Source organism: Phycisphaeraceae bacterium (genome assembly GCA_015709595.1).
GTDB lineage: Bacteria > Planctomycetota > Phycisphaerae > Phycisphaerales > SM1A02 > CAADGA01.
Window position 1 is genome coordinate 2,187,347 of the sequence record CP054178.1, and the last position, 230,686, is coordinate 2,418,032.

Below are 230,686 nucleotides of genomic sequence, written 5' to 3' on the forward strand. Positions count from 1 at the left end.
GGCCCAGCCGGGCAGTGACAGGTCCATCCCGTAGCCCAGGGATCGCAGCAGTTCGGTGCGCTCGGGAGTGAGCAGGTGCGGGTATGTCACGATCACCCAGTCGGGCGAAGTGCTTCGCAGCATGATGTTGAAGTCGTCGCGGCCGTGCGTCGTGACCTGCGTCGGCGCATCTCTGGGCAGGTTGAGCAGGTAGACGCGGATCGGCTCGTGGAAGAGATCAAGCGCCAGCACGCGGTCGCCGGGCCGATGCCGCGCCGCGACATGGTTCACCGCCTCGCGCATCGGCTGTTTCGGCGGGCGCGTGGCAAGGTCGGCGATCGAGACGCCGAGCACGATGACGACGCCCAGCCCGAGCGCCGAGGCGCGGCGTCGAGCCAGAAAGTCCAGCCCCAGCGCGATCAGCACCATCGCCGACGGCATCGCGAAGAGCATGAACCGGGCGTAGACCCACGACCCGCCGACCAGCACGACAAGAATCATGAGCGGCAGCCCCAGCCCTGCCGAGGCGGCGAGTGATCGCGCGGATCGGTCCCCCGCCGCCGCGATCATGCCCAGCCCGAGCAGGACCAGTCCCGGCAGCGCCGCCCACCACGCCCACGCGCCACCCAGCTGCAGGAGTGCGTGCAGTCCTTCCGGTCCGAACAGGGACGGCTGATCCTCGGTGGAGCGGGCGAATGCGGACTGATCGGTCATCAGGCGCAGGAAATCCGGCAGGAGCGGCGCATGAAGGGTGATCGCCCACAGTCCCGCGAGCGCGATCGCCGCGCCGCCCTGGAGCGTCACGCACCAGGACGAGCCGCCAAGTCGGCGCATGACCAGCCACGCCGCGTGCCCGAGCGGGACGAACGCCGTCACCACGTGCGACCACACGCCCATCGCGGCGAGGAGCGCGTAGAACAGCCACCATCCGGAGACGCCCACGCGCGCGGCTCGGAGCAGCGCCCACGTTGAAGCCGCGCTGAAGAAGATCATCATGCCGTATCCGCGGGCTTCGACGCCTTCGAGCACGATGACCGGCAGCACCGCCGCCAGCCCCGCGGCGAGCATCGCGGCACGGGGGCGCGCGATTTCACGGACCAGCGCCCACATCGCGGGGATGGTCGCCAGCGAAAAGAGCAAGGCGGGGAGACGGAACGCCCATTCCAGCGGCAGCGAGTCGCCGAACACCGCCAGCGACGCCCAGAGCAGCACCCCGTACGCGACATGGTTGGAGGGATCGAAGTAGTTGCCCACCACGACGCCCGGGCCGTGCTGTACATACGTGCCCCACATGGCGACTTCGTCATACCACAGGCCTTCGCCGAGCCGCGCGGCCCGCAGCACGAACCCCAGGGCGATCAGACCAGGGAGCACCCATCGTTCGCGGCGCACGGGGGGTCGCGATTCCACGGCGGGCACGCACGATCGGCTTCCTGACATGCGGCGCAGCGCGAGGAGCACGATCGGCGTCATCACCGCCGACGCGATGAGCATCACGCGCCAGAGGTTCGCGCCCTGTCGGGTCACGTCCGGAACCGGCGTTCTCGACGGATGTGCGAAGAACTCGACCCACGAGGAGCCGGGAATCAGGGCCAGTCCGAGCAGGCCGAAGGATGTCGCGCCCACCAGCGCGGCGCTGATCCAGCGGCTCGTTGCGGCGTTGTCCGGCTGCATGAGCGACAGTGTCGCGTCGTCTCGCCTCGCCGACAAGGGCGGGAACGACGACAACGCTGATTCCGTTCATCGGCGCGAGCCGGGAGCGTCACGCCGTCATCCTTCCACGCGCTTCCGCAGCGAGGTCCAGCCATCCCGGATGGTCTTCTCGGCGGCGGCCTGGATGAGCGATGAGGGCACGGCGCTCATCAGGCCCTTGCGCTCCAGCACCGCCGCCTCCCACAGGAGGCGCGACGCCCTGCCGCCCTCGTGCGGTTCAATGGTCATCTTCGCCTCGATCTCCATTCCGACGCCGATCCCGCTGGCGCTGGTGCGCATCACCGCTCGTCGGGGCGCTTCGGAGTCGGTGAGCGTGACGGTGACCTTCATGGTCCCGCGCAGGAAGGAGAAACCGGGGCGCACCACGGCGCGCACGGTGCGGTCGTCCACGACTTCCGACGACTGCACGTCGGGCATCGAGCCAGCCAGGGCCTTCAGGTCCGTGAGCGTGGTGAAGAGTTTCTCGGGCGTCGCGGCGAAGGTCTCCTCGCCGGAGAAGCGGTCGGTGGGTGGCATGGCGGGACTCGGGAGAACAGAAGTCAGGGGACGGGAGACAGAGGACGGGGATGAATCATTCGCCATCAGCCAGCGAGCCGACAGCGCTCTCATCCCAGTTCCAGCGTGTAGAACAGCATGGTGAAGATGAGGTCGGCGATAATGACCCAGACGACGGTCTGGACGACGGTGTCGGTGGTGGCGCGTCCCACGCCCGCCGCCCCGCCGGTCACTTTCAGCCCGTTGTGGCAGGCGATGCATCCCAGCAGCGTGCCGAATACGCCGGCCTTGGCCAGTCCGGTGACGAAGTCGGTGGAGGTGATGGCGTTGAGCGTATTGGTCTTGTACAGCTCGTAGGGCACGTCGAGAAACCCCACCGCCATCACCCCGCCGGCGAACACCGCCGTCACGTCGCCGAGCACGGTGAGCAGGATGAGCGAGACGGTGGTGGCGATGACGCGCGGCACGACCAGGAATCGCACCGGGTTGAGGGCGTGGGCTTCGAGCGCCTCGATCTCCTCGCCGACGACCATGGTTCCGATTTCCGCGGCGATGGACGCCCCGGCGAAGCCCGTCAGCACGATGGCCGCGATCAGCGGGCCCAGTTCACGAAACACCGCCACGCCCACGATGTTGGCGATCTTGTCGGTCTGGCCGAAGTCCGCCAGGGGCGGCTCCATCTGCAGGGCCAGGATGAAGCCGATGCAGGCGCTGACCAGCAGCACGATGCCGATCGAACGCCAGCCGACGCGCACCATCTGGGTGATGATGGCGGTGCGTCCCAACCGGATGCGCCGGCGCACCGCCGCCCGCCAGATCCACACGCTCACGTCCCACGCCAGCCACGAGACGCCGCCCACCAGCGAGAAGACCGCCAGCCACATCTCTCCCCAGCGCGCCACGATGCGGCTGGGGATCGAGAATCGCACGGGCTGGGCGTTGTTGGAAGGCATGGGGAACAGGACCAGAGGGCGGCAACCGAATCAACCGAAACCGACGACCGACAACCGAGAATCCACCACCAAACCGATCTCTCCTCTCACGCCGTCAGCGCCGCCTCGGTCGAATCCACGATCGTGAACACCATGTCCAGGCGGGCGATTTCGAAGATGGCCCGCACCTTGGGCTGGATGGCGCAGAGCACCAGTCGGCAGCCGCGCTTGCGCGCGATCTGCATGGCCTCGAGCAGGGTGGCGACGCCGGAGGAGTCCATGTACGTGACGCCGCTCAGGTCGATCACCAGCCGGCGCGGGGTGCGTCGCTGCAGTTCGGCGATCTCCGTGCGCAGGACGGGCGATGACGCCAGGTCCACGTCGCCGGTCGGCGTCAGGATGTACCCATCCGCGATCGGCTTGACTTCCACGCTCAGCCCGTCGTTGTCGCGCATCGTGCTTCCTGCCTTCCCGGTGGATCAGCGCCCGCCCCCGGCCGCGGATCGGCCCTCGATGTACTTGGTCAGCGTCAGTCGCATCCCGCCTTCCGTCCGTCGTTCGTAGACCACCGAATCCATGACCTCCCGGATGATGTGGACGCCCAGCCCACCCGGCCTGATTTCGTCGAGATCGCGCGGGCGGATGTCGGCGGGGTCCACCTGCCTCGCCACATCCTCGATCACCACGCGGATGCCCGGCGGGTGCTCCACCGGCCAGACGCTCACCCAGATGCGGCCGTCCTCACGCTTCTCGTAGCCGTGATTGATGACGTTGCAGAGCGCCTCGTCCACCGCCAGCGAGATCTGGTTGCAGTCCGACTCGCTGAATCCGAACCGCTGCGCGACGTTCTGCACCATGGCGCGAACCGCGCTGAGATAGCGCGGCTGGCTGAGCATCTCGAATCGCAGCGGGGGAGATTCGTCGGACTCACCCATTGGAGACATTCCGACCCGGGGGTGTGGAGGACTCGACCGTGCCGAAGGCGGACTCGTGCCAACGGACCCACCGAAGGACCGCCTCGCGGCGGATCGAAGGCGGATCATCGTAGCGGTACCCCAGCGTCTGACCCGTGCGGGACTCCAGGATGGACGCCGCCCGCCAGCGAACGGCGGGATCGTCGTGATCCAGTTGTTCAATGAGCCGTCGCGCAGACTGCCGCAGGCCTGGCTCCACCGCCAGCCCGGACATTGCTCCGTGACGCGCCGCTGGAAGCGGCGAGTCGGGGTCGCCCGTCACGGTCGGCGCCGTGCAGCCCTGCATCCCGGCAATGAACAGCGCGGCTCCCAAGGCGGCCAGACGTGTCCCTGCGGTCCGTGACATGCGTCGCACCCCCATCATGATCACCCGGCGCCGAACACCGGCGATACGCCCAGCCAATGCAGCCCGCGCTCCAGCACGAAGACCAGCCCCGCGTTGACGGCGATCACCAGCAGCGTCACCGGCACGGCCCGCAGCTCCCAGTCAGGCAGGCCGCGGCGCCATACTTCCATCGCGCTGAAGAAATACGCATTGAGGATTCCGCCCAGGAAGCCGACCCAGGAAAGAAACTTCCACTCCCAGCCGAACAGCACCAGAAACGGCAGCACGATCAGCGCCGGGCTGAAGGCCCAGAGCCATCGCTTCCAGCCCACGGGAGGCGGGAACAACGGTCTCGCCTGTGCCGCGTCCGGCGTGGGCTGGGTGGGGTGGGTCATGGTCACAGTCTACACGCGATGAACGTGGGTCGGGGGTCACGCCCGGTTGCGTCACCCCGCCCGACGCGCAAACGTGCTGCGCCCGATCATCACGTCCAGCGTCTGGCAGACCAGATCGACCTCACGCTCGCGCAGCGCGCTGTAGAACGGCAGCGCGATGGTGCGCGTGCTGGCGCTGACGGCGCAGGGAAAGTCCTCCGGCGAGAAGTCGAACATGCGACGATAAAACGGCAGCATGGGGATCGGCGGGAAGTAGTTGCTGGCTCCGACATCATGGCGCCGCAGGCCGGCGATGATCTCATTGCGATCGAGTTCGGTGAACTCGGTGGACAGGCGCACCACGTAGACGAACCAGTTCATCACCGTGCTTGGCTCGATGGTGGGCAGAATCAGGTCGCGGTGACCGGCCAGCCGGCGGGTGTAGGCGGCGGCGACGCGGCTGCGCTTCTCCATGATCTCGTCGAAACGCTCCATCTGGGCCACGCCCAGGGCCGCGTGAAGCTCCGACAGCCGGTAGTTGTACCCCACCCGCTCATGCACGAGCCACGAGCCCAGCCCCGGCACGGCTTCGGGATTGTCAGGCCGCCCCTGGTTGCGCAGCGAGCGGCACAGGGACGCGAGGTTGTCGTCGTCGGTCACGATGACCCCCGCCTCGCCCGCCGTCACCTGCTTGTTGGGGTAGAAACTGAACACGCCCACGCGCCCGAAGGAGCCGACGGGGCGTCCGTCGATGCGGCAGCCGAGCCCCTCGCAGCAGTCCTCCACGAGCGGAATCTCGTGACGGTTGGCCAGCGCCTCGATCTCGGGCATGTGAGCGGGGTTCCCGAACACCTCGACCGCGATGATGGCCTTGGTGCGCTCGGTGATGCGGCGTTCGATGTCCTCGGGCTTGACGTTGAGCGTGCCGGGATCGCAGTCCACGAACACCGGCGTGGCCCCGACGTGCATGATGCAGTTGGCCGAGGCCACGAAACTGAAGGCCGGCGTGATGACCTCGTCGCCCGGCCCCACGCCCAGCGCCATGAGCGCCAGTTGCAGGCCCGACGTGCCGGAGTTGACCGCCACGGCGTGGGCGCGATGGGCGCGCGAAGCGATGTGGTACTCGAACTCCGGAACGCGCGGGCCCAGACTCAGCCGTCCCGATCGAAGCGTGGCGGCGACGGCGTCGATCTCGTGGTCGGTGATGTCCGGGCGACTGAGCGGGATCGATTCCGACACGATGGGCTCCGGGGTTGAAGTGCGTGGTGGCGCGGTGTGAGAGTTCAGCGCGAAGCGCCGCCCGTCCTGGCGTCGCCCGCGCCGCCGGAGGACCGGAACAACTCCGCCATCGCGTGTTCGATGCGCTTCGCGTGCCTCAGGTAGAGCCACGCCGCCTGAACCTTGTGCGAGGGGGAGACCCGGCCCTGTCCGGAGGCGATGGCGCCCAGGTCGCGCAGTTCAGACGCGGTGAGCGATTCGCTGTGCCGGGCGATGAGAATCAGCGCCAGCGAATCCGCGCGGCCCAGGCCGATGCGCCGCAGCTTCCTGGCTCCTTCCAGGGCCTCGGGACGGTTGGAGGCGAGCAGGCCCATCAGCAGGGCCTCCTGCTGGCGGCTGTCATCCTCCGCCTCGGCCAGCAGAGCCAGCGCCCGCGGAGCATCGAGCTCGACGAGCATGGCGATGGCGCGGATGGCGATGGCCTCGCGCTCCTCGCGGCGGTGATCGCTGCGGAACATGCGCCGAACCGCGTGCTCCAGCACGCCCAGCCGCTCGGCGACCGGCAGGCGCTCGACGGCGATCATCACGATTTCGCTGCTGCGCCAGTGGTCCAGATCGATCACCTCGCGCAGCGCGGCGGCGGCCTTCTCCGGCGTGGCCAGCGCCGCCCCGGCCGCGGCGACCCGGTCGTTGAGGATCTCGCCGTCGCGGAGCAGCGCGAAGGGGTCCGCCGGAATATCCATCTCGGCGGCGGCGGCGAAAAGCAGCAGCCCGAGTCGAGACCGCTCCGTCCCGGTGCGGGCGGCGGCCAGCCGCTTCCGCCAGGCCGATACGCCGCGCTCCGCGTCGGTGCGCAGCGAACTGGCGATGGCGACCTGCTCCAGGGCGGGGTCGAGCGCCGGGCGGGCGAGGATCGCGTCCAGCCACCACTGCATCCGATCAAGCCGGTAGCGTCCGATGTCGCTCACCAGCCAGAGTTCGTCCTTCAGCCGGGCCTTGTCGTCCAGCGTCTCCAGCCGCGACAGGAAGGGCTGAATCCATTCGCGCGAATCCGTCAGTTGCACCATGAGGCACGCGGCCACGGTCTTGACGGCCTCCGTGGTCGAGGCGAGCAGGGGGCGCACCTCATCCGGGCTGACCTGCTCACGCCGGCGCACCAGGTCAGCCAGGATGGCCAGCCGGGGCGTCTCCTGCAGGTCGTTCCAGCCGAGCATCAGTCGCAGGTCGGCGGGGGTGACCAGGTTCAACCCGATGGCGAGGTTGACGGCGTAGAGACGATTGGCCTCGGAGTCGAGCTTGCTGATGAGCCACGGGTCGATGCGTCTCGCCTCGCTGAGTTCCGCCAGCCCGAGGATGCCATTGATGCGGATCACCGCGTCGTCATGCGAGGTGAGACGACTGAACAGCGGGGTGAGCGACGGGTCGCGCAAGGCGCGCAAGGCGCGGAGCAGATCGTGATGCGCCCCGCTGCGCTGCACGGTGACGGCGGAGCGAAGCTCCGAGATGGCGGATGCGGACGCGTCGGTCGCCTGCGCCCGGGCCGATGACGCCACGGCGCCGAGGATCAGCGCGATGCACGGAAGCAGAAAGATGCCCTGGGCGCCCCGAGCCATTCGCGTGGAGTGTACGCCGACTTTCACGATGCGGCGCGGCGGGGCGCGCGCCACCCTGCGCGCGCCCCGCCCGGAGAGGAAGAAGCGGGTGAGTCCTCACTCCCGCGGAAGCCGCCGGATGTCATGACGCAGCCGGTCGGCCAGCTCCCGGAGCGGCACCGGTTCGCCTCCGTCCTCCAGGTCGATGCGCTCGTTGCGCTCGATCTGGTCGCCCACGCGGCGTCCGGCGGTGAGCACGGTGGAATGATTCCGCCGTCCCAGGGCCCGTCCGATCTCGGGGAAGCTGAGCGTGGTCAGTTCGCGGGCGAGGTAGGAGATCAGCCCCCGGGCGATGACCACGCGATGGTGGCGCGTCTTGCCCAGCAGGTCGCCCCGCTCGACGCAGAGCCGGGCGCAGACCGCGTCGATGATGGTGTTGACCCGCAGGGGCCTGCCTCCGGGTGCGTCGGCCTTGAAGAGCCGCTCGATCATCACGCAGCCGACCTCGCCCTGACCCTCGCCTTCGAGCCGGCAGAGCGCGTCCAGTTTCGAGAGCACGCCCTCCATCTCGCGCACCGAGCCGACGCAGTGAGCCGCCACCTGCTCCGCGGCGGCGTCGTTGAGGCGCAGCCCGCGACGTTCCGCCAGCCGCCTGACGAGGGCCAGTCGCGTGCCGCGGTCGGGGGGCTCGATCTGGCACACCATGCCTGCGAGGAAGCGGCTGATCAGCGCCCGGCTGACGGCCTTGAGATGGCGTGGATGCTCATCCGACGCCATCGCCAGGCGGGCTCCCGAGAGGTCGATGGCGTCAAGCGTGTGCAGAAACTCGTTCTGCGTCGCGGTCTTGTTGGACAGGAAGTGAACGTCATCCACGGCCAGCAGGTCGAGCCCGCGCACCTTGCGGCGGAACTGCTCCACCGAGTTGTTCTTCACCGCCACGATGTACTCATTGGTGAACTGCTCGCAGGTGGTGTAGCGCACGGTGGCGCCGGGGAAGCGGTCGAGGTGACGCCGACACACCGCCTGCAGCAGGTGCGTCTTGCCCACGCCGCACTCCCCGTGGATGAACAGCGCGCCCAAGGTCCGCGGATCGGGCGCCTCGGCGAGTCGGGTGGCTGCGGTGAAGGCGAGTTCGTTGGTCGCGCCGACCACGAAGTCCTCGAAGCGGTGACGCAGCGGCAGGGAGAGATCGGGCCGTCGGGCGCCGGCCAAGTCGTTGCGGCGCGCCGGGCCGGGCGAGGGAACGGCGCTGGGCGCGGCCTGCCTGGCGGGCGTGTGCAGGCCGTTGCTCATGGCGTCGGGGGCTTCGTCCACGCGCACGTCCACCACGGCCTGCGCGCCCAGGGTCATTTCAGCGGCCTGCCGCAGATCCTCGGCGAAGTTGGCGCCGATCCAGTCCGCCACCCGCTGATTCTTCGCCGTCACCTCCAGCTTCTTGCCGTCGATCCGGAACCGGGTGGCGGGTCCGAACCACAGGTCATACTTTCGTTCACCAAGTCGTTTGGCCAGGTATTCCGACACCTGTTTCGCCGCCGCACTCACAGGCAACTCCTTTGCTCGTGGTTGAGGTCTGGTTCGCGTGGTCATGCGTTCTCTCGTGGCCCGCGGGCGCGGGGCAACAGTGCCCGCCCGAAGGCAGTTCGCCGGACCGTTGGGTTGGTGAGTTCGGAATCCGTCCGAGACGCCCGCCCGCGCCCCACGCGCGGTGCTCCGCGCGCCATCCGTCAGCCGACGTGTCGGGCGGGTATCGTCCACAGGACGCATGCCCCGCCCATCGGCCCGTCGAGTCGAGCGCCCGTGCGTGATGCGCGGCGACGACCGTGGATGGTCACGTCAGGTTCGGTCGGGATCGCTCATCCCTGAGCGACGAGGCAGAGAATAGTCGTCGGATCGTTTCGGACAAGGGGTGGCGGCGATGCTGGCGATCACCAACCGCGTTCAAGGCGACGGAAACCCCGCAGCCACGCGGGTTCGGATCGCGCACAGATTTTCTTGCGCCACGTTATGCACAGCGCGCGCGTTCGATGTGGACAACATCTGAGAAGCGGCGCCGGCCCCGTGCGACTTGACACGCGATCAAGAGGTCTCCATCGCGCGGATCAGCGCCTGACGACGCAGCACGCACGTGAAACCATGGCGCGCGTACAGCCGACGCGCCGGCTCGTTTCGCTCGTCCACCGCCAGCGACAGCGTGCGCTCCGATCGCGACGCGGTCTGACGCAGTCCGTGCCGCAGCAGCGCCGAACCAAGTCCGCGTCCTCGCGCCCACGGCGCCAGTCCAAGGTAGACCAGTTCGATCGATCCCTGGCGCGGCGTGGGGTTGAGCAGCAGCACGCCGGACGGTCGCCCGTCAACGCGCAGCAGCGTCCACAGCGATGGCTCGAAGCATCCCGTGGCCTGGTGCCCGGTCAGCACGTCGGAAGGATCGCGCAGTCCGCTCAGGCCCGGGCAGTCGAGCGTGCCTTCATACGACGCACCCAGCGCCTCCACGAAGTCCATCCGCGCGGCGCGTGAGAAGGGCTCCAGTGAGATCGATCCGCCGAGCGCCGGCTCGGGGTGCGACTTCGCGTCATGGCGCTCGTGGCGCCGCTCCATGTACGAGAGCATGGCGAGTGTTGAGAAACCCGCCTGCTCCAGAACGCGCCTTTCGGCCCGCTCGCGGGGCTCGATGAGCGCCTGCGCCAGTCGCGCGCCGGCTTCGCAGGCGTCCTGACAGGCGCGGTCCACGGCGCGCACCGTCGCCTCGGCCCGACCGTCCCGAACGCCCCGGCTGGCGAAGACCATCGCCGTGCGCCCGGGATTAGGTACGGCGATGGCGCATCCGAGAATCTCCCCCCGCCGGTCGGTCACCATCCACCAGTGATCGAGCGTGATGCGGTTGTCCGACGCATAGGCCAGGAACCGTTCGCCCGCCACAGGATCGGGCCGCTCTCCCGCGGAGACCAGACGGGCGGCGGCCTCAGGACGCCACGACGGGGTCACCCGGACTGGGAACCCGGCTTCCGCTGTCGCCAGCCCCGCAATGGATGGGTGGAGAGTGGTCATCGATGGAGCGGCGGGTCGGAGGCGACGGATCGCGGGGAATGCCCGCGCCCGTCGGGCCGGGTGGGTGGGAAGCCGGGACGGCGGGTTTCCTGCCCTTTCCCGTTGCCGGGGGGTTGGCGTTCCGCCTGACTTCCATTAGAATACCCCGCTTGCCCCCCTTTCGGCGGGCGGTCTGCTCCATTGTCTGTCCGAGGATTCTTCCGATGGCACGACTGACGTCCGTTTCCCTTCGTCGATCCGCCACTCTCGTCGCCGCGATGGCGGTGCTGGCGCTCACCGCGGGCGCGCTGGCCTATCCCAAGCCGGCCCGTGTGCCGATCCGCTGGGAACTGACCTTCCAGCCGGGGCCGCTCCGGCTGTACGTCGACCGCGCCGGGGGCGGGCAGGCCTACTGGTACTTCACCTACAAGGTCACCAACCTCACGGGGCAGGATCGGTTCTGGGCGCCGCGCGTGACGCTCTTCGCCGACACCGGCGAGATCACGGACGGCGGCGAGGGCGTGCCGCCCTCCGTCGAGATGTCACTCATCGAACTGCTGGGCAACCCCTTCCTGCAGCGTCAGAACCAGGTGATCGGCAAGATCTTCGTCGGGCACGACAACGCCATCGAGGGGTTGGTGGTCTGGCCAGCCCACAATCTCCAGGCCACGGAGTTGTCGGTCTTCGTCTCCGGCATCAGCGGTGAAACGGCGGAGGTCAACAATCCGGTCACGGGTCAGCGCATCGTCCTGCAGAAGACCCTGCAGCGCAACTACGTGGTGCCCGGCGACCCCCTTTCACGCCGCAGCACCCCGGTGGAACTGGCCAGCGAGGACTGGGTGATGCGTTGAGCGATTCGCCGCAGTCGCCCGCTCGGGGTTGAATCCGCGGCGATCCCCGCCTAGTGTTCGTGCTCGCACCGGCGATTGTGCCGGTTCGCGTTCGGCTTGAGACGATCCCGGCGTCGTCGGGCGTCGGAAACTGATGGGAGCGTGTCGTCGTGGCACACAAAAAGGGACAGGGCTCGGTCAAGAACGGTCGCGACTCCAACCCGCAGTACCGCGGACTGAAGCTGTTCGGCGGGGAGCGGGCGCAGCCGGGCGCGATTATCGTGCGTCAGTGCGGAACGCGCTTCAAGCCGGGATACCTGGTCAAGATGGGCAGCGACAACACCCTCTACGCGACCGCGCCGGGCATTGTCCGCTTCCGCAGCCGCTTCGTGGACATCATCCCCGAGGATTCTTCGGTACCGGCGTACAAGGCCGCAGGCAGCGTGGCAGGCGGCTGAAGGCGTCGGCTGTGCCTGATTCGATTGTCCCCGGGGCGCCGCGCGGCGCCCCGTTGTTATTGAAGGAGATGGTGGGACGGACGTCCCCGCCTGCCGCAAGGAAGGAAGCAGTGGAGCAGAGGCCTGCCTGCTTTCCACGGACCAGTGGAGCAGGCGTCCCGCCGGCCTTTCATCACCCGCCACGAGCAGCACCGTCAGGAATCACTCCATCCCCACCAGCGGCCTGCCTGACCAACGATTGAACCATGTCAGCCCTTGTCGATGAAGCCATCCTGTTCGTGCGTGCCGGCGATGGCGGGCACGGCTGCGTCTCATTCCGGCGCGAGAAGTACATCCCCAAGGGCGGACCGGACGGCGGCAACGGCGGCGATGGCGGCGACGTCGTCCTCGTCGGCGACTCCCACCTCGACACCCTCGTCGCCTTCACCCAGAAGCCGCACCATCGCGCCAAGAGCGGTCTGCCAGGACAGGGGCGTCAGATGACCGGGGCCGACGGTGCGGACTGCGAGATTCGCGTCCCACTGGGAACCGTCATCTACGATCACCACACAGGCGAGTTTCTGGGGGATGTCACCACCCACGGGCAGCGGCTCATCGTCGCCCGCGGCGGCGAAGGCGGCCTGGGCAACGAACACTTCAAGAGCCCCACCAACCAGACGCCGCGAGAGTCCACACCCGGCGCCGTGGGCGAGGAGCGGGTGCTTCGGCTGGAACTGAAGCTCATCGCGGATGTGGGATTGATCGGGCTTCCCAACGCGGGCAAGTCCACGCTGCTGCGGGCGGTGAGCCGGGCCACGCCCAAGGTGGCGGATTACCCCTTCACCACGCTGCAGCCGCACCTGGGTATCGCGGAACTGACGGACGAGCGACGCCTGGTCGTCGCCGACATCCCCGGCCTGGTCGAGGGCGCGGCTCAGGGCGCGGGCCTGGGGCACGACTTCCTGCGCCACATTGAGCGCACCGCGGTGCTGGTGCATCTGATCGACATTGCCCCGCTGGACGGCTCGGACCCCATCCGCAACTACGAGACGATCCGCAAGGAACTCTTCGACTACTCCGCCCCGCTGGCCGAGAAGCCGGAGATCGTGGTCTTCAACAAGGTGGATCTGATCGACGACGAGGCGAAGGTGAACGAGATCGTGCGGCGTTTCAGCAACCGGCTGGGGCTGGTGAAGGAGGAAGACCGTCCGCTGCTGATCTCCGCCGCATCAAAGGAAGGCACGCGCGAGCTGCTGGAGCGCTGCTGGACGCTGCTGGGCAAGGGTGTTGAAGCGGGGTGGCGGGGGAGTGTTGTCGAATAGAGGAGGGTTCGGGGGGTTCGACCGGTTCGCAGCGTGTGCCACGGCTGTCTCAGCCGTGCGAGCGGGCAGTGACGTTCGATCGCGCCGATGCTTCGGTTCGAGCGTCCCCATCGCGACTCGATCACTCTGCCGGCCGCACGGCTCCCGCACGAACGCACGGCCGACACGGCCGTGGCACCCCTTCAGGGACGTAGAGACAAAGGGTGGGATGGCGCTTTGGGAATCCCACCGATACTCCGAGCCGTGGCGGGCACCGGTGGGGTTCGAGGACGTACCCCACCCTGCTCGCTGAACGAACAGGAGCGTGCGTTTCCCCCTATCCCGTGTACCATCCCGGCATGTCTTCCGCCCCGCTCTCCCCGCCGCCTTCCCCCCTGCAGCGGCATCTGCCCAATGCGCTCACGGTCGCCCGGCTTGTGCTGGCGGGGGCCTTCTTCGCCTCGCTCAACGTCTGGCGCTATGACCACGCCAATCCGCTGCCCTTCTGGGGCAACGTGGGGCTGACGCTGTTCATCCTGGCCGCAGTGACCGATGCGCTGGACGGCTACCTGGCGCGGCGCTGGCAGGTGGTGTCGGTGTTCGGGCGCATCATGGACCCGGTGTGCGACAAGGTGCTGGTGCTGGGGGCGTTCGTGTACCTGGCCGGGCCTCGCTTTGTCATGCCCGAGAAGGTGGTGGGCGGCGAGCTCTTCGCCATGTCCAGCGGCGTCTACCCGTGGATGGCCGTGGTCGTCATCTTCCGCGAGCTGCTGGTCACGGGCGTGCGCAGCGTGGCCGAGGCGATGGGCGTGGACTTCTCCTCCAACTGGTGGGGCAAGGCCAAGATGATCCTGCAGACCATCGCCATTCCGGTGGCGATCTGCGTGGCGGTGAACTTCGACCCGGCGCTCAAGCAGAACACGTGGGCGGTGTGGCTGCGCGACATCCTGGTGTGGGGCACGGTGTTCGTGACCATCGGCTCGGGCGTGCCCTACGTGCTGGACTTCTGGAGAGTGATGAAGTCGCGCGGGCGGGGCGCGGGCAAATCGGGAGCGGGGGGTTGAACGGGCCGCGACTGGTGCTGACGATGGGCGGGCTGGGGTTGCTGCGCCCCGCGCCCGGAACGTGGGGCTCGCTGCCCCCCGTGGTGCTCGCGCTGGCGCTGACGCTGGTCGTCGATCCATCGCAGCGCTGGACGGTGGATGTCTGCATCGCGATGATGGGGCTGACGGGCGCGATCGGCTGCATCCGCTTCGGCGCGCTGGGCGAGGAACTGTTCGGCCGCAAGGATCCGCCCCAGGTGGTGGCGGATGAGACGGCGGGGCAGGCGATTCCGCTGCTGCTGCTGCCGTGGGGGTTGGGCGATGGCTCGCTGGGCTGGAACGCCATGCTGGCGGGGATCGCGTTCGCATCGTTCCGCGTGTTCGACATCCTCAAGCCGCCGCCCGCAGGGGGGATTCAGCGGCTGCGGAGCGGCTGGGGCATCCTCGCGGATGACCTGATCGCGGGGGTGTACGCGATGGTGGTCACGCAGGCGGTGGTGCGGCTGGTGCTGTAGGGAAAGCAGGAGCAGTCGGGTACCAAGAACATTGGTGATGACCGGGCATGAGCACCAATCCGCGTCGGTTTCGCCCGTCGGGTCGCCCATGGCGGCGTTCGCCCACGGCTTCTCGCTGCCCATGCGGGCGGTGAACCTGCTGCTGACCACGCGCGGGCTGAAGCGATTCGCGGCGCTGCCGCTGGTTTTCAACGTGCTGCTGTACGTGCTGTTCCTGGCGGGCGCGGTGTGGCTGATCGGGCTGATCGACGTGCAGGTGGGGCCGTGGGAGTTCTGGTGGGGCTTCGGCGGGTGGCTCTCCACGGCGATCAACTGGTCGCTTGGACCGCTCAAGTGGCTGGTGGCGGTGCCGGTGCTGCTGCTGTTGTGCTACTACACCTTCACGATGGTGGGGTTGATCGTGGCCGCGCCCTTCAACGACATGCTCTCGGAGCGCGTGGAGCGGGCCATCTGCGAGCCGAAGGAGAAGCAGTCGCTGCCCCTGCGCGTGACGACGGCGCTGATGGTCCAGAGCATGCTCGATGCGATCGGCATTCTCGGGCGTCAGATTCTGTGGACGCTGCTGGTGCTGCCGCTCATTTTCGTGCCGCTGGTGGGCTTTCTGCCGCTCTTTCTGGTGGGCGCGCACTTCGCGGGGCTGGGGTATTTCGACACGTCGATGGCCCGCAACAACCTGCGCAACCGCCACAAAGCCCCGGTGCTGCGCGTGCATCGCTGGGAGCTGCTCGGTTTCGGCGTGGCGATGCAGCTGCTCTTCCTGATACCCTTCGTGGGGCTGCTCATGCTGCCCGTGGGCGTGACGGCGGGGACGATCCTCTACACCCGCATCGACTGGGAACGCGCCCTGCGCGAGGCCGGGCTGGAGCGGCCGACGGGCTTCATCCCACCGAGGCCGCGGTTCAACACAGAGTGACACGAGAGAAACACAGAGGGGAGAATCGTCCACAGATGAACATGGATGGGCACGGATGCAGGAGGGGAGGAGATCGAGTTCGTTCACTTCACGGTCGGTCACACCAGACCGAAACACGGGCTCTCGTTGGATTCTTGCAGAACAGGGCCGATTGCCTGAACGATCCCGAGCCGATCGAACGGAAGGTTCTCTCGCTTCAACCATCCATTTCATCCGTGTCCATCTGTGGACAGTCTTCTTCTCTGTGTCCCTCGCGTGTTTCTCGGTGTTGATCTACAAAACCCACCGATCGTCCCACAGCATGCCGGTCGGCGGGGCGGCGTCGGTGCTCGTCTCCACCATGTTCGCCACGGGGTAGGCGCAGTAGTCCACGCTGAAGGCGCCCGCCGGGCGGTGGTTGCCGCTGCGGCCGAGACCGCCGAAGGGCAGTTTGCTGGAGGCCCCGGCCGTGCCGGTGTTGCGGTTGATGCACCCGGCGCGGGCGGCGTGGAAGAACCGCTCGTACTCGCCATCGTCGGCGGTGAAGATCGACGCCGCCAGGCCATAGCGCGAGGCGTTGGTCTGCCCGATGGCCTCATCGAGGTCGTTCACCACGGCGATCTGCACCAGCGGACCGAAGACCTCCTGGTCGTGATCGAGCGTGAAACGCTCGACGCGCACCACGCCGGGCGTGACGAACCAGCCGGGCCGACTCATGCGCGTGGATTCGACGAGCACCTGTCCGCCGCGCCGGGCCAGATCATGCTGGAACTGAAGCACGGCCATCGCCGCCTGCTCGCTCACAACCGGGCCCATGAAGACCGGCTCAGTCGCGCGCCCCGGGCCGACGAGAATCGTGCTGGCCGCCTTGCAGAATGCGGCGATGAAGCGATCGGCGACAGTGCGGTGCAGGATGATCCGGCGCGTACAGGTGCAGCGCTGGCCGCTGGTGGCGAAGCCGGCTCGCAGACACTCCAGCACCGCCTGCCGCAGGTTGGCGGATGGCATCACCACCGCCGCGTTGTTGCCGCCCATCTCCAGTGCGATGATGCGCCCGGGTCGGTCAAGGTTGGCCTCGAGAATCCGGCGACCCACGGGCCACGAGCCGGTGAAGAGGATGCCGTCGATATCGTCGTGCATGACGAGCGACGAGGCGATATTCGCGCCGCCCTGCACCACGTTGAACACGCCGGGCGGCAGGCCCGCCTCGTGCATCAGTTCAGCCATCAACTGGCCCGTTGCCGGGGTCTTGTCGGAGGGCTTGCAGACGATGGTGTTTCCCATCAGCAGCGCGGGCACGAAGTGGCCGTTGGGCAGGTGGGCCGGGAAGTTGAACGGGCCGATCACCGTCATCACGCCGTGCGGCTTGAAGCGGCAGAGGCCCAGCCGCGAGGGGGCGGCCTGCACCTGGTACTGGCGCACGCGCGAAATGCTCGGCTCCGAAAGCGTGATATCCACCTTGTCCGCCAGCGCCCTGGCCTCGAAGCGCGACTCGGAGAGGATCTTCCCCATCTCGTCGGTGATGAGTCCGGCCAGGCGTTCGGCATGTTTCGTGACCGCCTGCTGCCAGCAACGCAAGTGCTCGATGCGCTGATCCATCGGCAGCGCGGACCACGCGGGGAGGGCCGCGCGGGCGGCTTCGACGGCCTGATTCACGTGCTCCAGTCGCGGCGAGCCCGACCACACGACGGAGTCCGGCGCCGCGGGATTGCGCGACTGCACCGAGTCGCCGGGGATGCCGATGAAGCGGCCTCCCACGTAGTCCGACGGCCGCTGGGTCAGCGCTTCAGTCATCACGCGACCGCCTTTGCTTCACTGGGGTTTCCCGTGGCGGCGGGACGATCGGACTTCTCCGGCACGGGCGTGACGCCCACCTCGCCTCCGGCGACCGCGCCGATGGCTTCGGCGTTCTCGCGGGGAATGCTGATGGCGTCGCCCTCGATGGTGCAGGGGCAGCGCATGGCGCGGAAGCCCGTTTCGCCCGTGGCGCTCACGATGGCGCGGCCCGCGTATGCCGATCGTGGCGGAGCGAGCTTCATCGCCCGCGTCGACTGCACCACGGGAATGTCCGCCACCATGGTCTCGAGGTACGGCCCGCCGTCGAAGGGATCGACATGGCCCAGATACTTGAAGCCGAGGTTCTCCAGCATCTTCTTGGCCGGCTCCGTCTCCTTGCCCACCTTGCCGATCAGGTTGCGGGCCTCGGGCGGCAGCAGCGACACGTAAATCTCGCTGTGCGGCAGCAGCGAGATCATGAACTCCTTGGAATGCTGGCAGAACAGGTCCGCCTCGGCGTAACTCAGGTTGATGAAGCGGCGGCCGAGGTACTCCCACAGCGTGTTGCGGCTGTCGGGCGTGAGCGGGGCCATCATCTCCGCGATGACGCGCGGCGCGAACCAGCCGCGGTTGAGCGCGATGAAGTGAAACCGCACCAGCGACAGAAGCGAGCCGAGTTTCTCCTTGTGCCCGCGATAGGCGGGGGAGAGAATCAGCCCGCCGATCTCGGAGGGGCCGGTTTCGTCCGTGCCCAGCTGAAGCGTCATGTGAACCGCGCCGGTCTGCAGATCCCGGCTCCAGTGCTCGCGGCGGCGCACCTGAAAATACACGTGCGGCTTGCCCGGCCACGAGTTGGCGGCGATGACTGATGATGTGCCGACGATGTTGCCTGTCTCGGTGTCCTCCACCACGAACATGAACTCGCGCTCACGCTCGCTGTGGGCCTTGCCCGCGAAACTGCGCCGTGAGCGCTGAATCTTGGCGTTGATGATGTCCGGATCGGCCGGCAGGTTGATGAAGTGGACCATCTTGGCCAGCTTCAGCAGCGTGGCGGAATCATCGAGATTGGCTTGGCGGATGACGAACATGAGAGAGGGCTTTCGGCTGTCGGCGCGTGGCGATCCGACGAGTGGTGGACGACCGGCGGATCGAGCAACATCTCGAATGAAACCTGCTGGTGATGCTGAAGCCATCAGATCCACCGCAGAGGCGCAGAGATCGCAGAGTTGATGCCGATCGGGCGTTTCTCTCTGCGTCCTCTGCGCCTCAGCGGTGAATCATTGCTCTCGACTTCGCATTTCGCAACCTGCATGTCGTAGGTCACGCCACCACCCGCGCCATCGCGCGCTCCACGATCGGGAACACCTCATCGAAGTGCCCCGGCTCCATGACGCCGATGGGCGGCAGGAAGCGCACGTGGTAGGGCTCGTGGCCGCAGTAGAAGGCGATCACGCCCTCCTCGAACAGCCGGTGGCAGAGGTCGATGACCTTCTTCTTGTCGCCGCCGAACGGCGTGAAGCGCATCATGCCGCCCGCGCCGTCGTACAGGTTGGTCGTGGCGCGGGGCGCGGGGCCTCGCAGCGGCGCGGGGGGGAACCACTCGGGATGCTTCGAGATCAGCGCCTTCATGTGCGTGCGGAACGCCCCCTGCAGCCGCGCGTTGCGCCCGGTGGGTCCGTAGTAGCCGCCGTCCCGCAGTCGGGTCAGAATCGCCCTGCCCACCTGCAGTGAGATGGTCGAGCCGAGGAACGTGGCGCTGAGCAGCCCCGGCTGGGGGTTCATGTCCGCCGTGAACATGCAGGCGCACACCTGGCTCATCTTGCCCAGCGTCAGCACATCTACGTATTCGCCCAGCCCCAGGGCATCGTACGCGAACATCTCGGTGGTGCGTCCGAAGGTCTGAATTTCGTCGAACCACACCGGCACGCCGTGCCTGCGGCAGAGCTCCACCAGGGGCACGAAGAACTCGCGCGGCGCGGTGTTGAAGCCGCCTTCGCCCTGCACCAGCTCGAACACGCACGCCGCGTGCTGGCCGGGGTAGCGGGCCAGGTACTGCTCCAGTTGCCACCTCGCCCGTGCGATGGATGCTTCGCCATCATCCGGGTCGTAGAAGGGCAGGTAATCGACCAGCGTGTTCAGCGTCACGCCCACGCGGTAGGCGGGCCCGTCGCCGATCTGCGTCATGGTGGTGCTGCGGCCCATGAAGCAGTCGTTGAAGGCCAGAATCCGCGGCGCCTTGCCCTCGCGCTTCTGCATGCACACCTTCAGGGCCGACTCATTGGCCATCGCTCCGCCGTTGATGAGGAAGGCGTGGCGCAGTTTCGAGCCCTTGGATGCCTCCTTGACGAGGAACTCGCCGAACTCGATGGCGTCGGCGTTGAACTGCAGGTTGCCCTGCATGATGGTGTCGCCCAGCGAAGCCCGCAGGGCCGTGGCCACCAGGTCCGGGTCGCTGTGGCCGAACATGTGAACGCCGATGCCGTTGATGAGGTCCCACTTCACCGAGCCGTCGAGCAGTTCCACCAGCGGGCCGCGTCCGATGCCCGAGCCGACGTAGGGGTAGAAGATCGGCCGACCCTTGATGGCGTTCTGCCGCGCGATCCACTGGGCGTACGTCTCCTTGAGTTCGCCGATCGGCCCGCGGGCGCGGGTGATGGACTGCTGATGCTCGCGCAGCTCGCGCACGATGGTCTCGATGGCGTCCTGCACGGCGGGGTTGGCGGCGAACTCCGCGGCGACGGTGCGCTGAGCGGTGTGGACGGGCATGGGGGGCTCCGGGGACGATGGGCGATGTCGGCCTCTGGTGAAGGAATGCCGTGCTGGTCCGATGATCCTATTCAGGCCGGCCGAGTTGTTCGAAGGCGATGAACTCGCGCCGAAGTGGTTGCGGCCAGGTCCTGTACTCCCGCCGGGTCGAACGGTCGCCAGGGAGACAGAGGGGGTGGAATGAGGGTGACCTGAAGACCCCTCTCGTTCGTAGAGAGGGGCAGGTGTGAGGGATTCTGCGTGACTCCGCCGACTCCCAACCACTCACTTCCAGCTTGACACCACCTCCGCCCCGGATGACAATGCTCCAAGCCGGGGCCTTGGCGGCAAGTTCCGAGATCGGGAGTCCGCAATGACACGCTCTCTCTCTCTCTCTCTCTCTCTGCGCAACGGTCTTCATGACCACCTCCGCCGTTGCGCCTGAGCCGATGCTGCTGGTCAGCGGGAAACTGTGCCTTGTCCAGTTCGCCTCCCATGACGTCTACCGCGACACTGCCTCGCAGACCAGATACAATCACGACTGGCTCGACGACAACGCCGATGGTGACCTCTTGGACGAAGGCGATGTACGCGCGCCGGTATGCTGCACGTGCGACGAAGATGTCGAAGTCACCGTCGTATCGATCATCTACCCGAGCCAGATTTCTCTCACGAATGCGGTAATCAGAGGCCGCGTCAATGGGGAGGTCGTGTACACAGGCACGAACCTGACGCAGGATCAGACATTTGATGGCAAGTTTGACGTGCGGTCGACCACGTTCACGGGGATGATGAATGCGCCTTCAACCATTGAAGTGTGGAACGACCTGTCGATTTCGTGGGCGGTTGAATACACCACGATGCTCAACACACACCCCGGCGGAACCAGTACGAATGACTTCTTCTTCGTGCTTCGCGATCCGCCCGCGGGTTGGAAACTGCTCCACACGGTACTCACTCTCGCCTGCTTCGGCGGCGAAGGCCTTGACCTCTCACAACCGGAGCTTGTCGCGGAGGGCATTTTCGACCTTTTCACGAAATTGAACGTGAAGAGAGCCGAGGATCAGGAGGAACTCGCGTACTACGGCTCCTGGATGACGCCGTGGAGCGATTATCTCGAACTGGTCAAGGAGCGCGATGCCAACTGTTTCGCTTGGGCTGACCTCTACGTGAAGTGCTTGCTCGCCGCAGGCCTTGGCGATCCGAATACGGATGGTGCGATCTATAAAGTTCAGTTCAAATACAACAGAGTCGGGCTCGGCGGACCGAGTGCATGGATGTTCGTGAAAGATTGGACGCCCGCGCAATCCCGAACTCCGGACCAGTACGACAACGACTTTCCGGATCAAGGCGATGCATTCCCGCACCTGAACATCCCTGTACAGACGTACCCGACGGCCTTTTACACGAACGACCAGTACAACTGGCATGCCAACTTCGCGGACTTCACCGACCAGGCGGGCGATGCGGGGCAGAACGAGCCGGATCCGGCATCCCTCTTCACAGACCATGTCGTGGTTCGGTATGGCGATGTCCTCTTCGACCCGTCCTACGGGAAGAGGTATAATGTTCCACAGGGCGCCACCGGCAACGACATTCTGGCGCCCATAGACGCGGTGATGGATGGGTATGGGCTTGGGTATCTCAACAGTCCATTGCTTTGGCTCAACGAAGCTGATCTGAATGTTGATCTCGGTCCACCGGCCGGTATCCAGGACATGTACGTGCAAACGAAGTGCTTCATCATCATGGAAAACCCGGCGGGGAACCAACTCGCCGTGCATTCGACAACGCCCCAGTCCCGATGAAGGAGTGAACCATCATGATGCTTGAGATTCTTCTCGCCGCGTGCCTGATCGACGCCGGTTTCGCCGCCACCGAGGCGGTGGCGACGCCGGATCGCGTGCTCCTGTGTCCGGCCGATCCGTTGGATCCATTCGTGTCAGACAAGATGCTGATGCTCGATTTTAGTGCATCCGAGTTCCAATTCGAGCAGAGCAAGATGGGGCCGTGTCGCAGCCGATACGGCCCGATGAGTTGGGGAGTGACCGGAAACGCGCTGTACCTCGTCGGCACCATCGAAGCTCCTGGCGCATGGCTGGGATGTGGAATCCAACCGCTTTCGGAGCTCATTCCACTTCTACGTCAGAATCGCGAGACAGGTCGTGTGGACTTTGATGCGGATCGCCGCATTCGCGCCTACAGCGCCGAACACGGGCGGCAGATGGACGCGATCGGGCGGTTCGTTGACAGTCAACAAAGCATTCACAACATCCAGCACGACGCCTGGGACTTGTACATCGACCTCGCCTACACCGCCCCCAACCACGTCACCGTGATCGTGGTCCGCGAGGGCCAGCTCCGCTGGTGGACGTGGAACAAGCCGGAGGAGACCGACTGGGTGGATCGGGGGACGATGGAGACGCGCCTCGAAGGCGCGTTCCGCATCGTGCAGGCGGGCGATGACCTGTACCTGGTGGACCGCCGGGGGTGGGTGTTCAGTTCACCCGACCAAGGCGCGCGGCTGCTGGGCACGATCGCGGGCTGGGGCCAGCCGCGCGAGGGCGAGACGCTGTTCCTGCTGGAGGAGCAGAAGCATGGCAAGATCGCCGTGGTGAAGGTGGCCGAAGGGAAGACGACCGTGCTTGAAGCGCTGGTGGAAGCCGAGGCCCGCGAGGACTTCATGACGACGATCGACGATGAAGACCTGGACCGGGCCATCATCCGCATGGCGGCGGCGCTGCGCGAGGAGGAGCGGGGCGGGAAGTAGGTGGGGGTTTCTGCCAGAGCCGCAAGGACTTGACACTGGCGGACTGGAGCGGCAGCGTGCTTTCACTCAGTGGGAGGACTATGTGATGCGCATGTCGATTCTCAGGGCTGCCGCGCTCGTTTCGGTGATTGCTGGTGCCTCGCAACGGGGGGGCATCGCCCCGGCGAACGAGATGGCTTCCGCAGTCGTGATGGCCGCGCCGATGCTGGCCGTAGTTGAGCCATTCGTAACAAGTGCCCCTTCCGTGACCAGCGCCATGAACGAAGGGACGATGACGGCGAAGGTGTGGGCTGTACAGTTCGGGGGCTGGCCAGAGTTTGTGTACAAGGATCGTGTCGCGGAAGATTGGTACCGCAACCGATGGATCGATGCGAATCTCGATGGGGATGCGCGTGATTTCCCGAACGATCACCGAGACCCAATCTGTTACACCGTCGAAGCGCTGATCGCAATCCAGGGCGTGGGGATCGCCGTGACGCCGGAGAACGCTTTCGACCCCGCTGATGCGAGAATCGTCGGTCGGGTTCAGGGGCAGGATCGATTCACGGTGAATACGGTTCAAGCGAGTTCAATTCCCGGCGTTGGTTGGGTCGTTTCGGGCAGTCCCGTCATCGGCACAATAGCACCGCCACCGACCATCGCACTTTGGGAGAACTGGACGATCGATTGGCGCGATGATCAAGCCGAATCCACCGGGAAACCAGCTGAAATTGTCCGGCGGTTCGACGACGCCGATGTTTCGCTGATCCGATTCTTGAAAGGAGTGAACCGATGGTGTCATCGCTCATCGTCACCCTGTGGCTTTTCGGGTGTGGGAGTGAGTACCCTGCCGCTAAGGCGATCATGACGCAGGATCGGCAGATTGTGTTCCTCGCTGGCGAGACGGATCCAGCCATCCAGCCGGTCATCAACGTGCTTCAGGTGGATGAATCGAGGTTGCCGGCAAGGGAGCGATTCGAGGTGGCCTCGCGCGGCCAGACGCGCCGTTCCGGCCCCATGTCGTGGGGTGTGAGGGGCGACTGCTATCACTACGTCGTCCACAGCGAGATGGGAGGACGGTGGATCGCTGCCATCAATCATCCGTTCGAGTCTCGTCGGGTGATCGACCGCGAGTTGCGCGAGAACCGTCCCCCGTTCGCGGAGCAGCGCCAGATGGACCTGCATAGTGGCGCATACGGTCGCCGGATCTGGGTGCTGGAGAACTTTATTGACGATTTGGGCGGGCGTGGAGTATCGTATGCTCGCAGCAACCTCTTCTTCGACCTCGCCTACACCGCCCCGAACCACGTCACGCTGATCGTGGTCCGCAACGGCCAACTCCGCTGGTGGACGTGGAACAAGCCGGAGGAGACCGACTGGGTGGACCGGGGCACGATCGAGACGCGGGTCGAAGGCGTCTTCCGCATCGTCCAGGCGGGCGCAGATATGTACCTCGTGGACGGCCGTGGGTGGGTGTTCAGTTCGCCCGACCAAGGCGCGCGGCTTCTCGGCACAATCGCCGGGTGGGGCCAGCCGCGCGATGGCGAGACGCTGTTCCTGCTGGAGGAGCAGAAGCATGGCAAGATCGCCGTGGTGAAGGTGGCCGAAGGGAAGACGACCGTGCTTGAAGCGCTGGTGGAAGCCGAGGCCCGCGAGGACTTCATGACGACGATCGACGATGAAGACCTGGACCGGGCCATCATCCGCATGGCGGCGGCGCTGCGCGAGGAGGAACAGGGCGGGAAGTAGCAACCCTTCCCGGACTCCGGTCTGTCACCCGCCTGCTCATGCGCGCGGCTCGCTTGGAGTGCGTCTGGTGTCGTGCGTTCGTCTCACGCCGCCTCGCTCAGGCCGCGGCGGAACTCGTCCTCATCGTGACCCGGCTTTCGGAACACACCCGCCGGGGCGTCGGCCCGCTCCGTCCAGTCCGGCGCCCGATTGCCCAGGTTCAGCTCCGACGGCTGCGTCTTGCGGTAGCCCAGTTTGCGGATGATCTCCAGCACGTCCGTCCATGACGGGAAGGTCTTGCCATTCACGCGCTTGAAGGTGTCGATGGCCATGACGAACATGAACTGTTCGTCGGTCATCTCGCCCTCTTCGGCGGCGCGCAGGTAGTCGGTGCGTCGGCGGCCCGGGCCGCGGCGTCTTTCAAGGTTCGTCCCCGACGGCCCGCCTCCGTCCTCGCCGCCCAGGCGTCGGTCGTTCTGCATGGCGCGTCGATCCAGGCCGCTTCGTCGATCGACGACCTCGTCCTGATCCCACCGGGGTTGTTCCGCCTCGTGCTGTTCGTTCATCGGGCGCATGCTCCGTTTGGCCGATACACTCCCACGACGCGACGCCACGGGACTGCATCGTTGACCGACCCATCACCCCCGCCACAACCTTCGGGCACGCTCCGCAGCGCGACCGATCCGCCTTCGTCGCCCTCGTCGTCGCCCCAGGGCGGGGCGGGTCGTTTCGACCCGTTCTGCCTCGTCCTCGGCTGGATTCTGCCGGGGCTTGGGCATCTGCGGCTGGGGCAGCCCCGTCGCGGGTGGGCGATCATGGCGGGCGTGCTCGGACTCTTCTTCATCGGCCTGCTGGTGGGCGGGGTTCACGTGGTGGACCGCCGAGATCAGTGGTTGTGGTTCCTGCCCCAGTCGCTGATGGGCCCGCTGGCGCTGGCGGCGGATTCCCTGAACGCGACATTCGTCAAGACCGGCAGAATCGGCACGTCTTCGCTGGGCCGCGTCAACGAACTGGGCACGCTCTTCGTCGCCCTCGCCGGGCTGCTGAACCTGGCCGCCATGATCGACGCCGCCACCCGCCAGCCGGGCACGGATATGCGCCCGGGACGCCCGGCTGCCGACAGACGACGCCGGCGGTCCGATGACGCCCCCCGCGCCGGCTCGCCCTCCGAGTCGCCGACTGATTCGTCGTCCGACGCGCCTGCGGCGCGGCATGATCCCCGCGTTTCGATCCAGATGGATCGAGCGGGGCGCGAAGGGGGCGTGCCGTGATCATCGCCTGGGCTTCCATGTTCGCCGCCCCTTCGTGGGTGCCGTTCTTCAGCCCGATCAACCTGTTCTTTGAATGGTGGTTCCTGCTGGCGATTCCCATGGCGTTCCTGATCGCCATGACGTACAAGGCCATGCGCGTCCGGGCGGCGGGGCAGTACTGGCGTCAGGTGCTGGTGATGACCCTGCAGATCCTGCTGGGGATGGTCGCCCTGCACCTGGGGATTCTGGTGCTCATGGACGTGGCGCTGCCGCTGCTGGCGGGTGAGTGAGTGCGACGACAAACCACCACGCCGGCCGCAGGTCGAAGCGACCCGCGGATCAAGCGGTACCATTGATTCGATGACGCCATGTCAATCGGAGGCCCTCCCATGTCACTCAATGTCGCGCTTGTCCTTGGGCTCTGTGCGGGTTCGTTCTCATTCGTCGGGTTGTCCGCGGGCGACACGCCCCTCCGCGCCGAGAACCTCTACAACGGCGTCAACCGCTCGGCGCCGATCGTCATCGAGCCGCCGGGCGGTTCCGCGGCCGGCGCGCCTGAGTCGGGCGTGCTGCAACTGGCTCTGATGAACGCCCGGGGCGAACTGCTGCTCGACGGCGTCGCCGTGACTCCCGGCACGATCGATCTGGCCGAGTTGATGCCCGACATCTGGCGCATCCGCAAGACGTGCTACCTGCAACTGGTGAAGGATGGGGAGCCGGTGGGCTCGGCGCTGGTGCTGCAGCCGATGCTCAATCGCCCGCCGATCTGGACGGAGCGGGCGACACGTCCGGACGGGCGGACGCGGTACACGCGGATCGTGGGCTGGGGGAATGAGCCGCCTGCGGGGTGGAAGTCTGCGGCTCCCCCCGCGACTCCGCCCGGTTCACCGGGCTCGCCGACGGGTGCGACGCCTCCTCCTCCGGCGGGTGGCGGCGGTGGTGGGGCATCGGGGCAGGAACCGCCCGCGGGTTCGCAGCCGCCCGCGCGACCCGAGGATGCGCCCGAGGAGGAGGAAGAGGCCTTCACCGGACTTCGCATCTATCCCGAACGGGACGTGGTCATCGAAACCAGCAAGGGCGATATCGTGGTCGCGCTCGTGCCGTCCGAAGCCCCGAACACCGCGTGGAACTTCCGTCACCTGGCGGAGAACGGCTTCTACACCGAGGTCATCTTTCACCGCATCGTACCGTTCGATCGCAACGGGTTTCCGTTCGTGATCCAGGGCGGCGACCCGAGCGGCACGGGAAGCGGCGGGCCGGGCTACTGGCTGCCGATCGAGCCGTCTCAACTGCCGCACGACTTCGGCGTGATCTCGATGGCGCGGTCGGATGACCCGGACTCGGCGGGCAGCCAGTTCTTCTTCGGCCTGTCGCGCGAGGGGACCGCCCGCCTGGATGGCCAGTATTGCGCGTTCGGCTACGCGGTGAAGGGAGCGGGCGTGATCCGCGCCATCGCCGATGAAAAACTGGCGGACGTGGCGGCAGGACGCCCGGAGAACCCCCCGGTGATCTACCGGATGCGTCTGATTCCCTCCCCGCCGCGCACGCCCGGACTGGGGCGGCTGGACCGCAAGGTCAGTCCAACAGACGACCTCTCGCCCACGCACCCCAACCGTGTGCCTCGGTAGGAAGGCAGAGCGGCTCCCTGTTCGAGTCAGGCGGGCGGTGCGAGCGACTTCTTCACCGCCTCGATGCGCCGGCCGGAGAGCACGCCGTACACGTGCATGATGGGCCAGAGCAGGGCGTACGCCCAGCCGGGCAGTATGAACCGCGTGACGGGCGTGAGCAGAGCCAGCAGCACGGAGAGCATGCCCACTGCGGCGAGGATCAGCCATGCGCCGACTTCCGAGCGGGTGCTGATTCGCTCCACCGGATCGAGCCGCAGCCGGTCGCCAAGGCGCAGGGCGTGCAGGTTGAGCGCCGCGAGAACGAGGCAGAGCATCACGAACCCCGCGCCGTAGATGGCGAAGATGGCGTGCAGCTCGCCCGGCGACTGCAGCGTCGCGCTGCCGGAGATGCGCCCGCCCGAGATCCAGTGCATGAACAGCGAGGAGAGAAATTTGAGCGGATAGACGTAGCACAGGATGAGGAACACGAGCAGCAGGGAGAGCAGCACGCTGGGCCAGTCCTCCAGCCCGAAGCGGCGGCTCCACTTCCAGTGCCCCGCCCAGAAGTTCAGCAGCAGCGCGAAACTGAAGGCGAAGGCCGGGATGCCCTTGATGGCGTTGAGCAGTTCATCGAAGTTGGTCGGAATCGCGTCGATGGAGACGACCAGCAGCGTGACCGCGAAGGCGAAGGCCGCGTCGGTGAACGTCTCCGTGCGGGTCATCTCCAGCCCGCGGAGGCGGTAGCCGCCCTTGACGGGCAGCCCGGCGAGATGCTCATCGGTGTACAGGGGTTTGATGGGCGCTGGCACGCCGGAGATTGTAACGATGAACGCGCGTGGCCGCCGCAAGGCGCGAGGAGCGGTCGCGTGAGAACGGGCCCGCTACCCGGGGCGGCGACGAATCTGCTCGAACTGCCGACGCACGTCCGGCGGCATGTCCTCCACGCGGTCGTAGGTGCGCGTCACGCCGTCGGGGCCGGTGACCGAGAAGCGTTCGACCGTCTGTTGATGCTCGATGATTCGAGAGCCGCTCACACGCCCCAACCCGAGGTCTACGCGCATCTCGCGCAGCACGTCGCGGAGCGATGGCGGCAGGTCATCGACGGACTGGACGGTGCGGCGTGCGCCCGTGCCGCGATCCGTGACGACCAGTTGATCGGGCCCCTGGATGTCGAGATCGCCGATCATGGCGTGAGCCGGTCCCTGCGCCAGAATCCTGCGCTTGACGTGCTCGGGCACCGCGTCCCACGAGGTCCATTCGCCCCGCTCGCCGGTGGTCTCGTCCTCGAAGCGGATGGTTGCTGACCTGTGAACGCTGACTTCGGCGCCGAGGGCCTTGACCGCGGCGCGGATGGCGTCCAGCGGGGTCGGCTTGGCGCGAGGCGGCGCCGGGTCCGTCCGGCGATCTGGCGCGGAGCGGGCTTCGTACCGGACCGTGGTCCGGGTGTCCTCCAGACCGTCGTGGTGACGGAGACTTCGGTCCATGCCGAAGAGCGAACGAAGCATCCCTCCCAGCCAAGCCAGCACGCCGCGGCGGCGGGGCGCGCCGCACTTGAGGCAGACGAGGCGGCCTTCCTCCAGCAGGGCATGGCATCGGTGGCAGAAGTTCATGATGTCAAGTGAGCGGGGAGCTCTGATCGACCGGATGATCCTACGGCGCATCACCCCGTGTGAGTCGCGTCGTTGTCGGTTCCGACCCTCTGTGCCGTCTGTCCCACAGACCGATGGGGTGTTTGTCGTCAGGGATTCACGCGCAGCCGCCGGCTTGGTTCGAACACGCGCCGGTCGATGACCTGCTCGTTCTTCCACACGATTGTCGAATCCCGCGTGTAGAAGGTGATGAGCCGAAGCCGTGACCAGCCGGCGTCGCCGTTGGCGTGAAAGATCGTGATGAAGCGCCCCGGCTGGTCGGGGTGGGGCATGGTGTGCAGCACGGCGTGCTCGGGATCGGCGAAGACAGCATCGCCCAGCGTGAATGAGCCGTCCCGCACGGCGATGGCGTTGGCGGCGCGCTCGATCAATGCCCGGTGCGCGGCGATCGCCTTGGCGCCGATGAGCAGCAGGTTCTCGCCCTTCTCATCGTGGTTCACACGGGGCAGGAAGGCGTCGAACTCCGGTCTTTCCGCGTCGCCCGCCACGCGCATGCCGCCGGGGCCGAGCGTGCCCGCCAGCGTGGGGATGACCTGCTCGGGCGGAAGCAGCCGGTAGACGAGGAAGCCGGGGTCGATCTCGCGCCAGGCGCCCTGCTCGTCGCGGCCGAAGCCGACATCCAGCAGTTCATCGCCGCTGAAGAAGTCGCGGCGGAACGTGCCCATCGCCGCGCTGGACCAGGCGGCGGGCGTCCTGGGGACATTGTGCGAATCGATCCAGCGGGCGAAGAAGTCCGCGCGCGATTCGCTCCACTCGGCTTCGATGGTGCGGCGAAGGTCATTCCACGTGGCCCGCCGGCCCATGAACTCGGCGGCGAATCGCTTGAGCGCGGCGAACATCGCGGTGCGGTCGGTCTGCTCGGGCGGAATGCCGGGGCCGTGCTCCAGCATCATGAAAACGAATGATCCCTTGTCATAGCCAACGAATCGATCAATGGCCGCGTCGACGCCGAAGCGGCCCACCGGCCCGTTGTCAAGCGAGGGATCGGCGGAGGCGCGCATGATGATGCCGCGCCGGTACTCGCGCCCGGCGGGCTCGCCCCCTTCATGCACGCGGCGGAAGTAGTTGGCGCAGTAGCTCGTCAGGGCCTCGCACCAGTTGCCCGAGCGCGGATCGACGTACACGCCGTTGCCCCACCAGTTGTGGACCAGTTCGTGGTCGAGGTAACCCGGGGCCGGCGAGCGTTCGCCCATCGCCACCACCTGCGGGCCGAGCAGCGTGAAGCCGGGGTAGGCGAAGCCGGACGAGAAGAAGTTCTCCACGATCGAGAATCGCTGGTACGGGAACGGCCCCAGCAGGGGGACGTAGAGGTCGAGATACGACGCCGCCGCGTCGAGGTAGAGGTCGCTCTGTGGCGCGTTCCGGTCGGAGAAATGCGTGACGATTTCGACGGGGCCGTGAATGGTGTCGTGGGTGATTCCCTTGAGCACATGGCGATTGCCGACGACCGCGACGCCGTCCACGCCGCGGGGGGTTTCCCATGTCCAGATGGGTCGGGCCAGATCATCCGGCGCCGGGCGCGGCATGGGCGCCCGTTCGGGCGATCTGGTCTGGCCGGTGGCCTCCGTTGCGGGGCGCTCGTTGGAGCGCGGCCGCGCCGCCTCCCCGGCGGGATCGCCCGAGCAGACGAAGGCCCAGCCATCGAGCGGCGTGATCTCGATGAGCGCCGGCAGCAGGTGGGGCACACCTCCCTCGTCGATCCACTGCGGGTGCCACGCGCTGCCGTCGGAGAGAAAAACCCCCTCCGGCCCGATGTGTGCGTTGACCGAGTGGTTGTGGATGACGCCCGCCCGCTCGCCCCGCGACACATCCTGGCGCAGCACGGCTTCGCACAGGAAATCAAGGCGGCTTTCGTCGCCGGTCAGGTTGACGGTGATGCGGTCGTGGCGCGACCCGTCGTCGGCGGGCTCGCGCGTGATCAGCACTTCCTCGCGATCCGCCAGGACCGCCTTCACCTGCACGTCGGGGTGAAGACGGAAGATCAGCGACCCGACGCCGTCAACCACCGCCCGGTACGTGAACAGAACGTGGTTCCGCTCCGGCGCGAACTGAACCGTGATGATCTGGCGCGAAATGGACGCGTCCTGGGCGGGGCCGAGCAACGCGGCGGCGAGACACGTGAGGATCATGTCTGCTCCCTTCATGACTGACGGATGATCACCAATCGGACCGTTGTCCGTTTTCCGCCGCAACCCCGGGCCGAACCCGTGGCCAACGACTGTCCAATGCCTGATGCCCAGCGCCCAACGCCTTCGCCTACAACTCCACCATCACCATGTCCGGCTCCACCGGGGCTTCGGGCGACGGCACATGCAGATCGGCGGTGAACTCGGTCAGCCCCAGCGCGTCGGCCATGGTGCGGCGCACGGCGGGGGCGTCGTACGCAGCGCCTGGTTCGCCGGCGCGCAAGGCCATCATGTCGAGGGCGATCTGGGCTTCGCTCTTGCAGAAGTCGATCGGCTCGATGGCCCGCTCGAAGGCCTGCAGGCGACCCTTCACGTTCTCGAACGTACCCGACTTCTCCATCCACGTCGCCCCGGGCAGAACAACGTCCGCGATGTTGACCAGCGCGGTCTCCAGCGTGTCGAGCAGAATGATGGTCTTTCCCTTCAGCGCATCAATGAGCGCGGGCGTGACCCAGTCGCTTGGGTAGTTGCCGGTGAGAATCACCGCCCCGCTCGACCCGATGGCCTTGAGGAATCCTTCATATTCATGGGCCGTGTCCGTGAGCTGGCTCAGCACTCGGCGCACGCCGCGGGCGTTGGGGGCCTTCTCGGCGTACATGGTGAAGCCGCCGGGGAACGTCCTGTCCTCGCCCATCACCGGCACCGGGCCCACGCCCATCACCGCGTCTGGGTCGATCGAGAGCGTCAGTGACCCGAGCAGGTAGGCCTCCTCGCAGGAAAGCATGGGGCTGACCATGAGGGCGACGCCCTTGCCCTGACTGCGCACGCTGTCGAGCCGCGCCTTCATCGCGCCATAGCCGGCCATCCACGCCTCGCGGGCGGCGGACTCCTCGAAGGGCGCTCGTCCCTTCACGCGAGGCAGCGTGAGCCGCCGGGGGCCGTGTACGAACTTCCACCCGTAGCGCACCTCGTCGGTGATCCACCACTTGTTCACGTCCAGGTTGGTGCGCGGCTTGACGCGGTAGACCTTGCCTTCGTGATGCTCCACCCACAGGTTGTCGCCCGACGCGGTGAGCCCGTCAATGGATGCGGCGCGCTTGAGGAACCAGACGCGCTGGGTGAAGAGGAAGTCCTTGTCCAGCAGCGCCCCGACCGGGCAGATGTCCACCACGTTGCCGGAAAGTTCGTTGTCCAGCGCGCGGCCGGGGAAGACGTCGATCTGCGCCGTCGAGCCGCGCCCTTCCACGATGAGTTCGCCCGTGCCGGTGACCTCGCGCGTGAAACGCACGCAGCGCGTACACATGATGCAGCGGTCGGAGTACAGCAGCACGTGCGGACCAACGTCCTTCTTGGGCTGCTTGTTCTTGGCCTCCTGGAAGCGCGACGCCGAGCGGCCGTACTGGTAGGAGTAGTCCTGCAGGTAGCACTCGCCCGCCTGGTCGCACACCGGGCAATCCACGGGGTGATTGATGAGCAGGAATTCCATGACCGCCTTCTGATTGGCGACGGCCTTGGGCGACTGAGTCGAGACCACCTGCCCATCACCCGCCGCGGTCTGGCACGTGGGCATGAGCTTGGGGATGGGCTCGAGGGCGTTGTTGTTGCGCGGGTTGGGCGCCCAGATTTCCGCCAGGCAGATTCGGCAGTTGGCGGGAATGCTCAGACCCGGGTGATAGCAGTAGTGGGGGATCTCGATGTCGTGATCCAGCGCCACCTGCAGAATGGTCTGACCCGGGGTGAAATCGAGCTTGCGGCCGTTGATCGTGATCTGGGGCATGGGAGCGGTAGTGTATGGCGCGGTGCGGCTCGTTGTCGTCGTGGCGACGGGTCGGTCGGCTTGTCGCATGCGTCGATTCCCCGCCCGGTCCTCCCCGGGCGTCAGCGACTCCGGAGAACCATCGCCCCAGGAGAAACGCGGGCCATCCACCCCGTCGCGTCGGCGGTCCCAACGACCCCGGCCAGGTGAATCCTCCTATGCTTTGGCGCGCCTTCGGCGGTGAATCCCTCGTCTACGGGAGCCAGTTCATGAGCGGCAGTTCCAACGTCGGCATGCACATTGACCACTGCATCGAGGAAGACCCGGTCCTCCTGGCCGCGTTCGAGGCCAAGATGGCCGCGGGCGAGATGATCGAAGCGGATGACTGGATGCCGCAGGCGTATCGCACGGGCATGCTGAAGATGGCCGAGCATCACGCCAACTCGGAGATCGTCGGGGCGCTGCCCGAAGGGGAGTGGATCACGCGCGCCCCGTCGCTGAAGCGAAAGCTCGCGCTGACGGCCAAGGTGCAGGACGAGGTGGGCCACGGGCAGATGCTCTACCGCGTGTCGCAGGACCTGGGCAAGAGCCGCGATGACATGCTGCGCGACCTGATCACGGGCAAGACGAAGTATCACAACTGCTTCAACTACCCCGCGCCCACGTGGGCCGACATCGCCATGATCCAGTGGCTGATCGACGGGGCGGCGATCATGAACCAGAAGACGCTGGCCGACGGCGCGTATGGCCCGTACGTGCGGACGATGCGCCGCATCAACATGGAGGAGGCGTTTCACTTCAAGAGCGGCGAGGACATGGTGCTGACCTTGATGAGCGGCACGAAGCGTCAGAAGCAGATGACGCAGGAGGCGTTCGACCGCTGGTGGGGCCCGGCGATCATGTTCTTCGGCCCGCCCGACAAGCCCAACGCCCGCGAACTGCCGCCCATGCGCTGGCGCATGAAGACGGTGACCAACGATGAACTGCGTCAGCGGTTCGTGGACCGCTTCGCGCCCGCGGCGATCGCGCTGGGGCTGACGATCAACATCGTGGAGAAGGATGAGCAGGGGATGGTGGTGCCGGGGTCCGTGCGCCCGGATGAGCGGGTGGTGCTGGATGAGAAGACGGGTCACTGGGGCTTCACGCCGCCGGACTGGGACGAGTTCTTCCGCGTGATCCGCGGCGGCGGGCCGTGCAACGCCAAGCGGCTGGCGCTGCGGCGGTTCTCGTACGAGCAGGGCCAGTGGGTGCGGCGTGCGGTGCTGGGTGGGAAGGTGAACCTGCCGCCGGCGGCGTAGCGGGTCATCGCTGTCGGCTGCGCCACTGCTCTTCCAACAAACCCCTCACAGCACAAACCGGCTCAGATCCTCATCCTTCAGGATCGGCCTCACCCGCTCGCGCACGAAGTCGGCGGTGATGATGACTTTGCTCGTCTTCTTCCTGGCCGCCAGTTCCGGGGCGTCGAAGGAGATCTGCTCGAAGACGCGTTCGAGGATGGTCATCAGCCGCCGCGCTCCGATGTTTTCCAACCGGCTGTTGGCCTCGGCGGCGAGTTCGGCCATGGCGTCGATGGCGGCCGGTTCGTAGGTGATCGTCAGCCCCTCCGATTCCAGCAGGGCCTTCTGCTGCGCAGTGAGCGCGTTGCGCGGCTCGGTGAGGATGCGCTGAAAGTCCTGCCTGGTGAGCGGGCTGAGTTCCACGCGGATGGGGAACCGCCCCTGCAGCTCGGGCATCAGGTCGCTCACGCTGGCCGAGTGGAACGCCCCGGCGGCGATGAACAGGATGCCGTCCGTATGCACCACGCCGTGGCGGGTGTTGACGGCCGAGCCCTCCACGATGGGCAGCAGGTCGCGCTGTACGCCCTGGCGGCTGACATCCGGACCGCCGTGCTTGCCGTCGCCGGGCGAGGCGATCTTGTCGATCTCATCGAGGAAGATGATGCCCGACTCCTGCGTGCGCTCGATGGCGGTCTCGACGAGTTTCTCGTTGTCGATGAGTTTGGCCGTCTCCTGCTCCATCAGGATCGCGCGGGCCCGCGCCACAGTGACGCGGCGGCGGCGCGACTTCTCTGGCATCAGGTTTTCGAGAAACGAGGTCATGCCCGGGTCCATCTGCTCCGGGCCCATCATGCCGATGATGGGCATGGTGGGTTTCTCGCTGACGGAGATTTCGATCTCGCGCTGATCGAAGACGCCCTCGCGCAGTTTCTGACGCATCTTCTCGCGCACGCGGGCGGCGGTGTCGATGGTGGCGGCGGTCGTGGGCGGCGGCGCGGTCGTCACGCGCGGACCGTTCGAGGACGAGTCGCCTTCAAGGCCCCCATCGCTGTCACCCCCGGGTGTCTCGACCGTCTCGGATTCCTCTTCATCATCGCGCTCCTCGTCACCCGAGCGGCCCATGAGGATCGAGACGAGCCGATCCTCCACGGCCTTGGCCGCCTGTTCGCGGACCTTCTCCGCCTGCTCGGCCCGGACCATGTTGATGGCGACTTCCAGCAGGTCGCGGATCATGGACTCGACATCGCGCCCGTGGTAGCCGACCTCGGTGTACTTGCTGGCCTCGACCTTGATGAAGGGCGCACCGGTGAGATTGGCCAGGCGGCGGGCGATCTCGGTCTTGCCGACGCCCGTAGGGCCGACCATGATGATGTTCTTGGGGTTGACCTCGCGGGCGACCTCGGCGGGCAGTTGCCGCCGCCGCCAGCGGTTGCGCACGGCCACGGCGACGGCCCGCTTGGCGTCATCCTGGCCGATGATGTACTTATCCAGTTCCGCGACGATGGCGCGGGGGGTGAGGTTGAGCATGGGGGATGGTAGTGCGCGCTTTGCGGCGAGCCCGGATGCTGGACGGCCACTGATTGGGGCGGTGGTTGCACGACGCCTACGCCGTTCCCGCGTCGCACTATGATGCGTGCGATGCCCACCCTCACCCTCCAAACCGCCGGCGAATCGCACGGGCCGGCCCTCACCTGCCTGATCCGCGGTCTGCCCGCCGGGCTGGATGTCGATGGGCCCTTCATCAATGCGGAACTGGCCCGGCGTCAGGGCGGATACGGGCGTGGCGGGCGGCAGCGGATCGAATCGGATGCGGCGACGTTCCTCGCAGGCGTGCGGAACGGGCTTACCACCGGCGGGCCGATCGTCATCCAGATTCCCAACCGCGATTCGCGGCTGGATGACCCTGCGAAGACGCCGCCCGTGACGCGGCCGCGCCCAGGTCATGCCGACCTGTCGGGGTCGATCAAGTGGCTGACGACCGACGCCCGCAACGCGCTGGAGCGTGCCAGCGCCCGCGAGACAGCGGCGCGCGTGGCGGGCGGCGCGCTGTGCCGCGTCTTCCTGCGGGCGATGGGCATCGAGTGCTTCGGCTTCGTGCGCGGCATGTTGGATGTCGTCGCCGCTGCGCAGGTGACCGAGTCGAACTGGCGCGACCTGCGCGCGAAGCGCGATGACAGCGAGGTCTACTGTCCGGATGAAGCCGCCTCGGCCCGCATCATCGAGCACATTCACCGGGCCAAGACCGAGAAGGACACCGTGGGAGGGGTGTGTGAAGTGCACATCTTCGGCTGCCCGCCGGGGCTTGGCTCGTGTGCGCAGTGGGATGAGAAGCTCGACGGGCGGCTGGCTCAGGCGGTGATGAGCATCCAGGCGTTCAAGGCGGTGGAGATCGGGCTGGGAACGGAGTGCGCCCGGCGAATGGGCTCGCAAGTACACGACCCGATTCACTTTGACGTGGCGCGCCTCGGCACGTCCTCGCTGGGCTACACGCGCCCCACCAACAACGCGGGCGGACTCGAAGGCGGCATGACCAACGGCATGCCCATCGTCATCCGCGGCGCCATGAAGCCGATCTCCACGCTCCTGCGCGGCCTGCCCAGCGTGGACATGTCCACGCGCCGGCCCGAGCACAGCGCCTACGAACGCAGCGACGTGTGCGCCCTGCCCGCGGCGAGCGTGGTCATGGAGAACGTGGTGGCGTTTGAGATCGCCCGGGCCGCGCTGGAGAAGTTCGGCGGCGACTCAATGACCGAGACGTTGGCGAACCACCGCGCGTTTCTCGATGCGGCGCGGCGGCTGGGTGGCGGCGGGGGAACGCCGACATCCGGCGCGGCGGACGACACCGAGGCGTGAGCGGGCGGCGCGGCCGTTCGGAGTGCGCCGGTCGATGACGGTGGGATCGCATCGCAGGCGGGACGCCCGCGCCACTGGGTTGGCCCCAGGCCCGATGCCCGCGCCACGTGTTCGGGCATCTCTCCGCGCCGCGGCACTATGATGGTGCGGCATGCGCATCGACGTGCGACAACCCGATCGGAAGCGGATTGGTCGCGTCACGATTGATCCGGCGCTGCGCCCGACCCGCGCCCGGATCGAAGATGGTGAGGTCGACCGCGAGGTGTTTCTTGAGTGGGAGGCCGCCACGGATGACGCGGGACGGTTGCGGCGATGCGTGGTGTGCGGCTGCCGCGATCTCTACGCCGTGCGGACTTTTCCACAGTTGACGGGTTTCGTCGTGGTGCTGGCCTTCGCGGGCGCGGTGATCGGTCTGCTGGGCTACACGACGAACCCGATCGTGCTGGCGGCGCTCATCGTGGTGCTGCTGCTGGACATCGGGTCGCTCGTCTTTTCAAGGCACCGATTGGTGTGCTACCAGTGCCGTTCGACCTATTCCGACGTGGAGATCGCCCGCCATCACAGGCCGTGGGATCGAACGGTGGGTCAGAAGTATCCCCCGCCCGCCGCCACTCTGGTGGATGATGCGGCGATGGCCCCCGAGGCGGAGCCGTCATCGAGGGTGGCTCGTCCCGCGCCGGTGGCGCGGGAGGCGGGAGCCCATGTCCTCTAGCCCCGCGATGGTCATCCTGGGCGGCGGGGGGCATGCGGCGGTGGTTGTCGAGGCCGCTCGACTGGCGGGGTTTGAGCTCATCGGGTTCCTCGATGATGACTCGTCGGCGCGTCTCTTCGATCTGCCGCACCTCGGACCGATCGCGCCGTGGAGTCCGCCGGTCGAGCGACGGGGGACGCTCGTCATCCATGCGGCGGTGGGAGATGGCGCGAAGCGGGAGGCATGGATCGATCTCGCTCATCACACGTGGGGGCTTGCGGCAGCTCCGGTGATTCATCCTTCGGCCGTCATCTCGTCCACCGCGGCGGTGCTGGAGGGGGCTTTCATCGGTCCGCGGGCGGTCATCAACGCACGGGCCACGGTGGGCCGGGGCGTCATCATCAATACCGGTGCGATCATCGAGCACGATGTCGCCGTTGGCGATTTCGCGCACGTCGCGCCCGGCGCGGTGCTGGGCGGCGCGGCGGCGGCTGGTCGTCGGTGCCTCATTGGCCTCAACGCCGCAGTCCTGCCGGGCGTGCGGGTTGGCGATGAGGCCACGCTCGGCGCCGGCGCGGTGGCGACGCGCGACGTACCGAATAGAACTACGTACGCGGGCGTGCCGGCTCGTGTGGTCGCTTGATCCCGCGATCCGCCCGGTGACGCGGGAGTTCGAGCCATCACGGAACGACCCAGGCCAGCATCTTGGCCAGTCCGATGAGCGTCAGGAAGAGTCCCAAGGCGATGCCGCCCAGCACGCCGGCTTCACGGAAGGAGAGCGCGAAGAGCCCCCGAGCGCCCACCATGAAGATGCCGCCCATGAGGATCAACTGCAGGAGCGTCTCCGCGAAGCCCCAGCCCTCGCCGAGGTTGATGAGCAGCGCGATGCCGCACAGGGACACCACGGCGAGCGATCGGACGAGAGCCAGATTCACGTCTCCCAGCGGGCGTTTGTCGAGTCGGGCGATGACCGTCACGCCCGCCAGCGTGCTGCCGCCGACGATGAGCGTGAACAGGTAGTAGCGCATCATTTTGCCCACGCGGTGCGTCATCAGCGGCGCGGGTTCGGTGAAACGGTCCTTGTCGCGCGTGTACTGGGCGTGATTGGCGTTGAGGTAGTATCCCTCGCTGCTCTCGAAGAGCCCCTTGCTTCCCATCAGAAACGCGATGGTCATGATGAGGACGCAGCACCCGGCGACCACCGCCGGGAGCGGCATGCCGCCTCGCCCCGGCGGCGAGATCGGCTTGGGCGGGGGCGGCGGCTCTTCGTCCTTGGACCCCACCGGGCGTCCCGTTTCGTCCACCACCACCTCGCCGGTGCGGGTTGTGACGCGCCGATTGTTGGCCAGGTCGAAACCGCAGCGAAGGCAGAGAATCTCGTTCTCACCCGGGAGGGGGGCGCCGCAGTCGGGACACACCATCTGCCCCGACTCGTCGAGCACCGGCTTCCAGTCCTCCGGGGCCAGCGGCACGCCCGTTCGATCTCCGCTGGGCGCGCGGCCCCCCGGCGAAGGCGGCTCCCTGTGTTCACGCCCGGCGCCATCTTCGTCCGCCAGCCCGTAGATTTCCTTCCGGGGCCTGGCTTTGCTGATGTCCTGCGACTCGTCCATGCGGTTCGCTCCGGAAGGAGGATATCGCACAGTTGCCGCCCGGTCAGCGTCGCGATTGGTACCCAAACGAAAACGCCCGCATCGGCACGGAGGCCGATGCGGACGCGCAGAGTGGGGTCGAATCAAACTCGACGAAACCGTGGACTCGGTGGAATCCAACGGCGTTGTTCGGGTCTACTGTATTGCGTGCAGAAAGCGATTTGGTTCCACATTCCCGCTGAATCTGCCTCAGATTCTTTGGAACTTTTTCGGTTCGGCGCTCGTCTGGAAGGGAAAGCGAACCTCAACCCGAATAGACCACAACGACGGCGAGGCGCCACCGGTGATCGCAGCACTCATTCTCTCACTTTGTACGCTCACGGCGGAAAAGGTATCCCCGGATCGCCTTCACTTGGTCAATGGAGATGTCCTCCACGTCCAGGTCATTGAAGAGGCCGACGACCATGTGGTGGTCGATCATCCGGTCCTGGGTCGCCTGACCATCCCCCGCGCCAGCATCGCGCAGATCGTGCGCCAGGAAGAAGGTTCTCCAGATTCACCGGGTGACGGCAAACACCCCGATGAAGTCACGCGTGACCCAGCGCCCCCTGGGGTGGAGGCGCCGACGGAACCGGAGAATCAGGCGGCCCCGGCGCTCCCACCCCCCCCGACGCCTGTGCCGTGGAAGGTTTCCCTTGAACTGGGTTTTACCGGCACGCAGGGCAACACGGAAACCACGGACATCCGGCTGGCCTTGCTGGCCGGGCGGGAGACGACGGAAGCCCGAATCGCGCTGGACACCTCGTACCTGTACGGTGAAACAAGCGGTGACCGACGTCTCAACCGCTTCACCGCGGGCGGGAGGCATGACTGGCTGTTTCCAGAAAGCCGGTGGTTCATCTTCGCCCAGGCGCGGTATGACTATGACGAGTTTCAGTCCTGGGAGCAGCGGGTCACCGGCGGCGCGGGCGTGGGCTACGAGTTCATCAAGAACGATACGGTTCGGTTGATGGGCCGGGCCGGTCTGGGCGCAGTGTGGGAGATCGGTTCCGAGGATGACGGCATCGAGCCGGAGGCGATTCTCGGACTGGACTTCGGCTGGCAGATCACGTCCAGACAGCGACTTGGCGCGACCACGACCTTTTACCCCAATCTGGGCGATCTGGGGGAGTTTCGCATCGTCAGCAGCGCGGACTGGACCATTCAGCTCGATCAGGCCAGCGGCATCGATCTCAAACTCGGCGTCGCGCACGAACACCAGTCACGCGTGGACCCGGGTCGTGAGAGGGATGACATCAAGGTGTTCGGTTCGATCGTGATCCGTTTCTGAGCGTGACCGTTCCGACCGTGACGTTGGCGCAGGTCGGATCATCGCGTCGAGAATCGGTGCTCCATCACGTGCCGGTATGTCTGACCGGGGCGCAGGATGACGGAAGGCCAGCCGGGGCGGCCTTCCTTGTTGATCGAGTCGGGAAACTTCTGTGTCTCCAGGCAGAATCCGCCGTGCCTGGGGTAGATCGCGCCGTCCTTGCCCGGCACATCGCTGAGAAAGTTGCCGGTGTAGAACTGGATGCCGGGCTGGTCGGCGTGAATGGTCATCACGCGCCCGCTGCCCGGCTCATGCACGATGGCGGCCAGGCGCATGGCGCCGGGGTCGCCATCCACCACGTAGTTGAGGTCGTAGCCGCCGGGGTCGTCGCCGGAAGCGGGCAGCTGCCCGATGTCCTCGCCCATCGCCTTGGGCATCGTGAAGTCAAAGGGCGTGCCCGTCACGGGCGCGATGACCCCGGTGGGAATCAGCGTGGCGTCGGCCGGCGTGTAGCTCGAGGCGGGCAACTGCATCTGGTGGGCGAGAATCGTGCCCGAGTTGTGGCCGGCGAGGTTCCAGTACGAGTGATGCACGATGTTGACGATCGTGGGGGCGTCGGTGGTGGCGGTCGTCTCCACGCGCAGCGCGTTGTCGTGCGTGAGCGTGTAGGTCACCGTCACCAGCAGGTTGCCGGGGTAGTGCTCCTCGCCGTCGGGCGAGAGGTAGGTGAGCCGAAGCGACGGGCCTTCGGCCGTTGTCCGGGGCGTCGCGTCCCAGACCACCTTGTCGAAGCCCTTGACGCCGCCGTGCAGGTGATGCGGGCCGTTGTTGGTGTTGAGCTGATGGGTCACCCCGTCGAGCGTGAAACGCCCGTTGGCGATGCGGTTGGCGCAGCGGCCGGCCATGCAGCCGAAGTAGGGATTGTGATCGACGTACTCGGCGAGGGTGTCGAAGCCGAGCACCACGTCATCCAGTCGACCGTTGCGGTCGGGCACGTGCAGCTCGGTCACAATGGCGCCGTAGTTGGTGATCCTGGCCACCAGCCCATGCCGGTTGGTGAGCGTGTAGAGCGAGACGGGCTGGCCGTCCGCAACGCCGAAGTCGGCCCGTTCGATGGTCATGGACTGGGTGCCTCCGCAGCCGGTGAGAAAGCCGGCGGACGCGATGAACGAAGTGGCCAGAATACGTGCGAGTCGACGCATGAGCGCCTCCTGTGCTGCCCCGGCGGGTGAGCGGGCACAATACCGCAGGGTCACGCGGATCACAAGGCAGTGCGTTGAGGGACGGAATGCTCCATGCCGGCACCGAGGACCGAGGGTGTCAGGATTCCCAGTAGCGAGTTCTGATCCAGCCGACCGCCGCCCCCTTTTCCAGACCGACTCGATGCCTCGATCCCCTCCTGCCTCTCTACAATCGCCGACCCATGCGGTTGGCTCTGGCGCAGATCAACCCGACCGTCGGCGATGTCGAGGGCAACGCCCGGCTGGTGCGCGAGGCGGCCGAGCGGGCTGCCGCGGCGGGGGCGGATGCGGTCCTCTGCCCGGAAATGGTGCTGCTGGGCTACCCGCCCCGCGACCTGCTGTGGCGCGACGGTGCGGTGGAGGCGTGTGAGCGGGCGGTGCGCGACCTGGCCGCCGCCTCGATCGAGACCGCCATCATCGTGGGCCACCCGCGGCGGGTCAGCGGCGCCCGACGGGACGCCGCCAACAGCGCCAGCGTGCTGCGCGGCGGGCGGGTCGTCGCCACCTACGACAAGCAAATGCTGCCCGGCTACGACGTGTTCGACGAGGATCGCTACTTCGAGCCGGGTCGAACTCCCCGCGTGGTGGACATCGCCGGCACGCGCGCTGGCATTCTCATCTGCGAGGACATCTGGCAGGCCCGCGACGTGGAGGGAGGCCAGCACCTGGTTCCAGCCGCGCTGCATGATCCGGTCAGGGAGGCCGTGGAAGCCGGAGCGCAACTGCTGCTGATCCTCAGCGCCAGCCCGTTCGTTGCGGGCAAGGGGAAGCGACACGTCAGCCACCTGCGGAACATCGCCCGCACCTTCCGAGTGCCCATTGCCATGGTCAACCAGGTGGGGGCGAACGACGACCTGATCTTCGACGGCCGCTCGATTGTGGTCGGCGCGGATGGCGAGGTGCAGGCGGCAGCCCGCGCGTTCGAGAGCGATTTCGTGGTGCTTGAAGTGGGCGGGGGAGCGGGGGGAAGGCAGCCATCAGCGGTCAGCCGGCAGCCGTCAGGAGGCGACGCGAGGCATGAGACATCAGGCGCCGGGAACCCGGAACCCGGAACCCGGAACTCTCATGCCCTTCATTCCTCAGATCCCAGTTCTCAGTCCTGCCACGCGGCACGCATCACCCAACCCCCGGTATTCGCTCCGCCCATATCCACCGAGCACGAACTCTTTGCCGCCCTCGTCCTGGGCATTCGCGACTACTTCCGCAAGACCGGGGCGACGACGGCGCTCATCGGGCTCTCCGGCGGGATCGATTCGGCCCTGACCGCCGTGCTCGCCTCCGCCGCGCTGGGGCCGGGGAATGTCCGCGGCGTGATGATGCCCTCGCGGTACTCCTCGCCCGGCTCGATCGAGGATTCCGTGGACCTGGCGAAGCGGCTGCGTCTCGGACGACTGGTGGAAATCCCCATCGAATCCGCTCACGCGGCGTTGGAGGTCATGCTGGAAGGCGGGGAACCATCAGCCGTCAGCCGTCAGCGATCAGGGGAACGCATCGGGCATCAGGCATCAGGCACTGGGACCACGGAATACGTCAGTCCCCAGTCCTCAGTCCTCGCACCTCGATCCTTGATTCCCGGCATCGTGGGCGAGAACATCCAGGCCCGTGTGCGCGGCGTGATCCTCATGGCCCTCTCCAACGCCATGCCGGGCGTCATGGTGCTGGCCACGGGCAACAAGAGCGAACTGGCCACCGGGTACTGCACGCTTTATGGCGACATGTGCGGCGCGCTCGCCGTGCTGGGTGACGTATACAAGACGCAGGTGTGGGCCTTGTCGCGGTGGATCAACGCCAATCACGCGGCGTGCGGTTTCGATTCGCCGCCCATTCCGCAGTCGTCGATCGACAAGCCGCCCAGCGCGGAACTGAAGCCGGATCAGACCGATCAGGACACGTTGCCGCCTTACCCGGTGCTGGACGAGATCATCCGCCGCTGGGTGGATCACGAGGAGGATGAGGAGGCGATCATCGCCGCCACGGGCTTCCCCCCGGACCTGGTGCGCCGCTGGACGGGCGTGATCGATCGCAACGAGTACAAACGCCGCCAGGCGGCCATCGTGCTCAAGGTAAGCCCGCGCACGTTCGGCCCCGGTCGGCCCATGCCGGTGGCGATGCGGTGGCGCCTGCCGGGATGAAACGATGGGCGCGTGGCTTCCCGCGGGTGCTCGCGGGGTGCTCGCGGCTTCGAAGATCACCGCAGTCGATAGAGCCGCACGGCCCCGCGCTCGAACGTGCTCACCAGGTCGGCGTGCTCCTCGGCGGCCTCGACGAGCGCGTCGGGGTCGAGCATCGGGTCGCCCCAGCCGGACTTGCGCCAGCGGTCGAGCATGCCCGCGTTGATGAGCACGTGCGTGAAGCCCTGTCGGCGCAGCGAAGCGAAGGCGATCGCCCATCCGGCGGGGTCGCGCGCCGCGCTGGACATTGGTCCGCGGTCCCATGTGGTGGCGTAGGCGACGTTCGCGTTGTAATAGAACGGAGCCGACTCACCCACCAGGAGCGTGCGCGATCCGCCCGGCAACAGATGATTCACCACGATGGCGGGCAACTGGTCCGCCAGGGCGCGACGTTCGGCGTCGGTGAAGGCGTCGCCGGTGTAGAGCCGGGCCGCACCGAGGAACGCGCTGGGCGCGCCTTCCTTCTCCGACGCGAAGATGAACACCGGCCCGACGCACCAGACCAGTGCCAGCAGGCCGCACGCGACCGTGACGAATGGCCGCGGCGCCCGCTGCGGCCGCGTTCCATCGTCATGCGCGAGCGAGGCGTTCCGTGTCAACCAGCGACCCCGCAGCACGCTGGCGACTCCCAGCGCCGCCAGCACCGAACCCGGCGCGACGACCGGCAGCAGGAAGCGCGACTTGAGATGCGTGAACAGCAGCCAGAAGCCGATCTGCACGAGGATCATTGCGCCCAGTGAACCGGCGGCGCGGCGAGCATCCGCGCGCCACAGGCACACCGCGAACCCGCCGACCAGCAGCAGGGGGAAGAATGACCACTGCGGCTTCCACGGATCGGCGGAGCCGGCGGGCGGATCGCCGAAGCCGAATCCCGGAAACTGGTCCCACAGGGCGGCGATGCGTCCGCTGAGTCCCACGTCGGAGAAATGTCCTCGCCGCCACGCCTCCGCCTGTTCCGCCGTCCAATGCGCCGAGCCGAACACACTGGTCAGAAACGGAAACACCGGGTTGCCTGCATGCAGGGCGTTGCGGATCAGGTAGGGAGCGAGGGCGATCAAGCCGCCCGCCGCCGCCAGCAGTGCGAAGGCGAGCCAGCGCCGCCTGGGAAGGTGGAAGAGCACGAACGCGGCCATCGGCGCCACGGCCAGCCCGGCGGCGGTGAGTTTGGCCCCGCACGCCGCGCCCAGGGCCAGTCCGACCGCCAGTCCGTGCCGGCGCGAGCACAGGTCGTGCCGAAGCGTGACGCTCATCGCCCCGGCCAGAAGCAGCACCACGAACATCTCGTTGTACGCCAGCGAGCCGACGACCACGACCCAGGGAACGCCGAGCAGGATGGCGGAGGCGAGGGGGAAGCACCGGGGGCCGAGGTTTGAAGGGTGAGGACTGGGCGGGTTCCCGGCTCCGGGTTCCGAGTCCCGAGTTGATGGGTTGGTCGATGCTTCGTGGTCCGCCGGACTGTTCAGCAACTGCCGCGTGACGCCGACGACCAGCAGCCCAGCCCCGATGGCGACCAGGGCGTGCAGCATCTGACAGGCGTACGCCGCGTCGAATGGGTCGCCGGTGAGGACCATCAGGTGCAGATACGCGCCCTCGACGTACGAAGGGAGGAACGAATAGACGTTGTGCTCAAGCGGCTGGATGCGGCCCAGCGCCAGCCATTCCTTGGGCAGCTGCAGGTGGTAGCTCAGGGCGTCGTACCCGCCGAACTCGGTGGCCCACAGCCAGCCGGGGGCGGAACAGGCGGCCACCAGGAGTACGGCGACGGCGGGTACCAGGGGCAGGAGCCACCAGGACGACAAGGTCGATTGTGACGTGCGAAGCGTGGCGGCGCCGGGAGGCGCGGCTCCGGTCGCCGCGCCGCCCGCCAGGGGTTTCCTGTTCTTCGAGAGGGGTTTCCGAGTCAGGCCGACCAGCGCCATCGCCCCGCCCACGATCACGAGCGCCCATGCGGGCGCGCCGCCCAGCGCCGTGAGCCAGCCGAGCGAACCCAGGATCATGTTCAGCCACAGCAGCGTGGCGACGCCCAGCGTCAGTTGCATTCCCGCCTCGCTGCGAGCGCAACCATCCGGCGCCAGCCAGCGGCGCAGGGGCGTCCCCCAGCCCCACGCCGCCCCCAGCCACAGCCCCGCGAGCAGGGACGCCGGAATGCATGTCACCACCAGCGGCAGGATGGCCGCGTCGCCTCGTGTCCACGTCGAGAGAATCGCCATGCCGACAAGCAGCGCCGCCGCGCACGCCAGTGGAGCGGCCGGAATGTTCACGCGGCGAGAGCCGGACACGCGGCGATTGTACGGGAGGGGAAGGGACAAAGGGTCAAGGCATCGAGGGATCGAGCCGCCAGCCGGCTCCACGCCCCGGCGGCTGGCGATTCGCTCCGCATCCCTCCCCGGCACGCCCGGCACGCCATTCGCTTCATTCCTTCCGTCCGACCCCGCGTGGACATGGAGGTCCGCATGAAGGCCGCAAAAACCTTGATGAAGATGCTGGTTGTGCCGGCGATGCTTGCGCTGGGCGCAACACCTGCGCGAGCGACGGACGTGCAGGATCTGGCTCGCATCAAGGGACATGAGAAGAACATTCTGACCGGGCTGGGCATTGTCATCGGGCTCAACGGCACGGGCGACAAGAGCAAGGACGCCCTCGCCGCGGCCCGACCCATGGCGCGGCTGCTCTCCAACCTTGGCGCGGGCGTGGGGGGGCTGGAGGAGCTCGCCTCCGCCAACGCCTTCGCCATCGTGCAGGTGACGATGCACGTGCCCGCCGCGGGCGCGCGGCTGGGCGATGAGATCGACGTCTCCGTGGACGCCCTCTTCAACGCCAAGTCACTGGCGGGCGGACGGCTCGTGCCGTCAATGCTGCGTCTCCCGCTGCCCGACGCCGCCGACCTGCAGCCGCTGGCGATCGCCGAGGGCGCGATCATCATCGAGGGCGACAACCCACGCTCCGGCGTGGTGCGCAAGGGCGGCATGGTGCTGGACGACCGGGCCTTCCGCGCCAACGTGGTCTCCAGCGGCGGGGCAATGACGCTCGTCCTGCACGATCAGTACGCCTCGCACGCCGTGGCGTCGCTCATCGCCAACACCATCAACGACGAGTTCGTGCCCGTCGGGCAGCCCGGCATCGCCCAGGTGCAGGACGCCCGCAACATCCGCATCCTGCTGCCGGAGGCGGAGCGGGCCAACCCCGCCAGTTTCATCGCGGCGGTGATGACCCTGCGCATCGACCCCACGCTCATCCAGACCCCCGCGCGCGTGGTGGTGAATGAGCGCGTGGGTTCGATTGTCATCACCGGCAACGTGCAGATCAGCCCGGTGGCCATCTCGGTGGATGGGCTGTCAATCACCACGATCACGCCGCCGCCCCAGCCGACCCCGCAGGATCCGCAGGTGATGACCTCCACCTGGGCGCGGATGGACACCACCCAGGGGACGGCCCGCGACAGCGCGCGGCTGGAAGACCTGATCCGCGCCCTGGAGCAGCTCAACATTCCCGCCCGCAGCCGCATCGCCGTGCTGTTTCAGTTGCGCGACGCCGGGGCGCTTCACGCGGAGATCATCCGGCAATGACGACGATCGGGACCATGCCGCTTGCAGCCGTCAGCCGCCAGCCGTTGGGGGAAGGCGCGGGGCATCAGGCGCCAGGCGCTGGGCGACAGGTGGTCGGCGGTCGGCCGTCGGAGCAACTCTCACTCGGAACTCGGAACTCGGAACTCGGAACGCACGCAGCACCCGGCACTCAGCACTTCTCCGTCGCACTTGCGGCCGCGAGAGCCGGGAAGTCGCAGGCCGCACGGGCCGAGGAAGCCGCGGCGTCATTCGTGGCGGTGGCCTTCATCGAGCCGGTGCTGGCGTCGATGTCGAAGTCCACCTTCGCCGAAGCCCCCTTCGCGCCGGGAGACGCCGAGCGACGCTTTCAGCCCATGCTGCATTCGCTGCTGGCCGACCGCATCGCGCACGCGGCCCGTTTCCCGCTGACGGACGCGGTGGCGGAGCGGCTGATGGGGCGTGGAAGCCATCTGCCGTCAGCCATCGGCCGTCAGCATGACGTGATGGACCTGTCGAACCGGTACGAACCCACCCCTGGCCTGATCGGGGAGGTCATCCATGCATGACGATGCGTCGAAATCTCAGCACGCCAGCGAGTGGTCCATGACGTTGGATCGGCTGGAGCGGCTCCTTGTCGAGCAGGTGGCGACGCAGCGGCGACTGCTGGAAGCGCTCGACCGCAAGCGAGAGGCCATCGCGCGGGCGGATGCCGCCGCGCTGGAGCGACTGTCCCGTGAGGAGCAGCAGTTGCTCGCCAGGCACGGTGCGCTGGACCAGGAGCGTGAGGCGCTGGTGGCGACGCTGGGGGGAGCGTATGGGAACGAGCCGTCAGCAGGGGGCGGAGCGCACAACCGCGGATCGCCAGTCGTGCTTCGGTCGATCCACCCAACTCAGCACTCAGCACTCAGCACCGGGAACTTCAATCCTCTCTCCCTCACCGACATCGCCCATCGCGAAGGCGGCGCGAGGGGTGAGCGTCTCATCGCCCTCCGCGACCAGGCGCGGGCCAATGTGGCCGAACTCAAACGGCGCAGCGGCATCCTCGCGCAGGCGGCGGCGGCTCTCAGTGCACACCTGACAGGCATCATGCAGGCCGTCGGGGCGGCGGCGATGGGCGGAATCAACGCCGGGACGTACGGGCGTCAGGGGCGGCTCGCCGGGATCGGTTCCGGCGCGGGCGTCGTGTCGCTTTCCGCGGTGGACCTGACCACATGACCACGACGACTCTTCCATCTCGTCCTCACTTCGTGTGTTGCGACCGACAAGGAGCGATCGGCGCAATGTCTGCGAGCCGCGACCGTCAGGGAGCGGTCGGAACGTCTCTTCCCAACCGAACCGGACCGCTCCCTCACGGTCGCGGCTCTCTTGCACTTCTTCCGAGCCAATCACCATGAGTCTCAACGGCGCGCTCCAGATCGGTCGGTCGGCCATCGTCACCAGCCAGGCGGGCCTGCAGGTGGCGGGCAACAACATGGCCAACGCCGCCACGCCGGGATACTCCCGGCAGGTGATGCGGCTGGCGCCGCTGCATGGCGACCCCATCGGCCGCAACCAGTTCATCGGGCGAGGGGTGGACCTGGTGCAGATCACGCGACAGGTCGATACCGCCCTGCAGGGCCGCTACCGCGACGCCCTCTCGGGCGAGAACGCCGCGCTCATCAACCAGCGCTTCCTGGGGGCGCTGGAGTCAATCCGCAACGAACTGACGGACAACGACGTCTCCACGCTTCTTTCGGAGTTCTTCAACTCCTTCTCCGAGGCGGCCAACAACCCGCAGGATCACGCGGTGCGCTCGCTGGTCATCCAGCGCGGCGCCACCCTCGCCGAGCGGCTGGTGCAGGTGCGCACCGACACCGCGCGGCTGCGCGACGAGATCGACCGCGACCTGAATGTCTCCGTCACGCAGATCAACGGCATCCTCGACCGCCTGGAGCAGGTCAACGCCCAGATCGTCACCGCGGAAGGGGGCGGCGGCGGGCAGGCCAACGCCCTGCGCGACCAGCGCGACATGCTCGTCGATGAACTGGCGCAGTACCTCGACGTCACCGCCATTGAGCAGCCCAACGGCATGGTGGATGTGCTCGTCGGCTCGACGCCCATCATGCTGGCGGGGCGCAGCCGGGGCGTCTCGCTGCGGCTCGAAGCCGTCAACGGCGATCTGAAGGCGTCGCTGCGCGTCAGTGCGGACCAGAGCCCGCTGACCGTGACTGGCGGGCGTGTGGGCGGGCTGCTCACGCAGCGGACCGGGCACATCGAACCCGCCCTCGCCGCCCTCGACGACTTCGCCGGTCAGTTGATCGAGCAGGTCAACCGGCTGCACTCGCAGGGACAGGGCAAGCAGCCCTTCGCCTCGCTGACAGGCACGACGCGGGTTCCGGACGCCACGGTCAACCTGAACCACGCCACCGTCCAGTTGCCATTCCGCATCGAGAACGGCAGTTTCCTCATTCACGTCACGCACGCGCAGACCGGCGCGCGAACCACGCACCGAATCGACGTGAACGGCGACGCCATGACGCTCAACGATCTGATGGCGGCGATCAACACGACCGTGCCCAACGTCACCGCGGGACTGAACGCCGAGCGGCGCATGACGCTCGACGCGGCGACCGGCTACCGCATCTCGTTCTCGGACGATTCATCGGGAGCGCTGGCGTCGCTGGGCATCAACACGTTCTTCTCCGGGCGTGACGCGACGGACATCGCCGTCAACGCCGCGCTCGAGAATGACCCCGGCCTGCTGGCGCTGGGCAGCGGCCACGAGGATGGCTCCAACGGCGCCGCCCTGGCCATCGCCGGGCTGCAGGACGCGAAGGTGAGTCAGCTCGGCGGGCGCACACTGCGCGAGTTCTGGCAGCAGACGCTCAGCGCCGAGGCCGTGAAGACCGCCGCCGCGGAATCCAAGGTGGAATCGACGCGCCTGGTGCGTCAGAGCATCGAGGCCCAGATGCAGGCGGTCTCGGGCGTGTCGCTCGATGAGGAAGCGATCAACCTGATGGCCTTTCAGCGACAGTTTCAGGCGGCGGCCCGTTTCATCTCCGTGATCGACGAGAGCATTCAGACGCTGCTGGCGATGGTGTGAGGGGAGAGCAGGCACGAGATATCAGACACTGGGCAGTAGGCGATCGGAACCCGGAACTCGGAACGTCCTCAATCCTCAATCCTCAGCACTCCACTTCCCATGACCTCCATCCCCTCCTCACTCGCGCGTGTGCCGAACCTGATGAGCAGCCAGGTGATGCTGGGCAATCTCACGCGCACCAGCAACCAGTTGCTGCGCACGCAGATCGAGCTGGCCACGGGGCGGACGATCAACAAGCCGTCCGACAACGCCGTGGGCGCCGGGCTGGTCGGCGTGCTGGATGACATCATCGAGCGACGGGATCAGCGGCTGCGCAATCTCTCCCACGCCGAGGCGGTGCTGGGCACGGTCGATCAGGCGCTGGCCGACGCCACCACCCTGATGCAGGAGGCGCGCGAGGTGGGGTTGAGCCAGATCGGCGTCGGCTCCGATGCGACGACCCGCGCCAATCAGGCCCGCGTCATCGACGCCATGCTGAATGAGATGATCAGCATCGCCAACCGCACCTTCCAGGATGTTCACCTGTTCGGCGGCTCGCGGACCGCCACGGCGCCGTTCGAGCGGCTGCTCACCGGGCTGGCCTACCGGGGCAGCGGGTCAGGCATGGTCACCGACCTGGGCAACCCCACGCCGTTCGGCATCACGCTTTCCGGGGGCGAGGCGTTCGGATCGCTCTCCAGCCGCGTGGAAGGGGCCCGCGACCTCGATCCCCGCATGGATGACTCGACGCGCCTGGTCCACCTGCAGGGCGCTCGCGGGTTGGGTGTCTCGCCGGGGACGATCCGACTGGATGTCAACGGCAACGACTACGAACTCGACCTGACCGGCGCCGAAACGATCGGCGATGTGGCCCGGCTGATCGAGGATTTCCTCAACGCCAATGAGCCGGGCGCGCTGGACGCAGGGGGCGTCACCATCGATTCCGCCACGGGCAATCGGCTCAACATCGACCTGAATGCTGGCTTCACGCTCACGTTTGGCGACGCGGGCGCCGGCACGATGGCGCAGGATCTCGGTCTGACCAGCGCCGCCTTCGAGGACGGCGTCAACGAAACGGGCGACGACCTCAACCCCGTGCTGACCGACCTGACGCCCCTCTCGCTGCTCACCGGCGTCACCGTACCGCTGGGGACAATCCGGCTCACGAACATGGGGCAGTCGCGCGACCTGGACCTCTCCGGGGCGCAGACGATCCAGGACATCCGCAACGCGGTGGCGGCGCTGAACATCGGCATCCGTGTTGAGATCGCGCCGTCCGGCGATCGGCTCAACTTCATCAACGAGCTTTCCGGCGGATTGATGAGCATCGCCGAGGTGGGCGGCGGGACCACCGCCACCGAGCTGGGCGCACGCTCGCTGGACTCCGGCACCCGCCTGTCGGACTTCAACCAGGGGCGCGGCGTGCAGATTCGCTCCGGCAGCGTGGACCCGGTGACGGGTCTACCCGATCCGCAGAGGGATCTGGACTTCCGCGTGACGCTGAAGGATGGCCGCACGTTTGACGTGGACCTGGCGGGGTCGCAGACGGTGCAGGACGTACTGGACGCGATCAACGCGGCGGCGGCGAACGCCGGCATCGTCGTGCCCGGCGAGTTCGAGGCCGGGTTGGTCGGCGATGGGAACGGGTTGGCCCTGACGGACAACACGGTGGGGGCGGGCGCAACCTCGGTGACGGCGCTCAACGGCTCCTTCGCGGCTCACGATCTGGGGATTCTCGGTTCAACGACCGGCGCAGTTCTTGCCGGTTCGGATCGCGCAACAGTGGCCGTGGAGAGCGTCTTCGCCCACCTGATCGCCCTTCGGGACGCCCTGGATGCGAATGACGAGCGTGGCATCGAGTTTGCAACCGGGAAACTGTCCGGGGACATCGACCGCCTCGCCCGCACCCGTGCGGACGTGGGGGTTCGAGCCCAGCGGGTGGTGCGCATGAGCGAACGCGAGCAGGACATGAAGATTCAGGACGCGGCGTTGAAGAGTTCGGTGCAGGACACGGATTTCGCGGAGGCCGCGAGTCGTTTCGCCAACCTTCAGACGCAGCTTCAGGCGGGATTGACAGGCACGAGTCGGGCGCTGTCGATCTCGCTGCTGGACTTTCTGAGGTAGGGAGAAGAGGCACGAGGCAGTTGGCAGCAGGCACTGGGCACGAGGCGCTCGAAGGCGGGCGATGGGGAGTCAGATCCCACTCGGAACCCGAAACTGGAAACTCACTCAGCACTCACATGACGCACACAACGCGGAAGCACGACACGACGGACACCCGACCGGCCAGGACGCCGGCGGAGGCGTGGCGCGCGGTCCGCGAAGACGGTGATGGAGCGCAGGCCCCCGGCCGGGCCTTGGCTCCGGACAGGGAGGTCCCGCGCCATCATTGGTGATGGCGTAGATGACCCAGGACAGGGTCGGCCGGCTTTCAGGAGCGTTCCGATGAACGTGCAGACGACTCGATTCGGCGTGGTGGAAGTGGACGATGCGAGGATCATCACCTTCCCGGCGGGGTTGCTGGGGTTCGCGTCGTACACGCGCTTCGTCCTGCTGCAGCCGGACGACGACGCGGTGTTCTTCTGGCTGCAGTCGCTTGACGCGCCGGAACTGGCGTTCGTCGTGACCGACCCCGGCGCGTGGGTGGAGCAGTACCAGGTGCCCATCCGGCGCGACCAGATGGGCGAACTGGGGCTGGATCGCCTGGAGGACGCCCAGGTGCTGGTGATCGTGAACAAGCGCGATCACGTCCTCACGGCCAACCTGCAGGGTCCGCTCGTCATCAATCTCAGGACCATGACCGGCCAGCAGCTGGTGCTGGCGGAGAAGCGCTGGACCACGAGGCATGCCATCCTCGAACTGAGGCAGCCCGTTCACGCGGCGATCGCCTGACCGACCGTGCGCCCCGCCCGGAACGGGTCGGGGTGCGACACAGACGTCATGCCGCGGCAAGGACGCCGCGGCGGCCCGTCGGAGCAGCCGCCCGCGCCCCCGCATCCCGCGCGGGCGGGCCGGAGTCCGACCGGGCGCCAGGGAAGGAGCCGATCCATGCTGGTTCTTTCGCGACAGCGCGATGAGACGATCATGATCGGGGATGACATCGAACTGACGATCGTCGACATCCGAGGCGACAAGGTGCGCATCGGAATCAAGGCGCCGTCGGACGTCCCCGTTCACCGCAAGGAAGTGTACGACGCCATCCGGAGGGAGAATGAGCAGGCGGCCCAGCTGGGGCGGACAGACGTGCCCTCGCTGGCCGACCGGGCGCGGACGCGCCCGCGACTGGCCGGGGCGGGACCGAACCCGTCCGCCTCGCCCGCCGTCACTCGACTCAATGGAAACGCCGCGGGCAAGACCCCGCGACTGTCCCGCCCCGCCGATCGGGAGATCGCCTGAACGAACGCACCCGACCGACTGGCCGGCGGGCCTGACGGTCACTCGGACATTCCGGCGCCACTCGCGAAGGAGCGCCACCGCCGGATGACCAGAAGACATCCAGCCCTCAGTCAAGGAGGATTGTCATGGCTCGGATCAACACGAACGTTTCCTCGATGATCGCGCAGAGCAACCTGGCGCGATCGAACCAGGATCTCACCGTCCGCCTCCAGCGACTGTCCACGGGGCTGCGCATCAACCGCGGCGCGGACGATCCCGCCGGCCTGATCGCCTCCGAGCGTCTGCGGGCCGAGGCCCGCGGCATCGGGCAGGCGATCCGCAACTCCGAACGCGCCAGCTCGGTCATCGCCACGACGGAAGGCGCGCTGGCCGAGGTCGCCGATCTGCTCAACTCGATCAAGGGATTGATCGTCGAGGCGTCGAACTCAGGCGGGCTGAGCCGCGAGGAGATCGAGGCCAACCAGCTTCAGATCGACAGCGCCATCGAGTCCATCACCCGCATCTCCAACACGGCGTCATTCGCCGGGCTGCAGCTGCTCAACGGGTCGCTCGGATACCAGACATCGGTGCTGCCCGCCACGGAGATCGCCGGAGCCAGGATCCATTCCGCCGCCTTCAACGGCAACCCCACGGTGCCGGTGAGCGTGGAGGTCATCAGCTCCGCCCAGACGGCGCAGCTGTTCCTGTCAGGCAACACGGCGGGCGCGCCCGGGGCGCTGCTCAGTTCCGTGACGATCGAGATCGCCGGCAACCTCGGCGTCACCTCGCTCTCCTTCGTGTCGGGCACGGCGCTGAGCGCGGTGGTGGCGGCGGTCAACGCCGTCAAGTCCGCCACCGGTGTGAGCGCGACGCTCGTGGATCCCGCCGATCAGACCAGCGGCCTGGTGTTCAACTCCACCAACTACGGGTCGGATCAGTTCGTCTCCGTGCGCAAGCTCGGGTCGGGAGGCGAGTTCTTCGCCGTCGCCGACGCGCCGGGGGGCAACATCGTCAACCGCGATGCCGGGCGCGACGTGGCCGCCATCGTCAACGGCTCGCTGGCGCGGGGCAAGGGGCTGACGGTCTCCACCAATACCCCCACGCTGGCGGTGGAACTGGTCCTGACGCGGACCTTCGCCCAGACGCTCAACACGCCCGCGTCATTCGACATCACGGGGGGCGGAGCCACGTTCCAGATCGGACAGGCCGTCACGCCCACGCAGCAGGTCCACCTTGGCATCGCCTCCATCGCGGCCAGCCAGCTGGGCGGCACCATGATCGGCGACGTGCGTCACTTCCTCGATTCGCTCAAGACCGGCGGGGTCAACTCGCTCGTGGCGGGCTCCTTCGAGAACGCCTCGAAGATTCTCGACAGCGCCATCAGCGAAGTCGCGGTGACGCGGGGACGCCTGGGGGCCATCGAGCGAAACACCATCGACACCACCATCCGCTCCCTGCAGGTGGGACTGGAGAACATCACCTCCAGCGAGTCAAAGATCCGCGACGCGGACTTCGCGGCGGAGACGGCCAACCTGACGCGATCCCAGATTCTGGTGCAGGCGGGTACGTCGATCCTGGCGACCGCCAACACGACCAGCCAGAACGTGCTGGCGCTGCTGCAGTAATCCACTCTGGAAGATTATAGGACCGGCTTCTCCCATTCATCACGCTTCAACCTTCCGCAAAGGCCCGCAAACCTCGGTTGCGGGCCTTTCTTCGCGCGTCTGGTCTTATAACTTGTGAGGTTCCTTCGGGCTTCATTGGCGCTCCGATAAGCGGCGTCCCGACGTTGTTCGCGCGGCCTGGAGAACTTCGCTGAAGTGGGCAACCGAGGCGACCGATGAACGATGGCTGTCGGAACGTCCGCATCCGGTTGCTCGCCACTGTCGGCGAGCGGGGCGCGGGACCGAGGCGTCAGAAAGGCACGAATCGGGTCGCGTCGAAAACCACGATACCAGCCACGTCGGCGGAGCCGCTGGAACGGGTCGGATGATCACGCGAGTCAAATCTCACAGGGAGCCCAGGGATCGGGATCGCCGACCGGGGCCAGTTCACGGAGGACACCATGTCGCAGATCAACACGAACGTTTCATCGCTCCTGGCCCAGCGGATTCTGGGCGGGAACAACAACACGCTCAAGAAATCACTTGAGCGGTTGAGCACCGGCCTCGCGCTGAACCGCGGCGCCGACAACCCCGCCGGCCTGATCGCCAGCGAGAACCTGCGGGCCGAGAAGGCCGCCATCGCCAGCGCGGTCAAGAACGCGCAGCGGGCCGAGCAGGTCATCAACGTCGCCGAGGGCGGTCTGCAGGAAATCAACAACCTGCTGGTTGAGCTCCAGGGCCTGGTGGGCGAGACGGCCAACGAGGCCGGCCTCTCCGCCGAGGAACGCGAGGCGAATCAGCTCCAGATCGACTCGATTCTCCAGACCATCGACCGCATCGCCAACTCCACGTCGTTCCAGGGCACGAAGCTGCTGAACGGCAACTTCGACTACACCACCACGGGCGTGGCCTCGTCGCTTACCGATGTGACGATCAACTCGGCCCGCCTCAGCGACGCCGCGGGCGCCACGCTCAGCGTGACCGTTGACGTCGTCACCTCCGCCCAGACCGCCGAGGTGTATCTCTCCACGGGCGCGACGCTGGAGAACGGAGGCGGCGGCTCGATCACCATCGAGATCACCGGCAACAAGGGCATTCAGCAGTTCACCTTCGCCTCCGGCACCAGCCAGGCGGACATCATCAGCGCCATCAACAACTTCAAGGACGCCCTGGGCGTGTCGGCGGCCCAGAGCGGCGATGACGCCGCCCGCGTCGAGATCCGCTCCACCGGCTTCGGCGCCACGCAGTTCGTGCGGGCCCGCGAGATTGAGGGCGCCTCGTCCGGAGCCGGCGAGATCATCTTCGATACCGCGGCCAGCAACTCCGCTACGGGCGACTACAAGGACACCGGGCGCGACGCCACGCTGCTCATCAACGGCATCCAGGCCACTACGAACGGCCTGAAGGCCCGGGTCGCCACCGATGGGTTTGACGTGAGCGTCACGGTGGACGGCACCTCGGCCCTCAACGTGGACGGCGCCTCGACCTCCTTCACCATCACCGGCGGCGGCGCCAACTTCAACCTCTCCCCGCGCGTCTCGCTGGCGGGCAAGGTGTCACTGGGCATCAAGACCGTCACCACCGGCAACCTGGGCACGGGTGAGAACGGCTTCCTCGCCGAACTCAAGTCGGGCGGCTCGGGCAACGTGGTCAACGGCGACCTGTCCAAGGCGCAGCTGATTGTTGAGGACGCCATCAAGCAGGTGTCGCAGCTCCGCGGTCGTCTGGGCTCGTTCCAGAAGAACACCGTCGGTTCGACGATCAACTCGCTGGGCGTGGCCTTCGAGAACACGTCGGCCGCCGAGTCCGCCATCCGCGACACCGACTTCGCCGCCGAGACCGCGAACCTCACCCGTTCGCAGATCCTGGTGCAGGCCGCGACGCAGGTGCTCGCCATTGCGAACTCTTCGCCCCAGTCGGTGCTGGCGCTGCTCGGCTAAGTCCAGCCGCCGGAACCTCGCCAATCCCACCCGCGTCCGGTTCGCCGGACGCGGTTTTTCTTTTGCCCGGGCTGCCCGTGCTCCACCGCGCCGATGTGCCGTTCATTCCGGCGACGCTGACCCTGTTCCCCTCATCTCACTCAGTGGCCGCATGGACCGTGGGGATTGCCGCAGGCGCACCCGCCTCCCCCGGTGGGGAGCGAAACCGTTCGCCCCGACTCCGTCACGGCGAAGGTGCTGTGTCGCCTGATGAACCGGCGACCTTTTCCGGTCGGGTCCGGCACGGGAGCGTCCGCCTCACGCATGGGGCGAAGCAGGGTGATGACCTCGCCGTCCTCCTCGCAGATGTACTCGTACTGGGGCATGTCGCAAGGGCTCCGGGACGAATCAGATGATGATACGGGGATCCCGCTGCACGATTCAAGGACGCAGGGCGCCCTCCCGAAGCAGGATGACGCAGGCAAGACGCCTGTGCCGCCGTGAAGGTCGAGCAGGGTGCGATCGCGGCCGGAGCAGCGCGTCACATCCGCCACGTCGTCGGCTTGAGCGCCTGCTCCACCTTCGTTCGCCACTCGTCGTAGCCCGCCCGGCCCATCAATCCGAACGTCGCCACCTTGCCGGTCTCGACGGCCGGCTGGTCGTAGGCGTCGATATTCAGCATCAACCCCGCATACGCCGTGGCGACCTCCCACATCTGGATGAACTGGCCCACCGCGTGGGCGGTGATGGCGGGAAAGCGGATCGTGAAGTTGGGCCGCCTGCTCTCGACGAGCGCGTACTCCGTCGCCCGCTTTTCGGCGTTGAGCAGACCGCCCAGCGAGGCCCCGTGGAGGTATCGCAGGTTTTCGACGGGCAGGTCGCCCGGAATCGTCACGTCGTGGTCGAACCGTTCCACTTCCACCAGACAGAACACCTTGTCGTTCGGCCCCTCGCGGTAGAGTTGCACCTGGCTGTGCTGGTCGGTCGTGCCGAGGGCCTTGATGGGCGTGGCGCCGGCGAACACTTCACGTCCGTGGCGATCGACTCGCTTGCCCAGCGACTCGGCCCACAACTGGCGATACCAGTCGGCCAGCAGGTACAGGGCGTTCGAGTAGGGCATCATCACGTGATTGCGCTTGCCTCGCGCCGTGAACTCCATCAGCAGGAAGGCGATCATGGCCGCGGGGTTGCGCGTCAGGTCGGGGTCGCTGCACCGTTTGTCCATGTCCGCCGCCCCGTCGAGCAGACCGTCGATGTCGATGCCGCACATGGCGGCGCTGAACAGACCCACCGGCGAAAGCACGCTGAATCGCCCGCCCACGCCTTCGGGCACCGGCAGGGTGGCGTAGCCCTCCGCGTCGCAGATTGAGCGCATCGTACCCCTGGCCGGGTCGGTGACCGCCACGATATGCTCGGCGTAGCCCGTGCCGAGCGCCTGGCGGAGCATCGACCGCGCGATCATGAACTGCGCCGCCGTTTCCGCCGTCTCGCCCGACTTGGAGATGACGTTGATGACGGTGCGCTCAAAGCGGGGGTCGCTGCGCCGCACTTCCTCCAGCGTCTGACCGACGAAATGCGGATCCACGTTGTCCAGCACGAAGAGTCGCGGGCCGCCGCGCTGCTCGCGGGGCATCAGGTTGTACGTAACGGGGTTGAGCGCCGCCTGCAGGGCGATGTTGCCCAGCGCGCTGCCCCCAATGCCCAGCACCACGAGGTTGTCCGTGCGAGGCCGCAGCCGATCGGCGAGGGCGCGCACCGCTTGCAGATGCTCCGAGCGCATGGGGTCGAACGGCAGTTGGCGCCATCGCTCCCACCCCGTGCCGCGCGTGCGCGAAAGTGACGTCGTCAACTCAGCCGCACGGGGCCTGGTGCGGTCCAGCAACGCCGGTTCGAGTCCATGCTCGCCCACGCGGAGTGAAAGACAGTTGGCGTAGTCGAGGGAAAGGTTGCTCATGCGGTGAGGATACCGCGTCGATGGTCGAGCGGGGGTGGAGACGACAGCGCGACCGAACAAGCCGGTCGCGCCGTCTCTCCTCAGCCGCCTCGGGGCGATCAGCCGCCCCGGTATTGTTCAAGCACGTACTCCCACAGCCGCTTCTGCTGCTCGGGCGTGAGCACAGCCCGCACCTCGAGGAACACCCTGGTGCGCTCCAGGGCGGTGGCCTTGCCCTGGAACTCCTTGATCGCCACCTCCTGCACGATGGCGCGAATCTTCGAGTCCTGCTCCGGGGTCAGCGAAAGCCGCGCGAGGAGCTGTTCGAACGCCTCGGCCCGCAGCCCCACCTGCCGCTCGATCGACTGACGGATCATCTGCCCGAACGACTCCAGCCGCCAGCGCGTGAGCAACTGGGCGCGGGGCGCGTCGGGGTTCATGAGTTCACGGCGCATGTCAGCGAGCTTGGCCTCGGCGTACTCGACGACCAGCCGCTCCACCTCGGCCCGCTGTTCGGAAGTGAGCAGGTCGCGCATCTCATCCAGCATGGTGCCGCGGTCGATGAACGGTTTGAAGGCCTGCGTCACCTTGCCCAGCAGCGTCACACGCTCGGCGACCGGCTTCTGTTCGATGCCGGTGAGCTCGACGATCAGCCCGTAGTGCTTCCGCAGCGCCTGGTCGAACGTGAGAAGCCGCTCGTTGAGCGCCTTCTCCAGGGCGTCCTTCTGATCGTCCGTCAGGTCCAGCAGTCGGATGGCGGCCAGATGGGCCTCTTCCTCCAACTCGATCAGGTCGCCGTCGAACGTGTGCTTCACCAGGGTGGCCCTGGCGGCCTTCGCCTCCACCTCGGGTCCGCCGAGAAGTTCCTTCTTCGGCGGCTCGGCAGCGGGACAGCCGACCAGGGTGACGGAAACCAATGCGGCGACGAACAGCATGGAATCGACTCCCGTGGGAATGACTCAACGAGCGGAACTTTCCGGTATTGCGGCATCCGGGGACTCGGTTGAGGCGTTTCGAGGGTGGGGGCGCATCCCATTACACCTTCGCCAGCGCCTGCTCCAGATCGTGGATCAGGTCGTCCGCGTCTTCGATACCCGCCGAGATGCGCACCAGCGTATCGCTGATGCCCAGTTCCGCCCGCTTGTCGGGCGGCACGCTGGCGTGGGTCATGATGGCGGGGTGTTCGATGAGCGACTCCACGCCGCCCAGCGATTCGGCCAGAGCGAAGATGCGCACGTTTTCCAGGAACCGCCGCGACTCCGGGAGCCCGCCCTTCAGGAAGATGGTGATCATCCCCCCGCCCGCGGGTCGGCCGTCCAGCCGCATCTGCCTCTGGGCCAGCGCGTGCTGCGGATGCGATGGAAGCCCGGGGTACACCACGCGTTCGACCTTGGGATGCTTCTCCAGCCACGCGGCCAGCCGATGCGCGTTGGCGCAGTGCTGGCGCATGCGCACCGCGAGCGTCTTGGCGCCGCGCAGGGCCAGGTACGAATCGAGCGGCGCATGCACCGACCCGATGGCGTTCTGCAGGAAGCGCAATCGCTCCGCCAGGTCGGCGCGGCCTGTCACCAGCACGCCGCCCAGCACGTCGCTGTGACCGCCGAGGTACTTGGTGGCTGAATGGTGCACGATGTCGAACCCCATCGCGAGCGGTCGCTGGAGCATGGGCGTGGCGAAGGTGTTGTCGCATACGGTGATAAGCCGGTGCTTGCGCCCGATGGCCGCCACCGCCTCCAGGTCAACCAGTTTCAGCGTTGGATTCGTCGGCGTTTCCACCCAGATCATGCGGGTGCGCGGCGTGATGGCGCGCTCGATGCGCGAGGCGTCCGTCATGTCCACGTACGTCACCTTCAGTCCCATTGATCGTTCGCGCACGCGCGTCATCAGTCGGTACGACCCGCCGTACAGGTCATCCATGGCGATCACATGGTCGCCCGAGTCAAGGAGCTCCAGTGCGGTGGCCATGGCGGCCAGCCCTGACGAAAACGCGAACCCGCCGCACGTGCGATCCTGCTGTTCGGTGAGTATGGACCCTTCCAGCGAGGCGATCAGCCGCTCCCACGCGAATCGCGTGGGGTTGTGGCTGCGCGTGTACTCGAACCCGAGGTGCTCTCCAGGCGAGGACTGCGCGTAGGTGCTCGACAGCGAGATGGGCGGCATGACCGCGCCGGTGGCCGGGTCGGGCCGCTGGCCGCCGTGGATGCAGAGGGAGGAAAGTGCAAGTGTATTGGAGTGGGTCATGTGGAATGTGTTGTGAAGGTGTGAAGCACGGTGATCGCGCTCCTTCGCGTCCTCCGCGTTTCATCATTTCAAGGCAACTGCTTCCGCAGGTAGTTGATCAGGTCCACCTTGGTGATGATGCCGTGAAAACCGGATTCATCCGCCACGATCGCCACGCGGTCGGCGCGGAAAATGGGGATCAGGTCGTTGACGCTGGCCGTGGGGCGGATCGTCTCCAGTCGTCGCGTCATGAAGTCGCTGACGGGTCGCCTGAAGCTGGCCATGTCGTGGGTGACGGCGAGCAGCACGTCGCTCTCATCGATGATGCCGACCACCGCGTCGTGCTCGTCGAGCACCACCATCTGGCTGATGTCGTACAGGCGCATCTGCTTGAAGGCCTGTCCGACCGGGGTGGCGGGTTTGAGCGTGTAGTCCTGCCGCTCGGTGTGGCGACGGGCGATCAGGTCGCGCAGGTCGCCGTACGTTCGTCGTTCGATGAAGCCCTGGTCCATCATCCAGAAGTCGTTGAACATCTTGGACAGGTACTTCGAGCCGTTGTCGCAGACGAAGGTGACGACGCGCCTGGGCTGCCGCTGTTCGCGGCAGTATCGCAAGGCCGCGCCGACCAGTGTGCCGGTGGATGACCCGGCCAGCACCCCCTCCTTGCGCAGAAGTTCGCGAGCCACCAGAAACGCCTCGCGGTCGGGGATGGTGTACGCCTTGTTGACCAGCTGCAGGTCGAGGATATCGGGTACGAAGTCCTCGCCGATGCCTTCCACCAGCCACGACCCGGCCTCGACGGCGCGGCCTTCGTTGACCAGCGGCGCCAGCACCGAGCCCTCCGGGTCGGCGAGAACGATGTCGATGGCGGGGTGACGCTCCCGCAGGAATCGTCCGCAGCCGCTCACGGTGCCGCCGCTGCCCACGCCGGCCACGAAGGCGTCGATCCGGCCCTCCATCTGCTCCCAGATTTCCGGCCCGGTCGTGGTGTAGTGCGCCCTCGGGTTGGCGGCGTTGCCGAACTGGTTGACGTAGAACGCGCCGGTTTCCCTGGCGATTCGCTGGGCGATGTCCTGGTAGTACTCCGGGTGCCCCTTGTTCACGTCCGACCGCGTCAGCACCACCTTGGCGCCCATGGCCCGCAGGTGAGAGATCTTCTCGTCGCTCATCTTGTCGGGCATCACCACCGTGACCTGGTACCCCTTCTGTGAAGCGACCAGCGCCAGGGCGATTCCGGTGTTGCCCGCCGTGGCCTCGACGAGGTGGCCACCCGGCTTGAGCAGGCCGTCCTGCTCCGCCTGCGCGATCATGGACACGGCGATTCGATCCTTGATCGAGTTGCCGGGGTTCAGCGATTCCAGTTTCAGGAACAGCGTGCAGGGACCGGTGTCGATGTGGCGCACCTGCACCATGGGGGTGCGGCCGATCATGTCCAGCACGCCCGCGTAAACGGCATTGGGGGGCGGAAAGGTCGGAGCAGCGGGGGGCGTCACGGAAGTCGCGGGCATGGTGAGGCGTTCCTCTCGTCAGGGTGAAGCATGGTACGGCGAAACAGCGCTTCGGCGCGGCACAAGGCCCGCGAAACCGTCGCGGGCCTTGGCCAAGGAGCAAGTGTCTCGGGATAGCGCCGGGGTGCGTCACCCGCTGCCGATGGTGTCGCGGCCCTTGATGCCGTCGCGCGTGAACACGTGGTACGAGTTGATCTCGCCGCGACCGTTGGCGCCTGAGTAGCCGTACGACTGGAAGTAGCCGCCCGAGCCGAAGCACGCCGGGTCGTTGGCGTCGAGTTTGTCGCCCCCCTGGGCCACCACGCGGCGGCTGGAGGCCACCGCCTCGCGCACGCTCATCATGCGCACGTGGCCGTCGAAGAAGAGCGTGGCAGGCGTGGAATCAGGCCCCATGTTGAAGAACCACGGCACGCCCGCGGTGCCGGGGATCGATTCCGAGGGGTTATTCTGGAGCCAGTAGTGCTCCAGCATGTGGGTCTTCAGGTCGGGGAAGGTGGCGCTGGACAGGTTGGGAGACCGGAAGCCCGCCGGCAGCGCATCGGGCCGCTGGGAGAACCCCTGCGTCGCGCCGCGGTACACGTCGGGACTCACCTGGGCGGCGATCGAGGTGCAGTAGGTGGACTTGTAGAAGTAGGGGTTGACGCTCGGCCACTCGCCCGGATCTTCCATGAACTGGAAGATGCGGTCCTGGATCGTGTAGTCCTTCGGCGCCCAGAAGATCGGGTCGTAGATCTTCTTGTTCACGTACTGGTTGAACGGCTTGGTGTGGAAGGCGCGGAATGACCCCAGAGAACAGTTGCCCGGCCACCACATGGGCGTGATGAACTGACCGTCGGTGGACTGGTGATGCACGCCGAACTTGTCGTACCCGAAGGGCACGGGCGGCACGCGCGTTCCGGCGTAGTCGCTGCGGATCACGGGCGCCGGCACCATCACCGTCAGGTCATCGGGGCAGACTGTCCACTGCCGCCCGTTCCACTCCGAGGCGTAGGTGGCGTGGGCTGCTCCGAAGTTGCGCAGGTTGCTCATCGAGATCGCCACCTTGGCCGAGTCGCGCGACTTGCCGATGGCCGGCAGCAGCAGCCCCATCAGCAGGGCCACGATCGAAATGACCACCAGCAGCTCGATGAGCGTGAAGCCACGATTCCTTCCACGTTGCATGGGTCGTCCCCTTTCTGCGTTGAAACCCCGGAGAGAGAGAAGCGGGTCGGGATTCACGAAAGGTTCCGAGCGCCCATGTTGTAACGCGCCCGGGGCGGCCGTGGAAGGCCGAACGCCGGAGTTTCCCGCGGTTTTCTTGGCAATGACAAGGCCCGTGGGCAAGCCCACGGGCCTTGGGTGATCGCGTGGCGATCAGGCGTTGGATGATCGCGGGATCAGCCGCTGCCGATGGTGTCGCGGCCCTTGATGCCGTCGCGCGTGAACACGTGGTACGAGTTGATCTCGCCACGGGTGTTGGCGCCGGCGTAGCCGAACGACTGGAAGTAGCCGCCCGCGCCGAAGCAGCCGGGATCCTGAGCATCCAGGCGCTCGCCGCCCTGAGCGATGACGCGGTTGCTGGAGGCGACCGCCTCACGCACGCTCATCATGCGGGTGTGCCCGTCGAAGAAGAGCGTGGCGGGAGTCGAGTCCGGGCCGAGGTTGAAGAACCACGCCACACCGCCCGTGCCGGGGATCGACTCCGAGGGGTTGTTCTGGAGCCAGTAGTGCTCCAGCATGTGGGTCTTCAGGTCCGGGTAGGTCGCGCTGGACAGGTTGGGCGACCGGTGACCGGCGGGAAGGATGTCCGCCCGCTGGGCGCCGCCCTGGTTCACGCCGCGGTACACGTCGGGGCTGACCTGGGCCGCCACCGAGGTGCAGTACGTGGAGAAGAAGAACGAAGCGCCGTTGACCCACTCGCCCGGATCATCCTGCCACTGGTAGATCAGGTCGTTGGTGGTGTAATCCTTCGGCGCCCAGAAGATCGGGTCGTAGACCTTCTTGTTGATGTACTGGTTGAAGGGCTTGGTGTGGAAGGCGCGGAACGAGCCCAGCGAGCAGTTGCCCGGCCACCACATGGGGATGATCGCCCAGCCGCTGGTGGTCTGGAAGTGCAGACCGTTCTTGTCGAACCCCAGCGGAACCGGGGGCACCGGGGTGCCGGCGTAGGAAGACTTCCACACGGGCGCCGTCACCATGACGGTGAGGTCATCCGGGCAGGTGGTCCACTGACGCCCGTTCCACTCCGAGGCGTAGGTGGCGTGAGCGGCTCCGAAGTTGCGGAGGTTGCTCAGGGAGATGGTGACCTTGGCCGAGTCACGCGCCTTGCCGATGGCGGGCAGCAGAAGCCCGATCAGCAGGGCGATGATCGAGATCACCACCAGCAGTTCGATGAGGGTGAAGCCACGATTCCTTGTCATGCGATTCCTTTCCGAGCGATGTGGACAAAGAGATGACGTGGGCCGCACGCGCGGCCGATGCCACGGGACATGACGCGATCGCTTCATGCTCGCCGTCTGCGGCGGGAGCGCGATCAACCGCTCTGATCCACTCTGACGAGCGCGGCGGACGGTTCACACCCCGGAGAACCCGCCCGATTCCGGCCGGTCGCCTTCCGCGAGACATGAGCGCGAAAGAACTTCGGCGTCGTCATGTTCATATACGCCTTGCCGTGGCGACGGTTGCACAACCCCGCACTTTTTTCGGACGAGCGCCAGTTCGTCGGCGATGTGCGACAAAAAAGACAAGGCCCGTGGGCAAGCCCACGGGCCTTGGGTGATCGCGTGGCGATCAGGCGTTGGATGATCGCGGGATCAGCCGCTGCCGATGGTGTCGCGGCCCTTGATGCCGTCGCGGGTGAACACGTGGTACGAGTTGATCTCGCCACGGGTGTTGGCGCCGGCGTAGCCGTACGACTGGAAGTAGCCGCCCGAGCCGAAGCAGCCGGGATCGGACGCGTCGAGACGCGCACCGCCCTGGGAGACGACGCGGCGGCTGGAGGCGACCGCCTCACGCACGCTCATCATGCGGGTGTGCCCGTCGAAGAAGAGCGTGGCGGGGGTGGAGTCCGGTCCCATGTTGAAGAACCACGGCACGCCCGCGGTGCCGGGGATCGACTCCGAGGGGTTGTTCTGGAGCCAGTAGTGCTCCAGCATGTGGGTCTTCAGGTCCGGGTAGGTCGCGCTGGACAGGTTGGGCGACCGGTGACCGGCGGGCAGCTGATCGGCTCGCTGCGAGCCCTGGGCGTCGCTGCGGTACACGTCGGGGCTGACCTGGGCCGCCACCGAGGTGCAGTACGACGAGAAGTAGAACGAAGCGCCGTTGACCCACTCGCCCGGATCATCCTGCCACTGGTAGATCTTGTCGTTGATCGTGTAGTCCTTCGGGCACCAGAAGATCGGGTCGTAGACCTTCTTGTTGATGTACTGGTTGAAGGGCTTGGTGTGGAAGGCGCGGAACGAGCCCAGCGAGCAGTTGCCCGGCCACCACATGGGGATGATCGCCCAGCCGCTGGTGGTCTGGAAGTGCAGACCGTTCTTGTCGAACCCCAGCGGAACCGGAGGCACCGGCTGGCCGTAGGCGGATGCCCAGACCGGGGAGTGGATGACCGTCAGGTCGTCGGGGCAGGTGGTCCACTGACGCCCGTTCCACTCCGAGGCGTAGGTGGCGTGAGCGGCTCCGAAGTTGCGGAGGTTGCTCAGGGAGATGGTGACCTTGGCCGAGTCACGCGCCTTGCCGATGGCGGGCAGCAGAAGCCCGATCAGCAGGGCGATGATCGAGATCACCACCAGCAGTTCGATGAGGGTGAAGCCACGCTTGCGTTGCATTTTCGATCCTTTCCTGCACAGAGGACATCACAGCCGGCCGGCCGGAACGCCCGGGGCAAGGTTCGACGCGACCACCGCGCTCCCTGCGAGGAGCCACGACGGTCATCCACGATCCCACTCTGCACAGGAACCCGGAAGACCCGAAAGTTTCCCCCCGGAAACCCCATTGGGTGACCCCAAGCCACCCATCATGCCCGCCAAAGACGTGAGCGGGCAGTCGAACCCCGGCTGCCGTGAGACATGCCAAGGAACTCGATCAACGTACCACGAACCAATCTGCTGTCCAGACATTCTCGGACAAGTTGCACGATTTTTTTGCGTTTTTTGGGGAACCCGGTTTTTGCTGGTCCCAGGGCCGCCCCGTCGTGACTCCGGGCGACCTCCATGAACGGATTCCCGGCGTGGACATGACGCAACGTATTCATGTGCAATCACTTAGGGCCGGCATCCCCGTTTCCGGGAGGGACCGTTTCGGGTGCTGACGTGAGCAGTTCGATCGCCACACGCTTCACATGCGTGCGACTGGCCGACAGCACCTTGAAGCGGACCTGCGGGGTTTCGATCACTTCCCCCGTCTCCGGAACGCGCCCCGCCTGGGCCAGCAGAAACCCGGCCAGGGTGTCGAAGTCGTCATCCTCGGGGAGAGTCAGTCCCAAACGTTCGTTGAGATCGTAAATGTAGAAGCGCCCGTCGGCTTCGGCATGCCGCTCATCCAAGACGGTGAGCGTGGGCAGTTGATCGCTCTCCGGCTCGTGCTCGTCGTGAATCTCGCCCACGATTTCCTCCAGCACGTCTTCAATGGTCACCAGCCCGGACGTGCCGCCGTACTCGTCGATCACGATCGCCAGGTGCACCTCGCTGCGCTGGAAGTCGGAGAGCAGCTCCGCCACGGGTTTCGTTTCGGGAACGATGATCGGCTTCCGCAGCAGGGGAGTGAGTGAAAAGTTCTCGGGCTCCTCGCCAAGGTATCGCACCAGGTCCTTCACATAGAGAATGCCGACGATGTGGTCGAGCGATCCCTGGTAGACGGGAATTCTCGAGTGCCCCGCCTTGCGGATGAAGGCGCGGATGGTGACGAGGTCATCGGTCATTTCGATCCCCTCGATGTCGGTGCGAGGGGTCATGATCTCCGAGACTTCCGTGGAGCGGAACTCCACCACGTTCTCAAGCATGGCGGCGGCCTGGGGTTCGAGCGCGCCTTCCAGGTGGGTGTCCTCGATGGAGCGCAGCAGCTCCGCCTCGGCCTCGTCGGGTCGCGGCGTGGCGCCGCTGAGCCGGCGCACCGCCTCATCAACGAATGAGAGAATCCGCGAGGCGGGACGGCCGACCCACGCCGCTAGCCGCAGCATCGGCAGGGCGCCGATGATCATCCCCACTCCCGCGTGCTCGGCCAGGGCGAGCGCCAGCACCGTGGTGAAGAGCCAGATGCACACCACCGAGACGGCGCCGGCGATGAGCAGTCCTCTCACCTCCAGCACGGCGCCCTCACCGACGCCCACCACGTCCACCAGCACCAGGGCGAAGAAGCCGACGCGACAGCATGCCCGCAGGAACGACAGCGTCATCAGCATCGATCCCCGCTGTCGGATCACCCACTCCGCCCGTTCCGGCGTGCCGCGGGCTTCAAGCCGCTCCGCCAGCGCGGCGCGGCGCTTGGTCTGCAGCGCCAGCACCAGGGCGGCCAGATAGGTGCCCAACGCGAGCGTCAGGATGGTCGCAAACATGAGCATGAACGGTCACTTCCGAGCGCCGCGCCCCCGGCGACGCGAACCGTCCGCCGGGCCATCGGCCCCCTCCGGGCGGTAAATCGCGCCCACGCCGATGGCCCGCAGCACGCGGTCCTCCTCTTCGTGCATGGCGGCGGCTCCGGACTCGGTGCGGTCATCAAAATCCCCGCAGTGGAGCAGCCCATGCACCGCGTAGAGAAGCAGCTCCCGGTTCAGGTCATGCCCGATTTCGGCAGAGCGACGGGCGGCCTCGTCCGCACAGACGACGATCTCCACCTCAATGGCGATATCCTCGGCGGGTGTGCCGGACGACCGCTCCGTCAGGTCGAACGTCAGGACATCCGTGGTGGTAGGGTCGTTCAGATGCGCCTGATGCAGATCGCGCATCAACTCGTCGCCGATGATGAACACGTGAACCGACCCGAATCGCTCCGGCCGCGTCATCACCGCCGCCTTCAGGCGATCGCCAAGCCAAGCCGCGTTGACCGCATGAGCCAGCCCAGGCGCCACGGTGATCTGCACGATGTCCGACTCCCTTTCGACGGAACTCGAAGGGTCGGGATCCGCGGCGTCGGATGAGCCATCCAGCCCCGTCGAGGACAGGGATGCGGCGGACTGGATCGAGGATGGCGAGGTTCCTTCAGGCATGGTCAAGCTGCGCTGCGGCGAATCCGCCGCCGGTCAGCGCACCATGATACAGGAGGTGTCAGACCCGGTAAACAACGGGTGACGATCCCTTCCCTTCACGTGGGAGCGTTACCACCCCAGCGCCCCCAGCACGTTGCTGTAATCGTCGGTCCAGACTCGTCCCGGCTCGGATCGAGGCGTGCTCCAGGCCCAGCCGAATCGCCTCGATCGCAGGAATGACAGGTCGTCCGGCTCGGCGGCGAGCGCCATCCAGGTCGATGACAGGCGCGCCGGCTGCTGAGGGCCTTTCAGTTGATCGACCAGGTCCTCACGCGTCAGGCACGCCAGCCCCAGCGACCGGGCGGCCCGCTCCACGACCGGTTCGAGATCGAAGTGGCGGCTGGAGATGTGCAGCAGCAGCACGCCGTCGGGCTTGAGGCGGGACCGGTAGAGCTCGATCGCCTCGCGCGTGATGAGATGGATGGGAATGGAATCGCTGCTGAAGGCGTCGATCACCAGCAGGTCGAAGTGCGCCTCGGGCGAACGTGCGAGCGTCCGACGTGCGTCGCCCATGACGATCTCGATGGCGGCGCCGCGATTCCGGGCCTCGCGCAGGTAGGTGAAATACCGCGTGTTCTCCGCCAGCCGCTTCACGGCAGGGTCGATCTCGAAGAAGGTGATGTGCTGACCGGATTCGGCGTGGGCGGCCAGGCCGCCGGTTCCCAGTCCCACGATGCCGATGCGCGCCTCGGGCTTCAACTCCGCCATGGCGCGGAAGACCTGTCCCGCTGGTCCCGCCACCGAGTAGTAGGATCGCGGGCGGCGCGGTGAAACCGGCTCGTTCGTATCCGGATCGATCTCCTGCCGTCCGTGCAGCGTGGTGCCGTGGTACAGCTCGTTGAAGGGTCTCAGCCCGCCCCCCTCGTCCTCGTCGATTTCCAGTATGGTGCGGTGAATGGTGTGAACGCCGAAGAAACTGCGTTCATACTCCACGGCCTTGCCGTGGCTCGCCACGTCGAAGGTAGTGACGGCCATGACCGCGCCAAGCGCCAGTCCGAAGCGCAGCGGACGGTTGGCGAACAGGTAGCAGGCCATGATGGGCAGCCCGACGATGACCCAGGATCGCGCCGGGCCCCGCGGAAGCTGGACCGCGTCGGCGACCACGATAAGCCCCCAGACCGCGACGGCCACCGCCAGACCCGTGAGCACGTCGCGCCCCGCGGACATCCACGCGGACCGGGCCAGCACCCGGGCCGGCGGCGGCAGCACCGGACCTACGGCCGCCACGCCCAGCACCACGATGATGGGATACTCATACAGACCGGCGAACAGGAGCGGGGCGATCAGGGCGTTGAACACGCCTCCCAGCGCACCGCCGACGCTCATCATCAGGTAGAACAGCGTCAGCTGACCCGCCGGCGGGCGCGTGGCGACCAGTTCGCCGTGGCACGCCATGCAGGCGATGAAGAACGCCAACAGGTGCATGGACACGACCACGATCACCGGCTGGGCCGATTCCGTCGCCAGGAGCAGCACCAGCAGCAGCGCCGAAGGGGGGAAAATCCGCTTCATCCATCGATGGGGCAGCCAGGGACGCCGCGCGAACACCAGAATGAACGACAGCAGGTACAGCGCCAGGGGAATCACCCAGAACAGCGGAACCGACGCGAGGTCGGCCGTGATGTAGGTAGTGACCGCCAGCATCCACGCGGACGGGATGAAGGCCAGAAGCACCCACCGCAGGGCCTGTCGTCCGGACGTTCCGGCGAAGGTCGCGCCGTCAGCGGCGGGGCGCGCGTCCGCCTCTCTGGCGGGTTCGTCGGGTCGGCTTCGTCGTCTCGTCGCGATGGCGCAGCCGACGGTGAGCGCCGTCAGCCCGACGTAGCCCGCGCTCCAGCCGACGGACTGCTGAGCCAGCGTGAACAGGGGCTCCACGACGACGGGGTAGGCGAAGAGCGCCAACATGCTCCCCGCGTTGCTGGCGACATACAGAAAATAGGGATCCTTCGCACGCGGATGATCGGTCGCGCTGAACCATCGCTGGAGCAGGGGCGCGCCCGCGGAGAGGGCGAAGAACGGTCCGCCGATCATCACCGTCAGCGCCCCGAGCAGCCACCAGATGGGGGTGCCCTCGACGGGCGGATTCCACGCCGCATCCACCGCCGGGGGCAGGAGCAGCAGGGGAGCGCCCAGAACGGCCAGATGCACCAGTGGCTGGCGTCGGACGCCCAGGCGGCGGGTGCTCTCGTGGGCGTAGAGGTATCCGCCCAGCAGGGCCGCCTGGAAGAACATCATGCAGGTGATCCAGACCGCCGGCGTGCCGCCCAGCACCGGCAGCAGTTGCCGCGCGATGAGCGGCTGCACCAGGAAGAGCAGGAACGAGCCGAGGAACACCGTCACCGTGAACAGCGCGAGCACGAATCCTCCGAACCTCCTACGGGGGCAGACCCCGGCGAAACACACGAAAGCCGGGCGAGAGGATATGCGAGGCAACGCTCCTGTCCTGAGAATCCCGACATGAGGGGGATGGGCTCTGGGGCTTCAGAAACGGGCCCCGTAGACGTGGAGGGTGGTTATTGGACTCAGAAAGCGCCTGGATTCTGATAGGTCCAGATCACTCCAGTGGAACCTCGCCAGATTTCAGTCGGACCTCGGTTGAAAATCTGGTAGGAACGGGTATAGTCCTGTACGGAGATCCCTGACTGCGTGTGCTTGTCGCCATGCGGAGGGGGAGAGAGGCGACTCAGTCAGGGAGAAAGATCACCATGGCTTCTGTTCGGGGATGGATGTCGGCAGCGGCGGTTGCGGCCGTCACCACGGTGTCGATGCCGTCGGTTGCCGGCACCGTGTCGTTCACATCGGCGGCCAACACGTTCGATGGTCAGCTGCGTCACGCCAACGCGGTGTTCAATCACAGCGGGACGTCGCTGAAAGTGACGCTCTCGAACATCGGCGGCGACGTCACCAAGCCGGTCGGCATTCTGACCGCGCTGTTCTTCGACTACACCGGTCCTGGCTCGATCACCAAGGTGACCAACGGCGCGACCGTGGCGCCGGGCTCGAGCGTCGTCCACTTCACGTCGAATCCGAGCAACGTGTCGGGCGAGTGGGCGTTTCGCAGTGACCTGGCTCCCTCGACCGATCGACCCCAGTTCGGCATCAGCTCCGCGGGGTTCGGTCTGTTCGGCCCCGGCGATCGGTTCGGCACGACGAACCTGCAAGGGCCCGCTTCTCCCAACGGCCTTCAGTTCGGCATCACCTCGATCAACGACAACATCAACACAGGCAATACGCCCGTGACCGGCGCGAATGCGCTGATCAAGCACGCCGTGGTCTTTGAGTTCACGGTGTCCACGCTCTTTGACCTGACGAAGATTCTGAACGTCGGGTTCCAGTACGGCACCGCGCTGAACGAGGGATACAACCCGGGCGAGCCGGACAATCCACCTCCGCCTCCGGTGGTTCCCGTTCCGCCGGCCTTCGGGCTCGGCGTGCTGGGTCTGCTGGGCGTCGGTCTGGCTCGTCGGCGGCTGTCAAAGCGCTGATCGGGCTGTTGATCGGCCTTCATTTCGTCACCATTCCGGCGTGTCGGCACGGGCGATCCGTGTGACGGGCTGCGCCTTGGGTGATGGTCGTCGGTCTGTGCGACGGGCCGCCTGCGGGGTCGGCCATCATCTCGACGTTTCCTGTATACTCGCCCTGCCGGTAGCCCGTCGGGACGGGGTCCGGCCACGGAGGGGCCGACTGCTCCTGAGGGTTGTTGTTCGCGCATGGAAGTGGTCAAGGGCATTCCGGTCTCGCCCGGCGTGGTCATCGGCAAGGCGTTCATCCTCGACTACGCGGATGAACGGGTGCCCTATCGCACGGTACCGGCCGGCGACGTCCCCCGCGAGCTGAATCGACTGGCCAAAGCCCTCCGAGACGCCGCGGACGAGTTGACCGTGCTCCGCGATCGAACCGCCGCGGAACTGGGCAAGGAGCCGGCCCGCATCTTCGAGTTCCATCTCGGCCTGCTCAACGATGTCTCCCTCATCGGTCCCATCCGCGACCGGATCGAGAAGGAGCGGGTGACGGCGGAGTTCGCGGTGGCCGACGCCTTCCGACGACTGGCCGAGCAGTTCCGCGGCATGGGCAGTGAGGTGTTTCGCCAGAAGGCGAATGACGTGCTTGACCTGGATCGCCGGGTGCTGGGCAAGCTGCTGGGGCAGTCGGAGAGCCGGGTGCAGCACCTGTCCGAGCCGGTGGTGATCGTCGCGCACGAACTCACACCCTCGCAGGCGGCTTCGCTGGAGCGTTCAAAGATACTGGCGTTCGCGACCGATGCCGGCGGACGCACCAGCCACACATCCATCGTGGCCAAGGCGATGGAGATTCCCGCGGTGGTGGGCTGCCAGAACGTGTCGCTCAACGTCAACGAGGGCGATTCCATCATCGTGGACGGCGATCGCGGGCTGGTCATTCTGCGTCCGGACCCTGAGACGCTGGTTCAGTACGAGGCGTTCCAGCGGCAGATGGCGGATTTTCGGGTGGGAATGCGCGAGTTCGCCGCGCTCGAACCGACCACGCGGGACGGAACGCGCATCTCGCTCATGGGCAACATCGAGTTCCCCGAGGAAGTGGAGGCCCTGGTGCGCAACGGCGCGGACGGGGTCGGGCTGTACCGCACCGAGTTCCTGTACCTGACCGCCCACGAGGATCCCACCGAGGACACGCAGTACAGGGCCTATCGCCAGTGCGTGGATCTGCTCAAGGGCCGACCGCTGACGATCCGCACCCTCGATCTGGGAGCGGACAAGTACACGCAGGAGCAGCAGGTGGAGCCGGAGCGGAATCCCGCCTTGGGCTGCCGGGGGGTGCGCTACTGCCTGCGTCACCTGGGCGTCTTCAAGCGTCAGTTGCGGGCCATCCTGCGAGCCAGCGCGTTCGGCCCGATCAAGGTGATGTTCCCCCTGGTCACGAACGTGCTGGAGCTGCGTCACGCTCGCATGGTGGTGAACGACGTGATGGAGGAACTGTCGGAGGAGGGCGTACCCTACGACAAGGATCTGAAACTGGGCATCATGATCGAGGTGCCCAGCGCCGCGCTCATGGCCAAGACGCTGGCGCGGGAGGTATCGTTCATGTCCATCGGGACAAACGACCTCATTCAGTACACCCTGGCGGTGGACCGGGGCAACGAGCGCGTGGCCAACCTGTACTCGGCGGCCAATCCGGCGGTGCTGCAGCTGGTCAAGCAGACGGTGCGGGCAGGCAAGCACTACGGCATCGAAACGAGCATCTGCGGCGAGATCGCGGGTGAGGTCACCTACACCATGTTGCTGATCGGGTTCGGCCTGCGTACACTATCGCTTGTGCCGTCCCAGATTCCGCAGGTCAAGCGATTGATCCGTTCGGTCGATATAGGTACCTGTGAGCGCCTCGCCCGCAAGGTCGGGTCGTTCGAGTCTGAGCGGCAGATCGTGAACTTTCTGCGTGAGCAGACACGGAAGGTCTTTCCCGAGGCGTTCGGCGGTTGGTCCGCCGAGTGACTCGGTGTTCGTGCGGCCTCGCGGCGCCGCCTCTGGGCGGGCGCGACGGCCCGCGGCGCCGATGACGACCTCGGAACAAACGAACAGGCCGCCGCGCCGTCGTCGGGACGGTTGCCCGGATGAGCCCCCGCCTCGCGGGAGAGCCCCGGGTGGACCGAAACGCGGGCCGGCGTGCGGCATCCGCGAAGCATCGCCCTCGTGAGGAATCTCAGAACCCCGACACCCCGTCGGCAGACCAGCAGCCAGCCCCCGCCCCGCGCCACGTCGCGGTCGGCGGGCGCGGTCGGCTTGTCCACTCACAGCGGTCGATCTCGCGGCGCACTCATGGAGTACGCATCGCGTGGTCAGCAAGAACACCCCCACGACGAACCGGATCATGGTCGTCAACGACGTGCCCGGCGAGGAATGCCGGATCGCCATTCTTGACAACGGGCGCCTCGACGAGCTCTACGCCGAACGAACCGCCACGGCGACCAACGTCGGCAACATCTACAAGGGACGCGTCATCAACGTCGAGCCCGCCATCCAGGCGGCGTTTATCGACTTCGGCGAGGGTCAGAACGGCTTCCTGCACATCTCCGACCTGCACCCGCGATACTTTCCCGGCGAGGAGAAGACCGAGAGCGTGGGCAAGAAGATCCCGCGCCGTGACCGCCCCATGATGCAGGAGGCCCTCAAGCGCGGCGACTCCGTGCTCGTGCAGGTCATCAAGGAAGGCATCGGCACCAAGGGTCCGACGCTCACCAGCTACATTTCCATCCCCGGGCGGCTGATGGTGATGATGCCCGACATGGACCGCGTGGGCGTGTCGCGCAAGATCGAGGACGAGGACAAACGCCGCGAGATGCGCGAGATTCTCGACACCCTCGACCTGCCCGAGGGGCTGGGCTTCATCCTGCGCACCGCAGGGTTCGGACGATCCAAGACCGAACTGAAGCGCGACCTGGCGTACCTCACCCGCCTGTGGAAGCAGATGGAGAAGCGCATCCAGTCGGTGCAGGCGCCCTGCCCGCTGTACGTCGAGTCCGATCTGCTGATCCGCACCATCCGCGACATCCTGGCGCCGGACATCTCCGCGATCATCGTGGACAGCGAGTCCGGCTTCGAGCGCGCCACGGACTTCCTGCGCGTGATCGCGCCGCGCTCCGCGCCGCGCGTGCTGCGGTACCGCAGGCCCGTGCCGATCTTCCACGCCTTCGACATCGAGAAGCAGATCGCCATGATCCACGAGCGCGAGGTGCCGCTGCCCTCGGGTGGAGCGATCGTCATCGACCAGACCGAGGCGCTGGTGGCCATCGACGTGAACTCCGGCAAGAGCCGCAGCGCCCGCGACAGCGAGACCAACGCCTATCGCACCAACTGCGAGGCCGTGGATGAGATCTGCCGCCAGCTTCGGCTTCGCGACCTGGGCGGACTGGTCATCAACGATCTGATCGACATGGTGCGCGTCGATCACCGCCGCGCCATCGAAAAGCGCTTCAAGGACAATCTGGCCCGCGACCGCGCCAAGACCACCATCACCCGCATCAGCGAGTTCGGCATCCTGGAGATGACCCGGCAGCGCATGCGCCCCAGCATGCGCAAGACGCACTACCACACCTGCGCGGTGTGCAGCGGGCGGGGCGAGGTCCGCACGCCCGAGTCGCTCGCCGCCGACGCCGTGCGCAGCATCGCCTACCTGCTGCAGTTCGAGCGCGTGCAGACAGTGGAGATCGTGGTCTCGCCGCGGCTGGCCTCGGCGTTCCTCTCCTCGCGCCGCCGCGACCTGGTGGACCTGGAGGACGAGTTCGGCAAGACCGTGAAGGTGCGGGTCAGCGACGCCATCCCCACCGATCGCATCGACTACTACGCCTACGACGACCGCAGCGCGGACATCGACATCACCCGCCTGCCGGCGCCCAAGGCGCCGGACCTGTCCGAGCTGGAGGCCGCCGACCTGCCGCTGCCTGAACCGGCGCCGGAGGAGGACGCCGCGGCGACCCAGCCGGAGGCCGGCGCCGCAGGTCGCAAGCGTCGTCGTCGTCGGGGCAAGCCGGTGGCGGGCATCGAGACGGGCGCGCTCAAGAATCTGGCCGCCGAACTCGACCGCATGGAGCAGGAGATCGACGAGCAACTGGCCGAGGCGGACTCGGAACGTGAAACACCTGCCGAACCCCCGTCCGCGCCCGGGTCGGATGATGGCGGCGTGACCGCCGGGCACGGTTCTCCCGCATCGGGCAAGAAGAAACGCCGCCGTCGTCGCCGTCGTGGTCGCGGTGGGGCCGCTGGGGAGAACTCGGCGCCGCCGGGGCAGCCCGGGCAACCCGTCGATGGGGAAGCGGCCGTGGACGGCGAGGATTCGGCGCAGGCCGTCGCCCCGCCTGCGGAGGAGGCGAACGTCGCCGCGGAATCCGTGGATGGTCCAGGTCTGGCGCCGGTCAGCGTGAATGGTCAGGCGACCGGGGATGCGGCCGCTGGTGGAAAGCGCCGTCGTCGCCGTCGTCGTCGAAGGCGGGGGAGTGGTGCTGGCGACGCCGCGCCGGCCTTGGCGCGGTCCGAGGGTCCGGTCGGCCGCTCGCCCGCAACGTCCGAGGATGAGGCGTCCTTCGAGGACTCCAACGCACCGCCCCAGGCCCGCGGATCGGAGCAGTCCGATGCGGACGAGTCGGCGGAGTCGGCGGCCTCCGCGTCGTCCCCCGCGGCGGACGAGTCATCCCTCGAATCCGGGGGTCGTCGGCGTCGTCGTCGCCGTCGCGGGCGGGGCGGCAAGAACGCGGGCGCCGAGATGCGCCCATCTGGCGACGGGGTCGCCTCGACTCCCGCGACGCCTTCAATGAGGGGACCGGCGGGAGAAACCCTCGCGGCGTCGACGCCCGCACAGCCGGCGATGTCGGTATCGGCGCCTGCGGCATCGGCGTCCGCGGCTCGCCCGCGCCGCACGCTCTACCGCTTCCGCAAGAAGGCCGCCCCAGGCGTGGGGCGCGGAGGCGAGGAAGACGGCGGCTCGGACGAGTGATTCGCCGCGAAACACCCAGGCGGCGGGGGAACCGGTCACGAGCGGTGGAGTCCCGGCGATTGGTCGATTACGATGGACCGGCTGGGCCGGCGGTAGCCGGGTTCACCCCCGATTCGTGGCCGTGTCCAGCCGGAGCACTCAATGACCATTCGCGAAGAAGACATCGTCCCCATCCACTCGCCGAAACTCTCGCGCGGCGACACCCTGTTCCTGCCCGCCATCTTTCGCGGGTTGGGGACGACCATGCGCCACTGCTTCGAAAACGTGGGCCGCAACGGCAGCGTCAAGAAGAACGTGTGGGTGGTGCAGTACCCCGAGCAGCGCCGCGAGCAGCGGGACGTGCTCGACGGCGGCAGCGAGCCGAAGACCTTCCGCGGCGTCCACCGCCTCAACCGCGATGAGGACGGCCGCGTCCGCTGCGTGGCCTGCATGATGTGCTCCACCGCCTGCCCGGCCAACTGCATCCACATCGTGGCCGAGGAATCCCCCTGGCCCGACCGCGAGAAGTATCCCAAGCAGTTCGACATCGATGAACTGCGCTGCATCTTCTGCGGCATGTGCGAGGAGGCCTGCCCCTGCGACGCCATCGAACTCACCCCCGAGTACGACGTGGTGGGTCTGTCGCGGCAGGAAATGATCTTCGACAAGCAGAAACTGCTGTCGGTGTACGACGAGACGATCGGCGTGAAGCCGATGTGAGCATGGCGGGCGTTTCGTTGTTCCGATCAGGAACGTCGCGCGGCAGCATGCGGGAACAAGAACAAGGGCCGGGCGATCTCGCCCGGCCCCTGTCGCGTGTCGATGCAAGGCGTGAAGTCAGCCGATCACGCCCGGCGACGCCGCCGCCCGCCCATCACCAGGCCCGCGCCCAGCAGCGCCAGGGCGCCCGGAGCGGGGACTTCGTTGGCCGTAAGGCGGGTCACGAAGAAGTTGCCCGCGCCGCCCGTGGTGCCGTTGTAGGTGCCGGTCCACAGGGCGCTGAAGCGGGTGCCGTAGCCCGACGTGGTGGTGCTCAGCGCGTTGAAGCTGGTCGTCGTCGTGTTGCCGGTCATGCCGGAGTGACGAATCTCGATGGTCAGGTGGCCGCCCGTGTACAGGTACTCGTTGAAGGTGATTTCAACACCCCAGGGGGCCGGTGAGCCGGCGCCTTGGAACGAGCCGGCCGCGAAGGTGAGCGGGCCGGAACGAACCTGCGTCGGTGCGCTCGTGAAATTGTTGGCGAACGTGGTGCTGCGAGCCGCGGGATCGACGCCCGGGCCGATGTAGATGTCGAAATTGGCGAAATCCGCGTTGACGGACGGCGGCCAGTTCGCCGCGTTGGCGTTCAGACGCCACGTCAGTCCCGTCAGGTTCTTGCCCACGAACTGCGTCAGTTCGCTGGCGTTGATCTGCATCTGGTAGGTGCGGCCCGTCGTCACCATGTACAGGAAACTGGATGTCCCGTTGGTGTTGGCGTACTCAGCCGGCACCACGCCGTATTCCTGCGCCCACGCCCCCCCCCCCCCAAGCACCGCGGCGGCGGCGCACACGCTCATCACTCTCCTCATGACTTGCTCCTCCGGTTTGAATCCAGTCGAATCGCATGAACCCGAACATCGGGTTCGCGTACCCACATGCCTCTGGTCCCCGGAAGTACATCACCGTTGTACCAGAGCCAGACAGGAATGCCAAGCGGTTTTTTGATGTTCGTCGCGAGACCCATCGGCGTGACAGCACGGATGTCAAATTGGGAAGTCCTGGTAAAAATGAGAACGGGTGCGCGAAAGAACAGGGTGAATCCTTGGTTTTTGGCTCGTCCAGCAGTGGTCGGTTTGATATGGTGGCGTCTTTCCGGGCGTCGAGGCCTGCGGCGCCGGGACGCAGAGGTCTGGCAGGCCGTCTTTGTCGGGAGAGATGAACCATGATTCGATCCACCATTCTGGCGGCTGCGGTCGCCGCGGGTCTGGCGGCTTCGTCGTCCAGCGCCCAGTACGTGATGATGCCGGACTCGACCAACAACCGCCTGGTCCTGTTCGACCCGCAGACCGGCGCGCTGGTGAACAGCAACTACTTCGCCCTGCAGTCCGGCGTCACGCCCATCCATGCCATGCAGGTGGGGCAGGAAATCTGGATCTCCGAGCAGGTCGGCGACAAGCTGGCCCGTTTCGACCTGGTCGGCAACTCACTGGGCGCGGTGACCGGCGGCATGGACAACATCCGCGGCATGGGCCTGGTGAACGGACGGGTCTACGTGACCAACGCCGGCACCGCCAATGGCGCGCCGGGCGCGGCGGTCATCATGTTCGATACCGCGGGCAACAACCTGGGCTTCTTCGCCACGCCCAATGCGCCCAGCCCCTTCGGCATCCTCAATCACCAGGGCGGCATCCTGGTCTCGTCCAGCAGCGCCAACGACGACATCCACCGCTACAGCATCTCCGGCGTGTCCCAGGGCACGTTCCACAACTCCACCTCGCTCAACTTCGCCGAGCAGATGGATCACGATCACAGCGGCAACGTGCTGGTGGCTGGGTTCTCCTCGCCCGCCGGCATCTACACGCTCGACGCCAACACCGGCGCCATTCTCAGCTCCTTCACCGCGTCGGGAGCGCGCGGCGTGTTCCAACTGGGCAACGGCAACATCCTCTGGAGCAACAGCGCCGGCGCCCACGTCTACGACGTGAACACCCAGATCAGCACCCAGGTCTACGCCGGCGGCGGGCGCTACTTTGACCTGCTCGTCATCCCCGCGCCCGGTGCGGCGGCCCTGCTCGGCCTGGGCGCCCTGGTCGGCGGTCGGCGACGAAGACGCTGAATCACGCGACGCCAACAAGAACCCCTGTGCCCCGACCTTGCGTCGGGGCTTTTCTTTGAATGGAGTCGGATCACCGATCCGGGCAAGAAGCGAGCGAGGACGACACGTCCGCGCCCAAGGTTCATCATCGCTCGCGTTTCACTTCGACGCCCTGCACGCCGTCCAGCGCGTGGAGTGAGGCGAGCAGCGCTCCCGCCGCGGCTTCATCCGGCAGACGGACCACCCACGTGGTTTCCACCGACGCGCCCTGACGGGTGGTGCCGATCGACTCCATGCGGAGGGCCTCATCGTGTCGGGAGATCACTTGGCGCAGCACGGCGTCGGTCACCAGTCCGGCGCCGGTGCGCACCGTGACGCGGAAGGGGATTCCCATGCCGTTCGGGCCGGGTCGGCGGGCCTCGCGATCCGCTTCGCGCGGGCGGAAGAGGTACGCCGCCGCGCCAGCCACGGGAATCGCCATGAGCGGAATCATCAGGAACCCCGCCCCCAGCGCCATGCCCACCGCGACGGCGAAGATGACGAAGGCCACGTCGCGCGTGTCCTCCACCACGGTGCGGAAGCGCACGATCGCCAGCGCGCCCACCAGCGAGAACGCCCGCGCCACGTTGTTGCCGATCACCAGCGTCATCATGGCGATCAGCACCGTCAGCAGCACCAGCGTGGCCATCATCTGGCGCGACTGCTCATCGGGCCTGCCGTGCGTGAAGCGGAATACGCCCGCCACGACCATGCCCAGCACCAGCGCGCAGCCCAGACGCACCGCCACGACATGGACGGTCAGATCGGGGTCGCCCTGAAACGGGGAGTGCAGCCACTCAGGCACGGACCACCTCGGACGCGGAGGTCGCCGCGCCCCAGGCATCGCGGCACAACCGGTACTTCGATACGGGGGTCGGACTCAGCCGAAACCTCGTGAGCGCTTCGCGGAACAGGTGAGGAACCGCGTCAAGGAACTTCATCTCCACGATGACCCGACCCTGCAACAGCGGACGAACGACGACGGTGCCGTCAGTGCCTCCGGCGGCGCAGGCGTCCGCGCCGGCCCTCACCATCGACGGGACTGGCGTCTGCCCCGCCTGATCGCTCAGCAACCATCCGCTCGCCGGCGTTCCTCGCATGTCCCGATCAAACGTGAGCCGCACCGGTGCCTCGTTCACCGAGGCGAAGAAGGCCGTTCGCTCATAGGCGATGCCGCACGCGGGCAGCAGCCCCCGGGTCGCGGTCTGTCGCCGGAACCACTCGCCCGCCCACTCGGCCGCGGCGTGACCATTGGAAGCCGCTCCGTTCAACTGGGCGGCCGGGTCAAGTCGGTTGATCAGCGTCGGCTGCGCCAGGCGGGCCAGTTCCTCAAGCGGCACGCTCGTGCGTCGTTTCGACACGCGGTCGCCGCGCCGCGACTTGCGCTCGAGAAACACCCAGGGCAACGCGCCGTAGCGGCGGACTCGGTACTTTCGCCTGGTGTATCCCGGCGTGCGGCGATACACGTCCATCGCGGGCGTATCGAGGTAGAGCGACGCGATGTGGTACGCGCCGTCGAGCGCCGCGTCGCCGTGCGGGTCGAGCGTCAGACGTTCGCGCGCCCACATCCGCAGCTCGGCGGCGCGCGTCTCGTCCAGCAGGAACTTCATCTCGAAGGCCTGGCGGGCGGGATCGCGCCGCGCAATGAGGGATGGTGAATCGCTGGCCGATGGCTGGCCGCTCAAGCCGGGTGTCGTCACCTCATTGCTCCTGGGCCGGTGCGATGGGGTCGGTCGCGGGCTGGTTCAGCGCGGGATGATTGAGCAGGAAGCGCCGGCGCTGCTCGAAGAACAGCCGCAGCGTCATCCCGCCGCCCGGCGCTGCACCGGGGCCGGCGGGCGGCGCGTCGGCCTCGCCCGCGCCTCCGCCTGGCTGGGGCATGGGCGGCAGTTGATCCGACGTGACGCGTCGGAACTGCTCGAGCGAGGAGAGTTTCTTCGTGTCCTCCGCGATGGCCTGCTCGATGAGCGTCCGCTGCCGCGCGATGAACGGGCCGATGACGCTCCAATCCAGCGACTTCTCCGCCAGCGTGCGCACGTTGTCGAGGTATTTCGCCCGCAGCGACGGTACGGCGAGCAGGCGGCTGCGCAGGGGTTTGCGGAGATCATCCATGCCGATCAACGGGTCGAGGTTGACACCCCCGCCTCGCTGCCCGCGCTGAACGCCCCCCGGATTCCCCGGCCCGCCCGGCGCCGCGCCGCCGGGCGGGAGTTGCCCTCCGGGAGGCGCGCCGGTCCCGCCAGGAGGCGGTTGCGGTGGACGATCCTGACCCTGTCCACCGATGCCCGCGCCTCCGGGTCCGATGGGTACGGGTCCGCCGCCGCCCGCGCCGGGGGGGGCGCCTGGTCCGCCTCGTCCACCGCCACCGGGGGGAGCGCCGCCCGGGAATCCGCCGCCGCCCAGTGCGAACGACTCGTTCATGTCATGCGGGATGAGGTGGAACATGCCCTTCTCATCCTTGTAGAGGTTGTAATCACTGGCCCGCACCCAGTAGCCGTCGCTGTTCACCAGCACGTTGTCCAGCGCCAGGAACCAGAGAGCGCCGTCGATGTCGAGGATCGGCCTGAGCGCTTCTTCCAGATGCTCCGTCGGCGTGGTGCTCAGGACGCGGCAGAGGTTGACCAGATCACGCCAGTCCTTCTCGTCATCCTTGGACTTGATCTGGTAGCGGCGGCGGTACTCGGCCAGATCATCGCCCACGTAATCCAGACCCGACTGGCCGTTGGGGCTGCCGCTCACCTTCCACCGCGCCCCCTTGCCCCCGTCGAAGTGTTCGGCGACGAAGTCCCGGTTGAACTGCTCCACGCTCACGTACACGCCCCACGACTCGCCGTTGACCACCACGCGCACCAGGTTGGCGCGCGGCGCGGCGATGTGCTCCCGCGCCATGTTGGAATACAGAATCGTGCTGAGGAACGACGGATCGCCGTTGGAGTTGAGCAGGTTCAGCGTCTTGTGCCCGTACAAGCGCTGCTGGGGATTCACAAGGTCAAGCGACACGTTGAACGATCGCTTGTGCCCGGCGGGAATCATGAAGTACGACGATGCGCCGCGAAAGCTCACGCCGACCTGCGGATAGGTTTCGCCGTCCACGGTCAGCGTGGCGGGCACTTCGACGTCGGTGTTGTAGAAGTCGGCCAGCTCGGCTTCCCACTCCGCGCTCTCGAAGTCGATGAAGATGGTCCGCAGAATGGTCTGGTCGTAGAGCGGGGCATCGGGATGGTTGGTCACGTCGGCGGGCGTCACGCGCGGGCCCGGCGCGGCCGGCTCGCGCTGCGGCCTGGCCCGCCCCCCCGGACCTGCCCCCGGACCACCCCCCGGACCTGCCCCCGGACCTCGCTGATTGCCGGGATTCTGCCTGAGGAACTCCCGCGCGGCGGCTCGTTCTTCGGCATTGAGCCAGCCATCGCCGCTCACATCGAACTGCTTGACGAGTTGGCGTTCCACGCCCCCCGGACCACCCGGCCCCCCCGGCATGCCCATGCCTCCCGGCCCTCCGGGTCCGCTGGGGGGTCGCAGCACGTCCTGCCCGCCTCCAGGCCGCCCCCCCGCGCCTCCGGGTGGGGGCGGGGGCTCCTGAGCGGCCAAGGCCGGAATCGTCAGTCCAGCCGCGAGGGGAAAGCAGACCAGGGGATGAGACAGGCGACGCCAACCGAACGAGCGAAGGGGCATGGGGAATCCTTCACGGGTCGTGAATCGATCCTGAACAGCCGCACAACAACGGATAGGTACGGGACCGTATTGCCCCGCGCCCCCGGAGATGACAGCGGCTGCGGTTGGTGGACAGGCCGGTTCTGCATCGGTTGGTGGCTCTTGGCTCGTGGCTGATAGCCGAGAGCCAACAGCCGATCGCCGATCGCCATCGGCCCCTTCCTACCCCTTCCTCAGCCGCTGCGGCTTCGACCCCTCGATCCGCGCGATCTCGCCCTTCGCCTCCAGGTCCAGTTTCACCGTCGTCACGTACCACGACACCGAGCCGGACCAGTCCCGCGGCAGGTGGGGCTTGACGGCCCGCACCAGGTCGCGGAAGGCGATGCCCTCCTTTGAGCGCGGCATGGCCTTGAGAATGGCGGTGCGCATCGCCTCGTACTTGCGGTCATTGATGCGCGTGCCGCCCTGGCCCTTGGGGTAGTTGATGTTTTCGGTGAGGATGGTGGTGGAGGCGGGACGACGTGAACGCGCCTTCTTCTTCGCCATGACGCCGCGTGCCTCGAAAGAGGGAATGGTGCTCGTTGCCCGGATTCGGGCCACTTCTATCATCACGACCCTTGCGAGATTCCGCAATGCCCCGCCGCGCCCGATGGCGTCCGGGGCATCCCTGAAAGGACGATGAGGACATGCGACGAGCGAAGATTTCGGTCATTGGCGCGGGCGGCAACGTCGGAGCGACCGTGGCTCTCTGGTGCGCCATCAAGGAACTGGGCGACATCGTCGCCATCGACATCCGCCTTCCCAAGGCAGGCGGGAAAGAAGGTGAAACCTTCCTCCCCGTCGAAGGCCGCATGCTCGACCTGGCCCAGTGCGGCCCGCTGGAGCGTTTCGACTCATCCATCACCGCCACCGATGACTACGCCGCCATCACCGGCAGCGACGTGGTGGTGGTCACCGCAGGTCTGCCGCGCAAGCCGGGTATGAGCCGCGACGACCTGATTCAGACCAACGTCAAGATCGTCAAGCAGGTGGCGGAGAACGTGGCGAAGAACGCGCCCGAGGCGGTGATGATCATCGTCTCCAACCCGCTGGACGCCATGGTCTACACCGCGTGGAAGGCGAGCAGGTTCCCCACGCATCGCATCCTCGGCCAGGCAGGCGCGCTGGATGTGGCCCGCTTCAAGACGTTCATCGCCATGGAGACCGGCTTCAGCGTCGAGGACATCAACGCCCTGCTGCTGGGCGGGCACGGCGACGACATGGTCCCGCTGCCCCGCTACACCAACATCGCGGGCATCCCCGTCACGCAGTTCATCAGCGAAGCGCGGCTGGCGGAACTGGTGCAGCGGGCCAAGGTGGGCGGCGGCGAGATCGTCAACAAGATGGGCACCAGCGCCTACTACGCCCCGGCCCTGGGCACCACCGACATGGTGGAGGCCATCATCAAGGACAAGAAGCGCATCATCCCCTGCGCCGCCTACTGCGAGAACGAGTATGGCGTCGCGCCCGGCCAGAAGGGCCAGGGCTACTTCGTCGGCGTGCCGGTGGTGCTGGGAACGCGCGGCGTGGAGAAGGTCATCGAGATTCCGCTCGACGGCGCCGAGCGGAAACTGATGGATGAGTCCATCAGCCACGTGAAGGATCTGGTGAAGGTGGTGCGCGGGCTGTTCCCCGAGCTGGGGTGACTCGGCTGACAGGACAAGCGTGGTGGGGCGGGCGTCCCCGCCTGCCTTTCCTGCGACTTCGTTCGTGAAAGAACGAACGATCTATTTTCGCGCGATTGTTGAACACAGCCGCCCCGTAGTCGTTATGCTCGATATGGAGAGCGCGTCGGCGCCGCGCACGCGCCGTGCGATCGTGGGCGGGTGAAGGGAGCGGTCGGGTGAACGCCTGATCGCGGCGCTGCGGCGGGGCGAGAGTATTCCGGGGTTCCGAGCTTCCGGGGCGGATGTCCGACAACGTCTGACCATCCGGCATGGCTTGCCGACCGATCGAGGTCACCTCTCGAAGGAGCACATCATGGGATTCCCCGCTCAACTGGACGAGAACGATCCGGCGTTCCCCCACGATGACACCGTGAGCCACTTCGCGGCGAAGGAGCTGCTCATCCTGCTGCGCATCAGCGTGGCCCTTGGTATTGCAGCGACCGCGGTGACCATGGCCACCTTCTGGTTCTGGGCGTGGGTGCCGGCGGTGATTCTGCTGGTGTGCTTCGGCGCGCTGCTGCTGTGCCACAACGTGGAGCAGCGTACGCGCCGCGAGAAGTTCGAGCAGGAGCTGGCCGTGTGGCGCGAGCGCGAGGCGGAGTTGCGCATGACGCAACTCGCCGACCCCGCCGCGCCGCCCGAGGCCGGTCACTCGCCCGATGAAGCGGCGCCGACCTCCGAACTCGACATCGTGCCCATGCCAGTCCTCAAGCGCGAGATGTGGATGGGCGTGGAGATCGTCGTGGGCCTCGGTCTGGCGGCGGTGGGGGTGGTCATCGCCGGACTGGTCACGGGCCATCTGGAGCGCGATCTGGTGCTGCTGGCCACGGGCCTGTTCGTGGTCTACGGCGCGTTCGTGATGGGTCCGGTCTGGCTGGGATGGTTCGGCGACGTGGACGAGGCCGAGCGCCGCAAGGAGCAGCCGGAGCGAACGCCCGTGGCGCGGGCGCAGTTCAGGTGAGGCGTCAGGCATCGAGCGCCGGGACTCGGTTGTCGGGAGTCGGGTTCCACCCGGGCCTCGGAACTCACGCGGCGCAGCCGCCCCGCGCGCCAATGGCTCGTGCCTCAGCCCACCATCTGTCGCCTAGTTCCTCTCATCCCCCTCCTCCCCCTCGAACTCCTCATCCGCAACATCGGCGGGCGAGAGAGGCGAGACGCACTTGGCCGCGTGGGCCACGGCCTGGTCGGGGTCGCCGCCGCACGGCAGCCCCGGGCCGCGCCAGCGATCACCGTCGTAGGGGAAGGCGACGTAGCCGAGCCCCTGCCGGTCGGTGTGGTTGTCGAGAATGATCACCGGCACGAAGCCCAGCGTGATGCTGTTGACCTCGGTGGTGAAGCACGCCCGGTCAGAACGGTCGAAGCGGATCGAGTAGCGGTACCTCATGTCGCGCAGGTGCATCGACGTGCCGCGGATCAGCTCGTTGCGACGCTGCTCGGGCAGCCGCTCGATGCGGTCGGGCTCGCGGCCGGTCGCGTCCGGCTCCGGATCGTCGTCAACCGCACCATGGTCGCGTGACTGCACCAGCAGGGCGATCATCTGCGCCGCGCCGAGAACGATGAGCGTGATTCCCGTCGCGCGGGCGGAATACGCCACCCAGACCCAGACGCCGGCGGCCATGCAGATGAGGCAGGCCGCGAACGAGATGAACCGCCATGCGCTGGAAGGCAGCATGCCCAAGTGTACCGCTGCCGACGCCCACGACGGCGCGGTTCACCGATCCACTACCATGATCTGATCCAGTCGCTTGCGGCGGATGTCCGGCGCCACGCAGTCCGCCGCGTGACGACGTGAACCGGGGGAGCCGCTGTGATGCGGGTGAACGTGCGGAAGGGTGCGAGCGGTCATTCGAGCCATCGTTCGAATCACTCGGCACTGGGTATCACGGCGCACCGAAGGGTGTCCGCTCGCACACGGCGTGGCCCTGCACCCGATCCATCCGCGCCTGGCGGGTTGGCATGGTTGTTGTGGCACGTCCAGAGCCGGGCCTGTCCGCAAAGAAGGAGTGTGGCCATGTGCGTGCGACTCGTTCAAACCAATGACGTTTCTTTCCTGCTCGCGGGTGTGATCGGCCTCGTCCTCTCCGGCGGCGCGGCAGCGCTGCCCGGCGGCGACTTCAACGGCGACGGGTTTGACGACCTGGCGATTGGCGTGCCTGACGAAGATGTGGGACTGAGGGTGGATGCGGGGGCCGTGCATGTTCTGTACGGTTCGGTTGGCGGACTGCGCGCCACGATCGCGTCGGGCGCGCCCATCGATGCGCGGCTGTTCACCGAGTCCGCCACGTGGTGGGCCGGGGTGTCGCCGCAGGCGGGTTCGAGGTTCGGCGAGGCGCTCGCCATCGGCGACTTCAACGATGACGGATTCGATGACCTGGCGATCAGCGCGCCGGGGCGCGACATCGTCGCCGTCGCGGACGCCGGTCGGGTGTACGTTGTCTACGGCGGGCACGCGGGTCTGGGGTCGGGTGGATCGTGGATCATCAGCGAGGCAAGCTACGCCCGTGCGGTCGGCGCCGGCGACCGATTCGGGCTCTCTCTTGCCAGCGGTGATTTCGATGGCGATGGCGCCGACGACCTGGTGATCGGCGCGCCGCTGGACGACCTTGATGCGGCGGATGCCGGCGTGGCGTGGCTGGCGTATGGAGCACCGGGCGGGCTCATGCTCATCCCGCGCCGCGCGCCGCTTCATCTGGTCCACTGGGGGATGACGCCGGGGCCGGGTGACATGTTCGGCTGGTCGCTGGCGGTGGGGAACTTCGACAGCGACGGGTACGACGACCTGATCGTCGGTGCGCCCGGCTTCGATCGCCTCGGCGTGGTCAATTGCGGTCAGGCCTTCGCCTTTCACGGCGGGCCGCGCGGCACGGAGTTCGGCGGCATCGTGCTCCTCACGCAGTCCATCTTTCCGGGCGGCGACGTGGAGGAGGTCGGCGATCAACTGGGTTGGTCCGTGGCCGCGGGCGATTTCGACGGCAACTGGGCCGACGACGTGGCCATCGGCGCACCCCTTGAGGATCTCGGCGGAATCATGAACGCGGGGTCAGTGTTCGTGACCGGCGGAATACCGGGTGCGGGATTGACCTTCGGCTGGCACCCGGATCAGAGCTTCGAGCAGGATCGCTTCGGGCTGGATGGAAATGAGCCCGATGACCAGTACGGCGTGGCGGTGATCACGGGCGACTGGAACGGCGACGGCTGTGATGACCTGGTCATCGGCATGCCCGAGCAGTCAATCGGCGCCGCGGTCTCCGCGGGCGTGATCCACGTGCTGCCCGGCGATCTTGGCTTCGGGCCGGGCTTGGGCGCGTTCCCCGCGTTCCGGTGGCATCAGAACACCACGGGAGTGCTGGATGTTGCGGAGTCGGATGACCGGTTCGGCGCCGCACTGGGCAAGGGGGACTACAACGGCGACGGGTTCGACGACCTGGTGGTGGGCGTCCCGGGCGAGGATGTGGGAGGCGTGGCCGATTGCGGCTGCGTGCAGGTGTTCTATGGGTCCGCGGCGGGCCTGAGCGCTGCGGCCGATCAGGTCTGGCATCAGGGCAGCAGGGGCGTGCGAGACGCCAACGAAGCGGGCGACGCCTTCGGATCGGTCATCGGTTTCAAGCGCTGGTAAGAAATCGCTGGCGTCACTGAATGCCCGCGCGGAAGGCGTTGTTCATCCGCACCAGCACTTCACCGGTGATATCGCGTTTCCCGCTGGCGAACAGCATGCGACGGGTGAACATCTGCGGAATCACCTCGTCGGGCGTGCCCGGCTGAATGCGGATGTCGGTGTCATCCAGCAGCACGTACTCATACCCCTGGGCTTCGGCCAGCTCCTTCACCGCCTTGAGCACCTTGTCGTACATGCGCATGTACTCGATGGATTCCTCGAGATTGCGCAGGTTCGACTTCACTTCCATCCATGACTTGAAGTCCGCCGCCTTGATGAGCAGCTGCTCCTGCAGCCCCCGGGTGCGATCCGAGCCCGCCGGCAGCGCGTCGAGTTCGTCGCGCATCTGCTGAATCTCCGACTGGCGGCTCTCCTGCTCCTTGCGCATGTCGGCGGCCAGGGTGTTGAGCCGCGTGCGGATGGCGGCCGTCTCCTCCAGGTCGTTGAGCAGCCGCGTCAGGTTGACGGAGACGATCCTCTGATCAGTCGCCTGCGACTGCGGCGCGGCGGGGCTGGTCAGGGCGCCGGTCACCATTGTTCCGGCGGCGAGGGAAAGGGCGGCGATGACGACCGCGGATGAATGGCGAAGGGACATGAGCCGCTCCTGGCTGGGGATCGGTGGGATCGAAGCACGAGACAGGAATGATACCGATCCGCTTCAGACAGGCCGCGAGTCAGCGCACGTCGGGCGGGCGGGCGAACATCGCCTCGGGCACGATGTTGACCTCGTAGCCGGCATACCGCAGCGCCGCCTGTCCGCCTTCGTGTCGCGGCAGATCGAGCGTGGCGGCGACGGGCCACGTGAACTCGCCCCGGGTGAGCCATTCGTCCAGGCGCAGGGTGCGACCGGCGCCGTCGATGATGCCGCTGAATCGCCCGCTCCTGGCGTCGATCAGCAGCGTACAGGTGAAATCGCCCGATTCGGCGCGAATCCGCCTCACGGCGTCGTCACCAGGCGTCTCAATGAAGGTGTAGGTCGGCTTGAGGGCGCGCACCGTCAGCAGATAGGCGGCGGGCGAAAGGGCGGGCTCGAAGTCAAGGAAGAGGTCCGGCGGATTGCGTCGCCACCCGCCCCGGCCTTCCCAGCGCATCCACGCGATCTCGCCGTCGTAGACCTGCGTGATCGAGCCGAGTCGGGCGTCGTTGGTCGCGCAGAGCAGACGGTGCGGCGGGCGGGCGGCGACGTTCACCCGCTCCGTCAGGCGTGTGCGGGCGGCGAACCAGGCCGGCGGCATGAACTGATGCGACAGCGTGCTCACCGCGTCGAGCGACGCGGCGGAACCCATCAGCCCGAACGCCCCATCAACCAGGGCGGCCGGTCCGTTCGCCGCCGAAGTGGTGGTCGTGGACGCTCGGCTCGGCCCTGAGCCCCCCGGGGGTGACTTCGATGCTTCCGGAGCGCCGAATGTGACCTGTTTGTACACGACGTTCATCTCTTCATCCGACCACTGATCTCCCCAGACGGCCTTGCTGATCACGCGGACGCCGTCCTGCTCGCGCCACTCCGTCACGTCCAGATAGAAGAACTCGGTCTCGATGCCGATGAGTTCGCCGTCGGGCTTTATCCCCAGCGCAACTTCGAGGTCGTCTTCGGGATGCTCCAGCCAGAGGACGACGATCGGTTCCTCGCCTTGCTTTTCGTCCAGTTCGACGTCGGCGACGACCCATTCCTGCAGCGTCCGCAGAAACTCCATGGGGTTGAGCCCGAGACAAACCTCACGGTCCGCGGCGATCTGCTCGGGCTTGACGCCCAGCACCTGCATCCAGTCTTCCGGCAGCGTGGCGGTCGTGGTGACAGGCCCGGCCTGCGCCAGCCGCCCCAGCCGGCCCTGAATCGTGCGGATGGCGGCGCGTCCCTGCCAGCGGCGTGGATCGAGCGTGTGATCCTGCATCCACATTGCATGCACCGCGTCTGGCATGACGCGGATCGACTCGGGCACGACGTTGGGGGTGTAGTCCGCGTACGTCGTCTCCAGACGCACGCCGTCGCCCGACACCGAGGCGCGCGTGGGGACGCGAACTCCCTGGACGGTCTCCCATGCTTCGATGACGACGGGCAGAGTCGTATCGATCCGGCGCAGCACAAACGCGTCGGCGTCGATCAGCAGCGCGAACCTGGCGACGTCCCTGTCCAGGTGGGGACGCTCGATCAGGATGCGGTGGCAATCGCGCTCCCCGACCTTCTCACGTCCGCCATCGCTGATGAGTGACGGCGTGGCGTGAAGATCCAGAAGGACGGACATGGGTGAGAACCAGCGGAGCGCGTTGATGTAGTCCGATTTCTTCTCGATGACCCATGTCTTTCCGCCATCCTCCGTGCTCCAGCCCAATCCCTCCCAGTACGTTCCCCACATGGCGTCGCGTTTCTCGCCGGTGCCGCGCAGCTCGATGGCGTCGGCACGCAGCCAGGAGAGCTGGAGAAGCCGCGGCATGCTGGTCGCATCCGCCAGTTCCTGCGGGATCGCGGTGGTGTGCCGCAGCGACTGGATGGAGGACAGGTCGCCCAAGCGCCTGAGCATCTCCTGGACGATGGCGCGGGCGTCCGGCTTGTCCTGAATGGGTGGCTCGCCCGGCGCCTTGGGCGCCGGCGCCTGGCCGCTGGGAGGCGGGAGACCGGGATCCTGCCCCGACACCCGTCCACCAGGCATGGCGCCCAGAATCACGACGCCTGCCATGATCCAGCTCGTTCGGACACGGCGTGACCAGCGCACGTTTCGATATGACATGGACTTGTCTCTCCCTGAGGTTGCCGACGTGCATTGTCGCCGCGTCGTTTCCCGGACACAAGGAGGACCAGCCATCCCCGCGAAGTGTTCCATTCTCAGGGAGGTTGTGCGATGGATGTGGTGGAGAAGCGAAGCGGTTCGATCCGCCGTGGTCAGGCGATCTTGCGCTGCTTCTGGCGGCCGCCTTCATGCACGCGGACGCTGTTGCGTCCACCTTGCTTGGCGTCATACAGGGCCTCGTCGGCGGCCTGGACCAGCGAAGCCGGGGTGGCGGGATGCATCGACCGCAGGTCGGCTACGCCGAAGGAGGCCGTCACGACCACTTCGCGGTGCAGGGGCCAGCGGCGATTCTCGATGGCCTGACGGCAGCGCTCCGCCACGATGGCGGCGCCCGAGGCGCTCTCGCGGGGCAGGATCAGCGCGAACTCCTCGCCTCCGTAGCGGCACACGATGTCGGTGACGCGGTTCTCCGACAGCGCTCTCCCCACGTCCTCCAGGATGGTGTCGCCGAACGGGTGCCCGAAGCGATCGTTGATCGACTTGAAGTGGTCAATGTCCGCCAGGATCAGGGACAGGTCGGTGCGGTGCCGGACGGCCTCGGCGAACTCCTGATGCAGGCGCTCGTCGAAGTAGGCCCGGTTCCACAGCCCGGTCATGCCGTCCAGGTGGGCGCGGGCGGCCAACATGCGGATCAGGCGGGTCATGCGCACGGCGGAGCGCACGCGGGCCTTCAGTTCGGCGATCTCGAAGGGCTTGAGAATAAAGTCCACGGCGCCCAGATCCAGCCCGCGCACCCGGTCGTTGGTGTCGCAGCTGCCCGAGACGAACAGCACCGGCGTCTGATGCGTGATCGGGTCGGCCTTCAGCGCCGACAGCACCTCGAATCCGGTCATGTCGCCGATGTCCACGTCCAGCAGGATGGCGTCGGGGTTCAGCGCGCGGGCCATCTGCAGCCCGTCGGCGCCCGAGGTGGCGGAGTGCAGCTCCACGGCCTCGTCGCGCAGATGGGCCTTGAGCAGCCGATGGATCAGCACCGAATCATCGATGGCCAGCAGCCGCGCGGGATGGTGTCCGGTTGTCGTCATGCCCGCTGAGCACTCCCGATCCTCCGACCTTCCCCCGGACGCTCGCCGACCCGTCAGGCCGGCTCGGCCGTCACGCGACGACACAGGTCGATGAGATCCTCCGTCAATTCCCTGACCGCGCTGAGATCGGCCTCGTCGGCGAGGGTGGCGTCTTCAAGACGCGAGGCGGCGTGTCCGATCACGTCAAAGCCGTATCCTCCGGCCGCCCCCTTGAGCTGGTGAGCGATCCGCCGAAGGGTGGTCCGGTCCTCCATCTCGAGCGCCTTCGAGATGGCGTCCACCCGTTCACCCAGTTCGGAAACGAAGTACTCGACCAGGTCGGCCATGTCCGGGGTTCCAGCCAGACGGCTGTGAACCAGCCCGTCTGGACGGTTGGATGAACTGCCTCGATGAGCCATACCGGTCATATCGACGCGTCCGGCGCGCGACTGTGGTCGCTTCGACAGCAGAGGGCTGAGGAACCTGCGGCGACGAACGTCCAATCCAACGGGGCAGGTCGGTGGAGGGGGGCGGTTCAGGTCGGTGGAGGGGTCCAGGCAGGAGGCGCGAACCGTACGACGGCGACGATAACACCCAGCCGGATGGAACCATGATCGCGAATCCACAAGGCATCCACACCCGATGCACACGCCTGTCCCATCCCGATCGGCAGGGTTATTCGCCAACCTTCCTCGATCGCGACTGGGGGTGGGGGATCAGCAGGAATCACGGACCAGGACTGTGCTGGACCGCGTTGCCCGGCTTGCCATGCAGCGATGAGACGCGGGATTGCATCCCCGCTGTACCCGCTCAAAGCCCGGTTGAGTATCCCCGAAGCGTGTTCTCGGACGTTGGGTTCCGACATGAACGGAATGTGGGAAAGGAGATTCCCAACCCGTCGAGCGTAGGGGCGTGTCGTTTGGCGACAATGCGGGTATCATCACGGGCCGCGCGCCCGCACAGCGCGACACGGGGGATGGGCCGGCAAGGCGCTGTCCCGAATGAGGAACCGGTGGTGGATGGACCTGCAAACCGCTGAGGAATCGCTATCCTGATGCCCCACGGGACGTGCTACGCGGATGGTGCGGTCATCCATCGGCGTAGGCCAAGCCCGTTGCCGTTCCGCGTCAGGGTCGGCTTGGGGCGAGGGGGTCGGACTGAATGCCCCGCTCGCCTCGCAGGCGGCGATCGTCAGCACGTGAGATAAACCAACGATGATTTCGTCGAACGGAATCAACGGCGCAGCCGGAATCGAGATGGCGGAAGGGCTGGACGAGGAAGTCGTTCACCTGGTCGGCGTTCTGGACCGCGATCAGCGCGGCCTTCGAGTGGACCTGGGCCCTTACACCTTCAAGACCGCTGAAACGCCCGATGAACTGGACCAGGTTCACGAACTGAACCATCGCACCTTCGTCCGCGAGATCGGCCAATACGCCGACAACGGGCTGGGGCGCCTGGTGGACAAGTTCCACGACAAGAATCGCTATTTCATCGCCCTGCAGGATGGGCGGGTGATCGGCATGATCGCCTCCCACGACCAGCCGCCCTTCTCCGTGGCCGACCGGCTGGCTGACCCCTCCATTCTGGACCACCTGCCCCGCATCATGGAGGTCCGGCTGTTCGCAGTGGAGCAGGAAAAGCGCTTCGGTCCGGTGGCCCGCGGACTCCTCTGGCTGCTGTTCGAGTACTGCCAGGCGCACGGCTATTCGCACATGGTGATCTCGGGCATCGACTCCAAGCGCGACATGTACGAGCGCATGGGGTTCCGTCCGCTGGGGCCGGCGGTGGGACAGGGCGAGGCGCGGTTCATTCCGATGGCCCTCTCGCTGGCCAACCTGCCCGAGAACATCCGTCGGGACGCGCGACGCTGCCGCAACCGGGTGATCGAGGAGGTGGCGGAAGGGCCCATCCGCACGGTTTCGCTGCTGCCCGGGCCGGTGCAGCTGTCCGATGAGATCCGCCGCGTTCTCTCGGAGCGTCCCGTGTCGCATCGCGGACCGGGCTTCATTGAGCGATACGAGCGCATCCGCGGCATCCTCAGCGACATGACGGGCGGGCTGAAGTGCGCCATCATGGTGGGCAGCGGCACGCTCGCCAACGAAGTGGTGGGCGCGACCATCGCCGCCGACCGATCCCTCAAACGCGGTCTGGTGCTGGTCAACGGCGAGTTCGGGCGTCGGCTTTCGGCCCAGGCGAAGCGCTACGACATGGATTACCAGATCGTGGAATGGCCCTGGGGCACCCCGTGGGATCTGGACCGGGTGCGGGCCGCCCTCGACGCCGACCCCGACATCAACTGGGTCTGGGCCGCCCACCTCGAAACCTCCACCGGCATGGTCAACAAGGTGGACCAGCTGCTCGATATGGCCGAAGCCCGCGGCGTCAAGGTGTGCCTTGACTGCGTCAGCAGTCTGGGCGGATTCGAGATGGACATCTCCCGTGCTCATCTGGCCTCGGGGGTGAGCGGCAAGTCCATCGGCGCCATCGCTGGGCTGGCGTTCGTCTTCGCCCGCGAGGGCGCCCTGGACCACGTCGACGCCTCCCGCGTGCCCACCTACCTCGACCTGCGCGAAACAATGGCGACCATCGGGCCGCGCTTCACCGTGTCATCCCCCGTGCTGCTGGCGCTGGACTCCGCCTTGTCCCGCTTTGACACGGTCGAGAAGCGCCGGGCCCGGTTCGAGGCCCATGCCGCCATGGGCGACTACGTGCGGCGTCGCCTGAAGTCGCTGGGCTTCCGCATCATGGTGGATGGTCCGGACGCGGCGCCGGTCATCACGTCGTTCACACCGCCTCCCGGGCTGTCATCCAAGGAGTTCTGCGAACTCTGCCTCGGCTGGGGCTTTGAGCTGTCTGGATTGAGCGGCTACCTGCTCGACCGGGGCATCGTGCAGATCGCCACCATGGGCGCGGTGACCCAGCGGGATTGCGCTCTGCTCTTCGCGCGGATGCGGGCGTTTCTGAACGACCGCGTGCCGCTCAACGGTTCGCGCTCGAAGTCGGTCGCGGCTTCGAGCAACGGACGGCACTGACACCAGTCAGGACTGGCGGTTCGATTCAAGGCGTCTCGTGTCCGCCGATTCACCCGCCGATGTAGCGGTCAAAGACCGCCCGCGCCTGCGCCGGATGCTCGACGCCCGCCACCAGCGTCCGCCCGTCGGCGAACACGGTCAGTTCGATCGGCGCGCCGTTGTCGCCCGCTTCGGTTCGCAGGCGGCCGCGCAGCAGGTGGTCATTGACGCGGAACTCGCCGTGGGGCGCGAGACGCGCCGCCAGGACGCGCAGATCGATGGAGGCGTCGCCCTCGCGCCGCCCCGCGCCGTCCAGTCGCGGGTTGATCTGCACCGCCCCGCGGCCGCACAGGGTGGTGACGCTCGACCCAGCCGCGCCGTGCAGGTACTCGAAGCGCCGCTGCCCGCAGCAGGGGCATGCGCCGTCCCGCCTGGCGCCGGCAATGTCCAGCCGACGGAACTCGTTGCGCCACGCATCGAAGGTGATGAGCGATCGGTCCACCGCCTCGGCGTTCCCGGTGAGAAATTTGATCGCCTGAATCGCCTGATGGTGCGCCACCCACGCCACCGCGCCGGCCAGCACGCCCGCGGTATCGCACGTGGGCGTCGATCCGGGCGGGGGCGGCTCGGGGAAGACGCATCGCAGGCAGGGCGTCGGGACCGTGGGCAGGAACGCGCAGGCCATGCCCGTCACCCCCACCGCGCCGCCGTAGAAATAGGGGATGCCGCGGCTGACGGACAGGTCGTTGAGCAGGTAGCGCGTCTGGAAGTTGTCCAGACCGTCGAGCAGCGCGTCCGCGCCCTCCGCCAGCCGCTCGGCGTTGGTGTGATTGAAATCCTCGACCACCGCGTGAACCCGTGCCTGCGAGTTGACGCGGGCGAGCCGGTCACGCGCCGCGATGGCCTTGGGTCGGCCTTCGCGCACGTCATCCTCGTCGAACAGCACCTGGCGCTGGAGATTGGTGAGTTCAACTACGTCCCGATCAACCAGGGTGAGGGCGCCGACGCCGGCGCGGGCCAGTGCGTCAGCGATGACGGTGCCCAGCGCGCCGCACCCCACGATCAGCACGCGCGAGTCCAGCAGCCGCCTCTGCCCGTCGGGGCCGATGCCGGGCAGGAGCATCTGTCGGTGATAGCGGGCCAGGTCGTTCATGGTGTCGCCGGCGCGGCGGTTGGCGTCATCGAATGAGACACGATTCGGCACGACCCCCGCCGGGCGGCGGCTGCTGGTCGGTCGAATGGGTAATCACCCGCCCAGCCGCGCCTTCATTTTCTCGTAGACCGACATCGACACCGCCTCGTCGCCGAAGGTGCCCACGCGGATGCTCGACTTGCTGGAGTTCTCCCCCAGCGCCTTGATCTTGATGGTGATCTTCTTGTCCTGAGCGGTGCGGCCGACCACCTCGCCGTCCACGGATGTGGACGCGGACGAGATGACGGTGACGCCCAGTTCTTCCAGCGCGCCCTTGCCCGCCTCCGCCACCGCGGGCGGCGCGGCATCGAACGTCACTTCCAGATCACCCATGACGTAGGCCACACCCACGCCGGTTCCAGCCGCTGCGGCCACGGCCAGACAGCCCCCCAGCGTCGTAACGGACGCCCCCAGCAGAGCGCACAGGCCGAGGAATCGAGTCGTGCTGTTCATCATGAGACTCCTGGAAGGCAGGATGCGGCGGACGGGGACGGACCCCGACCGGTCATTTCCCATGCCCCGCGACACCCTCCATTCTACGACGCGCCGAGCCCGGTTGTGCGGATCACGGGCACAGCTGCCGGCCGCCAGTCGGGGCATCCGACAGGTGTTCGCATGCGAGCGCCGGAGAGGATCGCGCTGCGGATGGCGACGTCCGTCAGCGCGTCCATCGCAGCGGGTCGAGACGCAACGACCACGGCTGATCGGGGTTTCTTCGTTCCACGAACGCCCGCTGTCCGACGACTCGGCCATCCGGGGACGTGACCACCAGTTCCGCGGCGACTTCCGTCCACCGGGCGTCCAGCCGTCGATAGGAAAGGATGTCCACGCGGATGGTCGTGGCCGGCTCGCGCGTGCCCGGCAGCGACGCGGGGTCGGAGGCGTCGCGATCCACCCAAGCCAGTTCGCCCGGCTCGCCGACGAGTGAGGCCAGCACGCGGAGGTAGTATTCCCGCGGCGAAACCCCGCCCGAGACCAGCAGTGGAGGCCGCAGCGCGAACCGGCGGGCGTCGAACCCGCTCCGGCGCGACAAGTCCATCGCCGCGGCGAGCAGCGCCTGGTGGGCCGCCAGTTCATCGGACGCGGGTGGGGGAGGTGCGTTGGCCATCAGGGCCACGGCCTGGGCCGCGGCGCGGGGAGAGTTCTGGTCGGGCGGAATGGCGCGACTCGGCGGCGAGCCGATCAGCACGTCGCTGGTGAAACCGGCCAGCGACGTCACCTCTCCCGGTGGTGATGATGGCGAATCGAGATCCTCCGGCGTCGCCTTGATCGCTGGGTCATCTCCGGGGTCCACGTCCTCGCCGCCGTTGCGGCATCCCGTCAGGATCACCGCGCCGACCATTCCGAGCACCAGAAGGCGCGGCACGGCGCCGGATCGATTGACGCACCGGGCCAGGCGAGCGCGACGCGGGCATTCCTTGGTCTGATGAGTGATCTGGGGGGGCATCGATCCGTCTTCCTGACACGTGGGACGGTTCGGATGCGGCGGTCCGTCACGAAACCACGGATGGCCCGCATCAACCGACGCCGCGTGTCATGGAGAGCATAGGGAATCCCGCCCGATCGGTCGCATGCATTGGCGGAAGCATCGCCGCCCCCGGAGGCGGGGGCGGCGATGGGCAAACAGCGGATGCCTGATCCAGGTGATGAGGGTCAGCCGGAAGAGCTCAGTCGAAGACCGGCGACATGGTGGCGGGAGGCGTCGGGGGGGCCTGCAGCCGCAGGTTGGTCACCACGCGGAAGTTGGACTGGGTGCGGTGACGCTCGGCGAAGAAGAAGTCGAGGTTGTAGGTCTGGCCGTCCACCAGCCCCAGCCGGTTGAGGTCCACGTACTGCGAGGTGGCGCCGTGAACGCCGCCGAGGTCGATGACGAGACGACCGTCGATGAATACCCACACGTCGTCGTCGCCGATGAACTGGAACACCTGGGCCCCGTCGGCCTTGTAGGTGAACTGGGTGTGGAGTTCAAAGGTGAAGTGGAAGTTGCGGTTGGGTGAGCCGCCGGGGTTGCCGAACAGCTGATGTTCGATGGGGAAGAAGCCGCCCAGCGACTGATAGGTCGCATCTTCCTTGTCGTCGAAGACGTAGGAACCGTCCTGCTGGCGGACGAATCGCAGCGTGACGGTCTTGGAGATGGACAGATTGGTGCCAAGTTCGTCACGGAACCACGACCGGAACGAATCCGCGGAGGTGATGCCGCCCTTGTCCGCGACGCCCCAGGCGCCGGCCACGTCGCCCAGAGCCGGGTTGTACAGCGTGTAGCAAATGGGTCGGCCGGCTGAGTCCTTCCACTGCGAAGTCACCTTCTTGCCGGTCCCGGTGAAGACCGGCTTGCCGTCCTCGCCCAGGTAGGGCGAGACGTTGCCGCAGTAGAGTCCAAAGCCATTGGCCGGCTTGCGCTCGAAGTCCGGATGCCCGCCCGCCACGGTGCGCTCCTTGAAGTCGCGCACCAGGCCCGTGAGTTCAATGTAGGGCGGGGGATCTTCCTCGAGGGTCGCAAGGGGCTCGATCGGCTCCGCGGCGGTCATGGCGAGAAGACCGGCGCTTCCGATGGTCAGCCCGAGGGCAAGAGTGGATCGACGCTTCATGGTGTTTCTCCTTCCCATCCCGTTCCGGGATGTCCCCTGGGTCCACGCTCAACCGTACGATTCCACTGAATCATTGCATGCGGAACGACTGCCCAAGTTCCGCCAAAGGTCCGTTTGTCACGACTGGGAAACGGCACATGTCGCGTCTGGAGATGCCCGATCGGACCAGGGGAGAAATGTTCCGGCGGCATGGGTGATGTCAAAGCACGAACGCCGCCCGGAGTGGGCGGCGTTCGCAGGGTTTCATGCGCCATCACTGGAGCGTGATGCGTGTTCACTCAGTCAGACACCGGGCTGACGTTGATCTGGGCCTGACCCGTCACGGGTCGGAAGGGCACGTTGGTCCACAAGTGGAACTGCGACTGGGGCTGCTTGCGGTCGGCGTGGAAGAACCGCATGTCATACGTCTGTCCGTGGGTCAGCCCGAGCCGGTCGAACTTGACGAAATATTCGCGCGAGCCGGCGATGCCGCCGTGGTCCATGACCAGCTTGCCGTCGATGAAGATCCAGGTGTCATCATCGCCCTTGAAGCGGATGAACTGCCCGGCGTCCTGCTGGTAGGTGAACTCGGCCACCAGCTCATAGGTGAAGAACCAGTTGTGCTGATCATTGCCGTTGCCATGAAGCTTGTGTTCGATGGGCAGGAACGGATGGAAGTCGTTGGTCTCGAACGACCAGCACCCGGCGTACGGCCCGTTGGGGATCTTGGTCAGCACCAGGTCGTACCAGGTGGCGAGGTTCACGTCCTTCACGTCGCGGAACCACTGAGCGAACGTCTCAGCGGATGTGACGGCGCCGTTGCTGGCGGCTCCCCATGTCCCCGCACTGTCGCCCTTGGTGGGGTCGTAGAGGCACCAGGCGATCTTGTTGTTGTCGCTGTCGCGCCATTCCTTGCTGACGCGATATCCGGTGCCGGGTGAGTATTCCGGCTTGCCGTCCGCGTCGAGGGTCAGCTTCACATAGCGGCAGTAGGGGCCGTTGAGGGCCGGATTGTTGAAGTCCGGATGGGGCACGCCGGACGAGATGGGACGGAAGTCACGCACCTTGCCCGGAAGAACGATCGTGTCGGGCGAGAAGTCGCTCTCCAGGACCGCGCTGGTCATCGGTGCGGGCAAGGCCGGTGAGTACAGCCCGAGCGCGCCCGTGGCGAGCAGCAGTCCGGCGCAACCTGCGGTCATGGCAATGTGCATCGTGACGATCCTCCTCCCGCCGGCGCGGCGGGCTCATGGTCGAACGTACGATTCAGGTCCACCCGGCCAACCGGATCGGTCGCCAATCGCGCCGAAGGGGGCCACCTGCGACGATCCGGGCGACTCTGCGGCCTGTGCGGTCCATTCCTGCGGGTGGAAGCCGCTTCCTGCCGATCCATTACCTCGGCGGACAAACTGTCATCTACCCCAGATCCCGCCCGGCATCGGTTCTCCTGTCAGGCGGCGACTGCCGCTCCCTCGACCGACCCGGGGCGGCAGTCGTCGCGCGGTCTTTCACGGAAGATTCACGAGACACCCACTCATGGACGCATTTCGGATTCAGGGAGGAACCCGGCTCGCGGGCCGGATCGCGGTGGACGGCTCCAAGAACGCGGCGCTGCCCCTGATGGCGGCCGCTCTGCTCACGGATGAGCCGATCACCCTGCGCCGCGTACCCGACCTGTCGGACATCGCCAACATGTCCCGCCTGCTCGACGAGCTGGGCTGCGCCGCATCCGGGACGCACGGCACCATCACGCTGCGAACGCAGGACACCAGCGCCACCCGCGCCCGGTACGACATCGTGAAGACCATGCGGGCCAGCATCTGCGTCCTCGGGCCACTGCTGGCCCGGCGCGGAAGGGCGGAGATCTCCATGCCCGGCGGCTGCGTGTTCGGCGACCGACCCGTGGACCTGCATCTGCGCGGGCTGGAGGCCCTTGGCGCCAAGGTCGAACTGCAGAGCGGCTACATCATCGCCACCGCCGACCGCCTGCGGGGCAACACCATCTTCCTGGGCGGACCGATGGGTCCCACGGTGCTGGGCACCGCCAACGTGATGAGCGCGGCCGCCCTGGCCGAGGGAACCACCATCATCGAGTCCGCCGCCTGCGAGCCGGAGATCGTGTGCCTCGCGGAACTTCTCAACGCCATGGGCGCGAGGATTCGGGGCGCGGGCTCGCCGCGCATCATCATCGAGGGGGTGGAGCAGCTGGGAGGGGCTGATCACGTCGTCATTCCCGACCGCATCGTGGCGGGCACCTACGCCATCGCCGCCGCCATCACCAACGGCGACGTCACCATCGACGACTACCCGCTGGACAGCATGATCGCCTTCCTCGACCGAATGAACGAGATCGGGGTGAACTTCGAGCGCGTGAACCTGGACGAAGACCCGCGCTGCTGCACCGTGCGCGTGACCAGTCAGCGCGTGCTGCGGCCCGTCACCATCACCACGCAGCCGCACCCCGGCTTCCCCACCGATCTGCAGGCCCAGATGATGGCCCTGCTCTGCCTGGCCAGCGGCAACAGCATCATCACCGAGAAGATCTACACCGAGCGATTCATGCACGTGGCCGAGCTGGGCCGCATGGGCGCCCGGCTCTATCGCCAGGGTCCGACGGTCATCGTGCAGGGAGTGCCGCACCTGGTGGGCGCGCCGGTGATGGCCAGCGACCTGAGGGGGAGCGCGTGCCTCGTTCTCGCCGGACTGGCCGCCCAGGGGGAGACGGTCGTCAGCCGCGTCTACCACCTCGACCGGGGCTACTCGCGCATGGATGAGACGCTGGCCCTGCTGGGCGCGAGGATCGAGCGTTTCAACCCCGACCGCCGGGAGGACGGCGTGGGAGCGGGGGTCGCCCACGAGGTCGCCGCGGGCGTGTGACCGGTCACTCAGTCGGCGGAGCGGACGAGGGGCCCAGAACATCCATAGTTCCCAGGCGGGTCGTGGCGCCAACCCGCGATTTTCCCATTGACAGCGATCCGGCGCGTGGTAGGGTACCGCTATACCGGATATGTCGATCCAAATATACGGTGTCTGCCATTCGCGCCGGAGCACGCCATGTCCGCCCACTCTCCACGACGATCCAGCCGCCTTCCCATCCGCCTCGCCGCCGCTGGGCTGGTGCTGAGCTTCGCCGCCGCCGCCGTCGCGGCGATCTTCAACATGACGCTCGAGGACTTCCACCTCTCCGGCACCCAGATCGGCGATGTCTCCGCCGAGTCGATCTGGACCAGCCACAGCTGCATGTACTGCCACGGGCCGTACTACGAGTATCGTCCCGAGCCGACCGAGCCCTACTCCGCCTGGAAGAGCAGTCTCATGGGCAACGCGGGGCGCGACCCGCTCTTCTACGCGCAGCTCGCCACCGCCAACCAGGACGTGGCCAACGCCGGTTACTTCTGCCTGCGCTGCCATGTCCCGCTGTCGATGGTCTCGGGTCATGCGTACGACGCCAGCGGCCAGTCGCTGACCGACTACGACCGTGACGGCGTCTCCTGCCACTTCTGCCATTCGATGGTGGACCCGATCTACAAGAAGGGCGTCAGCCCGCCGGAGGACGTGCCCATCCTGCAGGGTCTGGAGCACGTTCCCCAGTTCTACGCCAACGCCATGTTCGTGCTCGACCCCTCGGGCGCTCGGCGCGGGCCGCGCTCCGACGCCGAGCCCATGCACGAGTTCATCCAGTCCGCCTTTCACCGCACGGGCGAGTTCTGCGGCACCTGTCACGACGTGGGGAACGTGGCCGTGACGCGGCAGTCCGACGGCACCTACCGCTACAACGCCATTGACAAGCGCACGCCCGACGAGAACCCGTGGATGCAGTTCCCGCTTGAGCGCACCTATACCGAATGGAAGCTCAGCGCCTTCGCCAACGGCGGGGTGGACATGGGAGGCCGCTTCGGCGGACAGGGCGTGACGGTGGTCTCCACCTGCCAGGACTGCCACATGCCGCGCACCTCGGACAGGGCCTGCTACTTCGGCCCCAACCGCGAGGACATGGCGACGCACGACTTCGCCGGCTCGGCGGCATGGGTGCTGGAGATCATCGGGCTGCACTATGAACACGACCCCGAGGTGGACCAGGAGGCGCTCAAGTGGGGCCGCGTCAAGGCGATCGAGATGCTCCGACGCGCCGCCTCGCTCGAGCTCGAACAGCGGGGGAGCGACCTGGGCGTGCGCGTCATCAACGAAACCGGCCACAAGCTGCCCACCGGGCATATCGAGGGGCGGCGCGTCTTCCTCAACGTGCGCTTCTTCGACGCCCAGGGCAACCTGGTCCACGAGCACGGGCGCTACAACCGGCGTCAGGCGCGGCTGGATGAACGCTCCACGCGCCTCTACGAGATGAAGGTGGGGCTGAGCGCCCGCGCCGCGCGGGCCACGGGGCTGCCGCGGGGCGTCACCACGCACATGGCCCTGGCCGACACGATCATGAAGGACACGCGCATCCCGCCGCGCGGCTTCAGCAACGCCGCCTTCGAGCAGGGGGGCGCGCCCGTCGTCGGGACCGCCTACGCCGACGGTCAGCACTGGGACGACGCGGCCTTCCCCATTCCCGTCGGCGCCGTCTCCGCCACCGTCACGCTCTACTACCAGGTCGTCACCCGTCACTACATCGAAGCCCTGCGCGACGGCAATCACACCGACGACTGGGGCGAGATTCTCCACGACCTGTGGCTGCGCACCGACAAGGCCCCGCCCATCGAGATGGTCAGCGCCACGATTTCCTTCGGCGCGCCGCAGTAGCGAGTCATGCGTGCGACGCCGATACTCCCTGCCCCCGCGCCCGCCGACCGACCGCGATCGTTTGGTCGGCGGCGCGCGGGGTGTCTGATCGCGGTTCACCTGCTCATCGCGGCTCACATCGTCCACTGGCGTCTGGCCGGGCGCACCCTGGCCCCGCTGGAACTGAACGAGGTCGTGTACACGCTGGAGCTCGGCATCCTCACCGCCGGGTTCGTGTTCATGGTGCTCATCACGCTGTCCGTGCTGCTGTTCGGACGGTTCTTCTGCTCGTGGGGCTGCCACATTCTGGCCCTTCAGGACCTGTGCGCCTGGCTGCTGGAGAAGGTCCACATCCGCCCCAAGCCGGTGCGCTCCCGCGCCATGCTGCTCACACCGCTGGGGGTGATGGGGCTGATGTTCCTCTGGCCGACGGCGCAGCGTCTGCTCGCCGGTGAGCCCCTGCCCACCTGGCGCGTGATGCGGCCTGAAGACCCGTGGGGCTCGTTCGTCACCGACGACTTCTGGCGCAACCTGCCCGGACCGTGGATCGCGGGGCTGACGTTCCTCATCTGCGGCTTCGTGATCGTGTACGCGCTGGGGTCGCGCTCGTTCTGCCGCTACGGCTGCCCGTACGGCGCGGTCTTCGGGCTGATGGACCGCCTGGCCCCGGGGCGCATCGTGGCGCGGGGCGACTGCTCCCAGTGCGGCGCCTGCACCGCCGCGTGCCAGTCGCACATCCGGGTGCATTCGGAGTTGACGGTTTTCGGCCGCGTGGTGGACCCGCAGTGTCTGAAGGACCTGGACTGCGTCGCCGCCTGTCCGGAGGGGGCGATCGGCTACGGTATCGCTGCGCCGGCGCTCTTCGCCTCGTGGAAGCGCGGCGCCGTGCGCCGCCCGCGCGCGGATTATTCCTGGGGCGAGGAACTGGCCATCGCCGCGATCATCGTGCTCGGCGTGCTGATCTTCCGCGGGCTGTACGACGCCCTGCCGCTGCTGCTTTCGGTGGCGCTGGCCACGCTGCTGGCGTGGATCGCCCTCACCACCTGGCGCGTGATCGGCGGCGTGCCGGTGCGCGCCGTCCGGCTGACGCTGGCGCGACAGGGCGCGGTCACGCTGGCCGGCTGGGGCTGGCTGACCGGGGCTTTCATGGTGCTGCTGCTCACGCTGCACAGCGCCTCGATGCGGCTGCACGAGGTCGCCCTGAACCGCGCCTACGACGCCACTGAGCAGGCCCTGGCGCGGGGGGATGAACCGGCGGCGGAGCGCCACGCCGCCACGGGTGTCGGCCACGCCCTGGCGCTCCACCGCTGGGGGCTGATCCGCCCGGACGGGCTGCTGCTGCGGACGGCATCGCTGCTGGAGTGGACGCCGCATCCCCGCCTCGCCGAGCCGTTCCTGCGTGAACTCATCGATCGGGGCGCCCACGAGCCCGAGGCCCGCCTGCGGCTTGCGGCGCTGCTGGCGCGGGATCGCCGCTCCGCTCAGGCCATCGAGCAGCTGGAGTTGGCGAGGCGATTGATCCCGGCGATGCCGCGGGAAACCGGCGAGCGATACCAGCAGCGACTCGACCAGGTGGCTGCGATGATCGCCGACACGCCGGAATACTCGCCCGGCGGAGGCGCTGGGTGAGTGCGACCGCTTGCTACAGAACGCCGTTGCTATCCCCGAACGACGGCGTGTCCAGCCCCATCCGCCGCAGCATCCCCAGGTGCAGGTTGCACATGGGCGTCTCGTGTTTGAGCACGCGGTGCTCGCCCAGTTCCACACCGCACCGGCGGCCTCCGGCCACGATGACGGGGAGCTGGTCGTGGTTGTGGCGGTTGCCGTCGCTGATGGCCCCGCCCCAGACGATCATGGTCGAGTCGAGCAGCGAGGCGCCTTCCGGGTCGGTCTCATCCTTCACCTGCTTGAACTTGTCGAGCACGCGGGCGAAGGCCTCGCTCTGGAAGCGGTTGATCTGGCGGATCTTCTCGACCATGCCGCCGTCCCCGCCGTGGTGCGAGAGGTGATGGTGCCCGTCGGCGATGTTGAGGAAGGGGAAGGGCCGGTTGGAGCCCTCGTTGGCGATCATGAAGGTGCAGACCCGCGTCAGGTCCAGCCGCAGAGCGAGCACCATCAGGTCGGCCATCAGGTCCAGGTGTTCGCGGTAGTCGCGCGGCGTGCCGGTGGGGCGCGGGAAGCCGGCGATGGCGTCCGGGTCGTCGCGGAGCCGCTCCGCCTGCTCCACGCGGGTTTCGATGGCGCGCACGCTGTCGAAGTATTCCTCGAGTTTGCGGCGGTCGCGGTCGCCCAGTTTGCGCTCCAGTTTGCGGGCGTCGTCGCGCACGTAGTCGAGAATGCTCCTGCGGCGGGCGATGCGCTCGGTGCGGTGCTGGGGCGATTCATTCTCATCGCCCAGCATGAAGAGCCGCTCGAAGACCAGGCGCGGGTTGATCTCCTTGAGGTTGGGCGTATTGGGCGTGCGCCAGGAGATGTTGGAGGAGTAGGCGCAGGAATAGCCCGAGTCGCAGTTGCCCGATTGCATGGCCGGCTCGCAGCCCAGCTCGAGCGAGGCGAAGCGGGTGCGCCCTTCGAGCGCCCTGGCGGCGACCTGATCGACGCTGACACCGGCTTCGATATCCGCCCCAGCGGTCTTGACGGGGTGCGCCCCGGTCAGGAAGCACGCCGCCGAGCGGGCATGATCGCCCGGTCCGTCGCCCAGCGCCTTGGCGTTGTGGTGCGCCAGCCCGGAGATGATGAGCATGTCATCCCTGTGGCGGGCCAGCGGCTCAAGCAGCGGGGAGAGGGTGTAGTCGCGGCCTGAGCCAATGGGTTTCCAGTCCTCGTAATGCACGCCGTTGGGGAAGAAGATGTAGCAGAGACGCGGGACTGCTTGCGACCCGCCCGCGACCCCGGACGCGCCAAGCGGATCCGCGGCGGCCTGGGCCAGGCGTGCCAGCGGCGTCATCGCTTCCAGCAGGGGCAGGGCCATGGCCGCCCCCACGCCGCGCAGCACGGTGCGGCGGTTGATCTGGACGCGGCCGTCACGATGGATGGGGCGATGGGTCATGGGGTCACCTTCAAGAATGTCGATGCGTGCTGGGATGGTCACAGGCGGGGACGCCTGTGCCACTGATGCGTGCGCCACAGATGCCTGTGCCACTGTTGAAGTTCATCATCCGCCGCTCCTCTCCCCGCCGCCTCGGCGGAAGGCATCGGACCGCACGATCGCGCGCACGAGCGAGGCGACCGTCGGCTCCTGCTCCAGCGCTTCGACCAGGCGCGCGACGAGCGGCTCATCCGCATCCATCACGCCGCGCCCCAGCGCGTAGGTAAGCAGGTGTCTGGCCAGCGAACGAAGATAGGCCTGATCGGTGAGCAGGAGTTTCTGCAGGTCATCCATGCCGCGCAGGGTCCGCCCGTCGGGCAGTTCGCCCAGCGAATCGACGGGAAGTCCGCTGTCGGTGGCGCGGTAGCGTCCCACGGGGTCGAAGTGCTCCAGCGCGAAGCCCAGGGCGTCCATGCGTCGGTGGCAGACGGAGCAGTTGGGGTCGGCGCGGTGCTGGGCCAGCACCTCGCGCACGGTGCGGGCCCGGGTCTTGTCCCTGGCCGCCTCGAAACTGTCGGCGCCGGGGGGCGGGGGCGGTGGGGCGTCATCCAGCAGGGCTTCCAGCACCCACTTGCCGCGCTTCACCGGGCTCGTGCGCGTGGGGTTGCTGGTGGCGGTGAGCACGCCCGCGTGGGCGATGACGCCGCCCGTCATGCCGCGCGGCAGCCGCACGCGGCGCATGTGCTCGCCGCGCACGCCGGGGATGCCGTAGTGCCTGGCCAGCCGCTCGTTGAGGAAGGTGAAGTCGCAGGCGAGCAGGTCGCGCACGCTGCGGTTCTCGCGCAGCACGGCGTCGAAGAGCAGGATCGTCTCCGCCTGCATGGCGCTCAGCAGCGACGCATCCACACCCGGAAAACGCGCCGGGTCGGGCGAGCGCTGCGGCAGGTCGCGGATCTGCAGCCACTGAGTGGCGAAGTTCTCCGCCAGGGCGATCGAGCGCGGGTCCGCCAGCAGGCGCGTCGCGTGCTGCTCCAGCCCCTGCGGCGAGTTCAGTTCCCCCGAGCCGGCGGCCTTGAGCAGTTCCTCATCCGGTCCGCTGCTCCACAGGAAGTACGAGAGCCGCGTCGCCAGTTCGTAGCCGTCCAGATCGCGCGGCCGCCCGCTGCTGGGCTCCGGGCGATAGAGGAATCGCGGCGAGACGAGCATCGCCGTCACCGCGGTGCGCACGCGCGACTCGGGCGTGCCCTCGGTTCCGGCCACGTCGAGCAGATCCTTCACGTCGGCCTGCGAGACCGGGCGGCGGAAGGCGCTGGTCGCCAGCCGGGCGACGGTGTCGCGCACCCATCGTTCCGGGTCGCGCTGGCGCAGTGCGTCGCGGTTGGCGGCGGCGCGCTGGGCGGCCCCGCCCACGCCGGCGTCGAGCGGACCCTCGATGCTGATGGCGATGATCGCCGCGTTGCGGTCGCGGTTGCGCGGATCGGGGTCATCCGCCTTGTAGTAGTCATTGGTGAATGCCGCCCCGAGGCGGCGAGCGCCCGCGTTGACCACCACCTCGGCGGTGAACGCGCCAGGCGCATCGAGCGGGTTGGGCACGTCGAACGTCCTGACGGCGCGGCCGTCCACCTGCAGGGCGATCTTGACCGGTTCGGGACCGGCCTGCTGACCTGCGGCCTCGATGGTGATGCGATACAGCCCGTTCATCGGAAAGTCATGCCGCGCGATCACCGTGGCGTTGGTGGACAGGTGCTGCACGCCGCCGCGCAGCGACGCCCCGCGCCCATCGACGCGCAACTCGCCGGCGGGCACGCGGCGGACCTGAGGCGTCTCGGGCAGCGGATCGGGAAACGCCTCGGAGGCGATGCGCTCCGCCGCGTCGAAGTACTTTTCCAGCAGCAGGGGCGGCATGGTGAGCACATCGCCGATCACGTCGAAGCCGTGGCCGACTTCGTCCGCCGGCAGGAACCGCGCCGCGTCGAAGTCCACGCCCAGCAGGTCGCGGATGGTGTTGGCGTACTCCACGCGGTTGAGCCGCCGCATCACCACGCGGCCCGGGTCGACGGGTCCATCGACGGGGGCGGCCGCGCGGGCGCGGATCAGGTCATCCAGCATGATGACCGCCGCGGCCAGGTGCGCCGGGTCGGGGCGCGGCTCACCCTCTGGCGGCATGTCGCCATGCACCAGAACATTCCGCAGTGAACGAAGCGTCCTGAGGTCGATCGAGTCGGGTTCAACCGACAGCAGGGCCTTGAGATCAACTCGGCCCTTCGGGCGTGGCGGCTGATGACACGAGAGGCAGCTCGCTTCGAGAAGCGTCGCCAGTGCGTCGTTCGTCGCCGCGCCCGCGCCTTGCGCGAACGAAGTCCCGCCGGTCAGCATCGCCAGCGTGAAGGTCGTGGCCAACGGAATCTTCCGTGATTTCTTCATGCGACCTCGTTGTGGACCTGAGGCGCGCCCAAGGCCCGTCCATCCCTTTATATCGGAAGGATGCCCGAAGCGCAACGGGGAATCCGGAGCATTGCGGGAACCTTGTGAAGCACCCTCGCCTTCAGCACCCGGCGCTCGGCACATGCTCGGCCGCCTCTTCCACCAGTCGATCGACGTGTCGTCGCGCCAGATCGTCCGCCCGCATCACATCGTTCAGCGAGCACACGGGCGCCGCGGGCAGGGCTTGGAGCGTCATCGCCACCAGTTCGAAGATGCGTCCGAACGGGATGCGACGATCGAGAAACGCGCCGACCGCCGCTTCGTTGGCGGCGTTGAAGACCGCCCCGGCGGCGCCTCCCCGGCGGATCACCTCCCAGGCCATGCGAATGGCGGGGAAGCGATCGTGATCCACCGGCTCGAAGGCCAATGATCGGAACGCGCCCCAGTCGAGCCGGCGCGAGCATCCCTCGGCGCGATGGGGCCACGTGAGCGCGTACTGGATCGGCGATTTCATGTCGGGCGGGCTGAGCTGCGCGAAGACCGAACCATCGCGGAACTCGACGAATGAATGCACGATGGATTGCGGGTGAACGATCGCCTCGATGCGCCCGGGCTCAAGCCCGAAGAGGTGATGCGCTTCGATGACTTCCAGGGCCTTGTTCATCAGCGTGGCCGAGTCGATCGTCACCTTGGCGCCCATGTTCCACGTAGGGTGCCGCAGCGCCTCTTCCACCGTGGCGCGGTACGTTTCCTCCGCCCCGCGCGTGCGGAATGGTCCGCCCGAGGCGGTGAGCACCACGCGGGCGACCTCGTCGGTGCTTCGCCCCGCCTGCAGGCACTGGAAGATGGCGCTGTGCTCCGAATCGACGGGCAGCAGGTTGATTCCCTTGGCGCGGACCAGGGGCATGACGATCTCGCCCGCGGCGACCAGCGTCTCCTTGTTGGCCAGCGCGATGTCGCAGCCGCGCTCGATGGCGGCGAGAATCGCCGGCAACCCCGCGCTGCCCACCATGGCGCCGACGACGAGGTCGCCTGGACGGGCGGTCGACTCGATCAGATCCCGCGCCGCGTCCGGACCGGCGAACATGGTCCGCCCGTGGTAACTGCCTCGACCCGCGCTTCCGTCGCCATCGGCGATCGCCACCGCGCCCACGTTGAACCGCGACGCCTGCTCCAGCGCCAGCGACTCGTTCCGCCCCGCAGCCAGCCCGACCACCTCGAAGCGATGCGGCGTGCGGGCGTGCAGATGCTCCACCGCCGCCAGCGTATTGACGCCGATCGATCCCGTGGAGCCGAGAACGATGAGACGACGGGGGGATGTGGAACCGTGGTGTGGCATGATCTGGGTCGGACGCGGCGGAGAATGAGTCACCCGCGAGGAACAGCGACTCCCATCAGGGTATCGAACAAGCCGGCGCCGGGTCGTCCTTGCCGACGCGCTTCATCGCATCTCCGCCTCCTGCTCGTCGATCGCCTCCACCAGCCGCTTCGGCGCGGCGGCGCGCCAGGCGGTCTGAAGAAGCCCGCGGACAAGCCCTTGCCGGGCTTTCGACAGCGTAATGATCGTGCATCCCTGACGTCCCCACGCGCCGCTGGCGGGAGCGAGCGCCTCCGGGTGACTGGCGATGGCGGCGGCCTGTTGCGCGGGGCCGAGTTTCACCATCGCCCAGGTGGTGCGCCCCCGGGGTCCATCGGGCGGACCCAGTGAGGCGAAGATCCGACCCTTGGACGCCGGGACGCGAAAATCCGGGTGACCCATGTGGGCGGATTCGATCGTGTCTGGAAGGGCGAGAGCCAGGCGTCGAAAGGCATCGGCGGTCATGCCTGACGGTAGGCGGATGTCCGGTGCTTCGTCTCGAATCCGCGAGGCGATCGTCCATTGATCCACGGCTCCGGGCGCTTACGATTGAACTTCCCCGAAACCGCCGCGACAGTGCTCAAAAACCGCGGTGAACCCCCAAGGACAACCCTGATGCCCGCCGGAACGATTGACCGCCCCCGCTCCCGCAAATCGAACGTTTCGTCCGCCTCCGGCGCCCTCGCCGCTCCCGCCAAGATGTGCTACTCCTTCGGGCGGCTGAAGACCGAGGGCAAGGGCGATCAGAAGAAACTGCTGGGCGGCAAGGGGGCCAACCTGGCGGAGATGTCGTCGATCGGGCTGCCCGTTCCCCCCGGCTTCACCATCACCACCGACGTGTGCGCCGCGTATTACGCCAATGGCGAGCGGCTCCCCGCCGGGCTGATGGACGAGGTGCGATCGTGCATCGCCCTGCTGGAGAAGGAAACCGGCAAGACCTTCGGGTCGAACGAGAACCCGCTGCTGGTCTCCGTGCGGTCGGGCGCGGCGGTTTCCATGCCGGGCATGATGGACACGGTGCTCAACCTCGGACTGACGGATGATGCGCTGGCCGGGCTGATTCACGCCACCGGCAACGTGCGCTTCGCGTACGACGCCTACCGCCGCCTCATCAACATGTTCGGCGACGTGGTCATGGGCGTGCATCACGATCACTTCGAGGAGGCGTTCGACAGGGTCAAGCGGAAGTACGGCGCCAAGGAAGACACCGACGTGCCCATCGAGGGCATGCAGCAACTGTGCGAGGCGTACAAGAAGGTCTACCGCGACCACGTGGGCGAGCCGTTCCCGCAGGACCCGTATCGCCAGCTGGAGCTGTCCATCGAGGCGGTGTTCAAGTCGTGGAACGCCCCGCGCGCCATCGCCTATCGGCGCATCAACGAGATTTCCGGCCTCAACGGCACCGCCGTCAACGTGCAGACGATGGTGTTCGGCAACATGGGGCAGGACTCGGGCACCGGCGTGGCCTTCACGCGCAATCCGTCCACGGGCGACAACACCTTCTACGGCGAGTTCCTCATCAACGCGCAGGGTGAGGACGTGGTCGCCGGCATCCGCACGCCCCAGCCGGTGGCGGAGATGCCCCGGTGGAACAAGCAGGTCCACAAGCAACTTCTCGAAATCAAGGACATCCTCGAGAAGCACTACCGCGAGATGCAGGACATCGAGTTCACCATCGAGCGCGGCACGCTCTACATGCTGCAGACGCGCACCGGCAAGCGAACCGGCGCGGCGGCGGTCAAGATCGCCGTGGACATGGTGAAGGAAGGGTTGATCGATGAGAAACTGGCCCTCAAGCGCATTCCCGCCAACGACCTGACGCAACTGCTGCTGCCCAGCTTCTCCGAGTCGGACAAGAAGGGCGCCACCGTGCTGGCCAAGGGTCTGCCCGCCTCGCCCGGCGCGGCCACGGGCAAACTGGCGTTCACCGCCGATGAGGCCGTCCACCGCGCCAAGGCGGGCGAGAAGGTCATTCTCATCCGCAAGGAAACCAGCCCCGAGGACGTGGACGGCATGCACCACGCCGCCGGCATTCTCACCTCCACCGGCGGCATGACCAGCCACGCGGCGGTGGTGGCGCGCGGCTGGGGCAAGTGCTGCGTGGTGGGCGCCGGCGCCCTGTCCATCGACGCCAAGGCCCGCAAGGTGACCATCGGCAAGAAGACCTACGGGCCGAAGGATGTCATCTCCATCGACGGCTCGACCGGCGAGATCATGCTGGGCGAGGTGAAGCGATCGACGCCGAAACTCTCCGGCGACTTCGCCACCGTGATGACCTGGTCGGACCAGTACGCCCGTCTCGGCGTGCGCACCAACGCCGACACGCCCGCCGACGCCAGGCGCGCCCGCGAGTTCGGCGCCAAGGGCATCGGGCTGACGCGCACCGAGCACATGTTCTTCGAGGGCGACCGCATCAAGGCGATGCGCGAGATGATCATCGCCGAGTCCAGGCCTGCGCGCGAGAAGGCGCTCAGGAAGCTCCTGCCTTACCAGCGCAAGGACTTTATCGGCATCTTCACCGCCATGAACGGGCTGCCCGTGACGGTGCGGCTGCTCGATCCGCCGCTCCATGAGTTCCTGCCGCACGAGGTCAAGCAGCAGCGGGCCATCGCCCGCGAACTGGGCGTGCCGCTCAAGCGTGTGCAGCAGCGCATCAGCGCCCTGCACGAGATGAACCCCATGCTGGGCCATCGCGGCTGCCGCCTGACGGTGACCTATCCCGAGATCCTCGTGATGCAGGTCACCGCCATCGTCGAGGCCGCCATCGCCTGCAAGGGCAAGAAGATCGACGCGAAGCCGGAGATCATGATCCCCCTCGTCGGCACGCGCCAGGAACTGGCCATGCTGCGCGACCTGACCCTCAGGACCATCGACGAGGTGAAGGCCAACAAGAAGTTCACCGGCGATCTGCCGATCCCCGTGGGCACGATGATCGAAGTGCCTCGCGCCGCGCTCGTCGCCGATCAGATTGCCGAGGTGGCCGACTTCTTCTCCTTCGGCACCAACGACCTGACGCAGATGACCTTCGGCTTCAGCCGCGATGACATCAACTCGTTCCTGCCCGACTACCTGCAGCACGGGCTGCTGGAGAAGGATCCCTTCCAGTCACTCGACCAGACGGGCGTCGGGCAACTCGTCGAAGTGGCCTGCGCCCGCGGACGGAACACCAAGCCCACGCTGAAACTGGGCATCTGCGGCGAGCACGGCGGCGACCCGGCCTCGATCGTCTTCTTCCACAAGGCCGGGCTGGACTACGTCTCCTGCTCACCCTTCCGCGTGCCCATCGCGCGGCTGGTGGCGGCGCAGGCGGCGATCGGGTGAAACCTCGCACGCTGGATCGCTGTGTTGGCCTTGCGAGCCGCCAAACGTTCGGGCGAGTTCAGTAGTCGGTGCCCTTCACGCCATTCCTGGTTCCCATGATGGGCCATGGCGGTGTTCACTTCAAGTGGTGGGGGTGTGCGTGAACTGAAGGAACGCACGACGCGGGTCCGCGACAACTCGCGGGGCATCCGGGATGACTGGATCACTCGTCGAGGGGCAGGTCGTTCGGTGCGATCCCGGCGGCGCGTCGCCATTGCCTGAGCTGGCCCAAGTGATGCGGCGGATGCGCCACGAGCAGCGTGATGGCGATGTGCCCGATGGTCGGCGAGTAGGGGTGGAACTTCTCCGGCGAGCGCCGCGGGAAGTAGTCCCGGTGCTTCCCGGCGACGACCGCGGCAAGGCGCGCGTTCCGGTCCCTGAACCGGTCAAGCAGTTCACGCTTCGTCGCATAGGCAGCGCGGTCGGGCACGGGCGTCGTGCCATATCCGAACCGCTCCATCTCGGCGTCGGCCGTCGGCACGCTTGGGTCGTCGAGCATCGACAGCAGTACGCCCGCGTATGCGTTGAGATGCGACAGCGTCCACGCCGGGTGGTTGACGATGGCGCCCGGCTGCTCGGTCATGCGTGATTCCGGAACGTCCTCGACGGTCTCGATGAGAAATCCGCTGACCATCGCGTGGATGTCCAGGATGGCGCGGATCGTGTCGGAGGTGTCGTGGGGGTTCATGCGGTGAATGCTACTCTACGCAGACAGCGCCCTTCATCGCGGAACGCGATCGCCAAAGCGACAACGCCCGCAAGTGATGGACTCGCGGACGCCTTCAATCGTCAATCGAGGTGAGGGGACACGGTTCGTCCTCGGTGCTGAAGGCGCGATCGCTTTCTGTCCCTGCCGGCGGCTCACCTTGCCGATCCGTCCGGACTGGCCAGCACGACCGTGTATCCCTCGGGATCGCGCAGCCAGATCTCCCAGTGATTCGGTCCACCGTCGCCGGTCGGAGGATTGCGGTGCCTCGGCCTGACGATCTCGGCCTGCAACACAGCCGCGCGAGCGACAGCCGCGTCGAAGTCGTCGATCTCGAACCAGAGCAGTACCCCGTTGCCGTAGGGCCTTGCGGCGCGGTCGCCGATGAGACCGTGATGGTGTTCGACATCCCACTGGTAGAGCTGCAACACCAACCGCCCATTGCGGATCAGGCGCTCGTAGTGCGGCCCGCCGTGGGCGCTTCGCACGTTGAGGAGCTCCTGGTACCAGCGACTGACGGACTCGACGTCGCTTACGCAGATGAGCGGCTGGGGAGACGGATGAACGGAGTGACGCGAGGCCCCGGAGTCGGTGTGGCATGCTGATCTCGAACGCATGATCTCTCCCGGCTTCAGTGCCGAACCTGCTGGGCCAGAATCGCGTCGAGCTGCTGGTACCCGGCCTCCATGCCCTGATCCATTCCGGAGGCCAGCATGGCGTCGCGGACTTCCTTGGTCGGGCAGGCGATCGTCATCTTCATGTGGGTCTGGCCACCCTGTTCATCGAGCTCGAGCGTCACCAGCACGGTGCTCGGCTCGGCGTCCTCGCACGGCGAGCCGCAACCCGCCGCGCCGGGGCCCATCTCCATCATCTCCGTGTGAACGATCCGCTCGGGGGAAACGACTTCGTGGTATGTTCCGTGGATCATCAGGGCCGCCTTCCCATCCGGCCCGGCCCACTGCCAGCGGAATGTCCCGCCCGGTCGCACATCGCCCTTGCAGACCGTCATCTTCCAGTCCGGCGGCGCGAACAGCCACTTCCGCACCAGCCCGGGCTTCGTCATCGCGTCCCACACCAGGCGGCGGGGGGCATCGAAGACCCGCGTCATCACGATGTGCAGGTCGTTGGGCGTCGTCACGGTCAGCTTCATCGAAGTCTGCGTCACGTGCCACCTCCCATCGACGCCAGCAGCTTCTCCAGCCGCTGATAGCCGACTTCCATCCCCTCCTGCATGCCGGTCTTCAGCGCGCCGTCGCGCGCCTCGCGCGACGAGTACAGCACTGTCATCGCCACCGTCGTCTGGCCGGCGCGTTCGGTGAGCACGAGCGTGACCAGCGTCTCGCCCCCCGTCCAGTCCTCATCGAAGATCTCGGTGTGGACGAGCCGCTCCGGCGGAACGATCTCGCGGTACACGCCGCGGAGCCCCATTTCCGTCCCGTCGGGTCCGCGCCAGACCCAGCGGAATGCCCCGCCAGGCCGCAGGTCCATTTCGCATACCGCCAGCGTCCAGTCGTCCCACCCGTGCAGCCACTTCTTGAGCAACTCGGGCCTTGTCCACGCCTCCCACACCAGGCGCCGGGGCGCATCGAACGTCCGCGTCATCAAGACCTCACGGTCGCTCGGTGTCGTGACCTCCAGCTTGCAGCTTGTCGTCTTCATCGGGGGTTCCCTTTCTCGTTGCGGCCACCGGCGTCTTCCTCCGCGGCCTTCATTTGGTCCAGCAGCGCATCCAGTCGCAGGAAGTTCCGCTCCCAGCTTCGGCGGAACGCTTCCAGCCATCGCTCGGTCTCTTCCAGTGGCTTGCCTACGAGCCGGCAGATGTGCGTGCGCCCGACGACGCGTCGTCGCACGAGCCCGGCCCGTTCCAGCACTCGGACGTGCTTGGACGCCGCGGGAAACGACATGCTCAGCGGGGCGGCCAGCTCGCTGAGGTTCCGCTCCTGATGGGCCAGGGAGCGCAGGATGGCCCGGCGGGCGGGATGCGCCAGAGCGTGAAAGGCGCGGTCCAGGATTGGGGAAAAATCCGAAACCATGTGGTTTAGTTTATCCGCGGGCAGGCATTTGTCAACCATTTGGTTTAATGTTTTTTGACCGCTGCGTCCCGGCGGTCTGTTTGAACTACCGTCTGGACGGCGCAACTCTCGTGTTGGCAACGAAAAAGCCCTGCGACGAGCTCGTCGAAGGGCTTGATCTCTCGAACAATCGGGGTGACAGTACGCCAATAGAACTTTTTGTGCAGGGAATCCGCTCCTGGGGGCCAGAAACGCGGGTTCTGCTGGCCGTGAAACCGTGAAACGCGCCTGGCCAGGGGGGCAAGGGCCGACAGGGCACGGTTGAGGGGCATCTCACCCGGAGCTTCGCATCTGAGGCTTGGTCGTGGAAGTGTGTGCCGCGATGATCCGCCACTCGCCGTTGTCGCGTTGAGCAAGGATCAGAACGACCCCGGTGAACTCCGACACTGCTCGCTCACCTTGCCGGATTACAGTCGTGGTGCCAAGCTGCGCCCAGGCGGCGGAGTCCGACATCGGAACGATGCGAACCGAGGTGAGTTCATGGGAGTGTTGTAGGCCGGGCGGAAAGCTCGCCAGGGCGGCAACGACATCATCGGCGCTTTGATAGCGGGCCTCACCGTCTTCAAGCCAGACGAAACGCTCGTCATCCGCCAGCACCGATCGGACGGCGGCCTCGTCGCGTGATTCAAACGATTGAATCCAGCGGTCGAGCAGGGCGCGAACATCCTCGTCGACCTGCGCGGTAGTTGCAACCGACTGCCGCAACGGGCAACTCTCGCACCCGGAGCCGATAGTGGCGAGCGCGGCGCAGACGATCAGTGCTACACGTGCCAGAGGCGATGTCGGCGTATTCACCGGCTTGCTCCCATCGATTCAAAGACACCCGGCAGGTATTGGATGGCGCTGGCGATGTTCCCCTCCGTGTCCTGGAACTTCATCACGGTCCCCACGCCCTGGATCAGGAATGCCGGCATCACGACGTGGCCGCCGTGCTTGACGATCAGTTCCGCCATCGACTTGACATCACGCACGCTGATCGAGCACTCGAACCCGCGCATGCCGGTTCCGGTAAGCGGCTCCTGCCTCTTCTGAAGCGCCCCTTCGACGCCGGACTGTCCGGTGTGAATCCGCCAGAAGTCCGGCGGTCCCCACGGCTCGAAGCGCCAGCCAAAGACCGCTTGGTAGAACGCCATGGCGCGAGCGCAGTCATCGGCATGGATTGCAAAGTGGCAGAGTGGGTTCGACATCGAGCGGCTCCTTTGGACGATTGACACCGTGGAATCTACGGCGTGGATCGCGTGTCGTCGAGCCGATATACTGCCGATTGATGTCGAGAAAACGACACGAGCCTTGTGTCCGCTGCCTCGGACTCACCCTCCCACCGGGCCACCGCATCGAGTTCCATGCCCACGATTGGCCGCAGCTCATCTACGCGGTTCGCGGCGTCATCTCGGTGACGACGAGCGCCGGGGCGTGGGTTGTGCCGCCCATGCGTGCCCTTTGGGTGGCAGGGGGAGTTGAGCACGCACTCCACATGCAGGGGCGCGTCGAGATGCAGACGCTCTACTTTCGACCCGATTTCGCACCAGTGATGGAGTCGGAGTGCTGCGTGATCAACATCTGGCCGCTCCTGCGTGAACTGATCGTTTCGATCGTTGCGGCGGGCGCCTTGAGCGATACAACGCCGAGCGATCGTGCGCGCTTGCGACTCCTGCTCGATCTGCTCGTCGTCGTCCCGAAACGCCCGCTCGCCCTGCCGATGCCAATGGACCCCCGCGCCCGGAGGGTCGCCGAAAGGGTGCTCGATCGCGTCGGCGCCCCGGGTTCATTGGCCGATCTGGCACGGACGAGCGGCGCAAGCGCCCGTACCATCGAGCGGGCCTTTCTTGACCAGACCGGCATGACCTTCGGACGCTGGCGCCAGCGGGCACGCCTTCTGGAGGCGATCAGGCTGCTCGGTGAGGGAACGCAGGTGACGGCTGTGGCCATGAGCGTTGGCTACCGGAGCCCGAGCGCCTTCGTGGCGGCGTTCAAGAAATGCCTTGGGAGAACTCCAGCGCAGTATTTCCGCCTCGAGGAAGCATCGCCTGTCGAATCAGTAAGGGAACCGGCAGAAACTGCGGGCGCTCTGTCCGCGCCACGGCGGGGCCGTCGATCGACCTTGCCGGGATCCGTGAACCGTCTCGTGGGGGATAGAGGGTGAGGCTTGGAGCGGGAGAAGGGCCGCGTCTCCCGTTCCATCAGCGTGGTCGGTCTGTGAAGTTCAGTGACAGGAAACTGGACGCGCGGGCGATTCTGCCCGGTGTCCATCCATCAGGGCCGCGTCGGCCTCCGCGGCAAGCCCGATCTTCACCGTGACTTGCGGCGCGTTATTGGTGTCCATCCATCAGGGCCGCGTCGGCCTCCGCGGCGGCCAGCGTGCCGGGCGTGGCCTCGATCGAGGCCGCGAGTGTCCATCCATCAGGGCCGCGTCGGCCTCCGCGGCCCGCCGACGCATACGAGCGCGTGTGCGCCGCTCTCGAGTGTCCATCCATCAGGGCCGCGTCGGCCTCCGCGGCTCGTGCAGGAATCCTCGCGGATCTCCCTGAAGGAGTTGTGTCCATCCATCAGGGCCGCGTCGGCCTCCGCGGCCCGGTTTTCACACCCCGCGGGCCAGCAGATGCCAAGTGTCCATCCATCAGGGCCGCGTCGGTCGGCCTCCGCGGCGGCGAGATCAGCGCAGCTCGATGCGCTGATGGTGTGTCCATCCATCAGGGCCGCGTCGGCCTCTCTGGCGGCCATGCCGCGCACGACGAAACCTCGGCGTCAGCAGCTGTGTCCATCCATCAGGGCCGCGTCGGCCTCCGCGGCCCGGATCGGAGCGAGCCCGCCTGCACCCACCTCGTGTCCATCCATCAGGGCCGCGTCGGCCTCCGCGGCCTGTCAAGCATGTGTCGCATTTCAATCCATCTCCTGTGTCCATCCATCAGGGCCGCGTCGGCCTCCGCGGCGTTGGAGTACCGCTGCCATCAGGGCGTGAAGGCGCGGTGTCCATCCATCAGGGCCGCGTCGGCCTCCGCGGCCGCGACCATCGCGCGATGCCAACGTCGATCGAGGTGTCCATCCATCAGGGCCGCGTCGGCCTCCGCGGCGAGTGCGGCCCGTGTGGTGGCCAGCTACAACCGGATGCGGTGTCCATCCATCAGGGCCGCGTCGGCCTCCGCGGCGGTGTTGGTGTCGTAGGTCTTGGTCCCGACGACGATGTGTCCATCCATCAGGGCCGCGTCGGCCTCCGCGGCCTCACTCACGGGGCCGCGTGCGTTCGATCAGGAGTGCATCGGTGTCCATCCATCAGGGCCGCGTCGGCCTCCGCGGCGGGTCGATTACACAGAGGAGCATCAGCCGATTGTCCGGGTGTCCATCCATCAGGGCCGCGTCGGCCTCCGCGGCCGTAACGCAACTCGCGTTACTTCATTCAGGAGAAAGTGTCCATCCATCAGGGCCGCGTCGGCCTCCGCGGCCGCGCCCCAGATCTTGAACAGCCCGCCGCCCTGTCGTGTCCATCCATCAGGGCCGCGTCGGCCTCCGCGGCCGCCCGACCACGCTGGCGGATGTCGGGCCAGCCGTGTCCATCCATCAGGGCCGCGTCGGCCTCTCCGCGGCGGGTCCGAAGTTTCACGCGGTCGAAGATCATCGACATCGTGTCCATCCATCAGGGCCGCGTCGGCCTCCGCGGCGCTCTGCACCGCGGCCAATCATCCCACGATGGAGGTGTGTCCATCCATCAGGGCCGCGTCGGCCTCCGCGGCTGGCAGCGACCGGGAAGGAACAGGACATGGACTTCGAGTGTCCATCCATCAGGGCCGCGTCGGCCTCCGCGGCCAGCCGCGACCAGTTCAAGCCGCTCGAGGAGGCCCGGTGTCCATCCATCAGGGCCGCGTCGGCCTCCGCGGCGATCCGCGGGAGGCCGGCTCCAAGGAGACGGGCCTGTGTCCATCCATCAGGGCCGCGTCGGCCTCCGCGGCGGGCACGTACTACGAGCAGCTGACGGAGCGCGAGCAGGTGTCCATCCATCAGGGCCGCGTCGGCCTCCGCGCGCATCCCGCGCGGCTCAAGAACGCGACCGCCGCAGTGTCCATCCATCAGGGCCGCGTCGGCCTCCGCGGCAAGGCATCGAGCCCCGACACCGCGGGAGGCGGAGGTGTCCATCCATCAGGGCCGCGTCGGCCTCCGCGGCACTCGCCGAGACGCGCCGCCAACTCACCGACACGATGTGTCCATCCATCAGGGCCGCGTCGGCCTCCGCGGCTTGAAGTCGAAGTCTTGCTCACCAGCTCCCTCAAAGTGTCCATCCATCAGGGCCGCGTCGGCCTCCGCGGCCCCGATGTCGATCGCGGTGGCGCCCAGGTTGTGGTGTCCATCCATCAGGGCCGCGTCGGCCTCCGCGGCCCGTCGCCATCGGACAGCATCACGCACGCCAGACAGTGTCCATCCATCAGGGCCGCGTCGGCCTCCGCGGCCAACGCGCGAAGGCGAATCGATCATCCACGCCGCGTGTCCATCCATCAGGGCCGCGTCGGCCTCCGCGGCCTGACGGCCGGGCATAGGAGTCGCCCAGGTTCACGTGTCCATCCATCAGGGCCGCGTCGGCCTCCGCGGCCGGACTTGCCGCGGCCGCGGGCCACGCCGCGGATGTGTCCATCCATCAGGGCCGCGTCGGCCTCCGCGGCTCTCGATGGTCATGTCGCATTGCTCCTAGACTCGAGTGTCCATCCATCAGGGCCGCGTCGGCCTCCGCGGCGGTCACCCTTCTTGCACCAGCAGCGCAAGTGAGCCATGTGTCCATCCATCAGGGCCGCGTCGGCCTCCGCGGCAATGCCGGCGGGGCACATCATCTACGTCGGCGTCAAGTGTCCATCCATCAGGGCCGCGTCGGCCTCCGCGGCATCGATCCCACCCATATTGTCTACGTCATGGTCAAGTGTCCATCCATCAGGGCCGCGTCGGCCTCCGCGGCCACGGAGACCCATGATGATCGTGCCGCGCCGCTCGGAGCCATCCATCAGGGCCGCGTCGGCGCTCCGCGGCCTGCTCGCAATGCGACCCGCTGGCGGCGCGCGACGGCGTGTCCATCCATCAGGGCCGCGTCGGCCTCCGCGGCCCCATGGGCTGCACGGCCATCAACCTGACTGTCCATCCGCCATCAGGGCGTCCATCCATCGCAGGGCGGCGGGCCTGGCGGGCATCATCGGTCGGCCGTCCGCATCGTCGCGCTGCCATCGTCAGGGCCATCCATCGGGCGCGCGTCGGCCTGCGCGGCCCAGGGCCCGAAGAGGTCACCACGCCTGACGGCCATACGCCGGCATCATCCATCCATCAGGCGCGTCGGCCTCCGCGGCCTGCTGTGGATCACCCGTGTGAGCGTCCTCAAGCGTGTCCATCCATCAGGGCCGCGTCGGCCTCCGCGGCGAAGAGGAGATCGACCTCGCCCCCGTCGGCCTGTGTCCATCCATCAGGGCCGCGTCGGCCTCCGCGGCCGGAAATGTCACCCCGGCCATGACGGCGATCTGCGGTGTCCATCCATCAGGGCCGCGTCGGCCTCCGCGGCGCCGGTCGCGTCCTCGACCGTGGGGGTGGTGGTCCCGTGTCCATCCATCAGGGCCGCGTCGTTGGCGGGCTGGATCCAACCGCTACACGGTGACGGGCACACGCAGGTCCATCCATCAGGTGGCGCGTCGGCGGCGCGGCCCCTCACGGTGCGCCGCAACCAGCACCACTTCCACGGTGTCCATCCATCAGGGCCGCGTCGGCCTCCGCGGCACACTTGAGCAGGCCGTCGCCCTGTGGCGGGAAAGGTGTCCATCCATCAGGGCCGCGTCGGCCTCCGCGGCCACTGAGGGCCGGTCAAAGGCCCCATCCACCAGGTTGTGTCCATCCATCAGGGCCGCGTCGGCCTCCGCGGCGACCACGACGTATGGCATGTTCAAGGCGGAGATCATGTGTCCATCCATCAGGGCCGCGTCGGCCTCCGCGGCGCGCGGAGCGGAGAGTCACCCACGCCGAGCGTTCTTGTGTCCATCCATCAGGGCCGCGTCGGCCTCCGCGGCGTCGCACAATCACCGCGCGCGTCGATCCCTCCCACGGGTGTCCATCCATCAGGGCCGCGTCGGCCTCCGCAGCGGCGGCAGTTCCAGCAGGGGCCGTTCAAGTGCATCGAGTGTCCATCCATCAGGGCCGCGTCGGCCTCCGCGGCAGGCCGCCACGTCAGTGCCCAGGGCCGCACTGGCCCCGTGTCCATCCATCAGGGCCGCGTCGGCCTCCGCGGCTACGTTGTCCTGCGGCGACGAATCAACTGCTCAAGTGTCCATCCATCAGGGCCGCGTCGGCCTCCGCTGCGCGCATCGGGAGAGAGTCGATCACGTCGATCGGCTCAAGTGTCCATCCATCAGGGCCGCGTCGGCCTCCGCGGCGGCGACGATGAACTCGTGATCTCGATCGATTGATCCATGTGTCCATCCATCAGGGCCGCGTCGGCCTCCGCGGCGTCACGCCCGCCGCGTTGGCCGCCTCGAGGTTGGCCGAGTGTCCATCCATCAGGGCCGCGTCGGCCTCCGCGGCCGATCGAGGTCCTCGCGCTTCGACGAGTCACCACAGTGTCCATCCATCAGGGCCGCGTCGGCCTCCGCGGCGCTGGATGAATCTGGACTTCCTTTACAGATCCTGTGTCCATCCATCAGGGCCGCGTCGGCCTCCGCGGCATCATGTCTTCCGCCCGGACCGGAACCGACTTCGGGTGTCCATCCATCAGGGCAGCGTCGGCCAGCCATCGGCGAGGGTGATGGCAGTCGGGCGTGCGGCGACATCGCAGGAGGTGTCCATCCATCAGGGCCGCGTCGGCCTCCGCGGCCTGTGCGACACCGGGACGGGCCGTGGCGGGCCGATGTGTCCATCCATCAGGGCCGCGTCGGCCTCCGCGGCCGGATCGAAGCCGCGGCCCGCGAAGAGGAACGGCTCGTGTCCATCCATCAGGGCCGCGTCGGCCTCCGCGGCAAGTCCTCGCCGCCCACCCACGCGCCCCACTGCTTGTGTCCATCCATCAGGGCCGCGTCGGCCTCCGCGGCGATCACAGTCAACACCACGCATCAGTTGCGAGAAGGGTGTCCATCCATCAGGGCCGCGTCGGCCTCCGCGGCTTCTTCGGTCCGGCCTCTACGGACGAGTCGATCTTGTGTCCATCCATCAGGGCCGCGTCGGCCTCCGCGGCGGCCGATGCGCTGGCGGGCCGGGCCGACCTGGACTAGTGTCCATCCATCAGGGCCGCGTCGGCCTCCGCGGCCCGTAATCTCTCGCATCGACGACCATCCGTCACCGGGTGTCCATCCATCAGGGCCGCGTCGGCCTCCGCGGCATCGGGCTGGTCGGGGTCGACGTCGTCTCTCATGAGACGTGTCCATCCATCAGGGCCGCGTCGGCCTCCGCGGCAACGTTCCGTCCGCCGCTGCCGCCCGTCAGATCTGGTGTCCATCCATCAGGGCCGCGTCGGCCTCCGCGGCGGAACGCAACACCGAGGCGCTTCACGAGCAAGCGGAGTGTCCATCCATCAGGGCCGCGTCGGCCTCCGCGGCAAGGCCGAGCGTGCGATGAACCGTCTGATCCAGCGGTGTCCATCCATCAGGGCCGCGTCGGCCTCCGCGGCCCGCGCCGACAGCGAACAGGAGGATCGCCGGGTAGTGTCCATCCATCAGGGCCGCGTCGGCCTCCGCGGCGGTCCAGCGGATCGGTGCCGGGAGGCGTCTACGGAGTGTCCATCCATCAGGGCCGCGTCGGCCTCCGCGGCCAGTTCACAACGGGAGTACGCACATGAGTCGCAAGTGTCCATCCATCAGGGCCGCGTCGGCCTCCGCGGCGTAGATGGTGCCGCAGTCCAGAGCACCGTCGCTTCGGTGTCCATCCATCAGGTGCGCGTCGGCCTCCGCGGCGATACCTGACGCGCGACGGGGTCGCGACCATTGTGTCCATCCATCAGGGCCGCGTCGGCCTCCGCGGCACGCAGCGAACCGTCTCCGGGTTCGCCAGCTTGCTGCACGCTCGTCATCCATCCATCAGGGGGCGTCGGCCCGCGGCCGAGGGAGTCGTGGCGTACTACAAGACGCCACCCGAGTGTCCATCCATCAGGGCCGCGTCGGCCTCCGCGGCCAACGCCCGCCTGGTGATCCCCGAGCAGCTGCTCGCGTGTCCATCCATCAGGGCCGCGTCGGCCTCCGCGGCGGCCTGAGACTCCGATGATCGCCATCCCAGTTCATCCGTGTCCATCCATCAGGGCCGCGTCGGCCTCCGCGGCCGTGCCGCTTGCCGATGGCGACCTGTGCGTACTCCCACTGTGTCCATCCATCAGGGCCGCGTCGGCCTCCGCGGCGGCGACCGCTTGGGGCTGTGCGAGTCCCGCGTGTCGGTGTCCATCCATCAGGGCCGCGTCGGCCTCCGCGGCAAGCGACGGTGGACGCCGCGCTCGCCAGTGCCGCGTGTCCATCCATCAGGGCCGCGTCGGCCTCCGCGGCAACACGACAGGAGCAGAACATGATTCCCGATGTGTACGTGTCCATCCATCAGGGCCGCGTCGGCCTCCGCGGCTCGCCGCCGAACTGCTCGCCGTGCGGGACACGCTGCCGTGTCCATCCATCAGGGCCGCGTCGGCCTCCGCGGCTGCTGAACGCACCGATACCGCGCGTGGCAGTCGAGTGTCCATCCATCAGGGCCGCGTCGGCCTCCGCGGCCGTCATTCCCGGTCAAGGACTGACTCGGCATCAGTGTCCATCCATCAGGGCCGCGTCGGCCTCCGCGGCCAGCGCCGTCTCCGGTTCGCCAGCAGCCCGCGGTGTCCATCCATCAGGGCCGCGTCGGCCTCCGCGGCACCGGCACACGATGCAGTTCTACGCCCCGGCCTGGTGTCCATCCATCAGGGCCGCGTCGGCCTCCGCGGCCATCTGCGTTTGGGGTTGTCCCGGTCGGTCTTCGGGTCCATCATCCATCAGGGGCCGCGTCGGCCTCCGCGGCCGCCGACATCCTGCAGATATGCCGGCATCTCGTCGTCCATCCATCAGGGCCGCGTCGGCCTCCGCGGCGCGACGCTCGATCCGACGGCCGGGCTCGCGGGAATGTGTCCATCCATCAGGGCCGCGTCGGCCTCCGCGGCGGTCGCCCGCCTCGTCCGCGCGGCGGCGGCACAACGGTGTCCATCCATCAGGGCCGCGGCGGCCTCCGCGGCGCGCGCGTTTCGCGCTTCACACACAACTCACGGGTGTCCATCCATCAGGGCCGCGTCGGCCTCCGCGGCCTGACATGCGGGCGATTGGCGGGGTCGGACTGCAGGTGTCCATCCATCAGGGCCGCGTCGGCCTCCGCGGCAAGTTGGGGGGTGACGGTGGATCGACCACTAGATGTTGTGTCCATCCATCAGGGCCGCGTCGGCCTCCGCGGCTCGATCGGCTGGATCGAGTTGAAGCAGGTGGAGGAGTGTCCATCCATCAGGCCAGTCGGCCTCCGCGGCGCGGACGGCCTGAGACGGATCGCCATCCCAGTTCATCCGTGTCCATCCATCAGGGCCGCGTCGGCCTCGCGGCTCGCGTGCTGAAGGAAGACGTGCTGGACCTGCCGCCCAGTGTCCATCCATCAGGGCCGCGTCGGCCTCCGCGGCTGGCCGTGGTCTGGTTCGCGGCAGTTGCGGCCCCGGTCGGTGTCCATCCATCAGGGCCGCGTCGGCCTCCGCGGCAGACGGGCCGCCACATTCTTCGCACGACTGAAGTCGTGTCCATCCATCAGGGCCGCGTCGGCCTCCGCGGCCAGCGTCGCGTGCATCCTCGCGAGCGAGGGCGACGCGTGTCCATCCATCAGGGCCGCGTCGGCCTCCGCGGCCCCCAGCGCGGGCGAGGAGTTGCAGGGCAAGACCCGTGTCCATCCATCAGGGCCGCGTCGGCCTCCGCGGCGACAGGTGAAACACCCCGGAAACACCGAACGGCCCGTGTCCATCCATCAGGGCCGCGTCGGCCTCCGCGGCGGAGCCGTCAGCCATCAGCTGTCAGCTCTCAGCACGAGTGTCCATCCATCAGGGCCGCGTCGGCCTCCGCGGCGGCGAACTCGTGGTGATGGAGCACCGAATGGCGTCTTCGTGTCCATCCATCAGGGCCGCGTCGGCCTCCGCGGCACTTACTTACTCAGGAAATGGGGTGAAGTGTGTGTGGTGTCCATCCATCAGGGCCGCGTCGGCCTCCGCGGCAGCGGTGGCAGCGCATCGTGATCAAGGGTCCGTGTGTCCATCCATCAGGGCCGCGCCTCGCGGCGCAGGCGGTCCGTCCATCAGGCGCCGGAACGCGCCATGTCGGCGGTGTCCATCCATCAGGAACGCGTCGGCGCTCCGCGGCGGATCCATCAGGCCGCGATGCGACGTTCTCGGCGTGTCCATCCATCAGGGCCGCGTCGGCCTCCGCGCGCGAACGCCACGCGACTCGTGGTGATGGAGCACCGAATGGCGTCTTCGTGTCCATCCATCAGGGCCGCGTCGGCCTCCGCGGCTGCCGCACTCGCAAACCCTTGAAAACAGGCCACTTGCGCGGCCTCTGGCGAGCATGAGCGATTTCGGAGCAGTCGAACGGTCATTTCTGGCACTCCGGACGCGGAAGAAACCGCGAGAATCAGCCAAAAACCCGCGAGTGCGAGCGTGCCCGGCACCCCCCTTCACCACCGTCGCACTCGCGGCGAGGGGCCGCAGGAAGCCGACTTGTCAAAGAACACCGGCCCGCCCTGCATCGGGCGGCGGCAACGCGGTCCTGATTGATGCGCTCGGGACAAGCGGTTGCCCGCCTTCATCACTGAACACCCGGCGAGTTCCCCTCGGGCTGGGCCACAGGGGGCACGGGCTGAAGACACGTTCCCGAGACAAGCGCAGTATATCGGCCCGGGGACGCCCGCTCAATCGTCGTCGTCGGACCCGAACCGCGAGGCGTTCGTGGCGTTGATCCCGGCCGCGCAGGCCCGGGCGACCGCGCCCCAGAAGACCTTGCCCTCGAACCAGCGGTCATTGGAGCGGAAGCCCCCGCTCGGGTCGCGGAACAGAATGCGCACGCCGCCGGACTCGTCATCATCTTCAATGTCGTCCGCCGGGGCAGGCGAGCCTGCAACCCCCTTGCGTCCTGCGGCAGTGCGTGTTCGTGAGCGGCCGCCGTCCCCATTGCCCCAATACGGCTCACGCTCCGACGCCTCCCCATCGCCAACCTGCACCAACACCGTACCGGGGTCCACGTATCCAATACTCCTGGTGACCATGCCGTTCCCGCTGATCGTTGCGCGAATCCCGTCGATGCCGCGAAGGAACCGCAGGCCGACATTCCCCGCTGCATTCTCATCCGCGTCAATGGGCGTGGAGTGAACGGGACACTTGGTGTTTGCGCAAACGAAGTGTGAGCCGCCATCACGAAGCACCCAAGGGCGGTCCTCTTCACGGTCGAAAGCGTGCGGATTCTTGTCGATCCCGGAACGTACCCTGTCAGCCACGCTCCGCATTGCCGCGTCACGGATGTCGTTGGATTGGAGAACCCGTTGCATCCAAGTCTGGTTCAGCCACGCGGGATCGAATCGAACCGCGCGACAGCCCGGCGCGCCGCAGTGCGAGCAGTACCGTGACGAGAAGCGGGCATCCACGGTGGCGACCGGCACGCCGAACAGCCCGCCGATGTGCTGGGCAAACGCGAGAATCTGCCGGTGCGACCAACGGGCCAATCCGGCGTTCTCGTTCTTCGGACGGTCCGAACTCATCCTGTATCGGGTCAGGTCTTCGTAGACGAGAACATGTGCCGGGTCGTAGGCGGGGTGTGGATGCCGCGAGTCCTTGTCACCAAGACCGGCTGGCGCCGGGCATTGCACGCGAGCGTAGCCGTCTTCTCTGTAGAAGTGGCCTCGTTCTGGCCGGTGCCACAGAAGTTGGTCGGACCTGTCGGAGTATCGCCAGAGCCCGCGGCGAAGATCCTGCTCGAATCCGAGCGTCTGGGCCACGTCGGCATGTGCGATCAGCTTGGCGCGGTGTTCGCGGAGGTTGTCGAGGTGCTCGGTATCACCACGGTTGACTTTGGCGTCGCGTGGTACGCGGCGCACATCACCGGGCCAGCGCGGCCGGCAGGACCAGCGACGGACGAAGTTCTTCACGTCGTCGAGGAAGTTCAGGCGGTTCATCGACACGCCGCCGCGATGCGTGCGGCCGTGCGGCAGGTTGTTGGTGTCATCCTTGCGGTCGCCGTGCTTCGTGACAGGCGGCCGGCGCAGCAGGCGGAACAACCCGTTCTCGAACAGGTCGCGTTTGCCGCCATTGTCGCCGCGGTCGCCGTAGCTCACCTCGCGCATCAGCGCGGCGTCGAACTCGTTCCAGAGGCCGGAAGTTGCCCGGCGGCACTTCTCGGCGTCGTACCCGTCGCACAGGGACTTGGCCAGCGGCATGCGGAGCTGGTGAACCCGCCCCGCGAACTCATCATCCTCTGCCTGGCGCTTCGTCTTGGCGGCATCGCGGTCGATGCCCTGTTTCTTGGCTTGCTTCTCGGTCGGCACCTCCGTCGTCGGCACCTTCTCAGCGAGCGCCTTGAGCGACGCATTGCGGTTGCCAAGCCAGTCCCATATCGAGCCCGTATGGCCGATCGCCTTCAGGGATTCGGTCATGGCGTCGGTGGATGCCCATCGCACCAGTTGCTCTGCCACCTTGCGGCAGTTCTCCTTGATCTCCGGCTCGTCGAGACTCCGTGTCTCCGTCTTCCACTTCGTCCCAATGCGTTTGGTGATGCCGTCGGCTCGCTTGCGAACCTTGGCGCCGTCGGGCTTCCGCTGGGTGATGGCCTCGAGCGCCAGAAGCCGGGTGATACGCAGGAGCGAGTTGTTCAGATTGAGACGGGTGCGGAGAGAATACAGCCGCTCACGCAGCGCCTGTTCTTCCGTGGGCAGCGCCTCGCCGTCGCCGGGGAGGGAGACCGCTGAGGTACGCTCAAGGACTGCGTAGACGGGTTTCCCCTCGCACTTGCCGACCTGCCACGCCGTTTTACCGTCGGGCTTGGTGAATGACAGCCGCCACAATGCGCCGGCTGACGATGTGCGATAGCCGAGGTCGGTTCCGCGAACAGTGAAGCCGTGATCGATGGCCTCCTTCGGCCACTGCCGTTGTCCTGGCGGTAGCCGTGTCCCTCCGTCCTCAGTGGCGCCGTCCTTGCTGATCGCCTTCTTCAGGAAGAATGCCCGTGTCATGCCGTCACGGGGCTTCTTGAGTTTCACGTCGGAACCCACGTGCTTCGTCAGCCAGTCGGGCAGTGCCGCCTCGCCGGCATCGCAACTGAAGTTTGCGTAAATGCGGGGCGACTTCTTCGTCGGCTGGCGCTTCTGATGGGATGCCTCAAGTTCATCGCGTTCCCAAGTCAGTTTCATGCCGCTGAGCGTCCCTTGGCGGGTCTGTCCGCCCAGGAGATCATCGCGGAACACGAGGGTCTGCTTGGCGGAAACGTCTCCCGCGTTATCCGGGAGAGCGAAGCTTCTCTCAAAGTCGTCGTAGCCGCGAAGTGCGATCTTCACGCGATCAACGGCCGAGTACGAACCGTCTGCCTGGCGTGCGAGCAGTTGCTTGAGAACCAGCACCAGGCGTGCGTCTCCGCTGGACGTTTCTTCCCGCGTCAGCCAGTATTCAACGGCCGAGTTCTCGCCGAAAAAGGGCCAGACTGGATGCTTGACAGGATCAACCTGCGTCCAGGTGATTGACTTCGGTTGGTCCGCAAGATGTTCGTTCTGGGCGATGAATGCCGTGAGGCAGTCGCGGTCCTCGCGGCCGCAGTCGTTGTCCTCGCCCTTATCCGCGCCATCCCAGAGCCAGCGGCGTTCGGGAGACGCCAGCCACTCAAAGAGGCGTCGATCACCGAAGTCCCGTGTTTTCCGTGTCCGCATCTGGTCGAACGCTTCGAGCAGGTCGTCGGCCGATGGAGCTGGCTTGTCGGCCTTGCTCGCCTTGGCGATGAGATCATTCCACTTGTCACGAACCTTCGCCCACCCCTTGGCCGTTCGCCTCCGAATGCGGGGCTGCTCGGCGGCTCCGAACGCGACGGCTTCGAGATGCTTGGGCATCTCGTCAGTCTCGTACATGCGCAGGGCTTCGACCCATTTCCTGTTGGCATAGGCGTGCCGCTGATCGAAGTCGCCAGCCGCGCCGTCCGGCGGGGTATCGAACTGGATGTCGTCCGGCGTGAGGCCGTCCTTCCGGATGGACTTGCCATCGCGCCTCGTGCGAATCCAGCCGCCACGCTCAAACAGCGTCGTTCGCAACTCCCACAGCATCCGCTCCGTCGCTCGACGGCGGACCCAACCCAGGTGGCTGCGTACCCGCTGACCGGCCATGTTCCACATGGCGTAGTTCCACTCCGCCGATCCATTGTCGATGTGGAGATATGCGCTCGGGCGCTGAAGGCCGGGAAGTGGGAGACAATCCATCTCCAAGAGTCGGCGATAGGCGGCGATGCTCCCACTCACGGCCGAATCTTCGACACGCTTTTCCGCCTTCGCCTTGTCAGCCTCCCAAGTGCTTGCATACTCACACAACTGTGCCTGAACGTCGTGCCACGCCCCTGTATATTTCTGCTTCAGTTGCCTGAGCAGGGATTTGCCGTCGTTTGCCGCGCTCTGAAACTCCTGAGTGGCAGTGATTCGAGTTTCAAAGTCGCTCCAGCTTGATGCGGAAGGTGCTGTGGCCGCGATCGCCTGCTTCAGCATCCATCGCGGCCGGCGACCGCTCTTCTGCTTCGGCTTGCCTGTCTTGTCCACCCCGCGATCCCTGACTCCCTTCGCGGTTGACGTTTCGAGTGTCAACAGGTCCAAGTCGTCTCTCGGCATCTGGGCGCCGGAGGTGTCCTCGCTGGGTGGGCACAACTCCTTGGCGATGCGACGACAGCATTCGGCCAACTCGACGGCCTCGGCTTCAGACTTGCCCTTGCTCTTGAAAGCATCGAGAAGGTCGCGGTTCTCCAACAGCGCAAAGGAACTCGGATCGGCTGCGCGGCGTGACCTGGCCTTCTTGAGTTCGTCACAAGTCGTGATCTCCTGCCACTCGCGCCAGATGCCGTCCCGCTTCTCGCGCCAAACGCCGGTGCCGCGGTGCATCCGGAGCAGCCAGCCGGTGAGGTAATCGACGCCGGTGTTGAACGCTTCCCGCGTGTCATCAAGCCAGTGCTGGACCTGATTCGTTTCCTTTGTGCGATCGCTCTCGAAGCGCTGGCGATCAACCACGGGCTGCCCAGCCCGCAGTTCAAGCCGCAGTTTGTAGCTCTTCGTCGCCACGATCTCCTCAGCGTCCTTCCGTCAGCGAGCGTCCGTTCATCCGAGCAACGGGTGCAGCGCGACCATGCCGGAAAGGATACCCGCATCGGGGTCAGATCACCACCATTCCGCTCTCCTGATCCGGCAAACTCTGCCCCAGGACGGTCGCCGACTCGCGGGCGGCGTCCTCGTTGCTGCCCAGGTCCACGATGAGGAGCTGGTCCTCTTTCAGGTTGAGGATCTCGCGGGCGGCGTTCTCCAGGCGGACGCGGTCGATGGCCTTGAGCGTGCAATAGAAGACGGAGTACTGCCACGGCTCGCCATACGCCTTCATCAGCTTGTGGATGCGGCGGAGGCGTTTGTCGTGCCGCACGTCGTAGCAGACGAGGTAGCAGCGGCGCATGGCGTTACCTCGTGGTAAGGAAGGCGAGCGTCGGCACCTCGCCCAGGAGCCAGGCGGCGACGAGCCGGGCGTGCAGCATGAGCATCCGCCGATAGGACAGGCGGTACTCGAAGACGGGATGCCGGACCTCGGTGTCCATGCGGCGGCCATAGGCGGAGAAGAATCCCTTGCGGCCGGCGTCGGTCAGGGCGCAGCCGGCGGCGGTGTCGAGGAAATGGCCCTCGGTCAGTTCGCCACGGTTGAACGCCGAGACGGCGATCGAGTCAGCGATCAGCGGCCGGAACGGCTCCATCAGGTCCAGCGCCAGCGCCGGGCGTCCGGGGCGCGTGGCGTGAAGCGCCCCGAGCGTCGGTTCCAGACTGGCGAGTCGCGCAGCGGCGGTACATTCGTGCGTCAGCATCGAATAGGCGAATGACAGCACGGCGTTGACGGGATCGGGCGGCGGGCGGCGTTTGCGGCCGTTGCTGTCGAAACGCGCGGCGATCTCCTTGACACCCTCCTTGAACATACCCGCGAAGTGGCGGAAGTAGATGGCGGCGGCGTTGCCTTCGTGGCCGCGGAGTTCGTCCAACGTAGTCGCGTGCTCGGCGGCGTTCACACTGTCCTGGAGGTCCGCCGCCACGCGCGACGGGAGCGCGGCGTGATTGCGCATAAGCAGCGTGCGCTGGTTGGCGATTTTGGCGACCGTGACGGCTCTGGCGAGTTCGAGGGCCTTGTCGGGCCGGTCGAGCGTCCTGATCTGCGCGGCGCGCACGGCGGCGCTCGTCGGTCCCATCGGGTCCATCATGGCAACCAGCCGCCCGGCGGCGGTGAGGAACCCGACGGGAACCTCGTGGTCGGCGAAGACGGCGAGTGCCTGCGTCGAGACCTGCACGCCGCCGAGCACGGTGAGCGATTCGACGTTTGCCAGCGGCAGGTCGCGGACGACGCCGCCATCCTTGTCCGTGATTCGGACGGACTGGCCGCGCACGCCGACGCGGACACCCTCCTTCTGGAGGACGACGTGGATGCCGTCGTCGCGCGGCGGCCAGAGTTTCCGCGGCGTGAGCTGCTCGTCGGCTGTCTCGCCGTTGATTGTGAGCGTCGTCAGACGCTGGTGATTGATCTCGTCAGGCAGGCAGATCGGCTGGAGCGAGCAGCGCGGGCACTTCGGATCGTTCACCAGCGGCGGCGGGCGCTCTCCTGCCGCAGCGCGTTTCGCGGCCTCCAGTTCCGCGAGCGCCTCGCGTTTCAGTGCATCGTCAACCGGTATTCGGAGCTTCAACCGCTCGGCTGCGTAATAGAAGTACGCTTCGGGGACGGTGTACCCGGCTTCTTCCAGCAGGATTGCCTGGAGCCCGATCTGTACGCGGTCGGTGGGCCACGGCTCCGGACCGGGGAGCAGTCGCCCCTGCTCCATCATTTCATCCACGGGTTCGGCGACCTCGCCACAACGCTTCGGTCTGCCTTTGCGGTACTCGACGGGGATGGCGGTCGTGCCGTTGATCTCGGCCAAGTCGAGCTTGGCGGTCAGGCCCAGCCGGTCGCTGGTAAGCGCGAGGCTGCGGACGGAACGCGGGCGATCCGGGTCGGTGTCAGATTGTTCCAGTTTCTCGGTCTTCTTCCTGCCGCGCCCGCTCTTCCCGTTGCCTTCTGGTGTTGGCGGGGCCTCGCTTGGCCGATCTACCCGGGTATGAACGCCGGCGCCCTGCTCGGTGTCGGCGCTGGGCAGAAAGACCCCCTCTACCGTCATGTAGTAGAACAGGCGCGGGCAATAAGCATGCTCCGCCACGCCGCGACATGGCCAATGGGAGCCGTCCATATCGGAATCATCGGTTCCGTAGAGGACGCTCTTTTCGGTGTCTGCGGATGCGCGGGATAGAAAATACAGAAATCCGCCCGCATCGGTGCGGTTCTCGGACGCCGCGCCGCGGCGCTACCGTCCTGAGTCCCAGAACATCGAACTGCCCAACCCGTTATCTGCCAAGGACTTCAAGCCACGAACCGCTTGCGAGAAACTCGAAGTCAGGACACTACTTCTCGTAGGGTCCAAGAAACCGCTCGCCGTTGAAGTGGATCAGGTGGGTTGGCGCATCGGCGACCCAGACTTCCGTTTCCCATGCGATGTCAGGCAGGTACTCGCGCATCGCCTGACGGTCCAGGAAGGCGGTGACGAACACGAGTCCGGCCTTGGAGCCGGCGAACAAATCCTTGAGTTGCGTGTGCCGGAGCATGTTCACCGGGCCGTGTGATGTGACGGCCTCGACGAGCACAAGCCAGTTGCGGTCCTTGTAGTGGATCACCACGTCGGGCATCTTGCCGTGTCGGTCGATGACGACGCCGAGCTTCTTGAGGTACGCCTCGTCATAGACCAGATGCTTGTCACCGGCGTCGCCGACGTACACCAGGTGGCCGCCCGGCGTGAAGCGCGGCGCGAACTGCTCGATGATTTCCTTGATGAGGACGTTCTGTCCGCCGGCCGACAAGTGGAGCGTCTGGCCCGTCGGCAGCGTGACCGGAATCTGCGACATCTGACGGGCTGCCTCGCGCAGCCGGTTCTTCCCCTCCATCGAATCCAGATACTCGGAGAGGTTCTTGTGCCAGTCGTCGGTGCCGAAGGTGCGCAGGAGTTCCAGCGCCGACGGTTCGACCTGGTAAACGTTCTTCGGGCTGTTGGTGGGGCGCTGCGGATCATCCGGATTGAGCAGCACAAACCCCATCTCCACGAACTGGTGGAGCGTGAAGCGGCGAATCGTCTCGCGGGTGTTGGGCGCGTACTTCTTGCCGTACTTGGCGGCCATCCAGTCCATCAGTTCCGTGACGCCGCGAAGCGGGTTGCCGGCCTTCGACCAAGGAGCGGTGGGTTCGAGATCGACCAAGGCAAGCAGCGTCAGCGCCGAGCGCTCGTTGACCTGCCCCTTGGGCGCTTTGAGGGCTTTCAGCACGTCGAGGGCGGACTCGACCTTGGTCTTGTTCGCAATGGGGTCGTCGCCTTCGCTCATGCTCGGAATCTCCTCTCGTATCAATCGGTTGATCTCGTCGGTGGACGGCATCCGGCCGTTCACGTGACGGCCCAAGCGCTCCAGCGTCTCCCGGTCTGGGAAACGCAGCGAGCGGAGGTCGCGCGCGTTGACCTGCGTGTGGCCGCTGAACTGCCGGAAGTAGGCGTCCACCGCCGTTCCGTTGAGGAACAGCGCCAGGCCCTTGGCCAATGCCGGCGGCAAGCCGTGGTGGTCTTGATGGATGACGTTGAGTTTATTGTCGAAGGCGACAGGACTGCGCGGCAGTCGGTTCGGATCGCACAGCGCGGCTACGACACGGCGCTTCTCCTCCTTGGCGCTGAACCGCTTGACCAGCACGTACCAGCCGCGCGGCAGCAAGTCGGGATCTTCGTCGCCACGAACGTGAATCGCGTTGGGCTTGTCGCGAAGGTCGCGCGGCCACTCGACGAAGCCCTCCGGTGACAGGTGCCTGGGGAAGATGAGCGGCGCGTCTCCGTTGCTTGCTTTGGCGCGCAACCGATCCCGCGCGCGGAAGTCCACGACGCGACCGGTGGAGACGGCAATCTCCAACTCGGCAAGTGTGTATGGCAGCCGCCGCATTGCGTCGCCGATTTGAGCATCCGTCTCGTCGGGCACGACGTGCATGACCATGTCAGAGTCGGTCGGCGACACGAACTGTTCGGGCGTCAGCGTCTGCGATGCCATGCCGTCGTCGCCAGGGCCGTGCGACGTGGTGACGAGAATCGGCGTCGGCTCACCGCCGCGCACGGCATGAATGATTGCGTTCTCCTGGAGCACGTCGTCCTGGTTGAACGCCGCCTGGCGTGAGTCGTAAACATGCACGCGGTGGAATGCCATGCGATTGACGAGTGCCCGGCGGAACGGTCGGAAGTACGAGCCGTTCATGTAGCTGCGCGGCGTGATGGCGACGAGCTCGCCTTGGTCGGCCAGCAATTCAACCGTCAGCCATACGAACGCCGCATAGAGATTACTCGTCTCGATGCCGGCGGCGCGCAGCCGCAATCGCTCCTCGCTGTCGCTGCGGAGCTTGCGGTACGGCGGATTGAGAATCGCCGCGTCGAATTGCGGTGCGTCGCCGGCGAACAAGCGGTTGGCGCCGACCATGTCGGCAGCTTCCAGGATAAAGTCGCCGTGGCGAAGGTCGGCGGTGAACGCGACTCCTTCTCTGCGGCACGCTGCCTCGCACAGCCGAAGTGTGCCCTCCAAGGACGGGATGAGCGCGTCGTCCAGTTCCCATACCGTGGCGCTGATGCGTTCCGGGCGCGCCGCTCGTCGTGAGCACAACTCGGCGACCGCCGCCGCCGTGAGCATTCCGTTGCCGCCGCCGGCGTCGAGCAGGCGCAGTGTCTTGGGCATCCGGGGAAACGCGAACAGCGACGCCATGAATCTGGCAACCGACTCCGGTGTAAAGAACTGCCCGAGTTTGGCTCGTCTCGCTTGGTCGTCGGCGAGTCTGGCTGACACGTCAAGGCGCAGCAGGTCGATGCGATCGAGCAGCGCGGCCGCGGTTACGGCGTGTTCCACGGTCGGCGTGTAAATCTGCGTCGATGCGGTCCGAGCCACTGACGACCTCCTGTCGCTACCTGACTTGCCGTAGCACGGGTGCCTGGCTGCGTCAAGCCTCCTGCCCGCCGGCGCGAGGGCGGGACAGCGTTTGGACGGATTATTGCAGACGCGGCGCTCGCTGTCGCCCGATGTGTGTGAGATCGTCCGGTGCCAACCGCCGGGATCAGGCTGCCTCGGCCGACTCGGCGGCGGCGGCGTGGACGGCCGCGATGATCTCGGCAGCGGTCTTCTGGATGCGGTCGAGGGAGGCGGCCAGCGTCTCGGCCTTGCCGTCGAAGAGTTGGATGTAATCGCTGGCGGCGGTGCCGGTCTCCAGGCCGATCGCCTGACAGACGACGAAGGCGACCGCTTCGGCCTCGGTCTCGCGGACGGTCTTGCTGGTCGGGCGGTCCTCGCCGCGGTGGAGCAGCTCGTGGGCCAACTCGTGCGCGAGGACGGAGAACTCGATGGCCGGCTCCAGGTCAGGGCGGATGCTGATGCGGCCACCGCGGGAGACGCCCAGAGCGTCGTGCGGCACGTCAATGTGGTCGAGCGTGATGCCGCGTTCGGTGACAAGTGCCTTGAGGCGGTCGGTGTGGTGGCGCGGGTCGCCGTTGACGCGCGCCGGCTCGGGCAACGACTCGCCATCCGTCTGCGACACGTCGAAGACGTAGACGCCGCGGAACCGCAGCACCGGCTTGGATTCTCCGTCGCCGTCGCTGTCCTGCTCGTCGCGCTTGCGGATGAGCATGGGGGCGATGATGACGATGCCCTTCTCGCCCTTGCGGACGAAGCGACCCATCTGCCGCCAGGTGTGGAAGCCGGCGACGTGCGTGGCGTCGGGCTTCTGCGAGAGGATCATCAGCACGTTCCCGAAGCTGTACTTGTGGAACTTCGCCAGCATGGCAAGGTAGCGGGTGAGCGCTTCGCTCTTGCCGTGCGCGAGCGCGTCGGCGAGTTGTTCGAGGGCCTGGTCGGCGATCTTCCTGGCTTGTTCGGCTTTCATGGTTCTGCTCCTTGTCGGGCCCCGCGACGTGCGGTCCCTTCGCCAGGCACGAGGGACCACGTCGGGGGTGACAAGGAGCGAGCGGCGCGACGGCCGGCGGCCCGCCGGAGAGTCCCACGTCAGCGGAGCAGGCCGAATGACGGAGCGCACCCGCAGGGCGCGCAGCGGCGACGGCGTGAGGCGTGCATGACTCGGAGGCGGGCAGCGAAGCGGCGACGGCCGGGAGCGCCGCGGCAGAAAGCCGGAACGGGCGAAATCGCCGACAATCAGGGCCGTGCAAAGAGGCGGATGCTTCGCCACCCCCGCGTTGCGCTGACCTGTGTCGCTAGAATTGCGCGAGTCATCGGGAGAGTGCGAATGGACGATCCTCAGTGCGACCGCTGCGCGTCCCGGCCCGTGATGCGGCCGGCTTCGACGGAGAAGCTCATCGACTTCGGCGTGTCAACGCGCGGCGTGCCGCATGTGCAACGGCGGATGGGCCATCCCGCGCAGGCAATGGCGTGGACGCTCACGAACATGGCGTCGTCCGTCGGCAACTACTTCTTCGAGACGGTCGTTTACAAGTGCGACGAATGCGGCCACATGGTCAAGAAGACGTGCCGACGTTGATGGGAGTCGGGTGGCGGAATCAGCGCTCGCGATCGGGAGCAGTCGTCGATGGTTGGCGTACCTTGCCAGACCATGACGCGGTGCGGCGGTGCCGGACGATGTCGTAGATCAGCGCGCCCAGGGCGGCGACTCCGACTACGATGGCGAGCTTCCGGCTCCCCCTTTCCGGCAGGATTGTGTTGTGCCCGGCAGCGCCGGCAACGCCGGCGGCGACCAGCCCGACAGCACTCGCAGCGAGGCCGTCGCTCTTCGCACTGCGCTCGTTATCGTCGCCGAATGGGGGGTCGCTACGACCCGGTTCCGTTTCCGTCATGATGCACGCCCTCAACCTTCATTCTGCCACAGGTGCATCGGGACGTGTATGAAGGTTTTGTGACAGAAACTTCGGCCGTGGAGACAAGGGCTTGACGGTTGTCGGCTCGCGTCAATGCCAGTGCGCCGTGTCGAAGTGGCGGCGAGCGGCTCTGCCCCGGACCGGGTACGGATAGGCCCGAGCTATCGGCGGGTCTCGTCCTCGACGCGGGCGATCAGCGCCGACGGCCGGACCTTGAGTACCTTACAGATCTTGAACAGCATCTGGACGGTCGGCGACTTCTGGTTCAGCTCCAAAAGGCTCACGTAGTTGCGCGAGACGCCGGCCCTGGCCGCAAGGGTTTCCTGCGTCAGCTTCGCCTTGAGCCGTTCTTCGCGGAGTTCATCGCCAAGCACCAAATGAAGGCTAAAGGCTGGATTTCGGCGAGTCTGCCAACTATAGTTGGAATGCGGCACGGTCGGGCCGGGCCGCGAGGCTCGCCTTCTTCGGAGGATCGGTCATGCGTTGTTTGTCCGTTCTCGTCGGTCTCACCGTCACGCTCCTGTCTGCCCTGCCCGCCTCCGCCGACATCATCGAGGTCGGAGGGGCGGCGGTCCTCGCCGAGCCCCCCTCCTCCATCCTGCTCAACCAGTGGGAGAGCGACACCGAGATCCGCGGGTTCTTCGAGCGGCAGGTCGTCCTGTCCTCGGACGTGTCACTCGACCACGTCAACATCGGCCTCGTCGATCACGAGTCGCTGCTCGTGCCGGGATTCGTGTCCGCAGGCACGGCGGTCCAGAGCTACCTGTTCCACGCCGACTCGGTGAACGGTTTCGACGCGCTGCTCTCCGGCTACGTCGTGTTCGACGCGCCCATCCTCGGCGTGCTCATCCACAGTTCGTCGATGAACGGGACCGACGGCTTTCTTGGCCGGCCGGGGATCACCTACGGCCAGCATCCTGGCCGCCGTCTTGAACTCCCGCCCGGCTCGCTCGACACGTTCGAGATTTCCGGGGACCGCATGCGGCTGGACTTCACGCTGAAGTTCGCCGCCGCGAACGACAACATCCGCATCATCACGGCCATCCCTGAACCCGGCTCGCTCGCCCTGCTCTCCCTGGTCGGGCTCGCCGGCCTGCGGCGACGGAGGGAGGCGCAACGGTGAGCGCGAACCCGTCAAGCACAACTTCCCTGCCGGCTCGGCTGTTCCGGGGTGCCGGCCTCGCCATCGCGTTCATTGCGCTGTTCGTGATTGGCCTTATGCTGCTGACCTCGGGCGTCGATCGCGAGTCACCTCTCCTGATCGCCGCCGGCGCGCTCTGCTCGCTCGGGGCGCTGATCCAGGGGATTCGGATGGCCGCCCGGAGCGAGCGGCACCGTGTTGCCGAATGGGCGGACCCTGCGTTTGCCGGTCAACTCGTGTGCGAACGATGCGGTGTGTTTCCCCACGAGAACGGCATCGCCCGTCCGCAATCGCGGGCACGGGCAGCGGTTCACTTCGTCTTCGGTATCGCGGTCTTACTGGTCATCGCGAATGCACTGCTGTCCGGGCTGGACAGGCAATCGCTTCTCGGGGCGGTCGGGGTCGTTCTCCTGGGTGCCTATGCCAGTCGGTGGGCATCGACGCCGCGATTCGGCTGCCCGACTTGCATGGGCGATTCCGTCGTCTCCCGCCAGAGCGCCAAGGGTGCTCGTTGGGCTGCAAGGTTTGAGCAACGCAGCGCCGTCGAGTAACCGCCTGCATCGATCTCAGTCCGCGAGAAATCGTCACTGAGGGGTCAGAGGATTCCTTCGGGCGGCTGACTGGCCTCGGAGTCGATTCCTCGCTTCTACGGGCCTCTATTGGGGCCGGAAACGATGCCATAGGCTTGAACCCTTCCCTGAGTGCCATCCAGGCCTCTCCTCGATGTGAAGGCGTCGCGGTCTGCTCAGTCGGGGCAACTCTCCGGCCTGTCGGCGGTGCTTTCTGGCTGCGGCTGCTGAGGTTTTCGTGGCGCTATCCACAGCCGGCGCCGTTCTTTCGATGAGGCGTGCGAGCCGCCGCCTCGGCCAGCGCTGTCGGGGCGCGCTCGGCGGCGGTCGCGGCGCTTTGTATTGGAGTATAAGAAAGACCACGGGCGCAACCCGTTGATTCTGCTCGATCCGAACCGTCACGATCTGTCGGGCGACCGTCACGACCAGTCGGTGAACCGTCAAAAGGCGCTTGCGCTTCTGTCGGACATCTGCCAGTGTGTTGTCTGACTACTGACAAAATCGGAGGGCGAAAATGACGGATGATCGACAGAACGCGGCAGTGGCCCTTGGAGGCGCGGAAACCGCGCGCAGCACGAACCAGATCAGCACGAAGCGCGGCTTCCCGGTCTACCGCACCAACCCGAGCGTGCCGACCTCGAACGGGATCACCACGCGGACCAAGCGTTTTCACGTGCCGGGCGGGAAGGGCTCGGTAATCGTGGACCACAGCAGCGGCGAGATCAAGGGCATCGGCGGCATGGGCTTCTGGTGGGAGGAGGAAGTCGATTCCAGCCGCTTCGTCAAGCTCTTCCTCGATGGGATCAAGCAGGCGGCGGGCCTGTCCAAAACCGGCATGCAGGTCTTCGAGCTCGTGTACCACGAGATGCGCGCCAACCCCGGCTCCGACGAGATCAAGCTCAACCAGTACCTCGCCAAGGACCACGGCATCAGCGACCGCACCTACCAGCGCGGCGTCCGCGAGCTCCTCGAAAAGGAATTCCTCTACCGCAGCCCGAGCGATGGCGTGTTCTTCGTCAACATCCGCTTCATGTTCAACGGGGACCGGCTGGCCTTCGTGCGATCGTACCACCTCAAAGGGTCGAGCCGGCAGCAGGAACTGCAACTGGATGCGGCCCCTTCCCTTCCCTCGCCGCCGGCGCAACTCGAAGCACCCGCCTCGCCCGATACACTCGAACCGGCCGGCGCTGACGGTGCCGGCAACACTGACGGCGGCGATGCGGGCGGAAGCAATCAGGGGATGTAGCCGTTCGAGCGCAGCCACGGTTCGATGGCCTGCTCCAGGATGTCCTGCAAGGTATTCGGCTCGACGCCCTTCAACTGGCGTTCGAGCGAGGCGCGCTTGAGCGCCTTGGCGTAGTCGTCGCGGATGCGTGTGCTGAGTGATACGCGGTTGATGACCGGCACTGGTGGCGTGGTGGTCTCCGGCTTCACAACGGCCGGCGTCGTACCTCCGGCCTTGCCTTCGTGGATGAACTCGCGGGCGACCACGGTATCCACCTTCGGCGTGGCCTTGAGTCCTTCGGCGAGTGAGCGGCGTTCGGCCATGCGTCCCTCCCCTATGTCGCCGCGGCCTGGCGTTTCCGCGCGGCCGGGCGCGACGATGCAGTCGCGTCGGGGAACAGTTCACGGAACAGCCGTTCCACCTCGACGGCGGCTTCCCTGGCGCGGGAGCCCATGTGCCACACCACGGCCGCCTGGCCGGGTGCGTCGGCGTAAATCTGGCGCAGCGTCATGAAGGTCGGCGTGATCGGCAGCTTGAGCAGCGCCGCGGCTTCCCGCATGTCCTGTGTCAGCCGGTAGTTCTTCCCCACCATGCTGAGCACGATTGTCGCCTTCGGCGGGCCGACGCGAATCTTCTGCGCCTGGCGGAGCACCTTGGTCGCGGCGTCCAGCGCGCGAATCTCCAGCATCGACGCCTTGCAGGGCACGATGGCCTGGTCTGCCACTAGCAGCAGCGCCCGGCTTGTCTCGGCGAGGCTTCCCGGCCCGTCGGCGACGACGTAGTCGGTGTCCTGGGCGAGCATCGGCAGCTCGTTGATGATGGTGTCCGGGTCGCGCATGCACAGCGCTTTGACCTGCGGCGCCGCCTCGCGAATCCACTGCGACGACGACTGCTGCGTGTCGCAGTCGGCCAGCGTCACCCGGTGGCCCTGCTTGTCGAGCCACGCGGCCAGGTGAACGGCGAGCGTCGATTTCCCGACCCCGCCTTTGGAGTTCGCCACGGCGATAATCATGCCTGATGGCTAGCACGATTGCATGCCCGATGGCAAGCATTATTTGCAGCCTTCAGTCTGGCATGCCTTCACGCACGCATGCCGGACGGCAGGAGCGCCTGCATTCATGCTTTCATGATTGTCATCCGTCAAGCCGTCACGTCACCAAGCCTTCATGCCTGCAAGCCTGCCGACAGGATGGAACGCTTTCCTTCATGCCGTCGCGCCTGCATGCACGCCGTCAGGACGGTAAGCCAGCCTGCAAGCATGACAGCTTGCCAGCCAGCACGCTTTCACGGTGAAAGATGTCCTAAGCACTGCTTAGGGGAGATGTCTGTGCAACAAATCGATTTCCGCGAGATTCTGGAGTGCATTCAATCGGATGAATCAGTCAGTCGTTCAACTGTGTTGAGTCTGCCGTATACGGCCGTCGTCGTCGGGTCCTCACCGGCGGCTGGGACCCGACACGACGGGCGGCGGGCACGCCAAGTCTACCCCATCAATCTGCCGGTATGGTCCCGAGTCCGAGGGTTCCTCTTCTTTGGCTTCACGCGCATGGGACGTGACAGGCGATGCCCCGCCTGGCGCGGACCATGCTTCGGCGCGTTGCGGAATCAGGGAGCGGGGACGGCGGTCCAGAGCACGCTCGAACTGAACAGCGGCAAGGGCGTCCGCTGTCCAGCGTCGAGACGGTGCGAAGCCCTCAGTGTTCGGAGGGCAGGTAGAGCGTCCAGTAGCGGCCGTCGTAGGCGGCCCACACGTCCACATGGTCGAGCGGGAAGTCGGTCCACGGAATGTGGCGGGTGACGAAGGGAGGAACGCCGTCGTCGGCGCGGGCGGTCAGCGTCGCCGATCGGTCCTCGCGGACTTCAAGCCGCCAGAAGTGGAGGCTGAGCACGCGCTCGTCGGACCTGCCCGCCTTGGCAACGTCGCCCCCGGCGATCGCCAGCGCGATCTCGTCGATGAGCCAGTAGGCGCCGCCGCGCTGGGCGAGGTAGCGCACGCCCGGCGTGTAGATGACGCCGCGGGCGAGCGGGTGGCGGAAGCGTTCGAGGTCGCCGGTGAAACGGCGGAGGTCGGCATGGGTGAGCGGTGTGTCCATCGGTTGCGTCTCCTTTCGTGGCTGGTTGACCGATGCACACCGGACGGCGGCCGTGCAAAGCCGCCACGTCAAGGGGATGGTGCGGGCAGGAGCGAAGCGACAACACGGTCCCCTTGAGGCCGCAGGCCGCACGCGGTGGCGGCGGACGCCAGGATGTGCATCAACAGGTCAACCCCACGGAAAGGAGCCGGGGACACACGGCCGCGTGTCATGGCGAGCGCAAAGCGCGACGGCATCGGCAGGTGCTGCCCTGACGAAGGCCAGGGCATCGGGCTGACACCTCAGAAGAGGGTGGGCTGGCGAAGGCGGGCCTCGACTTGGGCGCGCATGGCGGCAAGCTCCGTACGCACGCTGTCCGGTTCGGAAGGGAAGGGGGCATGCCAGGAACGCAGCAGAAGTTCCAACGCGGCCGTGCGGGCGGCGTCCAACGTCGAGAATCCCTCGGCGTGGATGCTGATGGGGAATGCGAAGCCGCCGTGGGCGTAGTGCATCTCGACACCGATGCGGTAAAGGCCGTCCTCGCAGAGCGCGACGCGGATGGCGGCGTAGCCGCGGCCATGCGTCGCGACGACTTCGCGCAGTCCCGCGTCGAGTACGCCGCAATCGTTGGGCTTACTCGGCTGCATGGCGACGCTCCTTCCTGGCCGCTTCGATGCGTTTGCAGGCGTAGTCGAAGTAGACCGGGTCGCGCTCGATGCCGACGAAGCGCTTGCCGGCGAGAACTGCGGCAACGCCGGTCGTGCCTGAACCCATGAACGGGTCAAGGATGGAGTCGGGGGATATCGAGTTGCAGATATAGCGCACCTGCTCCAGCGGGCGCGGGCAGGGCACGGGATTATCGCTGATGCTGTCGGTCCACGGCCGCAGGTCGGCGACGTGCCAGTCGCGCGGCAGCTCGTCCTTGAGCAGCGATCGCCCGCTCCAGAAGATGACCGGGTCCCAGCTCAGGCAGCGCGGCCGTCCGCGCTCGGGATAGACCTTGCACGCGGCGACGATGCGCCAGCCCTTCGGGAAGTAACGATGCCAGCGCTCGGCGGTGAGCGGACTCTGCCAGACGAAGCACGGGCCGTTGCCGGTGATGCGGACCAGTTCGGGTACGAGCCGCGCCATGAGGGCGTCGTACTTCTCCGGGGTGTCGTCGTAGCTCCGGTACTGGAAGCCGATGCCATACGGCGGGTCGGTGACGACGGCGCCGATGCCGGAGAGCGTCGGCAGGATGTCGAAGCAGTCGGCGCGGTAGAGCGTGGCGTTGCCGATGACTCGCATCTCGACGGGCGCGGAAGCGACTCTGGCGGAGGCCAAGCGCGGCTTACGGCGGAGACGCGCAGCGAAGAACGGGTTGATGAGAGCGACGGCGGTCATGGCCTGCCTCCGTTCTCGGATTGTCCTTTCGGGTACAGGTCGTCAGCGACGTACTCGATGAGCAGCCAGTTGAAGCCGACGGAGCAGTCATGCACGCGGCAGCACCGCTGCAAGACCTGCCACGCCTGGTCGTCGTTGAGGTCCGGGCGAACGGATTGCACGTCTTCGATGCTCCAGAGAACGGCAACCTGGCGCCGCTCGCGCAGAAGCTGATGGATGTCGATGTCAGTAGGTTGTGTCACGTGAAGTCTCCTTTCGATAAAGAAAGGGTGGGCCTTGCGGCCCGCCCGGTTGCGGATGGGTCAGTCTTTCTTGTCGCTCGCGACGCGGAGCGTGATGCGGCCGTCAAGCGGCACGACTTCAAGCTGGATGTTGAAGCCCTTGCCGTCGTTGTGCGGCCAGGCGGACCCGATGCGGGTCCAGAAGCCCTTCTTGCCTTCGCGGTCGCGCACCTGGTAGGCGATGTGCGTGGGAGCCTTGGAAGCGTTGTTGTTCGTGTCGGACATGTGAGTCTCCTTTCTGAGAGGTTTCCGGCCGCGCCCATCGCGGCCTGATGGCACGCGGTAACCAGCCGCTCCAAGCCGGGGCGGAGCGCAACGGTCACAGCGGAAAACGGGAGGGACCCGCGTCTGCAACGCAGTGAAGATGTTGGGAGGAACCGGTTTTCTGCTTGACCGGACCGGCGGCGGCTGTAGCGATGCCGTCAATCAGGCCGGGTTGGGCGAAGGAGACCGGGGAAAGGCAGAGACGAACCCGGCACGTCAACGCCCGGGCGACCCACCGCTGCCGGACAGGAAGCGGGCGAGGGTGCCTTGGCGATGTGCCGCATCGCGCTGTCGCTGCACCGGGGGCGATTCAACGCCGGCGCTCGTGCCGCGGCCGTACCGCTTCGCGTAATGCAGAGGGAGAACCCATCCGACGGGTGAGCCGGCAGGCCGCCTGTTGCCGGCGTGAAACACCGCCGTGAAAGAAAGCAACCCTCACGCGAACAACTTCTTGACGATTGCGAATGAAGCGGTAGGAACTATCGCGTCACCATGCTTCGCATCATCCAGAACAACTCGCCCGACCGAGCCAGAAGCTACTACTCCACCGCCGACTACTACGTGGAGGGCCAAGAGCTCGTCGGCGTCTGGAAAGGCAAAGGGGCAGCGCGGCTAGGGCTGTGCGGCAACGTCGGCCGCGAAGAGTGGGACGCCCTCTGCGACAATCGTGACCCACAGAGCGGAGAGGCACTAACACCCCGGACGAAGCGCGACCGCCGCGTCGGCTATGACTTCAACTTCCACGTGCCGAAGTCCGTGTCGATTCTCTACGGCCTCACGCGCGACGAGCGTATTCTCGATGCGTTCCGGGAGTCGGTTGAAGCCACGATGGAGGACATCGAGGCGGAAATGCAGGCGCGCGTGCGTGCCGGCGGTCGGAATGAGGACCGTGCGACCGGCAACATGGTCTGGGGCGAGTTTGTGCATTTCACGGCGCGCCCGGTCGAGGGTGTTCCCGACCCCCACCTGCACGCACACTGCTTCGTGTTCAACACCACCTGGGACGATACGGAATCCCGCTGGAAGGCGGGGCAGTTCGCGGGGCTGAAACGCGACGCGCCGTTCTTCGAGGCGGTGTTCCATTCTCGACTCGCGCGGCGGCTCGAAGAGTTGGGTCTGCCGACGCAGCGCACGAAGCAGGGCTGGGAACTGGCGGGCGTGCCGCTGTCGGCGATTGGGAAGTTCTCGCGGCGCACGGCGCTCATCGAGGAACAGGCCCGCGAGAAGGGCGTCACGGACCCGGAGGCAAAGGACAGGCTGGGTGCGAAGACGCGGGAGAAGAAGCAGAAGGACCTGGCGCTGGATGAACTGAGAAGCGAGTGGGTGTCGCGAATGACGTCCGACGAGCTGGCCGCGCTTGAAGGGGTGAAGGGCCGGCTCGGCATGGACAGTCTGCCGGAAGACGGGCGTGCGGCCCGTGAGGCGGCGCTGCACGCCGTCGGCCACTGTTTCGAGCGCAGCGCCGTCGTACCGGAGCGGAAGATACTCACGGAGGCCATGAAGCGAGCCGTGGGCAAGGCGTCACCAGCATCGGTGATGCGCGGCCTTTCGGTGGAGAACCTGGTGGTGGCGGAGCGCAATGGCCGGCGGCTCGCCACCACTCGAAGCGTCCTGGAAGAGGAGACCCGGATGTTGGCCTTTGCCCGCAGCGGGCGCGGAGCATGCCGCCCGCTCGGGGCCGCCGGCTACGCGCTCAAGCGCGACTGGCTGAATGCCGACCAGCGACGCGCGGTGCGGCACGTGCTGGACTCGAACGACCGCGTCATCCTAGTTCGCGGCGCCGCCGGCACTGGCAAGACGACGATGATGAAGGAGGCGGTCGAAGGTATCGAAGCGGCCGGGAAGAGGGTGTTCGTCTTCGCGCCATCAGCCGACGCGAGCCGTGGCGTGCTGCGCGACGTGGAGGGCTTCGCCGAGGCCGACACCGTGGCGCGGTTGCTGGTAGACGAGCGATTGCAGGCGCGGGTGGCCGGGCAGGTGATCTGGATTGACGAGGCTGGGCTTCTCGGCTCGCGGATGATGGGCCGGGTGTTCGACCTGGCCGACCGGCTGGGTGCCCGAGTCGTCCTTTCCGGTGACCGGCGGCAGCACGGCTCCGTAGAACGCGGGGCGGCGCTGCGGCTGCTCGAAGAGGAAGCCGGGCTGGTGCCAGCCGAGATACGTGAGATTCAGCGGCAGCGCGGCGACTACCGGGAAGCCGTGCGGGCGCTCTCCGAAGGCCGGACGCAGGACGGCTTCCGCGAGCTCGACCGGCTGGGCTGGGTACGCGAGGTCGGCGAGACGGAGCGTTACAAGGCGCTGGCTGAGGACTACGTGCGGACCGTGGAAGAGGGGAAGACAGGGCTTGTCGTCTCGCCGACGCACCTGGAGGGCGAGTGGATTACCGACGAAATCCGTGCCCGCCTCAAGCAGGCGGGAAAGCTGGGGGAGGGGGAACAGACCTTCCTGGCGTTGGAAAGCGCCAACCTGACCGGAGCGGAGAAAGCCGACGCGCTCAACTACGCGCCGGGCGACGTACTGGTCTACCACCAGAATGCCAAGGGGCATCGCAAAGGTGAGCGGGTCATTGTCGGCGACGATCCGCTGCCGCTCGACCAGGCAGAGCGCTTTCAGGTCTACCGGCCGTCGGTGCTGCCCATCGCCCCCGGCGACGTGCTGCGCATCACGCGCAACGGGACCACGGCCGACGGGCGGCACCGGCTCAACAACGGCTCGCTCTACGCGGTGCGCGGCTTCGACGCCGAAGGGAACATCGTGCTGGCCAACGGCTGGACCGTGTCGAAGGACTACGCCCACCTGGCGCACGGCTACGTCGTGACCAGCCATGCCTCCCAGGGCAAGACCGTGGACCGCGTGTTCATCGGTCAGTCGTCCGACTCACTGCCGGCTACGTCGCGCGAGCAGTTCTATGTCAGTGTCAGTCGTGCCCGTGAACGCGCGACCGTCTACACCGACGACAAGGAAGCGTTGCTGGAGGCGGTGAGCCGGTCCGACGACCGGCTGACGGCGACGGAGTTCATCGCGGGCCGTGACCAGCGTGACCGGGCAGCCACGCTTCAACGGCTGGAGCGCCTGGCGGCGATGTACGACGCCGGTCGGGCCATGCACCTTGAACAGGAGCGATTGATCCATGAGCGATAGTGCCGTGCTTCAGCGTTACGTGACGGGCAGGGATTCCCGTCTCGGCATGGCCGCCGAACACGCCGAGCCGGATGCCTGCGACGATTTGGGCGCCTTCGGCTGGCTGCGCGGCATTCGTGAACGTGCCGTCATGCTGGAACTGCGTCGCAAGGACGGCAGCATCGTCGCCATCGGCTACGGCTGGCTGGAGCGGGTTGCCTTTGACCCGTCTGAGGGCATCACGATCTTGGCGGCCGGGAAGAAGATCCGCATCAGGGGTCGCAATCTGAACGCGGAAGTGCGTCCGTCGGTTCGGCTCTTCGAGGGCATCGCCCGGCACCGCGTGTCGTGGATACGCGAAGCAGATCGGAGCATCGGTTTGCAGGCCGGCGACCGCGATACGATAGTGGATTCAATCGAGTGGTGACGCACTCAGCGGCCGCGCCCGCGTCCCCGGTGCTCGTCGGCGGCGTGTTTGCGGTTCAGCTCGCGCAGCAGCGGCTGGAGCACCTGCATGACCGATGCCGCGGCCATCACGCCCATGCAGATCATGGCGACCTTGTTGAACACGACGGCGTCGGAGGCCGGTGCGGTGCGGGCCATCTGCTGGGCGGTGTTGGCGAGGTGCAATGGGTTAGGTGCGGACATGGTGAAGCGACTTGTTGACGTACTCGACCATAGCGCATCGCGTCGGGCTTGTGAATGACATTTGTGTTACAGTTGCGCGACTCACCATTCGCATGCCTTGTGTTGCGATTGGTTTGCATATCGCATTTTCCACCTAGCGAGCACGATCGCGTTGTCGGCCACGTGCCGTTCACTGCGCGGCGGTGCTTCACTGCCACCTTGTCTTCGTAGTCCGCCGGGAGTAGTGTGGGCGAACACTCATTCAGTATTGATGGAGGGATCACATGGGACTTGGTTATGAAATGGTGGAGGCTCTGCTGCGAGAACACGCGTACAGGGCGTTGACCGGCAATGTGGTGACTATCGGCAAGCAAACAATATACTTTCAGCCACATGAGATCATAGCGCTCATGCGCGAGCACGGCCATACTCCAGAAGTCGGGCCAGAGGACCTCCAAGTTGATAGCAGCACTGTAGGACGCCGCATCTCCCATGCCGGGCTAGACCTGATCAGCGATTCTGCTCTGTTTGCGCTATTGGGCGTGCCGCAGCTGCTTTCGCTCGATCATAGCGACTACGAGGGCGCCGACATCATTCACGATCTGACCGAGCCGCTGCCCGAGACACTGAGAGGCTTCGCAGACTTCGTAGTTGATGGCAGTACATTGGATAACACCTTTGACCCGGCCAGGACCGTGACGAACTTTGCAGACTTCCTCAAGCCGGGAGGCCGGCTGCTGATGATCAATCAGTACAGCAATCATCATAACCCGTATGTGCTGCTACCACCACTGTGGTACTTGGACTACTTTACGATGAATCGGTTCGTGGACTGCAAAGTGTATGTTGTGCTGTATCCGCCGGCCACTGGCGGCTCCACAGGCCACCACAGCAACATATTCTGTATCGACCTGCGGTGCCTGCTCGACAAGGAGCGGCAAGTCTCCGCGTTTGTGTCCGACTGGGAAATGGGTGTCATTGTTCTGGCGGAGAAGGGCGTGGACTCAACGAGCCATGTCTATCCGTCGCAGCAGCACTACAGGCCGACTGGGGAATGGGACACGTATCGCGCCAATCTGGCACGGATCGCAGCCTCGGCGCGCCCGCATCTTGTCAGGACGCGGGGCAGTATCACGTTCACGAACGTGAGCGGTGGTCACCTCTTCATCGATAATGAATTCAATGCCTGCGACCCCACGAGCGCTATACGGCGAAGCAGCGGTACAGCCAGCAGTGTGGGGTCCTCGGCGCGTGGCGCGCTGCGTCGGCTCTGTCATGCATTGAAGGCAGCATGAAGCGTGCGTGACACCACGGCGACCGTGGTCTGCAACTGCAACGGGGGCGGGGGACAGATGTTGCAGTGTGTCAAGTTGAGGTGTACCCCATCCTGATGTCAGACAGTTCCGGGCGGTTCTGTCAGAATGGAGTCGCCGCAAGTATTTGTTGACAGGTGCGGCGCGATGTCATAGAGCTTTCCTGACAGTTCATGGAGGGCGGGTGTCGGGGAAGGGGCAACGGATCGGGTACATTCGGGTCAGTACGCTTGATCAGAACGCGGAGCGGCAGCTCGATGGCGTCCAACTCGACCGCCTGTTCACCGACCACGCTTCCGGGAAGGATACAGAGCGGCCGCAACTCAAGGCGCTGCTCGCCTACGCCCGCGAGGGCGACACGGTCGTCGTTCACAGCATGGACCGCCTGGCCCGCAACGTGGACGACCTGCGCCGCATGGTGCAGGAGCAGACCCGCCGCGGCGTCCGCGTCCAGTTCATCAAGGAGAACCTGCTCTTCACCGGCGAGGATTCGCCCATGGCCAACCTGATGCTCACCGTCCTCGGCGCGGTAGGTCAGTTTGAGCGCGAACTTATCCGGGAGCGGCAGCGCGAGGGTATCGCACTGGCCAAGCAGCGCGGCGTGTACCGCGGCCGCAAGCGGGCGCTGTCGCCGGAACGCATCGCGGAATTGCGAGCCCGCGCCGCCGGCGGCGAGAAGAAGGCACGTCTCGCCCGTGAGTTCGGCATCAGCCGCGAGACGCTCTACCAGTACCTGCGGGAATCATCGGCGACGGAGGCGGCGTGCTCGAACTTCTGACGATCGCCCTTGAGGCGCACAGCGATCAACTCAACCATCACCGGCGGTACGAACTCGCCGTCGGCCAGGACCTGCTCGGCGACTGGGTCGTGACCGTCCGCTACGGCCGGGTGGGGCAACCCCTCCGGGAGCTTCGGTTCGCCAGCTCGGATGCGGAGAAAGCTCGCGCCATTCTGCACGATCGGTTTCGGCGGCGGCTTTCGGCACCGCGGCGGATCGGGTGTGCGTACCGGTTGGTCGGGTTCACCGCGGAGCATGGGTCGGAGCCGGGCAGGTGGGTTCCGAGCACCCTGTTGGCAAAGATGCTCTCGTGAATCACCGACCGCGCCGCGGATGGCGCGGGGCGTTCTGGATGGCCCATGTCAACGTGTCGTAGATCTGCTCGTCGGTTCCCTGGATATGCAGCGTGTCATTGTCCGTGATTCCAAGCCCCGCCAGTAGACGGACGAATCGCTCCGTTGGCACCTCTTCATCTGGGACAACGTGGAAGATGAGCATTGACTGACCCTTGCCATCTCTGTTGAGCGATGCACTGAAATCAAAGGGCGACAGCCCGTGCCGTTCGGCCAGTTCATTCAGCCGAGTGAAGATCGCTACCTCCCAGTTGTCGGTCACCACCTGTCATGCCTATCGAAGCGAGTTGCGCTCTCACCTGCGTAGCACGGTGTGGCGGCAGTCGGCAAGCCGATTCTGCGAGCAACGGGGCGGGGCCTGGTACCTGCGGAAGGCCGGTAGAATCTGGCGCGATGCACCGTCTGCCCTTGGGAGCCGCGAAAGGATGCCTGCCGAGCCGTCACCGGACAATGAGAGTCCCCGAAAGCTCCGGCTTGTCTCGAACGAGGCCAGGCAAGCCGTTGACGCCTTCCTTCAGGCGATGGCGGAAGACCCGCTGCGATTGACGACGGGTTTCTGCCGGCTGGACAACGTATTCGATCGGCTTGGAAATGAGCAGACCATTCCGGCCCTCATCGAGGCACTGGACGATCCCGATACGCATCGCCGCTTGGTCGCCGCCGCCGTGCTCCGCGGGTTCGCGCTGCATGAACCGGGGAGCGTTGATGATGGCAAGGCGGTTGAGAGGGCAAGCGAGTTATTGATCGAGGCGCTGTGGCGGGGCAACTCTGATGTGAAGGCGGCGGCGTGTTACCTCATGGCGATCGGCGGCGCTCCGCCCGGTGCCGAGACGTTCCTCAAGGGGCTGATGCGCGGGCCGGATGAACTGGTGCGCGTGATGGCTGCGGTGGCCCGGATCACGATTGCTCCCGCCAATGCCAGAGTGCTCGGGACGTTGCGGCGTGGCCTTCGCCACGAGCAGCAGTCAATCGTGATGATGTCGGCGATCGGGTTGCTATATGGCGACCCGTCAGCCCCCGAGGCGGTGGAGGCGATTACACCGATCCTGCTGAGCGGCGCGCCGGACGCGCAGTACGCGGTGCTGACCGCCATCAAGCGACATGGACACGCGGCGGTGGGGTTCATGGGCGCATTGCAGGAATTGATTGCAGACCCCCGCGTGCGACCGGACGTGCGCGGCTATGCCTGTTCGGTGCTGGGGTGGGTCACGCGCGGAACGGATGCTGCGACAGACGCGTTACTGGCGATACTGTTCGCCGACGATTCGTACCTGATCCGAGGCGCAATCATGGGGTTCGCGGAAGTCGGTCATGTGCCCGATGACGCGCTTGAACGTCTGGCCGATCTGATAGCGGCCGAGGATGAGGACGTGCGTATCGCCGCCCTGAGCGGTGTGCGAATGATGGGGCCGCGGGCAGGGCCAGCTCTGCCACGGCTGCTGGAACGAGTAGGTGTTGATACCGGCGTGCGCGTCGCGGACGGGCTGGCGGACGCGCTCGCGTCGATCGGCGCTGTCGCTGCACCAGGAATTGTTCGGCGCCTGCGTCAGGGAGACTGGCGGGAAGTACCGACGTTGGGCGTGGCGTTGACGCGCATGGGGACCGCAGGGGCACAGGCAGTCGTGGCGGCCCTCGAAGTGGAGCGGGAAGACCATGTGCGCGGGATGCTGGTCGGGGTGCTGCGCGACATGCCGGAGTCCGCGAAAGCGGCTGTCGTGCCCGCCTTGTCGTCGTTGCTTGACCGGACACGCGACGGCTTCGCTGCGAGCGTGCTCGTGGCCGCCATCGGATCGGCGGGCACGGCCGCGGTGCAGGCGGTGCCATCATTGATTCGCTGTCTGCTTTCGGCGGACGATGAGCTGGCTTTCCGTGTTGAGCAGATTCTGCGAGGTATCGGGCCGGCGGCACTTCCCGCCTTGGAGGAGGCCCTGGAGACGGCGAGCAAGGAGGAGAAGCATCGGCTGGCTGGCCTTACGGCTTCGCTGTGGTCAGCCGGCGAGGGAGACTTCGAGGTCTATGAGTCGCTCGGCAACGACAAGATCTGGGCGAGATTTGAGCATGTTTTAGATCTCCTCTCGGAAGGGCCCAAGTCATTCAAGAGCATGGAGGCCACACTCGAACAGCACCAACGTGCGGGTCTGATTCCGAGCGACCTTGAGATTTCCGAACGTTCGCTCCTCGACGCGATCGAGGCCATAGAGGCCCACCTCTCGCGCAGCATGGTCGATCGCAAACCGGGACGGCCGAGCGTGCTCACTGACGACGCGAGCCAGCTAGTCGGTGAGGTGAAGGAATACCTGCGGCGCAAACGGCTGCTTCAGCGCTCAGAAAGCGGTTGACAGCGCGTCGGCGCTGTGCCACCGGTAGCGGAGAGTACTACCGGAGGCACATGGGGGAAGAGGCGAAGACACCACGATTCGATCCGAGGGGCATCAAGTTCCCAACCGATGCGATCACGCTCGGCCGAATGCGCGCGGAGGACCCAGCCATTTTCACAATCCAAGGGATGGGCAAGGCGCTGGCCTGGGAAATCGACGCATTGCTCGTGCACAACGTGGAGTTACAGATCGCCGACCGGGCATTCGAGCTGGCGCTTGGTCGGCCTGAACCGATAGGCGACACGCGGCAGGATCAGATCGGGATGCTCAACAAGGCATACAAAGAGTACGGACTTAGCGCAGGGATGCATCAAACGCGAGAACTAGTGCGGGACATTGAGGCCGCTGCAGTGGAACAGGCCAAACGACACAAGGGGCAGAGCCGCTAAGTAAATGGCGTCACCGGAGGCACATGGGGGAAGAAACGAAAGCGCCACGATTCGATCCGAGGGGCATCAGGTTCCCGAGCGACGCGATTACGCTCGGGCAGATGCGAGCGCGGGAACCCACTCTCTTTCGTCCGCCTGTACTGGATCGACTCGGTGCCACGGGCATTGATACCATTGCGACTCATCGCTGGGAACTCAGGCTCGCCGAGAAGGCGTTCGCCGAAGTCCTGGGGCTGCCGAATCCACTCCACGACGACGGGCGCAGCCTCGTCGAGATGCTCAATCGGGCGTACAAGCTGTTCGGCGTGAGTTCCGGCATCCAGCAGACCTGGCAGCTCGTGCGCGACTTCGAGTCCGCTGCGGCCGAACAGGCCCGGGGCATCGCCGGCAGGTCTCGCTGACCCCCAAAGCTGCCCTCCATCCGTAATCAATCCCGCCCGGCCGCTCCGCAATCCGTTTGCGGATGTTGAGCGTTTTGGCTCCCGCCCTCTAGAACCTGGCAGAAAACACGCGACCCCGCCCGACGGCCCGCCGGCGGGAGGCACGCGGCGGATGCCGGGCGGGTCAGGAGGAGCGCTGCCATGCGCAAGATCGCCATCGTGCTTGGCTGTCTGTTGTACGTCGTATCCCCGATCGATCTGGCACCGGATTTTCTGCCGGTGCTGGGACAACTGGATGACCTCGGCGTCATTGCCCTCACCGTGCAGACGCTGCTTCGGAAGGAAGAGAGAGCAGGGAGAGCATGACCATGCCGGGACACGTCATACAACAGGTTCCGACGAACAAGCCTGTGTCGCCCGGCAACGTGCGGGCGCGGCTCGACGAGGAAGAGCAGGTATCCCTGGCACAGAGCATCGCGCAGAACGGCATCCTCGTGCCGCTGCTCGGCCATTACGAAGGCGACGCCATCATCGTGGACGACGGGCACCGCCGGCTCGATGCTGCGCGGCGCGCCGGCCTTGCGACCGTGCCGATGCTGATTGCCGAGAAGGCCCCGTCGCCGGCGGAGCGTGTGACGCTGCAACTCCTGGCGAACACCCAGCGCCAGGGCCTGAAAGTCACGGAGCATGCCCGCGCGCTGCACGAGCTGATGCAGGCGACGGGCTGGTCGGCGGCGGAGGTGTCGCTGCGCTTGGGTCGTCCGTCCCCCGGCACGATCTCGAAGTTACTCTCGCTGCTCGTGCTGCCGCGCGATGTGCAGGACCAGATCGACGCGGGGCGCATTCCGATGAGCAGCGCTTACCAGATCGTCACCGTGCCGGATGCGGCGGAGCGGCAGCGGCTTATCCAGGCGGTGCTCGAAGGCCGGCTGACGCGCGACCGCCTGGTCGCGGAGACGAAGGCCGTCAGAGCGGGCCGGCCCGTTCCTCGAACGAGCACGCGGCAACGGGTTGCGCGCGAGCGCGTCGTCATCCGGCTGGGCGAGGGGCGTTCAGTCGCCGTGTCGGCACCGACGCTCAGTGTTGATTCGGTCATCACCTGGTTCATGGACCTTGCCGAGCAGCTCCGGGACGCCGGCGCCGACGGTCGGCCGCTGGCGGAAGTCGCCAGGAGCATCTCGGGCAACGGCAAGTAGGAGACTCATCATGGAACTCATCCCGACATTCGTGCTGTTCATCATCGCCACGTTGTGGAAGTCGGAAGAGGACGCCAAGCGGAAGGCGGGCAAGTAGCCATGCTCGGACTCTTCAGGAAACGCAGGCCCGCCGTGCGCGGGCCCTCCGACCTGCTGGCGCTCCCGCTGCTGCACTGGTCGCGGGACGACGCCTGGACGCTGCGCGACGCGGTGGAAGGCGCACTCATCCTCGGCGCGACCGGCTCGGGCAAGACGAGCGGCTCCGGCCGGCTGCTCGCCCGCACGATGCTAACGTGCGGTTTCGGCGGTCTGGTGCTTACCGCCAAGGCGGACGAGCGCGCCCTGTGGGAGGGCTACTGCCGGGAGACGAAGCGGCTCGACGACCTGGTCGTCTTCGGCCCGGGCGAGCCGCATCGCTTCAACTTCCTCGACCACGAGATGACCCGCAAAGGCAGCGGCGCGGGATTGACCGAGAATGTGGTCAACTTGCTCTCAACAGTGCTGGAAGTGGCGGAGCGGCAGTCGGCTGGCGGCGGCGGGCGGGATGACGAAGGATACTGGAAGCGTGCCCTGCGCCAGCTCTGCCGCAACGTCGTGGACCTCCTGGCCCTGGGTAGGGGTCGCATCGCGGTGCCGGACCTCTACCGCGTGGTCGTTTCCGCGCCCGCGTCGCCGGAACAGGTCTGCTCGGACGGATGGAAGGCTGGTTCCGAGTGCTTTCGCTGGCTCTCGGAGGCAGACAAACGCGACAAGACACCGCGCGAGCGGGCGGATTTCGAGATCGTCGCCGACTACTGGCTGCGCGAGTTCCCTTCCCTCAGTGACAAGACGCGCAGCGTCATCGTCTCGACCTTCACATCGCTCGTGGACGTGCTGAACCGGGGAATGCTGCGGGAGCTCTTCTGCGGCGAGACGACCATCACGCCGGAAGCCGTGCAGGACGGCAGGATCATCCTCATCGACCTGCCGGTCAAGGAGTTCGGGGAGGTCGGGCAGTTCGCGCAGGTGCTGTGGAAGTATGCCTTCCAGCGCTGCATCGAACGGCGCAGTGTGCAGGCGAATCCCCGACCGGTGTTCCTGTGGGCGGATGAAGCGCAGCACTTCCTCACCAGCTACGACTTCCAGTTCCAGGCGACGTGCCGGTCGGCATGGGTGGCAACGGTGCTGCTCAGCCAGAACTACAGCAACTTCGTGGCCGCTCTCGGCGGCAGCGAGAAGGGCCGCGTCGAGACCGACTCGCTGCTGGCCAACCTCAATACGAAGGTCTTTCACGGCAACAGTGACCCGGTGACGAACGAGTGGGCCTCGCGGCTCATCGGCCGCACGTTGCAGTGCAGGGCAAGCGGCAATCACTCGCACGCCGCGGACGACCAGGTGAGTGCTCTGCTCGGGCTTGATTGGGCGCGGGAGAACGGCACGACGAGCGGCGGCTTCTCTGAGGTCATGGAGGCGGAGGTCGAACCGCGCGAGTTCACGCGGCTGCGAACGGGCGGGCCTCCGAAGTGGATCGTGGACGGCATCGTGTTTCAGAACGGACGGGTGTTCAACGCATCGGGTCGAAGCTGGCTCCCGGTGCAGTTCAACCAGAAGACTTGAGCGCCAGCATGAAGTGAACGGCAAGGAAAGGCGGCATTGACCGCCCGCGCGGTCACTGCGCGCACGCGGACAGGAGACCTGATCATGTGGCAACGGCAGGAACCGGAACCGGTCGCATCAAAGAAGGACTTCAACAACTTCCTGGGTGTGATGACGTTCATCACCCGGACGCTCGGCGTCACGGTCGAGGTCTTCCTGCGCCGCTCGGATTCGTTCGGCGAGCGTTACTTCGGCCTCCAGGCCGCGGCTGGCACGCTGTGCATCCTCTTCTGGCCCGTCTTCTGGGAAGGCCACAGCGCCGAGCCGATGCTCGTTTACCTCGCGCTCTACTGGCTCGCGCTGCTTTCGGCGCGGATTCGCACGAAGTCGCGCATCCGGCGCGGCGGTGCGCAACCGCACACGCTCTACAACGGCACGCCGACGCTCGCGAAGGTCTGGAAGCGCAGCTCCGAACACCGGATCAAGACGGTCATCGAGCCGCTCTACATGCTCTTCATCGCGCTGTGCGTGGCCACCATCAGCGTCCCGCTCGCGGTGTACCTGGGGTTGGCCGGCATGTGCGCCGCCGCCTCGTCGGGCATGAGCGGCGCGCTCCAGCATCGTCGCTCGATGGACCTGCACGACGCCTTTGTTGAACAGCGCGACATGGCGGCCGCATTCCGCCGCATGCGCGACGGACGGTAATCCACTCAATCACAGGAGACCTGAATCATGGTACGCGAAGAGTCAACGCAGAAGATCGGCGCCGGGCACGCCTCGGCCATGTTCCGCCAGGGCCTCGCGGAACTGCGTGGCGCTCTCTATCCCGAATCCAACGTGGCGCAGCCGACCGTGTACGGCATCTACGGCACAAAGACGCCCGGCGAAGTGATGCAGGAGCGCCAGGGCGAATCGCTCGACCCCGACGAACAGCCGTCCATCCTCGAAGAGCGCCTCAAGCAGGCCGAGCAGCAGCGCGACGCCGACAAGGGCCGCGAACCCGAACCCCCGCAGCAGGAGCGCGACTGACGGCGCAGAAGGGAGCCGCGTATGGACGTGGTCTTCATCGTTGCGGCGGTGCTGAGCGGCCTGTGGTCGGCTTGGCGGAGCCGTGGGAATGCCAGGACAGAGTTCGCGTCGAGCGCGACGTTGCGGGCGTACATGTCGCCGGCTGTCGCCCGACGCGAGGTCATCCGCTATCTGACTGCACGTGGCTGCACGCTTGTCAACAGCGTCGGAGAGTGCGACGGATTCCGCCGTGGCGAGGACGGTCTTCGGCGTCTTCGCGGCCCCGGCAGCGGGCCGTGGTATGCGCTGCCGGTCATCGTGGCGGCGGTGTGCTACGAGAGCGAGGGGCGGCTCGTGCTCCACATGCGGTTCAGCCTCGCCCCCTTTGTTTCCGTTTCGTCGTCCGGGACGCGGTATTTCCTGGAACGAGCGGGGGCTGAGTTCGCCCAGGTGGCGAGCTACGTGGAGCAGTTTGCGAGCGAATACGCACAGCGGCGTCGAGAGCATAAGCGCCGGCGTCGCCCGAACCATCGCTGGTATCCGGGCGACGAAGAGGAAGCGCACGCGCAGGAATCGCCGGCGTCGCCCGACCCGACCGACGACGATCTCGGCGTGCTCGGCCTGAAGCGCGGCGCTTCATGGGACGACGTGCAGCGCGCCTATCGCGACGCCTGCCGCAAGTACCACCCCGACGGCTTGAATGGGAAGAACGTCGAGCCGCACCTGGTCGAGCTAGCGGTGCAGCGTTTCAAGGAAGTGACCGTCGCCTACCAGCGCCTGCGCGACCGCATGGCGCGGCAGCACCAGACCTGAGGGAGGCGAGAGGACGTGCGGACGCGGAAGGTCCATCCAGAACCGGAGAAGGCGCGCGGCGACGCGCCTGTCGCCGTCCCTCCCGGCACGCCGGAGTGGATCACGCCGGAGCTCATCCGCCGCACGCTCCAGGTCTGGCAGCCGTACTACGCGCAGAGGCTCACGCCCGAAGACGCCGTTACAATACTCCGCAACGCCGGAGAGTTGTTCGCGGTTCTGTCGCGGGAGTGAGCGTCATGAAGCGGTTCGTCGCCCTGGCACGGGTCAGCAGTCGGGAACAGGAACGGGAGGGCTTCTCGCTCGCGGTCCAAGAGGACGCGCTCCGGCGGTACGCCGCCTCCGCCGGCGGCGAGATTGTTCGGCTCTTCCGCATCGCCGAGACGGCGAGCAAGAGCGACGAGCGCAAGACTTTCCGCGAGCTCATCGCCTACGCCAAGAAGCACGCGGAGGAACTCGACGGGCTGCTCTTCTACAAGGTCGATCGCGCCGCCCGCAACCTCTTCGACTACGTGGAGCTTGAGCGCCTGGAGAGCGAGTACGGCCTCGCCTTCATCTCCGTCTCGCAGCCGACGGAGAACAACCCCGCCGGCCGCATGATGCGGCGGACGCTCGCCAACATGGCGAGCTTCTACACCGAGCAGCAGTCCCTCGACGTGAAGGAGGGCCTCGCCCGGCGGGTTCAGGAAGGCTGGTTCGTCGGCAGGGCGCCCTACGGCTACAGGAACATCCGCCGGGACGGGCGCTGCATCTCGGAGGTCGATCCGCCGGCGGCGGAGAACGTCAAGCGCATCTTCCACCTCTACGCCTACGAGCCGCTCACGCTCGATGCGCTCCGCGACCGGCTGCACGTCGAGGGGCTGACCTACCGGCCGGAAGCGCCGAAGTTCACCCGCAGCAAGCTGCACGCGATGCTGACGGACCGCTCGTACATCGGGGAAATCCCGTTCAAGGGGCAGTGGTATCCGGGCCGGCAGCAGCCGCTCATCGACCGTGCTACGTGGGCCCGCGTGAAGGCCCTGCTCGGCGGCCACGTCTACCACACCCACCAGATGACCTACGCCGGCGACCGCATCGCCTGCGCCCACTGCGGCCGCGCCGTCACCGGCGAGCGCAAGACGAAGCAGACGAAGTCAGGGGAGCGGCACTACGTCTACTACCGGTGCAGCGGCTACACCGCGCCCGGGCATCCGCGCGTGCGGGTGACGGAAGCGGAACTGGACCGGCAGGTGCTCGCGCTCTTCGGCCGCATGAAGGTGGAGGACCCGGAAGTCCGCGACTGGTTCCGCCTTGTCCTGGCCTCACAGACGCGGGACGCGCAGCGGGACTCACGCGCCCAGCGGGAGGAACTGACGCGGCAGGCGTCCCTGCTCGTCAATCAGCAGGATCGGCTGCTCAACCTGCGGCTGGCCGACGACGTGGACCAGGAGACCTTCGCCCGCAAGCACACGGAACTCCGCGACCGGCTGGCGTCGATCAAGCTCCAGCTCGACGTGCTGGACCGCTCGCACGACGAGACGGCGGAACTGGCGTCGAAGGCGTTTGAACTCTCGCAAACCCTGCAAGAACAGTGGGTTACGGCCGACTACGCCACCAGGCGCCGGCTGCTCGAAATCGTCTGTTTGAACTGCCGGCTGGACGGCGCAACCCTCGTGTTTACAACGAGAAAGCCCTTCGACGTGCTCGCCGAAGGGCTTGAACTCTCGAAAAGTCGGGGTGAGAGGATTTGAACCTCCGACCTTCTCGTCCCGAACGAGACGCGCTACCAAACTGCGCTACACCCCGTGAGGCGCGGGCGCTGGCCCGAGTGGGCAGTAAAGGACGGATTCTCCCGATTGTCAATGAACCGGCGCGGACCGTCGGCCGCTTCACGGTTCCCGTATCGCGGGCCGGGATCGGCGGCGGGGCCGCCTTACTCGCGGGCTTGACAGGATGGTGGTTGGCCATATACTTAGGACTCCTATGCAAATGTCCGGACCAACTCGAACCGAGCCGGTTCTGGCGGATGAAGCGGCGACGAGACTCGCCGCCGGGCTGGCCCGGCTGAGCATGGCCATGCGGCACCACGCCTGGGCCGAGCGCGGGCGCGACGGGTTGACGCCCACGCAGTCGCAGATCCTCGCCCTGCTCGCGGTGCGGGACGGCCAGGGCCGGACCATGACGCAACTGGCCCGGGACATGGCGGTGACGCCGCCCACCGTGAGCGACGCCGTCGCCGCCCTGGAGCGCAAGAAGCTGGTGACGCGGACCCGGTCCGAGGTGGATGGCCGCCGGGTGGAGGTGCGTCTGTCGCGTCGCGGCGCACGGCGTGCCGCCGCCTCGACGCTGTGGCCCGAGGCGCTGCTGCGAGCCATCGACGCCATGGACGAGATGGAGCGGGCCACGCTCACACGCGCGGTGGTGAAGATGATTCACGCGCTGCAGGAAGCCGGTCACATTCCCGTGGCGCGGCTGTGCGTCACGTGCCGCTTCTTCCGGCCCAACGTCCATCCGGGGGAGCGGCGCCCGCACCACTGCGCCTACGTGGATGCGCCGCTTGGAGACGGCGACCTGCGGCTGGATTGTCCGGAGCACGACGTCGCCGCGCCGCCCGAGCGCGAGCGTCTGTGGATGCTGTTTATCGAGGGTCGGCCCGTCGTCGGGGCGTCTCCGGCGTCGGGCGCCTCGCCTTCACCCGATTTCAGGAGCCAGGCATCATGAAAACCGCCACCTTCTATCACGCCGGATGCCCCATCTGCGTGGACGCGGAGCGCCAGCTGGCGACTTCGCTCGATCCATCGAAGTTCAAGGTCGAAGTCGTTCACCTGGGCCAGTCGAAGGCCCGCATCAGCGAGGCGGAGCGCGCCGGGGTGAAGTCGGTGCCTGCGCTGGTGATCGAGGGCAAGCCGTTTCACATCAACTTCGGCGCCTCACTGGCTGACCTGAAGAAGTGAAGCGTCCCGATCGTCTGACTGCGTGGGCGTGGACACGGCCCGGGCGCGACATGCCCGGGCCGTCTTCGTCATCGGGTTGATCCGCGGGGGCGGAAGGAGGCGTGCCCGGCGTCTGATCGTGGCTATCGAGGCGGTTCACGCCGCCTCGCGTTCCCTCTCCGCCGCGGCGTCGGGGTGGATCTCGAGGTGAGCCACACCGCCGGGGATGAGGAGGGACTGGATGGGCGTGCCATCCGGGATCGGCTTGCCGTCGAGCGTGCGCAGGTCGATGGGCGGGTGACTCTTCATGTGTTCCGCGAGCTGGCTTTCCAGCCGCTGCTGTGTGGGACCATCAAGTTTGTTCCACGCCAGCCGCCCGCGGCACTTGGGGAACTTCGAGCAGCCCAGCCACGGTCCGCGTTTGCCGTCGCGCAGGTTGAGCGGGGACTGGCACTTGGGGCAGGGCAGGTCCGTCACCACCGGCGGCGGGGCGGGATACTTGATGCCGCCTTTCTTGTCGAGGTTCAGAATGTACTTGACGGCGGGGTAGTTCACGCTGGCAAGGAAGCGGCCGAACCGCCCGGTGCGCAGAATCATGGGCGATCCATCCTCCGGGCAGGCGATGTTGACGCGCTCGGGCAGCAGCGGGCGACCCTCGCGGTCGATCGGGGCGGCATAGTCGCACGCGGGGTAGGCGGAGCAGGAGAGGAAACGCCCGTTCTTGCCGAAGCGATAGCACGTACGGTGACCGCACTTCGGACACTTGTAGGGGGCTGGCTCGATCTCGGCCTTGGCGTGGGACATCTCCTCGTGGGCGCGTTCAAGCGACCGACGGAACTCGCGGTAGAACTCGGCGAGCATGGCCGTCCAGTCGATGTGCTGCTCCTCGATGCGGTCGAGCTGGGCTTCCATTTCGCGCGTGTAGCCCACATCCATCAGGTCGGGGAAGCCCTCGATGAGTTTGTCGGTGACGACCTCGCCCAGATCGGTGGCGTGGAATCGCCGGTCGATCTGCTCGACGTAGGCGCGATCCTGAATCACCTGGATGATTGACGCATAGGTAGACGGACGCCCGATCCCTTCGGCCTCGAGCTTCTTGACCAGCGAGGCCTCGGTGTAGCGGGGCGGGGGAGACGTGAATCGCTGCCCGGCGTCGATGTCAAAGGGCGTGAGCTCCTGCCCTTCCTTCAGCGGCGGCAACGTCTGCTCCTCCGCGGCGGCGGGCACGCCCGAGACGCGGTAGAAGCCGTCGAAGACCAGCACTCGCCCCGTCGCCTTGAGGACCGCACCGGTGTCCTTGTCCGAGCGGCGCAGGAGGATGGTCGTGGCGTCCCACTGCGCCTCGGTCATCTGGCAGGCGACGAAGCGGTTCCAGATGAGGCGGTAGAGCTTCACCTGCTCGGGGGGCAGGATGCCCTCCAGCGTGTCCGGGTGCCGGGATGCGTCGGTGGGGCGGATGGCCTCGTGGGCTTCCTGCGCGTCCTTGTTGGAGGAGCCGTAGAAGTTGGGCTTCTCGGGCAGGTACCTGGGCCCGAACGTGCGGCCGATGTACTCCCGGGCCATGCTCAGCGCCTCGCCCGAAAGGTGCGTCGAGTCGGTGCGCATGTAGGTGATGAGCCCGACCTGTCCCTCGCCGGGGATGTTGACGCCCTCATACAGCGCCTGGGCCGTGCGCATGGTGCGCTGCGTGGAGAAACCCAGCGCGGTGGAGGCGGCCATCTGCAGCGTGGACGTGATGAACGGCGGGCCGGGGCGCGAAGTCGTCCGCCTGGTCTCGATGGACGCCACCCGGTAGCGGGCCCCGGGATCCACCGTGCCCGACACGGTGCGCAGCGTCTTCGCCGGACCCTTCCCGTCGGGGTTCGGCTGGCTGGCGACGCGCACGTCGCGCAGCCCCACGGCGGCGGCGATGCGCTCCACGTCCTTCGACAGGTCGCGCGGCTCGGCCGCGGGGCAGGTGAGCTCGAACTTCGAGCCGCCCAGTTCGGCCAGCTCGGCGGAGACGGCTTTACGCTCACCGAGCCAGGCGTTGCGCACCTTGAGCGTGGGCGGCTTGCCCTTCTCATCGCGCTGGGAAAGGAGTTGCTTCCACGCCGGGCCGAGTTTCGCGGCTTGGGCGGCGTCGAGGGCCAGCCGCACGTCCACTTCCCAGTACTCGTCGGGCACGAAGGCGCGGATCTCGCGCTCGCGCTCGACGATCAGTCGCACGGCGACGGACTGCACGCGGCCCGCGCTCAGCCCTCGCGCTACCTTCTTCCAGAGAAGAGGCGAAACCTGGTAGCCCACGATGCGGTCGAGAATCCGACGCGCCTGCTGGGCGTTGACCTTGAACTCGTCGATCGGGTGCGGGTGGGAGAACGCCCGCTCGATCTCCTGCCTGGTGATGGCGTTGAAGATGACACGCTTGGCCTGGGCCGGCTCAATGCCCAGTTCCTGCGCCAGGTGCCAGGCAATGGCCTCGCCCTCGCGGTCCAAGTCGGTGGCGAACCAGACTTCGGAGGCCTTGCGGGCCAGCTGCTTGAGTTCCGTGACGGTCTTCTTCTTGCCCGGCAGGATCTCGTAGGTGGGTTGGAACTTGTGCTCCAGGTCCACCCCCGGAACCGGTTGCTTGACGCCCTTGGGATTCTTGCTGGGCAGGTCGCGGATATGCCCCACCGAGGCCCGGACGGTGAAGCCGGGACCGAGGTACTTGTTGATGGTCTTGGCCTTGGCGGGCGACTCGACGATGACCAACTGTCCACCCCCGGAAGCGCCACCCCCGGAAGCGCCACCCCCGGAAGCGCCACCCCCGGAAGCGCCACCTTCGCCTCCGGCTCTGCCCGACTGGCGGAGCCCGGCGCGCTTCACGCCGCCCTTGGCTGAAGGGGGGGTGCGGCTGGCGGAGGTGTTCTTCCTGGTGGCCATGGACGAGGGGCGTATCGGTCAGGGACCGAGAGAACGATGACAAAGCGGGGGCCGAATGGTCACTTCGGCCAGTCGGACGGGGTGCCGAGAGGAGGCGATCACACGGTGAGAGGCGACTCCCCGGGCAGGGTTCTATTCAACCGGAGCCGCGGGTCGGGTCAAGGAACGCGAGCGGCGGTTCCTGATCCCGGGTACGTGGGGAGTCGGGGCGGATGCCTCGCCGGGCGTGGCTCGGACCTGGCGTCTGGCGCGCGGAAAAAGGCCGCCGGAAAGCCGGTCGCGCCTCCGATCGACTCATGGCACGTGGGGGCAGGGCGTCGTGAACCATGAACCGTCGCAAGGTCGCGACCGACTCGTCCGGCGGCCTTGGAATGCCGAGCAACTCGGCTCAGGCCACCGCGCCGCGGGCGCCCCAGCGGGCGGAAAGCCCCTTGACGGCGGCGATCTGGTACACCGCAGCCAGCCCGACGAGGATGTAGACCACCTTGGCCAGCATGGCGGTGTTGCCGCCGAAGATCGTGGCCACCAGGTCGAACTGGAACGCGCCCCACAGGCCCCAGTTGAGCCCGCCGACCACGAGAAGAACCGCCGCGAGAATGTCGAATGCCTTCATGACTGCCGCCTTTCGTTGCAAGGGTGTGAAACCGATGTGGATCAACCGCTGAGAAGGGCCGTGATCACCTCGGCCCGACGATGTTCGTTGGTCTCGAACTCGCCCCGGAAGGCGAGAGTGCGCATGGATGGGTGTGTCTTGCACACGCCGCGCATTTTCATGCACAGGTGCTCCGCCTCGACGATCACCGCCACCCCGCGCGGCCGCACGTGGCGGTCGATGGCGTCGGCGATCTGATTGGTCAGCCGTTCCTGCAGCTGGGGCCGTCGCGCGTAGACCTCGACCACGCGGGCCAGCTTTGACAGTCCGACGACTCGCCCGTGATCCGGCAGGTAGGCGATGTGGACGTGTCCGAGGAATGGGAGCAGGTGATGCTCGCAGATGCTGAACAACTCGATCTTCCGCAGTGCGACCAGGTCATCGCACCGCTGTTCGAAGATCCGCGAGAGGTGCTCCGCCGGGTCGGCGAATCGACCCGCCATGAGCTGGGCCATGGCCTTCGCCACGCGCCGGGGCGTGTCGCGCAGGCCGTCCCGCGAGGGGTCTTCTCCGAGGGCGATCAGAAGGTCGCGCACCGCCAGTTCGGCGGCTTCAAGATCGACGGCGCCGGGCGGGGCCTGCTCCTCTCCGAGTCCCACACCGTCGGGAACCGGCGCGAAGTGGTCCGTCAGCCCCGGGTCGTCGAGTTGGAGTTGGGCGGGTCGGGCGATCATGGCGGCTCCAAAATCGTTCAAATCGTTCACCAGTCTAGTGAGAGACGGAGATCGGTCAAGTCGAATGTGTAAAAAAATCCGAAAAATAAGCTGTTTGTTTCCTGGACGATCCGCGTTCGTAGAGTAAAATCGTCCAAAGCGTTCGATCGGATTCATCCACCTGGACGATTCTCCTCCCATGTCCCGCTCCTTGACACCCCGAGAACTGGCCGCCGCCGTGGGGCTGAGCGAGTCCTCTCTCAAACGCTGGGCGGACGACGGGCTGGTGCGCGTGACTCGCACGGCGGGAGGTCACCGGCGCATCGCGGTGCCGGAGGCGGTGCGGTTCATCCGCGCCATGGGGCTTCCGGTGGTGGATCCGAGACCGCTGGGCATCACGATGCCGTCCCGAGCGCGGCGGGTTTCCGAAGGCGAGGCCTCAGTGGGCGGGAGCGCCGCCGCGTGGCTGCAGACCGCCCTGAGCGAGGGCGACGCGGAAGCCGCCCGGGGCATGATCGTGGCGATGTATCTCGACGGGCACGAGCCGCACGACATCTGTGACGGCCCGGTCGCCCGAGCGCTGCGCGAGATCGGCGAGCTGTGGAAGCACGGCGAGGAAGGCATCTTCATCGAGCATCGCGCCACCGACCTCTGCCTCCAGGCGATGAGCGAACTGCGGCGGCTGATTCCGGAGCCGCCCGAAGGCGCGCCCATCGCCGTGGGCGGTGCGCCGCCCGGCGACCCCTACATCCTGCCATCCATGATGGTCGCCACCGTGCTGGCGGCGGAGGGATGGAGGCCGATCAACCTCGGGCCTGAAACCCCCGATCACGTCCTTCTGAGCGCGGCCAGAGTGAACCACGCGGTGCTTCTGTGGCGCTGCCTGAGCGTGGCCGAGCATGAACGGACCAGTGGGGCGGAACTGGCGTCCCTGGCTGACCACGTGCGACTCGAGGGAGCGCACGTGGTCGCCGGGGGACGCGGCTGTCCGTCTCGCGTCATGCCGCATCGAGACAACCTGATGCTCGCCTCCAGCATGGGGGAACTGGCCGCCTTCGCCCGCGGGCTGCGAGCCGCACACCGTCCAGTTGAGGGCGGAGGCGCCTGACATGCGCGCCCTGGTATGGTTCCGCGCCGATCTGCGCGTGGATGACAACCCGGCGCTCGCGGCGGCATGCAGACAGGCGACGGAAGGCGTGATCGGCGTGTTCCTCATCGCTCACGAGCAGTGGCGCGAACACGACTGGGGCGACCTCCGCATGGACTTCGTTCGGCGTACGCTCGCGGCGCTGTCGGCGGACCTGTCGCACCTTGGCGTTCCGCTGCTCGTCCGTTCCGCGCCGCGCTTCTCCCAGGCGACGTCGGTCCTGCTCGGCGTGGCCCGCGAACATCGTTGTGAGGCGCTGTTCTTCAATCGCGAATACGAGGTCAACGAACGAGAACGGGACGAGCACGTCACGCAGATGCTGGAAAACGCGGGCGTCGCGGTGCATTCCAGCACCGATCAGGTCATCCTGCGACCCGGCGCGCTTCGCACGGGGACAGGCGGCTGGTACACCGTGTTCACGCCCTTCCGCAAGGCGTGGCTGTCGCGCGTGGCGGAGGATGGCCTGGGCGACGTGGAGTCGCCGCGGCGCATCACGCGACCCGTGACGGTGAAGTCCGACCCCGTGCCGCCGGCCATTCCGGGGTTCAAGCCGGTCGCCGCCGCGCCACAGGAACGCTGGATTGCGGGAGAATCAGAAGCCCGTTCACGCCTGGAGCGTTTCATCGAAGACCGCATTCGAGAGTACCACGCACAGCGTAACCTGCCAGCGTGCGGCGGCACCAGCACGCTCTCTCCGTACCTGGCCGTCGGTGCCATCTCGGTGCGTCGCTGTCTGCACGCGGCGGTCGAGGCGAACCGCGGGCGGCTCGAAGCGACCGGCTCCGGTCCGGCATCATGGATCAACGAGCTGATCTGGCGAGAGTTCTACCGGAACATTCTCGTCGGCTTCCCCCGCGTGTCGATGGGGCGGGCGTTCAGGCGGGAGACGGAAGCGATCCGTTGGCGCGAGAACGAGAGTGATTTCCAGGCGTGGTGCGAGGGAAGAACCGGCTTCCCCATCGTCGATGCCGCCATGCGATGCCTCCGCGAGACGGGATGGATGCACAATCGTCTGCGCATGATCGTCGCCATGTTCCTGACCAAGGATCTCTTTCTTGACTGGCGGCTCGGCGAGCGCCACTTCATGCGCCATCTGATTGATGGCGACCTGGCCAGCAACAACGGCGGATGGCAGTGGTCGGCTTCGACGGGGACTGACGCCGCCCCGTACTTTCGCATCTTCAACCCGACGGAGCAGAGCCGCACATGCGACCCGAACGGGGCGTTCATTCGCCAGTGGGTTCCGGAACTCCGTGATCTCGATGACCGGGTGATCCACGATCCTTCATCGGCTCCGCCGCTGATGATGGGTCGGATCGACTACCCCGCGCCGATCGTTGACCATCGAGCGGCGCGAGAGCGTGTGCTGCGAGCGTTTCAGGCGTTGAAACAGGGCGAACATCAATCTTGAGGGTGAGTGACGGTGTCCGCCCCCCCACGGTCGCGGCTCGCTGCTCCGGGACATCGCGTCATCGTTGACGTTTGCGCTCCATCAGCCACGCCACCGCCTCGGGCAGCACCGCGCCGACGACCAGCACATGGCCCTGGTCTCTGGCGAGTCGGAACTCGATGTCCGCCCCGGCGGCCCTGGCCTGCTCGGCGGCGCGCTGCGCCCCGGCGGCGTTCATGAGGAAGTCGATCTCGGCGGCGTAGATGAGGGCGGGAGGTGAGCTTGGCGCTCCATCGTTCGCCCCGCCGCGCGGCCCCGCCATGCCGCCGCCCGCGATGAGGCAGACCCCCGCCAGCCGGTCGCCGATGCGCCGCGCGATGCCCGCGGTGGCCATGGCGCCCATCGAGTGGCCGACGACGTACACGCGATCGTCGTCGATTTCGTACAGCCCTCTCATCGCGTCGATCAGGTCGCCCGCCAGCGCGCCGCGCATGGTGAAGGGGTAGGTCAGCGGCGAGACCACGATGAAGCCGTGCCGGTCGGCCAGGTTGCGGATGACGCCGCCGCCATACGCCTCGAAGAACATGTGCTCGTTGCCCCCCGCGCCGTGCAGGGCGATGAGCAGAGGCATGGGCTTGCTCTCCGCCGACGCGGCGGGTGCATAGATGCGGCAGGGCACGGTCGTTTCGCTCAGCGTCAGCGTCACCCACCAGTCGCCGACGCGGCCGCGAAACGGATCACGTCCGGACGTGATGGCCTGAACGTCCGCCTCGACTTCGTGTCGCAGCGAGGCCCGCCTGATGAGCGCGAGGTTGAGGTTGGACATCGCCGACTCGTCCGACAGCAGCGACGCCCGTGACCGCGCCATGGCGACCGCGCGGGCCAGCGACGGATCGTTTACCGAGTCGAGCGTGCGCTCCAGGTCCGCCCGCGACTCGGCCAGGGGTCGGTCCACGACCGTCCATGTACCCATGGGAACCGCGATACGGCTCGATGCGGCCAGCGTCATCTCGTAGTCGCCGGTCGGCAGCGCGGACGGCAGGGTCCGCAGCGGCGCGGAGACGCCGGAGGCAACGCCGCGCTCGTCCCAGGTGACGTTGAAAGGCAGCCGCACGGGCTGATCCGCTTCGTCTGACCGGCGCAGCACAAGCGAGAAGTCGATGGTCCGCCCCGCGGCCTGCTCGGCGGCGTAGACCGAGGTCGCCACCAGACGCGGTTGCTCATCTCCGCCGGGGACGAACACGTCCGGCACGAGCCGCACGCGCAACGACGCGGCGGCGAGTTCATCGGCCGTGGGATCGCCCGCGCCCTGCCGAGCGAAGGTCAGCTCGCGAATGCGCCGCACCGCCGCGCCGAAGTTGCGGGAGAAGAACGCCGCCGCCGCGCTGTCGAACGCGCGGTTGACGGGGGCGATGTCGGCCTCATCAAGCGGGTGAGCCCGCAAGGTCCGCTCAAAGTCCATGAACGCCAGCCCCAGGTCGATCTCGGTGGCGACGGGGCGCGGCGGCGCAGGCGGGTCATCCTGCGCTGTGACAGCCGGCGCCGCGGTGAGGACCATCAGAGCGGCGGCCAACACCAGCGCCGCCCGAGATTCACTGGCGTCGATCCCCTGACCTGTCGTGACGCTTCGCATGAAACCACGCTCCCGCGCGGGCGATTCCCGCGCTGAATGTGCTACGATCCGCCCCGTTGAGCGCCGCCGCCGCGCGGCGGCCCGTCATCACCCCTGACTGTGGTTCGTGCCATGAACATCTCCCGTTTCATCAAGCATCACTATCGCCATTACAACGCCGCCTCGGTGGTGGAAGCCGCCGAGGGGTACGCCGCACACCTGGAAAAGGGTGGGAAGATGTTCGTCACGCTCGCCGGCGCCATGAGCACCGCGGAACTGGGGCTTTCTCTGGCCGAGATGATCCGACGGGACAAGGTGCATGGCATTTCCTGCACCGGCGCGAACCTGGAGGAGGACATTTTCAACCTCGTCGCCCACGATCACTACGAGCGCATCCCCAACTGGCGCAACCTCACCAAGGAGCAGGAGAAGGATCTGGAGCGCCGCGGCCGCAACCGGGTCACCGACACGTGCATCCCGGAGGGAGAGGCCTTCCGGGCCATTGAGCACCAGATCCTCGAACTCTGGCAGCGCGCCGACACGTCAGGACAGCGGTTCTTCCCGCACGAGTACTTCTACCAGTTGATTCGGGAGGGCCTCATCAAGGATTCCTACCAGATCGACCCCAAGGATTCGTGGCTGGTCGCCGCGTGCGAGAAGAACCTGCCGATCTTCGTGCCCGGGTGGGAGGATTCGACGCTGGGCAACATCTTCGTGTCGCATGTGATCGAGAAGGACATCAAGAACTACGGCATCGTGCGATCCGGTCCGGAGTACATGGGCGCGCTGGCCTCGTGGTACGTCAGGACCACGATGGGAAGGGAGATCCACGAGATCCCGCCCGTGGAAGGCGACGACTCGGAGGAATCTGTCCACATGCGGGCGATTCCCGGGAGCCAGGCCAAGACCACGATCGGCTTCTTCCAGATCGGCGGCGGCATTGCGGGCGACTTCCCGATCTGCGTGGTGCCGATGATCCACCAGGATCTGCGCCGCCCCTGCCCCTACTGGGGGTATTTCTGCCAGATCAGCGACTCGACCACGAGTTACGGCGGCTATTCCGGGGCGATCCCCAGCGAGAAGATCACGTGGGGCAAGCTGGATGTTCACACCCCGATGTACGTGATCGAAAGCGACGCGACGATCGTGGCGCCGCTGATCTTCGCGTATCAACTGGGGTGGTGACGGGGCGAATCGAGGCAGGGCGTGAATCGGTACAATCGATCGGGGGGCATCCGATCCCGTTCGCTTGTCGAATGTGACATGCCATGAAGGACGCGAATCGCCCCACGACACTGGCTGACTTGCGACGTTCCGGCTGGGTGTCCCGCCCGGTCAAGCAGGAGCTGCGCGAGAACTTCATCGCCGCGATCGAGCGGGGAGAGACGCTCTTTCCCGGCATCCTCGGCTACGACGACACGGTGATTCCCGAGCTGAGCACCGCGATACTTGCCGGCCACGATCTGCTCTTCCTGGGCGAGAAAGGGCAGGCCAAGAGCCGACTGATGCGGCTGCTGACGCGGTTCCTCGACCCGGAGATTCCGTATCTCGACATCCCCATGTGTCCGGTGCATGAGGATCCATACCGGCCCATCACCAAGCTGGGGCGCGACCTGCTGCGCAACTCGCCTGAGCATGACATCCCCATCGCTTGGTGGAGACGCGAGGATCGCTACGCCGAGCGGCTGGCGCCCGGCACCAAGTTCGCCGACATCATCGGCGAGATCGACCCGGCCAGACTGGCGGGCGGCGCCAGCATGGGTGCGGAGGAGGCGCTGCACTTCGGGCTCATTCCGCGCATGCACCGCGGCATCTTCGCCATGAATGAACTGCCCGATCTGGATGACCTGGTGCAGGTGGGGCTGTTCAACATCCTGGAAGAACGGGACGTGCAGATTCGCGGCTACCCGATCAAGTTCGACCTGGATGTGCTGATCCTCTTCAGCGCCAACCCCACCACGTACAACCGTTCCGGCAAGGTCATTCCGCAACTGAAGGACCGCATCGGCTCCACGATCCAGACCCACTACCCGCGGGAACGCGAGGAGGGCGTCCGGATCATGAAGCAGGAGGCCGGCATCGACCTGGGCGGCCGATACCCCGTGCTGGTGCCGCCTTTCATGGACGAGATCATCGAACAGGTGTCGATCGCGGCGCGGAAGAGCAAGTACGTGGATCACCAGTCGGGCGTGAGTGCTCGCTTCACCATCGCCAACTACCGGACCATGATCGCCAGCGCGCGGCGGCGCGGCATCCTGCTGGGGGAGACGCCCGCTGTGCCACGCATCAGCGATCTGGGGCATCTGGCGGCGTCCAGCGTCGGCAAGCTGGAACTGGACCTGATGGGCACGCACCAGATGTCGGAGAAGCAGGTGCTCAACGCGATTCTCGCCGAGGCGATCCGAACGGTGTTCGAGGAATACGTGGATGACCACGGGCTGGGCGAGATTGCCGACATCTTCTCCCGAGGCGTCAAGATCGAAGTGGGGGACATGCTGCCTTCGTCCGCCTACGCCGAGCGCCTGCGGCGCGTGCCGCCCGCGTGGGACAAGGCATTTGAGGTGAACGCATCCGAGAGCGAGGCGGTGCGGGCCAGTTGCGTGGAGTTCGTGCTGGCCGGGCTGTACGCGACGGACCGGATCTCGCGGTCGGAGCGACATGGGCGGGTGTTCTTTGAGTTTCCGGATCGGACGTGAGAGTGGGTGACTGGGATATGGGGCGGCAACCCATATTGCTGGGTGCCGACTGGAATCCACCCATATTGGATGATATGGTTACCCATATGAAGACGACCATCGAAATCTCGGATGATGTGCTGCTTCGAGCGCGTCAACTGGCTCAGCGAGATGGCACCACCATTCGCGCACTCGCAGAAGAGGGCCTGCGGCTGGTTCTCGAACGTCGAGAAGCGAGTCCTCCGTCGACTTTTGAGCCGGTGGTTGTCTACGGCACGACTCCCCTGGAATCGTTGGCCGATCTTCATCAACTGATTCTCGACTCCTATGGCGAGCGCACCGTCGATCGCTTCCGGAGGTTGAAGTCTGCGTGATCGCGCTGGACACGAACATTCTGGTGTACGCCCACCGAGGCGAGATGCCGCTCCATCCACAAGCGAAAGCCCTGTTGATCGAACTCGTCCGATCAGGTCGCCCATGGGCCTTGCCGTGGGCGTGCGTTCACGAATTTCTTGTGGTGGTGACGCAAACAGTGTTTCGGCCGCCGTCGACGCTGGCACAGGCCTTCGACGCCATCGAGGCCATTGTTGCGACCGGTACCGCGCAGTTGATCGGAGAGGGGCCACGCCATCTCGCACGCCTGCGCGAGCAGGTCGAGCGGAGCGGCATCACCGGGTCGCGCCTGTTCGATGCGCGCATCGCCGCCATCTGCCTGGCGAACGGCGTGAAGGAACTCTGGTCCATCGACCGCGACTTCTCGCGCTTCCCGGATCTCAAGGTCGTCAACCCGCTGGTGAGGTGAGCGGTCGGGGGGCTATTGTTGAACATGAATCGCCCGGGGCCGCGCCATTCCGTACCGCCCGGCGGCATCGTTCACACGTACCAGAAGTACGACCCGGTGTCGTTTCCGCCGCCCTCGCACCCGGGCGGGCCGGACGTGGTTTCGCCTCTCATGGAGCAGATGCTCTGGTACGGCTCGCGGCGGCCGCTGACGGATGAGGATCTGGCCCGGGCCGTGCCCATCGATCCCAGTCAGATCGCCGGGCTGGGGCCGAGCATCGACGGACTCATCGAACTGCTGCGTCAGCGGAAGGCGAAGATTCTCGCCACGTACGAGACGGAGACCGTCCTGCGCCGCGCCGCCCGGTGCTACCGCGAACTCGGTCTGCGCATGAAGCCGCCGGAGAAACTGGCCAGGCGGTTCCGCTCGGCGTTTCTCGAGGAGCAGCCCCGCGACCTCGAGCGGCTGTGGTACGCCATGGATGATGAGCAGTCGCGCTTCGCACGCGACCTCGTCCACCTGAATGAACGTCTGGGCGAGAAGATGCAGGTGGATGAGCTGGCGTCGAAGTACGAGTTCACCGGCCGCACGGCGCTGACGATCGAAGAGGCCGTCGCCATCAAGGAGGAACTGGAGACCATCGACAAGCTCCTTCAGCAGCTGGAGGAAGCGAAGAAGAACGCTCGCATCGGTCTGATCGACATGGAGGCGCTGTCGAATTACGCCGAGCCGGGCGACCTGGCCGGGCTCAACGAACTGCGGGAGCGCATCGCCGAGTACCTGCGTCAGATGGCCGAAATGCAGGGACTGGAGCGCGGAGCGCAGGGGTACACGCTCACGCCCAAGGCGTATCGAACATTCCAGGGGCGGCTGCTGGAGCGGCTGTTCAGTGATCTCCAGGCGGCCCGATCCGGGCGCCACGTCGGACCGGTCGCCGGCGAGGGAGCGGTCGAGATTCCCCGCACCAAGCCCTACGAGTTCGGCGACTCCGTCGCCAACATGGACATTCCGCAGACTCTCATCAACGCCATGATCCGGCGCGGGGCCGGACGGGGAAACGTGCCGGCGGACCGTTTCGCCCTTCGCTCCGACGACATCGAGGTTCACCTGACGCGCAACAGCCCCAGGTGCGCCACCTCGGTGCTGCTGGACATGAGCGGTTCCATGCGTCACGACGGGCAGTACATCAACGCCAAGCGCATGGCCCTGGCGCTGGATGGGCTGATCCGTCGCGAGTACCCCGGCGACTTCCTGCAGTTCATCGAGATGTACACCTTCGCCCGCCCGGTGCATGTGTCGCAGGTGATCGACCTGCTGCCCCGTCCTGTCACGGTGCGCAACTCCGTGGTGCGCCTGCGCGTGGACATGAGCCGGGACGATGTGCTGGAGATGCAGATTCCGCCGCACTTCACCAACATCCAGCGGGCGTTGCAGCTGGCGCGGCAGTTCCTTTCGGCGCAGGACACGCCCAATCGCCAGGTTGTGCTGATCACGGACGGGCTGCCCACGGCGCACTTCGAAGGAGAGATGCTCTATCTGCTCTATCCGCCCGACCCGCGCACGGAGGAAGCCACGCTGCGCGAGGGTCTGCTCTGCGCCCGCGAAGGCATCACCATCAACATTTTCCTGCTGCCCAACTGGTGGCAGTCGGAGGAGGACGTGCAGTTCGCGCACCGGCTGGCTGAGCAGACGGGCGGGCGCGTCTTCTTCACCGCGGGGCGCGACCTCGACCGCTTCGTCGTCTGGGACTACGTGAGCATGAAGCGGTCGATCATCGGGTGATGCGGTACGAGTTCCCCTGCCGAAGCGGACGCCCCGGTCCGTGAGACGGACTCCAGTTGAACATCGGGCGGTCAGCCGCCGGCGCCTCCGGCGTCGTCCGGTGTTTCCGCCGGGGTCGCGCCGTTGATTTCAAGCAGCACCTCGCGGAGGTTGAGCTCCGAGAAGGGTCCGACGAACTTGGGGTTGTCCACGGGTCCGACGCTGGTCCGATCCGGGTTGAGCCGCAGTCTCGGGGTCACGACGCCGCGCACCACGTACACGCGCGCCGTGCCGCCCTGCTCGATCGGTCGCGCCCGGTTCTTGGGCAGCGTGGCGAGGAAGGGGTCGCCCAGGTGCGTTCCATGCCTGGGGTCGATGGCCTGCAGCTCGAGCGTGTACCCCTTGTCGCCCGACGCCACCTGGGTCACGATCCGCACGTGCCATTCCACGGTCTGCCGCATCTCGCGTGCCATTCTCGCGTGCCACTGCTCCACGCTTCGCAGGTACATGGAGCGCTCACGCGAACCCGGCGCCTCGCCCATCGACTGGGACTTGAACGACTCTTCGTAGTTCTTCTTGAGCGCGGCGAGCAGCGCCCGCGGGCTGGCGTCGGGCTTCGACTCGTCGATCGACACCTTCTCGGGCTCCACCGGATCGGAGGGTTGCCGGCCGCCGGTCGCCGAGCCGCGCAGCGCGGCGTTCTGGGCTTCCAGGTCACGGATGCGCTGCAGGGCCGCCTCGAGCTCCTTCTCCAGTTCCGCCACACGGGCGGCCAGACGCTGGTTCTCGCGGCGCAGATCGGCATCGCTCTGCGCGCTGGCCTGGGACGCGGGGAGCAGCAGCATGATGCCAATCGCCAGCATCGTGAGGCGGGACATGGTGGATCGGGACATGGCGAACTCCTTTTCCGGGAGGTACGGAGGCGAGAGAACTCCGGTTCCCATTCGGCGGGAGACCGGATCGGGCCGACCCTTCAAAAAGGTACCCAGTTTCCTGGATTCAGTCGTCAGGGTGGGCCGTCATATCCGTATAATCGGTGAAAGACCTTTCCGGTCTTGTGGTGCGCGCCCTCTGTCAGCGTCTGGAAACGGACGATGTTCGACCGGGAGAACCCACGATGAACGACATCCGCTCGATCCTCAGGATTGCCGCCGGCCGTCTGCACTTCTCGGCCTATCTGGTGTGGCTCCACCAGGCGGCGGCGGGGGCCGCGGCGCTGGCGCTGCTGCTGATTGTCGTGAGCAAGTTGACCCCCGCGGCCCGGGTGCCGTGGAGTTGGGTGGCCCCCGCGCTGGCGCTGACGGCGGGATTGGCGGCGCTGGTGCTCTGGTGGCGTCGCCGTCAGAACGAAGTTCAGGTGGCTATCGCCGTGGATCAGCGACTGGAGCTGCGCGAGAAGCTCTCGACCGCGCTGCAGATCGCCGGACGCGAGGACGCCTTCGCCAGGGCCGCGGTGGAGGACGCCGTATCGGTGGCCCGCGACGCGCGCACGCGCGAGCAGGTGCGGCGTCGGTTTCCCGTGGAACCCCCGCGTCGCTGGTGGCTGGCGCCGTCGATCGCCCTGGTCGCCGTTCTGGCCGCGCTGTTCATCCCGCAGGGTGACCTGTTCGCCCGTTCTCCGCAGCGGGAGCCGGCGGCGCAGCCGATCCCCGTGGAAGTGCAGACGACGCTGGCTTCGGCGGCGGAGATGCTCAAGCAGAACGAGGCGCTGGGGGACGAACTCAAGGACGTGCTGGACCAGCTGCGCGTGGATCGTCTGGACCCCACCGCGATGAAGACGCCCGAGGGCGCCAGGCGCGAGGCGCTCAAGAAGCTGACGGACGTGACGGATCGGCTCGAGGAGATCGTCAAGGGCGAGAAAGGGAAGACCGCCGAGGCGCTCTCCAGCGCGCTGAGCAAGCTCAAGACCAGCGAGCAGGATGGTCTGGCGTCGGAACTGACGAAGGCCATGAAGAGCGGCGACTTCCAGGCCGCCAAGGAAGCCATCGAGAAACTGCAGCAGATGGCCGAGAACGGCGAGATGTCGCCGGAGCAGAAGGAGCAGTTGGCGAAAGCGCTGGATGACCTGTCGAAGCAGCTCGCCAAGATGGCCGAGGATCGCAAGGCCCTGGAGGACGCGCTCAGGCAGGCGGGCATGGACCCCAACCTGGCTCAGAACCCCCAGCAGCTTCAGCAGCAGATCCAGAACAACCAGAACCTCAGCCAGCAGCAGAAGCAGCAGCTTCAGCAGATGGCCCAGGCGCAGCAGGCGGCCAGCCAGATGTGCCAGGGCATGGCCGGCGCGATGGGGCAGATGGCCCAGGGCATGCAGTCCGGCAACGGGCAGCAGAGCAGCCGGGGCGCCGGACAGATGGCGCAGATGCTCTCCGACGCCGAGAACCTGCGGCAGATGATGAAGGAGGCCCAGGCGATGGCCAACCGGATCGCCGGTCAGTGCCAGGGCTTGGGACAGGGACTCGGACAGGGTATGGGGCAGGGCGGCATGGGTCAGAACCCCGGACAGGGCGCGGGCGGCGAAGCACCGCTGGCCAAGACGCCGACCAGCACCAGGATCGAGAAGATCGACAACAAGGACAACAACGCCGACATCATCGCCAGCACCATGTTCGATGGGCCGATCGTCAAGGGTGAGTCCACCATTCAGTTCCGCCAGGCGGCGCTCTCCAACGCCGAGAGCTACGCCGACGGCGTGAAGGATGAGCAGATTCCCCGCAAGTATCACGAGGCGCTGCAGCGGTACTTCGGCGAGCTGCGCGAGAAGGCCAGGCGCGCCAGCCCGCCCGCCGAGGGCGGGAGCCAGCGCGATGGGGCCGCCGGCAATGCCGGCAGCGGGTCGGGTTCGTGACGTGATGCGGAGGCCAACGGTCGATGCCGCGTGAGCGCCGAGGTTCCGGGTGTGGATTCGTCGCCGCGGCGCGTCGGGCGGCGTCCGTCGTCCTTCAGTTGGCCATCGGCGGGGCGGTGGCCGGGGGCGTTACATCCTGCGGCGGAAACGACGGCGCTTCGCGCCTCGTGCTGTACGTCTCGGCGGATGATTACGTGGCCCGCGAGGTGGTTCGCGCCTTCGAGGAGCAGACAGGCATCCGCGTCGACCTCGTCGGCGACACCGAGGTCAACAAGAACACGGGGCTGGCCAACCGCATCCGGGCCGAGGCGTCGTCGCCCCGGGCGGACGTGTTCTGGTCGTCCGAGTGCTTCATGATGATTCAGCTCGCGGAGGAAGGACTGCTGGAACCCTTCTCACACGCGGACGTGGAATCGTGGCCGGTCAACCTGCGCGATGCGGCGCGGCGCTGGCACGGCTTTGCGCCGCGGGCGCGCGTGATCGTCTATTCCACCGAACGAGTCTCGCGGGAAGAGGCGCCCAGGACGTGGATTCACCTGACGCGGGAGCGCTGGCGGGGGCGCGTGGTCATGGCTGATCCGCGTTTCGGCACCACGCGAGGCCACCTGGGCGCGCTCAAGGTGTTCTTCGACGGGCAGCTGCCCGGCGGATACGAGGCGTTCCTCGGCAACCTGGCGTACAACCAGGTGCGGCTGCTCACCTCCGGCAACGCCGGGGTGGTGCAGGCCGTGGCGCGGGGCGAGGCCGACGTGGGCATGACCGACACCGACGACGTGTGGGCCGCCCAGCGCAACGGCGCCCAGGTGGATCTGGTCTACCCCTGGCACGGCGAGGAGAACGAGCGCGGCGCCGGAACGCTGGTGATTCCCAACACCGTGGCGCTCATTCGGGGAGCAAAGAACCATGAACAGGCGGGCGAGTTCATCCGCTTCCTCCTCAGCGAGCGCGTCGAGCGCATGCTCGTCGAGTCCGACTCGCGCAACATTCCGATCCGGGAATCGGTGATGAAGGACTATCCGCAGTACGCCGTTCCCGAACCGCTGCGGATCGACCTGAAGCGCGTCGCCGAGGCCATGGACGGTGCGGTGGAGGCGGCGATGCGCATTCTGGGTTCCGGCGCGGGCGAGTCGTAGCATGCGCGGCGGGGCTTGGATCATCGTGTTCGCGATGCTGGCGCTGATCGGCGCGGCGGCGGCGTGGCCCGCGGCGACGATGATCCATCTGGCGCTGGACACCCATCGCGCGGGAAGCGGCGGCGCGATGCACGGCGGCGCGTGGTCCGTCGTGTCCGTCGGGCTGGGGTGGGCTCTGGCCGCGGCGGGAGGCGCGGTGCTGGTCGGGTGGCTGCCCGGCGCGGCGCTGGCGCGGGCGTCGGCCCACGCACATGGCGGCATCGGCGTGCTCGCGGGCGCCATGCTGGTTCTGCCGATCCTCCTGCCCCCGCACGTTCACTTCTGGCTGTGGTGGCAGATGTGGGGGCCCGACGTGGCCTGGTTCGACTGGATTCGCCGCCTGGGCTTGGAGGTCTACGCACGACATGCGACGCTGTGGCTGGGTCTGGTTTCGTGGTCATGGCCCATCGGGGCGGCGTGCATCGCGGCGGCGCTTCGGGGGGCGTCGCCGTCCGTCCGTGATCACCTGCGGCTGGATGGCGCGGGCGTGCTGCGTCGATTGGCGTTCGACGCGCGGGCCGCATGGCGGGGCCTTCTCTGCGCGGTGCTGATCGTGTCGCTCTTCACGTTCAACAACACCACCAGCTTCGACCTGGCGCAGGTGCGCACACTGGGGTACGAGCTGCGGGCGATGGACTCGACCGGGGCTTCGCCCGGAGCGATCGTGCGTTCCGCCTGGCCCGGCTACGCGGCGGCGATCGGGTGCGTCGCGGCGCTGGCGTGGATGGCGCGGCGACGCGGTGCGGATGAGAACGAGGCCCGGGAATCAGTCGCCGGTCGAGGACGATCCGCGACGCGCATCATCGCCATGCCATTCGTGATGCTCGCGTTTCTGCCCATCGTCGTGCTGCTGCTGTGGCGCGGGGGTGAGCTGATGGGCGGGGCCTCACTGCGTGGGTTCGAGCGACCTGTCATCAATACGGCTGGATTCGCCATACTCGGCGGCGCGGGGGCGGTGATCATCGCCTTGGGCGTGGGGGTGGCGGCATCATCCGGCCCGCTTGTGAGACAACCGGCATCCGACGGCCGACAGCCGTCAGCCGACCGTCGAGAACCGACGACTCGCGCGCGACCACGCCGCCCACGGCTCGGTTGGCCGGGCCGCGTCGCACTGGGCGTGACCCTGCTGCTCTTCCTGGCGGCGTCGATTCCCGCCACGGCGGCGGCGGTGGCGTTCATCCAGTCGTTCAATCGCGGGTGGGCGCAGGGGATCATCTATGGCACGCCGGTCGTGATGGTGCTGATGCTGCTGTCACGTTTCGGCTTCGTGGGCGCGATCGCGGGCCTGTGGGCGGCGTCATCCGAGGACGCCGATCTGCGCGCGATGCGCCGAATCGACGGCGCGGACACGTGGCGCGGCCTGTGGCTGGCGGGAAGGCCTCGCTGGATCGCGGCGGGCGCGGTGACGCTGTTCGTGACGTCGGCGCTCTCGATCGGCGAGGTGGAGGCGGTGTGGCGCGTGCAGCCGCCGGGGTATCCCACGGTGGCGCCCATCCTGCTCAACAACATGCACTACCAGCGGGATGACGTGGTGCTGCTGAGCATTGTCGTGCTGCTGGTCGTCGGGGGGGCGGCCGCCCTGGTGGCGGGTCGCGTGATCGGCGTGGGGCTGAGGCGGGCGGCCCCGTCCTGGGCGCTCCTGATCGTCTGTGCGGCGACGACGCTCGGCGGCTGCCGGGCCGATCCGGCGGAATCGAAGCCCATCAGGCCCGTGTTCGTGTTCGGCGAGCCGGGGGAGATTCTCGGGCAGTTCAACTATCCGCGGGCCATCGCGGCGGACCAGCGCCGGGGCGTGGTGTACATCATCGACCGCTCCGGGCGCGTGCAGCGATTCGGCGCGGATGGAACCCCCCAGAAGCAGTGGTACATGCCGGAGTACGACAACGGCTACCCCACCGGGGTGACGGTGGCTCCGGACGGGCGTGTCTTCGTGGCGGATACGCACGAGTACCGCGTCTCCATCTTCGACCCGGAGGGCAACCTGCTGGGCGCCTTCGGCGAGTACGGCAGCGGACCGGGACAGTTCACCTTCCTCTGCGACATCGCCTTCGGGCGCGACGGACGGATCTACGTCGCCGAGTTCGGAGGCAATGACCGCATTCAGGTGTTTGACGCGAACGGTGGATTCCTCTTCCAGTTCGGCTCCTTCGGCGCCGGACCGGGCGAGTTCAACCGACCCCAGTCGATGTGCTTCAACGCCGACGGAACGGAACTGTGGGTCGCGGACGCGTGCAACCACCGGCTGCAGGTGTTCGACCCCGAGGGGCGATTCCTGCGCACGGTGGGGAAAGTCGGAACCGGGCCGGGCGAATTCCGTTATCCTTACGGCGTGACGGTGCTGTCGGACGGTTCGCTGCTGGTGTGCGAGTTCGGAAACAGCCGACTGCAGGTGCTGGATGCCGCGGGGGCATCGAAGGCGCTGCTGGGCGAAAGCGGTTCCGGCGATGGGCAGCTGCTGGCGCCGTGGGGGGCGGCGGAGATACACGGTCGGTTGTTCGTGCTCGATTCCCGCAACAACCGCGTGCAGGTGATCGAAAGGCCTCAGGGGTAGCTCATGTTCGAGAACCTCTTCATCCGCTTCGAGCAACCGACGTGGCTGGCGCTGTCGGCGCTGGTGCTGCCGATGTACCTGATCGCGCGGACTTCGCTGGGGGGGCTGTCGCCTCTCAAGACGCACGTGACGTTCGCAGTGCGGGCGATCGTGGTGGTGCTGCTGGCGGCGTCGCTGGCCGAGCCGACGTGGATGAAGAAGGGTGAAGGGCTGACGGTGGTGGTGATGATGGATCGCAGCCGCTCGGTGCCGCAGTACTTGCGCGACCGGGCGCTCGACTACATGAAGGTCGCCACCACGCTGCAGCGCAGGCCGGAGGATCGACTCGGGATCATCACGATCGGCAAGGGAGCCGCGATCAGTTCGCTGCCCCATCGGTTCTCCTCGTTCGACAACTTCACGGACAACCTGGCGAGTGATGAGGCCACCACGCTGGCGGAGGGGCTTTCGCTGGCGCTGGCCACGGCGCCGCAGGACACGATGATCCGCTTCGTGCTCGTGTCCGACGGCAACGAGACGGACGGCCACGTGCTTGAAGCCGCCAAGGCCGCCCGGGCCAACGGCATTCCCATCGACGTGCTGCCGCTCACCTACGAGCACGGGCGCGAGGTGATCTTTGATCGGCTGGTGGCGCCGGCTCGCGTGCGCGAGGGTCAGGTGTCATCGCTTCGCATGGTGCTGCGGGCGCAGTCCGAGGTGACCGGCGTCCTCTCGCTCACCCAGAACGGCCTTCCGGTGGATCTGGACCCGGAATCGCCTGGGGCGACGGTGCGGGTGCGTCTGCAGCCGGGGCTCAACTCGCGCAACATTCCGATCCTGTACAACGAGGCGGGGCCGCAGCAGTTCGAGGCGACGTTCGTTCCCGATGATCCGCAGGCGGACCTGATTGCTGAGAACAACCGCGCCGTGGCGGTGACGTTCGTGGGCGGCGAGGGCCGCGTGCTGATTCTCGCCGACTCCGAGGCCGACGCCGAGCCACTCGCCGCCGCGCTGCGGGCCAGCGACCTGTCAGTGCGCACCGAGCAGGCGTCGTACCTCGACAGCATCGTCACGCTGGGGGGGTACGACGCGGTCATCATGATGGACCAGCACCGGCGCGATTACACCACCGAGCAGGACAAGTGGCTGCACGACTACGTGCATGACCTGGGCGGGGGCCTGCTCGTGCTGGGCGGGCCGCAGGCGTTCGGCAACGGGGGGTGGATCAGTTCGCAGGTGGAAAAGGCGTTGCCGGTGAAGCTGGACCCGCCCCAGACCATGCAGCGGCAACTGGGCGCGCTGTGCCTCATCATGCACTCGTGCGAGATGCCGCAGGCCAACTTCTGGGGGCAGAAGGTCGCCATCTCCGCCATCGAGGCGCTCAGCAGCCAGGACTACGTGGGGATTCTTGACTACAACTGGAACGCGGGCGGGGTGGTGTGGGAGTACGGCCCCGCGCCGGCGGGCGACAAGAGCCGCCCCATCGCCGCCGCCCAGAAGATGCCCGTCGGCGATATGCCGGACTTCCAGTCCGCCATGCAACTGGCGTACGACGGCATGGCGCCGCTCAACGCCAACAAGCACTGCATCATCATTTCGGACGGCGACCCCAGTCCGCCCAGTCAGGCGCTGCTGGACCAGTTCGTGGCCGCCAAGATCACCGTGACCACGGTGCTGATCGCGGGTCACGGCGGTCCCACCACGATGCAGACCATCGCCAACGTGACGGGCGGCAACTTCTACAACGTCACCAATCCGCGCAATCTGCCGGAGATCTTCATTTCCGAGTCGCGCATCGTCGCCCGGTCGCTCACCGTCGAGGGTGACGAGTACATTCCCACCCTGCAGAATCCGCTGGTCGAACCGATCCGCGGCTTCCGCGATCTGCCCTCGGTGGACGGCTATGTGCTCACCGCGCCCAAGGAAGGGCTGGCCGAGATCGCATTCGTATCCGACAAGCATGGCGATCCGATCTACGCCTCGTGGAACTACGGCATCGGCAAGGCCATTGCATTCACGCCCGACCTGACGGGGCGGTGGGGGGGCCGCTGGGTCGGGTGGGACCGGTTCAAGGGCTTCTGGGATCAATCTGTGCGCTGGGCGATGCGGCCCGTCAGCCCGTCCAACATGACGGTCAACACGCGGCTGGAAGGCGAGCGCGCCATCATCGAGGTCGAGGCCTTCGACAAGGACTCCAACTTTGAGAACTTCCTCACCAGCAGCGCCGCGGTGCTGGGTCCGGACGGTACGGCGCCTCTCGCTCTGCAGCAGGTGGGTCCGGGACGGTACCGGGGCGAGTTCGACGCGGCGGAGGCCGGCGCCTACCTCGTCAACATGCACTTCCGCAAGGGAGGCGAGATCGTCGGCAACATGCAGGCGGCGGTGAACGTGCCCTACTCGCGCGAGTTCCGGGCCATCCGGGATGACTCCGCCCGCCTGGTGCAGGTGGCGGAAATGACCGGCGGACGTGTGCTGCGCGACCAGCCGCAACTGGCCGACCTGTGGAACCGCGACGGGCTGGAGCCGCGCCGCAGCCACAAGCCCATCTGGGATCTGCTGGCCATCATCGCCGCCTCGATCTTCCTGGTCGATGTAGCGGGAAGGCGGCTGGCCATCGGCATCGCGGAAGTGCGTCAGACGCTGCGCAAGATGCTCGGCAGGCGGGGCGACGTGGCCGAGGACACCGTGGCCGCGTGGAAGCGCGCCCGCGAGCAGGTGGCCCATCGCAAGCAGCCCGGCGGTCCGACCGAACCGGCGGCTGCGGCGCGAGACATTCCGGTGGAGGATCGCACCGTCAAGTTCGAAGCCAGCGAACAGGATCGCGGCAAGGCGATCGACGTGGGCGCAGACGTGGCGGCGTCAGGTGTTCCGTCCGATCGACCCGCGGCGCCCAGGCGCCGTCCGGTGGCGGAGAAGCCCGATCCGACGGATGAAGGCGACTTCACCTCGCGCCTGCTGGCGGCCAAACGTCGCGCCCGTGAGCAGCAGAAGGGTGAGAGCGATGGAGGCGTCCATGGCTGAGATCGCCACGCGCCCACAGGCCGGCCATCCCCGATCCGGGTCAGCCGTGCCGACCATGGTGAATCTTCCCACGCTGGACGCCTCGCTTGACGACGTGGCGGCGGTGCGCTCCAACTGCGCCGCCTTCCGCGACCTGTATGCGCGACTGAAGCAGGCCATCGCCACCGTCATCGTGGGGCAGGAAGAGGTCGTGGACCTGGTGCTCACCGCACTCTTCGCGGATGGTCACGTGCTGCTCGAAGGCGTGCCGGGGCTGGGCAAGACGCTGCTCATCCGCACGCTGGGCGAGGCGCTCACGCTCCGGTTCAGCCGCATCCAGTTCACGCCCGACCTGATGCCCGCCGACATCACGGGCACGAGCATCGTGCTGGAGGATGAGTCCACCGGACGGCGTGAGTTCCAGTTCCGACCGGGTCCCATCTTCAGCCAGTTGCTGCTGGCGGACGAGATCAACCGCGCCACGCCCAAGAGCCAGGCGGCTCTGCTCGAAGCCATGCAGGAACGATCGGTCACCATCGCGGGCCGCACGCACCCGCTGGAGCGGCCGTTCTTCGTGATGGCCACGCAGAACCCCATCGAGCAGGAGGGCACCTACCCGCTGCCCGAGGCGCAGCTCGACCGCTTCCTCTTCAAGGTGGTGGTGCCCTCCACCACGCGGCCGGAGATGAACGAGATTCTCCGCCGCACCACGACCACGCACGCCGCCCACGCCGCGCCCGTGCTGGACGGACCGCACATTTTGCAGGCGCAGCGGCTGGCCCGTCGGGTGGTGGCGGCTCCGCACGTGCAGGACTACGCCATCCGGCTGGTGCTGGCGACGCATCCGGGCGGGACGTACGCGCATCCGGACCTGTCGCGCGTGATTCGCGTGGGCGTCAGCCCCCGGGGGGCGCAGGCGCTCATCGCCGGCGCCAAGGTGCGGGCCTTGATCGACGGGCGATACGCCATCGCCTTCCGCGATGTGCAGGCCGTGGCCCACGCCGCCCTGCGGCACCGCATCATCCGGAGTTTCGAGGCCGAGGCGGAAGGGCTGACCACGGACGACATCGTGGATCGGTTGATCGACCTGGTTCCCGTCGAACCTGTCATCGCGACAAGCCAACAGTCATGACCACCTTCTCTCCAGCCGCCGCAACCCGTCCGCGTCGCGTGGACGACCTGATCGACAGCCGCCTCATGGCGCGGCTGGATCAGCTGGATGTCGTCTCGCGCAAGATTTTCGCCGGCAAACTGCAGGGAGAGCGGCGCAGCAAGAAGCGCGGGGTGAGCGTGGAGTTCGCGGATTACCGCCACTACACCCACGGCGATGACTTGCGCTTCGTGGACTGGAACATCTACGCCCGGCTCGACCGGCTCTTCCTCAAGATTTTCCTGGAGGAGGAGGATCTGTCTCTCATCCTCGCCATCGACGGCAGCGCCTCGATGGACTGGGGCAACCCCAACAAGTTCATCTTCTGCCAGCGGCTGGCCATGGCCCTGGGCTACATCGGGCTGTGCAATCACAACCGCGTCACGCTCTGCACGTTCTCCGGCGGGGGGCTGAACCGGCTGCCCAACCTGCGCGGCCGGCGCCGCGTGCAGGAAATGGGAAAGTGGATTCTTGATCAGTCGCCGGGCGGCCCCAGCCGGTTCGACGACTCGATGAAGACGCTGGCCCTCACCCGTCAGGGCAAGGGTGTCATGGTCATCCTGAGCGACTTCATGTTCAAGGAGGGGTACGAGAAGGGCCTCAAGTTCCTCGCCGGCGGCGGGTACGACACCTTCGCCCTGCAGGTGCTCAGCCCCGAGGAGATCGACCCAGGCAGGCACGGAATCACGGGCGACCTCCGTCTCACCGACGTCGAGGATGAGGACGTGGCGGAGGTCACCGTCAGCGCGGCCCTGCTCAAGCGGTACAAGGAAAACCTGGATGCCTATTGCGGCAAACTGCGCGAGTACTGCGTCCGCCGCAACATGATGCACCTGACCATCGACACGTCCATCGATCTCGACGTGCTGCTGCTGGATTACCTTCGCAAGCGGGGACTGCTGCGATGAGCGGGATCAACCTGATCGATCCGGTGGCGGGGGGTGTGCTGGCGGCGTCGGTCATTCCGCCGCTGATCCTGCTGTACTTCCTGAAGCTCCGCCGGCGGCAGCGGGTCATCTCCTGCACGCTGCTGTGGAAGAAGTCCATCGAGGATCTGCGCGCCAACGCGCCCTTCCAGAAACTGCGCAAGAGTCTGCTGCTCTTCCTGCAACTCCTCGCCCTGGCGCTGCTGGCTCTGGCGATCATGCAGCCGCAGCTCAAGTCGGGTCGGCGCACGGGCGGGCGGGTCATCATCATGATCGACAACTCCGCCTCCATGTCGGCCACCGACCTGGAAGGCGGGCGCAGCCGACTCGATGACGCCAAGGACAAGGCCAGGCGCCTGGTCGAGGCCATGCAGTCCGGGGGCCTCTTCGGCGGGACGGCGGATGAGTGCATGGTCATCGCCTTCAACGAGAAGGCGGAGGTGCTCTGCAACTTCACCACCGCGCGTCAGCCCCTGCTGCGGGCCATCGACGCCGTGCGGCCCACCGACCGGCGCACCGCCATCGATGACGCCCTCAAGCTGGCCCGCGCCCACACCACCATCACCGACCCGGACAACGAGCAGCTCGTGATGGAAGGCAAGCCCGGCACGATCGAACTGTTCTCCGACGGGGCCATCGCCGACTTCCAGCGACAGGTGCGTCGGGGTGAAACACTCAACTTCTATCCCATCGGCGCGCCCGACGCCGACAACGTGGCCTTCTCCAGCGTGGCGGCGGAGAGGCCATACGACAGTCCCGCCGCCATCCAGGTCTTCGCCGGGCTGGTGAACTTCAACCAGACGGGCGTTGAATGCACGGTGCAGATGTCCGTCAACGGCGACAGCAACGTGGGATGGATCCGCGTGGTTCGCATGGAGGCCGCCACGATCGACGCCTCCACGGGTCAGCTCGTGCCGGGGCGCAGCAACGTGGTTTTCGGCCCCTTCGAGCAGCCCGCGGCGGCGGTCATCGAAGTCGCCAACCTGCGGCAGGACGACCTGGCGGTGGACAATACCGCGTGGCTGGTCACGCCTCCCGCCAAGGCCTTGCGCACCGCGGTCGTGGCGCCGCAGTTGTCGCTCACGCACGACGCCTTCGCGGGCATGAAACTGCTGCAGACCAGCGACACCCTTTCCGGCGAACAGTTCGATGCGCTCGCAGCGGGTGGAAGCGGCGGAAGTGGTGGAGGCGGGGGGGCGGAACGCTACGACGTCATCATCATCGACCAGCACGAACCCAGATCCCTTCCGCCCGGCCGCTATATCAACCTCGGCTCGCGTCTGCCGATTGAGGCGCTCGCGATGGGAGAGCCGGTCGAGGGCTTCGAGATCGCAGACTGGACCCGTGAGCATCCCATCATGCAGCACGTCAACCTCGACAACCTGCTGATCCGGTCGCTCCGCCCGCTGGTCTCCGCCGACCGGGTGCGCGTGCTGGTCGAGGCCGGCAGCGGCACGCTCTCCGCGCCGGCCATTGTGGAGTACACCGCCGGCGGCGTCCAGATCATCCACCTCACCTTCCGGCCCGTGGAGACCAACTGGTTCTGGCACCCGAGCTGGGTGATGTTCATGGTCAACACCATCGAGTACCTGGGCTTGAGCGGGTCGGCGACGACCGAGCGCACGCTCTCGCCCGGCGATCCCATCATCACGCGGCTGCCCGCCGGCGCGACGGAGGTCCGCCTGCGAACGCCTGACGGCGCGTCGCACGGGCTGTCTCCGGACGACTTGAACGAGGTTTCCTGGGGACGCACCGATCGAGCCGGCTTCTACGACATCACGTGGAAAGCGGGCGGCGCGGACGGCAGCCGCCGCTTCGCCGTCAATCTGCTGGATGAGCCGGAGTCGCACATCACGCCGCGAACCGAACTGAAGTGGGGCGACGAGAAGGTCACGGGCGAGGGAGCCGCCGGCGGGCTGCAGACGCCGCTCTGGCCCTTCGCGATCGGCGTGTGTCTGCTGGTGCTGCTGCTGGAATGGTGGGTCTACCACCGGCGCGGGTACCGCTGACGGCGTCACGATGCGATGACCAGGCGCAGGGTCTGGTACGTCAGCACCGCGCCCACCCACGCCAGGGCCGTCATGTAGCAGAAGGCGAAGATGGCCCACTTCCATGCGGATTCGCGCGCGATGACCGCCACCGTGCTGCCGCACTGCAGGCAGAGGGCGAAGAAGACCATGATCGCCGCCGCCACCGGGATGGTGAACACCGGTTCTCCCGCGCGGGGTCCGCTCTCCCAGCGGGCGTTCCGCATCGCGGCGACGAGCGTGTCGGACTCCTCATCCACCTCGCTGCCCAGGTTGTAGATGATTCCCAGCGTTGCGATGATCACTTCGCGCGCCGGAAAACTCGCCAGCACGCCGATGGTGATGCGCCAGTCGAAGCCCGCGGGCGAGAAGATCGGCTGCACGGTCCGCCCCAGCCGCCCGAGGTAGCTGTGCTCCACGAAGGCGCCTTCCACGCTGTTGGACAGACGCGCGGCCAGCTCCTCGTCGAAGCGATCATTCGCGTCGGCGTCGTTCCGTTCGACCAGATCCGCCACATCGGCGGCGGGAAGAGCCATCTCCGCCGCCGTCTGGTCTATGAACCGCTGCGTCGCCGCCTGCTCCACCGATGCGGAGCGGGGGAAGTACACCAGGGCCCAGATGATGATCGTCATGGCGAAGATGATGGTGCCGGCGCGGCGCAGGAACGCCCCGCCGCGCTCCACCATGCGCCAGAGCACGTCGCGGAGCTGCGGCGTGCGGTAGGGCGGCATCTCCATCACGAAGGGGATGCGCGTGCCCCTGATGACCCACCGGTTGAGCGCCATGGCCACGGGAATCGCCACCAGCAGCCCCACGAAGTGCATCGCCACCAGCGTGAACCCCGCCCACCACGGTCCGTAGCGCGGCTCCACGAAGGCGCCGATGAGCAGCACGTAGACCGGCAGGCGGGCCGAGCAGGACATGAGCGGCGCGATGAGGATGGTGACCAGCCGGGCCTTGGGGTCTTCGATGGTGCGGGTGGCCATCACTCCGGGAATCGCGCAGGCGTAACTGGAGAGCATGGGGACGAAGCTCTTGCCGTTGAGCCCGCACCACGAGAACATCCGGTCCATCAGAAAGGCCGCCCGGGCCATGTAGCCGGTGTCCTCCAGCAGCGCGATGAAGAAGAACAGAATGAGAATCTGCGGCAGGAAGATGACCACCGAACCGACGCCGCCGATGACGCCGTCAGCGACGAGACTGGCCAGCATGGGCGTGGATTCGAGCCAGCCCCCCGCGATCTCCTGCATCCACCCCGTCAGCGCGTCGATGCCGTCCATCAGCGGTCCGGCGAGCGTGTAGATGGACTGAAAGACGAGTGTCATCAGCCCCACGAAGAAGAGCAGTCCCCAGACGCGGTGAGTGAGCACGCGGTCGGCGGACTCGCCGCGCGTGGGCTTGCGCTCACCGGGGTGAACGATGACGCCTTCGAGCAGTTCCGCGAGGCGGCCGTAGCGCAGCATGGCCTCGGCGCTGACGGGATCGAGGCCGTGCTGCTCAAGGTGCGTGCGGGCGCGGGCGATGGCGGCGTCGGCCTTCGACCTGGGCCAGCCCAGCCGCTCGGGGATGGCGGAGTGGGCGTCGAAAAGCAGACGAAGCAGCTCGACGCGGCTGACGGACGAGGCCTCGTTTCCGCCGAGGTCGTGCCTGATCGCGCGGTCAAGTTCCCCCACCGCCTGCTCCACCGACGCCGGCCACGGCATGGGGGCGATGCCGGGAGTGGAAGGGTTGTCAGCAGTCAGTTGGCGGTTGAGAGTTTCGGACGACGCCGCGCTCAGCAGCGCGTGAATCGCGCGCTTGAGTTCCTCGACGCCCTCGCCCCTGGTCGCGGTGATGGGCACGACCGGCACGCCCAGCCGCTGGGAGAGCAGCCCGGGGTCCACGGCCACGCCCTGCTCGCGGGCGCAGTCCATCATGTTGAGCGCGACCACCTGGGGGATTCCCGTGTCCGCCACCTGCGAGGCCAGGAACAGGTTGCGCATCAGGTTGGATGCGTCCACCACGCAGACGACCACGTCGGGCCTCGCCGTGCCGGGGATGCGGCCCATCAGCACGTCCAGCACCACGCGCTCATCCGCGCTGGCGGCGGCCAGCGAGTAGGCGCCCGGCAGGTCGATCACGGCGACCGATGCGTGGTCGCCCAGTTTCAGCGTGCCGAGTTTCTTCTCGACGGTGACGCCCGGGTAATTGCCCACGCGCTGCCGCGCCCCCGTGAGACGGTTGAAGAGCGTGGTCTTGCCCGTGTTGGGATTGCCGATCAGGGCGATCTCGCGCTGACGCTCGGGAGAGCCGTGGCTGGGTGACGAGGCGATCGTGGTGCCGGTCTGGTGCGTCATGGCTCGTTCAGCGACTCGTCTGCGCCGGATCACGCGGTTTCGTCGACCACGACCGTCGCCGCCTCGACCCGTCGCAGCGACACACGACCGGCAGGCCCTTCGATGGTGATGGGGTCGCCCAGCGGCGCCACGCCGACCAGGCGCACGCGACTGCCAGGCATGACGCCCATGGCCAGCAGGCGCTGAGTGAGCGGTGCGTCGCCGCGGATGGCGACGATGCGAGCAGCGCCGCCCTTGTTCAGCTGGTCAAGCGTGCGGGCCACGTCTCTTGGCCCCGAGCGAGCGTGCGAGGGCCTGCGACGCGGCATCCTCCTTCTCGCACCCGCAGCGGCAGATGGTCACGTCCCGCAGCAGCTCCCGACCGACCGCCAGGCAGCAGCCCTCAACGCGCAACATGGTCGGGTCGCAGTCGGCCATCACCTCCACCACGACCCCTTCCCGCAGTCCCATGCAGCGAAGACGCCCGGCCGAGCCGGAGCGATCGCCCACGGCGAGAATCTCGCCCCGGGCGCCGCGGGAAAGGGTGTCAAGCGTGCTCACCTGCACGGGAGGACTCTGAGAGGGGACACGGACTTGTTGAGACTCGTTCTCAACAACGTTTATCCTAACGGATGAAACGCCCTCGGTCAAACGGGATTGCAGCCCGAGGACGCGGAAGATGATGACAACCGCCAAGTCGAGGTTGAGGGATGCCGATAAGCCGTGCGTGAAGCGGTACTTCCCCCAGGTTCGACACCCGCGGCTGATCCTTGGCGCCATTGTACTGGCGGCGACGGCGTGCTCGCTGGCGCTCACCGCATGGAATCGGGGTCGTCAGGCCACGGAGCGACTGCTCATCGCCATCGAGGCCGCGGATGTCGCCGCGGTGCGTGACGCCATTGCAGCCGGCGCGGATGTCAACGATTCGAGGGAGGTCATCGATCCTCCGGTGCTGGGTCGGCGCTTCCGTGAAACGTGGAAGGGCGTGACGCCTCTCTATCGCGCCGCCGCCTGCGGCGAACCGGCGATTGTTCGGCTGCTGATCGACGCCGGGGCCGCCACCGAGGCGGTGATCGAGCCCCCGCGCTGGACGTCGCTGCATCGCGCGTGCCTGTTCGGTGATGAGCCGACCATCATCGCGCTGCTGGATGGCGGTGCATCCATTGACGTTCAGGATGGTCTTGGGCGCACGCCGCTTGACCTGGCGATGAAGCGACGGATGTTCTCCCGCCCCACGCTGGAGCGACTGGGGATGGCGCCGCTTCACACCGTCGAACGATGATCCCGGGATGATCCGCTGGCGTACAGTGGTCGCGCCCATGCTTATTCAACGCCGCGAAGATCACGTCGCGATCCTGTCGCTGAACGATCCAACGAAGCGAAACGCCCTGTCAATGGCCATGTTCGACGCGCTGGACGCGGCGTTGGAAACGCTGCGCCGGGATGCCGGGACACGGGTGATCCTGCTGCGCGGCGAAGGCCCGGCGTTCTGCGCCGGCTTCGACCTCGGGGCGGCGGTGGAGCATCCGGCGGTGATGAGCGTCTTCATCGAGCGGCTTTCAACGTTGCTGCGCGCGATCCGGCGCCTGCCTCAGCCGGTGGTGGCGTCGGTCCATGGCGCCGCGGTGGCCGGGGGATGCGCCGTGGTGTCCGCGTGCGATCTGGTATTCGTTGAATCGAGCACGAAACTGGGCTACCCCGTGCATCGCATCGGGTTGTCGCCCGCCGTCACGCTGCCGACGTTGATTCCCAAGGTGGGCGATGGGGCCGCGCGGGCTCTTGTGATGTCGGGTGAGTTGATTGACGGGGCAACCGCATGCCGAATCGGTCTGGCGTCGCACGTGATCTCCGGCGAGGCGGCGATGGGTGGCGCGGCGACCGATTTCGCGCGGGGTCTGGCCGCCAAGCCGCCCGGCGCGGTGCGCGCGACGAAGGCATGGCTCAACGAACTGGATGGATCGCTCGCTGACGATCATTTCGACCTGCCGGCGCGGGACTCCGCCCGCTTCGCGGACGACCCGGCCTCGGTCGAGCTGCTGCGCGCGGCGTGGCGGCGCGGGAGGTAGTCATGGAGGCGGCGCTCTGGGCGACAGGACTGATCGGCGGCGGCGTGCTGCTGGTGGTGATTCTGCTCGCGCCGCGATGGTGGCCGGCATGGATGGCCCTGCGCGAGCAGAGGAAGCGGCTTGCCTTCACCTGCCCCGGCTGCGGGTATTCGCGCACGGGTCTGCCGGGAGGCGGGGTGATCTGCCCGGAGTGCGGGCGGCCGCTGGAGCCGATCGACCCGCGCTATCACGTGAATCCGCGCCGTCGTCCGTCGTCGCCTTCATCCGAACCGGCGGGGCCGTCAGACGATTCCGCGACGGACGCACTGCATCCGCACGGCCCGTCTCGCGGATAGAGTTGACAGATGCTCAGGTGGATTCGTCGGCAACTCCGGCTGATGGAGTATTACTCCGCGACGCGCGAGCGGACGGCGTGGTCCCGCGCCGCGGACGCCACGCTGGCCTCCTCGCTCGTTCTGGCGATGCCCGTCACGTGGTGGTTCGATCATCGCATGGAGCAAGCGACGACCATCCACGGCGTCACCGGGCTGATTGAGCGAAGCGACCGGGGCGACCTGCTGGCCTACGTGAACGACCCGCAGGCGGACGCCACCGACTACGGCATTCCGCGCGATCGCATTCACGCCTACTTCACCGTGGAAGTGGATCGGCTGGATCGCGGGTTTCCCATGCGGACCTCGCAGATCACGCGCCAACCGATCATCATGGTGCGGCAGTTCCGCGACGCCAACGCCGTGTGGCGATCGACGGACGGTCCCCCGACGCCCGAGAGCGAGGCCGTGATGAAGGCCGTGCAGGAAAGCCCGCTGGCGCCGGCGGAGGCCATCCGGCAGCGCTGGGCGGAGGGCGACGTGCGCGAACAGGTCAACCACTGGTCCTGGGCCGCGTCGATCTTCCTGTGGTGGGTGGCGCTGTTCGTCGTGCTGTCGCTCGGGCTGCTGTTGACGCGCCTGGCCGTGGGCGGCGTGCTCTATGTGCGGGCGGTGCGGCGCAACGCGCTGGTGGCGGAAGGGCGCTGCCCCCACTGCGCGTACGACCTGAGGGGTCTTGAGTTCTCTCCACGATGCCCCGAGTGCGGCGAGCTGCAGACCTGAATCCGCCAGCCGCGGCACAAGCACGAATCGGCCGCGCACGTCGCTGACTACACTGCCGAGCGTGCCCACCGTCACCGACGAAGCCATCTGCATCCGGCACTGGGATTACTCCGAAACATCCCAGACGGTCGGGCTGTTCTCCCGCGATCACGGCGTGGTCCGGGGGCTGGCCAAGGGCGCCAAGCGTGAGAAAGGCCGCTTCAGCGGCGGCATCGACCTGCTGGCGCGGGGCGAGTTTGTCGCCATCATCAAGCCCGGGCGCGACCTGCACACCCTGACCGAGTGGACGCTGCTGGAGGTCTACTGGCCCCTGCGGCGCCACCTGGAGGCCCACCGGCTCGGACTGTTCATGGCCGACCTCATCCACCACATGGTGCAGGACCACGACCCTCATCCCGGCCTGTATCGCACGCTGGTGACGGCGCTCGGCGGGCTGGGAGACTCGGCCAATCATGGTCGTCTCACGCTTGCGTTCCTGTGGTCGCTGCTCACGGAGACCGGCTATCAGCCCTCGATTGAGACGCATGGTGAAGGCGATGCCGGAAACACCGACGGAGATGGACAGTCGGTGTACCTCTTCGCGCCGGAATCCGGAGGATTGATCCGTGGAGGCGACGCCGGACCACGCTGGCGCGTGCGGCGTGAGACAGTCGAGCTGCTGCGGCGCGTGACGACCGGCGCGCCCTTGCCGGCGCAGGACACGCCGGCCGTCGGCAGGGCCTGCCGCCTGCTGGCGGCGTATGTCCGGCACATCCTGGGTCACGAGCCGCCCACGATGTCGATGGTCTTTCCGGATCTGCAGACGCCGCGAACGTCATCCTCCGGCGATCCGACGAGGCGCGATGGATCATCCCGCCGGTGACAGCCGGGCCGTCAGCCGGGGCGTGAGCGGGTGCTTCGACGCCACGCGGCGCAGATCATCGAGCGTGACCATGTTGATGCGGGCCAGTTCATCCTCCAGCGATCGATACTGCCCCTGCGTCGTCCACATGTGGCCCAGCCGTTTCATGCGGCCCGCGGGGCGTTCGCCGGCGACCGTGACGCCCGTGGCGATCTTGCTGCGCACGCGCTGCAGGTCATCTTCGGTGAGCGAGGCGACCAGCCCATCGACTTCCTTCAGCACGACCCGCTCGACCTCGACGGCGTCCTCGGGCGAGCACGTGGCGAAGACGTACAGCTCACCCGTGTCATCGCGCCCGTCGTACTGGGCCTGGGCCTCCTCGGCCAGACCCGTCTCGATGAGCGCCCAGTAGAGCCGCGAGCCCTCGGAGTCGCCCAGCACCTGGGCCAGCATCATGGCGGCGTAGCGGTCGTCGTCGCGCAGCGACGGCGCGGGAGCGATCATCAGCAGGTAGTGGCGGTTCACCTTGTCGGATGTGCGATCAAGAGCGCCCTCACCGAACCGGATCGGCCGATACTCGCGCCTGGCCCCGGTCCGTCTCCACGAACCGCAGCGGCGCTCCAGCGAGGCGACGCGGGCGTCGAAGTCCAGCCGCCCCGCCAGGGCCACGACCATGTTGTCGGGCGAGTAGCGGTCATCAAAGTACCGCTGCATGGCGTCGCGCGGCAGGGCCGAGATCGTCTCGGGCGTACCCAGCACGCGATGACGCAGCGGGTGGTCGGGGTAGTACCGCTCCATCGCCTGTTCGTAGAGCACCCAGAAGGGCTGATCCGCGTACATGGCGATCTCCTCGAGGATGACGTTCTTCTCGAGGTCGAAGTCGCTCTGACGCAGCGCGGGGCGCAGGATGTCGGCGAGAATGTCCTCCGCCTCGTCCAGGTGCTCGGGCAGCACATGGGCCCAGAAGGCCGTCATCTCGTGACTGGTGAAGGCGTTGTAGTTGGCGCCGATGTTGTCGAAATGCTGATTGACCTCGTCCGCCGTCCGACGGGCGGTGCCCTTGAACATCATGTGCTCGAGGAAGTGGCTGACGCCCATGAGCGAGGCGTCCTCGTCGCGGGCGCCGGTCTTGACGTAGAACCCCGCGGCGGCGGTGTGCGCGGCGGGGTCCACCTCGGCGATGATCGTCAGCCCGTTGGGCAGCACGGCGTGTCGGAAACTGAGCGGCATGGTGGCGGAGTGTAGGAACGCGCGGTCGATGGGCGAGCCGGTCGTCTGGCTCCGATCGGCCTGCCCCAATACCATCGACCCATGATCGACCTGAAGGATCTGCGATCCAACCCGCAGAGGTACATCGACGGCGCCCGCGACAAGGGCATTCCGGTGGACATCCACCGGCTGCTCCAACTGGATGAGCGGCTTCGCACCCTGCAGGTGGAGGCCGACAATCGCCGCGCCGAGCAGAAGAGGATCGGCAAGGAGCTCGGTCCGCAGATCGGGCGGCTCAAGGGCCAGTTGAAGGCCGCCCAGGGCGCGGAGCGCGACGCCATCGAGGCGCGGATCCGTGAGATCGAGCGCCGGCCCGTCGAGCTCAAGACCGAGATTCAGGCGTTCGAGGATCAGGCCGCCGCGCTGCGCCCCGAGATGGAGTCGATCCTGCTGCAGGTGCCCCTGCCGCCCGACCCGGATGTGCCCCGTGGCGCCTCATCGGAGGACAATGTTCAGATCCGTACGTGGAACCCGGCATGGTTCAACCCGGCGAGGTCGTTTGAACAGAACAAGGGCTTCGCGCCGAAGACGCACATCGAGCTCATCCACGCGCTGGGGCTGGTGAACTTCGAGCGCGCGGTCAAGATGGCCGGAGCGCGTCACTACGTGCTCACCGGCGACGGAATGCGCCTGCATCAGGCGGTGCTTCGCTTCGCCTTTGATTTCATCACCGAGAAGCAGGGGTTCACGCCCATGTCGGTGCCGGTCATCGTGCGCGAGGAGTGCATGGTGGGCACCGGGTTCTTCCCGGCGGGACGTGAACAGGCATATCACATCGAGGAATCAAAACGCGGCTCCGGGCAGGATGTGTTCCTCACCGGCACCGGCGAAGTCGGCCTGATGGGCTATCACGCGGATGAGATCCTTGATGGGAGCCAACTGCCGCTGAAATACGCCACTGTCTCAACCTGCTTCCGCCGCGAGGCGGGGGCGGCGGGCAAGGACACCGCCGGGCTGTACCGCATCCACCAGTTCGACAAGGTGGAGCAGGTGGTCATCTGCAAGGCCGACCAGGCCGAATCGCGCCGCTGGCACCAGACCATGATCGGCATCGTGGAGCAACTGCTCCAGCAACTGGAGATTCCCTACCGCCTGCTGCAGTGCTGCACCGGCGACCTCGGCCCCAAGAACGCCGACATGATCGACATCGAGTCGTGGATGCCCGGACGCGGGCCGGAAGGAAAGGACGGCCGCCCAACCGGCGCGTACGGCGAGACGCACTCCGCCAGCCGCCTTTACGACTTCCAGTGCCGGCGGCTCAAGCTGCGGTACAAGGATGAACGGGGGGAGAACGTCTTCTGCCATTCGCTCAACAACACCGTGCTGGCCAGCCCGCGCATCCTGATTCCGATCCTCGAGCTGTACCAGAACGCCGACGGGTCGGTGACGGTGCCCCGGGCGCTCGTGCCCTACATGCACGGGCGCGAGCGGATCGGTTGATGAGCCGGACGGACCTGGTCATCTTCGATTGCGACGGCGTACTCGTGGACAGCGAGCCGATCTCCAACCGTGTGTGGTGCCAATGCCTGCGCACGCTGGGTTGGGACCTGGACGACGCCGCGTCGCACGAGATGTTCGTGGGGCGGTCGATGGCCGACTGCGTGCGTCTGGTCGAGGCGCGGCTGGGGATCACGGTGCCCGAGTCGTTCGTGCCGCGGTTCCGCGAGGTGAGTTTCGAGGCGTTCCGGCGCGAACTCAAGCCGATTCCCGGCGTGCGCGAGGCGATCGAGGCGATTCCCGCGCCGCGATGCGTGGCATCCAGCGGGCCGCACGACAAGATCCGGCTCAATCTCACCATCACCGGGCTGATCGATCACTTCGAGGGTCGCATCTTCAGCGCGGCGGACGTGCCGCGCGGCAAGCCGCACCCGGACCTGTTTCTGCATGCGGCGACGTCGCTGGGCACGCCGCCGACCCGATGCGTTGTCGTCGAGGACAGCGTGCCGGGCGTGCGAGCGGCCATCGCCGCGGGCATGCGCGCCCTGGGGTACGCGCGAAGCGCGAACGCCGCCGCCCTCACGAAGGCAGGGGCGGAAGTGTTCGACGACATGGCGCAATTGCCCATGCTCGTGCGCTGAATGAAAAGGCCCCGCGATGTCGCGGGGCTAGAGGGGGCACTTTCCGATCGATGCGGCTGAACGTCAGTCCTTCTTCTCGATCACCGGGCCGGGCGTGGCGAGCTTGGCTTCCTTGAGCAGGCCGTCGATCATCTCGGCCTTCTTGGCCAGGGGTGTGCCGGCGGGATGCAGGCCGTTGTAGCGCACCTTGCCGTCGGCGCCGATGATGGCCACGTGCGGAATGCCGCGCACGCCGAAGTCGGGATTGAAGACATTCTGCTGGCTGAAGGCGACCTGCCAGGTCATCTGCTTGTCGGCCATGAACTCCTTCATCAGGGCGTACTCCTTGTCGGGGTCGCCCGCGGTGTCGATGGGCGGCGCGTTGCCGGGGTAGTGCTTGCCCTGCAGCGACGTGACGCCGAGGATGACCACGTCATACCCCTCGTAGCGCTCCTGCAATTCGCGGATGTTGGGGAATGACGCGATGCACGGGCCGCACCATGTGGCCCAGAAGTCAATCACCACCACCTTGCCCCTGAGGTCGGCGAGCGTCCTGTGCTGGCCCGCGCTGGTCCATGTGAAGTTGATGGCCGGCGCGTCATGCCCGATCAGTTCGCCGCGGGCGTAGGCGCCGTCAAGGAAGGCGACCTGTGAAAGCATCCGCTCCTTCATCTGCGGGTTGGCCTGCTCCTCGGCGGCCTTGGCGAAGTGCGTCTTGAGGTTGGAGCGCACCGCCTCGCTGACCGCCTTGTCAACGGCCTTGCCGGCCCGGTTGAGCGCGACCACCACGTTGACGCCCTCGTTGAGCCGCTGCTGCGACAGTTCGCCCTTGTAGAACGACGCCAGGTGCGTGAGCTGCTTGCTCAGCTTGGCGAGAATGTCCTCTGACACGAAGCCCAGGGCGCCGATCGGCTGAAACGCGCGGCCTTCGTTCATGGCGGCATCGAAGCCGGGATGCTCGAACATGGCTTTGAGCGTGTCGAGCTGGCCCTGCTCGTCCAGGGCGAAGTCGAACTTGAGCGACGCCGCCACCGCGCCGTCGGCGCCGCGGTCCTTGAGCAGTTCCTCCAGCCGGGCGTTGAACGCGCCCTTGACCGAGTCCGCGTTGCGAATCCAGCCGGGAACCGTTCCGATCGCCTCGGGGCTCATCTCCGCGATGGAGAGTTTGCTGAACGCCTCCTTGATCTTGTCGTTCATCTGGGCGGCGCGATCCTCGGGCGTCGCGGCGCTGTACCAGTTGAAGAACGTCTGCACCGCCTGCCGGACATCCGTCGTGGTGGGCGGATCGAAGGCGAGCGTGGGGGAGGCGAACGCGATCGTCGCAGCGCACGCGGCGCTGAGCAGCCAGGAACGTCGATGACTCATGGAGTTGATCCTTCTTGATCAGGATGGTGAGAGACGCCGGTGATTCTACACTCGTCCCGCCGGGATTATTCCTGATCGCGCCGACGAATGACGAATGGCGGCCGGTTGATGATCGTACCCGTCGCGGCTGGTCAGGTTGCCCGGATCGGCTCACCCGTCGCCGCCTGACGGAGTCTGGCGAACGTCTCGTCGGAATACACATCTCGTTTGCCGAAGCCGGGATACGCGCCGGCCTGCTCCGCCTGCCGCTGGGCGTCAGGGTAGTTGGAGATCAGCATCATCCGCACGCCGGAGCGGCTCTGCGCAATCGAGCGGATCAGGTCGATGCCGCTCTCCGTGTCAAACCCGCTTTCCAGAACACGGTTGATGAGCAGCAGCGCGTCAGGCCCCATCAGGCGGGCGAGCGTCGCCTGGTCGTCCGCGCTCTGGATGATCGCGCCAGGCAGCGCGCGGCTGACCGCGCCGCGAAGCAGGAACGAATCCGGTCCGCAGTGGCCGACAAGGATCACGCGGGGTGCGGAATCTGCGGGGGTGTTTCGTGGAGGATTCGGCATGGGTGGTTCATGTCGCCGGGGGGCGTCGGAATCTATCGGTCCAGTTTCTCGACTCGGAGCATCACGTGCTTGGATGTGATCGACAGTTGAAGGTTTCCCGGCCAGTTGAACGAGCGCGGACGGCGCTGAACATCCGCGATCGCCTCGGCGGCGGCATCGAGATGGCGTCGGGTGGGCGCCGCCGCCGCGTTCATCGTCGCTGCGGTACGGCGCAGCCCCGCCATCACGATCGCGGGCGGGGCGGCGGCAAGCGCCGCCCGGGACCACGACGCGCAGGACGCCTCGCCGAAGAGGCGCCGGACGCTCTCGTCCATCGACCGGCGCCAGGCGCCGACTGCCTGGGCGGTCGCGGCGACGTGCTCCGCCGCGCCGGGCCAGAGCGTCTCAATCCGGGGCATGATCGAGTGCCGCAGCATCGCCCTGGCGCGGTTCGCGTCGCGGTTGCTCGGGTCGTCGCGCCACGTCACGCCGGCGGCGCGGCAGAGTTCCTCACACGCCGCACGGCGCACGCCCAGCAGCGGTCGAATCAGCGACACGCCGGTGGCGAGGTTCCGCCGCCAGGGCATGCCGACCAGCCCGTCCAGGTCGCAGCCGCGGAAGAGATGCATCAGCACGGTTTCGCATTGATCATCGAGGTGATGGGCCGTGGCGACGGCGCAGGCGTCGTGCTCGCGCGCCACGCGCGCCAGGGCCGCGTAGCGGCGCCGTCGCGCCAAGGCGAGCAGGTTGGTCGAGTTCGGTCGGGATCGGCCTCCGATGCGGCGCTCCAGGCGTACATGGGCTGCGGCAAAGGGCAACTCGAACCGGGCGGCGAGATCACGCACGAACGCCTCGTCATCATCCGCCTCCCGCCGCAGATGATGGTGAACGTGGACGACAATCGGCTGAATGCGGGACGACTTTCGCTGCGCGAGCGTGGCGGCGGCGAGCAGGAGCGAGGATGAATCAGCCCCGCCGCTGACGCCGAGAACGACGCGTGAGCCGGGCGTCACGCCGCAGGGGCCGTGCAGGGCCTTGGCGAAGGCGGTGATGAGGGGATGCCGTCGTACACGGATGGAGAGCGGGGAGGACGTGTTCGGACGCCCGGCGTCAGCGATGGCTTTCCCCTTTCGGAGAGGGGGAGTACCGGCGCGGGCGGCTTGTGCGCGGCGGGGCATTGCGGGATGATACGAAGAAGTGTTCACTCACACCGAACGCCTCCAGCAGTGACCGAGTGACTTCACACGCGAGAGTGTTTATGTTGTTCGTCGCCCCCATGGAGATGACCGAATCGCCCCGGATGGAGGTCATTCTGGGGCTGGTGGCGATCATCCTGGCGCTGGCGGCGGCGTTGATGGCGCTGGTGTGGTTGTCGCTTCGGGCGCGGTCGTCGAACCCGACGCGTACGCCGCCCGGTCCGGGCGGCGGTACGTCGAGCCGATCGTCATTCATCACGCCGGATCAGATCGACAACCTGTCGGCTCGTCTGGACGAGAGTACGAGCGACATCGTGCGTCTGGAGGATCGAATACGTCGGCTGGAGTCGATGCTGTTGGAGGACGATCCGCGGATGCGGTCATCGAGTGATGAGGTTTCCGTCGCTGACGCATCGCCGCCGACAGCCGTTGCGGTGTCGAGCCACGGTGTGACGGGAGGCGCGGACGCTGCGGGAAGCCCAAACGCGGTCGAGCCGAAGACCCGTGACATTCTTCGGTTGGCCGAGGCGGGCTACACGCCCGTCGAGATTGCGCAGCGGCTGGACGAGACCACGGGAACGGTTCAACTGGTGTTGTCGCTGCACCGATCAAGGGCGTCCCAGGATGACCACAGGTGACGGGATCCAGCGGCGTAGAAGGGGGTGATGGCGACGTGCGGGTGTGCGTTTGCGATGCGCCGGAATCCTCGATCCCGTCCATCCGTGTCCATCCGTGCCGACCCAAGCCCGACGGTGAACCTTTCCCGATTTCACACCCCGTTGCAGGCGGCTGGGGTTTCTGGTATTCTTCCGCCCTGTTCGCGGCGCTGGGCGGTAGCGGGCTTCCGGCGCGGCGGTTTCCGTCGGCGCGTTGCCTCATCTTGATCCGCCCTGAAGGGGGCGATACCATCCGGTGCGGTTGACTTTGTGAAAAAAGGTACAAGCGTGTCCCACTTCGTTTTTCCCAAGTGGACGAATGCCCTTCTCCCGATGATCGGGGTGGGTGTGCTCGCCGCCCCGCTCTACGCGGTGGGGATGGTGTGGTTCGGCTTCTCGCCTCTCACCACGGATGTCGGCTACGCGCCGGAGCAGCCGGTTCCTTTCTCGCACAAGGTTCACGCCGGTGACCTGGGCATCGACTGCCGCTACTGCCACAACACCGTGGATCGGGCCGCCAAGGCCGCCATCCCCCCCACCCAGACCTGCATGAACTGCCACGTGGGCATTCGTCCGGAAAGCCAGCGTCTGGCGCCGGTTCGACAGAGTTTCGAGGATGGAACGCCCGTCCTCTGGCGTCGGGTGCATGATGAGCCGGACTACGTGTATTTCAACCACGCCGCCCACGTGAATCGCGGGGTTTCGTGCGTGGAATGCCACGGCCGGGTGGACAAGATGGAGGTCGTCTACCAGTACGCCTCGCTCTCGATGGGCTGGTGCCTGGAGTGCCATCGGAATCCGGATCTTCGGCTGCGGGAACCGAAAGACGTGTTCAACCTTGGCCTGAACGTCGGTGATGACGTCGCCAGGGCCGAGTTGGGACGGATGATTCGCGAACGTCACGCCATCGACCCCTCGACGGACTGCTCCACATGCCATCGATGATGCCGACCACGACCGACGCCAAGATGGGTCGCGAGTACTGGCGCAGTCTGGACGACTTCGCCCAAAGCCCCCAGTTTGTCGAGCTTGTCCAGCGGGAGTTTCCCTCGCTGCTCGATGACGTGGTGACGCCCGCAAACCGTCGGTCGTTCCTGAAACTCATGGGCGCTTCGCTGGCTCTCGCCGGCGTCGGTCTGGCTGGCTGTCGTCGCTGGCCGGATGAGAAGATCGCCCCGTTCGCCCACAGGCCCGAGGGCTACGTGCCCGGCGAGCCGGCCTATTTCGCCACATCCATGGATCTGGGTGGCGTCGGATGCGGCCTGATCGCCACCAGTTTCGACGGGCGACCCATCAAGGTCGAAGGCAACGAGCGTCACCCCATCAACGGCGGGTCGGTGACGATATCCGGCAAGACCTTCTCCGTCGGGTCATGCGACGTCTTCGCCCAGTCAGGCATTCTCGAGTTCTACGACCCCGAGCGCAGCCGCGATGTCGTTCGCCGAACGCTGGAAGGCGATCGCCCCAGCGCCCGAGCGGCGGGTCTGGATGAGTTTCTCTCGTGGGCGAAGGCGCACTTCGCGTCGCTCAAGGCCAATCAAGGTGCGGGGCTGGCGATTCTGTCGCAGGCGGATTCGTCACCGTCACTCCATGACATGAAGGCGCGGGTCGCCGCCGCGTTCCCCAAGGCGGTGTGGCACGAGTACGAGTCGATCTCCCGCGACAACGAGATCGAGGGCGCTCGCCTGGCTCTGGGCAACGCCTACCGGGCCCATTACGCGCTCGACAAGGCGGACGTGGTGGCGTGTCTCGATTCCGACCTGCTGGTGGCGCACCCGGCGAGCGCCAAGCACGCCCGCGACTTCGCCTCGCGGCGTCGGAGCATCGACAAAACCATGTCCCGGCTGTACGCGGCGGAGGGCGTGCTCTCGCTCACCGGCGCCAACGCCGATCACCGGCTGGCGATCAAGTCGCGCGACGTGGCGTCGCTGACGTCGATGCTCATCGCCGCGCTCGCCCGCGAGGGCGTCACGGTGCTGGGGGGCGAGGCGATTGGCTCCGTCAAGCCCGTGCCGGGCGAGCAGGTCGCCGCGTGGGTGAACGCCGTCGCCAGGGATCTGGCCGCCGCCATGCGGGCGGGCGGGTTTTCGCTGGTCGTGCCCGGTCCGCGGCAGCCGGCGGCGGTTCACGCGGCCTGTCACGCCATCAACTTCGCTCTTCAGAACGTGGGCCGCACGGTCCACTTCACCGCCGAGCCGGAAGGGGCGAGGCAGTCGCACATCGCGTCGCTCAGGGCGCTCACCGAGGCCTGCACCGCCGGTTCGGTGCAGACGCTGCTCATCCTGGGCGGCAACCCGGCGTACGACGCGCCGATCGACCTGGGCTTCGGCGAGGCGATGCTCAACGTCGCCACGTGCATCCACCTGTCGCTCTACGACAACGAGACGAGTCAGCGCTGCGACTGGCACGTGAACGCCGCCCATACGCTCGAATCGTGGGGCGACACGCGGGCGTGGGATGGCACGGTGGCGCCGGTGCAGCCGATCATCGAGCCGCTTTACGACGGGCTGACCCCCGCCGAGATGCTGGCGGTCGTGCTGGATGACGAGGTGAAGGACGGTTATTCCATCGCCCGTCGCTGGTTCAGTTCTCTGCATGGCGAAGGCATGGGCTTTGAAGCGGCGTGGCGCAACTACCTGCACGACGGCGTGCTGCCCGGCAGCGCCTGGAAGCGCGAGGACGTGCGGCTTTCGACGCGCGATTGGCCCGCGGCGCTCTCGCGGCTGGCGGATGCCGGCGCCACGCAGGAGGGCGATGAAGTCGTCTTCACGCCCGACCCGGCGATCTACGACGGACGCTTCGCCAACAACGGCTGGCTGCAGGAGCTGCCGGACCCCATCGGCAAGATTTCGTGGGACAACGCGGCGTTCATGAGCCCGGCGATGGCCGAGCGCCTCGGTGCTCGCGGCAACGACCTTGTGGTGATCGACTCGCCCACGGGCGGCAACCCGCTTGAGATCGCGGTTCACATCATTCCCGGCATGGCTGACGGGGTGGTCAACATTCATCTCGGCTATGGCCGCACCGCGGCGGGACACATCGGGACGGGGGTGGGTCGAAACGCCGGTCTGCTGCGCGGGTCGCAGGGCATGGGCTTCGCTGTCGCCCACGTGGAAAAGGGTCGCGGCACGTATGAACTGGCGACGGTGCAGGACCACCACGCGATGGACTCCAAGGTCACGCGCCAGGGCGTGCAGGATCGCCTGCCCATGCTCGTGCGGCAGGCGCGGCTGGACCGCTACGAGCAGGTGGGCAAGGACGCCTTCTTCGACGAGAAGCACGTTCACCTGCCGCCCATCGTCTCGTTGTGGGATGAGTACAACTACGAAGCGAGCGGGGCGCACCGCTGGGCCATGGCGATCGACCTGCAGACCTGCATCGGCTGCAGCGCCTGCATGATCGCCTGCCAGGCGGAGAACAACGTGCCCATCGTGGGCAAGGATCAGGTGCTGTTCGGACGCGAGATGCACTGGATCCGTGTGGACCGCTACTACAAAGGCCGGGACGTTCACAACCCCGAAGTGGTCTTCCAACCCGTCACGTGCCAGCACTGCGAGAACGCCCCCTGCGAGCAGGTGTGCCCGGTGGCGGCCACCACGCACGACAAGGAGGGGCTGAACGTGATGGTGTACAACCGCTGCGTGGGCACGCGGTACTGCTCGAACAACTGCCCGTACAAGGTGCGGCGCTTCAACTTCTACGACTGGCACGTGGAGGATCCCCGCGCCGAGGGGTTGCGCCCGCCTCGCGTGGACATCCCCGACGTGGTGCATGACAAGGCCTTCCGCGGCGGCAGCGAAGTCAAGCGCATGGCGTTTAATCCGGATGTCACGGTGCGCCCCCGCGGCGTGATGGAGAAGTGCTCCTTCTGCGTGCAGCGCATCAACCGCGTCAAGATCGAGGCCAAGAACGCCTGGGTCAAGGCGGGCGGGACCGGGAGCGGGTCGTCGCGGTACGAAATCGCCGACGGCGCGGTCACCCCCGCGTGCGCCCAGGCGTGCCCCACGCAGGCCATCGTGTTCGGCGACCTGCGCGACCCCGGCAGCCGGGTGTCGGCGCTGTTCAGAGATCCGCGGCAGTACTCGCTGCTCGAGGAACTGAACACCAAGCCGCGCACGCGGTTCCTGGGCAAGGTGCGAAACTACAACGCGTCGCTCAAGCCGATTCCGGCTCATGGTGACGCAGAGGCGGCAGGCCACTGATGAGCACACTCACCACCGACATCTCGCTCGCCGGAGAGAAGGACAACACCTTCGACGATCCGGGACGCCGGGCCCCGCTCATCGTCGGCGGGCACGACTTCTCCAGCATCACCGACGCGGTGTGCCAGGTGATCGAGCGTCCTCGCCCCACGCGGGCGTGGTACGTCTGCTTCGGCATCTCGGTGGCGGTGCTCACGCTGCTGGGCGCGATGATCGGATACCTGATCTTCGCCGGCACCGGCATCTGGGGCATTCAGAACCCGGTGATGTGGGGCTTCGCCATCGTCAACTTCGTGTTCTGGGTCGGCATCGGCCACGCGGGCACGCTGATCTCCGCGATTCTCTTTCTGCTGCGTCAGAAGTGGCGCACGTCGATCAACCGCGCCGCGGAGGCCATGACCATCTTCGCGGTCATCTGCGCCGGCACGTTCCCTGGCATCCACATCGGGCGCGTGTGGCTGGCCTACTGGCTGTTCCCGATTCCGAACCAAATGGAGATGTGGCCCCAGTTCCGCAGCCCGCTGCTGTGGGACGTGTTCGCGGTGGGCACGTATTTCACGGTGTCGCTGCTGTTCTGGTACGTGGGCATGATTCCCGACCTGGCGACGCTGCGCGACCGGGCCACCACCAAGGTGCGGCGCTTCGCCTACGGACTGTTCTCGCTGGGCTGGATGGGCGCCAACCGCCACTGGCACCGGTATGAGCGGGCGTACCTGATCCTCGCCGCCCTGGCCACCCCGCTGGTGCTCTCGGTGCACTCGGTGGTGTCCTTCGACTTCGCGGTGTCGCAGCTTCCCGGCTGGCATACGACGATCTTCCCGCCCTACTTCGTGGCGGGCGCCATCTTCTCCGGCTTCGCGATGGTGGTGACGCTGGTGATCCCGGCCCGGGCCTTCTTCGGGCTCAAGGACATCGTCACGCTGCGCCACCTGGAGAACATGAACAAGATCATCCTGGTGACGGGCACCATGGTGGGCTACGCCTACGCGATGGAGTTCTTCATCGCCTGGTACGGCGGCAACATGTATGAGTCGTTCGCCTTCATCAACCGCGCCTTCGGGCCGCACTGGTGGGCGTACTGGATCATGGTCTCATGCAACGTGCTCAGTCCGCAGGTCTTCTGGTTCAAGAAGATCCGCACCAGCATCCCGGCCATGTTCATCGTGACGATCTTCGTGAACATCGGCATGTGGTTCGAGCGGTTCGTGATCGTGCTGTCGCTGGAGGCGGACTTCCTGCCGTCCTCGTGGGGCATGTACACGCCGACGATCATCGACATCCTCACGCTGATCGGATCGTTCGGTCTGTTCTTCACGCTGTTCCTGCTCTTCTGCCGGTTCATTCCCTTCATCGCCATCGCCGAGGTGAAGGGCGTTCTTCCGCAGGCCAACCCGCACTTCTACGACCAGCACCACGCCGCCCCGGCCTCGGGACACGGCGCCGGGCACGGGCATGATGGTCATGCGGGCAAGGAAGGAGGCCACGCATGAGCGCGACCACCACCCACGCCCACGCGCACGGCCACCACGCGCCGACGACGAAGGCCGCTCCGGCCAAGGTGACGTACGGCCTGCTCGCCGAGTTCGAGAACCCCGGCGTGCTGTACCACGCCGCCGAGAAGGTGCGCGACGCCGGATACCAGAAGTGGGACTGCCACACGCCCTTCCCCGTTCACGGACTGGACAAGGCGATGGGCGTCAAGATGACGAAGTTGCCGATCCTGGTGTTCACGTGCGGACTGACCGGCTGCATCCTGGGCGTGCTGCTGCAGTGGTTCACCAACGCGGCCAATGAATCGCTCACCATCTACGCCCCGATGCCGGTGACGCCCTACCCGTTCCAGATTTCGGGCAAGCCGCTCTGGTCGCTCCCGGCCAACGTGCCGGTGATCTTCGAACTGACGATTCTGCTCAGCGCCTTCGGCGCGGTGTTCGGGATGCTCGGCATGAACCGACTCCCGAGGTTCGCGCATCCGCTGTTCACCAGCAGGCGATTCCTGCGAGCCACCTCGGACAAGTTCTTCATCGCCATCGAAGCTACCGACCCCAAGTTCCGACTCGATGAGACCCGCGCCCTGCTTCAGAAGGCCGGGGCCGCGGCGGTGGAAGTGGTGGAGGATTGAGGAGCGATGAGGTCTGAGTGAGGAGCGTTCCGAGTTCCCAGTAGAAGACCGACAACCCCGACCGCCCGATGCCTTATGCCTCATGCCCAGTGCCTGAACCTCCCATGCCAAAGATCATTTCCCGAGTCGCGTTGATCCTGGTGCTGCTGGCGATGTTCCCGCCGCTGCTCGTGTTCCGCGCCCGAGCGGTGCGCAGTGATCAGCCGCGCATTCACCTGATTCAGGACATGGACAATCAGCCCAAGTTCCGCGCTCAGCATGCCAACGACATGTTCCTGGATGGTCGGGCCATGCGGCCCCACGTGCCGGGCACGGTGGCGCGGGAGCATGAGATCGGTGGAGTGAAGACCGGCGGAACGCTGCTTGACGACCACTACCACCGCGGGCTGGTGAACGGCGTGTGGGCGACGGATTTTCCGCCCCAGGCGCCGCTGAGCCGGGAGCTCCTGGAGCGCGGTCGCGAGCGGTTCAACATCTACTGCGCCCCCTGTCACGGCGAGTCCGGCAACGGGCTGGGGCCGGTCGCGGTGCGGGCGGCGGAACTGCAGATGATCGGGCAGGCGGCGTGGGTCGCTCCCAAGGCGGTCTTCGACCCCGAGGTGCTCCCGCAGCCGGTCGGGCAGCTCTACAACACCGTGACGCACGGGGTGCGCACCATGGCGGGCTACGCCTCGCAGGTGCCGGAGCAGGACCGCTGGGCGATCGTGGCGTGGGTCAAGGCGCTGCAGCGCAGCCAGGTGGCGAGCTGGGACGATCTTTCGCCCGCCGTTCGTGAGGAACTGCGACGCGAGCGCGAGAAGGCCATCCGCGACGAGGCGGAAGCGGCGGCCAGACGCGCCGAAGAGGCGGCCAGGCGGGCCGCGCAGCAGGGTACGTCTCCTTCTGGTGAGGGGAACAACTGATGGCCGGCCATCACACGATCGACATCATGAAGGAGAATCGCCACCTTGGCTCGCTGGCGGGCAAGGTGCTGGCTCCGGCGGCGGTGATCGGGCTGGCCTGCCTGGGCGTCGCCGTCGCCATGGGGCTGGGCGGCGACAAGGAAGTCAAGAGCCGCTTCTTCCAGGGGTACCTGGTGGCGGTGGTGTTCGGCACGGGCATTTCCCTGGGGGCGCTGTTCTTCACGCTCATTCACCACCTGACGCGCGCCGGCTGGAGCACGGTGGTGCGGCGCATCGCCGAACTGCTGGCGTGCTGTTCACTGCTGATGGCCGTGCTGTGGCTGCCGCTCATCTGGGCCTTGCGAAGCCCCGACATTCACCTGTGGGACTGGGCCACCACCATGGCCGACGATCCCCTGGTGAAGCACAAGGCGGGATACCTGAACGAGACGTTCTTCCTGATCCGCGCCGCGATCTACTTCATCATCTGGATCGTGCTGAGCCAGTTCTTCTACCGGCTGAGCGTGCGGCAGGATGAGACGGGCGACGTGAACCTGTCACGGAAGATGCAGAAGGTGGCGGCGCCGGGCATCATCCTCTTCGCCCTGACGCTTACGTTCGCGGCGTTCGACTGGCTGATGTCGCAGGACCCGCACTGGTTCTCGACGATCTTCGGCGTGTACTACTTCGCCGGATCGGTCTGCTCGTTCGTGGCCCTGGCGATCCTGATCTCCGCCTTCCTGCAGCGATCCGGGCGGCTGACGCACGCCATCACCACCGAGCACTACCACGACCTGGGCAAGCTGCTCTTCGCCTTCGGCGTGGTGTTCTGGGCGTACATCGCGTTCAGCCAGTACATGCTGCAGTGGTACGGCAACATCCCCGAGGAAACGCTGTGGTGGCAGCCGCGCGCCAGCGGCTACACCGGTACGGTGGTTTACCACGGACACGAGATCACTCCCGGCGCGTGGAACAACTGGTCGTTGTTCCTGCTGGTCGGGCACTTCGTGGGACCGTTCCTGGCCATCATCTCCCGCATGCCCAAACGCAACAGGGTCATGTTGGTGGCGGCCGCCGCGTGGATGCTCGCCATGAGCTGGTACGACCTGTTCTGGCTGGTGATGCCGGTGTTCCACGCGGATCATCCGGGAATTGTGCTGACCGACGTGCTGTGCGGCGCGGGCGTGCTGGCGATGGTGGTCGCCTTCGCCGCCGCCATGGCGCGGTCGGTGTCGCTGGTGCCGCAGCGCGACCCGCGGCTGGGCGAGTCGCTGGCCTTCGAGAACGCCTGAAAGCGAATCGGACGACGAGGTGACGATCATGACCGACAAGCACTATGGCGACCCGACAGCCGGCTCCACGATGTACGTGGGCCTGGTGGGCACCATCATCTTCGTGCTGACGATCATCTACCTCCAGGCGCTGTACTACAACGCCGAGGAGCAGTCTCGTATTGAGAAGGTCGTCGAGGCCCCGGTGCCAGCGCTGGAGAACAACCGGGCGCAGCAGCAGGCGTGGCTCACCAGGCCGTCCTATGAGCACGTCTACAACAACAACACGGGGCGCGTGACGATTCCCATCGACGAGGCGGCTGACAAGCTCCTCGCCGAGTGGGGGCGGGGGAGAGGAGCCGCCAGCCAGTGACGCGGCGAGGCCGAACCATCCCGGTGCTGACGGCGGCGCTCGCCATGGCGCTGGGCGTTCTGGCCGCGCCCCGCGCCCTCGCGCAGCCACCCAGCCAGGTTCCGCACGAACTGGAAGGCGTGGAGATCATCGAGCATCTCAACGAGCGGCTGCCGCTTGATCTCACCTTCACCGATCACACCGGCAGGCAGGTGACGCTGGGCGACTACTTCAACGCGGGCCGCCCCGTCATCATCACCCTCAACTACTACCGTTGTCCGCTGCTCTGCACGCTGCAGCTCAACGGCATGGTCAAGGCGCTCAAGGAAGTCGATTTCGAGCCGGGACGGGACTTTCGCATCGTCACCCTCTCGATCGACCCCAACGAAGACGCTGAACTGGCTCAGATCAAGCGGCGCAGCTACCTGGCGTCGTACGGGCGCGAATCTGCGGCGGAGGGCTGGGCGTTCCTGACGGGCACGCAGGAGAACATCCACGCGCTGGCCGAGGCGATCGGATTCAGGTACCGCTGGAACGAGCGTCGGCAGGAGTGGGCGCACGCGGCGGCGTTCTTCATCGCCACGCCCGACGGGCGACTCTCACGCTACCTCTACGGCACGGCATACCAGCCGTCCACCGTGCGAATGGCCCTGGTCGAAGGCGGCGAGGGCAAGATCGGCACCACCATCGATCGCTTCCTGCTCTGGTGCTTCCATTACGACAACCTCACGGGCCAGTACACCCCGCACGTGATGAACATCATGCGACTGGGGGGCCTGCTCACCCTGCTGGTGATGGCGACCGGGCTGTTCATCCTGTGGCGGCGCGGTGCGCCCCGGTGGGCGGCTGCGGCTCCGGGAAGTACTTCGGGGGTTTCGGGGAATGTTCCGGGGGCGGGGGTTCACACGACATGACGGACCTTCACACCATGCTGCTGACACTCGCACAGGCGCCCAACGAGCCGAAGGAAGGCGTGGTCGCGCCCCGGAACGTCGAGGGCTTCCGGCCCGACTTCTGGATGCCGCCCGATTACGCCAACTTCGGCAGCCAGGTCGATGGCCCGTTCCACTTCATCACGTGGGTGTGCATCTTCTTCTTCGTGGGGATCACCATCGCCCTGATCTACTTCGTATGGAAGTACTGGAAGCCGGCGGGCGTGGTGGAGCATCAGGATGTGCCTTCGCATCACACCATGCTCGAGGTGACGTGGTCGGGCATCCCCCTCATCATCGTCATCATCATGTTCTACGTGGGCTTCAAGGGTTACATGGACATGGCGGTGCCCCCCGCCAACGCTCAGCAGATCGATGTGACGGCCTGGCAGTGGCAATGGGGCTTCAAGTACCCCAACGGGGCCGAACTGCCCGAACTGCACGTGCCGCCGGATGAGCCGATCCGGCTCCTGATGAAGTCCAAGGACGTGCTGCACGCCTTCTACGTACCCAACTTCCGCGTCAAGCAGGACGTGGTGCCGGGCCGGTTCTCGATGGCGTGGTTCCAGGCCAGGCACTCGGGCACGACCGATCAGCCCGAGGCGCACCGGCTCTTCTGCGCCGAATACTGCGGCACGGACCATTCCAACATGATCAGCTGGGTGTACGTGCACCCGACGCGGGCGTCGTATGAGGCGTGGCTCGCCAAGGCGGGGGACTACGGCCAGTATCCCCCCGAAGTAGCCGGCGATCTGCTCACCCAGCGGCTTGGCTGCCAGACGTGCCACTCGCTCGTCAAGGATGAAATCAAGACCGGGCCGTCATTCAAGGGCGTGTGGGGCCGGGCGCTCCGGGGCGAAACGAAGTTCTCCGACGGTCGCACGCTCGCCGACATTCCCGGCTATGGCGACGACCCGGTGGTGCGGGCCCGCAACTACATTCAGGAGTCGATCTACGATCCAGCCACGCGCATCGTCTTCGGCATCGCGCCGGGCATGAGCACCTTCCGAGGCCAGGTGGACGAGGAGAAGCTCGGCTACATCATCGCCTATCTGCAGTGGCTTGAAGACCACGATGGCTCGCCCCATGCCGAGTGGTCCGCGCTGCCCGCCGACGACAAGAGCGCGTACATGCAGAAGTACCACGGCGGCGGGGGCGGGACCAACTGACGATCCCGGACGGCACGACGGAACGAAACGACATGACCACGATTCATCCTTCCATTCCGCACCCCGTGGGGGGCCACGCCGAGGGCGAGAACTACCTCAACTGCTCGCGCGGCATCCTGTCGTGGGCGCTGACGCTTGACCACAAGCGCATCGGCGTCATGTACCTGGTGGCGGTGCTGGCCTCGTTCTTCGTGGGCGGTGTGGCGGCGCTCATCGTCCGCACCGAGCTGCTCACCCCGGGACCCGGCTTCCTCACCGCCGATCAATACAACCACTGGTTCACCCTGCACGGGGCGATCATGGTGTTCCTGGTCATCATCCCTTCGGTGCCGGCGGCGCTGGGCAACTTCGTGCTGCCCATCATGCTGGGCGCCAAGGACGTGGCCTTCCCTCGGCTCAACCTGATGTCATTCTACCTGTGGGTGGCCGGCGCGCTCTTCGCGGTCATCTCGCTGGTCATGGGCGGGTTCGACACCGGCTGGACCTTCTACACGCCCTACAGCACCACCACCAAGTTCGGCGGCGTCATTCCCGTGCTGCTGGGCGTCTTCATTCTCGGGTTCTCCTCCATCTTCACGGGGATGAACTTCATTGTCACCATTCACAAGCTGCGCCCGCCGGGCATGGGCTGGTTCCGCATGCCGCTGTTCCTGTGGGGCATCTACGCCACGGCGCTGATCCAAGTGCTGGCGACGCCGGTGCTGGCCATCACGCTGCTGCTGGTGGTGGTCGAGCGGGCCTTCCATATCGGCATCTTCGATCCCACGCTGGGTGGCGACCCGGTCCTGTATCAGCACTTTTTCTGGTTCTACAGCCATCCGGCGGTGTACATCATGATCCTGCCGGGCATGGCGATCATCAGCGAGCTCATCGCCGTTCACAGCCACCGGCACATCTTCGGCTACCGTTTCATCGCGTTCTCGTCGGTGGCCATCGCGGTCTTCGGCTTCCTGGTGTGGGGCCACCACATGTTCACCAGCACGCAGAGCCCGCTGATGAACATGATCTTCTCCGCCATCACGTTCTCGGTGGGCATTCCCTCGGCGGTCAAGGTCTTCAACTGGCTGGCCACGCTGTACAAGGGTTCGATCACCCTCAACACGCCCATGCTCTACGCCCTGGCCTTCCTGGTGTTGTTCACCATCGGCGGGCTGACGGGGCTCCACCTGGGCACGCTGGCCACCGACGTGCATCTGCACGACACCTACTTCGTGGTGGCCCACTTCCACTACGTGATGATGGGCTCGGCTCTGATCGCCATGGTCGGCGGCATGCATCACTGGTGGCCCAAGATGACTGGCCGGATGTACAACGAGTGGGCGGGCCGCATCGGCTGCCTGCTCGTTTTCTGGGGCTTCAACCAGACCTTCTTCACCCAGTTCATGCTGGGCAGCCAGGGCATGCCCCGCCGCTACTTCAACTACGTGCCTGAATACCAGACGTACCACGTCATCTCGACGATCGGCGCGTACATCATGGCGGCGGGCTTCATCTGGACCGCGATGTACCTGCTCCATTCGCTGGCCCGCGGCAAGAAGGCCCCGGCCAACCCGTGGGGCGGTCGGTCGCTGGAGTGGCAGTGCGAGTCGCCCCCGCCGCATCACAACTTTGATGAGCCGCCCGTGGTGGGCGACTGCTACGACTTCTCCGTCATCGAGTGGGATGAGCAGATCGGCGGCTACGTGAACACCGACACCCTGCACGGTCATCGCACCAAGGATGACCTGGCCGCCTGGGATCGCCACAAGCACCCCACTGACCACGGTCCCACCGGTTCTGCCGGGCACGGCGGGGGAGGACACTGAGCGATGAGTCAGCTGAGCGCATCACCCGCCCATCACACCCACGGGCACGATCACCCGGCCCATCTGGCCCACCACTTCGCCTCCCTGGGGCAGCAGTTCTCCAGCGGCAAGCTGGGCATGTGGCTCTTCCTCGCCACCGAAGTGCTCTTCTTCGGCGGTCTGTTCGTGTTCTACACCGTGTGGCGGGCCAACCACCCTGAAATCTTCGTGCAGGGCTCGACGCGACTGGACTGGAAGCTCGGCGCCATCAACACGGTCATCCTGATCATCTCCAGCATGACCATGGCCATCGGCGTCACCGCCGCCCAGCAGGGCAAGCGCAATCTTCTTCTGGTGCTGCTGGCCTGCACCTTCCTCGGCGGGCTGGGGTTCATGGGCATCAAGTACGTCGAATACAGCCACAAGATCCACGACGGACTGGTGTGGGGGGCGGCGTTCAACCCCAAGCTGGAGCACGGCGTGGTCCATCATGACAACGCCGCCAACCCCGGCATGGATGCCGGCGCGGTAGTCACCCCTCCCGCGCGGGGCACGGGGGCGAGCAGTCCCTACGGCGCCTGGAATCCCTACGGAAGCGCCACGATTGAGGTGCCGCGCTCCCAGGTGCAGCCGCCCGCATCGGGGGCCGCTGGCCTCAAGCCGCCTCCGCCGCCGACCAAGACGAAGGAAGAACTGACCCAGGACGTCCGCACGTACTTCTCGATTTACTTCTGCCTCACCGGGCTGCACGGCATCCACGTGGTGATCGGCATGGGCATCATGGTCTGGCTCTTCTTCAAGGCATGGAAGGGCCAGTTTGGTCCGGATTACTTCACTCCGGTCGATCTGGGGGGGCTCTACTGGCACCTCGTGGACCTGATCTGGATCTTCCTGTTCCCGCTGCTGTATCTGATCTAGGAAGGCGCCAGGCATCGGGCGCCGAGCAATCGGAACTCTCGGACTTCCCCCCCCACACAGTCCCCAGTCCTCAGCACTCACATGGCACACGCAGAACATTCCGGTGAACATCATCACGGCGTCGGGCACATCGTGCCGGTCCGCATCACGCTGGCGGTGGGCATGGCCCTGTTGGTGCTGACGGTCGTCACCGTTCTCACGGCCAAGTTCGTGGATCTTGGCCCCGGCAACATCTGGCTGGCGCTGGCCATCGCCTTCACCAAGGCCTCGCTGGTGTGTCTGTACTTCATGCACCTGCGCTGGGACAGCCCGTTCAACACGCTGGTGCTGATCACCTCGTTCTTCGGCGTGCTGCTGTTCATCGGGTTCGCACTGACGGATACCTCGGAGTATCAGGGGGAGATCAAGACGTTTCAGACGTCGGAGTTCGCCACCCCGCCGCCAGCGCCGCCCGCCCAGTGACCGAATCACGCCCCAACCCCGCTCCGTCCCTGCCGGACGCCGGGCTCGACCGCGATCCGTTTCGCGGCATGAAGACCGGTACGCTGGGCATGACGATCTTCCTGATCTCGCTCGCCGCCCTCTTCGGGGCGACGATGATCGGCTGGCTCATCATGGCCATCGTGCTGCGCAACCGCACCACGTTCATCGATGATGCCGGTCACGAGGTCGTGCTGCCGCCCATGCCTGATCTGCCGGGGCTGCCGTGGCTGCTGTGGGTTTCCACGCTCGTGATTCTCGTGTCCAGCGGAACGATCCAGTGGGCGAAGAACAGCGCCCGGCGGGATCATCAGCCGGGCGTGCGGTGGGGGGCGAATCTCACGCTGATGCTGGGATTCGTCTTCCTCGCGCTGCAGACGGTGTGCTGGTTTCAGTGGGTGGACCGCGCCTGGGGCGCGATGGACGCGAGCCACGACGCCTATCGCTTCGCGGCGACCGGGTTCCTGGTGCTGTCAGGTCTGCACGCCGCCCACGTGGTGGGCGGGCTTGTGCCGCTGATCATCGTCGCGGTGCGGGCCAGGGCGGGCCGCTACGGCCCGGCCAACCACGCCGGGCTGGATCACGTGGCGCTGTACTGGCACTTCCTGGACGTGATCTGGGTCATCATGTTCCTGGGGCTGGTGGTGGCAGGGTGATCGGACTGCTATTTCAGCGCCTCCTCCAGCGCCAGCACCGCGTAGGTGGTGACGAGCGACGGGTCGCTTTCCATCCAGCGGTCGGCGTCGTTGACCCACGAGCCGTCCGCCGCCTGGCGGGCGAGCAGAGCGTCGATCAGTTCGGCGCGCCAGTCGTGCTCGACCCCGTCCGTATCGCTGAGCCGGTCCAGATCCGAGGCGCGCAGAGCCCGGGCCAAGGTGTGGTAGTAGTAGAACAGGCCCTGCTTGCCCACGCCGGGGTTCTGCTCGAACGTCCAGTGGGCACGCAGCCAATCGAGCGCCGCCTTCACGCGCGGATCGTCCTTCGACAGCCCCGCGTAGAGCATGCTCTTGAAGCCGGCATAGGTCATTGAGCCGTAGGAGCGGAGCGAGCGCGGCTCGCCGGCGGGGATGTTCTCGCCCCGACGCCCCTCGCCCGCGGTTTCGCTGGCGAATGACTCACCCCCGTTGGCCGCGGTGTAGACGAAGCCGCCGTCGTCGCCCGCCCAGGGCGCGTTGTTGACCTGTTTGAGGTTCTGCGTGCGGGCGAGGAAGACAAGGGCCCGCTGCATGGCCGGGTCATCGGGCGACACGCCCGCGTCGTAGAGGGCGTCGAGCATCATCTGGGTGTTGGACAGGTCGGGGCGGCCGTTGTTGCCGTAGCCCGCGCCGCCGAACCAGTCCTGCCGGGGGGAGAGCCCCTCGGTCTGATCCCACTGGGTCTCCTTGAGCCATCGCGTCGCCAGGACCATCTGATCGCGCAGGGAGCGGTCGTCGATCGCCGCCAACGCGCTGGTGACCGCGCTGGTGACGTAGTTGGACATGATGGTCTGATCGAACGATCCGTCGGCATTCTGGGCAGTGCGGACATACTCGAGGGCGCGGGTGAGGCGCTCGTCGCCCATCACGTCCGCCCCGGCCTGCGCAAAGGCCTTGAGCGCCATCGCGGTAACGGCGACGCTGACCGGCGACTTCCGAACCTCGTCCGTCGGCGCGACTTGGGCGTCCACCATCCACCCGCCCGAGGCATGCTGCCTGGCGCGCAGAAAGTCGAGCCCGCGGCGGATCGCCTCGTGAGCCCTGGCCCAGCGCTCAGCGTCGAGCGGCACCTCCGCCGCACTGGCCGCCAGGCGATGCGCGGGCGGCGGAGGGGACGCCAGGGCGCCTGGGTCCGGCAGCGCGGGCGGGTCGGATTCCGTGATGCGGTCGGGCTTGATGCGCGGGTCGAGCGGTTTATCGGCGGGGCGCAGCAGGTCGCCCGTGCGGCGCAGCGCCGGCGCGCCGGAATCCTGCGCCGGTGTCGCGGCGCCCAGCGCGAGTGATAGCAGACCGATGAGTGGCGGAACGAGTCGACCGTGGTTCATCATCGCGTTGCTCCAGGAGGCGCCGGGCGTCCGAGGATTGTACGACCGGCGTCGACGCCGGTTCCGCATGGATTGATTGGTGAACGTGGTCCGTGCGATCGAAGGGCGGGGCGAACTCCTCCGGGCCCCTTGGCGACCTTCGCATCTGTCGGACCCGGATGCGGCCGCACGGCGGGCGGAGCGCACTTGACCCAGTTCTGATTTAGACTTAGTCTAGGGATGAAATGGACGTCCTTGATCTTCTTCGCCGGCATGGGATTCAGCCGACGCCGCAGCGCCTGGCCGTCGCGGAGCAGGTATTGTCCGCCAAGACGCATCCCACGGCCGACATCGTGTGGGAGCAGGTGCGTCGGCGGTGTCCGACCGTGTCGAGGGCGACGGTGTACAACACGCTCAACCTGATGGTGAAGAAAGGGTTGATCCGCACGCAGGTGCTCAGGGAAGGCATCGTGGTGTTCGATCCGCACGTGGACGCCCACCATCACTTCGTCGATACGAAGACCGGACGCATCTATGACATTCCCTGGGACGCGATTCGGGTGACAGGACACGCGGACCTCAAGGGATTCGAGGTGCGTGAGTACCAGGTCATTCTGCGCGGCAGACGGAACGCGAAGTAGAGAAGCCGCTCCGATCGGGCGGCGGCTCGTCACCATTTTGGAATACGTCTCGAACAGGACTTGATCAAACCTGACTCGCTGAACGCTGACCAAGGAGCCATCATGCACGCGGAAGCCAAGTGTCCGTTTCATTCCGCCCCGCACGCCGGAGTCACCCGTCACGACTGGTGGCCGAACCAGTTGAACCTGGGGATGCTCCATCAGCACTCGGAGAAGTCCGATCCCATGGGCAGGGATTTTGACTACGCGCGCGAGTTCGAGTCGTTGGACCTGGCGGCCGTGAAGAAGGATCTCGCGGCCCTGATGACCGACTCACAGCCCTGGTGGCCCGCCGACTTCGGTCATTACGGCCCGCTCTTCATCCGCATGGCGTGGCACAGTGCGGGCACCTATCGCACCGGAGACGGTCGCGGCGGCGGAGGCACCGGCGCGCAGCGCTTCGCGCCGCTCAACAGCTGGCCCGACAACGTCAATCTCGACAAGGCCCGTCGACTCCTCTGGCCCATCAAGCAGAAGTATGGTCGCAGGATCTCCTGGGCCGACCTGATGATCCTCGCGGGAAACGTGGCATTGGAGACGATGGGATTCAAGACGTTCGGCTTCGGGGGCGGACGCGTGGACGTGTGGGAGCCGCTGGAGGACATCTACTGGGGCAGGGAGAAAACCTGGCTGGGCGACGAACGCTACAGCGGCGATCGCCAACTGGAGAACCCCCTTGCGGCGGTTCAGATGGGCCTGATCTATGTCAATCCAGAAGGGCCCAACGGGAACCCGGATCCGATCGCCGCGGCGCGGGACATCCGCGAAACCTTCTCGCGCATGGCGATGAATGACGAGGAGACCGTCGCGCTGATTGCCGGAGGGCACACCTTCGGCAAGTGCCACGGTGCGGGCGACGCGAAGCTGCTCGGCCCGGAGCCGGAGGCCGCGGGACTGGAGGAGCAGGGGCTGGGATGGAAGAGCGCCTTCCGGTCCGGGAAAGGCGCCGACACCATCACCAGCGGCCTTGAAGTTACGTGGACGCGCACGCCCGCCAGGTGGAGCCACGACTACTTCAAGCATCTCTTCGAATATGAGTGGGAACTGACCCGGAGCCCCGCCGGCGCGCACCAGTGGCGTCCGAAGAACAACGCCGGGGCCGGCACGGTCCCCGACGCGCACGACGCGACCAGGCGTCACACGCCGACGATGCTCACCACCGACCTGTCGCTGCGGTTTGACCCCGTGTACGAGAAGATTTCGCGCCGATTCCTCGAACATCCCGAGCAGTTCGCGGACGCCTTCGCCCGTGCGTGGTTCAAGCTGACCCACCGCGACATGGGCCCGAAAGTCCGCTACCTCGGACCCGAGGTGCCCACGGAAGACCTGATCTGGCAGGATCCGATCCCCCCGGTGGATCACCCCCTCGTCGACGCGGCGGACATCGCGGCGCTCAAGGAGAAGATCCTCGCCAGCGGGCTGAGCGTCGGCGAATTGGCGGCGACGGCGTGGGCCTCGGCCTCGACGTATCGCGGCAGCGATCATCGCGGCGGAGCCAACGGCGCACGGATCCGTCTCGAACCGCAGAGAAGCTGGGATGTGAACCAGCCGATGAGACTGTCGAAGGTGCTGGGCGTCTACGAATCGATCCAGCGCGACTTCAACGCCTCCGCGCGTGGCGGAAAGAAGGTCTCCCTGGCCGACCTGATCGTGCTGGGCGGGTGCGCCGGCGTCGAGCGGGCGGCGGCGGCGGCGGGCGTGCCGGTCACGGTTCCGTTCACTCCCGGGCGGATGGACGCCACAGCCCAGCAGACTGACGCGGCCTCGTTCGCGGCGCTCGAACCCTGTGCCGATGGCTTCCGCAACTACCAGAAGACGAGGATGAGCGTGCCCGCGGAGGCGATGCTCGTCGATCGGGCGCAACTCCTCACCCTGACCGCGCCGGAGATGACGGTGCTCGTTGGCGGGCTGCGGGTGCTGGGGGCGAATCACGGCGATTCGCCGCACGGCGTCTTCACGAGCCGCCCGGGCGTGCTCACGACGGACTTCTTCGTCAACCTGCTCGACATGCGCACGGCGTGGAAGCCCGTCGGCCCGGAGGCCGACCTGTTTGAGGGCAGCGACCGGGCGACTGGCGAGCGACGCTGGACCGCGACGCGCGTGGACCTGGTGTTCGGGGCCAACTCGCAACTGCGGGCCATCGCGGAGGTCTACGCCTGCGCCGACGCCCGGGAGAAGTTCGTGCGCGACTTCGTGGCGACATGGACGAAGGTGATGAACCTGGATCGCTTCGACTTGAACGGACGCGCCTGATGGCGCATCGATCGTGACGGGTGCGCCGGTCCGCCGCGAGTTCGTGCAGCGCGGCTTGCCTCGCGCCAAGCCAGGGAGCCCTCGCGGTCGAGCCGGGGCTACCGTTGCGCGTTGCCAGTCCGGAGTTTCCCGTGATGTGACGCCCTCCCCGTTCGTCCGCGCTCTTCAGCCATCATGCCCTCGCCGCCCCGTTCCGCATCGCTGGCCCGTCGGTACCCGCGTCGGGTGGAGATTCCGCTGCTGCTGTTCGCGGCGGGGGCGATGCTCACGCTCGGGCTGACGCTGCCGGCGCTGCAGACCCGCACGCTGTTCTTCTGGAAGGACGAGTACTCGGTGCTGCTCAACATCGTGCGTCTGAACGAGGAGGGCAAGCGAACCGCCGCGGTGATCCTGGCTGCATGCTCGGTCGTCTACCCGGCGATCAAGTTCATCCTGCTGGGCTACTTCTGGTTCATGCCGTTTCCGCACGGGTGGCGGTTCCGGGTGATCCGAATGCTGCGGCTGCTGGGCCGGTGGGCGATGGTGGATGTGCTCACGATCGTATCGATCGTGGCGGCGAGCATGACCATCGGTCCGCTTCAGGCCACGCCGCGCGCGGGGCTGTTCCTCTTCGCGGGCGGAATCTTCGCCCTGATGCTGGCGGGCCTGGCGATGGAGCGGCTGGCGCGTAAGGGCGTGCGAAGGCGGTAGGCGGAAGGGATGGCGGAGAGGCGTCCGGGGATGACGCGGGGCGTCACGCCGGGTTGGTTTCGGCGGAAGGCATGGTGGGTGGTCTCCGCCGCGGCCGCGCCAGAAACAGAATCAACAGCACTCCCAGCAGCCACGCCCCCGCGGAGCCCGCGATGGCCTTCGTCCACAGGTGAGGCGGCATGCGGCTCGCGCTGGATGACCCGGACGAGACCGAACTGAACCCCTTGCTGCCCAGGTTGGTGATGGAGACGCCGCCGCGCACGCCCAGCCCTGCTGGCGTTCCCGGCACGGGCTTGCCGATCGCCCCCAGGTTCTGCACGATCTGGCCGATCTCGTACGACACCGCATCCGACTCGGCATCAATCCCCAGCGACTTCATCCAGTCGGTGAGGACTTCCTTCGTGAGCGGCCCCTCGTGGCGGATGGAGGTCCCCGCCAGGTCGGTCCACGTGACCAGGTCATTCCGCGCGCTGACGAGCAGGTCGTGCTTTGACCCATCCAGCGCGTTGAGCGTCACCAGCAGATCCTGCGGTCCCGCGGTGGCGGGCATGGCCCCAGTGGAGGGGGAGATCATCTGCAGCGACAGGAACGCCCGCGAGCCCGGCATGCCCAGCGTGAGGCGCTGACTGGTCACCGTCCACGGCTGCACCTGCGCGATGAGGATGGATGAGACGATGAACGCCGGCAGCGGCAGCAGGCACGTCCAGACGATGAGCCACCCCAGCCGCCCCATCGGCCTGATCGAGCCCGGCTGCAGAATGCCCACCACCCGCAGGTCCGACCCGCACTCCGGGCAGATGTGCCCCGGCAGGCCGACGACGGCGTAGCGGCAGTGGGCGCAGGAGGGCTGCTCCACGCGCGGCCCGCGCGCCAGCCGGTAGCCGAGGATCACCAGCCCGACCAGGGCCAGAGCGGCGAGTGCGATGAAGAGGAGGCCGACGAATGCCATGCGTTGGTGGTGTTGGGGTTGCTTGTTTGAAATGGGACGGGCCGGAGGTGGTGAGCCGTCAGGAATGGTATGGGTGCCCGAACGACTGGTTGAGTCGAAACGAAACGCGGACCCGGGAAGGGTCCGCGTTCAGGAGAGTTGTTGGGTTCGCCGGCACGGCAAATCAGGCCATCACCGGCGCCTTCACAAACGCCTTGCCCAGGATCGGCTTGTGGTCCGCGCCCATCCAGTCCTCCAGCACCGAGGCGTAGATGGAGCGGAAGTCCACGTTGTACTTGAGGTCGCCCTGGTCGAGGTCGGTCAGTGACGGGTGCGTGCCGTGCAGGCCCGGCTTGACCATGTCGCCCACGAGGTACATGGGGGCGGCGGTGCCGTGGTCGGTGCCGCCCGAGGCGTTCTGGCGCACGCGGCGGCCGAACTCGGAGAAGACCATGGTCAGCACGCGCTTGTTGTTGCCCTGGGCCTTCATGTCCTTGTAGAAGGCGTTGAGCGAGGTGGCCACCTGCGTGAGCAGGTTGGCGTGGGGGTTGAACTGGTTGGCGTGGGTGTCGAAGCCGCCCAGCGACACGTAGTAGACGCGGGTGGGCAGACCGGCGCGGATCATCGCGCCCACCATCTGCAGTTGCCGCCCAAGCCCGTTCTGCGGGTAGCCCACCAGCGGGGCGGCGGCCACGGCGGCGCGAATCTTGTCCGAGGCCACCTGGGCGTCCAGCGCGGTGCGCATCAGAAAGGCCTTCTGCGAGTCGCCTTCGCTGGCGCCCAGCTCGCCGGCACGGTTGATCTGCTCGTAGGGGTCATCCAGCGACTTGTGCAGATCCTTGCCGAGCCAGCGGAAGAGGTCGGGCGACTCGAAGTTGATGGGCTTCTGAATCTCGCCGATCATCGCCAGCGGGGCGGTGCGGCCGATCGACACCGCGCCCTGCGGCACGGGCGTGCCGCTGCAGGTGCAGTCGAAGTACCTGCCGATCCAGCCCACGCCGCTGGCGTCGGTGTTGGCGGTATGCCAGATGTCCATCGACGTGAAGTGCGAGCGGTTGGGGTTGGGGTAGCCCACGCCCTGAACGATCGACGCCACGCCGTCGTCCATCAGCTCCTTGAACGGGGCGAGCGATGGGTGAAGCCCCAGCCCGTCGTTCTGGTTGAGCTGCAGCGCGGCGGGGTTCTGATTCGTGCCGCGTCCCGGGGCGGGGATGGCCAGACCCGGACGCGAGTTGTAGTAGATCGGGCTTCCGTAGGGGACGACGGTGTTCAGCCCGTCGTTTCCGCCGCCCAGTTGCACGACGACGAGGATGCGGTCCTCCGGCACGCCGGGGCGGCTGGAGAGCTCCGAGCCGAGGGGAAGCATCATGCCGTAGGCGGACTTCTGCAGGAACAGGGGAATCGTCGCGGCCGCAGAAACCAGCGTGACGCCCTGGGCCAGGAAGATGCGACGCGTGAAGGCGGGTTGCTCGGACATTTCGGAACTCCCGATCAGGACAGGGCGGGCATGGGGGCGCTGTGGGTGGATCAGCAGAGTTGGTATTCGGGCATCGCGGTGATGAGCGACAGCATGGCGATGATCATGTCGTTGGTCACGCGGTTGCCGTTGGAGGATACGAAGTCGATCAGCGTGCGCACACGCTCCGACTCCGGCTCGGCGCCCAGGGCGAAGCGCAGCAGGTAGGCGGCGGCGTCCTCGGGCTTGATGTCGCCCTCGGCGCTGCGCAGGTGCGAGACGAGGTGCGTGGCGTCGTAGGAGTCGGTGCTGGCCTGCCACTCGTACAGGTTGGGCCGCCGCCCCGTGAGCAGGTAGACCAGCAGGTTCTGGCGGATGAAGAGGGTGGAGGTGTTGATCCACGCGCGACCGCCGTCCCACCCCTTGACGGAGGGAGGCATGAACAGATCCTGCCCCATCAGGTCCGCGGCGCTGTTGAGGGCGGCCACATCCCGGGCGGGCGTGTAGAGGGAGCGGATGGCCTGCACGATCAGTTGCACGGGGCTCTTGATGAGCGCCGCGGTGTTCTGCGGGTCGTAGAAGTGCTCGGATTTGAAGAGAGTGGTGAGCACCGGCTTGAGCTCGTACTTCGAGTCGCGCATCAGTCTGGCCAGCCGCGCGATGAACTGCTCCACGTCGCGCCCCGGCTTGCCCGGCATGTCGTTGACGAAGAACCGGTAGAGTTTGCCGCAGATGAACCGGCTGCAGACCTCGCGGGAGAGAATCAGGCGGCAAAAGTCCACGCCGTCGAACGGGCCGACCTTGCCGAGGATGCGCTTGGGTCCGGCGTCGTGCTCGTTCTGGTCGAAGAAGAACTCGTGGCGCCCCAGCTGCTCGTTGTAGCGATAGGTGTAGCCGGTGAGCGCCCGGGCGCCTTCCTTGATGTCCTGCTCGGTGTAATCGTTGCCCTCGCCGAGCGTGAAGAGCTCCATCAGCTCGCGGGCGAGGTTTTCGTTGGGGGCGTTGCGTCGGTTCTGGTTGTTGTTCAGATACCGCAGCATCGCCGGGTCGCGGATGATGCCGTACACCAGGTTGGCGAAGTTGCCCGTGGCGTTGGCCCGGAAGAACTGGTTCTGCTGGAACATGTCGTACGAGTTCTCGATGGTTCGATAGCCCGTGGCGAAATGTCCGTGCCAGAAGAGCGTCATCTTCTCCTCAAGCGGGCGCGGAGAACGGATCATGCGCTTGAGCCACCACTCCTGCATGGAACGATGCTGGCGGCGGTCGGCCTCCTGGCGGCGCTGTCGCTCGCGCTGCAGTTGTTCAACGGCGGCCTCGTCGCCGGATCGTCGGGCGGCTTCAATGGCCCGGCGCTCCTCGGCGGTGGGGGGTCGCATGATCGTGCCATCGAAGGCGTCGGCACGAACCTCTTCAAAGTCGCACTTTTCGTAGTTGACGATGTAGTCCACCGCCTTGTCGAGGCCCATCTCGACCAGGGCGCGGGCCTGGGCGGGCGTTCCGCCGAAACCGGCCCGGTTGAGCAGGTGGTGGGCCTTCCAGAAATCAAAGTCCCCGCCGCGGATGGGTCGAAGCGATGGCTCGGGCATGGTCACATCCTCATGGACCGCCTCGCGGGAGACGAGGCCGCACCGTTCTGAACGATCCAGACCCCCCGGTATTGCCGGATCAGCCGCGTCCGTTGACCCCTGGACGGGTCACGTCGCCCGCGAAACAAAGGTATATCGGTCCGGGCGGCAACGCCAGCGGAATCCGGGAAAGCCCGTCCACCAAACGCTACCCCTTCCGCCCCTTGCGCCCCGTGATGCCCGCCCGCGACTTGGCCATGCCCGGCTTGGGCCTGGGAGCGGCGACCTCGTCGAAAGTGACCTTGTTCCGGGTCGAAAGCAGCGGCATGGCCTTCAGGTCGCGGATGCGGTCGCGCAGATGGGCGGCCTTCTCGAACTCCAGCCGCTCCGCCGCGGCGAGCATCTCCTTCTCCAGTTCGACGATGAGCTCCTCCCGGTCGTACTCCTGAGCTGGCCTGGAGACGGGGGCGACGGCGGCACGGGCTGTCTTGCGAGCAGCCAGCTCCTGTTCGATGCCCCTTCGGATGGCTTTCTGAATGGTGTCAGGCGTGATGCCGTGCTGCTCGTTGTAGGCCTGCTGAATGGCGCGGCGTCGCGTGACCTCGTCGATGGCCGCCTGCATCTGCGGGGTGACCGAGTCGGCGTACATCACCACCTCGCTGTTGACGTTGCGGGCGGCGCGGCCCATCGTCTGAATGAGCGAGGTTTCACTGCGCAGGAAGCCGGTCTTGTCGGCGTCGAGGATGGCGACGAGCGCCACTTCCGGCAGGTCGAGCCCTTCGCGCAGCAGGTTCACGCCCACGAGGATGTCGAACTGCCCCTCCCGCAGCTCGCGCAGGATTTCCAGACGCTCCAGCGTGTCGATGTCGCTGTGCAGGTAGCGGACGCGGAGTTTCCGATCGTGCAGGTACCCGGTGAGATCCTCGCAGAGCCGCTTGGTGAGCGCGGTGACGAGCACGCGCTCGCCCCGTGCGGCGCGGTGCTGGCATCGCTCGATCAGGTCCGGGATCTGCCCCCGCGCGGGCAGCACCGTGACGGGCGGGTCAAGCAGGCCGGTGGGTCGGATGATCTGCTCCACCACCAGCCCCTCGCTGCGCGCCAGTTCGTACTCGCCGGGCGTGGCGCTCACGAAGATGACCTGGGGCACGAGCTCCTCGAATTCCTCGAAGCGGAGCGGTCGGTTCTCCAGCGCGCTGGGCAGGCGGAAGCCGTGATCCACCAGCACCTGCTTGCGGGCCCGGTCGCCGTTGAACATGGCGCGAACCTGCGGCACGGTGACGTGGGATTCGTCGATGAACATGAGCCAGTCGTCCGGCCCGCGGCCGGGCACATGGCGGAAGTAATCCAGCAGCGTGTAGGGCCGGGCGCCGCGCGGGCGGCCGTCGAGGTGGGCGGCGTAGTTCTCGATGCCCGAGCAGTAGCCGACTTCCTCCATCATCTCCAGGTCGTATCGCGTGCGGGAAAGCAGCCGCTGCGCCTCGAGCAGCTTGCCCTCGCCGCGCAGCTGCAGCACGCGGGCGTCGAGCTCGGCCCGGATGTTGTTCAACGCGGTCTGAAGCTCGTTCTCCGGCATCACGTAGTGAACGGCGGGGAAGATGAAGACCTGGGTTTCTTCAGCCAGCACCTCGCCGGTGGTGGGGTTGATGAGCTCCAGCCGCTCGATCTCATCGCCGAACGTCTCGACGCGCACGGCGAACTGCTCGTAGGCGGGATACACCTCGATCACGTCGCCCTTGACGCGGAAGGTGCCGCGCTCCAGCGCCGCGTCGTTGCGAGAATACTGCATGTCCGACAGACCGAGGAGCACTGTCCGACGGTTGATCGGCTGGCCCTTGATCAGCCCGATGACGCGCTTGCCGTACGCCTCCGGCGAGCCCAGCCCGTAGATGCAGGAGACGGACGCCACGATGATGACATCGTCGCGCGACAGCAGATGGCTGGTGGCGGAAAGACGCAGCCGGTCGAGGTCATCGTTGCGCGAAGCGTCCTTCTCGATGTAGATGTCGCGCTGCGGGATGTACGCTTCCGGCTGGTAGTAGTCGTAGTACGACACGAAGTACGAAACGGCATTGCGCGGGAAGAGTTCGCGCATCTCCTCGTACAACTGAGCGGCCAGCGTCTTGTTGTGCGAGACGATGAGCGTGGGCTTCTTCACCCGCGCGATCACGTTGGCCATGGTGAACGTCTTGCCCGTGCCGGTGGCGCCCAGCAGCGTCATGGCGGAGCGTCCTGACCGCACGCCATCGGTCAGCGCCTCGATGGCCTGCGGCTGGTCGCCGGTGGGTTGGAACGGGCTGACGAGTTCGAAAGCACGGTGCTCGGGCATGGCGGGTGATTATTGCGCCGCCGCGTCGATCCGCGCGAGGGGTCGTCACGCTTCGGGGGTTCGTCGCTTCAGGCGAACGCCCCGTT

General features: G+C 66.9%; 194 protein-coding genes, 1 tRNA gene, 2 pseudogenes and 2 CRISPR repeat arrays (2 of these 199 cut by a window edge). Of the genes and pseudogenes, 103 read left to right on the top strand and 94 right to left on the bottom strand.

Annotated features, from left to right (window positions below):
- From HRU76_09260 to HRU76_09310, 11 genes are all read right to left on the bottom strand, one after another.
- Positions 1-1,653 carry the 5' portion of a glycosyltransferase family 39 protein gene (locus HRU76_09260; GenBank protein QOJ17758.1) on the bottom strand. Its footprint begins 45 nt before the window's first position, so 1,653 of the gene's 1,698 nt are visible here — the first part of the coding sequence; the start codon lies at positions 1,651-1,653; its stop codon lies off the left edge, out of view.
- 96 nt (positions 1,654-1,749) lie between these two features.
- The gene (locus tag HRU76_09265; GenBank protein ID QOJ17759.1) at positions 1,750-2,208 is read right to left on the bottom strand and encodes an SRPBCC family protein; all 459 of its coding nucleotides are present in this window, start codon (positions 2,206-2,208) and stop codon (positions 1,750-1,752) included.
- Positions 2,209-2,297: 89 nt separating this feature from the next.
- Complete coding sequence (locus HRU76_09270; protein ID QOJ17760.1) at positions 2,298-3,140, bottom strand: ABC transporter permease; 843 nt, start codon at positions 3,138-3,140, stop codon at positions 2,298-2,300.
- Between the two features lie 86 nt (positions 3,141-3,226).
- A complete protein-coding gene (locus tag HRU76_09275) occupies positions 3,227-3,574 on the bottom strand; it encodes an STAS domain-containing protein (GenBank protein QOJ17761.1) in 348 nt (115 codons plus the stop codon).
- A 24-nt stretch (positions 3,575-3,598) separates the two neighbouring features.
- Positions 3,599-4,054: an ATP-binding protein gene (locus tag HRU76_09280; protein QOJ17762.1), complete on the bottom strand. Its 456-nt coding sequence runs from the start codon at positions 4,052-4,054 to the stop codon at positions 3,599-3,601.
- Complete coding sequence (locus HRU76_09285) at positions 4,047-4,439, bottom strand: hypothetical protein (protein ID QOJ17763.1); 393 nt, start codon at positions 4,437-4,439, stop codon at positions 4,047-4,049. The genes HRU76_09280 and HRU76_09285 overlap by 8 nt, the downstream gene beginning before the upstream one ends.
- Positions 4,440-4,459: 20 nt before the next feature.
- Positions 4,460-4,813, bottom strand: coding sequence for a hypothetical protein (locus tag HRU76_09290; protein ID QOJ17764.1), 354 nt, complete (start codon positions 4,811-4,813; stop codon positions 4,460-4,462).
- 51 nt (positions 4,814-4,864) lie between these two features.
- Positions 4,865-6,031, bottom strand: coding sequence for a DegT/DnrJ/EryC1/StrS family aminotransferase (locus HRU76_09295; GenBank protein QOJ17765.1), 1,167 nt, complete (start codon positions 6,029-6,031; stop codon positions 4,865-4,867).
- Positions 6,032-6,075: 44 nt separating this feature from the next.
- Positions 6,076-7,623 (bottom strand): hypothetical protein, encoded by a 1,548-nt coding sequence (locus HRU76_09300; protein ID QOJ17766.1) that lies wholly within the window; start codon positions 7,621-7,623, stop codon positions 6,076-6,078.
- Between the two features lie 96 nt (positions 7,624-7,719).
- Positions 7,720-9,189 (bottom strand): ATP-binding protein, encoded by a 1,470-nt coding sequence (locus HRU76_09305; protein QOJ17767.1) that lies wholly within the window; start codon positions 9,187-9,189, stop codon positions 7,720-7,722.
- Positions 9,190-9,678: 489 nt separating this feature from the next.
- Positions 9,679-10,647: a GNAT family N-acetyltransferase gene (locus tag HRU76_09310; protein ID QOJ17768.1), complete on the bottom strand. Its 969-nt coding sequence runs from the start codon at positions 10,645-10,647 to the stop codon at positions 9,679-9,681.
- Positions 10,648-10,850: 203 nt separating this feature from the next.
- On the opposite strand from HRU76_09310, the gene HRU76_09315 reads away from it, so the two are divergent.
- The 6 genes from HRU76_09315 to HRU76_09340 all read left to right on the top strand — a co-directional run bounded on the left by HRU76_09315 (position 10,851) and on the right by HRU76_09340 (position 15,665).
- On the top strand, positions 10,851-11,477 hold the full coding sequence (locus tag HRU76_09315) for a hypothetical protein (GenBank protein ID QOJ17769.1): 627 nt from the start codon (positions 10,851-10,853) through the stop codon (positions 11,475-11,477).
- 149 nt (positions 11,478-11,626) lie between these two features.
- Positions 11,627-11,914: a 50S ribosomal protein L27 gene (gene rpmA / locus HRU76_09320; GenBank protein QOJ17770.1), complete on the top strand. Its 288-nt coding sequence runs from the start codon at positions 11,627-11,629 to the stop codon at positions 11,912-11,914.
- Between the two features lie 245 nt (positions 11,915-12,159).
- Positions 12,160-13,215: an Obg family GTPase CgtA gene (gene cgtA / locus HRU76_09325; protein ID QOJ17771.1), complete on the top strand. Its 1,056-nt coding sequence runs from the start codon at positions 12,160-12,162 to the stop codon at positions 13,213-13,215.
- A gap of 338 nt (positions 13,216-13,553) precedes the next feature.
- A complete protein-coding gene (locus tag HRU76_09330; GenBank protein ID QOJ17772.1) occupies positions 13,554-14,258 on the top strand; it encodes a CDP-alcohol phosphatidyltransferase family protein in 705 nt (234 codons plus the stop codon).
- A complete protein-coding gene (locus HRU76_09335) occupies positions 14,255-14,752 on the top strand; it encodes a phosphatidylglycerophosphatase A (GenBank protein ID QOJ17773.1) in 498 nt (165 codons plus the stop codon). The genes HRU76_09330 and HRU76_09335 overlap by 4 nt, the downstream gene beginning before the upstream one ends.
- Before the next feature lie 37 nt (positions 14,753-14,789).
- Positions 14,790-15,665 carry an EI24 domain-containing protein gene (locus HRU76_09340; GenBank protein QOJ17774.1) on the top strand — a complete coding sequence of 292 codons (876 nt, stop codon included), beginning with the start codon at positions 14,790-14,792 and terminating at the stop codon, positions 15,663-15,665.
- A gap of 273 nt (positions 15,666-15,938) precedes the next feature.
- Here the strand turns inward: HRU76_09340 and HRU76_09345 are convergent, their stop codons facing one another.
- The 3 genes from HRU76_09345 to HRU76_09355 form a co-directional block, all read right to left on the bottom strand.
- Positions 15,939-17,438 carry an aldehyde dehydrogenase family protein gene (locus tag HRU76_09345; protein QOJ17775.1) on the bottom strand — a complete coding sequence of 500 codons (1,500 nt, stop codon included), beginning with the start codon at positions 17,436-17,438 and terminating at the stop codon, positions 15,939-15,941.
- Positions 17,438-18,508, bottom strand: a complete 1,071-nt coding sequence (locus tag HRU76_09350; GenBank protein ID QOJ17776.1) for an arginine N-succinyltransferase — start codon at positions 18,506-18,508, stop codon at positions 17,438-17,440. The genes HRU76_09345 and HRU76_09350 overlap by 1 nt, the downstream gene beginning before the upstream one ends.
- Before the next feature lie 232 nt (positions 18,509-18,740).
- On the bottom strand, positions 18,741-20,186 hold the full coding sequence (locus HRU76_09355) for an aminotransferase class III-fold pyridoxal phosphate-dependent enzyme (GenBank protein QOJ17777.1): 1,446 nt from the start codon (positions 20,184-20,186) through the stop codon (positions 18,741-18,743).
- 398 nt (positions 20,187-20,584) lie between these two features.
- Here HRU76_09355 and HRU76_09360 point away from each other — a divergent pair, with 398 nt between their 5' ends.
- The 4 genes from HRU76_09360 to HRU76_09375 all read left to right on the top strand — a co-directional run bounded on the left by HRU76_09360 (position 20,585) and on the right by HRU76_09375 (position 24,663).
- Positions 20,585-21,973 carry a hypothetical protein gene (locus tag HRU76_09360; protein ID QOJ17778.1) on the top strand — a complete coding sequence of 463 codons (1,389 nt, stop codon included), beginning with the start codon at positions 20,585-20,587 and terminating at the stop codon, positions 21,971-21,973.
- A gap of 14 nt (positions 21,974-21,987) precedes the next feature.
- Complete coding sequence (locus HRU76_09365) at positions 21,988-22,935, top strand: hypothetical protein (protein QOJ17779.1); 948 nt, start codon at positions 21,988-21,990, stop codon at positions 22,933-22,935.
- A gap of 91 nt (positions 22,936-23,026) precedes the next feature.
- The gene (locus tag HRU76_09370; protein ID QOJ17780.1) at positions 23,027-23,782 is read left to right on the top strand and encodes a hypothetical protein; all 756 of its coding nucleotides are present in this window, start codon (positions 23,027-23,029) and stop codon (positions 23,780-23,782) included.
- The gene (locus tag HRU76_09375; GenBank protein ID QOJ17781.1) at positions 23,779-24,663 is read left to right on the top strand and encodes a hypothetical protein; all 885 of its coding nucleotides are present in this window, start codon (positions 23,779-23,781) and stop codon (positions 24,661-24,663) included. The genes HRU76_09370 and HRU76_09375 overlap by 4 nt, the downstream gene beginning before the upstream one ends.
- An 83-nt stretch (positions 24,664-24,746) precedes the next feature.
- On the opposite strand, the gene HRU76_09380 is transcribed toward HRU76_09375, so the two are convergent.
- Positions 24,747-25,208 carry a hypothetical protein gene (locus HRU76_09380; protein ID QOJ17782.1) on the bottom strand — a complete coding sequence of 154 codons (462 nt, stop codon included), beginning with the start codon at positions 25,206-25,208 and terminating at the stop codon, positions 24,747-24,749.
- Positions 25,209-25,268: 60 nt separating this feature from the next.
- Here HRU76_09380 and HRU76_09385 point away from each other — a divergent pair, with 60 nt between their 5' ends.
- From HRU76_09385 to HRU76_09395, 3 genes are all read left to right on the top strand, one after another.
- Positions 25,269-25,913, top strand: a complete 645-nt coding sequence (locus HRU76_09385) for a TM2 domain-containing protein (protein QOJ17783.1) — start codon at positions 25,269-25,271, stop codon at positions 25,911-25,913.
- Entirely contained in the window at positions 25,910-26,182 is a 273-nt protein-coding gene (locus tag HRU76_09390) for a hypothetical protein (protein ID QOJ17784.1), read from the top strand. Before HRU76_09385 ends, HRU76_09390 begins: the two co-directional genes overlap by 4 nt.
- A gap of 747 nt (positions 26,183-26,929) precedes the next feature.
- A complete protein-coding gene (locus HRU76_09395; protein QOJ19155.1) occupies positions 26,930-27,520 on the top strand; it encodes a peptidylprolyl isomerase in 591 nt (196 codons plus the stop codon).
- 26 nt (positions 27,521-27,546) lie between these two features.
- Here HRU76_09395 and HRU76_09400 read toward each other — a convergent pair whose 3' ends face one another.
- The 4 genes from HRU76_09400 to HRU76_09415 form a co-directional block, all read right to left on the bottom strand.
- Positions 27,547-28,308, bottom strand: a complete 762-nt coding sequence (locus tag HRU76_09400) for a DUF1211 domain-containing protein (protein ID QOJ17785.1) — start codon at positions 28,306-28,308, stop codon at positions 27,547-27,549.
- A gap of 72 nt (positions 28,309-28,380) precedes the next feature.
- Positions 28,381-29,109, bottom strand: a complete 729-nt coding sequence (locus HRU76_09405) for a zinc ribbon domain-containing protein (protein QOJ17786.1) — start codon at positions 29,107-29,109, stop codon at positions 28,381-28,383.
- Positions 29,110-29,237: 128 nt separating this feature from the next.
- Positions 29,238-31,277, bottom strand: coding sequence for a hypothetical protein (locus HRU76_09410; GenBank protein QOJ17787.1), 2,040 nt, complete (start codon positions 31,275-31,277; stop codon positions 29,238-29,240).
- A 127-nt stretch (positions 31,278-31,404) separates the two neighbouring features.
- The gene (locus HRU76_09415) at positions 31,405-33,051 is read right to left on the bottom strand and encodes a molybdopterin-dependent oxidoreductase (protein QOJ17788.1); all 1,647 of its coding nucleotides are present in this window, start codon (positions 33,049-33,051) and stop codon (positions 31,405-31,407) included.
- Between the two features lie 248 nt (positions 33,052-33,299).
- Here HRU76_09415 and paaA point away from each other — a divergent pair, with 248 nt between their 5' ends.
- Entirely contained in the window at positions 33,300-34,328 is a 1,029-nt protein-coding gene (gene paaA, locus HRU76_09420; protein QOJ17789.1) for a 1,2-phenylacetyl-CoA epoxidase subunit A, read from the top strand.
- A 45-nt stretch (positions 34,329-34,373) separates the two neighbouring features.
- On the opposite strand, the gene hslU is transcribed toward paaA, so the two are convergent.
- Positions 34,374-35,834, bottom strand: a complete 1,461-nt coding sequence (hslU, locus tag HRU76_09425; GenBank protein ID QOJ17790.1) for an ATP-dependent protease ATPase subunit HslU — start codon at positions 35,832-35,834, stop codon at positions 34,374-34,376.
- Positions 35,835-35,945: 111 nt separating this feature from the next.
- On the opposite strand from hslU, the gene aroC reads away from it, so the two are divergent.
- The 3 genes from aroC to HRU76_09440 all read left to right on the top strand — a co-directional run bounded on the left by aroC (position 35,946) and on the right by HRU76_09440 (position 38,494).
- A complete protein-coding gene (gene aroC, locus HRU76_09430; GenBank protein ID QOJ17791.1) occupies positions 35,946-37,160 on the top strand; it encodes a chorismate synthase in 1,215 nt (404 codons plus the stop codon).
- 151 nt (positions 37,161-37,311) lie between these two features.
- Positions 37,312-37,872 carry a hypothetical protein gene (locus HRU76_09435; protein QOJ17792.1) on the top strand — a complete coding sequence of 187 codons (561 nt, stop codon included), beginning with the start codon at positions 37,312-37,314 and terminating at the stop codon, positions 37,870-37,872.
- Entirely contained in the window at positions 37,862-38,494 is a 633-nt protein-coding gene (locus tag HRU76_09440; protein QOJ17793.1) for a NeuD/PglB/VioB family sugar acetyltransferase, read from the top strand. Before HRU76_09435 ends, HRU76_09440 begins: the two co-directional genes overlap by 11 nt.
- Positions 38,495-38,531: 37 nt before the next feature.
- Here HRU76_09440 and HRU76_09445 read toward each other — a convergent pair whose 3' ends face one another.
- Positions 38,532-39,461 (bottom strand): hypothetical protein, encoded by a 930-nt coding sequence (locus tag HRU76_09445; protein QOJ17794.1) that lies wholly within the window; start codon positions 39,459-39,461, stop codon positions 38,532-38,534.
- 391 nt (positions 39,462-39,852) lie between these two features.
- Between HRU76_09445 and HRU76_09450 the strand changes: the two genes are divergently transcribed.
- On the top strand, positions 39,853-40,770 hold the full coding sequence (locus tag HRU76_09450) for a DUF481 domain-containing protein (protein QOJ17795.1): 918 nt from the start codon (positions 39,853-39,855) through the stop codon (positions 40,768-40,770).
- A 38-nt stretch (positions 40,771-40,808) separates the two neighbouring features.
- On the opposite strand, the gene HRU76_09455 is transcribed toward HRU76_09450, so the two are convergent.
- Positions 40,809-41,870 carry a galactose mutarotase gene (locus tag HRU76_09455; GenBank protein ID QOJ19156.1) on the bottom strand — a complete coding sequence of 354 codons (1,062 nt, stop codon included), beginning with the start codon at positions 41,868-41,870 and terminating at the stop codon, positions 40,809-40,811.
- Positions 41,871-42,172: 302 nt separating this feature from the next.
- Here HRU76_09455 and nadE point away from each other — a divergent pair, with 302 nt between their 5' ends.
- The gene (gene nadE / locus HRU76_09460) at positions 42,173-44,122 is read left to right on the top strand and encodes an NAD(+) synthase (GenBank protein QOJ17796.1); all 1,950 of its coding nucleotides are present in this window, start codon (positions 42,173-42,175) and stop codon (positions 44,120-44,122) included.
- Positions 44,123-44,178: 56 nt separating this feature from the next.
- On the opposite strand, the gene HRU76_09465 is transcribed toward nadE, so the two are convergent.
- Complete coding sequence (locus tag HRU76_09465; GenBank protein QOJ17797.1) at positions 44,179-46,440, bottom strand: hypothetical protein; 2,262 nt, start codon at positions 46,438-46,440, stop codon at positions 44,179-44,181.
- A gap of 174 nt (positions 46,441-46,614) precedes the next feature.
- On the opposite strand from HRU76_09465, the gene HRU76_09470 reads away from it, so the two are divergent.
- From HRU76_09470 to HRU76_09510, 9 genes are all read left to right on the top strand, one after another.
- Positions 46,615-47,727, top strand: a complete 1,113-nt coding sequence (locus tag HRU76_09470) for a flagellar basal body P-ring protein FlgI (GenBank protein ID QOJ17798.1) — start codon at positions 46,615-46,617, stop codon at positions 47,725-47,727.
- A 14-nt stretch (positions 47,728-47,741) separates the two neighbouring features.
- Positions 47,742-48,272 carry a hypothetical protein gene (locus HRU76_09475; protein ID QOJ17799.1) on the top strand — a complete coding sequence of 177 codons (531 nt, stop codon included), beginning with the start codon at positions 47,742-47,744 and terminating at the stop codon, positions 48,270-48,272.
- Entirely contained in the window at positions 48,265-48,921 is a 657-nt protein-coding gene (locus HRU76_09480; GenBank protein QOJ17800.1) for a flagellar protein FlgN, read from the top strand. The genes HRU76_09475 and HRU76_09480 overlap by 8 nt, the downstream gene beginning before the upstream one ends.
- 175 nt (positions 48,922-49,096) lie before the next feature.
- Positions 49,097-50,788: a flagellar hook-associated protein FlgK gene (gene flgK / locus HRU76_09485; GenBank protein QOJ17801.1), complete on the top strand. Its 1,692-nt coding sequence runs from the start codon at positions 49,097-49,099 to the stop codon at positions 50,786-50,788.
- A 99-nt stretch (positions 50,789-50,887) separates the two neighbouring features.
- A complete protein-coding gene (locus HRU76_09490) occupies positions 50,888-52,891 on the top strand; it encodes a hypothetical protein (protein ID QOJ17802.1) in 2,004 nt (667 codons plus the stop codon).
- Between the two features lie 321 nt (positions 52,892-53,212).
- Positions 53,213-53,659 carry a flagellar assembly protein FliW gene (locus HRU76_09495; GenBank protein QOJ17803.1) on the top strand — a complete coding sequence of 149 codons (447 nt, stop codon included), beginning with the start codon at positions 53,213-53,215 and terminating at the stop codon, positions 53,657-53,659.
- A gap of 156 nt (positions 53,660-53,815) precedes the next feature.
- A complete protein-coding gene (csrA, locus tag HRU76_09500) occupies positions 53,816-54,163 on the top strand; it encodes a carbon storage regulator CsrA (protein ID QOJ17804.1) in 348 nt (115 codons plus the stop codon).
- 125 nt (positions 54,164-54,288) lie between these two features.
- Positions 54,289-55,767 carry a flagellin gene (locus HRU76_09505; protein QOJ17805.1) on the top strand — a complete coding sequence of 493 codons (1,479 nt, stop codon included), beginning with the start codon at positions 54,289-54,291 and terminating at the stop codon, positions 55,765-55,767.
- A gap of 440 nt (positions 55,768-56,207) precedes the next feature.
- Complete coding sequence (locus tag HRU76_09510) at positions 56,208-57,686, top strand: flagellin (protein ID QOJ17806.1); 1,479 nt, start codon at positions 56,208-56,210, stop codon at positions 57,684-57,686.
- A gap of 140 nt (positions 57,687-57,826) precedes the next feature.
- Here the strand turns inward: HRU76_09510 and HRU76_09515 are convergent, their stop codons facing one another.
- The 11 genes and pseudogenes from HRU76_09515 to HRU76_09565 all read right to left on the bottom strand — a co-directional run bounded on the left by HRU76_09515 (position 57,827) and on the right by HRU76_09565 (position 71,904).
- Positions 57,827-58,051, bottom strand: a complete 225-nt coding sequence (locus HRU76_09515; protein QOJ17807.1) for a zinc ribbon domain-containing protein — start codon at positions 58,049-58,051, stop codon at positions 57,827-57,829.
- A gap of 155 nt (positions 58,052-58,206) precedes the next feature.
- Positions 58,207-59,619 carry a glucose-6-phosphate isomerase gene (locus HRU76_09520; GenBank protein QOJ17808.1) on the bottom strand — a complete coding sequence of 471 codons (1,413 nt, stop codon included), beginning with the start codon at positions 59,617-59,619 and terminating at the stop codon, positions 58,207-58,209.
- Positions 59,620-59,717: 98 nt separating this feature from the next.
- Complete coding sequence (locus HRU76_09525) at positions 59,718-60,533, bottom strand: hypothetical protein (GenBank protein QOJ17809.1); 816 nt, start codon at positions 60,531-60,533, stop codon at positions 59,718-59,720.
- A 100-nt stretch (positions 60,534-60,633) separates the two neighbouring features.
- Positions 60,634-61,839, bottom strand: a complete 1,206-nt coding sequence (locus HRU76_09530; protein ID QOJ17810.1) for a PLP-dependent transferase — start codon at positions 61,837-61,839, stop codon at positions 60,634-60,636.
- Between the two features lie 68 nt (positions 61,840-61,907).
- Entirely contained in the window at positions 61,908-63,326 is a 1,419-nt protein-coding gene (locus HRU76_09535) for a pyridoxal-phosphate dependent enzyme (protein QOJ17811.1), read from the bottom strand.
- A gap of 129 nt (positions 63,327-63,455) precedes the next feature.
- On the bottom strand, positions 63,456-64,487 hold the full coding sequence (locus HRU76_09540) for a type II secretion system protein (GenBank protein ID QOJ17812.1): 1,032 nt from the start codon (positions 64,485-64,487) through the stop codon (positions 63,456-63,458).
- A 215-nt stretch (positions 64,488-64,702) separates the two neighbouring features.
- Entirely contained in the window at positions 64,703-65,725 is a 1,023-nt protein-coding gene (locus HRU76_09545; protein ID QOJ17813.1) for a prepilin-type N-terminal cleavage/methylation domain-containing protein, read from the bottom strand.
- Positions 65,726-66,991: 1,266 nt separating this feature from the next.
- Positions 66,992-67,132, bottom strand: a pseudogene (locus tag HRU76_09550) (type II secretion system protein).
- A 431-nt stretch (positions 67,133-67,563) separates the two neighbouring features.
- Positions 67,564-68,862, bottom strand: coding sequence for an HlyC/CorC family transporter (locus HRU76_09555; protein ID QOJ17814.1), 1,299 nt, complete (start codon positions 68,860-68,862; stop codon positions 67,564-67,566).
- 6 nt (positions 68,863-68,868) lie between these two features.
- A complete protein-coding gene (ybeY, locus tag HRU76_09560; GenBank protein QOJ17815.1) occupies positions 68,869-69,507 on the bottom strand; it encodes an rRNA maturation RNase YbeY in 639 nt (212 codons plus the stop codon).
- Positions 69,508-69,615: 108 nt separating this feature from the next.
- The gene (locus HRU76_09565) at positions 69,616-71,904 is read right to left on the bottom strand and encodes a fused MFS/spermidine synthase (protein QOJ17816.1); all 2,289 of its coding nucleotides are present in this window, start codon (positions 71,902-71,904) and stop codon (positions 69,616-69,618) included.
- A 347-nt stretch (positions 71,905-72,251) separates the two neighbouring features.
- Between HRU76_09565 and HRU76_09570 the strand changes: the two genes are divergently transcribed.
- The 4 genes and pseudogenes from HRU76_09570 (at position 72,252) to HRU76_09585 (ending at position 78,708) form a co-directional block, all read left to right on the top strand.
- Complete coding sequence (locus HRU76_09570; protein QOJ17817.1) at positions 72,252-73,031, top strand: PEP-CTERM sorting domain-containing protein; 780 nt, start codon at positions 72,252-72,254, stop codon at positions 73,029-73,031.
- A gap of 225 nt (positions 73,032-73,256) precedes the next feature.
- The gene (gene ptsP / locus HRU76_09575; protein ID QOJ17818.1) at positions 73,257-75,014 is read left to right on the top strand and encodes a phosphoenolpyruvate--protein phosphotransferase; all 1,758 of its coding nucleotides are present in this window, start codon (positions 73,257-73,259) and stop codon (positions 75,012-75,014) included.
- A gap of 376 nt (positions 75,015-75,390) precedes the next feature.
- Positions 75,391-76,857 (top strand): annotated as a pseudogene (locus HRU76_09580) (Rne/Rng family ribonuclease).
- Positions 76,858-78,150: 1,293 nt separating this feature from the next.
- Positions 78,151-78,708 carry an NADH-quinone oxidoreductase subunit I gene (locus HRU76_09585; protein QOJ17819.1) on the top strand — a complete coding sequence of 186 codons (558 nt, stop codon included), beginning with the start codon at positions 78,151-78,153 and terminating at the stop codon, positions 78,706-78,708.
- Between the two features lie 125 nt (positions 78,709-78,833).
- Here the strand turns inward: HRU76_09585 and HRU76_09590 are convergent, their stop codons facing one another.
- Complete coding sequence (locus tag HRU76_09590; protein ID QOJ17820.1) at positions 78,834-79,556, bottom strand: PEP-CTERM sorting domain-containing protein; 723 nt, start codon at positions 79,554-79,556, stop codon at positions 78,834-78,836.
- Between the two features lie 353 nt (positions 79,557-79,909).
- Between HRU76_09590 and HRU76_09595 the strand changes: the two genes are divergently transcribed.
- Positions 79,910-80,803 (top strand): hypothetical protein, encoded by an 894-nt coding sequence (locus HRU76_09595; GenBank protein ID QOJ17821.1) that lies wholly within the window; start codon positions 79,910-79,912, stop codon positions 80,801-80,803.
- A 124-nt stretch (positions 80,804-80,927) separates the two neighbouring features.
- Here the strand turns inward: HRU76_09595 and HRU76_09600 are convergent, their stop codons facing one another.
- From HRU76_09600 to HRU76_09615, 4 genes are all read right to left on the bottom strand, one after another.
- On the bottom strand, positions 80,928-81,626 hold the full coding sequence (locus HRU76_09600; protein QOJ17822.1) for a DUF4956 domain-containing protein: 699 nt from the start codon (positions 81,624-81,626) through the stop codon (positions 80,928-80,930).
- Complete coding sequence (locus tag HRU76_09605; GenBank protein ID QOJ17823.1) at positions 81,619-82,521, bottom strand: polyphosphate polymerase domain-containing protein; 903 nt, start codon at positions 82,519-82,521, stop codon at positions 81,619-81,621. The genes HRU76_09600 and HRU76_09605 overlap by 8 nt, the downstream gene beginning before the upstream one ends.
- A 1-nt stretch (position 82,522) precedes the next feature.
- Positions 82,523-84,298 carry a CotH kinase family protein gene (locus HRU76_09610; protein ID QOJ19157.1) on the bottom strand — a complete coding sequence of 592 codons (1,776 nt, stop codon included), beginning with the start codon at positions 84,296-84,298 and terminating at the stop codon, positions 82,523-82,525.
- 396 nt (positions 84,299-84,694) lie between these two features.
- The gene (locus tag HRU76_09615) at positions 84,695-85,018 is read right to left on the bottom strand and encodes a hypothetical protein (GenBank protein ID QOJ17824.1); all 324 of its coding nucleotides are present in this window, start codon (positions 85,016-85,018) and stop codon (positions 84,695-84,697) included.
- Between the two features lie 140 nt (positions 85,019-85,158).
- Here HRU76_09615 and mdh point away from each other — a divergent pair, with 140 nt between their 5' ends.
- The gene (gene mdh, locus HRU76_09620) at positions 85,159-86,157 is read left to right on the top strand and encodes a malate dehydrogenase (GenBank protein QOJ17825.1); all 999 of its coding nucleotides are present in this window, start codon (positions 85,159-85,161) and stop codon (positions 86,155-86,157) included.
- Positions 86,158-86,491: 334 nt separating this feature from the next.
- Positions 86,492-87,139, top strand: coding sequence for a hypothetical protein (locus HRU76_09625; GenBank protein ID QOJ17826.1), 648 nt, complete (start codon positions 86,492-86,494; stop codon positions 87,137-87,139).
- Between the two features lie 123 nt (positions 87,140-87,262).
- Here HRU76_09625 and HRU76_09630 read toward each other — a convergent pair whose 3' ends face one another.
- Positions 87,263-87,850 (bottom strand): hypothetical protein, encoded by a 588-nt coding sequence (locus tag HRU76_09630; GenBank protein QOJ17827.1) that lies wholly within the window; start codon positions 87,848-87,850, stop codon positions 87,263-87,265.
- A gap of 339 nt (positions 87,851-88,189) precedes the next feature.
- Between HRU76_09630 and HRU76_09635 the strand changes: the two genes are divergently transcribed.
- Positions 88,190-89,794 (top strand): FG-GAP repeat protein, encoded by a 1,605-nt coding sequence (locus HRU76_09635; protein ID QOJ17828.1) that lies wholly within the window; start codon positions 88,190-88,192, stop codon positions 89,792-89,794.
- A 13-nt stretch (positions 89,795-89,807) separates the two neighbouring features.
- On the opposite strand, the gene HRU76_09640 is transcribed toward HRU76_09635, so the two are convergent.
- The 4 genes from HRU76_09640 to HRU76_09655 all read right to left on the bottom strand — a co-directional run bounded on the left by HRU76_09640 (position 89,808) and on the right by HRU76_09655 (position 94,042).
- The gene (locus HRU76_09640) at positions 89,808-90,428 is read right to left on the bottom strand and encodes an OmpH family outer membrane protein (protein ID QOJ17829.1); all 621 of its coding nucleotides are present in this window, start codon (positions 90,426-90,428) and stop codon (positions 89,808-89,810) included.
- A 79-nt stretch (positions 90,429-90,507) separates the two neighbouring features.
- The gene (locus HRU76_09645) at positions 90,508-92,508 is read right to left on the bottom strand and encodes a hypothetical protein (GenBank protein ID QOJ17830.1); all 2,001 of its coding nucleotides are present in this window, start codon (positions 92,506-92,508) and stop codon (positions 90,508-90,510) included.
- Positions 92,509-92,711: 203 nt separating this feature from the next.
- The gene (locus HRU76_09650) at positions 92,712-93,644 is read right to left on the bottom strand and encodes a diguanylate cyclase (protein QOJ17831.1); all 933 of its coding nucleotides are present in this window, start codon (positions 93,642-93,644) and stop codon (positions 92,712-92,714) included.
- Positions 93,645-93,697: 53 nt separating this feature from the next.
- The gene (locus HRU76_09655; GenBank protein QOJ17832.1) at positions 93,698-94,042 is read right to left on the bottom strand and encodes an Hpt domain-containing protein; all 345 of its coding nucleotides are present in this window, start codon (positions 94,040-94,042) and stop codon (positions 93,698-93,700) included.
- Positions 94,043-94,837: 795 nt separating this feature from the next.
- On the opposite strand from HRU76_09655, the gene HRU76_09660 reads away from it, so the two are divergent.
- Positions 94,838-96,655 carry an aminotransferase class V-fold PLP-dependent enzyme gene (locus HRU76_09660; protein ID QOJ17833.1) on the top strand — a complete coding sequence of 606 codons (1,818 nt, stop codon included), beginning with the start codon at positions 94,838-94,840 and terminating at the stop codon, positions 96,653-96,655.
- Between the two features lie 49 nt (positions 96,656-96,704).
- Here HRU76_09660 and HRU76_09665 read toward each other — a convergent pair whose 3' ends face one another.
- From HRU76_09665 to HRU76_09685, 5 genes are all read right to left on the bottom strand, one after another.
- A complete protein-coding gene (locus HRU76_09665) occupies positions 96,705-97,787 on the bottom strand; it encodes a ThiF family adenylyltransferase (protein QOJ19158.1) in 1,083 nt (360 codons plus the stop codon).
- A gap of 93 nt (positions 97,788-97,880) precedes the next feature.
- The gene (locus HRU76_09670) at positions 97,881-98,282 is read right to left on the bottom strand and encodes a DUF3568 family protein (protein ID QOJ17834.1); all 402 of its coding nucleotides are present in this window, start codon (positions 98,280-98,282) and stop codon (positions 97,881-97,883) included.
- 202 nt (positions 98,283-98,484) lie between these two features.
- Positions 98,485-99,192 (bottom strand): hypothetical protein, encoded by a 708-nt coding sequence (locus HRU76_09675; protein ID QOJ17835.1) that lies wholly within the window; start codon positions 99,190-99,192, stop codon positions 98,485-98,487.
- A 301-nt stretch (positions 99,193-99,493) separates the two neighbouring features.
- Positions 99,494-100,354 carry a fibro-slime domain-containing protein gene (locus HRU76_09680; protein QOJ19159.1) on the bottom strand — a complete coding sequence of 287 codons (861 nt, stop codon included), beginning with the start codon at positions 100,352-100,354 and terminating at the stop codon, positions 99,494-99,496.
- A gap of 338 nt (positions 100,355-100,692) precedes the next feature.
- Complete coding sequence (locus HRU76_09685; GenBank protein ID QOJ17836.1) at positions 100,693-101,604, bottom strand: fibro-slime domain-containing protein; 912 nt, start codon at positions 101,602-101,604, stop codon at positions 100,693-100,695.
- Between the two features lie 322 nt (positions 101,605-101,926).
- Between HRU76_09685 and murA the strand changes: the two genes are divergently transcribed.
- From murA to HRU76_09700, 3 genes are all read left to right on the top strand, one after another.
- Entirely contained in the window at positions 101,927-103,267 is a 1,341-nt protein-coding gene (murA, locus tag HRU76_09690; protein QOJ17837.1) for a UDP-N-acetylglucosamine 1-carboxyvinyltransferase, read from the top strand.
- 177 nt (positions 103,268-103,444) lie between these two features.
- Positions 103,445-105,133 carry a hypothetical protein gene (locus HRU76_09695; protein ID QOJ17838.1) on the top strand — a complete coding sequence of 563 codons (1,689 nt, stop codon included), beginning with the start codon at positions 103,445-103,447 and terminating at the stop codon, positions 105,131-105,133.
- Positions 105,134-105,139: 6 nt separating this feature from the next.
- Positions 105,140-106,741 (top strand): 4Fe-4S binding protein, encoded by a 1,602-nt coding sequence (locus tag HRU76_09700; GenBank protein ID QOJ17839.1) that lies wholly within the window; start codon positions 105,140-105,142, stop codon positions 106,739-106,741.
- Positions 106,742-106,754: 13 nt separating this feature from the next.
- Here HRU76_09700 and HRU76_09705 read toward each other — a convergent pair whose 3' ends face one another.
- From HRU76_09705 to HRU76_09720, 4 genes are all read right to left on the bottom strand, one after another.
- A complete protein-coding gene (locus HRU76_09705) occupies positions 106,755-108,161 on the bottom strand; it encodes a DUF1552 domain-containing protein (GenBank protein QOJ17840.1) in 1,407 nt (468 codons plus the stop codon).
- A gap of 105 nt (positions 108,162-108,266) precedes the next feature.
- The gene (locus HRU76_09710) at positions 108,267-110,564 is read right to left on the bottom strand and encodes a DUF1592 domain-containing protein (GenBank protein QOJ17841.1); all 2,298 of its coding nucleotides are present in this window, start codon (positions 110,562-110,564) and stop codon (positions 108,267-108,269) included.
- Between the two features lie 121 nt (positions 110,565-110,685).
- The gene (locus tag HRU76_09715) at positions 110,686-111,903 is read right to left on the bottom strand and encodes a 1-deoxy-D-xylulose-5-phosphate reductoisomerase (protein ID QOJ17842.1); all 1,218 of its coding nucleotides are present in this window, start codon (positions 111,901-111,903) and stop codon (positions 110,686-110,688) included.
- 102 nt (positions 111,904-112,005) lie between these two features.
- A complete protein-coding gene (locus HRU76_09720; GenBank protein ID QOJ17843.1) occupies positions 112,006-112,386 on the bottom strand; it encodes an MmcQ/YjbR family DNA-binding protein in 381 nt (126 codons plus the stop codon).
- Between the two features lie 150 nt (positions 112,387-112,536).
- Between HRU76_09720 and HRU76_09725 the strand changes: the two genes are divergently transcribed.
- A complete protein-coding gene (locus HRU76_09725; protein ID QOJ17844.1) occupies positions 112,537-115,242 on the top strand; it encodes a pyruvate, phosphate dikinase in 2,706 nt (901 codons plus the stop codon).
- Between the two features lie 202 nt (positions 115,243-115,444).
- Here the strand turns inward: HRU76_09725 and HRU76_09730 are convergent, their stop codons facing one another.
- From HRU76_09730 to HRU76_09750, 5 genes are all read right to left on the bottom strand, one after another.
- On the bottom strand, positions 115,445-115,969 hold the full coding sequence (locus tag HRU76_09730; GenBank protein ID QOJ17845.1) for a DinB family protein: 525 nt from the start codon (positions 115,967-115,969) through the stop codon (positions 115,445-115,447).
- A 173-nt stretch (positions 115,970-116,142) separates the two neighbouring features.
- Positions 116,143-116,529 (bottom strand): VOC family protein, encoded by a 387-nt coding sequence (locus HRU76_09735; protein QOJ19160.1) that lies wholly within the window; start codon positions 116,527-116,529, stop codon positions 116,143-116,145.
- An 89-nt stretch (positions 116,530-116,618) separates the two neighbouring features.
- Positions 116,619-117,137: an SRPBCC family protein gene (locus tag HRU76_09740; GenBank protein QOJ19161.1), complete on the bottom strand. Its 519-nt coding sequence runs from the start codon at positions 117,135-117,137 to the stop codon at positions 116,619-116,621.
- Between the two features lie 11 nt (positions 117,138-117,148).
- On the bottom strand, positions 117,149-117,646 hold the full coding sequence (locus HRU76_09745; protein QOJ17846.1) for an SRPBCC family protein: 498 nt from the start codon (positions 117,644-117,646) through the stop codon (positions 117,149-117,151).
- Positions 117,643-118,020 (bottom strand): winged helix-turn-helix transcriptional regulator, encoded by a 378-nt coding sequence (locus HRU76_09750; GenBank protein ID QOJ17847.1) that lies wholly within the window; start codon positions 118,018-118,020, stop codon positions 117,643-117,645. The genes HRU76_09745 and HRU76_09750 overlap by 4 nt, the downstream gene beginning before the upstream one ends.
- A gap of 47 nt (positions 118,021-118,067) precedes the next feature.
- On the opposite strand from HRU76_09750, the gene HRU76_09755 reads away from it, so the two are divergent.
- Positions 118,068-118,280, top strand: coding sequence for a hypothetical protein (locus HRU76_09755; GenBank protein ID QOJ17848.1), 213 nt, complete (start codon positions 118,068-118,070; stop codon positions 118,278-118,280).
- A 52-nt stretch (positions 118,281-118,332) separates the two neighbouring features.
- Here the strand turns inward: HRU76_09755 and HRU76_09760 are convergent, their stop codons facing one another.
- Together HRU76_09760 and HRU76_09765 are read right to left on the bottom strand one after the other, a co-directional pair.
- Positions 118,333-118,854 carry a nuclear transport factor 2 family protein gene (locus HRU76_09760; GenBank protein QOJ17849.1) on the bottom strand — a complete coding sequence of 174 codons (522 nt, stop codon included), beginning with the start codon at positions 118,852-118,854 and terminating at the stop codon, positions 118,333-118,335.
- Complete coding sequence (locus HRU76_09765; GenBank protein ID QOJ17850.1) at positions 118,851-119,246, bottom strand: VOC family protein; 396 nt, start codon at positions 119,244-119,246, stop codon at positions 118,851-118,853. Before HRU76_09765 ends, HRU76_09760 begins: the two co-directional genes overlap by 4 nt.
- Positions 119,247-119,326: 80 nt before the next feature.
- Here HRU76_09765 and HRU76_09770 point away from each other — a divergent pair, with 80 nt between their 5' ends.
- On the top strand, positions 119,327-120,202 hold the full coding sequence (locus tag HRU76_09770; GenBank protein QOJ17851.1) for a helix-turn-helix transcriptional regulator: 876 nt from the start codon (positions 119,327-119,329) through the stop codon (positions 120,200-120,202).
- Between the two features lie 99 nt (positions 120,203-120,301).
- A CRISPR array of direct repeats spans positions 120,302-123,222; the repeat unit is 36 nt; unit sequence GTGTCCATCCATCAGGGCCGCGTCGGCCTCCGCGGC.
- Between the two features lie 40 nt (positions 123,223-123,262).
- Positions 123,263-128,547: a CRISPR direct-repeat array (repeat unit 36 nt; unit sequence GTGTCCATCCATCAGGGCCGCGTCGGCCTCCGCGGC).
- 396 nt (positions 128,548-128,943) lie between these two features.
- Here HRU76_09770 and cas12b read toward each other — a convergent pair.
- The 5 genes from cas12b to HRU76_09795 all read right to left on the bottom strand — a co-directional run bounded on the left by cas12b (position 128,944) and on the right by HRU76_09795 (position 139,258).
- Positions 128,944-133,323: a type V CRISPR-associated protein Cas12b gene (gene cas12b / locus HRU76_09775; protein ID QOJ17852.1), complete on the bottom strand. Its 4,380-nt coding sequence runs from the start codon at positions 133,321-133,323 to the stop codon at positions 128,944-128,946.
- 91 nt (positions 133,324-133,414) lie between these two features.
- Positions 133,415-133,705 (bottom strand): CRISPR-associated endonuclease Cas2, encoded by a 291-nt coding sequence (gene cas2 / locus HRU76_09780; protein ID QOJ17853.1) that lies wholly within the window; start codon positions 133,703-133,705, stop codon positions 133,415-133,417.
- A gap of 4 nt (positions 133,706-133,709) precedes the next feature.
- On the bottom strand, positions 133,710-135,506 hold the full coding sequence (cas1, locus tag HRU76_09785; protein ID QOJ17854.1) for a CRISPR-associated endonuclease Cas1: 1,797 nt from the start codon (positions 135,504-135,506) through the stop codon (positions 133,710-133,712).
- Positions 135,507-135,717: 211 nt separating this feature from the next.
- On the bottom strand, positions 135,718-138,270 hold the full coding sequence (locus tag HRU76_09790) for an Eco57I restriction-modification methylase domain-containing protein (protein QOJ17855.1): 2,553 nt from the start codon (positions 138,268-138,270) through the stop codon (positions 135,718-135,720).
- 166 nt (positions 138,271-138,436) lie between these two features.
- Complete coding sequence (locus HRU76_09795) at positions 138,437-139,258, bottom strand: DUF1738 domain-containing protein (GenBank protein QOJ17856.1); 822 nt, start codon at positions 139,256-139,258, stop codon at positions 138,437-138,439.
- A 357-nt stretch (positions 139,259-139,615) separates the two neighbouring features.
- On the opposite strand from HRU76_09795, the gene HRU76_09800 reads away from it, so the two are divergent.
- On the top strand, positions 139,616-139,867 hold the full coding sequence (locus HRU76_09800; GenBank protein ID QOJ17857.1) for a hypothetical protein: 252 nt from the start codon (positions 139,616-139,618) through the stop codon (positions 139,865-139,867).
- 495 nt (positions 139,868-140,362) lie between these two features.
- On the opposite strand, the gene HRU76_09805 is transcribed toward HRU76_09800, so the two are convergent.
- A complete protein-coding gene (locus HRU76_09805; protein QOJ19162.1) occupies positions 140,363-140,578 on the bottom strand; it encodes a helix-turn-helix transcriptional regulator in 216 nt (71 codons plus the stop codon).
- Between the two features lie 101 nt (positions 140,579-140,679).
- Between HRU76_09805 and HRU76_09810 the strand changes: the two genes are divergently transcribed.
- The 3 genes from HRU76_09810 to HRU76_09820 all read left to right on the top strand — a co-directional run bounded on the left by HRU76_09810 (position 140,680) and on the right by HRU76_09820 (position 143,157).
- Entirely contained in the window at positions 140,680-141,324 is a 645-nt protein-coding gene (locus HRU76_09810) for a PEP-CTERM sorting domain-containing protein (GenBank protein ID QOJ17858.1), read from the top strand.
- Positions 141,321-141,893, top strand: coding sequence for a hypothetical protein (locus HRU76_09815; GenBank protein QOJ17859.1), 573 nt, complete (start codon positions 141,321-141,323; stop codon positions 141,891-141,893). Before HRU76_09810 ends, HRU76_09815 begins: the two co-directional genes overlap by 4 nt.
- Before the next feature lie 532 nt (positions 141,894-142,425).
- A complete protein-coding gene (locus HRU76_09820; protein ID QOJ17860.1) occupies positions 142,426-143,157 on the top strand; it encodes a replication/maintenance protein RepL in 732 nt (243 codons plus the stop codon).
- On the opposite strand, the gene HRU76_09825 is transcribed toward HRU76_09820, so the two are convergent.
- The 7 genes from HRU76_09825 to HRU76_09855 all read right to left on the bottom strand — a co-directional run bounded on the left by HRU76_09825 (position 143,145) and on the right by HRU76_09855 (position 147,097).
- Entirely contained in the window at positions 143,145-143,459 is a 315-nt protein-coding gene (locus HRU76_09825) for a hypothetical protein (GenBank protein ID QOJ17861.1), read from the bottom strand. The genes HRU76_09820 and HRU76_09825 overlap by 13 nt on opposite strands.
- 11 nt (positions 143,460-143,470) lie before the next feature.
- Positions 143,471-144,148 carry an AAA family ATPase gene (locus HRU76_09830; GenBank protein ID QOJ17862.1) on the bottom strand — a complete coding sequence of 226 codons (678 nt, stop codon included), beginning with the start codon at positions 144,146-144,148 and terminating at the stop codon, positions 143,471-143,473.
- A gap of 682 nt (positions 144,149-144,830) precedes the next feature.
- Complete coding sequence (locus HRU76_09835) at positions 144,831-145,229, bottom strand: hypothetical protein (GenBank protein ID QOJ17863.1); 399 nt, start codon at positions 145,227-145,229, stop codon at positions 144,831-144,833.
- A 281-nt stretch (positions 145,230-145,510) separates the two neighbouring features.
- Entirely contained in the window at positions 145,511-145,855 is a 345-nt protein-coding gene (locus HRU76_09840; GenBank protein QOJ17864.1) for a hypothetical protein, read from the bottom strand.
- Positions 145,842-146,339, bottom strand: a complete 498-nt coding sequence (locus tag HRU76_09845) for a site-specific DNA-methyltransferase (GenBank protein QOJ19163.1) — start codon at positions 146,337-146,339, stop codon at positions 145,842-145,844. The genes HRU76_09840 and HRU76_09845 overlap by 14 nt, the downstream gene beginning before the upstream one ends.
- 248 nt (positions 146,340-146,587) lie before the next feature.
- On the bottom strand, positions 146,588-146,833 hold the full coding sequence (locus HRU76_09850; GenBank protein ID QOJ17865.1) for a hypothetical protein: 246 nt from the start codon (positions 146,831-146,833) through the stop codon (positions 146,588-146,590).
- A 60-nt stretch (positions 146,834-146,893) separates the two neighbouring features.
- Positions 146,894-147,097: a hypothetical protein gene (locus HRU76_09855; protein QOJ17866.1), complete on the bottom strand. Its 204-nt coding sequence runs from the start codon at positions 147,095-147,097 to the stop codon at positions 146,894-146,896.
- A gap of 531 nt (positions 147,098-147,628) precedes the next feature.
- Here HRU76_09855 and HRU76_09860 point away from each other — a divergent pair.
- Positions 147,629-150,277 carry a relaxase domain-containing protein gene (locus HRU76_09860; GenBank protein QOJ17867.1) on the top strand — a complete coding sequence of 883 codons (2,649 nt, stop codon included), beginning with the start codon at positions 147,629-147,631 and terminating at the stop codon, positions 150,275-150,277.
- Positions 150,267-150,683: a hypothetical protein gene (locus HRU76_09865; protein QOJ17868.1), complete on the top strand. Its 417-nt coding sequence runs from the start codon at positions 150,267-150,269 to the stop codon at positions 150,681-150,683. The genes HRU76_09860 and HRU76_09865 overlap by 11 nt, the downstream gene beginning before the upstream one ends.
- A 5-nt stretch (positions 150,684-150,688) precedes the next feature.
- Here HRU76_09865 and HRU76_09870 read toward each other — a convergent pair whose 3' ends face one another.
- Positions 150,689-150,904 carry a hypothetical protein gene (locus HRU76_09870; GenBank protein QOJ17869.1) on the bottom strand — a complete coding sequence of 72 codons (216 nt, stop codon included), beginning with the start codon at positions 150,902-150,904 and terminating at the stop codon, positions 150,689-150,691.
- A gap of 263 nt (positions 150,905-151,167) precedes the next feature.
- Here HRU76_09870 and HRU76_09875 point away from each other — a divergent pair, with 263 nt between their 5' ends.
- From HRU76_09875 to HRU76_09885, 3 genes are all read left to right on the top strand, one after another.
- A complete protein-coding gene (locus tag HRU76_09875) occupies positions 151,168-152,178 on the top strand; it encodes a hypothetical protein (protein ID QOJ17870.1) in 1,011 nt (336 codons plus the stop codon).
- 202 nt (positions 152,179-152,380) lie between these two features.
- Positions 152,381-152,974 carry a recombinase family protein gene (locus HRU76_09880; protein ID QOJ17871.1) on the top strand — a complete coding sequence of 198 codons (594 nt, stop codon included), beginning with the start codon at positions 152,381-152,383 and terminating at the stop codon, positions 152,972-152,974.
- Positions 152,959-153,288 carry a WGR domain-containing protein gene (locus HRU76_09885; GenBank protein QOJ17872.1) on the top strand — a complete coding sequence of 110 codons (330 nt, stop codon included), beginning with the start codon at positions 152,959-152,961 and terminating at the stop codon, positions 153,286-153,288. The genes HRU76_09880 and HRU76_09885 overlap by 16 nt, the downstream gene beginning before the upstream one ends.
- A gap of 1 nt (position 153,289) precedes the next feature.
- On the opposite strand, the gene HRU76_09890 is transcribed toward HRU76_09885, so the two are convergent.
- Complete coding sequence (locus HRU76_09890) at positions 153,290-153,589, bottom strand: hypothetical protein (protein ID QOJ17873.1); 300 nt, start codon at positions 153,587-153,589, stop codon at positions 153,290-153,292.
- Between the two features lie 163 nt (positions 153,590-153,752).
- Between HRU76_09890 and HRU76_09895 the strand changes: the two genes are divergently transcribed.
- From HRU76_09895 to HRU76_09945, 11 genes are all read left to right on the top strand, one after another.
- Positions 153,753-155,666: a hypothetical protein gene (locus HRU76_09895; GenBank protein QOJ17874.1), complete on the top strand. Its 1,914-nt coding sequence runs from the start codon at positions 153,753-153,755 to the stop codon at positions 155,664-155,666.
- 167 nt (positions 155,667-155,833) lie between these two features.
- Positions 155,834-156,094: a hypothetical protein gene (locus HRU76_09900; GenBank protein ID QOJ17875.1), complete on the top strand. Its 261-nt coding sequence runs from the start codon at positions 155,834-155,836 to the stop codon at positions 156,092-156,094.
- Positions 156,095-156,195: 101 nt separating this feature from the next.
- Positions 156,196-156,495 carry a hypothetical protein gene (locus tag HRU76_09905; protein QOJ17876.1) on the top strand — a complete coding sequence of 100 codons (300 nt, stop codon included), beginning with the start codon at positions 156,196-156,198 and terminating at the stop codon, positions 156,493-156,495.
- Positions 156,496-156,675: 180 nt separating this feature from the next.
- Positions 156,676-156,840 (top strand): DUF1232 domain-containing protein, encoded by a 165-nt coding sequence (locus HRU76_09910; GenBank protein QOJ17877.1) that lies wholly within the window; start codon positions 156,676-156,678, stop codon positions 156,838-156,840.
- Entirely contained in the window at positions 156,837-157,670 is an 834-nt protein-coding gene (locus tag HRU76_09915; GenBank protein ID QOJ17878.1) for a ParB/RepB/Spo0J family partition protein, read from the top strand. The genes HRU76_09910 and HRU76_09915 overlap by 4 nt, the downstream gene beginning before the upstream one ends.
- Before the next feature lie 99 nt (positions 157,671-157,769).
- On the top strand, positions 157,770-159,266 hold the full coding sequence (locus HRU76_09920) for a TraM recognition domain-containing protein (protein ID QOJ17879.1): 1,497 nt from the start codon (positions 157,770-157,772) through the stop codon (positions 159,264-159,266).
- 36 nt (positions 159,267-159,302) lie between these two features.
- Positions 159,303-159,950: a hypothetical protein gene (locus HRU76_09925; GenBank protein ID QOJ17880.1), complete on the top strand. Its 648-nt coding sequence runs from the start codon at positions 159,303-159,305 to the stop codon at positions 159,948-159,950.
- A 27-nt stretch (positions 159,951-159,977) separates the two neighbouring features.
- The gene (locus tag HRU76_09930; protein ID QOJ17881.1) at positions 159,978-160,274 is read left to right on the top strand and encodes a hypothetical protein; all 297 of its coding nucleotides are present in this window, start codon (positions 159,978-159,980) and stop codon (positions 160,272-160,274) included.
- 21 nt (positions 160,275-160,295) lie between these two features.
- Positions 160,296-161,066 carry a J domain-containing protein gene (locus HRU76_09935; protein QOJ17882.1) on the top strand — a complete coding sequence of 257 codons (771 nt, stop codon included), beginning with the start codon at positions 160,296-160,298 and terminating at the stop codon, positions 161,064-161,066.
- A gap of 15 nt (positions 161,067-161,081) precedes the next feature.
- Complete coding sequence (locus HRU76_09940; protein ID QOJ17883.1) at positions 161,082-161,297, top strand: hypothetical protein; 216 nt, start codon at positions 161,082-161,084, stop codon at positions 161,295-161,297.
- 5 nt (positions 161,298-161,302) lie between these two features.
- On the top strand, positions 161,303-162,793 hold the full coding sequence (locus HRU76_09945) for a recombinase family protein (GenBank protein QOJ17884.1): 1,491 nt from the start codon (positions 161,303-161,305) through the stop codon (positions 162,791-162,793).
- On the opposite strand, the gene HRU76_09950 is transcribed toward HRU76_09945, so the two are convergent.
- Positions 162,775-162,848: transfer RNA gene (locus tag HRU76_09950), tRNA-Pro, on the bottom strand. The genes HRU76_09945 and HRU76_09950 overlap by 19 nt on opposite strands.
- Before the next feature lie 183 nt (positions 162,849-163,031).
- Between HRU76_09950 and HRU76_09955 the strand changes: the two genes are divergently transcribed.
- Positions 163,032-163,763 carry a winged helix-turn-helix transcriptional regulator gene (locus HRU76_09955; GenBank protein ID QOJ17885.1) on the top strand — a complete coding sequence of 244 codons (732 nt, stop codon included), beginning with the start codon at positions 163,032-163,034 and terminating at the stop codon, positions 163,761-163,763.
- Complete coding sequence (locus tag HRU76_09960) at positions 163,757-163,996, top strand: thioredoxin family protein (protein QOJ19164.1); 240 nt, start codon at positions 163,757-163,759, stop codon at positions 163,994-163,996. Before HRU76_09955 ends, HRU76_09960 begins: the two co-directional genes overlap by 7 nt.
- 135 nt (positions 163,997-164,131) lie before the next feature.
- Here the strand turns inward: HRU76_09960 and topA are convergent, their stop codons facing one another.
- The 3 genes from topA to folE form a co-directional block, all read right to left on the bottom strand.
- Positions 164,132-166,879, bottom strand: a complete 2,748-nt coding sequence (gene topA / locus HRU76_09965; protein ID QOJ17886.1) for a type I DNA topoisomerase — start codon at positions 166,877-166,879, stop codon at positions 164,132-164,134.
- Between the two features lie 388 nt (positions 166,880-167,267).
- The gene (locus tag HRU76_09970) at positions 167,268-167,492 is read right to left on the bottom strand and encodes a DUF378 domain-containing protein (GenBank protein ID QOJ17887.1); all 225 of its coding nucleotides are present in this window, start codon (positions 167,490-167,492) and stop codon (positions 167,268-167,270) included.
- Positions 167,493-167,533: 41 nt separating this feature from the next.
- Positions 167,534-168,205, bottom strand: coding sequence for a GTP cyclohydrolase I FolE (gene folE / locus HRU76_09975; GenBank protein ID QOJ17888.1), 672 nt, complete (start codon positions 168,203-168,205; stop codon positions 167,534-167,536).
- Positions 168,206-168,383: 178 nt separating this feature from the next.
- On the opposite strand from folE, the gene HRU76_09980 reads away from it, so the two are divergent.
- On the top strand, positions 168,384-169,292 hold the full coding sequence (locus HRU76_09980) for a B12-binding domain-containing protein (GenBank protein ID QOJ17889.1): 909 nt from the start codon (positions 168,384-168,386) through the stop codon (positions 169,290-169,292).
- Between the two features lies 1 nt (position 169,293).
- A complete protein-coding gene (gene phrB / locus HRU76_09985; protein QOJ17890.1) occupies positions 169,294-170,742 on the top strand; it encodes a deoxyribodipyrimidine photo-lyase in 1,449 nt (482 codons plus the stop codon).
- A 58-nt stretch (positions 170,743-170,800) separates the two neighbouring features.
- Here phrB and HRU76_09990 read toward each other — a convergent pair whose 3' ends face one another.
- Positions 170,801-172,354, bottom strand: coding sequence for an alpha/beta fold hydrolase (locus HRU76_09990; protein ID QOJ17891.1), 1,554 nt, complete (start codon positions 172,352-172,354; stop codon positions 170,801-170,803).
- Positions 172,355-172,465: 111 nt separating this feature from the next.
- Here HRU76_09990 and HRU76_09995 point away from each other — a divergent pair, with 111 nt between their 5' ends.
- The 5 genes from HRU76_09995 (at position 172,466) to HRU76_10015 (ending at position 177,571) form a co-directional block, all read left to right on the top strand.
- Positions 172,466-173,518, top strand: a complete 1,053-nt coding sequence (locus tag HRU76_09995; GenBank protein QOJ17892.1) for a deoxyhypusine synthase family protein — start codon at positions 172,466-172,468, stop codon at positions 173,516-173,518.
- Positions 173,519-173,601: 83 nt separating this feature from the next.
- The gene (locus HRU76_10000) at positions 173,602-175,029 is read left to right on the top strand and encodes a magnesium chelatase (protein ID QOJ17893.1); all 1,428 of its coding nucleotides are present in this window, start codon (positions 173,602-173,604) and stop codon (positions 175,027-175,029) included.
- An 86-nt stretch (positions 175,030-175,115) separates the two neighbouring features.
- Positions 175,116-175,382, top strand: coding sequence for a DUF2191 domain-containing protein (locus HRU76_10005; GenBank protein QOJ17894.1), 267 nt, complete (start codon positions 175,116-175,118; stop codon positions 175,380-175,382).
- Positions 175,379-175,810 (top strand): PIN domain-containing protein, encoded by a 432-nt coding sequence (locus HRU76_10010; GenBank protein ID QOJ17895.1) that lies wholly within the window; start codon positions 175,379-175,381, stop codon positions 175,808-175,810. Before HRU76_10005 ends, HRU76_10010 begins: the two co-directional genes overlap by 4 nt.
- A 24-nt stretch (positions 175,811-175,834) precedes the next feature.
- Positions 175,835-177,571 carry a VWA domain-containing protein gene (locus tag HRU76_10015; GenBank protein QOJ17896.1) on the top strand — a complete coding sequence of 579 codons (1,737 nt, stop codon included), beginning with the start codon at positions 175,835-175,837 and terminating at the stop codon, positions 177,569-177,571.
- 71 nt (positions 177,572-177,642) lie between these two features.
- Here HRU76_10015 and HRU76_10020 read toward each other — a convergent pair whose 3' ends face one another.
- On the bottom strand, positions 177,643-178,443 hold the full coding sequence (locus tag HRU76_10020) for a DNA-binding protein (GenBank protein ID QOJ17897.1): 801 nt from the start codon (positions 178,441-178,443) through the stop codon (positions 177,643-177,645).
- Between the two features lie 224 nt (positions 178,444-178,667).
- Between HRU76_10020 and HRU76_10025 the strand changes: the two genes are divergently transcribed.
- The 7 genes from HRU76_10025 to HRU76_10055 are packed head-to-tail and all read left to right on the top strand — an operon-like array spanning position 178,668 to position 191,182.
- The gene (locus HRU76_10025; protein ID QOJ17898.1) at positions 178,668-180,395 is read left to right on the top strand and encodes a hypothetical protein; all 1,728 of its coding nucleotides are present in this window, start codon (positions 178,668-178,670) and stop codon (positions 180,393-180,395) included.
- Between the two features lie 23 nt (positions 180,396-180,418).
- Positions 180,419-181,528, top strand: a complete 1,110-nt coding sequence (locus HRU76_10030) for an extracellular solute-binding protein (GenBank protein QOJ17899.1) — start codon at positions 180,419-180,421, stop codon at positions 181,526-181,528.
- 1 nt (position 181,529) lies between these two features.
- A complete protein-coding gene (locus HRU76_10035) occupies positions 181,530-184,118 on the top strand; it encodes a hypothetical protein (GenBank protein QOJ17900.1) in 2,589 nt (862 codons plus the stop codon).
- A 3-nt stretch (positions 184,119-184,121) separates the two neighbouring features.
- On the top strand, positions 184,122-187,118 hold the full coding sequence (locus HRU76_10040; protein ID QOJ17901.1) for a VWA domain-containing protein: 2,997 nt from the start codon (positions 184,122-184,124) through the stop codon (positions 187,116-187,118).
- 55 nt (positions 187,119-187,173) lie between these two features.
- Positions 187,174-188,229: an AAA family ATPase gene (locus HRU76_10045; protein ID QOJ19165.1), complete on the top strand. Its 1,056-nt coding sequence runs from the start codon at positions 187,174-187,176 to the stop codon at positions 188,227-188,229.
- Complete coding sequence (locus HRU76_10050; GenBank protein ID QOJ17902.1) at positions 188,226-189,155, top strand: DUF58 domain-containing protein; 930 nt, start codon at positions 188,226-188,228, stop codon at positions 189,153-189,155. Before HRU76_10045 ends, HRU76_10050 begins: the two co-directional genes overlap by 4 nt.
- Positions 189,152-191,182 carry a VWA domain-containing protein gene (locus tag HRU76_10055; GenBank protein ID QOJ17903.1) on the top strand — a complete coding sequence of 677 codons (2,031 nt, stop codon included), beginning with the start codon at positions 189,152-189,154 and terminating at the stop codon, positions 191,180-191,182. Before HRU76_10050 ends, HRU76_10055 begins: the two co-directional genes overlap by 4 nt.
- 5 nt (positions 191,183-191,187) lie before the next feature.
- On the opposite strand, the gene feoB is transcribed toward HRU76_10055, so the two are convergent.
- Genes feoB through HRU76_10070 form a run of 3 tightly spaced genes read right to left on the bottom strand, consistent with a single transcriptional unit; the run spans position 191,188 to position 194,082 of the window.
- Positions 191,188-193,536: a ferrous iron transport protein B gene (gene feoB, locus HRU76_10060; protein ID QOJ17904.1), complete on the bottom strand. Its 2,349-nt coding sequence runs from the start codon at positions 193,534-193,536 to the stop codon at positions 191,188-191,190.
- Between the two features lie 29 nt (positions 193,537-193,565).
- The gene (locus HRU76_10065) at positions 193,566-193,799 is read right to left on the bottom strand and encodes a FeoA domain-containing protein (protein QOJ17905.1); all 234 of its coding nucleotides are present in this window, start codon (positions 193,797-193,799) and stop codon (positions 193,566-193,568) included.
- Entirely contained in the window at positions 193,783-194,082 is a 300-nt protein-coding gene (locus HRU76_10070) for a ferrous iron transport protein A (GenBank protein QOJ17906.1), read from the bottom strand. The genes HRU76_10065 and HRU76_10070 overlap by 17 nt, the downstream gene beginning before the upstream one ends.
- A 160-nt stretch (positions 194,083-194,242) precedes the next feature.
- On the opposite strand from HRU76_10070, the gene HRU76_10075 reads away from it, so the two are divergent.
- The 5 genes from HRU76_10075 (at position 194,243) to recO (ending at position 197,537) form a co-directional block, all read left to right on the top strand.
- On the top strand, positions 194,243-194,797 hold the full coding sequence (locus HRU76_10075; protein ID QOJ17907.1) for an ankyrin repeat domain-containing protein: 555 nt from the start codon (positions 194,243-194,245) through the stop codon (positions 194,795-194,797).
- Between the two features lie 37 nt (positions 194,798-194,834).
- On the top strand, positions 194,835-195,581 hold the full coding sequence (locus HRU76_10080; GenBank protein ID QOJ17908.1) for an enoyl-CoA hydratase/isomerase family protein: 747 nt from the start codon (positions 194,835-194,837) through the stop codon (positions 195,579-195,581).
- Between the two features lie 2 nt (positions 195,582-195,583).
- The gene (locus HRU76_10085) at positions 195,584-195,916 is read left to right on the top strand and encodes a hypothetical protein (GenBank protein ID QOJ17909.1); all 333 of its coding nucleotides are present in this window, start codon (positions 195,584-195,586) and stop codon (positions 195,914-195,916) included.
- Positions 195,917-195,925: 9 nt separating this feature from the next.
- Positions 195,926-196,675, top strand: a complete 750-nt coding sequence (locus HRU76_10090; GenBank protein ID QOJ17910.1) for a hypothetical protein — start codon at positions 195,926-195,928, stop codon at positions 196,673-196,675.
- A 61-nt stretch (positions 196,676-196,736) separates the two neighbouring features.
- On the top strand, positions 196,737-197,537 hold the full coding sequence (gene recO, locus HRU76_10095; GenBank protein ID QOJ17911.1) for a DNA repair protein RecO: 801 nt from the start codon (positions 196,737-196,739) through the stop codon (positions 197,535-197,537).
- Here recO and HRU76_10100 read toward each other — a convergent pair.
- Complete coding sequence (locus HRU76_10100; GenBank protein ID QOJ17912.1) at positions 197,523-198,821, bottom strand: insulinase family protein; 1,299 nt, start codon at positions 198,819-198,821, stop codon at positions 197,523-197,525. The two genes, recO and HRU76_10100, sit on opposite strands and share 15 nt — an antisense overlap.
- A gap of 6 nt (positions 198,822-198,827) precedes the next feature.
- Between HRU76_10100 and serS the strand changes: the two genes are divergently transcribed.
- A complete protein-coding gene (gene serS, locus HRU76_10105) occupies positions 198,828-200,225 on the top strand; it encodes a serine--tRNA ligase (GenBank protein QOJ17913.1) in 1,398 nt (465 codons plus the stop codon).
- On the top strand, positions 200,225-200,863 hold the full coding sequence (locus HRU76_10110; protein QOJ17914.1) for an HAD family hydrolase: 639 nt from the start codon (positions 200,225-200,227) through the stop codon (positions 200,861-200,863). The genes serS and HRU76_10110 overlap by 1 nt, the downstream gene beginning before the upstream one ends.
- A 63-nt stretch (positions 200,864-200,926) precedes the next feature.
- Here the strand turns inward: HRU76_10110 and HRU76_10115 are convergent, their stop codons facing one another.
- From HRU76_10115 to tilS, 3 genes are all read right to left on the bottom strand, one after another.
- Complete coding sequence (locus tag HRU76_10115; GenBank protein ID QOJ17915.1) at positions 200,927-202,207, bottom strand: TlpA family protein disulfide reductase; 1,281 nt, start codon at positions 202,205-202,207, stop codon at positions 200,927-200,929.
- Between the two features lie 131 nt (positions 202,208-202,338).
- Positions 202,339-202,761 carry a hypothetical protein gene (locus HRU76_10120; protein ID QOJ17916.1) on the bottom strand — a complete coding sequence of 141 codons (423 nt, stop codon included), beginning with the start codon at positions 202,759-202,761 and terminating at the stop codon, positions 202,339-202,341.
- A 32-nt stretch (positions 202,762-202,793) separates the two neighbouring features.
- Positions 202,794-203,918 (bottom strand): tRNA lysidine(34) synthetase TilS, encoded by a 1,125-nt coding sequence (gene tilS, locus HRU76_10125; GenBank protein QOJ17917.1) that lies wholly within the window; start codon positions 203,916-203,918, stop codon positions 202,794-202,796.
- An 80-nt stretch (positions 203,919-203,998) separates the two neighbouring features.
- Here tilS and HRU76_10130 point away from each other — a divergent pair, with 80 nt between their 5' ends.
- The 14 genes from HRU76_10130 to HRU76_10195 all read left to right on the top strand — a co-directional run bounded on the left by HRU76_10130 (position 203,999) and on the right by HRU76_10195 (position 219,359).
- On the top strand, positions 203,999-204,574 hold the full coding sequence (locus HRU76_10130) for a hypothetical protein (protein ID QOJ17918.1): 576 nt from the start codon (positions 203,999-204,001) through the stop codon (positions 204,572-204,574).
- 306 nt (positions 204,575-204,880) lie between these two features.
- Positions 204,881-205,537 (top strand): cytochrome c3 family protein, encoded by a 657-nt coding sequence (locus tag HRU76_10135; protein QOJ17919.1) that lies wholly within the window; start codon positions 204,881-204,883, stop codon positions 205,535-205,537.
- Positions 205,525-208,794 carry a TAT-variant-translocated molybdopterin oxidoreductase gene (locus HRU76_10140; GenBank protein QOJ17920.1) on the top strand — a complete coding sequence of 1,090 codons (3,270 nt, stop codon included), beginning with the start codon at positions 205,525-205,527 and terminating at the stop codon, positions 208,792-208,794. Before HRU76_10135 ends, HRU76_10140 begins: the two co-directional genes overlap by 13 nt.
- A complete protein-coding gene (nrfD, locus tag HRU76_10145; protein ID QOJ17921.1) occupies positions 208,794-210,284 on the top strand; it encodes a polysulfide reductase NrfD in 1,491 nt (496 codons plus the stop codon). Before HRU76_10140 ends, nrfD begins: the two co-directional genes overlap by 1 nt.
- A complete protein-coding gene (locus HRU76_10150) occupies positions 210,281-210,916 on the top strand; it encodes a DUF3341 domain-containing protein (protein QOJ17922.1) in 636 nt (211 codons plus the stop codon). The genes nrfD and HRU76_10150 overlap by 4 nt, the downstream gene beginning before the upstream one ends.
- 104 nt (positions 210,917-211,020) lie before the next feature.
- Entirely contained in the window at positions 211,021-211,818 is a 798-nt protein-coding gene (locus HRU76_10155; GenBank protein QOJ17923.1) for a cytochrome c, read from the top strand.
- 26 nt (positions 211,819-211,844) lie between these two features.
- Positions 211,845-213,089, top strand: coding sequence for a quinol:cytochrome C oxidoreductase (locus HRU76_10160; protein QOJ17924.1), 1,245 nt, complete (start codon positions 211,845-211,847; stop codon positions 213,087-213,089).
- Positions 213,090-213,117: 28 nt separating this feature from the next.
- Positions 213,118-213,441, top strand: a complete 324-nt coding sequence (locus tag HRU76_10165) for a hypothetical protein (GenBank protein ID QOJ17925.1) — start codon at positions 213,118-213,120, stop codon at positions 213,439-213,441.
- On the top strand, positions 213,438-214,334 hold the full coding sequence (locus HRU76_10170; GenBank protein QOJ17926.1) for an SCO family protein: 897 nt from the start codon (positions 213,438-213,440) through the stop codon (positions 214,332-214,334). The genes HRU76_10165 and HRU76_10170 overlap by 4 nt, the downstream gene beginning before the upstream one ends.
- Positions 214,331-215,521, top strand: a complete 1,191-nt coding sequence (locus tag HRU76_10175; GenBank protein ID QOJ17927.1) for a cytochrome c oxidase subunit II — start codon at positions 214,331-214,333, stop codon at positions 215,519-215,521. The genes HRU76_10170 and HRU76_10175 overlap by 4 nt, the downstream gene beginning before the upstream one ends.
- A 32-nt stretch (positions 215,522-215,553) precedes the next feature.
- Entirely contained in the window at positions 215,554-217,326 is a 1,773-nt protein-coding gene (locus HRU76_10180) for a cytochrome c oxidase subunit I (GenBank protein QOJ17928.1), read from the top strand.
- 372 nt (positions 217,327-217,698) lie between these two features.
- Positions 217,699-218,223, top strand: a complete 525-nt coding sequence (locus HRU76_10185; protein ID QOJ19166.1) for a cytochrome c oxidase subunit 3 — start codon at positions 217,699-217,701, stop codon at positions 218,221-218,223.
- An 81-nt stretch (positions 218,224-218,304) separates the two neighbouring features.
- Positions 218,305-218,685 carry a cytochrome C oxidase subunit IV family protein gene (locus HRU76_10190; protein QOJ17929.1) on the top strand — a complete coding sequence of 127 codons (381 nt, stop codon included), beginning with the start codon at positions 218,305-218,307 and terminating at the stop codon, positions 218,683-218,685.
- The gene (locus HRU76_10195; protein ID QOJ17930.1) at positions 218,682-219,359 is read left to right on the top strand and encodes a heme-copper oxidase subunit III; all 678 of its coding nucleotides are present in this window, start codon (positions 218,682-218,684) and stop codon (positions 219,357-219,359) included. Before HRU76_10190 ends, HRU76_10195 begins: the two co-directional genes overlap by 4 nt.
- Before the next feature lie 8 nt (positions 219,360-219,367).
- Here the strand turns inward: HRU76_10195 and HRU76_10200 are convergent, their stop codons facing one another.
- The gene (locus HRU76_10200; protein QOJ17931.1) at positions 219,368-220,726 is read right to left on the bottom strand and encodes a hypothetical protein; all 1,359 of its coding nucleotides are present in this window, start codon (positions 220,724-220,726) and stop codon (positions 219,368-219,370) included.
- Between the two features lie 221 nt (positions 220,727-220,947).
- Between HRU76_10200 and HRU76_10205 the strand changes: the two genes are divergently transcribed.
- The 3 genes from HRU76_10205 to HRU76_10215 all read left to right on the top strand — a co-directional run bounded on the left by HRU76_10205 (position 220,948) and on the right by HRU76_10215 (position 224,325).
- Entirely contained in the window at positions 220,948-221,343 is a 396-nt protein-coding gene (locus HRU76_10205) for a transcriptional repressor (GenBank protein QOJ17932.1), read from the top strand.
- Between the two features lie 102 nt (positions 221,344-221,445).
- Complete coding sequence (gene katG, locus HRU76_10210; GenBank protein ID QOJ17933.1) at positions 221,446-223,635, top strand: catalase/peroxidase HPI; 2,190 nt, start codon at positions 221,446-221,448, stop codon at positions 223,633-223,635.
- Between the two features lie 174 nt (positions 223,636-223,809).
- Complete coding sequence (locus HRU76_10215; protein ID QOJ17934.1) at positions 223,810-224,325, top strand: paraquat-inducible protein A; 516 nt, start codon at positions 223,810-223,812, stop codon at positions 224,323-224,325.
- A 43-nt stretch (positions 224,326-224,368) separates the two neighbouring features.
- Here HRU76_10215 and HRU76_10220 read toward each other — a convergent pair whose 3' ends face one another.
- From HRU76_10220 to dprA, 5 genes are all read right to left on the bottom strand, one after another.
- Positions 224,369-225,274: a hypothetical protein gene (locus tag HRU76_10220; protein ID QOJ17935.1), complete on the bottom strand. Its 906-nt coding sequence runs from the start codon at positions 225,272-225,274 to the stop codon at positions 224,369-224,371.
- Between the two features lie 163 nt (positions 225,275-225,437).
- Positions 225,438-226,730: a DUF1501 domain-containing protein gene (locus HRU76_10225; protein ID QOJ17936.1), complete on the bottom strand. Its 1,293-nt coding sequence runs from the start codon at positions 226,728-226,730 to the stop codon at positions 225,438-225,440.
- 50 nt (positions 226,731-226,780) lie between these two features.
- Entirely contained in the window at positions 226,781-228,295 is a 1,515-nt protein-coding gene (locus tag HRU76_10230; GenBank protein ID QOJ17937.1) for a DUF1800 domain-containing protein, read from the bottom strand.
- 187 nt (positions 228,296-228,482) lie between these two features.
- Positions 228,483-230,600: an excinuclease ABC subunit UvrB gene (gene uvrB, locus HRU76_10235; GenBank protein QOJ17938.1), complete on the bottom strand. Its 2,118-nt coding sequence runs from the start codon at positions 230,598-230,600 to the stop codon at positions 228,483-228,485.
- Positions 230,601-230,645: 45 nt separating this feature from the next.
- Positions 230,646-230,686: the end of a DNA-protecting protein DprA gene (dprA, locus tag HRU76_10240; GenBank protein ID QOJ17939.1), read on the bottom strand. It continues 1,120 nt past the right edge of the window; the window shows 41 of its 1,161 coding nt (coding positions 1,121-1,161); the start codon falls outside the window, past its right edge — the gene reads right to left on this strand; it ends in the stop codon at positions 230,646-230,648.

Coding starts and splice junctions, on each gene's coding strand:
- HRU76_09265 (QOJ17759.1), bottom strand. CDS start 2,208: ATGCCACCCACCGACCGCTTCTCCGGCGAGGAGACCTTCGCCGCGACG.
- HRU76_09270 (QOJ17760.1), bottom strand. CDS start 3,140: ATGCCTTCCAACAACGCCCAGCCCGTGCGATTCTCGATCCCCAGCCGC.
- HRU76_09275 (QOJ17761.1), bottom strand. CDS start 3,574: ATGCGCGACAACGACGGGCTGAGCGTGGAAGTCAAGCCGATCGCGGAT.
- HRU76_09280 (QOJ17762.1), bottom strand. CDS start 4,054: ATGGGTGAGTCCGACGAATCTCCCCCGCTGCGATTCGAGATGCTCAGC.
- HRU76_09285 (QOJ17763.1), bottom strand. CDS start 4,439: ATGTCACGGACCGCAGGGACACGTCTGGCCGCCTTGGGAGCCGCGCTG.
- HRU76_09290 (QOJ17764.1), bottom strand. CDS start 4,813: ATGACCCACCCCACCCAGCCCACGCCGGACGCGGCACAGGCGAGACCG.
- HRU76_09300 (QOJ17766.1), bottom strand. CDS start 7,623: ATGGCTCGGGGCGCCCAGGGCATCTTTCTGCTTCCGTGCATCGCGCTG.
- HRU76_09305 (QOJ17767.1), bottom strand. CDS start 9,189: ATGACCACGCGAACCAGACCTCAACCACGAGCAAAGGAGTTGCCTGTG.
- HRU76_09310 (QOJ17768.1), bottom strand. CDS start 10,647: ATGACCACTCTCCACCCATCCATTGCGGGGCTGGCGACAGCGGAAGCC.
- HRU76_09315 (QOJ17769.1), top strand. CDS start 10,851: ATGGCACGACTGACGTCCGTTTCCCTTCGTCGATCCGCCACTCTCGTC.
- cgtA (QOJ17771.1), top strand. CDS start 12,160: ATGTCAGCCCTTGTCGATGAAGCCATCCTGTTCGTGCGTGCCGGCGAT.
- HRU76_09330 (QOJ17772.1), top strand. CDS start 13,554: ATGTCTTCCGCCCCGCTCTCCCCGCCGCCTTCCCCCCTGCAGCGGCAT.
- HRU76_09340 (QOJ17774.1), top strand. CDS start 14,790: ATGACCGGGCATGAGCACCAATCCGCGTCGGTTTCGCCCGTCGGGTCG.
- HRU76_09345 (QOJ17775.1), bottom strand. CDS start 17,438: ATGACTGAAGCGCTGACCCAGCGGCCGTCGGACTACGTGGGAGGCCGC.
- HRU76_09350 (QOJ17776.1), bottom strand. CDS start 18,508: ATGTTCGTCATCCGCCAAGCCAATCTCGATGATTCCGCCACGCTGCTG.
- HRU76_09355 (QOJ17777.1), bottom strand. CDS start 20,186: ATGCCCGTCCACACCGCTCAGCGCACCGTCGCCGCGGAGTTCGCCGCC.
- HRU76_09360 (QOJ17778.1), top strand. CDS start 20,585: ATGACCACCTCCGCCGTTGCGCCTGAGCCGATGCTGCTGGTCAGCGGG.
- HRU76_09365 (QOJ17779.1), top strand. CDS start 21,988: ATGATGCTTGAGATTCTTCTCGCCGCGTGCCTGATCGACGCCGGTTTC.
- HRU76_09370 (QOJ17780.1), top strand. CDS start 23,027: ATGTCGATTCTCAGGGCTGCCGCGCTCGTTTCGGTGATTGCTGGTGCC.
- HRU76_09375 (QOJ17781.1), top strand. CDS start 23,779: ATGACGCAGGATCGGCAGATTGTGTTCCTCGCTGGCGAGACGGATCCA.
- HRU76_09380 (QOJ17782.1), bottom strand. CDS start 25,208: ATGAACGAACAGCACGAGGCGGAACAACCCCGGTGGGATCAGGACGAG.
- HRU76_09405 (QOJ17786.1), bottom strand. CDS start 29,109: ATGAACTTCTGCCACCGATGCCATGCCCTGCTGGAGGAAGGCCGCCTC.
- HRU76_09410 (QOJ17787.1), bottom strand. CDS start 31,277: ATGATCCTCACGTGTCTCGCCGCCGCGTTGCTCGGCCCCGCCCAGGAC.
- HRU76_09415 (QOJ17788.1), bottom strand. CDS start 33,051: ATGCCCCAGATCACGATCAACGGCCGCAAGCTCGATTTCACCCCGGGT.
- paaA (QOJ17789.1), top strand. CDS start 33,300: ATGAGCGGCAGTTCCAACGTCGGCATGCACATTGACCACTGCATCGAG.
- hslU (QOJ17790.1), bottom strand. CDS start 35,834: ATGCTCAACCTCACCCCCCGCGCCATCGTCGCGGAACTGGATAAGTAC.
- aroC (QOJ17791.1), top strand. CDS start 35,946: ATGCCCACCCTCACCCTCCAAACCGCCGGCGAATCGCACGGGCCGGCC.
- HRU76_09435 (QOJ17792.1), top strand. CDS start 37,312: ATGCGCATCGACGTGCGACAACCCGATCGGAAGCGGATTGGTCGCGTC.
- HRU76_09440 (QOJ17793.1), top strand. CDS start 37,862: ATGTCCTCTAGCCCCGCGATGGTCATCCTGGGCGGCGGGGGGCATGCG.
- HRU76_09445 (QOJ17794.1), bottom strand. CDS start 39,461: ATGGACGAGTCGCAGGACATCAGCAAAGCCAGGCCCCGGAAGGAAATC.
- HRU76_09455 (QOJ19156.1), bottom strand. CDS start 41,870: ATGACCATCGAACGGGCCGACTTCGGCGTTGCGGACGGCCAGCCCGTC.
- nadE (QOJ17796.1), top strand. CDS start 42,173: ATGCGGTTGGCTCTGGCGCAGATCAACCCGACCGTCGGCGATGTCGAG.
- HRU76_09470 (QOJ17798.1), top strand. CDS start 46,615: ATGAAGGCCGCAAAAACCTTGATGAAGATGCTGGTTGTGCCGGCGATG.
- HRU76_09475 (QOJ17799.1), top strand. CDS start 47,742: ATGCCGCTTGCAGCCGTCAGCCGCCAGCCGTTGGGGGAAGGCGCGGGG.
- HRU76_09480 (QOJ17800.1), top strand. CDS start 48,265: ATGCATGACGATGCGTCGAAATCTCAGCACGCCAGCGAGTGGTCCATG.
- flgK (QOJ17801.1), top strand. CDS start 49,097: ATGAGTCTCAACGGCGCGCTCCAGATCGGTCGGTCGGCCATCGTCACC.
- HRU76_09490 (QOJ17802.1), top strand. CDS start 50,888: ATGACCTCCATCCCCTCCTCACTCGCGCGTGTGCCGAACCTGATGAGC.
- HRU76_09495 (QOJ17803.1), top strand. CDS start 53,213: ATGAACGTGCAGACGACTCGATTCGGCGTGGTGGAAGTGGACGATGCG.
- csrA (QOJ17804.1), top strand. CDS start 53,816: ATGCTGGTTCTTTCGCGACAGCGCGATGAGACGATCATGATCGGGGAT.
- HRU76_09505 (QOJ17805.1), top strand. CDS start 54,289: ATGGCTCGGATCAACACGAACGTTTCCTCGATGATCGCGCAGAGCAAC.
- HRU76_09510 (QOJ17806.1), top strand. CDS start 56,208: ATGTCGCAGATCAACACGAACGTTTCATCGCTCCTGGCCCAGCGGATT.
- HRU76_09515 (QOJ17807.1), bottom strand. CDS start 58,051: ATGCCCCAGTACGAGTACATCTGCGAGGAGGACGGCGAGGTCATCACC.
- HRU76_09520 (QOJ17808.1), bottom strand. CDS start 59,619: ATGAGCAACCTTTCCCTCGACTACGCCAACTGTCTTTCACTCCGCGTG.
- HRU76_09525 (QOJ17809.1), bottom strand. CDS start 60,533: ATGCTGTTCGTCGCCGCATTGGTTTCCGTCACCCTGGTCGGCTGTCCC.
- HRU76_09530 (QOJ17810.1), bottom strand. CDS start 61,839: ATGACCCACTCCAATACACTTGCACTTTCCTCCCTCTGCATCCACGGC.
- HRU76_09535 (QOJ17811.1), bottom strand. CDS start 63,326: ATGCCCGCGACTTCCGTGACGCCCCCCGCTGCTCCGACCTTTCCGCCC.
- HRU76_09540 (QOJ17812.1), bottom strand. CDS start 64,487: ATGCAACGTGGAAGGAATCGTGGCTTCACGCTCATCGAGCTGCTGGTG.
- HRU76_09545 (QOJ17813.1), bottom strand. CDS start 65,725: ATGACAAGGAATCGTGGCTTCACCCTCATCGAACTGCTGGTGGTGATC.
- HRU76_09555 (QOJ17814.1), bottom strand. CDS start 68,862: ATGCTCATGTTTGCGACCATCCTGACGCTCGCGTTGGGCACCTATCTG.
- ybeY (QOJ17815.1), bottom strand. CDS start 69,507: ATGCCTGAAGGAACCTCGCCATCCTCGATCCAGTCCGCCGCATCCCTG.
- HRU76_09570 (QOJ17817.1), top strand. CDS start 72,252: ATGGCTTCTGTTCGGGGATGGATGTCGGCAGCGGCGGTTGCGGCCGTC.
- ptsP (QOJ17818.1), top strand. CDS start 73,257: ATGGAAGTGGTCAAGGGCATTCCGGTCTCGCCCGGCGTGGTCATCGGC.
- HRU76_09585 (QOJ17819.1), top strand. CDS start 78,151: ATGACCATTCGCGAAGAAGACATCGTCCCCATCCACTCGCCGAAACTC.
- HRU76_09590 (QOJ17820.1), bottom strand. CDS start 79,556: ATGAGGAGAGTGATGAGCGTGTGCGCCGCCGCCGCGGTGCTTGGGGGG.
- HRU76_09595 (QOJ17821.1), top strand. CDS start 79,910: ATGATTCGATCCACCATTCTGGCGGCTGCGGTCGCCGCGGGTCTGGCG.
- HRU76_09610 (QOJ19157.1), bottom strand. CDS start 84,298: ATGCCGGGGGGGCCGGGTGGTCCGGGGGGCGTGGAACGCCAACTCGTC.
- HRU76_09615 (QOJ17824.1), bottom strand. CDS start 85,018: ATGGCGAAGAAGAAGGCGCGTTCACGTCGTCCCGCCTCCACCACCATC.
- mdh (QOJ17825.1), top strand. CDS start 85,159: ATGCGACGAGCGAAGATTTCGGTCATTGGCGCGGGCGGCAACGTCGGA.
- HRU76_09625 (QOJ17826.1), top strand. CDS start 86,492: ATGGGATTCCCCGCTCAACTGGACGAGAACGATCCGGCGTTCCCCCAC.
- HRU76_09630 (QOJ17827.1), bottom strand. CDS start 87,850: ATGCTGCCTTCCAGCGCATGGCGGTTCATCTCGTTCGCGGCCTGCCTC.
- HRU76_09635 (QOJ17828.1), top strand. CDS start 88,190: ATGTGCGTGCGACTCGTTCAAACCAATGACGTTTCTTTCCTGCTCGCG.
- HRU76_09640 (QOJ17829.1), bottom strand. CDS start 90,428: ATGTCCCTTCGCCATTCATCCGCGGTCGTCATCGCCGCCCTTTCCCTC.
- HRU76_09645 (QOJ17830.1), bottom strand. CDS start 92,508: ATGGCAGGCGTCGTGATTCTGGGCGCCATGCCTGGTGGACGGGTGTCG.
- HRU76_09650 (QOJ17831.1), bottom strand. CDS start 93,644: ATGACGACAACCGGACACCATCCCGCGCGGCTGCTGGCCATCGATGAT.
- HRU76_09655 (QOJ17832.1), bottom strand. CDS start 94,042: ATGGCTCATCGAGGCAGTTCATCCAACCGTCCAGACGGGCTGGTTCAC.
- HRU76_09660 (QOJ17833.1), top strand. CDS start 94,838: ATGATTTCGTCGAACGGAATCAACGGCGCAGCCGGAATCGAGATGGCG.
- HRU76_09665 (QOJ19158.1), bottom strand. CDS start 97,787: ATGAACGACCTGGCCCGCTATCACCGACAGATGCTCCTGCCCGGCATC.
- HRU76_09670 (QOJ17834.1), bottom strand. CDS start 98,282: ATGATGAACAGCACGACTCGATTCCTCGGCCTGTGCGCTCTGCTGGGG.
- HRU76_09680 (QOJ19159.1), bottom strand. CDS start 100,354: ATGACCGCCGCGGAGCCGATCGAGCCCCTTGCGACCCTCGAGGAAGAT.
- HRU76_09685 (QOJ17836.1), bottom strand. CDS start 101,604: ATGCACATTGCCATGACCGCAGGTTGCGCCGGACTGCTGCTCGCCACG.
- murA (QOJ17837.1), top strand. CDS start 101,927: ATGGACGCATTTCGGATTCAGGGAGGAACCCGGCTCGCGGGCCGGATC.
- HRU76_09695 (QOJ17838.1), top strand. CDS start 103,445: ATGTCCGCCCACTCTCCACGACGATCCAGCCGCCTTCCCATCCGCCTC.
- HRU76_09700 (QOJ17839.1), top strand. CDS start 105,140: ATGCGTGCGACGCCGATACTCCCTGCCCCCGCGCCCGCCGACCGACCG.
- HRU76_09705 (QOJ17840.1), bottom strand. CDS start 108,161: ATGACCCATCGCCCCATCCATCGTGACGGCCGCGTCCAGATCAACCGC.
- HRU76_09710 (QOJ17841.1), bottom strand. CDS start 110,564: ATGAAGAAATCACGGAAGATTCCGTTGGCCACGACCTTCACGCTGGCG.
- HRU76_09715 (QOJ17842.1), bottom strand. CDS start 111,903: ATGCCACACCACGGTTCCACATCCCCCCGTCGTCTCATCGTTCTCGGC.
- HRU76_09720 (QOJ17843.1), bottom strand. CDS start 112,386: ATGACCGCCGATGCCTTTCGACGCCTGGCTCTCGCCCTTCCAGACACG.
- HRU76_09725 (QOJ17844.1), top strand. CDS start 112,537: ATGCCCGCCGGAACGATTGACCGCCCCCGCTCCCGCAAATCGAACGTT.
- HRU76_09730 (QOJ17845.1), bottom strand. CDS start 115,969: ATGAACCCCCACGACACCTCCGACACGATCCGCGCCATCCTGGACATC.
- HRU76_09740 (QOJ19161.1), bottom strand. CDS start 117,137: ATGAAGCTGACCGTGACGACGCCCAACGACCTGCACATCGTGATGACG.
- HRU76_09745 (QOJ17846.1), bottom strand. CDS start 117,646: ATGAAGACGACAAGCTGCAAGCTGGAGGTCACGACACCGAGCGACCGT.
- HRU76_09750 (QOJ17847.1), bottom strand. CDS start 118,020: ATGGTTTCGGATTTTTCCCCAATCCTGGACCGCGCCTTTCACGCTCTG.
- HRU76_09755 (QOJ17848.1), top strand. CDS start 118,068: ATGTTTTTTGACCGCTGCGTCCCGGCGGTCTGTTTGAACTACCGTCTG.
- HRU76_09765 (QOJ17850.1), bottom strand. CDS start 119,246: ATGTCGAACCCACTCTGCCACTTTGCAATCCATGCCGATGACTGCGCT.
- HRU76_09770 (QOJ17851.1), top strand. CDS start 119,327: ATGTCGAGAAAACGACACGAGCCTTGTGTCCGCTGCCTCGGACTCACC.
- cas2 (QOJ17853.1), bottom strand. CDS start 133,705: ATGCGCCGCTGCTACCTCGTCTGCTACGACGTGCGGCACGACAAACGC.
- cas1 (QOJ17854.1), bottom strand. CDS start 135,506: ATGGACGGCTCCCATTGGCCATGTCGCGGCGTGGCGGAGCATGCTTAT.
- HRU76_09795 (QOJ17856.1), bottom strand. CDS start 139,258: ATGAAAGCCGAACAAGCCAGGAAGATCGCCGACCAGGCCCTCGAACAA.
- HRU76_09800 (QOJ17857.1), top strand. CDS start 139,616: ATGGACGATCCTCAGTGCGACCGCTGCGCGTCCCGGCCCGTGATGCGG.
- HRU76_09810 (QOJ17858.1), top strand. CDS start 140,680: ATGCGTTGTTTGTCCGTTCTCGTCGGTCTCACCGTCACGCTCCTGTCT.
- HRU76_09820 (QOJ17860.1), top strand. CDS start 142,426: ATGACGGATGATCGACAGAACGCGGCAGTGGCCCTTGGAGGCGCGGAA.
- HRU76_09825 (QOJ17861.1), bottom strand. CDS start 143,459: ATGGCCGAACGCCGCTCACTCGCCGAAGGACTCAAGGCCACGCCGAAG.
- HRU76_09830 (QOJ17862.1), bottom strand. CDS start 144,148: ATGATTATCGCCGTGGCGAACTCCAAAGGCGGGGTCGGGAAATCGACG.
- HRU76_09835 (QOJ17863.1), bottom strand. CDS start 145,229: ATGGACACACCGCTCACCCATGCCGACCTCCGCCGTTTCACCGGCGAC.
- HRU76_09840 (QOJ17864.1), bottom strand. CDS start 145,855: ATGCAGCCGAGTAAGCCCAACGATTGCGGCGTACTCGACGCGGGACTG.
- HRU76_09845 (QOJ19163.1), bottom strand. CDS start 146,339: ATGGCGCGGCTCGTACCCGAACTGGTCCGCATCACCGGCAACGGCCCG.
- HRU76_09855 (QOJ17866.1), bottom strand. CDS start 147,097: ATGTCCGACACGAACAACAACGCTTCCAAGGCTCCCACGCACATCGCC.
- HRU76_09860 (QOJ17867.1), top strand. CDS start 147,629: ATGCTTCGCATCATCCAGAACAACTCGCCCGACCGAGCCAGAAGCTAC.
- HRU76_09865 (QOJ17868.1), top strand. CDS start 150,267: ATGAGCGATAGTGCCGTGCTTCAGCGTTACGTGACGGGCAGGGATTCC.
- HRU76_09870 (QOJ17869.1), bottom strand. CDS start 150,904: ATGTCCGCACCTAACCCATTGCACCTCGCCAACACCGCCCAGCAGATG.
- HRU76_09875 (QOJ17870.1), top strand. CDS start 151,168: ATGGGACTTGGTTATGAAATGGTGGAGGCTCTGCTGCGAGAACACGCG.
- HRU76_09895 (QOJ17874.1), top strand. CDS start 153,753: ATGCCTGCCGAGCCGTCACCGGACAATGAGAGTCCCCGAAAGCTCCGG.
- HRU76_09900 (QOJ17875.1), top strand. CDS start 155,834: ATGGGCAAGGCGCTGGCCTGGGAAATCGACGCATTGCTCGTGCACAAC.
- HRU76_09905 (QOJ17876.1), top strand. CDS start 156,196: ATGCGAGCGCGGGAACCCACTCTCTTTCGTCCGCCTGTACTGGATCGA.
- HRU76_09910 (QOJ17877.1), top strand. CDS start 156,676: ATGCGCAAGATCGCCATCGTGCTTGGCTGTCTGTTGTACGTCGTATCC.
- HRU76_09915 (QOJ17878.1), top strand. CDS start 156,837: ATGACCATGCCGGGACACGTCATACAACAGGTTCCGACGAACAAGCCT.
- HRU76_09920 (QOJ17879.1), top strand. CDS start 157,770: ATGCTCGGACTCTTCAGGAAACGCAGGCCCGCCGTGCGCGGGCCCTCC.
- HRU76_09930 (QOJ17881.1), top strand. CDS start 159,978: ATGGTACGCGAAGAGTCAACGCAGAAGATCGGCGCCGGGCACGCCTCG.
- HRU76_09935 (QOJ17882.1), top strand. CDS start 160,296: ATGGACGTGGTCTTCATCGTTGCGGCGGTGCTGAGCGGCCTGTGGTCG.
- HRU76_09945 (QOJ17884.1), top strand. CDS start 161,303: ATGAAGCGGTTCGTCGCCCTGGCACGGGTCAGCAGTCGGGAACAGGAA.
- HRU76_09955 (QOJ17885.1), top strand. CDS start 163,032: ATGTCCGGACCAACTCGAACCGAGCCGGTTCTGGCGGATGAAGCGGCG.
- topA (QOJ17886.1), bottom strand. CDS start 166,879: ATGGCCACCAGGAAGAACACCTCCGCCAGCCGCACCCCCCCTTCAGCC.
- HRU76_09970 (QOJ17887.1), bottom strand. CDS start 167,492: ATGAAGGCATTCGACATTCTCGCGGCGGTTCTTCTCGTGGTCGGCGGG.
- folE (QOJ17888.1), bottom strand. CDS start 168,205: ATGATCGCCCGACCCGCCCAACTCCAACTCGACGACCCGGGGCTGACG.
- HRU76_09980 (QOJ17889.1), top strand. CDS start 168,384: ATGTCCCGCTCCTTGACACCCCGAGAACTGGCCGCCGCCGTGGGGCTG.
- phrB (QOJ17890.1), top strand. CDS start 169,294: ATGCGCGCCCTGGTATGGTTCCGCGCCGATCTGCGCGTGGATGACAAC.
- HRU76_09990 (QOJ17891.1), bottom strand. CDS start 172,354: ATGCGAAGCGTCACGACAGGTCAGGGGATCGACGCCAGTGAATCTCGG.
- HRU76_09995 (QOJ17892.1), top strand. CDS start 172,466: ATGAACATCTCCCGTTTCATCAAGCATCACTATCGCCATTACAACGCC.
- HRU76_10000 (QOJ17893.1), top strand. CDS start 173,602: ATGAAGGACGCGAATCGCCCCACGACACTGGCTGACTTGCGACGTTCC.
- HRU76_10005 (QOJ17894.1), top strand. CDS start 175,116: ATGAAGACGACCATCGAAATCTCGGATGATGTGCTGCTTCGAGCGCGT.
- HRU76_10015 (QOJ17896.1), top strand. CDS start 175,835: ATGAATCGCCCGGGGCCGCGCCATTCCGTACCGCCCGGCGGCATCGTT.
- HRU76_10020 (QOJ17897.1), bottom strand. CDS start 178,443: ATGTCCCGATCCACCATGTCCCGCCTCACGATGCTGGCGATTGGCATC.
- HRU76_10025 (QOJ17898.1), top strand. CDS start 178,668: ATGAACGACATCCGCTCGATCCTCAGGATTGCCGCCGGCCGTCTGCAC.
- HRU76_10030 (QOJ17899.1), top strand. CDS start 180,419: ATGCCGCGTGAGCGCCGAGGTTCCGGGTGTGGATTCGTCGCCGCGGCG.
- HRU76_10035 (QOJ17900.1), top strand. CDS start 181,530: ATGCGCGGCGGGGCTTGGATCATCGTGTTCGCGATGCTGGCGCTGATC.
- HRU76_10040 (QOJ17901.1), top strand. CDS start 184,122: ATGTTCGAGAACCTCTTCATCCGCTTCGAGCAACCGACGTGGCTGGCG.
- HRU76_10045 (QOJ19165.1), top strand. CDS start 187,174: ATGGTGAATCTTCCCACGCTGGACGCCTCGCTTGACGACGTGGCGGCG.
- HRU76_10050 (QOJ17902.1), top strand. CDS start 188,226: ATGACCACCTTCTCTCCAGCCGCCGCAACCCGTCCGCGTCGCGTGGAC.
- HRU76_10055 (QOJ17903.1), top strand. CDS start 189,152: ATGAGCGGGATCAACCTGATCGATCCGGTGGCGGGGGGTGTGCTGGCG.
- feoB (QOJ17904.1), bottom strand. CDS start 193,536: ATGACGCACCAGACCGGCACCACGATCGCCTCGTCACCCAGCCACGGC.
- HRU76_10080 (QOJ17908.1), top strand. CDS start 194,835: ATGCTTATTCAACGCCGCGAAGATCACGTCGCGATCCTGTCGCTGAAC.
- HRU76_10085 (QOJ17909.1), top strand. CDS start 195,584: ATGGAGGCGGCGCTCTGGGCGACAGGACTGATCGGCGGCGGCGTGCTG.
- HRU76_10090 (QOJ17910.1), top strand. CDS start 195,926: ATGCTCAGGTGGATTCGTCGGCAACTCCGGCTGATGGAGTATTACTCC.
- HRU76_10100 (QOJ17912.1), bottom strand. CDS start 198,821: ATGGTATTGGGGCAGGCCGATCGGAGCCAGACGACCGGCTCGCCCATC.
- serS (QOJ17913.1), top strand. CDS start 198,828: ATGATCGACCTGAAGGATCTGCGATCCAACCCGCAGAGGTACATCGAC.
- HRU76_10110 (QOJ17914.1), top strand. CDS start 200,225: ATGAGCCGGACGGACCTGGTCATCTTCGATTGCGACGGCGTACTCGTG.
- HRU76_10115 (QOJ17915.1), bottom strand. CDS start 202,207: ATGAGTCATCGACGTTCCTGGCTGCTCAGCGCCGCGTGCGCTGCGACG.
- HRU76_10120 (QOJ17916.1), bottom strand. CDS start 202,761: ATGCCGAATCCTCCACGAAACACCCCCGCAGATTCCGCACCCCGCGTG.
- tilS (QOJ17917.1), bottom strand. CDS start 203,918: ATGCCCCGCCGCGCACAAGCCGCCCGCGCCGGTACTCCCCCTCTCCGA.
- HRU76_10130 (QOJ17918.1), top strand. CDS start 203,999: ATGTTGTTCGTCGCCCCCATGGAGATGACCGAATCGCCCCGGATGGAG.
- HRU76_10140 (QOJ17920.1), top strand. CDS start 205,525: ATGCCATCGATGATGCCGACCACGACCGACGCCAAGATGGGTCGCGAG.
- nrfD (QOJ17921.1), top strand. CDS start 208,794: ATGAGCACACTCACCACCGACATCTCGCTCGCCGGAGAGAAGGACAAC.
- HRU76_10150 (QOJ17922.1), top strand. CDS start 210,281: ATGAGCGCGACCACCACCCACGCCCACGCGCACGGCCACCACGCGCCG.
- HRU76_10155 (QOJ17923.1), top strand. CDS start 211,021: ATGCCAAAGATCATTTCCCGAGTCGCGTTGATCCTGGTGCTGCTGGCG.
- HRU76_10160 (QOJ17924.1), top strand. CDS start 211,845: ATGAAGGAGAATCGCCACCTTGGCTCGCTGGCGGGCAAGGTGCTGGCT.
- HRU76_10165 (QOJ17925.1), top strand. CDS start 213,118: ATGACCGACAAGCACTATGGCGACCCGACAGCCGGCTCCACGATGTAC.
- HRU76_10175 (QOJ17927.1), top strand. CDS start 214,331: ATGACGGACCTTCACACCATGCTGCTGACACTCGCACAGGCGCCCAAC.
- HRU76_10180 (QOJ17928.1), top strand. CDS start 215,554: ATGACCACGATTCATCCTTCCATTCCGCACCCCGTGGGGGGCCACGCC.
- HRU76_10185 (QOJ19166.1), top strand. CDS start 217,699: ATGGGCATCAAGTACGTCGAATACAGCCACAAGATCCACGACGGACTG.
- HRU76_10190 (QOJ17929.1), top strand. CDS start 218,305: ATGGCACACGCAGAACATTCCGGTGAACATCATCACGGCGTCGGGCAC.
- HRU76_10200 (QOJ17931.1), bottom strand. CDS start 220,726: ATGATGAACCACGGTCGACTCGTTCCGCCACTCATCGGTCTGCTATCA.
- HRU76_10205 (QOJ17932.1), top strand. CDS start 220,948: ATGGACGTCCTTGATCTTCTTCGCCGGCATGGGATTCAGCCGACGCCG.
- katG (QOJ17933.1), top strand. CDS start 221,446: ATGCACGCGGAAGCCAAGTGTCCGTTTCATTCCGCCCCGCACGCCGGA.
- HRU76_10215 (QOJ17934.1), top strand. CDS start 223,810: ATGCCCTCGCCGCCCCGTTCCGCATCGCTGGCCCGTCGGTACCCGCGT.
- HRU76_10220 (QOJ17935.1), bottom strand. CDS start 225,274: ATGGCATTCGTCGGCCTCCTCTTCATCGCACTCGCCGCTCTGGCCCTG.
- HRU76_10225 (QOJ17936.1), bottom strand. CDS start 226,730: ATGTCCGAGCAACCCGCCTTCACGCGTCGCATCTTCCTGGCCCAGGGC.
- HRU76_10230 (QOJ17937.1), bottom strand. CDS start 228,295: ATGCCCGAGCCATCGCTTCGACCCATCCGCGGCGGGGACTTTGATTTC.
- uvrB (QOJ17938.1), bottom strand. CDS start 230,600: ATGCCCGAGCACCGTGCTTTCGAACTCGTCAGCCCGTTCCAACCCACC.